This window comes from Micromonospora rubida (assembly GCF_009908295.1).
Classification (GTDB): Bacteria; Actinomycetota; Actinomycetes; order Mycobacteriales; family Micromonosporaceae; genus Micromonospora; species Micromonospora rubida.
Map to the genome: position 1 here is coordinate 951,416 of NZ_JAAALO010000002.1, position 171,291 is coordinate 1,122,706.

Genomic DNA, 171,291 nt, shown 5'->3' on the forward strand with positions numbered 1-171,291 from the left:
GCGACGCGGCGACCATGTCGTCGAAGGACTCGTACGCGAACGGCGGCACCTGGAGGCCGACGCCCTGGTGCAGCACGCCGCCGGTCATCCGGTCCAGCTCGGCGCGGCTGATCTCCAGGAGGGCGATGCCCCGGTCCGCGGCGGTGCGGATGATCTCGTTGATCCGGTCGTCGCTCTCGATGCCCTGGGCGATGTAGAGCGCGGTGGCCGGCACCTGGGTGCGCAGCGACTCCAGCACCGGGTTCCGCCCGACCAGCAGCTCGGGGCTGTCCTTCGCCGGGTTGGACTTGCGGCCCGGCGCGACCCGGGGGCCGGTGCGGCCGGTCGGCTTGCCGCCCCGGCCGGCAGCCCCGGCACCCCGGCCGACCGGAACGCCCCGACCGCCGCCCCTGCCCCAGGTGGTGTCCTTGGTGCCCGGCTTGCCGATCTTCGGGGCACGCCCCTCCTCGGACGCCGCCCGGAGCTCCTTGTCCTGCTTCCAGGCGGTGCGCTGCGGCAGCTTCTCGGTGCCCGAGTACCCCTTGTGCCAGGGGCGCTCGTCGGCGGGCAGGGTCCTGCCCCGGCCCGCGAGGGAGTCCTTGTTCTTGCCTCCGGAGCCCTTCGGGGCGCCTGCCTTCGACGTCAGTCGCCGGCCACGGCGCTGCGAGTTGCCGGCCATCAGTCCTGCTCTCCAATAGTCCAACGGGGGCCCTGGGGGGTGTCCTCGATCATCACGCCGGCCTGCTTGAGCTGGTCGCGGACGGCGTCCGCGGCGGCCCAGTCCTTGCGGCTGCGGGCCTGCGCGCGCTGCTCCAGGGCCAGCGCGACCAGCGAGTCCATCACGTCGCGCAGGTCATCCACGCGACCGCCACCCGTCCAGGCCTCGTCCAGGGGGTCGATCCCGAGGATATCCAGCATCGCCCGCGCGGAGTCGAGCGCCGTGCGGACGGTCACATCGTCGCCGGAATTCAGCGCGCTGTTGCCGTCCCGGATCACCTCCTGGAGCACCGCGAACGCGGCAGAGGTGTTCAGGTCGTCGTCCATCGCGGCGACGAAGGCGGCCGGCAGTTCCCCGAACTCACCCGGGCCGACCCGCTCGGCGGCCCGCTGGACGAATCCCTCGATCCGCCGGAAGCCGGTCGCCCACTCGCGCAGCGAGTCCTCGGTGTAGTCGATCAGCGAACGGTAGTGCGCGACCGCGTAGTAGTAGCGCAGCTCGATCGGGCGCACCCCGAGCGAGGCGACGTACGCCAGGTCGAGGGCGTTGCCGGTCGACTTGCCCATCTTCGCGCCGCCGATGCTGAGCAGCCCGTGGTGCACCCAGTAGCGGGCGAACGGCAGGCCGGCGGCCTGCGACTGGGCGATCTCGTTCTCGTGGTGCGGGAAGGTCAGGTCGAGCCCGCCGCCGTGAATGTCGAACTCGGCGCCCAGGTAGCGCCAGCACATCGCCGAGCACTCGATGTGCCAGCCGGGCCGCCCCCGGCCCCACGGCGAGGGCCAGTACGCGTCGGCCGGCTCGTCGGGCTTCGCGCCCTTCCACAGCGCGAAGTCGCGCGGATCACGCTTGCCCCGCTCCGGGGCGTCGCCGGCGGCCTGCATGGCGTCGGGCGACTGGCCCGAGAGCGCGCCGTAGGCCGGCCAGGAGGCCACGTCGAAGTAGACGTCGCCGGAGCCGTCGGTGGCCGGGTAGGCGTGCCCGGTGTCGATCAGCTTCGCGATCAGCTCGTGCATCTCCGGGACGTGCCCGGTGGCCCGCGGCTCGTACGTCGGCGGCAGCACGTTCAGCGCCTGGTACGCGCCGGTCAGCGCCCGCTCGTTGGCGTACGCGATCGACCAGAACGGCCGCCCCTGCTCGACGGCCTTGCCGAGGATCTTGTCGTCGATGTCGGTCAGGTTGCGGATGAACCGGACGTCGAACCCCTTCGCCAGCAGCCAGCGGCGCAGCACGTCGTAGTTGACGCCGGAGCGAAGGTGACCGATGTGCGGGGGTGCCTGGAGGGTGAGACCACACAGGTAGACCCCCACCTTGCCGGCTTCCTGCGGGACGAAGTCCCGCACCGATCGGGTGGCGGTGTCATACAGGCGTAGCGTCACCTCACAAGGGTAGCCGTCCACGCATTCCCGGGTCGCCCGGTGCCGGGTCGTACGCTGCCCCTCGTGGATGAAGCGGCACGGCAGGACGGCACGACGGCCCGGCCCGGCGACGGGGCGCGCGGGGGCGAGACGGCCCAGACGCTGGACCGGGGGCTGCGGCTGCTGCACCTGGTCGCCGACGCCCCGGGCGGGCTGACCGTCACCGAGGCGGCGAACCTGCTGGGCATCGGCCGGGCGGCCGTCTACCGGCTGGTCGGCGCGCTGAGCGGACACGGCATGGTGCGGCGGGACGGCGACGGCCGGCTGCGCCTCGGCGCGGGGGTGCTGCACCTGGCCCGTCGGGCCCAGCCGCTGCTCGCCGAGGGCGCGCTGCCCGCCCTGCGCCGGCTCGCCGAGCAGGCCGGCGCGACCGCCCACCTCACCGTGGTCGAGGGCGGCGAGGGGGTCGCACTGGCGGTGGTCGAGCCGAGCTGGACGTCGTTGCACGTGGCGTACCGGACGGGGACGCGGCACCCGCTGGAGCGGGGGGCGGCCGGGCGGGCCATCCTCGGCGGCCGGTCGGGCTCCGCCGACCCGGTGAGCACCAGCGGCGAGTTGCAGCCCGGCGCGTACGGGGTGGCCGCGCCGGTGCTCGGCGTGCCGGGTCTGGAGGCGAGCGTCGGGGTGGTCGCGCTGGCCCCGCTGGACCCGGAGGTGGTCGGCGAGCAGGTACTCGCGGCGGCCGCCGCCGTCGCCACCGCGCTCGCCCCCTGACGCCGGCCTACGAACCCCGACGCGTTCGGGAGGCGGCCATTAGCACAGCCGGAGGGCATCCGGCTGGTTGTCCACAGGGGGATGGGTCGGCGGGGCGGGGTGTTGTCCACAGGGGTATCCAGGCGCGGCGGCTGCCGGGAGCCTGGGCGCATGCCCCGACACCCTGATCGCCCGTCCGCCCTCGCCTGGCAGGTCTTCCGCGCCTCCGAGGCGATCCGGCTGGGCCTCGTCACCGCGCACAAGCTACGCAGCTCGGCCTGGGTCAACCTGCGCCGCGACATCTACGCCGACTCCCGCCTCGACCTGGACCACACGCTGGCCTGCCGGGCGGCGTCCCTGCAACTGCCCCCGGGCTCGGCGCTCGCCGGCCCGTCGGCGGCGCTGCTGTACGGCGTCGAGCACGCCGCCGAGTTCTCCGACGAGGTGCACGTGGCCAGCCCCCGCACGGCGGGGCTGCGCAGCCAGCGAGGGCTCCGGGTGCACCTGACCGACCTGCGCCCCGCCACCTCGCCACCGGTTCCCGCCGCCCTGCTCACTCCGGTCCCGCTGCCCGCCCCTGACCCGCTGCCCGTCGCCGCCCCGCTGTCCCCCAACATTGCGCTGTCCCCGCACGTTCCGCTGTCCGCCCACTCCTCGCTGCCCGCCCTCGGCCCGGCCACGATCGGGGTGGCACCATCACCCGCCCCGGGTGCCATCCGCACGGCACCACAGCCGCGCGACGCCACCCGCTCGACGCCACCGCCGCGCGACACCACCCGCACGGGACCACAGCCATGCGACACCACCCGCTCGACTCCACGACCGCGCGACGCCGCTCGCGCCGGGCCGCAGATCGGCCGGGACGCCGTGGGTGTCCCGGGCGGCGTGGCTGTCGCGAGTGTCGCGAGTGTCACGGGTGTCGTGAGTGTCACGGGTGTCGCGGGTGTCGCGGGGCGCCCGGAGGACCCGACCGTCGCCGGGGCCGCGCCGATCGCGGTCGCGGCGGCGGCGTGGGCGCTCCCCCGCACCGATCCGGCGACGGCGGCCTGGGAGACCGCCGTCTGGCTGGAGCCCCTACGGGCCGTCGGGATCGTCGACAGCCTGCTCCGCAAGGGCCTGACCACCCGGGACTCCTTGACCGCGATCGGGGTCCGTAACGCGGACCGGCCCGGGGGCCGGCGGGCGAGGTGGGTCTTCGGCCTGGCCGATCCCGGGGCGCAGTCACCGCCGGAGTCCGAGTTGCGGGTCCGGCTGGTGCTCGCCGGGCTGCCCCGCCCGGTCGCCCGGCACCCGGTCCGGCTGGCCTCGGGTCTCGTCCTGCATCCGGGCCTGGCCTGGCCGGAGTTCCGCGTCGCGGTCGAGTACGACGGCGACTCGCACGCCGACGCCGAGCAGTTGCACCGCGACCGCTGGCGGCTCAACCAGCTCGTCTGCGCCGGATGGATCGTGCTGCACGCGTCGGGCCGCCGCCTCCGGCACGACTCCCCCGCGTTGACGCGGGAGGTCCATGCCGCCCTGGCCGCCCGGGGCTGGCGGCGTTGACCACCGGGACGACGAGGGGCCCGGGCGACCGTGGTCGCCCGGGCCCCTCCCGGTGGCACCGGTGGTCACCTGCGGGTCTTCACCGCCGCGTACGCGTCGATGATCCCGTGGCCGTAGAAGCCGTTGAACTTCGAGTCACCCGCGCAGTAGGCGTTGAACTCGGCGTCCCGGCCCTCGTTGGTGTACGTCTGCAGGCGCGGCTCCGGGCAGGCACGCTCCGCGGCGGTGCGGTAGAGCTGCCGCTCGACCTTGGCCGGGTCCATGCCCAGGCCATCCCGGGTCTTCTTGCCGAACTTGCTGACGATCAGCGCGGCGACGCCACTGACGTGCGGCGACGCCATCGAGGTGCCCTGAAGGTAGGTGTAGTACCCGCAGTCGCCGTTGGCCTTGCACTGCTTGAACACCGACTCCTCGAAGCCCTCGACGATGTTGCCGTTCTCGTCGACCGATCCCTCCTCCTGGAGCACGTGCTTCGGGTACGTGGAGAGGATCATGTTGGCGTCGAGGCGGTAGGTGTCCGTGCCGAAGCCGTCGCGGAACCAGCCACCCGGCGCGGCGACCGAGATCTGCTCGGTGCCGTAGTTCGAGTAGTCGGCCTTCTTGCCGGAGGGGCCGACCGCCGACACGCCGATCACGTGCGGGCCCTCCACCGGGAGGTCCCAGCAGGTGGCGTTGTCGATCGGACGGTCGTACGGGTCGGCGCCGTAGTCCGGGCTGGAGATGTCGGTGCGCGGCGCACCCAGGTCCTCGTGGTTGTTGCCCAGCGCGCCGACCAGGGTGACGCCCTTGCGGTGGGCGAAGTCGAGCGCCCGCTTCATGGCCTCGATGGTCGCCCGCTGCTCGGTCTGCGCCTGCGGCGAGTCGGCCGGGTTCGCGGTGCAGTTGTAGAGCCACGGGTCGACGTAGAAGGACATGTTCACCACGTCGAGGCCGACCTTGCCCGCGTGCACCAGGGCGTTCACGACCGGGTCGAGGAAGAAGAAGCCGGAGTCCTGGCCACCCTTCAGCTCGACCAGGGTGACGTTCGGGGCGACGCCGGAGAGACCGAACCCGTTCGCGGCGGCGCCGACGGTGCCGGCCACGTGGGTGCCGTGCCCACCGTCGTCGGTGCCGACCGGGTCGAGGCAGCTCGCCACCTCGCACTCCCCGTCGATCTCGGGGATGTCCGGGGCGAAGTTGCGCGACAGGGACCAGCTGAAGTTCGGCGCGAGGTCGGGGTTGCTGGCGTCGACACCGGTGTCCAGGATGCCGACGGTGACCCGGCGGTCGCCCGGCTCCACCTTGCGGGCCTGGTCGGCCCGGATCATCTCCAGCCCCCAGAGCTTCTCGTCCAGCGGGTCCATCTTCTTGCCCCGCTTGGCGACCGTGCCCTTGGCCTTGGCCTTCGCCTCGGCCTGGGCGAGGAGGTGCTCCTGCTCGACCCGGTCGAGCTTGGGCCTGCGGCCGATCGCCTTGCGCTCGGCCGCGCCGAGCAGGGCCGCGTTCGCGGTCGCCCGGCTGGCGAAGTCGGTGCGGTCGCTGGTCACCTGGAACAGACCGACCTCGTCGGTGCGGGAAACCACGGTGCCGCCCGCGGCGGTGATGGCGGCGATCGCCGCGTCGGCGGAGACGCCGGCCTCCGCGACGACGGTGAACTGCCGGGTCGCGGTCGGCTCGGCGTTCGCCGTGCCCACCACTCCGGTCACCGTGAGTGCCAACGCCGTCGCGGTTGCGACGGCACCGGCGGTGAAGCGCTTACTCACCACATCAGATCCTCTCGTTGAGGGACGTGGCAGTCATCCCATAGCACCGATGGCCGTTCCGCCAGATAGGCGTCCGTATTACCCGGCATTCAGGCTTTCGTCGGCTCGCTGTCATCGCGGTGCCGGCGGGCACCCCGGCGTGGGAGGAGTTACGCCTCGCTCATCTCGCGGCCGGCGCAGAGCCGGTCGACCGCGTCCGGCAGGTCGGCCAGGGTGGAGACCTCGGCGTCGGCCGGCACATCGGGCGGGCGGGGCAGGCCGAGGCGGTTGAGCCAGACCGCCCGCAGCCCGGCCCGCCGGGGCCCGAACACGTCGTGGCTGGGCGAGTCGCCCACGTACACGATCCGCTCCGGCGGCACCCCGGCCGCCTCGACCACCGCGGCGAAGAACTCGGGGGCGGGCTTCTTCGGCAGGCCGTTCTCGTGCGCGTACAACTCGAAGGCGAACTCGCCGGCGAGGCCGCAGCGCTCGGCGCGGCTGTTGCCGTTGGTGGCGTAGCCCAGGGTGTACCGGCCGCGCAGCGCGGCGAGCGCCGGCAGCACGTCGGGGAAGGGGCGGGTCAGCGCGAAGCGCCGGGCGAAGAAGATCGTCGCGACGTCGTCCAGGTGCGCGCCGAGGCCGGCCCGGGCGAGCGACCGGGCCAGCGCGGCCCGCCGGATCTCCATGACGGGGGCGGCGCTCATCGCGCCGAACACCGCGTGCCAGTCGGACTCCAGCTCCGCGAGGCTGATCCCGGCCGCCGCCGGGGTCAGCCTCCGCATCTCCTCCAGTACGGCCACCAGCCCGCCGGTGACCGCCGGACGCAGGTCGATCAGGGTCTCGTCGGCGTCGAACACGACATGGGTGAGCATCCGGCCAGCCTCCCATCCCCGGGCGCGACCGTGGGGGCGTCAGACCTCGGCGGCGAGCGCGGGCTCGACGGGACGGCCGCCCGGCCGGTCGTCGACGCGCGCCCCACGCAGCTCGTCGAGGCGGACCAGGGCGACCCCGGCGACGATCAGGGCGCCGCCGAACAGTTGCGCGACGGTCGGCAGCTCGCCCAGCACCAGCCAGGCGATGAGCACCGCGAACATCACCTCGGTCAGCCCGACGAACGAGGAGAGCCGGGCCCCGAGGATCCGGGTCCCAGCGATCCCGGCCAGGTACGCGACCACTGCGGCGACCAGCGACAGGCCGGCGATGGGGACCAGCCAGCTGGTGCGCTGCCCCGCGAAGGTCACCTCGCCGAAGGTGGCCCGCAGCGGCAGGGCCCCGGCCAGGCCCAGCAGGAGCAGGACCGCCGCGCCGACGGCCATGCCGGCGCTGGCCATCGTCACGGACGGCAGGCCGTCGTCGAGGCGGCCGGCGACCACGAAGTACCCGGCGAGCCCGACCGCCGCACCCAGCCCCCAGAGCACGCCGACCGGGTCGAGGCTGCCGGCGCCGGTCAGGTCGAGGACGCCGACGAGACCGGCCAGCGCGGCGACCGCCCCGGCCACGGTCAGCCGGCGCGGACGCTGCCTGTGGACCAGCCACATCCAGCCGACCACGAGGATGATGCCCAGGTACTCCAGCAGCAGCGCCACGCCGACCGGAAGGTAGCGGACGGCGTTGAAGAAGCACGCCTGGGCGAGCGCGACGCCGAGCAGCCCGAAGACGCCGACCGGGGCGAGGTTGCGCCGCAGCACGCCCCACCGGCCGCGCACGGCCAGCGCCCCGGGCACCGCGAGGACGGCTGCGGCGATGCCGACCCGGGCGACCACTGCCGCCTCCGCGGACCACCCGGCCTCGATCAGCGACCGGGCGAAGGTGCCCGAGGTGGCGAACGTGACGGCCGACAGCAGCACCAGGCCGAGCCCGGTGGTGCCGGCGACGGGTCGTGGACGCATCGAATCCCTTAGTACGTCATGAGTGAAGTAGCCTTACACCGATGACGCTAGGCGGGTCGCCCGACAGGAGTCAAGTTGCTTTTCGCCCATGACACCGAGTGCGGGCTGATCGTCACCGCCGCCCTGGTCAACACCGCCGGCGACCAGGGCGAGGCACTACCCGACGTGGCGGCCCTGGACGCGTTCTTCGCCGCGCACGGCTGGACCGGTCGGCACGAGCACACCGAGGCGGAGCTGCGGTCCGTCCGGGACCTGCGCCCCCGGCTGCGCCGGATCTGGCACACCGACACCGACGGGATCGTCGCCATCGTCAACGGGCTGCTGCGGGAGGCCGGGGCGCTGCCGCAGCTCGTCCGGCACGACGACGAGCCGTACCACCTGCACACCGTGCCCGGGGACGCGCCGCTGGCCACCCGGATGGCGGTCGAGGCCGCGATGGCCCTGGCCGACCTGGTACGCAGCGGCGAGCTGAGGCGGCTGCGCGTGTGCGACCACCCGGAGTGCGACAACGTGCTGGTCGACCTGTCGAAGAACCGTTCCCGGCGGTACTGCGACGCGGGCTGCGGAAACCGCGCCGCGGTCACCGCCTACCGGGCCCGCAGGGCCGCCGCCCGCCCCTGACCCACATCGCGCCGCTACCCGCCCTCGACGACCGGGGCGTCCCCACCCCCGGCGGCCTCCCGACACGCCCCCGGATCCGGCGCAGGCCGAGGGCGGTTACCTCATACCGGACCAGGGCCCGGGGCCACTCGGTCAGCCCTCCCCCCGCCGACCGACGCAGCCGGCGGGCGGGGGAGACGTGGTCAGGAGGAAGTGTCCGTCATCAGCCAACGGGAGACGGCGACGCGGAGCAGGACGTTGTCCCCGGCGGGCCCGGCCGGGGCGGTGACGTCCCAGTCGTACTTGCGGCGGAACCCGTCGACGGCCCACTCCGGGAAGGACGAACGCACGATGGTGACCGTGCCCTCCGCCACCACCGGGTACACGCCGTCCGGCAGCGCCAGCGACACCCGGGGATCGGCAACGATGTTACGGGTCTTCCGGTTCCGCTCCTGCGTGCAGATCCACCACTCGCAGTCCCGGTAGAGGAACCAGACCGGCGTGACGTGCGGCGAACCGTCCGGCCGCACCGTGCACAGCCAGACGATCCGTTCCCGGTCGAGCCTCTCCAGGATCTCCGGATCGAGCACCGCCTGTCCGGTCACCGGGGCAACGCCACTACGAAGGCCAGCCACGAGGCCGGGGCGACGGTCAGCACCGACCCCGCCGGTTCCGTGCTCCAGCCCCGACGCATCCGCGCCCGGCGCAGCCCCGCGACCAGTGAGGCCGCCGCCGTCGTCTGTTCATCGGTCACCCGCGACCGCCCCACACTGATGATGATCTCCTCCGATGCTCCGCCACCTGCGGGAGGCCCAGCCCGGAACGGCTCCCGCGGCCGTCGGAGACCCTTCCGAAGGCAGCGACGCCCTCATCAGACGTCTCCCCCGACCACCGCGCGGAGCAGTTGCTCGACCGGGACGTCCCGTCCGTTCCACCCGAGCACCGACTGTAGAGGGTGGACGACCACGTGGGCTCACCGATCCATGCCCGGCCCTCGCGACCAGCGGGTCGCACCCCGCCGACCCCGCCCCGCACCTCGGCTCACCCGGTCAGGGGTGGGTCATCCGGAGCAGGTCGAGGGCCTCGTCGAGCTGGTCCGCGGTGAGCTTGCCGTCGGCCACGTGACCCCGGGCGATCACCACGTCCCGGATGGACATCTCCTTGGCCAGCGCCTCCTTGGCGATCGAGGCGGCCTCGTCGTACCCGAGGTGGCGGTTCAGGGGGGTGACGATCGACGGCGAGCCCTCGGCGTACGCCAGACAGACGTCGGCGTTCGCGACCAGGCCGGCCACGCAGCGGTCGGCGAGCAGGCGGCTCGACGCGGCGATCAACCGGATCGACTCCAGCAGGTTGCGGGCCATCACCGGCAGCATGACGTTCAGCTCGAAGTCGCCCTGGGAGCCGGCGAAGCCGACCGTGGCGTCGTTGCCGACCACCTGGGCGCAGACCTGCCGGACGGCCTCCGCGACGACCGGATTCACCTTTCCCGGCATGATCGACGAGCCGGGCTGGAGGTCCGGGATGCGCAGCTCGCGCAGGCCGGCCCGGGGGCCCGAGCCCATCCACCGGATGTCGTTGGCGATCTTGTAGAGGCCGATCGCGATGGTGCGGAGCTGCCCGGACGTCTCCACCAGCGCGTCCCGGGCGCCCTGCGCCTCGAAGTGGTTGCGGGCCTCGGTGAGCGGCAGGCCGGTGGACTCGCGCAGCTTGGCGATCACCGCCGCCGCGAAGCCGAGCGGGGTGTTGATCCCGGTGCCCACGGCGGTGCCGCCGAGCGGCAGCTCGGCCAGCCGGGGCAGCGCCCCCTCCAGCCGTTCGACGCCGTAGCGGACCTGGGCGGCGTACCCGCCGAACTCCTGGCCCAGGGTGACCGGCGTGGCGTCCATCAGGTGGGTGCGGCCGGCCTTCACCACGGTCTCGAACTCGGCCGACTTGGCCTCCAGCGCCTCGGCGAGGTGGGTCAGCGCCGGCACCAGGTCCTCCACGACGAACTGGGTGGCGGCCAGGTGGATCGAGGACGGGAAGACGTCGTTGCTGGACTGGGACGCGTTCACGTCGTCGTTCGGGTGCACGTCCCGGCCCAACTCCCGGCCGGCCAGGGTGGCGATCACCTCGTTGGTGTTCATGTTGGACGAGGTGCCCGAGCCGGTCTGGAACACGTCGATCGGGAACTGGTCGTCGTACCCGCCGGCGGCCACGTGCGCGGCGGCGGCGGCGATCGCGGCGGCCACGTCCGCGTCGATCACGCCCAGCTCGCCGTTGACCTCGGCAGCCGCGCCCTTGATCTGGGCCAGGGCCTTGATCTGGGCCGGCTCGATCCCCCGCCCGGAGATCGGGAAGTTCTGCACCGCGCGCTGGGTCTGCGCCCGCCACAGCGCCTCGGCGGGCACCTCCACCTCGCCCATCGAGTCGCGTTCGATCCGGTAGCCCGCTGCCTCTGGAGTCGTCACGCCCTCCATCCTGCCGCGCCCGGCAGCCACTCGCAGCGAGGCTCAGGAGATAGCGGGGTCGCTACTGCGGCCGGGCCGCCGGTAGTAATTGCGACGATCTCCACGGGAAGGCCTCGGAAGACACCAAGGATCTGTCGCCGCCGCTCGTCCCGCTCCTTGCAGAAGTGGATACCGCGCTGCCTCGTTGACGACGATGCCCGGGAGGCCGAGAAGGAAACAATCGAGGCGCACTTGCGCGGCCGGATCAGCCGCGCTCGTTCGGAGCCTTGACTCGCAAGCGTCAGGACTCCCCTGTCACCTCGGGTGGGACGTGCCAGCCCACACCGGGCACCATGACGGCCAGCGCATCGGCTGCCAGTGCGTCCATTGCCTTCGAGGCGGTCTCGCGCGCCACCCCGTAAGTCTGGGTCAGCGTCTTCTCGGACGGGAGCCGACTCCCCGGCGGGCACTCACCGACCTCGATCGCCTTCCGAAGAATCGCGGCGAGTTGCCGGTATCGCGGCACCGGCGACATCGGGTCGATCCTCGCAGTCATGGCTTCATCAGTCAGCGCCGGTGGCCGACGGTGAGCACCGGCTTGGTGACCTCGGCGAAGAAGTCGTTGCCCTTGTCGTCGACGACGATGAAGGCCGGGAAGTTCTCCACCTCGATCTTCCAGACCGCCTCCATGCCCAGCTCGGCGTATTCGAGCACCTCGACGTGGCGGATGCAGTCCTGGGCGAGCCGGGCCGCCGGGCCGCCGATCGAGCCGAGGTAGAAGCCGCCGTGCTGCTGGCAGGAGCGGGTCACCTGGGCGGACCGGTTGCCCTTGGCCAGCATCACCTGGGAGCCGCCGGCGGCCTGGAACTTCTCCACGTACGCGTCCATCCGGCCGGCCGTGGTCGGGCCGAACGAGCCGGAGGCGTACCCCTCGGGGGTCTTGGCCGGGCCCGCGTAGTAGACCGCATGGTCGCGCAGGTACTGCGGCATCGCCTCGCCCGCGTCCAGCCGCTCGGCGATCTTCGCGTGCGCGATGTCCCGGGCGACGACCAGCGGGCCGGTCAACGACAGCCGGGTCTTCACCGGGTACTTGGACAGCTCGGCGCGGATGTCGGCCATCGGCCGGTTCAGGTCGACCCGGACCACCTCGGACGCGTCGAGCGTCTCGTCGGTGACGTCGGGCAGGTATCGCGCCGGGTCGGTCTCCAGGCGCTCCAGCCACACGCCCGACGGGGTGATCTTGGCAACCGCCTGCCGGTCCGCCGAGCAGGACACGGCGATCGCCACCGGGCAGGACGCGCCGTGCCGGGGCAGCCGCACCACCCGCACGTCGTGGCAGAAGTACCGGCCGCCGAACTGCGCGCCGATGCCGAAGTTGCGGGTCAGCTCCAGCACCTCGGCCTCCAGCTCCAGGTCCCGGAAGCCGTGCGCGGTCATCGAGCCGGAGGTGGGCAGCGCGTCGAGGTACTTCGCCGAGGCGTACTTGGCGGTCTTGAGGGCGTACTCGGCGCTGGTGCCGCCGATGACGACGGCCAGGTGGTACGGCGGGCAGGCCGAGGTGCCGATCAGCCGCAGCTTCTCCTCCAGGAACTGCATCATCCGCGTCGGATTCAACAGCGCCTTGGTCTCCTGGTAGAGGTACGACTTGTTGGCCGAGCCGCCGCCCTTGGCCATGAACAGGAACTTGTACGCGTCCGGGTGACCGTCCGGGTCCTCGGCGTAGATCTCCACCTGCGCGGGCAGGTTGCTGCCGGTGTTCCGCTCGTCCCACATGGTCAGCGGGGCGAGCTGCGAGTAGCGCAGGTTCAGCTTCGTGTACGCCTGGTACACGCCCCGGGAGATCGCCTCGGCGTCGCCGCCGTCGGTCAGCACGTGCCGGCCGCGCTTGCCCATCACGATGGCCGTGCCGGTGTCCTGGCACATCGGCAGCACCCCGCCGGCCGCGATGTTCGCGTTGCGCAGCAGGTCCAGCGCGACGAACCGGTCGTTCGGCGAGGCCGCCGGGTCGTCGATGATCGACCGGAGCTGGGCCAGGTGCGCGGGGCGGAGGTAGTGGGCGATGTCGTGCATCGCCTCGGCGGTCAGCGCGGTCAGCGCGGCCGGCTCAACGGTCAGGAACCGACGCCCGCCCGGACCGTGGACGACGTCGACGCCCTCGTCGGTGACCAGTCGGTACTCGGTCTGGTCGGGCCCGGTCGGCAGCAAGGGAGCGTAGGAGAACGCGGCACTGCTCATGAGCGGAAAGCCTAGGGCAGACCGGTCGATCGATGACACCCGACGGGTCGGTCCTGGGACGCCGCTCTCACCCTCCGCGCTCAGCCGTCGCGCTCAGCCGTCCTTGTCGTCCCGTTCGGGGCAGAGTTCCCGCTTCGGCCCGCAATCGCCGCCGTCGCCGGGCCCCCCGTCGGAGCCTCCGTCAGTGCCCCCGCCGGGGTCACCCGGGCCGGGGACGCCACCGTCGCCGGACGGCCGGACGGGCGTCGCCCCACCCGCCCCGAAGCGGACGTACCCGATCTCCCGACCCTCGCCGATGATCATGCCGGCCGGGCCGACGGCCAGGGCGTTCGCCGAGGTCCGCAGCACCACCAGTTCCTTGCCGGTACGCGGGTCCAGCGCGATCAGCCGGTTCGGCTTCTCCTCGGCGAGCACCGCCGCGTACGGGGTGAGCGTCCCGCCGCTCCTGCCGCCGGCCGCCCGGGTCCACCGGGTCCGGTCCGCGCCCAGCTCCCGGGCGACGATCGACCGCTTGTCGGCCGTGCGGACCAGCGCGTACCGGTCGTCGACCGCGATCAGCTTCTCCCCCTCGCCGTTGACCTGGAGCAGCCGGCCGTCGTACCCGTCGATGACGGCCTCCCGGCCGTTCGGGGCGACGCCGATCAGCACGTTCCGCGCGCCCTGCGGGTCCTCCCGCTGGGCGCAGCCGGCGCTGTCGGCGGTGCGCAGGTTGATCCCGGTGCGCCGCCACACCTCCCGGCCGGTGGTCGGGTCGTGGGCGGTGAGGGTGAACGCGCACGCCCCGTCCTGCGAGACCGCCCGGATCCGCAGCATCCGGCCGCCGACCACCGCGAGCCGCTCGTCCCGGCCGGGCTCGACGTCCTGGAGCACCCGCCCGGTGGCGGTGTCCACGACGTGCACCCGGCCGTCGACCGGGAAGCCGAGCAGCGGGGGCACCGCCTCCGGGCCGGCCACCCCGTCGTCGACCCGGGTGGTGCTCAGCCGGCGGGTGCCGAGCAGGTTCGGGTTGTCGGCGAAGAGGCCGGTGCTGACGCCGGGCAGGAACGCCGTCCACAGGGGCGCGGTGCCGCGCGGGTCCCAGGCGCTCAGCGTGCAGTCGGTCGGCTCGGTGCACCGGGCGTCGAGCAGCAGGTTCCGGTACGTCCACACGGCCACCGCGTCGCCGTCGCGTCGGCGGGTCGCCCCGGTTGTCGGGTCGAGCAGCTCGTACCCCTTGACCAGGAGCTTGCCCACGGCGACGACCGCGTCGCGGTCGCCGCCGGCCACGGCGGACCAGTCGGCCTTGCGCTCCCAGAGCTGGACGCCGGTGGCGAGGCTGCGCGCCTCGACCCGGGTCCGCTGCTCGACGACGACGGCGCCGCCGGCGATCGTGACGCTCTTCGGGGTGCCGCCGATCCGCTGCTGCCAGACCACGTCGGGCTCGGAGATCGGCTCGCTACGGTCGACCCAGTCCCACACCCCGGGCCACGGGTTCCACACTCCGGCGGCGGCGAGGACGACCACCGTGACGAGGGCGAGCAGCAGCCAGCCACGCAACCTGAGGCCGCCCACCTTCGCCACACCGGACACGGTAGCGACGATCACCGCTGGGCCGAGTGCCCGCGCGCCCGTGTCGCGGTGCTTTCTGCGCGACGGACGTGTTAAAGGGGCCCCTAGACGTCAAGCGGGTGCCCTCGCCTCCCGTGCCGCGGAGCGGACGAGGGGGAGCACCCGGTACGGGATCTGCTGGGCGAGCGCGATGATCGTCGACGCCCGGCGGATGCCCTCGTACGAGACGATCTGGTCGATCACCCGCTGAAGGTCGGCGTTGGACCGGGCGACGATCCGGCAGAGCAGGTCGCTGGAGCCGGTGATGGTGTGTGCCTCCAGCACCTCGGGGATGGCCGCGAGGTGCGCGGTGACCGCGTCGTGCCCGAGCCGCTGGCTGATCTCCAGGGTGACGAAGCTGGTCACCCCGAAGCCGATCGCGGCCGGGGAGACGTCCGGCCCGAAGCCGCCGATCACGCCCCGGTCGATGAGCTTGTCGAGCCGGGCCTGGACGGTGCCCCGGGCCACCCCGAGCCGCCGGGAGCACTCCAGCACCCCGATCCGGGGTTCCTCGGCGAGTAGCCCAATGAGTCTCGCGTCCAGCTCGTCGAGCTGGACATCCTGTACGGCGGTCACGGGTGCAGACCATACCGAATGCGCAACCTGACCAGGGATTCGGCCAACTGTTGCCCAACCACCCGCAATCCGGCGATCCTCGCCACACAACCCACCGACGGCGGCCTGCGAGGCCGGCCGGTACGCAAGGGAGGTCACCATGACCCAGGCGATCGACCGACCCCAGTCGACCGAGGACTTCGACGTCGACGTGCTGGTCGGCGCAGTCGACCACGACATCAGCCGCGACCCGTTCCCGGTCCGGGGGCTCGACCACGTGCACTTCCTGGTCGGCAACGCCAAGCAGGCCGCGCACTACTACTCGACCGCGTTCGGCATGACCTGTGTGGCGTACCGGGGGCCGGAGCAGGGCTACCGGGACCACGCCGAGTACGTGCTGACCAGCGGCTCGGCCCGGTTCGTGCTGACCGGCGCGGTGCGCCCGGACGCGGCCGGCGCGGACCACGTGACGAAGCACAGCGACGGCGTCAGCGACATCGCGCTTGAGGTCCCGGACGTCGACGCCGCGTACGCGCACGCCACCGCGCAGGGCGCGACCGGCCTGATCGAGCCGCACGACGTCTCCGACGAGCACGGCACCGTGCGGATGGCGGCCATCGCCGCGTACGGCGACACCCGGCACACCCTGGTCGACCGGTCCCGGTACACCGGCCCGTTCCTGCCCGGATTCGTGGCCCGGGGGCCGATCGTGGACCGGCAGCCGATGATCGACGCCGGCCTCCAGCCGAAGCGCTTCTTCCAGGCCGTCGACCACGTGGTCGGCAACGTGGAGCTGGGCCGGATGGACGAGTGGGTGGAGTTCTACAAGCGGGTGATGGGCTTCTCCAACATGGCGGAGTTCATCGGCGACGACATCGCCACCGACTACTCGGCCCTGATGAGCAAGGTCGTGGCGAACGGCACCCGGAAGGTGAAGTTCCCGCTCAACGAGCCGGCCGTCGCCCGCAAGAAGTCGCAGATCGACGAGTACCTGGAGTTCTACCAGGGGCCCGGCGCCCAGCACATCGCCGTGGCCACCAACGACATCCTGGCCAGCGTCGACGCGATGCGCACGGCCGGCGTCGAGTTCCTGGACACCCCGGACTCGTACTACGAGGACCCGGAGCTGCGCGCCCGGATCGGCAACGTGCGGGTGCCGATCGAGGAGCTGAAGGCCCGCAAGATCCTGGTCGACCGGGACGAGGACGGCTACCTGCTCCAGATCTTCACCAAGCCGGTGCAGGACCGCCCGACGGTCTTCTTCGAGCTGATCGAGCGGCACGGCTCGCTGGGCTTCGGCAAGGGCAACTTCAAGGCCCTGTTCGAGGCCATCGAGCGGGAGCAGGAGAAGCGGGGCAACCTGTAGCCCACCTGCGACACTGTCCAGCGTGACCCAGCCTCCGACGTACCCGACGCCGCCGGCCGGTGGGCAGCCGCCCGCCGGTGGCGTCACGCCGCCCCCCGCCCCGGCCCCGCAGGGGTACGCCGTCCCGGCGCAGCCCGGCCCCGCCGGCTACGCCCCGCCGGGAGGTTCCGGCGGTCCGCCGCCGCCGCCCGGCTGGGCCGGCCCGCCCGGGTACGTCCCGCCGCCTGGGTACGCCCCGCCGCCCGGCTGGGCCCCGCCGCCGCGTCCCGGGTTCGCGCCGGTGCCGGTCAGCCCCGGCGGGCAGCCGCTGGCCAGCTTCGGCGACCGCCTGCTGGCCTTCCTGATCGACACCGTTCTCACCAGCATGGTCGCCATGGTGCTCTTCCTGCCGGTCTTCTTGTTCATCTGGTTCAAGATGTTCAACGATCTCACCCGGACCAACCCGGACGGCACGCTCGTCGAGCCCGACCCGAGCATCGTCATAACCGACTTCATGCTGCCGTTGCTCCTGGCCGAGCTGGGGCTGTTCGTCCTGATGTTCGGGCTCTACTGGCTCTACCACGTCGAGTACCTGCGCCGGACCGGGGAGACGCTGGGCAAAAAGGTGATGAAGATCCGGGTCGTCCCGCTCGACCCGACCGGGACGCTGGACCGTGGCTTGCTCGGCAAGCGGTACCTGGTGCAGTTCGTCGGGTGCTCACTGGTGCCCGGGCTCAGCTACGTCGACGGGCTCTGGCAGCTCTGGGACAAGCCCTGGCAGCAGTGCCTCCACGACAAGTTCGCCCGGACGGTCGTCGTTAAGGTTGCTCCGTGAGCGTGCAACCAGGCTGGTACGTCGACCCCGCCGACCGCGAGACCAGGCGGTACTGGGACGGTGAGGGCTGGATCGGTGCGCCGATCCCGGTCGACGCCACCCCGCCGGAGGGCCCACCCCCGGTCGAGACCCCGCCCCCGGTCAGCCCCGCCCCGCCGCCCGGCCAGCAGGCAGCGCCCCCGGGGCAGCAGCCCGGGTCGCCCGGCGTCCCGGGGCCGTCCGGGCCCGGCCCGTTCCCCGGCTGGCCCGGACCCGGCCAGCAGCAGGGACCGGGCGGCGGCCCATGGCAGGGCCCGGGGCACGGGCACGGCCCGCCACCCGGGTACGGGCACCCGCAGGGGCCGCCGCCCGGCTGGCCGTACCCGAACTGGCCCGGACGCCCGCCCGCACCCCGCCCGCACGGGCTGCCGCTGGCCTCCTTCGGCGCCCGGCTGATGGCCCGGCTGATCGACTTCGGCGTCGTGTTCCTGCTCAACGCGGTCGTCAACGGCTGGTTCGTCTACCGGTACGTCGAGGATGTCACCCCGTACTTCCGGGAGGCGTTCCGCCGGGCTCTGGCCGGCGACTCGTCCACCGAAGGGCTGCCCCCGCTCGGCGAGCACGCCGGCGGGCTCCAGATCGCCATCCTGCTGATCGCCACCGCGCTCTGGTTCGCCTACGAGGTGCCGACGATGGCCGGCAACGGGCAGACCCTCGGCAAGCGGGTGATGGGCGTGCGGGCCGTGCCGGTCGAGGCCGACCAGCCGCTCGGCTTCGGCCGGGCGCTGCGCCGGTGGAGCACGCTGGGCCCGCCCACCCTGCTCTGGTACTGCTGCGGCCTCGGCCTGCTGTTCCAGCTCGTCGACGCGCTGTCACCGCTGTTCGACCATCCGCTGCGCCAGGCGCTGCACGACAAGCGCGCACGGACCGTGGTGGTCCAGCTCCCCCGCGTTCCCCGTGCCGGCAGCGGCACCGCCGCCCCGAAAGATCCCGCCAACCCTCCGGGAGACACCCCATGACCGACACCGGACGCCACCAGCCGCCGCTGCGGCTGACCCGCGCCGACCTCGACGCGCTGCCGAACTACGTGCCCGGCCGCAGCCCCGCCGACCTGGCCCGCGAGCTGGGCCTGACCGAGGCGATCAAGCTGGCCAGCAACGAGGTGCCGTACGGGCCGCTGCCCGGCGTGGTGGAGGCGGTCGCCGAGGCGGTCGCCGGCTCGCACCGGTACCCGGACATGGGCGTGGTGGCGCTCCGCGCGGCGCTCGCCGAGCGGTACGGGGTGGACGCCGACCGGATCGCCACCGGCTGCGGATCGGTGGCGCTGGCCGAGCACCTGGTCCGGGCCACCTGTATGCCCGGCGACGAGCTGCTGTACTCGTGGCGCTCGTTCGAGGCGTACCCGATCATCGCGGCGACCAGCGGCGCGACCAGCGTGCGGGTGCCCAACGACGCCGGGCACGGGCACGACCTGACGGCGATGGCCGCGGCCGTGACCGACCGGACCCGGATGGTGCTGGTCTGCAACCCGAACAACCCGACCGGCACGGCGGCGCGCGGGCCGGAGCTGGACCGGTTCCTCGACTCGGTCGGCGACGACGTGCTGGTGGTCATCGACGAGGCGTACCGGGAGTTCGTCACCGACCCCGATGTGCCGGACGGCCTGACCTACCTCGACCGGCCGAACGTGGTGGTGCTGCGCACCCTGTCGAAGGCGTGGGGGCTGGCGGGCCTGCGGATCGGCTTCCTCGTCGCCGCCCCCGAGGTGGCCGCCGCCGTGCGCAAGGTGGTCACGCCGTTCTCCACGAGCACGGCCGCCCAGGCAGGCGCGCTCGCCGCGCTGGCCCAGGCCGACGAGGTGCAGCGACGCTGCGCGCTGGTCGTCGCCGAGCGGGACCGGGTCACCGAGGCGCTGCGCAAGTTCGTCCCGGACGTGCCGTCGAGCCAGGCGAACTTCGTCTGGCTGCCGCTGGGCGACCGGGCGGTGGAGTTCGGCCGGGCCTGCGAGGCGCGCGGGGTGATCGTCCGGCCGTTCCCGGGCGACGGCGTCCGGGTCACCATCGGCACCCCGGCGGAGAACGACGCCTTCCTCGCGGCGGCCGAGTCCGCCCTGTCGTGACGCGGCCCGCTCAGGTGGCGGCGAGCACCACCGGCTCGGACGTCAGGAAGTAGCGCTGGTCGTCGGCGTCCGGGTCGACCGGCTCGCGGAGCCGCTCGATCGCCACGTAGCCGCCACCCGCGTACGCCAGCCCGGGCGCCCAGCCGATGCCGTCCCGGCCCACGTCCAACGGGAAGCGGGAGCGCTCCGCCCCTGTGCTCGGGTCCAGGGTGACCAGGTCGTTCGACTCGGTGAGCAGGTGCACCCGGCCGGGCTGGGCGGCGATGATCCGGGTCGGCCCCAGGTCGGCCCGGCGCCACATCTCCTCGCCGGTCCGGGCGGCCCGCCCGGTCACCGCCCCGTCGGCCGCCGCGACGACCCGCTCGCCGTCCAGCTCTGACCCCGTCGGGTCCAGGGCCGGGGCGGCCACGGGCGCACCGGCGCCGACCAGCCAGCCGCGTCCCGCCCCGTCAGCCGGGCCGGTGGTCCGCAGGCCCCGGCACCGGGAGCGGTGGCTCACGCATCCGACCGGGGTGACGGCCAGCTCGGCGGTCGCCCCGGGGGGCGCCCAACGGGTGGTCTGCGCCCCGGTGGCCACGTCGCGGAACTCCACGGTGGTCGGCCCGGCGCAGCGGTCCACGGCGACGAACTGCCCGGCCGACGTGGTGGCCACGTCGGCACGGCACCCGCCGTCCACGTCCGCCGACCAGAGCTGCCGGCCGTCGGCGAGCGCGATGCCGCGCACCCCGTCCGCCCCGGAGACCACCAGCACCGGCCGGCCGTCTGCGGCCCGGGCGAGGAAGAGCCCCGGCGGGTCCCAGACCGCCCCGGCCCCGGTGCGGCGGGCAGTCCTGCCCTTGGCGGGCGCGGGGCCGTCGGCCTCCCAGGCCACCCGGCCGGTACGCGCGTCCAACGCCACCAGCTTCCCGTCCGACCACCGGCTGACCACGGTGGTCCCCTCCGCCACCACCCCGCTGACCTCGGCCGGCCAGCGCCGGTACGACCAGTACGGGGTGACCCGGTACCGGGCGTCGGCCGGCTGGTCGGCGTACACCTGACGGGTGGTGGCGTAGACGCGGAGCCGGCCGTCCACGATCAGCGGAGCCACCGGCAGCCGGCCCACCACCCCGATCGCCGGGGTCACCGCCGCCGGGTAGCCGGCCCGGGCGGGCGTGTCGACCTCGGCGGGCGCGAGCACCCGGTGCACGACCACCGCGACCGCCCCGGCACCGACCAGCGCCGCGACCACCATCGCGACCCGCCGCCGCCCCCTCGCGAACCCCATGCCGCACCTCCGCCCGGCACCCTACCCAGGAGGGCCGCCGTCGCCCCGGTCAGGCCGCCTCCGCGGCGGCCGCCGGTTCGACGGCTCGGGCGAGGTCGGCGAGGTCCCGGCGGAAGGCACCCTCGACCGCGCGGGCGGCCAGGCCGCCGAAGAGCAGGGCCAGGAGGCGACCGTACGGGGAGGTGGACACCGCCTCCTGGCGCACGGTGACGGCGGTGCAGGCCCGCCGGCGGCGCCGCACGGTATGCAGCGTCCAGGTGGTCCGGTAGGTCACGCCGATGCCGGACGAGGTGAGCACCAGCCGGCGGGGCGGCGCGGCCTCCAGCACGACGAGCTCCTCGGCCTGCCCGCCGCCGTCCGGCCGGGTGCGGGTCTCCCGCCAGGCCGTGCCCGGGGCGAGCTGGCCCGGGGTGAGCAGCTCGACCCGCTCCACCGTGCGGAGCCAGTCCGCGCGGGTCGGCAGGTCGACCAGGAGCCGCCACAGGTCGACGGCGGGTGCCTGGATCAACTGGGTGACCGTGACCGTCGACATGACACCTCCCGTGTCCTCCACGGTACGGGGAGTGAGCGTGCGGCGGGGCCCCAGCGGCGGGAATTCCGCCGCTGGGGGCTGTCCCGGGGCAAGGCGGGACCGGGCCCTTCCCCCCGGGAATGGTGATCAGGCCCGGAACCGCCCGACCCGGATGGCGTCGACGAAGGCGGTCCAGCCCGGCGGGCTCACTGCCAGCGCCGGCCCGGCCGGGTTCTTCGAGTCGCGTACCGCGACCACGCCGACGGTGTCGACCAGGTTGTCCGCCACCTCCACGCACAGTCCCTGGTCGTTGGAGCGGCTGCTGGTGCGCCAAACGGCGCCCGCTAGATCGATCATGATCGTTACCCTCTGTCCGCTGAGACGTCCACGACGTCCGGCGCCGCTGCGCTGCGCCGCCGGCCGGGGGCCGCCACGACGGACAACCCCGACGCCTAACGCGGATACACCGAACCCCGATCGCACAGCGGGTGCGATCGGGGTTCGGTGGCGCGTCGAAGCCGCGTTCCGGTGGCGCGGCGGGGCGGATCGCCGCCCGGTCAGCGGGCCGGGCGGACGGTCCCGGTGACCTCGCCGAGGGCGACGGTGGTGCCGTCCGGGCCGGGCGCGGTGGCGGTGAGGGTGACGGTGTCGCCGTCCTCCAGGAAGGTCCGGGTCTCGCCGCCGACCTTGACCGGCTCGGCACCGCCCCAGGTCAACTCCAGGAACGAGCCGACCTGCCCCCGCTCGGGACCGGACACGGTGCCGGAGGCGTACAGGTCGCCGGTGCGCAGGGACGCGCCGTTGACGGTGAGGTGGGCGAGCTGCTGGGCGGGGGTCCAGTACATCGTGGCGAAGGGCGGCTCGCTGACCCGCTCGCCGTTCCACTCCACCGACAGCCGCAGGTCCAGCCCGACGTGCGGCACATCGCGCAGGTACTCCGCCACCGGCGGGTCCTGGTCCGGCGCGGGCACGAACGCGTCGGCCAGTGCGTCCAGCGGGGTCACCCAGGCCGACACCGAGGTGGCGAAGGACTTGCCGAGGAACGGGCCGAGCGGCTGGTACTCCCAGGCCTGGATGTCCCGGGCGGACCAGTCGTTGACCAGCACCACCCCGAAGACGTGGTCGGCGAAGTCGGCCGCCGCGACCCGGTCGCCGAGCGCGCTCGGCACGCCGACGACGAAGCCGACCTCGGCCTCGATGTCGAGGCGCACGGACGGGCCGCAGACCGGGCCCTGCGGGGTGGCCCGCTGCCCGGCGGGGCGGACGATCGGCGTGCCGGAGACCACCACCGTGCCGGCCCGGCCGTGGTAACCGACCGGCAGGTGCTTCCAGTTCGGCAGCAGGGGCGGCTGGCCGGGGCGGAAGATCTGCCCGACGTTCCCGGCGTGGTACTCGGAGGAGTAGAAGTCGACGTAGTCGGCCACCTCGAACGGCAGCAACAGCTCGGCCTCGGCGAGCGGGACGAGCAGCGGCTCCACCGCCACCCGGTGGGCCTCGTCGGTGAGCAGCTCGGTCACCCGCTGCCGCACCGCCGTCCACTGCGGACGGCCCAGCGCCAGGAACGCGTTGAGGCTGGGACGGCCGAACGCGCCGGCGGCCAGCACCAGCCCGGCCGCCTCGGCGCCGGCCAGGTCGAGCACGTAGTCCCCGATGCGTACGCCGACCCGGGGGTCGTCCCCGCCCCACCGGAACACCCCGTACGGCAGGTTGCGCACCCCGTACGCCGAGCCTTCGGCCTCCGTCACCCAGGTCATGCTTGGTATCCCCCGTTCACCAGCCCCAGCCGGATCAGATCGGTCAGTGGTTCCTCGATGCTGCACGAGCCGAAGCCCACCCACAGTGGCCGGTCGCCGTCCCGCCCGGCGCGGGCCCGCTCGACCAGCGGCACCGGATCGGTCGCGGCGAGCAGGGCGGCCACCTCGGCCACCTCGGCCCCGTCGGCGGCGGCGAGGGTCGCGGCGAGCACGTTGCCGAAGCCGTGGTGGGTGAAGCCGGTCTCCGGGTCCCGGTGCCGCACGCCGTGGTGCAGCCCGGCGGTCAGCTTGAACGGCAGTTCCCGGTCCCGGCAGGCGCAGATGACGGCGGCCAGCTCGACCGGGGTCGGGAACAGCTCGGCGGCCAGCCCGCCGGTGCGGAACTTGGCCGCGACCGGCAGCCCGTCGGCGCGGGCGGCGGCGACCGTGTCCAGCGCCCCCATCAGCCCGAAGGCCAGCGGAATCTCGGCGTAGACGTCGACGCCGTCCCATCGCCCGCTCAGCCTCAGCAGCTCGGCCAGGCCGGGCTGCGGGTCCTCGCCGCGCTTGGCGACCGCCACCTCGACCTGGCGGGCGGTGATGCCGGCCGGGGCCAGGTACGACAGCGCGGCGGGCAGCCCTTCGACGCCGGTGTCGCCGATCAGCCCGACGACGAGGCCCTCGGCGGGGTCGACCAGCGGGGTCAGCTCGCCGGCGGTGACGGCCGAGGCGGGGACGAGCAGCGGGCCGACCATGCCGGCGTACCAGGAGTCGCGGTGCCGGCGGTGGGCGGAGACCGCGTCGGGCAGCGTCGCGCTGCCGGGCGGGAAGACGGCGGCGTCGTCGACGAGTCCGGCGAAGAGGCGGGGCACCTGCGTTGACACGAGACAAGAACTTACGGGACGCTACAAGGAACGGACAACAGCGTCCGATTATCGGACGCTGACGGCCGGTGAACGGGACGAATCGGGAGGCGACATGCCGTACTACCGCAGCGTCGGCGAGGTGCCCCGGAAGCGGCACACCCAGTTCCGGCAGCCCGACGGCACCCTCTACGCGGAGGAACTGGTGGGCCAGGAGGGCTTCTCCTCCGACTCGTCCCTGCTCTACCACCGGTATTCCCCGACCGCGATCCTCGCCGCCGAGGAGTACGCCCCGCCGGCCGTCACCCGCGCGCCGAACCTGCCGCTCAAGCCCCGCCACCTGCGCACCCACAAGCTCGACGGTTCCGGGGCCGACCCGGTGCTCGGCCGGCGGTACCTGCTCGCCAACGACGACGTCCGGATCGCGTACGTGCTCGCCGACCGGCCGTCCCCGCTCTACCGCAACGCCACCGGCGACGAGTGCCTGTACGTCGAGGCCGGCACACTGCGGGTGGAGTCGCCGTTCGGCGTGCTGGACGCGGTGGCCGGTGACTACGTCGTCATCCCCACCTCGACCATCCACCGCCTCGTGCCGACCGGCGACCAGCCCGTCCGGTTGCTGGCCGTCGAGGCCGCCGGGCACATCGGCCCGCCCAAGCGCTACCTGTCGGTGCGGGGCCAGTTCCTGGAGCACTCGCCGTTCTGCGAGCGGGACGTCCGGGGGCCGGACGCGCCGTTGCAGGTCGACGGGACCGACGTCGAAGTGCTGGTCCGGCACCACGCCGGGTGGACCCGGTACGTCTACGCAAACCACCCGTTCGACGTGGTCGGCTGGGACGGGCACCTCTACCCGTGGGCGTTCTCCATCCACGACTTCGAGCCGATCACCGGCCGGATCCACCAGCCGCCGCCCGTGCACCAGACGTTCGAGGGCCCGAACTTCGTGATCTGCTCCTTCGTGCCGCGCAAGGTCGACTACCACCCCGACGCCATCCCGGTCCCCTACAACCACCACAACGTCGACTCCGACGAGATGCTCTTCTACACCGGCGGCAACTACGAGGCCCGGCGCGGCTCCGGCATCGAGCAGGGCTCGATCTCGCTGCACCCGTCCGGCTTCACCCACGGCCCCCAGCCGGGTGCCGCCGAGCGGTCGATCGGCGCCGACTTCTTCGACGAGCTGGCCGTCATGGTCGACACGTTCCGTCCCCTCGACCTGTGCGAGGCGGCGACCGAGTGCGAGGACCCGGGCTACGCCTGGAGCTGGGCCCGCCGCGGCTAGGGCCTGACGACTGCGGTCTCGTCCACCCGGCGGGGGCGGCCCGTCGAGGCGCGGTCGGGTGAAGTCGGTGGACCGGCCCGGCCGGCGTCGGCCATCGTGGCCGGATGAACGGTGACGGCAGGTCGGACGCCGAGCGGCGGGTGTGGGCGGCACTGCCCGCCGACGTACGCGAGGGGCTGGACGCCCTGCCGGCCTCGGACCTGACCACGCTCCTGCTCTCCCTGGCCCGGGCGCGGGCCGCGCGGGTGCGGCCGGCTGAGGTGCTGCGCCGCTGGCGGGAGGACCGTTTCGTACGCCCGGCCGACTGCGACCCGCGCGCGACGGCCGCCGTGCAGACGTTGCTGTGGGACCTGCTGCCCACGGAGGTGGCGCGCGTCGAGCTGTCCCCCGTCGTGCCGCTGGGCACCTGTGCGGCGGTCACGCCGGGCAGCCAGAACCGGATCGTCACGGCGACCCGCCCGCTCGAGGTCGTCAGCGACCCCACCAACGCGCTGGCGGTCGAGGCCGCCGACCGGCGGCTTCGCGGGAGCGGGCCGGGCGAGGTGCACCTCGCCGCCGGCCACCGGGTGCAGCGGGCGCAGCGGTTCGGCCCGGGGATGCAGGCGCACTTCCGCCTCTTCGCCCTGGTGTCCAGCGCCCGCGACACCGGCTCGGGCCGCACGGAGGCCCGGCTGCTGACGCTGCATCTCGGCTACTGGCAGCGGGTCCTCGCGCGCCTGGTCCCGTCCGCCGCGCCGCGGCTGCGGTTCACCGTCCTCGACTCCCCCGTGGTGCGGGAACGCGTCGCCGACACGGTCCGCCCCGCCCTCGCGGCTGGCGGAGTGCCGCTCGTGGAGGAGCCCGACCGCACCCGCGGACGGGGCTACTACGTCGACGCCGCCCTGCGGATCACCGCGCGGCAGGGCGGCGAGACCGTCGACCTCGGTGACGGCGGGTTCACCACCTGGACGGCCCAGCTCACCAGCGACGCCAAGGAGCGCTGCCTGACCTCCTGCGTGTCGGTCGACGGCCTCGCCGCCCTCGCCGCCAAGAGCCGCCCTGCGGCCTGACGGCCCGAGCCGAGGCGGCAGGCACGCCCGGCTCGCGCTCACCGGTCGCGAGGGGCCGGCTGTCGCCTCTGCCGGCCGCCACCACTGGGGGCGGCGGCCGGCGATGGGTCAGAACGTCATCTTCGGGCTCCGGGTCAGGGCAGCGCCTTGAGGAACGGGCCGTGGCTGAGCCGGAACTCCCAGGAGTAGTACCGGTCCCAGTTGATCGACCAGGTCATCAGGCCCCGGAAGGCGGGGTTGGTCCCGCTGCGCGGGGCGTAGCCGCCGCAGTTCTGGCCCTTGACCAGGCAGGTCACCGCCTGTTGCACGCCTGCGGGGGCGAGGTACCCGTTGCCCGCGCTGGTCGAGGAGGGTGCGCCGAAGGCGACCTGGTCCTCGCGCAGGGCGGGGAAGACGGCGTTGGCGTTCCCGGCCACCGGGAACCCGGTGAGCAGCATGTCGGTCATCGCGATGTGGAAGTCGGCGCCGCCCATGGTGTGGTACTGGTTGTCCAGCCCGACGATGGGGCCGGAGTTGTAGTCCTGCACGTGCAGGACGGTGAGGTCGTTGCGCAGCGCGTGGATCACCGGCAGGTACGACCCGGCGCGGGGGTCCTGTCCGCCCCACGGGCCCGACCCGTAGAACTGGTATCCGAGCTGCACGAAGAACGTCTCCGGGGCCATGGTGAGCACGAAGCCCGCCCCGTAACGCTGCTTGAGGGAGCGGATCGCCGAGATCAGGTTGACCACGACCGGCGTGGTGGGGTTGCGGAAGTCGGTGTCCCCGGCGTTGAGGTAGAGGGAGTGGCCCTCGAAGTCGATGTCCAGGCCGTTGAGGCCGTACCGGTCGATGATCGCGGAGACCGACCGGACGAAGGTGTCACGGGCGGCGGTGGTGGTGAGCTGCACCTGCCCGTTCTGGCCGCCGATCGAGAGCAGCACCTTCTTGCCCTGCTGCTGCTTGGCCCGGATCGCCGCGGTGAACTCCGCCTCGGTCTCGACGCCCGGGCACTCGGTGACGGGGCAGAGTTGGAAGCGGATGTCGCCGGAGGTGACCGAGGTGGGTTCGCCGAAGGCGAGGTTGACGACGTCCCAGTCGGCGGGCACGTCGGCCATCCGCAGGTACCCCGCGCCGTTGCCGAAGCTGGCGTGCAGGTAGCCGATCAGCGCGTGCTTGGGCAGGCCGCCTACGGGCGGGGTGGTCGGCGGTGGGGTGGTCGGCGGCGGCGTGGTGGGTGGTGGGGTCGTCGGGGGCGCGGTGGTGGGCGGCGCGGTGGTCGGGGGCGCGGTGGTCGGTGGGGAGGTGGGCGTGCCGCCGCCGCACGGTGCCCCGTTGAGGGTGCAGTCGGTGGGGGATCCCGCCCCGGTGGCCAGGAAGCCGAACGAGACCGAGGCGCCGGGGGCGACGGTGCCGTTCCAGGACCGGTTCGTGAAGGTGTGCCGCTGGCCGGCGCTGCTCACCGTGGCGTCCCAGTACGAGCCGAGCGTCGTGCCGGTCGGCAGCGTGAAGGCGACCTGCCATCCGGTGACGGTGCCCGGCCCGCCGTTGGTGATGGTGAAGCGGCCCTCCCACCCGGTTCCCCAGTCGGAGGTCCTGGTGAAGGCGGCCGTGGGGCCGGCGGCCTGGGCCGGGGTCGCGAGGGTCAGGGTCGCTGCGGCGGCGGTGGCGAGGGCCGCCAGGACGGCCAGGAGCGATGTTCGGGGACTGCGCTGCATCCGGTCCTCCCGGTAGGGGATCGCCCCGCCGGAAGCGTATCGACGGGTGGCTAATTATTAGGTTTGTTAACTGTAAATGTCCAGAGCTGGTCCGCAACGAGGTCCGGTCGTCGTGCCGGATCCGCGCCGACAAGCAACAGGGGGACGCCGGCCCGCCGGCCACGGCCTCTCCGACAGGCGGTCGGCAAGGCCGGCCCGCCGGCCACGGCCTCAGCGCACGGTACGGGAGAACACGGCCAACTCGGCCACGGCGGTGACGACGATCGTCAGCACCAGCGGCCAGGGCGTGCCGACCACCGCGTAGAGCACGAGCAGCACCGGCGCGGCGGCCACCCCGTACACGGCGAGGGCCAGCGACCGATCCGAGCGCAGCAGGCCCGGCAGCACGGTACGGGTCAGCCCCGGCACCCGCGCCGCGAGCAGCCAGCCCACCAACGCCCCGCTCAGCGCCACCAGCACCGCGAGGAAGCGGGACGGGCCGGCCGCGCCGGCCGCCGCGATCGCCACCAGGACGGTTCCCACGAGCGACCAGCCCGCCCCGTACAGCACCAGGCGGCGCAGCTCATCGCTGACGCCCCGGCGCGGGTCGGCTCCGTCCTGACGCGGGCCGGCTCCGTCCTGACGCGGATCGGTCTCGCCCCGACGTGGGTCGGCTCCGCCCCGGCTCGCGTCGGACGGCGCTGGGGTGAACGAAGCGGCCTCGGCCAGTTCCGCCAGCGCCTCGGCGTACCGGCGCCGCTCCAGCCGGACGATGCCCGGCTCGTCGCCGGCCCCGGCCAGCTCCGGGTCGAGCCGCAGCGCCTCCCGGTACGCCCGTTCGGCCAGGTCGTAGAGCCGCAGGCGGCCGGCGACCAGGGCGAGGACGAGGTGCCCCGGTGGCTCCCCCGGGGCCAACTCCACGCCCCGCCAGGCCGCGTTGAGGGCCGCCTGCCCGCCGCGCGAGCCGGACAGGATCGCGGCGGCGCTGCGCTGGGCGTACGCGTCGGCGGGACCGACGGCGAGGAGCCGGTCGGCGGTGCTCGCCGACTCGGCGTACTCGCCCAGGTCGGCCAGCGCCAGCCCGCGCACCACCAGCGGGTCGACCGCGTCCGGGGCGACGGCCAGGGCGGCGTCGGCGGCGTCGCGCGCCTCGGCGGGCCGCCCGGCGGCGAGGTGCACGCGGCCGAGGGTGGTCAGCGCGGTGGCGTTCGCCGGCTCCAGGGCCAGCGCGAAGCCGACCTCGCCGACGGCCTCGTCGTACCGGCCGAGGTCGGCCATGAGCTGGGCGCGCTGGAGGTACCCCTCGGCGGTGGCGTCGCTGGACATCGCGGGACTAGGCGGTAGGGGCCTGGTGGACCAGGGCGACCGCGATCCCGGTCAACCCCTCGCCGCGCCCGGTGAAGCCCAGCCCGTCGGTGGTGGCTGCGGAGACGGTGACGGGGGCACCGACCGCCTCGGACAGCACCGCCTCGGCCTCGGCCCGGCGCGGCCCGATCTTCGGGCGGTTGCCGATCACCTGCACCGAGACGTTGCCGATCTGGAAGCCGGCCGCCCGGACCCGACGGGCGCTCTCGGTCAGCAGCGCCACCCCCGACGCGCCCGCCCACTCCGGCTCGGCCACCCCGAAGTTCGACCCGAGGTCGCCCAGCCCGGCGGCGGACAGCAGCGCGTTGCAGGCCGCGTGCGCGGCCACGTCGGCGTCGGAGTGACCGGCCAGGCCGTCCTGGTCGGGCCAGTGCAGGCCGGCCACCCAGCAGGGCCGGCCGGCCTCGAACGCGTGCACGTCGGTGCCGACGGCCACCCGAGGAACGATCATGCGCCGAGGGTACGCGTCACGCGCCCGCGGCCAGCAGGTGCTCGGCGAGCGCCAGGTCGAACGGGCGGGTGATCTTGAGGGCGTACTCGGAGCCGGGGACGCACACCACCGGAATGCCCTGCTTCTCCACGAGGCCGGCGTCGTCGGTGAGCGGGTCGCCGGCTGCCGCGTGGGCGGCGGCCAGCACCGACCGGCGGAACCCCTGCGGCGTCTGCACGGCCCGCAGGGCGGACCGGTCCACGGTGCCGAGGACCACCTCGCCGGTGCCGACCTCCTTGATCGTGTCGACCACGGGGAGGACGGGGATCACCGCGTCGTGCCCGGAGCGGACCGCCCCGGCCACCGACTCGACCAGCTCAGGCGGGGTCAGGGCGCGGGCCGCGTCGTGCACCAGCACGATCCCCGGGCCGGCGGGGACGGCCGCGAGCGCGGCGGCCACCGACGCCTGCCGTTCCGCCCCGCCGGGGACGACCAGCACCGGGGCGACCGGCGCGAGGAGCCGGCGGACCGCCTCGACCTCCCCGGCGGGGGCAGCCACCACGATGGTGTGCACGGACCCGGCGGCGGCGATCCGACGGACCGCGTGCACGAGCAGCGGCTCCCCGGAGAGCAGGCGCAGGGCCTTCGGGGCGCCCGGGCCGAGCCGTACGCCGGCACCGGCCGCAGGCACGAGGACCGCGACGTCACCGCGCGGATTGAGCTGCGCGGTCACGTCGCGGTCCTCGGGTTTCTTCGCTGCGGGGTGGGTACGACGATGCTGTGCGGACTAGCCCTCGGTCAGCACCTTGTCGAGCAGCGTCTCCGCCTCGTCCTTGGTGCTCTTCTCGGCCAGCGCGACCTCGCCGACGAGAATGTCGCGGGCCTTGGCGAGCATGCGCTTCTCGCCCGCGGACAGGCCCCGCTCCCGCTCCCGACGCCACAGGTCGCGGACGACCTCGGCCACCTTCAGCGGGTTGCCGGAGGCCAGCTTCTCCAGATTCGCCTTGTAACGCCGCGACCAGTTGGTCGGCTCCTCGGTGTGCGGAGCCCGGAGAACGTCGAAGACCTTGCCGAGGCCCTCTTCGCCGACCACCTCACGCACGCCCACGATCTCGGCGTTCTCAGCGGGCACCCGGACCGTCAGGTCACCCTGCGCGACCCGCAGGACGAGGTACTCCCTGGGCTCGCCCTTGATGACCCGAGTCTCGATTGCCTCGATGAGTGCGGCCCCGTGGTGGGGGTAAACAACGGTCTCGCCGACACTGAAAACCATAGGTTCGAAACCCCTTTCGCTGTGTCTAGGGTAACACGCTCAGGCACCGATGTCCCACCGCTGTCCTGACCGTTGGCGCAGCTCAGGGGCCCTGTGAGAGGTCTTTCTTCAGCTTGACAGGCGGCCAAACCGATGGTCTGAACACGCTCCGTAATCAACATGTGACCCCCGGGTGGGGGGTGGCGGAGCGTGGATTTATGGGCGATGCGCTCTTTCCATGGTAGCCCGGCCGCACCAGCCCCGCTGAGGTGTAGCGGGAGGAGGGGCCGGTGCGGGACCCTTGAGGCGAACCGCTGTCCGCACACCGAACCGGTTCGAGGGGGTCCGATGGGCATGCCCGACGCAGATGGTCACGGCCCCGCCGAAGGGCTCCCCGGCCTGCCGCCGGAGTGGGGTCGGGTGGTAGTGCCGGACGACGCGTCCGCGCTGGCCGAGGAGGCTGCACAGGTCCGGCGCGAGCTGCGCCCGCGGGTCGCCCGGAACCGGTGGCGGCAGGTGCTCGGCCTGGCCGTCCCGAGGGAGGGCCGACCACCACTCGGCCTGCCGCTGCTGATGCTGCTGGTGGCGTTGCTCACCACCGCCGCCGGGCTGTTCGCCGTCACCTGGCCCCGCCCGCCCCGCTCAGGCGACCACCCCACCGTCGTGCCGTACCCGACGGCCACCGACCTGACCGGTCGCGTACTGCCGGCCCTGGAACTGGTCGACGCCGACGACTCGATCGTGTCGTTACGCGCGCTGCTCCCCGCGGTGATCATCCTGGTCGACGCCTGCCCCTGCCCCGACCGGGTGGCCGAGGCCGCCGCGCTCGCGCCGCCGGGGGTCACCGTGGTCACCGTTTACGGCACCCGCGCACTGCGTCCCAGTCCGGTGCCCGCCGGCGCGACCGTGCGCCCACTCGCCGATCCGGGCGGCGGGCTGCGTGCGTTCCTACGCGTGCCGCCCCGCCCCGGCACCGCCACCGCGCTGCTGGTCGGCCGCACCGGCAACCCGGTCCGGCTGATCTCGGAGCTGCGCTCCGTCGACGACTACCGCGCCGACCTGGCCAGCCTCGGCGCCTGACCCCGTCGGCCGATCAGAACGCCAGGGCCGCCACCCGGGCGTCGGCCACAATCGGGGCGATTCCCCGGGCGGCGGCGGCCAGCTCGATCCGGATCGGGCCGTTCCCGCGGCTCAGCCACGCCGTGGCGAGCGAACCGTCGCAGGTCGCCCGGTGGCTGTCACGGTGGCCGGAGCGGACGGTCACCAGCAGGAGCTGCCCCGGACCGACGCACCGGTACTGGACCAGGTGCGCCCGCGTGGCGGCCATGACGACCCGTCGCTGCGGGGACTGGCCGGGGTGCAGCGTCAGCCGGGCCTGCCAGACCGTCCCGATCAACCCGCCGAGCCCGCCGTCGGGGTCCTCGCCGGAGCCGGTGCCCACGTCGTACCGCTCGACCACCCGCCCGGTGGCCGGATCGAGGACGACGACGCCGGAGGTCACCCGGCCGGTCGGGCCGACGGTGATGGTCAGCGCCCTGTCGCTCCGGGGCACCCGGCCCAGGTCGCCGGACGTCGCCCCGGACCCGGTGCGCCGGGCCCCGTCACCGGGACCGCGTCGCTCGTCGGCCCCGGACGCCGCGGCGGGGCCGCCGGCCGGACCGACCGCCGGGGCCACGGCCCGCCACCATCCGGCACCGGCGGCCACGACGAGGACGCCCAGCAGGGCGAGCCCTCCGCCCCGGAGCCGGTCAACCACGTCGCCGCCCACCACGCGGTCGAGCCTAGCCACCCGGCACCGGTCCCGCCGCCCGCGAGACCCGGCCAGAAGCCTCCAGGGGGGCGGCCCGGTCAGGCGGAGCGGTCGAGGAGGGCCGCGTAGAGGGTCAGGCCCGGGCCGAAGGCGAGAATCAGCACCCGGTCGGGCGGCTGCGCCGCCCGCAGCAGCCGGTCGAGGATCAGCAGCACCGTCGGCGAGGAGCAGTTGCCGTGCTCCCGCAATGTCGCCCGGGACGCGGCCAACGCCTGCGGCGGCAGCGCCAGCTCGCGTTCCGCCACGTCGAGAATGCGCGGGCCGCCCGGGTGCACCGCCCAGCCGTCCACCTCGGTGAGCCGGGTGCCGTGCCGGGCCAGCAGGCCGTCGACCAGACCCCGGACGTGGGCCGAGAGCACCTGCGGCACCTGCGGCGACAGTCCCATCCGGAAGCCGGTGTCGGTGACCTCCCAGGTCATGTGGTCGGCCGTGGAGGTGTCGGTGACCGAGGTGACCTCGCGCAGCGCGTACCCCCGGCCGCCGGGGATGATCACGGCGGCGACGGCGGCGTCCGAGAAGAGCGCGTGGGAGACGATCTGCTGGGTGTCCAGCCGGGCCGTGGCCGGCTGGATGTGCAGGCTGGTCAGCTCGGCGCAGAGCAGCAGCGCGGGACGCTGCCGCGCGGTGACGAAGTCGCCGGCCGCGCCGAGCCCCGGCAGGGCGGCGTAGCAGCCCATGTGCCCGACGAACATGCGCTGGGTGTCCGGGGCCATGCCCAGGTCCCGGGCGAGCAGGATGTCCAGCCCCGGGGTGGCGTACCCGGTGCACGAACAGACGACGAACAGGCCGACGTCGCGGGCGTCCAGGCCGGCGGCGGTGAGCGCCCGGCCGACCGCCTCCTTGCCCAACGGCAGCGCCTCGACCTGGTAGCGGCGCAGCCGGCGCTCGGTCGACCAGTCCGACACGTCCTCCAGCAGCGGGTTGACCGCCGCCTGCCGCCGGTTCACCCCGGAGTTGGCGAAGATCCGCTCTGCCAGCGCCCGGGTCCGGCCGGAGAAGTGCTTCGAGAAGAAGCCCTCCCAGAGCTCGTCCTGCCCGGCACCTGGCGGCTGCGCCGTCCCCATGCCCGCGATCACCGGTACGGCCACGTTCCCCACCTCTCGTCCGCGAACCCCGTGTCGTCCCGCGCCGCCTCCGTCCGCGACCGCAGGACCGCCTTCCTCACGCTCACCAACGAGGGCCGGGCCGCCGCGGTCCGGGCCGCCGCCCGGCCGCTGGCGGGACACTCGCGGCGCGCCCTCGTGTGGCCCCTTCCCGGCGTCCCCAGTACCCGACGCCGCCCCGGTTACCCGCGCCGGATCCCCCACCCCTGGTACAGCACCGCCGTGGACCAGGTCGGCCTGATCCGTGGCGCCCGCCCGGCCGGCATCGGCTGTGGACGACCACCGGACCGGATCCGGCGCAGCAGCCAGGCCAGCGTCCCGACCAGCCCCGGACGGGCGCCCCGGACCCGCAGGTCGACGCCGTGCCGGGCACACTCGGCGACCAACTCCCGGTCGTCCACGAACAACCGTGGGTCGTGGATGCCCCGGGGCACCGTGGGCAGCCGCTCGCCGATCTCGACCGCGATCAGCCGGCTCAGCACGGTGTCGTTGAGGGTGTCCAGGACCAGCAGCCCGCCCGGACGGAGCAGCCGGCACGCCTCGGCCACCGCCCGCCGCCAGTCGGGCACGTGCTCCAGCAGCTCGCCGGCGGCCACCACGTCGGCACAACCGTCGGCCAGCGGCACGGCGGTGGCGTCGCCGTTGACGGGGGTGACCCCGTGCCGCGCGGCCTGGGCCAGGGCCGAGCGGGTGAGGTCGACCCCGACGTGCCGGTAACCCTTGCCGGCCAGGTGCGGGGCCAGCAGCCCGGCGCCGCAGCCCAGGTCGACCAGGAGGGCGTCGGGCCGGGCGGCCGGCGGCACGAGGGCCGCCCGGGCCCGGGCCAGCCAGTGCAGCATGGCGAACGCCCCGTCGGGACGCCACCACTCGTCGGCCAGGTCGTCGTACTGCCGTGGATCGTTCGGGGGCAGCAGGCGGGGGCGGTCGGACACCCGGGACGAACCGTCACGCATGGCACCGAGCGTGGCACGACTGGACGGTAACGACCAGACTTCCCTTATGTCGACGACGGTGTTAGGGCTGGTCAGGGCGAGCCACCCCGAGCCCGCGGTGGCGGTGACCGTGGTCGCCGGGCTGCTCGCCCTGGGGGTGGGGCACCGCCCGTCCGGGGTGGCCGTGGTGGCGTTGACGGTGCTCGCCAGCCAGCTCGCGGTCGGCTGGTCCAACGACCGCCTGGACGCCGACCGGGACGCCGCGGTGGGGCGTACCGACAAGCCGGTCGCGAGCGGCGCGGTCAGCACGCGGGCGGTCGGCCTGGCGGCGGGGGCGGCGGCCCTCACCACGGTCCTGTTGGCGGCGGCGGCGACCAACCGGACGGCGGCGGTCTGGGCGGCCGTGGCCCTGGTCTCCGCGCTGTCCTACAACTGGCCCTTGAAGTCGACCCGGGTCTCGGTGCTGCCGTACGCGGTCTCCTTCGGGGCGCTGCCCGCCTTCGTGGTGCTGGCCCTGCCCGGCGCTCCCGCCCCGCCGGCCTGGCTGGTGGCCGCCGCCGCTCTGCTCGGGGCCGGGGCACACTTCGCCAACGTGCTGCCGGACCTGGCCGACGACGCCCGGACCGGGGTGCGCGGGCTGCCGCACCGGCTCGGCGCGGCCGGCAGCCGGGTGGCCGCCGCCGGGCTGCTGCTCGCGGCGACCGTCACCCTGGTCGTCGGGCCGCCCGGGCCGCCGTCGTGGGCCGGGCTGTCGGCCATCGCGACCGCCGCACTGGTGCCGCCCCTGACCTGGTACGCCGGCCGCGGCGCCCGCCGGGGCGTGGCCGCCTTCCGGGCGGTGATGCTGGTGGCGCTGATCGACGTGGTGCTGCTGGTGGCGAACGGCCGGGTGGTCTGAGCGCCCCCGGAAGGTGGTGGTGCCGGGTCGGCGTGCGGCTCCCGATCAACCCCAACTACCCTGAAGCCGGTCTGCGCGGGTATGGCCACCGTGCCCGGCGACGGCCGGGTGGGGATCGTGACGAGGAGGACCGACGTGACGCGCTCGATCAGGGGTTCCCGGCGGGCGGCCCTGCTGCTGTCCGGCGTGGCGGCGGCGACCGGCCTGCTGGCGACCGGTTGCGGTGCCGGCCAGGCGGCCGAGACCGCCAACAAGACCCCGTCGGTCCAGGGCGTCAACGTCCAGACTCCGGACAACGCCTACAAGGTACGCGGCCTGTACGTCGAATACCCGGGCGACGGGAGCTACCAGTCCGGCGCGAACGCCGCCGTCAACGCGGTGATCTACAACGACACGCAGAGCCCGGTGACGGTGACCGTCACCACGGACAGCGCGCGGGAGGTCGTGATCGCCAGCGACGGCGCGTCCGCGTCGGCCAGCCCGTCCGGGTCGGAGAGCGCATCGCCGTCGGGCAGCGCATCGCCGTCGGGCAGCGCATCGCCGTCGGGCAGCGCATCGCCGTCGGGCAGCGCATCGCCGTCGGGCAGCGCCAGCCCGTCCGGGTCGGCCAGCCCGTCGGGGGGCGGCTCGCCGTCCCCGTCCGAGGGCGCTTCGGAGAGCCCGTCCCCCTCGGCCCCCGCCGGGGAGCCGGCCCGGATCGAGATCCCGGCCCTCAGCTACATCCAGCTCAACGTGCAGGGCGGCCGGTCCCTTCAGCTCGTCGGCCTGGACAAGGCCCAGCTCGTCGGGCAGCAGGTCAACCTGACCTTCGACTTCGGCAACGGCGCGACCATCAACACCCCGGCCCCGATCGGCATCCCGCTGACCCCGCTCCCGCAGCCCTCCCAGATCGTCGAGCGCGAGGGCTCGCACGGCGAGGAGGGCGGCACCGAGGCCGGCGCGGGCCACGGCGGCTGACGCCCCGCACCACCGACCGTCGACGGCACCGCCGGCGTGGCACCCGCCACGCCGGCGGTGCTTCGTCGTACGGGGGGACTAGCGTTCCGGTGTGACGACGCCCCGATCGACACCCTCCCGAGCGACCCCGCGCGCCGGCCGGGCCGCCCGCGAGCCCCGTCCGGCCTACGAGTGCGACGCCTGCGGGCACCAGCCCCCGAAGTGGGTGGGGCGCTGCCCGGAGTGCGGCGAGTGGGGGGCGGTGGTCGAGTGCACCGTGACCGGTCCGACCGTCTCCGGCCGGGTGGTCAGCTCCCGGATGCCGGCCGAGCCGGCCCGTCCCATCGCCACCATCAGCGCCGCCCCCGCCAGGGCCCGGCCGACCGGGGTCAGCGAGCTGGACCGGGTGCTCGGCGGCGGCCTGGTGCCCGGCGCCGTGGTGCTGCTCGCCGGCGAGCCAGGCGTGGGCAAGTCAACGCTGCTGCTCGACGTGGCCCAGCAGTGGGCGGCCACCGCCGGCAGCCCGTCGCTCGTGGTGAGCGGCGAGGAGTCGGTCAGCCAGGTGCGGCTGCGCGCCGAGCGGATGGGCGCCCTGCACGACCAGCTCTGGCTGGCCGCCGAGAGCGACCTGGGCGCGGTCCTCGGCCACCTGGACGCGGTGAAGCCGGGGCTGCTGGTGCTCGACTCGGTGCAGACCATCTCCACCCCCGGCACCGAGGGGGTCCCCGGCGGGGTGACCCAGGTGCGGGCGGTCACCGCCGCCCTGGTCGCGGTGGCCAAGGAGCGCGGCCTCGCCACCGTGCTGGTCGGTCACGTCACGAAGGACGGTCAGGTGGCCGGTCCACGGGTGCTGGAGCACCTGGTCGACGTGGTGCTGCACTTCGAGGGCGACAAGCACTCCTCGCTGCGGATGGTGCGCGGCGTGAAGAACCGGTTCGGCGCCGCCGACGAGGTCGGCTGCTTCGAGATGCACGAGGGCGGGATCAGCAGCCTCGCCGACCCGTCCGGGCTGTTCCTGACCCGCTACTCGGAGCCGACGCCGGGCACCTGCGTGACGGTGGCGATGGAGGGGCGGCGGGCGCTGGTCACCGAGGTCCAGGCGCTGATCGGCGCGACGGTCGCGGGCTCGCCCCGCCGCACCGTGTCCGGGCTGGACGGGGCCCGGCTGGCGATGGTGCTGGCGGTGCTCCAGCGCCGCGCCGAGCGGCTGACCCTGCACGACAAGGAGGTCTTCGCGGCCACCGTCGGCGGCATCCGGGTGGTGGAGCCGGCGGCCGACCTCGCGGTCGCCCTCGCCGTGGCCTCCGGTGGGCTCAACCTCGCCATCAACCCGCACCTGGTAGCGATCGGCGAGGTCGGGCTGACCGGAGAGGTCCGCCGGGTCGGCGCGGTGCCGCGCCGGCTGGCCGAGGCGGCCCGGCTCGGGTTCCGGGTGGCGCTCGTTCCGACCGGGTGCGGCCCGGAGAGCGTCGGGGCGGGCCCGGAGAACATGCGGGTGATGGAGGTCACGGACGTGCGCTCGGCGCTCCAGTGTGCCGCCCGCGCATCCGCGGAGTGACCGACGGTGGCCGCCGCGCGGGACCGCCCGTGCGATACCGGACAAGGACGGCAGACCACCCGGCGTGGTCGTCGGGGGGCGTCGTGACACATCACAGTAACCACGACAGCACCCACCGCACGCCAGTCCGTAGACTGTGCGGGTGCCGATCGACCGCGATGCCAGCAAAACTGCCGGCGCGACACCCCACGCCCGCACCGGTGCCGTGGGCTCGCCCGCCCGTCCGATCAGCGTCAGCGTGACCGGGAGCGGCGGCGGCGCGAGCGGCGACCCGCTACGGGCCAATCTGGCGCTCATGGCGCCCGGCACCGCGCTGCGTGACGGCCTGGAGCGGATCCTGCGCGGCCGGACGGGCGCGCTGATCGTCCTCGGCTACGACAAGGTGGTCGAAGGGCTGTGCACCGGCGGCTTCGCGCTGGACGTGGAGTTCTCGGCGACCCGGGTCCGCGAACTGTGCAAGATGGACGGCGCGGTGGTGCTGTCCAGCGACGGCACCCGGATCGTCCGGGCGGCCGTGCACCTGATGCCAGACCCGTCGATCCCCACCGAGGAGTCCGGCACCCGGCACCGCACCGCCGAGCGGGTGGCCCGGCAGACCGGCTACCCGGTCATCTCGGTCAGCCAGTCGATGCGGATCATCAGCCTCTACGTCAACGGCCAGCGGCACGTGCTGGACGACTCGGCGGCCATCCTGTCCCGGGCCAACCAGGCCCTGGCCACGCTTGAGCGCTACAAGCTGCGCCTCGACGAGGTCTCCGGCACCCTGTCCGCCCTGGAGATCGAGGACCTGGTCACCGTCCGGGACGCGGTGGCAGTGGTGCAGCGGCTGGAGATGGTCCGCCGGATCGCCGACGAGATCGCCGGGTACGTGGTGGAGCTGGGCACGGACGGCCGGCTGCTCGCCCTCCAGCTCGACGAGCTGATGGCCGGCGTGGACGCCGACCGCACCCTGGTCATCCGGGACTACCTGCCCACCGGCCGCAAGCCCCGCACGCTGGACGAGGCGCTGGTCGAGCTGGACCTGCTGGGTGCCACCGAGCTGATCGACCTGGTCGCGGTGGCCAAGGCGATCGGCTACCCGGCGGCCTCCGACGCGCTGGACGCGGCGGTCAGCCCACGCGGGTTCCGGCTGCTGGCGAAGGTCCCCCGCCTGCCGGTGGCGATCGTCGACCGGCTGGTGCTGCACTTCGGCAGCCTCCAGCGGCTGCTCGGGGCCACCGTGGAGGACCTACAGGCCGTCGAGGGCGTCGGTGACGCCCGGGCCCGGGGCGTCCGGGAAGGGTTGTCCCGGCTCGCCGAGGCGTCCATCCTGGAGCGCTACGTCTGACCCGCCCCGCCGGGCCGACTGGCCCCGCCTGCCCGACCCGCACCGAGCGGTGGGTCGTTCGGCTCAGCCGGTGACGGTCAGCTTCACCGGCTCGCTCAGCTTGGTGTCCAGCCGCCCGAAGACCTGGTAACTCCCGGCCGGCGGGAACGGCCCGTTTGCCAGCTCGTCCTTGCAGCGGCTGGTGTCCTTGCCGTTCCAGTCCACCTGGTACGACCGCTCGAAGCCCGGGGTGAACGACTGCACGTCCGAGCCCTTCACGTTGCCGCAGGTGTCGGAGGACCAGACCTTCTCCGCGCCGGACTTCACGTACAGCTCCTGGAAGTCCGCGCCGACGTCCCGGCTGCAGGTGCGGTTCGACTTGTTCTTGATCTTGAGCTGAAGGCTGACCACGGCGCCCCGCTGCACCGACGACGGCACCGCCACCGGAGTCACCGAGATCTCCGCGTCGGTGCACGTCCCGGCGTCGCCACCCGGGGCCGCCGGAGCGTCGTTCCCGGTCGGGCCGGTCGGAGGCCCCGGATCGCCCGAGGCACCGGGGGCGTCCGAACCGCCGGGCGGGGTGCCGGTCTGCGGGGACAGCACCGAGCCGCTCGGGTCCGGGGCCGCAGACGGGCCACCGGCTGCCGGAGCCGCAGTCGGCGTCGGGGTCACCTTCCCCTGCGGGGTGGTGCCGGTGTTGCCCGCCTTGTTGCAGGAATAGAGCAGGACAATCAGGAAGAGAAGCCCCGCTCCGACCACGACGGCTCGACGCCGCCAGTACACGGCGGATGGCAGGGGGCCGATCGTCAGACGCATGATGCCTCCACCGTAACGGCGTGCCCCACCCTCGCCCGGCGCGACGCGCCGGACGACCCACCGCTCACCGGCGCGGCCCTCCACTCACGACAGCCACCCGGCCCAGCCCCGACCGCGACGCCCGGCAGGCCGGCTCCCGGCCCGGGCTCCGCCCGGCCCGGCTCACAGGTACACCTTGCGCTGGTAGATCGCGTGCGCACCGGCCACCCGGTCGAGGAAGAGCAGGCCGGCGCAGTGGTCGATCTCGTGCTGCAACGCCCGCGCCTCGAACCCGTCGGTGACCAGCCGCACCGGCACGCCGGTGCCCGGAAGCACTCCCTCGACGACCAGCCGGCTGGCCCGCTTGACGTCGCCCGTCAGGTCGGGCACCGACATGCAGCCCTCCCGGCCCGCCTTCCACCGACTCGCCTCCACCACCCGGGCGTTGCACAGCACGAAGGTTCCGTGCACGGTCACCGCCTTCGGATGCCCGGTGATGTCGACCGCGAACATCTGGGCGCTCACGCCGACCTGGGGCGCCGCGAGGCCCACGCAGCCCGGCGAGACGCGCATCGTGGCGACCAGGTCGGCGGCGAGGCGGACCACCTCGTCGGAGGTCGGGTCCACCTCCGGCCCGGGCCTGCTGAGCACCGGGTCCGGGGCGGAGACCACCGCACGAACCTCGCCGGGCGTCGCCAGTGCCTCCGGTGTCCAGCCGCCGAGGCCGACGTACTCCGCGGTCACAGCAGGTCCGAGTCCGCCGGGCGGAGGCTGACCCCGACCCCCAACTCCGCGGCCCTACGGGCCAACCGGCCGGCCACCTCGTCGGACGACCCCGGCGGCAGCTCGACCTCGGCCACCACCACATAGAGCGAGCCGGTCAGCCGGGTGCTCAGGTCGGTGACGTTGCCGCCCGCGTCGGTCAGCACCCGGGTCATCGCAGCGACGATGCCCATCCGGTCCGCGCCGTGCACCGAAAGCACGTACGGCTCACCGGCCGGCGGCGTCGCGCCGTCGGGGGTGACCGCCCGCACGGTGGCCAGGAGCTGACCGTCGGCGGCGAGCGGGGCCAGCCCGGCCTCGACGTCGGCGGCGGCCGGGCCGACGCAGATCAGGGTCATCGCGAAGTGACCCCGCAGCCGGGTCATGGTGGAATCGGTGAGGTTCGCGCCGAGCCGGGCGAGCACCTCGGCGACGTCGGCCACGATGCCGGGCCGGTCCCGGCCGATGACGGTGATCGCGAGCTCGTTCATCCGGGCATTCTGCCCGATCCGGTCCCGTCCCCCGCGCCGCCCCGCCCGGCCCGCCCAACCTGCGAGAAGATCGCCCATGACATGATCGGCGACGCGATGTCCGAACCCACTTTCGCCACCCTGGTCAGCCGGTGGTACGAGCAGAACGCCCGCGACCTGCCGTGGCGGGTGCCCGGTGTGGGCGCATGGGCGATCCTGGTCAGCGAGGTCATGCTCCAGCAGACGCCGGTGGTGCGGGTGCTGCCGGCCTTCCACGCGTGGCTGGCCCGCTGGCCGACCCCCGCCGCGCTCGCCGCCGACACGCCCGCCGAGGCGATCCGGATGTGGGGGCGGCTCGGCTATCCCCGCCGGGCGGTACGGCTGCGCGACTGCGCGGTGGCGATCGTCCAGCGACACGGCGGCGCGGTGCCGGACCGACTGGACCAGCTGCTGGCGCTGCCCGGGGTGGGCACCTACACGGCCCGCGCGGTGGCCGCCTTCGCGTACGGTCAGCGGCACCCGGTGGTGGACACCAACGTGCGCCGGGTGATCTGCCGGGCGATCGCCGGGGAACCGGACGCCGGCCCGGCCACCCGCCCCGCCGACCTGGTGGCCACCGAGGAACTGCTGCCTTCGGAGCCGGCCGCCGCCGCGCTCGCCAGCGCCGCGTTCATGGAGCTGGGGGCGGTGGTCTGCACCGCCCGCTCGCCCCGCTGCCCGGGATGCCCGGTGGAGTCCGTATGCGCCTGGCGGGCGTCCGGCCAGGCGGCCCCGGCCGGCCCGACCCGCCGACCCCAGCGGTACGCCGGCACCGACCGACAGGTACGCGGGCTGCTGCTGGCGGTGCTGCGGGAGGCCACCGGCCCGGTGCCGCACCAGCGGCTGGACCAGGTCTGGGCCGACGACGTGCAGCGCTCCCGGGCGCTGGCCGGGCTGGTCACCGACGGCCTGGTGGAGCCGGCCGGCGAGGCGGAGTTCCGCCTGGCCGGCGACGGGCCCACGGCCCCGGCGCTGCCCACGGGCGGCTGACCCACCGGCCCTCGGACGGGCCCCGGCCCTCCGCCCCGAGAGGTCCCGTCGGGGTGGGGAGTGGGTCCGCCCCCGGCATCCTGTCGCGGGGGGACGGCACGACGAGAGGCGACGGCCCCGGTGGCTCTCGCCGACCGGGGCCGTCGCCTCTTACGCTGTCACCTACCCCAGCGCTGTCGCCTACTCGTCCGCGCCTGCGGCGGCGGTGCCGCCGAGGTCGGCCGGGACGGCGTCCGGCACGGCGGCCGGCCGGTCGGTGCCCCGGAAGACGAGACTGGACTTGTCGATGTCGTTCGGGTCGCCCTCGCAGTCCACGACCACGATCTGACCCGGGGTCAGCTCGTTGAACAGGATCCGCTCGGACAGGTTGTCCTCGATGTCGCGCTGGATCGTCCGACGCAGCGGACGCGCCCCGAGCACCGGGTCGAAGCCCTTGAGCGCCAGGTACTTCTTGGCGTTGTCGGTCAGCTCCAGGCCCATGTCCTTGTTGCGCATCTGGCTCTCGATGCGGGCGATCATGATGTCGACGATCGACAGGATTTCCTGCTGCCGCAGCTGGTGGAAGACGATGGTGTCGTCGATCCGGTTGAGGAACTCGGGCCGGAAGTGCTGCTTGAGCTCGTCGTTGACCTTCTGCTTCATCCGGTCGTAGTTGGAGTCGGAGTCCTCCGACGCCTGGAAGCCCATCGACACCGCCTTGGCCACGTCACGGGTGCCCAGGTTGGTGGTCAGGATGATGACCGTGTTCTTGAAGTCCACGATCCGGCCCTGACCGTCCGTCAGACGCCCGTCCTCCAGGATCTGGAGCAGGGTGTTGAAGACGTCCGGGTGGGCCTTCTCGATCTCGTCGAACAGGACCACCGAGAACGGCCGGCGGCGCACCTTCTCGGTCAGCTGCCCGCCCTCGTCGTAGCCGACGTAGCCGGGAGGGGCACCGACGAGCCGGGACACCGTGTACCGGTCGTGGAACTCGGACATGTCCAGCTGGATCAGGGCGTCCTCGCTGCCGAACAGGAACTCGGCGAGCGCCTTGGACAGCTCGGTCTTACCGACGCCGGACGGGCCGGCGAAGATGAACGAGCCGGACGGCCGCTTCGGGTCCTTCAGGCCGGCCCGGGTCCGCCGGATGGCCTTCGAGACCGCCTTGACCGCGTCCTCCTGGCCGATGACGCGCTTGTGCAGCTCGTCCTCCATGCGCAGCAGGCGGGAGGTCTCCTCCTCGGTCAGCTTGTAGACCGGGATGCCGGTCCAGTTGCCGAGGACCTCGGCGATCTGCTCGTCGTCGACCTCGCTGACGACGTCCAGGTCACCGGCCTTCCACTCCTTCTCCCGCTGCGCCTTCTGGCCGAGGAGCTGCTTCTCCTTGTCGCGGAGCTGGGCCGCCCGCTCGAAGTCCTGCGCGTCGATCGCGGACTCCTTGTCGCGGCGGACCTGGGCGATCCGCTCATCGAAGTCCCGCAGGTCTGGCGGCGCGGTCATCCGGCGGATCCGCATCCGGGCACCGGCCTCGTCGATCAGGTCGATCGCCTTGTCGGGCAGGAAGCGGTCGGAGATGTAGCGGTCGGCCAGGGTCGCGGCGGCCACCAGGGCGGCGTCGGTGATCGACACGCGGTGGTGCGCCTCGTAGCGGTCGCGCAGGCCCTTGAGGATCTCGATGGTGTGGGCCAGCGACGGCTCACCCACCTGGATGGGCTGGAACCGCCGCTCCAGGGCGGCGTCCTTCTCCAGGTGCTTGCGGTACTCGTCCAGGGTGGTCGCGCCGATGGTCTGCAGCTCACCCCGGGCCAGCATCGGCTTCAGGATGCTCGCCGCGTCGATCGCGCCCTCGGCCGCGCCCGCTCCGACGAGAGTGTGGATCTCATCGATGAACATGATGATGTCGCCGCGGGTGCGGATCTCCTTGAGGACCTTCTTCAGCCGCTCCTCGAAGTCACCGCGGTAGCGGGAGCCGGCGACCAGCGCGCCAAGGTCGAGGGTGTAGAGCTGCTTGTCCTTCAGCGTCTCGGGCACCTCGCCCTTGATGATCTTCTGGGCCAGGCCCTCCACCACGGCGGTCTTGCCGACGCCGGGCTCACCGATCAGGACCGGGTTGTTCTTGGTGCGGCGGGACAGCACCTGCATGACCCGCTCGATCTCCTTCTCGCGCCCGATGACCGGGTCGAGCTTGCCCTCGCGGGCGGCCTGGGTCAGGTTCCGGCCGAACTGGTCCAGCACCAGGCTGGTCGACGGCGCGGCCTCGCCCGGGGCGGCCCCGGCGGCGGCCGGCTCCTTGCCCTGGTAGCCGGAGAGCAGCTGGATGACCTGCTGGCGGACGCGGTTCAGGTCGGCGCCGAGCTTCACGAGGACCTGGGCGGCGACGCCCTCGCCCTCACGGATCAGGCCGAGCAGGATGTGCTCGGTGCCGATGTAGTTGTGGCCGAGCTGCAGCGCCTCGCGCAGCGACAGCTCCAGCACCTTCTTCGCCCGAGGCGTGAACGGGATGTGCCCGCTCGGCGCCTGCTGGCCCTGGCCGATGATCTCCTCGACCTGCTGGCGGACGCCCTCCAGGGAGATGCCGAGGCTCTCCAGGGCCTTTGCCGCGACACCCTCGCCCTCGTGGATCAGGCCCAGCAGGATGTGCTCCGTGCCGATGTAGTTGTGGTTGAGCATCCGGGCCTCTTCTTGGGCCAGGACGACAACCCGTCGCGCTCGGTCGGTGAACCGCTCGAACATGCCCTCGTGCTCCTCACGTGCCGTGCGCCTTGATGGTCAGATCTCGGCGGGGCCGGTGCGCGGACGTCCGGGATGGGCGTCCGTGCCTCCTTACTCTATCGCCGCCGACCGACTCCGCTGAGGTCGTGTGTCCTCGGCGGGAGGTCGGTACGCGTCGTTTTTGGCAACCGTCCGCGCTCAGGCGCTGTTCCGGTGTCCCCGGCTGTACGCGCAGAGCGAAATTCGGACCGTCGGTCGGACCGGTTTCCGCGGGTCTCCGCAGGCCCTACCGGGCCCCGCTGGCCGCTCCGGACGCCTCGACGGGCGGTCGTCCACAGGCTGTGGACAGATTCTCCACCGGCTGTGGACAACGCCCCGACCGGCCCGACTCTTCCCACCCGGCGCACCGGGCGTCCGGCGCCGAGGCGCCAGGATGTGAGACGCCAGGACGGCGACGCCGGGCCGGAGACATGCTCCGGTCCGGCGTCGGTGTCGCCCGCGTCCCCCGTGTCGGGTCCGCCCCGAGATCCCCCGGCACGCCCTTCGGCACCTAGGCGGTGACCCCGCGGCGTCCTCGCTCAGCGCGTGGCGTGGTACTCGTCGACGATCTCCTGAGGGATGCGCCCCCGGTCGGAGATGTCCTTGCCCTTGCCCTTGGCCCACTCCCGGATCGCCTTGTTCTGCTCGCGGTCGGCGGTGGCGCCGCCCCGTCCGCGCGCGGCCCGGCCGCCGACCACCACGCCGCCCCGGCCCACCTTGGTGCCAGCGCCGACGTACCGCGCGAAAGCGTCACGCAATTTCACGGCGTTCGCCTTGGAGAGGTCGATCTCGTACTGAACACCGTCGAGCGCGAACTTGACTGTCTCGTCAGCGTCCCCGCCGTCCAGGTCATCGACCAGCTTGTGAATGATCTGCTTGGCCACGTCCCACATTCCTTTCGAGCAGGGTTTTCCTGCAAACTGACAGCACAATAACCCGCCCGCCGCTTGTCACGTCAATAGGAGTCGGTATCCAACCCCGGCCGGGGGCCCGGGAGCCCCTACTCGGGCCGGGCCAACGGGAAGAGGATGGTTTCCCGAATTCCCAGGCCGGTGAGCGCCATCAGCAGCCGGTCGATTCCCATTCCCATACCCCCGGCCGGCGGCATTCCGTACTCCATGGCCCGGAGAAAGTCCTCGTCCAGCCGCATCGCCTCGTCGTCGCCCCGGGCGGCGAGCTGCGCCTGGGCCACCAGCCGTTCCCGCTGCACCACCGGGTCGACCAGCTCCGAGTACGCCGTGCCCAGCTCGAACCCGAGGACGTACAGGTCCCACTTCTCGGCCAGGCCCGGCTCGTCGCGGTGCGCCCGGGTCAGCGGGCTGGTCTCCTCCGGGTAGTCCCGGACGAAGGTGGGTGCCCGCAGCCCCGGCACGACCAGTTCCTCGAAGAGCTCCTCGGCCAGCTTCCCCGGCCCCCACTTCGGGTCGACGGCCAGGCCGACCTTGTCGGCGTACTCGACCAGGCGAGCCCGCTCGGTGCGGACCGTGACCTCTTCGCCGAGCGCCCCGGAAAGCGCCCCGAAGAGGGTCACCGAACGCCACTCGCCGCCCAGATCGAACTCCTGACCATCCGCGTGTGTCACCACGGTCGACCCGGCGACCGCGACCGCCGCCTGCTGCACCAGATTGCGGGTGAGCGTGGCCATGGTGTCGTAGTCGCCGTACGCCTGGTACGCCTCGAGCATCGCGAACTCCGGCGAGTGCGAAGAGTCGACACCCTCATTACGGAAGTTGCGGTTGATCTCGAAGACCCGGTCGACGCCGCCGACGACGGCCCGCTTGAGAAACAGTTCCGGCGCGATTCGGAGATACAGATCGGTGTTCAACGCATTGCTGTGGGTCACAAATGGCCGGGCGGCGGCCCCACCATGCAGCAACTGGAGCATCGGGGTTTCCACCTCGATGAAGTCCTGCCGGTGCAGCGAGTCACGCAGGCTGCGCACCGTGGCGGCCCTGGTCCGCACCATCTGCCGCGCCTGGGGGCGGACGATCAGGTCGACGTACCGCTGGCGGACCCGGGCCTCCTCGCTGAGCGGCTTGTGCGCCACCGGCAGCGGGCGCAGCGCCTTGGCGGTGACCGCCCACTGCTCCACCAGCACCGACAGCTCACCCCGACGGCTGGTGATCACCTCGCCACTCACCCCGACGTGGTCGCCCAGGTCGACCAGGCGCTTCCAGTCCTCCAGCCGCTCCGCGCCGACCCGGTCGAGGGAGAGCATCGCCTGGAGTTCGGTGCCGTCGCCGTCGCGCAGGGTGGCGAAGCACAGCTTGCCGGTGTTCCGGACGAAGATGACCCGTCCCGTGACCGAAGCCCGGTCGCCGGTGGCGGTGTCGGTGGGCAGGTCGGCGTACTTCTCGCGGATCTCCGCCAGCGTGCTGGTCCGGGGGTATCCGACGGGGTACGGCTCGACGCCCTCGGCGAGCATCCGGTCCCGCTTCTCCCGGCGGACCTTCATCTGCTCGGGAAGGTCGTCGGCGGGGTCGACTGGCACGGCGTTCTGCTCGGTCACGGCACGCTTCCTCAGTAGGGAGATTCCGGCGGGGTCAGGCCCCGAGCGTACTCAAGCGCCCCGACGGTCGTTACGGGATAACCTGCCCGCCATGACCGACCCCACTCAGGCCCTCTCGTTCGGGGCGGCCGCAGCGCTGCCGTACCGGACGCTGGTCTTCCGCGCCCGCCGCCGCTGACCGGCAGCGGGCCGGTCAGACGTTGCGCTCGAAGACCATCCGCAGCCCGATCAGGGTGATCATCGGCTCGTGGTGGGTGATGGTCCGGCACTCGCCGATCACCACCGACGCCAGCCCGCCGGTGGCGATCACCGCCCTCACCTCGCCCAGTTCCTCGACCATCCGCTCGACGATCCGGTCGACCTGGCCGGCGAAGCCGAAGTACAGGCCGGACTGGAGGCACTCGACGGTGTTCTTGCCGATCACCGACCGGGGCCTGGTCGCCTCCACCTTGCGCAGCTGGGCGGCGCGGGCCGCGAGCGCGTCGAAGGATATCTCGATGCCCGGGGCGAACGCCCCACCGAGGAACTCCCCCCGCCCGCTGATCACGTCGAAGTTGGTGGTGGTGCCGAAGTCCACCACGATCGACGGCCCGCCGAAGAGGGTGTACGCGGCGAGCGTGTTCACCACCCGGTCCGAGCCGACCTCCTTGGGGTTGTCGATCGCCAGTTGCACGCCGGTGCGTACCCCCGGCTCGACGATCACGCTCGGCAGGTCGGCGTAGTACCGGGCCAGCATGCTGCGCAGCGAGCGCAGCGCGGCCGGCACCGTCGAGCAGGCTGCCACCCCGGTGATCTCCACGGCGTCACCGGCCAGCAACCCCCGGAACATCAGCCCGAGCTCGTCCGCCGTCGAGCGGGCGTCGGTCTTGACCCGCCAGGAGTGCACCAGCTTGTCGCCGTCGAAGGTCGCCAGCACGGTGTTGGTGTTTCCGATGTCGATGCAGAGCAGCACGCACGCAGCCTAGACGCCGGGCTCGCCGGACGACACGGGCCGACCGCCCCCGGGCGGCACGCCGATGGCAGCGCGCTGGCTCGGCTCACTCCGTCCGCAGGTCCAGCGCGACGTCCAGGATCGGCGAGGAGTGGGTCAGCGCGCCCACCGACAGGTAGTCCACCCCGGTCGCCGCGTACCGCGCGGCCACGTCGAGGGTCAGCCCGCCGGTGGCCTCCAACTCGGCCCGGTCGCCCACCGCGGCCACCACCTCGGTCAACGTTGTCGGGGTCATGTTGTCCAGCAGCAGGAAGTCCGCGCCGGCCTCGACCGCCTCCAGCGCCTCGGCGAGGGTGTCCACCTCCACCTGCACCGGCACGTCCGGGAAGGCCGCCCGGACCCGGCGGTAGGCCGCCGCGACACCGCCGGCCGCGAACTTGTGGTTGTCCTTGATCATCGCGACGTCGTACAGGCCCATCCGCTTGTTCGTGCCGCCGCCGGCCCGCACCGCGTACTTCTCCAGCGCCCGCAGGCCCGAGGTGGTCTTGCGGGTGTCCAGCACCATCGCCTTGCTGCCGGTCAGCGCGTCCGCCCAGGCCCGGGTGTGGGTGGCCACCCCGGACAGCCGGCAGAGCAGGTTGAGCGCCGTCCGCTCGGCGGTGAGCAGCAGCCGGGTGGGCCCGGTCACGGTGGCCAGCACATCGCCACGGGCCACCCGCCGGCCGTCGTGGGCCACCAGCGACACCTCGACGGCACCTGCACCCCCGTCGGCCCCGGTCACCTCGCCGACGACCTCGAACACGGCCGCCGCGACGGCCAGCCCGGCCACCACCCCGTCGGCGCGGGCGACCAGGTCGGCGGTGTCCGTCTGGGTCGCCGGGATGGTGGCGACGCTGGTGACGTCCAGGAAGTCCGGGCCGAGGTCCTCGGTGAACGCGGTGACGATCACCCGCCGCACCTCGGCCGGGTCGAGCCCGCCGGCCCGCAGCGCCTGCTCCGTCGTCTCCCTCACTGGAACTCCCTCGGTTCGCGACTGCGTGGACTCACCGTGTCCCCTCCCACCGGGACGTCAACCGACCCTGCGACCCGATCGCGCCGGTCAGGTGGCCCAACCACCGCTCTTCGGCCGTCGGGAAGTCCTCCCGCCAGTGGCAGCCCCGGGTCTCCTGGCGGGCGTACGCGGCGGCGACCAGGGCCGACGCCACGGTGATCAGGTTCGTCGCCTCCCAGTCGGCGGTGCGGGGCACGCCCCGACCGGCGCCCAGCTCGCCGAGGTCCCCGGCCGTGCCCGCGAGTGTCCGCGCCGAGCGGAGCACCCCGGCGCCCCGGGTCATCGTCCGTTGCAGGGCCGGCGTCCCGTCGGCGGGCAGCACCCAGCCGCTCCCGCCGACCCACGCTCCGGTGGCCGCCGGCTGGGCCTGGTCGGGCAGGCCGGCGGCGATGTCCTCGGCGATCCGGCGGGAGAAGACCAGCCCTTCCAGCAGCGAGTTGCTGGCCAGCCGGTTCGCGCCGTGCACGCCGGTGCAGGCCACCTCGCCGCAGGCGTACAGGCCGGGGATGGAGGTGCGACCGCGCAGGTCGGTGCGGACGCCGCCCGACGCATAGTGGGCGGCCGGGGCGACCGGGATCAGGTCGGTGGCCGGGTCCACCCCGATGGCCAGGCAGGACGCGACGATGGTGGGGAAGCGCCCGGCGAGGAAGTCCCCGCCGAGGTGCCGGGCGTCGAGGTACACGTGGTCGGCGCCGGTGGCCAGCAGCACCCGGTGGATGCCCTTGGCCACCACGTCCCGGGGCGCCAGCTCGGCCAGCTCGTGCTGGCCGACCATGAACCGCTTGCCGTCGCCGTCGACCAGGTGCGCCCCCTCGCCGCGCAGCGCCTCGGAGACCAGCGGCTGCTGGGCCCGGCCGGCCCCGGGCACCCCGGCACCGGCCGGGGTGATCAGCGCGGTCGGGTGGAACTGGACGAACTCCACGTCGGTGACCGTCGCACCGGCCCGCAGGGCGAGGGCCACCCCGTCGCCGGTGGAGACCGCCGGGTTGGTGGTGGCCGAGAAGATCTGCCCCATCCCGCCGGTTGCCAGCACCACGGCCCGGGCCAGGATCGCCCCGACGCCCTCCTCGCTGCCCTCGCCGAGCACGTGCAGGGTGATCCCGCAGGCCGGGCCGAGGCCGCCGGGCCCGTCACCGGGGGCACGCAACAGGTCCAGCACAAGGGCGTGCTCGAACAGCCGGATCCACGGGTCGCGGCGGACCGCCGCGTGCAGGGCCCGCTGCACCTCCGCGCCGGTGGCGTCCCCGCCGGCGTGCACGATCCGGTCCGCCCGGTGCCCGCCCTCCCGGGTGAGCATGAGCGAGCCGTCCGGATGGCGGTCGAACTCCGCGCCGATGCGCATCAGCTCCCGTAGCCGGGTCGGCCCCTCCGCCACCAGCACCCGCACGGCCGCCGGGTCGCACAGCCCGACGCCGGCCAGCTCGGTGTCCGACGCGTGCGCCGCCGGGGTGTCCGCCGGGTCGAGCACGGCGGCGATGCCGCCCTGCGCCCAGCGGGTAGAGCCGTCGTCGATGTTGACCTTGGTGACCACCGTGACGTGCAGGCCGGCCTCGCGCAGGTGCAGCGCGGCGGTGAGCCCCGCCACCCCGGAACCGACCACGACCACGTCGGTGGTCTCCACCCAGCCGGGTGCGGGCGCGGCCAGCAGCGACGGCAGGGCGGGCAGGTCGACGGTCGGTACGTCCATGAGCACAGTCAACCCGAAGGTTCCTCGCCCCGGGCAGTGGGGGCACGACGAGCGGTTTCGACTACGGGGCCCGGCGCCGCTACTTCGTCCGGACCGGGATACCCGCCGGGCCCGCACCCTTGAGCGAGACGGTCACCGAGCGGTCGCTGAGCCACAGGTAGCAGCGGACGCCCCGGTCGCCGACCCCCCACCGGCCCGCTCCGGGCGGGCGGACCACCACGCCGCTGCGGAAACGCAGGTCGTCGTCGTCCGGCACCCCGACGTAGCGGGCGAGCACCGAGCGGCAGCCGGTGTAGAAGGGGGCCCAGTCGGCGTCCCGGGTCGGGTACGGCCGATCCGGCGCCTTCCACACCCCGACGAACTCGGCGTCGTGTCGGGTGACGCACCCGACCGGCGTCAGCACCTGCGCCCCCCGCCTGCCGGCGGACCCGGTGCGCTGGCAGCCCAGCCGCAGCGGCGACGCCACCTTCAGCGCGTCGCGCAGGCTGCCGGTGCGGGTGACCGGCACGGCCCCCACCTCCGCGGTGCTCACCTCGGTCAGGTCGCAGCGGTACCAGCGGGCGCCGGACGCCCAGCCGGGCTTCGACGGCAGCGCCACGGCCAGCCGGAGCCGGCCGGCCCGCCAGTCGTCGCCCACGTACCCGGTGGCCTTGGCGTCGCAGTCGGCGAACGCGCCGCGCAGCTCCGTCGACCCCCCGGCCGGCGGGGCGACCCGCTCCGCCGGGAACGCGCCCACCTGCACGGTCTCCACCCGGTGGGCGACGGCGCAGTCCACCGGCGCGTACGCCGCCAGGGTGACCGTCTCGGTGAAGTCGGCGACCTGGCACGCCCCCACGGCCGGGGTGAACGGCCCGGCCGGGGCGAGGGCCGCCCAGTCGTCGGTGAGGTCGCCGTCGAGCCCCGTGGAGGCACCACAGCCGACCAGCACGACCGCCACGGCCAGGGCCGCGCACAGGGTCGTCATCGCACGGCGCATCGGGCCTCCCCAGCCACCAGCTCACGACGGCGACCCCAGAGTAACCACGGATGACCATCGGTGACAGACCACGTACGGGCCGAAGTTCGCCGACGGCCGACCCGACCGGCCGGTCAGCCGACGACGGCGAGCGGGCTCGGGACCGGGTCACCGGCCGTGCCCGGCGCCACCGCTGCCGGGTCGCCGCCCAGCTCGACCACCCGGTTGTCGGCGTCCACATGCACCACCCGGGGCCGGTACGTCCGCGCCTCGGCGTCGTCCAGCTGCCCGTACGAGATCAGGATGACCAGATCGCCGGGGTGCACCAGGTGCGCGGCGGCGCCGTTGATGCCGATCACGCCACTGCCCCGCTCGCCGGGGATCACGTACGTCTCCAGCCGGGCCCCGTTGGTGACGTCCACGATCGCCACCTGCTCGCCCGGGAGCAGGTCGGCCGCGTCGAGCAGGTCCTGGTCCACCGTCACCGAGCCCACATAGTGCAGGTCGGCCTGGGTCACCGTGGCGCGGTGGATCTTCGACTTGAGCATGGTGCGGAACATCGGGGTGCCTTTCGCGGGTGGAGAGGTCAGGAGCGGGGGGCGAGCCGGATCGCCGCGTTGTCGATGAGCCGGGTGGCGCCGACCCAGGCCGCGACCAGCAGCCGGGCCGGACCGACGACCGGGCCGGGTTCCAGGTCCGGGTCGGTCAGCACCAGGTAGTCGAGCCGGGCCCCGGCCGCGCCGGAGCCGAACGCCCGGTGGGCCTCGGCCAGCACCGCGCCGGCGTCCAGCCCCCGGTCGGCGGCGTCCACGCCGGCCCGCAGCGCGGCCGACAGGCTCAGCGCCGCCCCCCGCTCCTGTGCCGAGAGGTAGCGGTTGCGGCTCGACAGGGCCAGCCCGTCCGGCTCCCGGACGGTCGGCACGCCGACCACCTCGACCGGCACGTCGAAGTCCCGGGCCATCCGTCGGACCAGGGTGAGCTGCTGGTAGTCCTTCTCGCCGAAGAACGCCAGGTCGGGGCGGGTGAGCTGGAACAGCTTGAGCACCACGGTGAGCACCCCGTGGAAGAAGCCCGGCCGGGTCAGCCCCTCCAGGTCCTCGCCGAGCAGGCCCGGGTTCACCCGGACCCGGGGCTCACCGTCCGGGTACATCTCCTCCCGGTCCGGCGCGAAGACCAGATCCGCTCCGGCCCGCCGGCAGGCCTCCAGGTCCGTCGCCAGGGTGCGCGGGTACCGGTCGAAGTCCTCGTTCGGGCCGAACTGGAGCGGGTTGACGAAGATCGTCACCAGCACGTGGTCGGCCCGTTCCCGGGCGGCCCGCAGCAGCGTCTCGTGCCCGGAGTGCAGCGCGCCCATGGTCATCACGACCCCGACCGTGCCGGTCAGCGCGGCGCGCGCCTTCGCCAACTCCTCGCGGGTCCGCACCAACTCCGTCACTGCGCCACCACCTCGGTTCGCGACTGCGGGGCCCGCAGGATCGACTCACTCCGCACGCTCATGCCACCACCTTCCGATGGGTCCCACTGAGCACGTCGAGCAGCGACTCGGCGTCCGCCGGGCGCAGCCGGCCCGCCGCGATGGCCCGGTCCGCCGTCCGCCGGGCCAGGGCCAGGTACGGGGCCACCGACTCGGGCGCGGTCGCGGCCAGCCGCTCCAGGTGCCGGCGTACGGTGCCGGCGTCGCCCCGGGAAACCGGGCCGGTCAGCGCGTCGTCGCCGAGCCGCAGCGCGTTCTCCAGCGCCGCCCGCAGCAGCGGCGCGAGCACCTTCTCCGGCTGGCCCACCCCGGCGTCGCGCAGCCGGTCGGCCGCCTCGTTGACCAGGGTGACCAGGTGGTTCGCGCCGTGCGCCAGCGCCGCGTGGTACAGCGGCCGGTCGGCCTCCGCCACCCACTCCGGCACCCCGCCAAGGTCGACGGCCAGCCGGGCGGCGAGCGGGCGCAGCTCGGCCGGGGCCGTCACCCCGTACGAGATGCCGGCGAGCCGGCCGAGGTCGTCGGGCGTACCGGTGAAGGTCATCGCCGGGTGCAGGGCCAGCGGACAGGCCCCGACGGCGGCGGCCGGGGCGAGCACGCCCAGCCCGTGCGCGCCGGAGGTGTGCGCGACCACCTGGCCGGGGTGCAGCGCGCCCGTCTCGGCCAACCCGGCCACCACCCCGGCCAGCGTGTCGTCGGGGACGGCGATCAGCAGCAGGTCGGTGGCGGCCCGGGCCACGGAGGTGGCGGAGCGGTTGCGGGCGTCGGGAAGCAGCAGGGCGATCCGGGCCTTGGTCGCCCCGGAGACGCCGGAGGCGGCGACCACCCGGTGCCCGGCGGCGGCGAGCGCGGCGCCCAGTACGGCGCCGACCCGGCCGGCGCCGATGACGCCGACGGTGAGCACGCGAGGGAAGACGAGCGGGGCGCCGGCAGGGGCGCCTCCCGCGGATACGGCGGCCCGAGAGGGGGCTGCCGGACGCGGGCGCAGCGGTGCGCTCATGGCAACGATCCAGTCCTCTGAAGGGGGGTACCGGTCGATCGCAAGTATGCGCCGCGGTCACGGACCTGCAACAAGAAGGTGTGAAAACCTTCACCGATGAGCCGCCGGCCGCCGGCGTGGGGACCACGAACCGTCTCGTGGCCACAGACCGTAGGGTCGGCACGGTGACGGCTCCCGAAAACGGAATGACCTGATGCCGGTCCGCTGGCGGGACGCGATGAGCCAGGCGCTGTACGGACCCGGGGGCTTCTTCGTGGCCGGACCCGGCCCGGCGGGCCACTTCCGGACCAGCGTGCACGCGTCCCGGGCGTTCGCGTCGGCGCTCTTCCGGCTCGTCTCGCGGCTCGACGCCGACCTCGGGTTCCCCGCCCCGTTCGACGTGGTGGACGTGGGCGCCGGACAGGGCGAGTTGCTGCTCGCCCTGGCGCGGCTCGCCGGGTCGGAGGCGTCGGAGGCCGGTGACGAGGCCGCCGGGTCCACGGCGGGGGGCTCCGGGGAGCCCACCCCGGCCGCCGCCCGCCCGTCGCCCACCCAGCCGCCACCGGTCCCGCTGGCCCATCGGGTACGCCTCACCGCCGTCGAGAAGGCACCCCGCCCCGACGGCCTTCCGGCGGAGATCGGCTGGGTGGACGAGATTCCGGACCGGATCACCGGCCTGCTGGTGGCCACCGAGTGGCTCGACAACGTCCCGCTGGACCTGGCCGTGCCCACCGGAACCGGCTGGCGTTACCTCCTGGTCGACCCCAGAACGGGCAAGGAGACCCCCGGCCCCCCGCTGACCCCCGAGGACGCCGCCTGGGTAGCCCACTGGTGGCCCACCCCGCCGCCGAGTTCGTCGATCAAGAAGTTTGCGCCCGAGGACGACCCGGATTCAGCCGCAGACCCCTTGATCAACGGGGTTGAGGAGCGGGTGGAGGTTGGGCGGTTGCGTGATGAGGCTTGGGGCGGGGCCGTTGGATGCGTTGAGCGGGGGCTGGCGTTGGCCGTGGACTACGGGCACCTGATCGGGTCTCGGCCGGTGGGCGGGACGTTGGCCGGATACCGGGGCGGCCGGCAGGTGCCGCCCGTGCCCGACGGGTCCTGCGACGTCACGGCCCACGTGGCGATGGACTCGGCCGGCGCGGCCGGGGCGGCTGCGGGCGGCGGGGCGTACACGCTGGTGGGTCAGCGGGAGGCGCTGCGGGCGCTCGGGGCCGACGGCGGGCGACCGCCGCTGAGCCTGGCCGCCACCGACCCGGCCCGGTACGTGCGGGCGCTCGCCGCCGCGTCGGCGGTGACCGAACTGACCGACCCGGCCGGGCTCGGCGGGCACCGGTGGCTGCTCCAGCCGGTCGGCGTCACCGTCGATCCGCTCATGGCACGATGGCGGGCATGACCACGGACACCGGTGACCTGCGCGAGCTGACCGTCGGAACCGGGGCCGGCGGGGAGCAACTCGGCACCGACATGGTGCTCAACATCGGCCCGCAGCACCCGTCCACGCACGGGGTGCTACGGCTGAAGCTGGTCCTCGACGGGGAACGGGTGGTCGCCGCCGAGCCGATCGTCGGCTACATGCACCGGGGCGCGGAGAAGCTGTTCGAGGTGCGCGACTACCGCCAGATCATCGTGCTGGCCAACCGGCACGACTGGCTGTCGGCGTTCTCCAACGAGCTGGGCGTGGTGCTGGCCGTCGAACGGCTGATGGGCATGGAGGTGCCCGAGCGGGCCACCTGGCTGCGGATGGCGCTGGCCGAGCTGAACCGGGTGCTCAACCACCTGATGTTCCTCGGCTCGTACCCGCTGGAGATCGGCGCGATCACCCCGGTCTTCTACGCCTTCCGGGAGCGGGAGACCATCCAGGCGGTGATGGAGGAGGTCTCCGGCGGGCGAATCCACTACATGTTCAACCGGGTCGGCGGGCTGAAGGAGGAGGTCCCCGCCGGTTGGACCGGCCGGGCCCGGGCGGCGATCGGCGAGGTGCGCCGCCGGATGCCGGACCTGGACAACCTGATCCGGCGCAACGAGATCTTCCTGGCCCGCACGGTCGGGGTGGGGGTGCTGTCGGCCGCCGACGCCGCCGCGTTCGGCGCGTCCGGGCCGGTCGCCCGGGCCTCCGGGCTGGACCTGGACCTGCGCCGCGACGAGCCATACCTGGCGTACGACCAGCTCGACGTGCCGGTGGTCACCAAGACCGCCGGGGACTGCCACGCCCGGTTCGAGGTGCTGCTCGACCAGGTGTACGCCTCACTCGACCTCGCCGAGCAGTGCCTGGACCGGGTGGACCGGCTCACCGGGCCGGTGAACACCCGGCTCCCGAAGGTGGTGAAGGCCCCGGAGGGGCACACCTACGCGTGGACGGAGAACCCGCTCGGCATCAACGGCTACTACCTCGTGTCGAGGGGCGAGAAGACGCCGTGGCGGTTGAAGCTGCGCACCGCGTCGTACGCGAACGTGCAGGCGCTGGCCACGCTGCTGCCCGGCTGCCTGGTGCCGGACCTGATCGCCATCCTCGGTTCGATGTTCTTCGTGGTGGGCGACATCGACAAGTAGCCGGGGCCGCGCGCCGCCGAGCGCCGGTCGGCCGGCGGTCAGGGCCGGCGGCCACCGGCGTGGGGCGGGTCGTCGTGGGGCGGGTGGCCGTGGGGCGGGTGGCCGTACCACTCCTCGTCGGCGTGCTGGTGCCGGCCGGCCCGGGCCGGGCCGGGCTCCGCCGCGCGCCACTGCCCGGCCGGCGAGGCGTCGCGCTGCTCGGCGTCCGGCCGGGGACCGGTCCGGCCCGGGTCCGGCCGTCGCCCCCCGGGGCCCTCGTCCCACCGTCGCTCGCCCTGGCCCCACCCGGGGCGGGGCTCGCTCCGCCGGACCGACGCCCAGCGGTCCTCGACCCGGTACCCGCTGCCGGCGGCGTCCGCGTGTGCCGCGGCCCGCCGGGGAGCAGGCCCGGGGCCGCCGGGCTGGGCTGGCCGCTCGGCCCCGTAACGCGGGGTCGGCCGGGGCCGGTGGACGGGCGGCTCGTCGCCGTGGGCCGTCCCGGGCACCCGGACCCGCCCGGCAGGGGCTTCGTCGATGTCCCGGTGCCGGCGCGCGTCGTCGTACGCCTCGGCGAGCGGGACCCGGGCGCGGCCCGCGCCGGCCGGCTTTTCGACGGACGGCTCGGGGGCGGCGGCCGTCGCCACGGCGTCGAGCCGGCGACGCAGCGCCGCGACCTGGTCCTGGGCCCGCTGGGACGCGTCGAGCGCCTGGTTGCCGCGCTGTGCGGCGCCGACGATCTCCCCGCGCAACTCGCGGCGCAGTTCCTCGATCTCGTCGTGGAGGGCCCCGATCTCGGCCCGGCTGCCGCCGCCGTCCGCGCGCAGGGCGATCGAGAGACCGATCAGCACCACGGCTGTGATGGCGAGCACGGCGGCGAACCGCAGCGGCCCGTTGCCGTCAGCGACCAGCAGGATCAGCGCCGCGACCGGGGCGAACGCCACGCCCGTCCAGAAGAGCACGGGCAGCAGACGGGCTTCACGCCTGTCGGTGACGGCAACCGGGTCGGGCATGGGTGTGCAGCCTACCGAGAGTTCCAGCGGCTGGGAACGGGGCGGACGCCCTGACGGGCACCGGTCGCCGGCGGCACGGGGCCGCCGACGACCGGTGGTGGTTCAGCTGACCGCGAGGGCCCCGTCGGAGGAGAGGACCAGACCGACGCTGGCGTTCCCCGTCGTCAAGGCGTTCTTGGTCTGCGGACCGGCCGCGTCCAGCGAGCTGAAGGAGCCGGCCTTGAAGTCGTAGACCTTGACCAGGCCGGCCTGGCACAGCGGGCGCTGCGGGCACTCCGGCGGCCCGGCCAGCACGGTGGCGCTGCCGGAGCACTTGGCGGCCAGTTCGGAGAGGGTGGTGACCCCGTACTTGTCGGCGAAGGCCTTGGTGACGGCGAACGCGTTCTGGTCCTGCGCGGCGGACGGCGCGCCGAAAGCGAGGCCGGCCTTCTCGCCACCGGCCTTGAGGGCGGTCACGGTCTTCTCCAGCTCGGGCGAGGAGACGGGCGGGGCGTCCTTGCCGTTGGCCTTGGTGTTCAGGAACTCGGCCATGGTCGCCGCGTACTCCGGGACGACCTGGATCTCGCCCTTCTCCAGGGCCGGCTCGTAGAGCTCCCGGTTGCCGATCTGCTGCACCTTGACCTGGTAGCCGGCGGCGGTGAGGGTGATCCGGTACAGCTCGGCGAGGGTCTCGCTCTCGCTGAAGTTGCCGGCGCCCACCACGATCGTGCCGCCCGGCCCCTTCTCCAGCCCCTGGGTGAGGTTGTTCGCCGCGGCGAACTCCTCCGCCGCGACCTTGGAGGTCTTGCGGTCGACGACGACGGCCTTGTTGAGGCCGATCAGCTTCGGGGTGTCCAGCGCCGCGGAGACCTTGTCGAGCGCCGCGACCAGCTGCGGCTTGGCCACCTTCGCGTTGATCGCCGGAAGGATGTTGTCGCTGTTCTGGAGCTTCTTGTCGTCAGTCAGGACGACCAGCTGTTCACCAGCAACCGGGGCGCACCCGGCCCCCGACGCGCCCTGCTCGGGCGCCTCGGTCCCGGAGGACCCGGCGTCACCGCAACCGGTGAGAAACCCGACCGCGAGGACGCCGATCGCGCCGATTGCCAGGCGTGTACGTGCGTGCATCAAGCCCGCCTTCCGTGTCCCGGCGCGGCCCGTTCGGGCCGGCCGCGTGTCCGACGGGCGAACCCTGTCATCGCCCGCGATCTCCCACCCAACATCCTGCCGGCCGACACCGACAACCCGAGGCGCGCTTTGTCACCGGATCGTCACACCCGAGGGTGCGAAGGCCGGGCGGACGGCCCTCAGGTGCCGGCGACGGCGTCCGCGGCGCGGCGGTTGGCCCGACGCCGGGCCGGGCGCAGCGGGCGCGGGGTGAGCACCCGCTCGACCAGCGCCAGCACCAGTTCGGCCAGCACCGCCAGCCCGGCCACCAGCAGACCCCCCGCGATGATCTGCCCACCCCCGGCGGCGATGTCCAGGCCGAAGCCGGCCCGGATGATCTGGCCGAGGCCGCCGCCGTTGACGAACGACGCCAGCGCGGCCGTCGCCACCACCTGCACCGTCGCGGTCCGGAAGCCGGCCGCCAGGTACGGCACCGCCAGCGGCAGCTCCACCCGGCGCAGCACCTGCCCGCCGGACAGCCCCATTCCGCGCGCCGCGTCCCGGGCCTCCGGGTCGGCCTGGCGCACCCCGGTGTACGCGTTGGCCAGCAACGGCGGCACCGCGAAGACGGCCAGCGCGACCACCACCGACGGCCGGCCGAAGCCGAGGAAGGTCAGCGGCAGGATGGTCAGCAGGGCCAGGGTCGGCACGGCGAGGGTGACGTTGGAGACGAGCACGACCAGCCCGCCGCCCCGCCCGGTGTGCCCGAGCCAGAGCCCGACGGGCCAGGCCACCAGGCAGCCGAGCAGCACGGCCGCCGCCGAGATGCTCAGGTGCTCGCCGAGCCGGTCCAGGACGCCGCCCGGGATGGTCCAGTTCAGCGGGTCGTTGAGCCAGAGCACCGCCTGGCCGACCGGGTTGCTCACCGGGCTACCCTCCCGCAGTCGTTCATCAGCCCCTGCCCCCGGGTGCCCGCCGGGGGCGTGTCATGGCTGCCCGCCGGGCCCGTCCAGTGGCCGATCATCGTGCCCCGCGCAGCCAGGGGGTGACCGCCCGGCCGATCCCGGCGAGGATCAGGTCCAGCACCAGGGCCAGCAGGACGCAGAGCAGCGTACCGGTCATGATCTGGGCCTTGTAGAAGTTGTTCTGGAAGCCGGCGAAGATGAGCTGCCCCAGCCCGCCCCGGCCGACCACCACCCCGACGGTCACCAGCGCCACGGTCGACACGGTGGCCAGCCGCAGACCGGTGAGGATGCCGGGCAGGGCCAGCGGCAGCTCGATCCTCAGCAGCCGGCCCCACCGGCCGTACCCCATGCCCTCGGCGGCCTCACGGACCTCGGGCGGGACCTGGCTCAGCCCGGCGACGGCGTTGCGGACGATGACCAGCAGCGCGTACAGCACCACCACGCTGAGCACGGTCACCGCCCCGATCCCCAGGTACGGCGCGAGGAAGGCGAACAGCGCCAGGGACGGGATCGTGTAGAGCACGCCGGTGAATGCGAGAATCGGGCCGGCGAGCGGGCGGAACCGGTGGGCCACCATGGCGAGCGGCAGGGCCACCAGCGCGGCGATCAGCACCGCCCGCGCGGTCAGCGAGACGTGGTCGCGCAGCGCGGCGACGATCGTGTCAGAGTTGTCCCGCACGTACTGCCAGGAGAACCACGGGTTACCCGGGTCGGCCCGGTAGCTCAGGCGGAAGGACATGCGTGGACGTTACCCCGGCAACCACCGGTGACGCCGGCCAGAGGGCCGCGTCGATCACCCTGGAGGGCATCCGTAAGCGCTACCCGGACGGCACCGAGGCGGTCCGCGAGCTGAGCCTGGAGGTCAGGGCCGGGGAGCTGGTGGTGCTGATCGGCCCGTCCGGCTGCGGCAAGTCGACCGTGCTGCGCATGGTCAACCGGCTGATCGAGCCGACCGCCGGTCGGATCCTGCTCGGCGACGAGGACGTGACCCGGGTCGACCCGGTCGAGCTGCGCCGCCGGATCGGTTACGTGATCCAGAACGTCGGCCTCTTCCCGCACCAGACGGTCCTGGCGAACGTCGGCACCGTCCCCCGGCTGCTCGGCTGGGCCCGGGACCGGGTGCGCCGTCGGTCCGAGGAGCTGCTGGAGCTGGTCGGGCTGGACCCGGGGCAGTTCGGTCGCCGCTACCCGCACGAGCTGTCGGGCGGCCAGCGGCAGCGGGTCGGGGTGGCCCGGGCGCTGGCCGCCGACCCGGTGGTGCTGCTGATGGACGAGCCGTTCTCGGCCGTCGACCCGATCGTGCGGACCCGGTTGCAGGAGGAGTTCCTCCGGCTCCAGGCGGAGGTTCGCAAGACCATCGTGCTGGTCACCCATGACCTGGACGAGGCGGTCCGGCTCGGCGACCGGATCGCGGTGCTCTCCCAGGGCGGCCGGCTGGAGCAGTACGACACCCCGGCGGCCCTGCTCGGGGCGCCCGCCTCCCCGTTCGTCCGGGAGTTCGTCGGCGAGGACCGGGGCATCCGGGCGCTCGCCGTAACCCCGGTCACCCGGGACGCGCTGGACCCGGCACCGGGCGACCCCGCCGGGCTGCCCGAGGTGGCGCTGGGTTCGTCGGCGTACGACGCGCTGGCCGTGATGCTCACCGCCGGGGCGGACCGGGTGCTGGTGACCGCCGACGGCCGGCCGGCCGGGGTGCTCACCCGGGAACGCGCGCTGGGCGCGGGACGCTGACCCCGCCGGGCGGCCGACTCCCCCGCCCGTGGCCCGGCCCCGGCCGCCGGGTCAGGCCCGGCCGCCCAGGCTGGCGGTGCCGATGATCCAGCCGGAGAGGAAGCCGTAGGTGGCGCCGGTGCCGGCGGCCTGAAGCGCGGCGAGCAGCGACGGGTCCGGCCCGAGCAGCGTGCTGAACAGCGCGGCCAGGCCGGCGGCCAGCACGTACGCCCCCCAGCCGGAGAAGAACTGGCTGAACGACCCCTGCACCCGGGCCACCTGCGAGGCCGGGAGCAGGTAGAGCAGGGCCGCCGCCAGGATCACCAGCAGAATGGCCCGCAGATCGGTGGCGAGCACCCCCCGCCCCGGGTCGTCGGAGCTGAGGCGCCAGGCCGGCCAGGCGAGCAGCCGCATGAACCACCCGCCGGCCCCGTTCGGGTCGGTGTTGTCCTCCGCCCACCCGACGTACAACGGGCTGCCGCAGACCCCGACGAGCACCAGCACCGCGAGGGTGCCGGTGCCGGCCGCGGTCCCGTACCTGCTGACGGCGGCGGAGCGGTTGGTGGGAGGCATGGCGCGACCAGTTCCCGGTGCGCCCCGACGGGCAAACCTGCGGACCACCATGGTCGGGCCGGTTAGCGCTTCATCAGGTAGTCGATGAACTTGGCCCGCAGCAGCGGAGCCGACTCCTCGTAGCCGTGCCCGGTCAGCTCCCGCCACAGCGCGGAGGCCTCGTCGATGGTCGGGCCGACCGAGTTCGGCGCGCCGTCCAGCACGGCGGCCTCGTCGGCGTTGGGCAGGTGGCGCAGCACCGACCAGAAGAACCCGACGTCGCGACGCTCCCGGGCCAGCGCGAACGCCCGCTCCCGCAGCTCCTCGGTGGGGAGCGCGTCCAACTCCTCGAACGTGTGCCCGCCGGTACCGGTGGAAGGTGTCTCGGTCATGCCGTCGAGCCTAACCGCCGAGATCACCGGGGGCGCGGCGGACGCGGCGCGGCCGGGCGTCGGCGGTTAAGCGGTGTACGCCGGCACCATGCGGGCCGGGCGTCCGTCGGCGCTGTACGGGCGGGGCGTCAGCGGTCGCCGCCGTCCCAGCGCGGAGGGCGGGTGTCCCAACGGGACGCGTCCCAGGGGTCCGCGGGCGTGTCGTCGGACCGGGTGGGCAGGGCGGGCGGCCAGTTCTCGACCGGCGCCGGCCGGGGCACCGACCAGCCGGAGCTGATGGCGCCGTCGCCGCTCGGACGGGCCTCCGCGTCGGCACCCACCGACCGGGGCCGCCCGTACGTCTCGACGAGCCGGGTCACCACCAGGCCGACGCCGAGCGCGGCCCCGCCCACCGTCCACCGGCTGACCTGCCAGCCCCGGGCCCTGGACCAGGCCAGCAGGACGGTGATCAGGCCCACCGCGAGCAGGGTCCCGAAGATTCCGCCGCGCCGGCCGTACGCGCTGGTGCCGGCGAGCAGCGCGGTGCCCACGGCGAGCACCGTCCAGCCCAGTCCCTCGGTCGGAACGACCGGCCCGGCGCCGTTGCCGGCGATCAGGATGCCGGCCAGCATGGCGAGGACGGTGGACAGGACGAACGAGACCACGACGACGGCACCGGCCGCCCCGCCCCGGCGGCGGGCCGGGTCGGCCACCGCCCGGAACCGCCCGACCAGCCGGCGCACCGGACGGATCGCCCCGAACAGGCCGCCGAGCACCGCCACCGCGGCGAAGCCGGCGAAGAGGTAGAACGCGCTGTCGCGGGGGTCGTACCCGCCCTGCACGAGGACCGGCGCGGCCCGCCGCTCGATGTAGACCACCACGCCGGCCGCGCCGGCCAGGCTCGCCGCCCAGCCCGGCACGTGCAGCACGACCACGGCCAGCCCCACCAGCAGCCCGCCGACGGCGGCCACCGCTGCGGCGTGGCCCACCGCGACCTCGACCCCCCGGTCGCCCTGCTCGGCGAAGTGCAGCGCGGCGGCGACCGCGACCGGGCCGACCGCCAGGTTCACCGCCGCCGTCCGCAGGCTCAGGCCGGCGGCCAGGACGAGCAGCCCCACCGCCACCACGTCGACCAGCAGGACCCGCAGGCCCTCGTCGCGCAGCGCGGCCGGGTCGTCCCGCCACAGCAGCCAGGTCAGCACGGCCAGGCCGGCGGCCAGCACCAGCTCCCAGGTGACATGCACGGCGACCCGGTCCCGCCCCGGCTCGCCGTGGGTCGGGTCGTCGAAGACGTTCTCCAGCACCGCCGCGGGCACACCCGACGAGGGCTGCACCGGATCGTCGTACCCCATGACGCGTGCCCTCCCCAGGTCACGGCCGCAGGGTCCGCGCGGGCGGACCGGGGCGGCCGTTGCTCACCGGTCGCCAGGCACGGTACCTGCGCGCCGGGCCGGGCGTAACCCCCGCGCTCAGCGTCGACCCGGGCGGTTCTCCCGGTCGTCGGTGTCGCGCTCGTCCTCCGGCTGCTCCGGCACCCGGCAGGCCCGCTCCAGCCAGAGCGCGGCGGCCACCAGCGCGAGCGAGGCGAGCAGCCCCGCCCCGGCCGCCGGGCGGTCCTCGGTGGCGGCCTGGGTGCGCTCCACGAAGAGCCACCCGGTCAGCCCGGCGCACCAGCCGGCGAAGATCGCCCCGGCCAGCGCGGACGCCTTGGCCAGCACCACGAACCGGGCCACCAGCAGCGGGTTGACCGGGTCACGGCCCGGCTTGCGCTGGAGCCGGCCCCGGGTGTTGGCCGCCGCGTACGCCTCCAGCACCGCCAGCGCGGCCAGCGTGACGACGGGCAGCCACGGCAGGCGGGGGAATCCCTCGTAGTAGAAACCGCTGATCGCCAGCCAGGCCACCGCTGCGGCGGCCAGGCCGGCGACGACCAGGGTGGAGATCCGGGTGGGGCCCATCCTGGACCGTTCGGGGTCCGTCCCGCGCGGCGGCGGGGACTGCGCCGGGGTCATGCCGGCCGGCTCCACTGGCTCATGTCGACGACTCTAACGCCAGATCCGGCCGAGGGCTCAGTTCCAGGGCGTCACCGGCCACCGGTTCCGCGGTCAGCAGATCGGTCAGCCAACCGTGCCCGGGCAGCCGCCCGTACGGCTGGATGTCGATCCACGGCCGCAGCACGAACGCCCGCAGGTGGGCCCTGGGGTGCGGCAGCGTCAGCTCGGGGTCGGCGCTGCGCACCGGCTCGCCCGCGTCGTCCCACACCGCGACCACGTCGACGTCCAGCGTGCGCGGGCCGAACCGGCGCTGCGGGTCGCGCTCGCGGCCGGCCCGCCGCTCGGCGGCCCGGGCCCGCGCCAGCCAGTCCCGCGGATCCGCCGCCGGGTCCTCGACCAGCGCCACCGCGTTGAGGTACGCCGGCTGGTCCGCGTCGCCCCACGGCGGGGTCTCGTAGACGCCGGAGACCAGCAGCACCGCCTCGCCGAGGGTGTCCACGGCCGAGCGCAGGTGGGCCAGCCGGTCGCCGAGGTTGCTGCCGAGGGAGAGCAGGGCGCGGGTCACGCCGCATCCCCGTTCCCGGCCGGTTCTGGTTGCGGCCCCGGCTGTGGCCGCGCCGGCGCCGGGCCGCCGGCAATCGACGCCAAGCCGCCGCCGGGCGTGCCGGCCGGCGGGCCGGGACGGGTCCGGGTCATGGTCACCGCGACGTCGGTGAAGGCGTGCGGTACCGGGGCCTCGGGCTTGTGCACGGTCACCGTCGCCCGGGCCACCCGGGGGTCGGCCAGGCAGATCCCGAGGAGCCGGTCGGCGAGCGTCTCGATCAGGTTGACCGGCTCCCCCGTGAGCACCGCGACCAGCCGGTCGGCCAGCTCGCCGTAGTGCACCGTGTCGGTCACGTCGTCGGAGCGGGCGGCCGGTGCGAGGTCCAGTTCGAGGACGGCGTCAACGACGAAGTCCTGCCCCCGCTCGCGCTCGAAGTCGTAGACGCCGTGCCGCCCATGCGCCCGCAGGCCGGTCAGCGTGATCCGGTCGGTCACCGGTCCCCCTCCGTCTGGATTCCGTCGGCCCGCTCCCCGTCGGCCCGCTCCCCGTCGGCCCGCTCTCCGTCAGCCCGCTTCCCGTCAGCCCGCTTCCCGTCGGCTCGGTCGGTCACGAGGCGCGGACGGCCTCCGGCCCGCCAGACGGCCAGCGCGTCGACGGTGCCGAGCACGTCGTGCACGCGTACCCCCCAGGCGCCCGCCGCCACCGCGAGCAGGCTGGTGGCGACGGTGGCCGCCTCCCGCCCGGCGGTCGGCCGGGAGACGCCCTCGGCGTCGGCGAGCAGCCGGCCCAGGTACGACTTGCGGCTGGCCCCGAACAGCAGCGGAAAACCGAGCTCCAGCAGCTCGGGCAGGCGGGCGGTGAGCTGCCAGTTGTGCTCGGCGGTCTTGGCGAAGCCGAGGCCCGGGTCGACGACGATCCGGTCCGCCGGCACCCCGGCGGTCAGCGCGGCGTCGACCCGCTGGGCCAGCTCGGCCCGGACGTCGGTCACCACGTCGGTGTAGCGGGCCAGCTCGCGCATCCCTCGGGAGTGCCCCCGCCAGTGCATCAGCACCCAGGGACAGCCGGCGTCGCGGACCACCCGGGCCATGTCCGGGTCCGCCAGGCCGCCGGAGACGTCGTTGACCACCGCAGCCCCGGCCGCGAGCGCGGCCTCGGCAACCCGGGCCCGGCTGGTGTCGATGCTGACCACGACGCCGGCGGCGGCGAGCTCCCGGATCACCGGCAGCACCCTGGCCGCCTCCGTCTCCGCGTCCACCCGGTCCGCACCGGGGCGGGTCGACTCGCCCCCGACGTCCACCAGGTGCGCGCCGTCCGCCACGAGTCGCACACCGTGTGCGACGGCGGCGGTGAAATCGGCGTACCGGCCGCCGTCGGAGAACGAGTCGGGCGTGACGTTGAGGACACCCATCACCACCGGGGCCTGGGCCCGCACCAGATCGGTCACGACTGCACGGTACCGGTCGTTCCGGCGGCTCCCGGCGGCCCGGTCCGCCGCGACACGAACGGCCCTGACATGCACATTGGAACAAGTGTACGATCGGACGTCCGGGCCTTTCCGGGTCGACTCTTCGCGGCTTGTCGCAAAGGGGGGCGGCCCGTACCCTTTGGAATTGCCCAGCAGCGAGACGGCGAAGCTTGGAGGGAGGGCCGAAGCGGGAAAAATCCCCCCAAAGCTCGCCACCCTCCGTGGTGGGCAACGGACGCAGGGTCGCCGACGCTGCGCCCAATCAGCACCATCCCGCCAGGCTTGCCTACTGCACCGCCGCGGCTCCGCCGGCCGCGACATGGGGAGGTTCCAGTGATCGCCATCGAGCTCATGGAGACGGCGACGTCCGCCGTCAGCCACGCGCTCCACACCCTGGCGTCGACTCCACTCGCCGAGCCGGCGCCCAAGGGCATCGACACCAACAACATCGTCACCTTCTTCGCCAGCAAGATCGCTCCGATTCTGCTGGCCGTGCTCGGCGTCATCTTCATCGGCCGGGCCAGCCGCGGCGAGATCTCCAAGGTGCTGACCAGCTCCGCCATCGCGATCGTCGGGCTGGCCTTCATCGCCGGGGCGGCGACACTCTTCTTCATCGGTGACTACCTGATCGACCTGATCTTCGAATAGGCGCGGGCAGATGCGGCTACGCACCGACGACGACATCTACCGGGCACGCCTGGTCTACCTCGGGCCGCCCGGCTACACCCTGCCCGTGCACCTGCCGTACGCCCAATACGGCGTGTTCATGCTGCTCGTACCCCTCTACATGTTCATCCACTGGCTGTTCACGCTGCGGGTCGAGCTCTTCCCTGCCTGGGAGATCGCCCTCGCCATCGTGAGCACCTCGTTCATCTTCCGGTACGTCGACCCGGACCGGCCCGCGCGCATGGTGATCCGTACCGCGCTGACCGACTGGCGACGCACCCGGGAGTCGGCCGTCGAGCAGCGCGACCCGCGCATGGTGGCGAGCCGGATCAGGATCCGGGAGGAACTTGCATGACCGGGCGTACACCGATCGGGCAGTCGCGGCATTCGGGTGAGGCGGGGGCATGAGTCGCTCTTCCACGCCGGGTTCCCCGGCAGGACGTCACACCGTCCCGCAGGGTAACCGTGCGCGCTCGTTCAACTACCCTGCGGGCGAGGAGCTGGACGAGGTCTCCCTCGACCCGGCGCTCGCCACCGCGCCCGGTCACGGCCGGGTCGGGGTCTTCCAGGCGCCGCGTCCCGCGCCCGGACGCCCGGCCGCACCGGAGCCGCCCGCGCCGATTGTCGCCGAGAACGCGGACATCGACTCCCCGTTCCTCGACCTGTTCGGCGGCGCACACCCGGGGGCGTCCCGGCCCGCGCTGCCGGCCCCGGCCCGACCGACCGGCCGGGACCTCCCCGCGATCCCCCACCAGCAGCCGGCCGCCGCGCCGCCGGCCGCCCACGCGGAGGTACAGCCGGCCCCCGTCGAGCGGCCCCCCTCGCCGGTCGAGCGCACCCCGGCACCGGCACCCGCCCCGCAGAGTCGGCCCCGGGTCCCCCAGCAGCCGGCGGACCGGCTCCCGGCGGTCCGCCCCGCCGCGGGGCCAGATCTGCCCCCGCCCCCGATCGCCCAGGTCACCGACCCCGACGACGAGACGTACGGCTGGCGCGACGTCGCGCCGCCCACCGCCCGGGAGCCGGAGCGGTCCCCGCACCGGGCACAGCCGCATCGGGCTGAGCCGCATCGGGAAGTGGAGCGGGCGACCCGCCACGCGCCCGAGCCGGCACCGGCACCTGCCAGCCGGGAGGCCACGCCGCCCCGCCAGCGCACGGTCGACCGGCGCGACCGGCCGGGCAAGCCGGCTCGGCCCGACAAGGCCGCGAAGGCCGCGAAACCGGTCAAGCAGGCCAAGGCGGTCCGGGCACCGAAGATCAAGTTCGGGGACCGGGACCCGTCGGTCGAGCTGGCCATCACAGAGATCGCCGGCCACCTGACGTTCACCCCCAACACCGTCACCGCCTGGTACTGGCTGCCCGAGGTGCGCTGGGCGTTCCGGCCGGACGCCGAACGGGAGGCGCTGCTCGCCGCGATCTCCGAGCAGTACGCCGGGCTCGCCGGATTCCGGCTGCACCTGCGCCGCACCACCCGGCCCTTCCCGGCCGACGAGTGGGCCCGCACCATCGACACGCACACCGCGACCCCACTGCCCGACGTGCCGGGCACCGCCGGCTGGGGCGACCACCTGGTGGCGGCCCAGCGGCACCTGCTCTCGGTCAACCACGCCGAGGGGCAGACATACCTCGGCGTCACCTTCGCCCGGCGCTCCCTCGGCGACTCGCTCACCGAGCGACTGCTGCGCACCTTCGGCCGGGGCGTCGCCGACGGCGAGCGTCGCAAGCTCGGCCGCACCATCGAACAGTTCGACGAGGTGCTGGGCGCGTTCGGCATGCGCGGGCGGCGGGTGACCGCCCAGGAGTTGGAGTGGCTGCTCTACCGCTCGGTCGCGCTGTGCATGGCCCCACCCGGCACCCTTTCCCCGATCACCAACGGCCAATGGGAACGCGGAGACCTGCTCGCCCTCACCGAACAGGTCGAGCGCTACCGCACCCCGTACGGCTCGACGGTGAAGCTGGTCAACCGGATGACCGGCGAGGAGCGGCACGTGGCCGTGCTCGCGGTCGGCCGGATGGAGCCGCTGGAGATCCCCGAGCGGCACGAGCCCTGGCTGCACTTCCACGAGCGGCTGCCCTGGCCGATGGAGATCTCCACCCGGGTCGACATCCTCGGCTCCGGTGACTCGTTCCGAAACCTTGAACACCGGCTGCGGATGATCCGCTCCCAGCAGCTCGACTACGCCGAACACGGCATCGACGCCCCGCCCGAGCTGGAACGACTGGCCAAGCGGGCGCTGGTGATCGGCGACGAGATGACCACCGGCCTGCCGGTGGACTCGGCCCGGGCGCACGGCTGGCACCGGATCGCCGTCGGCGGCCGGACCCGGGAGGAGTGCCTGGAACGGGCCCGCCGGCTGATCCAGCTCTACTCCCGCGAGCTGCGCGTCTCGCTGCAACACCCGAAGAACCAGGACTGGCTGGCCCGGGAGTTCATCCCCGGCGAGCCGATCGCCAACACCGGCTACGTCCGCCGGATGCCGGTCAACCTGCTCGCCGCCGCGCTGCCACAGGCCGCATCGACGGTGGGCGACCGGCGCGGTGACCTCATCGGGCGGACCGCAGGCACCTGCCGCCGGCCGGTCTTCCTCGACCTGCACTTCCCGATGGAGGTGCGGGAACGCTCCGGGCTCGCCGTCTTCGTCGCCGAGCCGGGCGGCGGCAAGTCGACGCTGCTCGGCGCGCTGGGCTACCTCGCCGCCCGGCGCGGGGTGCAGGTGACCCTGCTCGACCCGTCCGGCCCGCTGGCCCGGCTGTGCAACATGCCGGAGCTGCGGCCGTACTCGCGGGTGCTCAACCTGACCGGCTCCGAGCAGGGGACGCTGGCACCGTACGCGCTCATCCCGACGCCACTGCGCAGCGAGTTCAGCGCCGGCCCGACCGGCGACCGGGAGTTCGAGATCGCGATCTCCAACGCCCGCGCCGAACGCCGCATGCTGGTACAGGACATCTGCATGATGCTGGTGCCGCCGCAGGTAGCCCGGGAGGCGTCCACGGCCACCCTGTTCCGGCACGCAGTGCGCCAGGTGCCGGCAGAGGAGACGTCCACCCTGGACGACGTGGTCGCCTGCCTGGGTCAGCTCGACGACGACGCCGGCAAGGAGCTGGCCAACCTGCTGCTGGACACCGCCGAGATGCCGCTGGCCATGCTCTTCTTCGGCCGCCCGCCGGAGGGGCTGCTCGGCGCCGACGCGGCGCTCACCGTGATCACCATGGCCGGACTGAGGCTGCCCGACCTCAAGATCGAACGGGAGTACTGGTCGGCCGAGGAGGCCCTCGCGCTGCCCATGCTGCACACCGCCCACCGGTTGGCGGTGCGCCGCTGCTACGGCGGTTCGATGTCGTCCCGGAAACTGGTCGGCCTGGACGAGGCGCACTTCATGGAGGGCTGGCGCTCCGGCCGGTCCTTCCTGGTCCGACTCGCCCGCGACTCCCGCAAGTGGAACCTCGCTGCCCTGGTCGCCTCGCAGAACCCCCGGGACATCCTCGGCCTCGACGTGCAGAACCTCGTCTCCACCGTCTTCGTCGGCCGAATCGCCGAGGACGCCGAGATCGCCTCCGAGGCGCTACGGCTGCTCCGCGTCCCGGTCAACGACGGGTACGAGGCCACGCTGGCCTCGCTGTCGACCGCGGATGCCACCTCGGCGGCCCGGCTCGGCTTCCGCGAGTTCGTCATGCGCGACGTCGACGGACGGGTGCAGAAGGTCCGGGTGGACGTGTCGTACGTCGATGGGCTACTGGATCACCTGGACACCACCCCCGCCGCGGTCACCGCGACGGCCGGGCAGCTGCCGACCAATCTCCCGGACCTGGAGGCGTGACATGGCGAGGGTGCGGGCCCGGTTAGCAGCGTTCCTGCTCGCGCTCGGCGTACTCGCCGGGGCCACCATCGCCTGGCCGATGGTGGGCGGCGACCCGGCGTACGCCGCCCCGCCGGCGGCCCAGGCCCGCGCGGATCTGTGCACCACCCAGGAGTGGCAGGCCGACTTCCGCACCTGCGTCGGCAAGCTGACCGATGTCAGCAAGGACCAGGTCAAGTGCCGCAACGCACCGGTCCCCGCAGCACCCGACTCCGGGCTCGCCGGCTGGTTCGCCGCCCGTCCGGACTCGGCAAAGCTGCCCGGCCCCAAGGGTCTCTACAGCGACTACGGGTACGCGGGGTACAGCTACCCGACGTACGACATCCCGGGCGGCTGCGCCTCTGCGGTCATCCACCCGGACTACAAGTTCACCACCACCGTGGCGAACGGCGAGTTCATGATCGCCACCGCCGTCATCGGCGGCTCAAACGCCCTGCGGGAGCGGGCCTGGGACCCTCGATCGATGTGGGGCTGGGCCGACCCGCTGGTCGAGCAGGCCACCAAGGCCGTCTACCAGAAGGTGTTCAGCGTCTTCGGCATCGTCACGCTGTGCGTGGTGGGTCTCTACCTGCTCTGGCGCTCCCGCCAGTCGGACATGAGCAACGCCATGACCACTGCGGGCTGGGCCCTGCTGGTGATGGTGGCGGTGACAGCCCTGGCCGCCTGGCCGGTCAAGTCCGCGAACATCGCCGACGGCACTCTCGTCACCACCCTCGGCGTCGTCCACGACGCGGTCGGACCCGCGACGCGAGACATTCCAACGGACAAGTGTGCTCTGCCGAATCCTGATGCCTGCATCGACAAACGTCCCCCTGCGGTCCGGGCCAGTGACACCGCAACCGAGTCCATGCTCTACCGGAACTGGTTGCGAGGTGTGCTCGGTTCGGCCGACAGCGAGACGGCCAAGAAGTACGGCCCGGCGCTCTACGACGCGAAGTCGATCTCCTGGGAGGAGGCGGAGAAGCTCCGCGCCAATCCGAAGACGCGCGAGGCGACCATCGACGCCAAACAACAGCAGTGGGCGCGGGTCGCGCAACAGATCAAAGGCGAGGACCCGGAGGCGTACGAGTACCTCCAGGGCGTCCGGGACATGGACCGGGTCGGTTCCGGTTTCATCGCGGTGCTCGCCGCACTGCTCTTCGCGATGTTCGACCTCACCGCCTCACTGTTGGTCCTGCTGGGCTTCCTGATCTTCCGGTGGGCGGTGATCGCAGCCCCGATCCTGGGCACCGTCGGCCTGATGCGTCCGGCCAGCGCCGGGCTGCGGCGGCTGGCCAACGCCGTCGTCGCCGCAGTGTTCAACATCGCCATCTTCGGCACCGGGGCCGCCATCTACCTCTTCGCCGTAGACCTGATCATGAGCACGGCGACCCTGCCAGGCTGGCTCCAGGTGGTGCTGGTGTGGCTCTGCGGCGTGGTCGGCTGGCTGCTGCTGCGCCCGTACCGTCGGATCACCCAGCTCGGCGGCAAGGACAGCAGCGAGGCGGTCAGTTCGGCCGGCTCGTGGCATCGCCGGTTCTTCCGGGACATGCGCACCGCAGCACGGTTGGACGTGGCCGAACCCGGCGGCACCGCAGAGCCGGCCCTGGCCCGGCGGCGAGGCGTGGGGCTGGAGCAGCGCAGCCTCCGGCCAGAAGCCCGGCACGAGGATCCGAGTCAGGTCAAGGCCGCCACTGGCACCGGCACAGCCAGCGAGCGGCAGCGGCCTGACGGCAGCGAACGCTCGGATGAGGCCACCTCGCCCGAACAGCGGGGGACCGCGCGTCCCACCGCGCCCCAGCCCCGGCGTCGCCAGCCCGCGACCTGGACTGAGCCTGACGTACCCGAGGAAAACCCGTCCTTCGTCATCTACCGTCCCGGCTCCACCAAGCCCGCGACCTCGCGGCCCACCGCGCCGCGGATCCGCACCGAGGCGCGGTGAGGGTGATGCGACGGGCGATTGAATTCCTGTTCACGAAGGCGCTGCGGTCCCGGCTGGGCATCGCGTTGGCCATCGGCGTCCTCGTGGTCGGCGTTCTCGGAGCGGCCCGGCTCTTCTCCGATTCGGTGGGCCCCGCGACGGGCCTGAGCAACCGACCGAATGAGCCGATCACCACAGTCGACCCGACCGCCGGTGACGACGGCGTGGTCGGGAGCACCACGCCCCCGTCACCGGTGAGCCGTCCCAACGCACCGCCGCCCGAGCAGATCGCGGCCAGGTTCACCGCCGCCTGGCTCGGCGGTCGCGACGGCGGAGCCGACGAATGGCATGCCGCCCTGCGCCCGCTCTCCACGCCGGAACTGACCGAGGAACTCGCCGGTGTCGATCCGGCGGGGGTCCCGGCGGAGCGGACGACCGGAGAACCGAGCCTCCGGCCCCGGACGGAACGCTTCGTGGAGGTATTGGTACCGCTCGACTCGGGACGCCTACGGCTGGAACTCGTGGCCCCAGACGGGCAGTGGCTGGTCGACGCTGTGGACTGGGAGCGGACATGAGCGATCACCTCGAAGGCGGGGCCCCGCGCCGTCGGCAACTGCGCATCGGCGCCCTGGCCGCCGCGCTGACCGCAGCCCTCACGCTGCTCTGCTGCACCGGCGGCACGGCGGCGTTCTTCCTCACCGAACTGAGCGGTGGTGGGGACGACCTCTCCCCCGAGGCCCGGTCCGGCTGCGGACGGACGCACCAGGTCAACGTCTCAGGAAAGATGCCGCGCTTCGCCCAGTACGGCGACAGCCAGATCCGCAACGCCGCTGTCATCATCAAAGTCGGCTCCGACATGAAGGTTCCGCCCCGGGGTTGGGTCGTCGCGATCGCCACCGCCATGCAGGAGTCCGGTCTGCGCAACCTCCCCCACCTAGGCAGCCGCAACGACCACGACTCGGTGGGCCTCTTCCAGCAACGCCCCAGCCAGGGCTGGGGCTCACCGGAACAGTTGCAGGACCCGGCCTACACGTCTCGGAAGTTCTACGAAAAGCTGGTGAAGGTCCCCAACTGGGAGCAGATGCCGCTGACCCGGGCCGCCCAGCGGGTGCAGGTCAGTGCCTTCCCGGATGCCTACGCCAAGCACGAGGAGTTGGCCAGCAAGATCGTGGACGCGCTCGCCGGAGGCGCGGCCCGCACGGTGCAGGTGGCGAAGCAGAACATCTGCAACGCGGCCACCCGGGGCCAGATTGCCGCCTCGGGCTGGACCGCGCCGATCCCCGGTGGCGTCGGGTCCGGATTCCGGACGGCGAGTCGTCCCAGCCACAACGGCGTGGACATCGGCGCGCCGAAGCACACCCTGATCCGCGCCGCCGCCACGGGCCGGGTCCTGGTCGCCCGCTGCGACCCCGACCATGGCGGACGCAGCAGTTGCGACGTGGACGGCTGGCCGGGCAAAGGCGGGTGCGGTTGGTTCGTCGACATGCTGCACGCTGGCGGCTACGTCACCCGGTACTGCCACATGATCGTCAAGCCCCGGGTCGTTCCCGGTCAACTCGTGAAGGCCGGCGAGGTGATCGGAGAGGTCGGCACCAGCGGCAACTCCTCCGGGCCACACCTGCACTTCGAGGTACACCTCGACGGGGATCGTTCCAGCCGGGGTGCCGTAGACCCGGTGTCGTTCATGCGGGACCGGGGCGCGCCGCTGAACGGCAAGGCGTGAGGCCCTGGGACGCATGACCGGGCCACTTCCCGACCCCTTCGCCGACCAGCCCGACTGGGCCCCTCTGCCGCCCCGGCCGATCGAGATCGTGCCCGCGACCGTCCGGGTCGAGCTGCGCGGCCAGCGGGTCCTGATCGGACTACCGGGTCTCGGTTGGCGCGGTGACCTGCGCGCCGACGAACGGGTGGTGCAGAACAGTCGTACCTACGTGCCGGTCATTCCGGAGCAGGAGTGGTATCGCGCCGAGTCCGAGCAGCTCGAGGTGTTCGCCCCACTCGTGCCGGTCGAGCGGATCTGGGTGGAGACCGTCGGGACCCGGCCGAGTGGCGAAGCACCGCAGGAATCCGGTATCCGTCTGGTGTCCCTGGACGCGCCGGCCCACCGCGCGCCGACCCCGGTATTCGATGCCGGCGCCGTCACCGGGCGACGAGTCGTGCACGCCACGGACACCGGCGAGCAACGGGACCTACGTGCAGTGACCGAGACCTACTCGGGCACGGACGGAGACATCTGCGTGCGGGTCACTCCGGAGTTGGAGTGGTACCGCTGGGCCTGGCGGGGGCAGCCCCCGACGACCCTGGAGGTTCCGGTCCACCTGCTCTGGGTCGAGTGATGTACCTCAGCCAGCGGGAGTTCCGTCACACACTTTCCAGCCGTCATCCGCACGTCTGACGTTGAACTGCCACGGTTGTCGATCGCTCTGTGAAATCCCGTCTACGTGCGCAGAGATAATCAAATCGACACGCACCTGGGCCATGTCGCCCTGGCTTTGGACGTCCAATCTGCCCCAGCTCACCGAGATCGTCGTGGCAAAGCGCTTCTCTCGCGCGAGAAGGTCGTCGCGCAGTGCGCGAAGCTCGTTCAGCTCAGGAGGGTTGGTGGAGCATGTGAATTGTTCCGCTCTGACATCGTTGCGGTCCACCAGGAAGGCGCGCAGGTAGTTGTCGACCACCACGTCGGGGGCGCTGCGGTCCGGGGTGGTGGCGCGTTCGTACAGGACGAAGGCGGTCGCCACGCCTCCGAGCATGAGCAGACCGACCACCCCGGCAACCACGGTGAGGACGGTACGCAACCGACGCGGCGGACGGGCCGGTGCCGGCGCCCCGGACGGGGGTGCCAGTTGCTCCGGCGGGGTCCGTTGCGCCGGTACGCGGGAGACCTGGGAACCGGCGGAGGGCTGCACTGATTCCACCCCTTGAGGCTATCGGCTGGACGCCTCGTACCCAATGCCCCAGACGCCACCGATCATGACCGGGACAACGACTGGCCCGGCCCGCCGCCGGCACCTCGACGCGATGCTGGTCGACCGCGACGTGACCACGTCCGATCGCTGAGGACGGGGGCGTGGCCGAGCCGGGATGAGAAGACCGCCGCTCTCAGCGCGAGGAAGCCGCCCCGCGCTACCACCGGGAACTGCCGTGCCGGTAATCACTCGGCGTGTGGGCGCACCGCCGTGGCGCATCCCGGAGAGGGCTGGCGACCTGGGATACGGTCACTGCGCGGGGAGGGGTTGCGAACCTCGGGAAGAGGGGTGGACGCGGTGGCCGGTCCAAGGACACGCACAAACCGCGCCGCTGCCCTGCACCGGAGGGCGGAGGCGACGGCCGCCGCAGCGTCCGGCATCCTGGACGAGACCCGGCCCGCGCCGGCCGACCAGCGCCGGCAGTACGAGCTCGCGGACCGGCTCCGTAGCGCGGCGGCCCTGCTGGCGCCGGGCTGGGCGGGGGAACCGCTGGAGACGATCGCTGCGGAGACTCCCTCGGGAGAGGGGCCACCGGCTTTCATCCGGGTCGGCACCGGCGCCCCGCTGGAGGACGCACGCTTCCCCGCGCTGGTGCCGCTGCTCGGCACTGGGCACTTGGCGATCGATACCGACTCTCGTGATCCGCGGGTGGCCGGGCTGCTCCGGGCGATCCTGCTGCGGCTGCTCGCCGCGACGCCCGCCGGCTGCCTGCTGGTCCGCGCCGTCGACGCGGTCCGCACCAGCGACGCGGTCCGCCCCGTCGACGCGGTCCGCACCAGCGACGCGGCTCGCACCAGCGACGCGGTCCGCACCAGCGACGCGGTTCGCACCAGCGACGCGGTTCGCACCAGTGTGGGCGCGGGGCAGACCGCCGCCCCGCCCGCCACCTTCGCGCCGTTCGCGGCGCTCGCGGACGCCGGGCTGCTGCCCCCACCGGCGGTGGACGTTGCCGGGCTACGGGCGGTACTCACCGAGGCCGAACAGTGGGTGGCTCCGGGCACCGGCCGGCCGCGCCGCCACGACCGCACGCTGCTGCTGGTCGTCGCCGCGTTACCCGAGCTGACCGGGCCGACCGACCTGGGGCGGATCGAGGCGCTGGCCGAGCAGGGACGTGCCGCCGGGCTGCACCTTGTCGTTGCGGGGTGGCCCCCGGCCGGCCCGTACGCGACCCGCGCCCCCCTGCCACAGGCCACCCCGTTGTCCGTGCGCAACGCGTACTCGCTGTTGGGTGACCCTCCCGGCACCTCGTTCGCCAGCCCCGGCGCGGAGGCGCCCGGAGGGCTCAACTCGCCTGTCTTCGTCGACGACGATCCACCCCCGGCACTGGTTGACGAGGTCTGCCGGCGGCTCGCCGAGGAGGTGGAGGCCGGCTCCCGGCTCAGCCTGGCCAACCTTCTCCCCGACCCGGACGAGCCACTGTGCACGGCCAGTTCGGCGGAGGGGATCGCCACCACGGTCGGGGACGCCGGCGGCCGGCCGGTGACCGTCGGCTTCACCGAACTGACCCCGCACTGGCTGGTCAGCGGCCGGTCCGCCGCAGGCCGCGCCGCCTTCCTCACCAACGTGCTGCTCGGTCTCTCCGCCCGGTACGGCCCGGACGAGTTGGTCCTGCACCTGGCCGACCTCGGCGAGGGTGAGTCGTTCGCGGAGTTTCTCCAGACCGAGCGGGACCGGTCCTGGGTGCCCCAGGTCCGTACGGCGGGGATGGCCGCCGACCGGGAGTACGTGCTGGACCTCCTCGGTGAGCTGACCGAGGAAGCCCGGCGGCGGGAGGAGGCCGGGCAGCGCGCCGGCGGGCAGCGGTTCACCGCCCTGCGGGAGCACCAGCCCCTGCCCCGGGTGGTGTGTGTGATCGACAACTTCCCGCTGCTCCTCGCGGACCGGGACTGGCTGGCCGCCGAGGCGACAGTCCGGTTGGACGCCCTGGCTCGCTCGGGCCGGGCGTACGGCGTCCACCTGGTCCTGGCCGGGGAGGGCGACCTCGGGATCGCCGGTGGGCAGACGACCCGCGACTCGATGCTCGGGCAGTTTCCGGTGCGGGTGGCGCTGGCCGGCGGCGGCCCGGTGCTGGAGCCGAGCAACGACGCCGCCGCCGGCCTGCCGGTGGGCAGTGCGGTGGTGAACACGGCGGGCGGGCTCGGCGGGCCCCGGGGCGCGACCCGGGGGCACGAACGGATGGTCCGGTTCCCCGACCCGCACGAGGCCCCGGAGAGTATCGCGAAGCTGCGGCACCGGCTCTGGGAGGCCCGGGCAGAGCGGTCCGCGCCCCCGGTCGTCTTCGCCGGCTGGGCGCGTCCGCTGTTGCGCAACGATCCCCGCTACCGGGCTGCCTTCGCGGGCCGGGCGCGAGGTCCGGCTGCCCTGCTCGGCCGTGCGGTGGACCTGTCCCGGTCGACGGTGGCGGTGCCGATCGGCCCGGCCGCCGGCCGCAACATCGCAGTCCTTGGCCCAGGGGCGGAGGCCGCCACACTGCTCGCGACTGCGGCCCGCAGCGTCGCCGCGCACCACCGGCCCGGCACGGGACGGTTCGTCGTGGCCACGCTCTGCGCCGATGCGGTGCCGGTGGCCGACGCGCTCGCCAGCGACCTCGCCGGCCAGCATCGGGTGGACCGGGTCGGCCTGCCGGGCCTGCTCGCCGCACTGGACGTCGACGAGCCGGGATACCTGGTGGTCTTCGGTCTCGACGGACCCGCCCCGCAGGAACTGCCGCCGGACCGGCTGCGGGCCCTGCTGCGGGAGGGCCCTCCGGCCGGTCGGCACCTGCTCGGCTGGTGGCGCACGGTGCCGCCGTTCACGGCGGTCATCCAGGCCGGGGACGAGGTCGACAAACTCGCTGCCGTCGTGGCGGTGGGTGTGCCGGGGACGCAGCTCGCGGCGGTGTTCGGCCACCCGGTGCAGTGGCGTCCCCGCACGAACCGGGCCGTGCTCTGGGACGGCCCGGACGAGCGGGGCGTCCTCCTGGTGCCGTTCGCCGAGCCCTCGGCGGGACCCGCCCCCGGGAACGGGCCCGACGCCGCGAACGGGCCCGACGCCGCGAACGGAACCGCCCCCGCGAACGGGCCCGACGCCGCGAACGGGCCCGACGCCGCGAACGGAACCGCCCCCGAGGACGGAACCGACGCCGCGAACAAGACCGCACCCGGGACCGACGCCGCGAACGAGGCCGGAGGCGCGGACGCGGCCGAGGCCACAGACAGGGCCGGCGACGGCAGCAGGGCCAGGGACGGCAGCAGGGCCGACGCCACCGGGACCGGGGAGAGCGGATGAGCCGGGAGCCGACCAGCGTCGCCGATACGGCGACGGCTGCCGCCCCGGCCAGGCAGCGCTCCGGTGCCGATCCCGCGCCGCTCCGTCCCGCCGACGGCGCGGCCGCCTGGACGGAGTATGTCGCCGCTGCCCGGCAGCTCGACGGCGTACGCCGGGGCGCGGCGACCGCCGCGACGGAGCAGGCCCGCGCGGTCCAGGCCGCCCGGGAGGAATTGACCGCGGTACGCGAGCGACTCGCCCCGCAGCGGTCCCGGCTGCGGGAGCTGGGCGTACCCCCGATGGTGCTGATGCCGTCGCCGCCCGAGCTGACGGAGGCGGCCCGGAGCATGGTGGCTGGGCCGACGGCGGTGCTGGGCGCGCTGCGGGCGGCCCGGGACTGGGCGGACGCGGCGGACGGCGTGCTGGCCGCGCGCAGCACGCTCCGCCCGGCGGTCTGGCCGCCGCGGGTCCGCAACCTGCTGGTGTACGGGCCGTTGGCGCTGGTCGTACCGCTGCTCCAGGTGGCGCTCTACCTGGCCACCGGCACCGGTCCAGCGAGCGTGGCCGCCCTGGTCTGCGGGGTGCCGATGCCGGCGGCTGCCTTCGTCGCCGGCTGGCTCGCCGTCGGCCGGCTCTTCGACGGGGCAACCGGTCCTGCGGCGGCCGGGGAAGCCACCCACCGGACGTCGAGCCCGGGTACGTTGCCGGACCCGACGACCGGTGGCCGGTTGGACCGGACGCCCCGGTGGGGTGCCCTGGTGTGCCTCGTCCCGGCGGTGTCGACCACAGCGGGGCTCGTTCTGGCGATGCTGGCCGGCTGACCCGCCCGGCGGGTCGAACGCGGCGCTACCCGGTGGCCTCCGCCTGGGAAATCCCCGCGGTCAGCGGTGGATGATCAGCGCCATCGCCTCGGCCCGGGACTTCGCGTCGTACTGAAGCGTCCCGCGCACCGCCGAGGTGATGGTCTTCGCCCCGGACTTCTGGATGCCGCGCATCGCCATGCACATGTGCTCGCACTCGAGCACCACCACGACGCCGCGCGGGGCCAGCTTGCTCATGAGCAGGTCGGCGATCTGCGAGGTGAGCCGCTCCTGCACCTGGGGACGGCGGGCGAAGACCTCGACCAGCCGGGCCAGCTTGGACAGGCCGGTGATCCGGCCGTCCGTTCCGGGGATGTACCCGATGTGGGCGCTGCCCCGGAACGGGAGCAGGTGGTGCTCGCACAGGCTCATCACGTCGATGTCCCGGACGAGCACCAACTCCTCGTGGTTGGCCTCGAAGGTGGTGCTGAGCACCTGCGCCGGGTCGACCCGCAGGCCGGCGAAGAGCTCGGCGTACGCGCGGGCGACCCGGGCCGGGGTCTTGACGAGCCCGTCGCGGTCGGGGTCCTCCCCGACCGCGATCAGGATCTCGCGTACCGCCTTCTCGATCCGGGGCAGGTCGACGGCCTCCTCGACCGGTCGCCCGGTCAACTTGCCGTTGACCAGGCGCGCGGCGAGGTAGTCCAGCCCGTCGGTATCGGGCTCGGTCGACGAGGCTCCCTGGGTGAGAACCTCGGGACCGACCTTCGGGTCGGTGCTCAGTGCGTACCGTCCGAGTTGTTCGAGCTGGGCGTGCCGCCGCCGACGGAAGCGCCGTCGGCCTGGGCCTGCGCCTTGAGCGCGTCCTTCTCGGTCGGGGTGAGCACCGGGGGCTCGGTGGAGGGCTGACGCTTGCCGAAGCCGTTGTACGGGGCCATCGGCGGGCGCTTCACCACCCGAGCAGCGATCCGGGCCATGTCGGCCGTGGAGAGGGTCTCCTTCTCGATCAGCTCGAGCACGATGCTGTCCAGGACGTCCCGGTACTCCACCAGGATCTCCCAGGCCTCGTCGTGGGCCAGCTCGATCAACGCCCGCATCTCGTTGTCGATCTCGGCGGCGACCGTGTCGGAGTAGTCCCGCTCGTGGCCCATGTTGCGGCCGAGGAACGGCTCGTCCCCGCTGGTGCCGTACTTGATCGCGCCGAGCTTGGAGCTCATGCCGTACTGGGTGATCATCGCGCGGGCCAGCCCGGTGGCCTTCTCGATGTCGTTTCCGGCACCGGTGGTCGGCTCGTGGAACACCAGTTCCTCGGCGGCCCGGCCGCCCAGCGCGTACGCCAGGGTGTCGATCATCTCGGCGCGGGTCTGGGTGTACTTGTCTTCGGTCGGCAGCACCAGGGTGTGGCCCAGCGAGCGGCCACGGGACAGGATCGTCACCTTGTGCACCGGCGCGGCGTGCGGCAGCGCCCAGGCGACCAGTGCGTGCCCGGCCTCGTGGTACGCGGTGATCTTCTTCTCCTGGTCGCCCATCACCCGGGTCCGACGCTGCGGGCCGGCAATCACCCGGTCGATCGACTCCTCCAGGGAGTCGTTGCTGATCGCCCGCTGGTCCTTGCGGGCGGTGAGCAGCGCGGACTCGTTGATCACGTTGGCCAGGTCGGCGCCGCTGAAGCCGGGGGTCCGCCGGGCCACCGCGTCGAGGTCGACGTCGGGGGCGAACGGCTTGCCCTTGGCGTGCACCCGCAGGATCGCCTTGCGGCCCTCCATGTCGGGGGCGTCCACCGGGATCTGCCGGTCGAAGCGGCCCGGGCGCAGCAGCGCCGGGTCGAGGATGTCCGGCCGGTTGGTGGCGGCGATCAGGATGACCCCGCCCTTGGTGTCGAAGCCGTCCATCTCGACGAGCAGCTGGTTGAGCGTCTGCTCGCGCTCGTCGTGACCGCCGCCCATGCCGGCGCCGCGGTGGCGGCCGACGGCGTCGATCTCGTCGACGAAGACGATCGCCGGGGCGTTCGTCTTGGCCTGCTCGAAGAGGTCACGGACCCGGCTGGCGCCGACGCCGACGAACATCTCCACGAAGTCCGAGCCGGAGATCGAGTAGAACGGCACCCCGGCCTCGCCGGCGACGGCGCGGGCCAGCAGCGTCTTACCGGTGCCGGGCGGACCGAAGAGCAGCACGCCCTTCGGGATCTTGGCGCCCAGGGCCTGGTACTTCGCCGGGTTCTGCAGGAAGTCCTTGATCTCGTGCAGCTCCTCGACGGCCTCCTCGGCGCCCGCGACGTCCGCGAAGGTCGTCTTCGGGGTGTCCTTGGTGATCATCTTCGCCTTGGACTTGCCGAAGTTGAGCACCCGGGAGCCGCCGCCCTGCATCTGCGACATGAAGAACAGCAGCAGGAGCACGAGCAACGCGATGGGGAGCAGGTTGACCAGCAGGCTCACCCAGACGCTGTCGGACGACACCTTGGTGTCGGCCGGTCCGGTGATCCGGTTGGCCGCCTTGGCGTCGAGGACCTCGTTCCAGACCTGGCCGCCCACCTCGTACGGGAACTGGGCCTCGATCCGATCGGTGTTGGTATCACCGAACTTGGTCTTGCTCTCCAGGTCGAGTTGGAGCGTCTGCTCCTTGTCCTGGAAGACCGCCTTCTTGATCTTGGCGGTATGCAGCTGGTCGAGCGCAACGGAAGTGTCCACGCGGTGGTAGCTGGGACCACTGGTGAACAGCTGACTGAGCACAACGGCGCCGAGGATGACCAGGATGATCCAGACCACCGGTCGGCGGAAGAAACGCGTACGTTCCATGCTGTCGTCGAGCGCCGAGGCGCCCGCATCCTCCTGATCGACGTCCTGACCGTCTGAATGGCTTGTCGCCGCCGAGGCGGCGGCCGGAGCCGCCGTGCGGGCCGGCCTCGACCCCGGGGCGCGCAACTGCCGCACCACGGTCACTCGACGGTACACCGTGCGCGCGACATGTGAGCCTGCGAGCCCAGCAGTTACGCGTAAGGCGAACCGGGTTTCAGCCGGCGTGGCGGGAGTTCTGCACCCGGCCATCCGACCGCCCGGTCAAGCGGGTCGAAGGACCGGGCGTAGAGGGCAACTCCACACCACCGACCCCTACCGTAGACCGATCAGCTGAGAGCGCGCTGAACGTCCGCTTGACGGGTGCCGGACGAACGGGCCTCACGCCCGGGCGTAGACCTCGGGCTTGAGCACTCCGACGTAGGGCAGCTCGCGGTACCGCTCGCCGAAGTCGAGGCCATAGCCGACGACGAACTCGGTCGGGATGTCGAACCCGACGTACTTCACCGGCACCGGGACCTTGACCGCGTCCGGCTTGCGGAACAGGGCGACGACCTCGACGCTGGCCGCCGAGCGCGACTCCAGGTAGCGCAGCAGCCAGGAGAGGGTGAGCCCGGAGTCGACGATGTCCTCGATGACCACCACGTGCCGTCCGGCGATGTCGCGGTCCAGGTCCTTGAGGATCCGGACCACGCCAGAGGAGGTGGTGCCCTGGCCGTACGACGAGATGGCCATGAAGTCCAGCTCGGCGGGGGGGCCCTGCCGGCCCAGCGCCCGGGCGAAGTCGGCCATGAACATGACCGCGCCCTTGAGCACGCAGACGAGCAGGAGCCCATCGACGCCGGCGTAGTCAGCCGAGACCTGCTTGGCCAGCTCCGCCGTCTTCTCGCGGATCTGCGCCTCGGAAATGATCACGTGGTCGATGTCGGCGTCGTACCAGGAGCCGTCAGCCATGACTCCTAGCCTGCCGTACGCCGGATGCCCTTCGTCGGCGGGGCCGCCCCTTTCGACGCGGTCCCGCCGGGATTTTCTACGCATCCGGCGCGAACCGGGTCAGCAGATACTGGATCGCCACCGGCGACCCTCGTCGGTGGGCTTCCAGTCGGCCGAGTCCCGGGTGTCGGCGACGAGGCCGAAGGCCGACGCGACGACGAGGAGGAGCAGGAAGAGCAGGAACGGCAGGAAGGCCATGGCGGCGCTCGCTTTCGCGGGGTTTTCGGATGTTTTCGCCGCCGGTGCGCACCGGACTGGAACCAGTCTGCGCGCCTGCTCACACACCGGACAGTGGCAGTTATGCCACCCGACCTCGATTTTCTGCCACCCGTACGGTTACCCTCGTCACATGCTCCGATCCGTCGCCGTCCTCGCGCTCGACGGGGTGGCCCCGTTCGAGCTGGGGGTGCTCGCCGAGGTCTTCGGCACCGACCGGACCGCCGACGGCTTCCCCGGTTACCGGTTCACCGTCTGCACGTCCGACGGCGCCCAGGTGCGTACCTCCGCCGGGTTCCACCTCACCCCGCACGCCGACCTCGGGCCCATCGAGGACGCCGACCTGGTCGCGGTGCCCGCGCACAGCGGCGACACGGCCACGCCTCCCGCCGTACTGGACGCGCTGCGCCGGGCCGACGCGCGCGGCGCGTACGTGCTGAGCGTCTGCTCCGGGGCCTTCGTGCTCGGCGCGGCCGGGCTGCTCGACGACCGGGAGTGCACCACCCACTGGCGGTACGTCGACGAGTTGCAGCGCCGCCACCCCCGGGCCCGGGTCCGGTGCAACTCGCTCTACGTGGCCGACGGCCGGCTACTCACCAGCGCCGGCACGGCCGCCGGCATCGACGCCTGTCTCCACCTGGTACGTGAGGAGCACGGCTCGGCCACCGCCACCCGGCTGGCCCGCCGGATGGTCGTCCCGCCGCACCGCGACGGCGGCCAGTCCCAGTACGTCGAGGCGCCCATCCCGAAGGCCCCCGAGGCACCAACCCTGGAACCGGTGCTGGAGTGGCTGATGGGTCACCTGGACCGCCCCGTCACCGTCGACGGGCTGGCCACCCGGGCCGGGATGACCCCACGCACCTTCGCCCGCCGGTTCCGCGCCGAGACCGGCACCACGCCCCACGACTGGCTGACCAACCAGCGGGTGCTGCTGGCCCGGCGGCTGCTGGAGGAGACCGGCCTGAGCGTGGAGGGCGTGGCCGGCCGGGCCGGCTTCGGCGACGCGGCGACCCTGCGCCACCACTTCACCCGCCGGCTGGGCACCACCCCGCACACCTACCGGGCCACCTTCCGCGACCGCGCTACGACCGGCTGACCACCGCCGCCGGCCGGTTCCCGCCCACCGCCAACAGCCAAGCGGCCGACCTCAGCCGCTCGGTCGGCCCGGTCGGTGGCGGCGAGCCGTCAGGCAATCGGGTCGGTGGCCGCGAGCCGGCCGGCGCGGCGGACCACCCGGATGCCACCGGGCAGATGGGTCGCGCCCTGTCCCCGCCAGTCGGTGACCAGCGCGTCCAGCGCGGCGACGTGCCGGTGGGACAGCGCGGCGGGCGCCGCGCCGAGTTCCCGGGCCCAGGCGTGCAACACCCGGGTCCGGACCGCCGGGGCGAGCCCGGCCAGCCCCTCGACCGACAGCCCGCCCCCGGGCACCCGCACATCCGCCGGCGGCGGCCCGCCCGCCCCGCCGACGGCGGCGGCCGGATCGGCCAGAACCGCAGGGTCAGGCGGGGCCAGGGCGGCGGCGGCCAGGGCGTCGAGGGCGGCGGTGTCGGTGGCCACCAGGCGGGCAGTCCGGGCGAGGTTGTCCAGCACGGCGGGGCCGAGCGCCCGGACCAGCGCGGGCAGCACGTCGGCCCGGACCCGGGACCGGGCGTACGAGGGGTCGGTGTTGTGCGGGTCCTCCCACGGGGTCAGCCCGAGGGCGGCGCACGCCTTGCGGGTCTGCTCCCGGGTCACGTCGAGCAGGGGGCGCAGCAGCGGCACCCCGGACAGGTCCCGGCGGGGGGGCATCCCGGCCAGCCCTCGCGGGCCGGCGCCCCGGGCCAGCGCGAGCAGCACCGTCTCCGCCTGGTCGTCGCGGGTGTGCCCGGTGAGCAGTGCCGCCGCCCCGTGCCGCCGGGCCGCCTCGACCAGCGCCTGGTAGCGGGCCTGGCGGGCGGCTGCCTCCGGCCCACCGGGACGGCCGGCGACGTCGACCCGGACCGCCTCGGCCGGCGTGAACCCGGCCGTGGCCGCCCAGTCCGCCACGGCGGCGGCCCGCCGGTCAGAGCCGGCCTGGAGGGCGTGGTCGACGGTGACGAGTCCGGCCCGCCGGCCGAGCCGGGGCGCGACGAACGCCGTGGCGGCGGCCAGGGCGAGCGAGTCGGCCCCGCCCGAGCAGGCGACCAGCACCGGCCCGTCCCCGGCCAGCGCGGTCAGCGCGCGGCGGACCGCGAGTCGGACCGCGGCGACCGACGGGGCGAGCGCGGCCATCGGCGTACGGTCAGCCGACCGTCGGGGTGGCGCCGGCCGGCCCGTGCACCCGGGCGACCCAGGCGTCCGGGTCGCCGAGCTCATTGAGCCGGGGCAGGGTCAGCGGGGAGCCGAAAATCTTGTTGAAGCCGTCCATGCCGACCCGCTCGACGACGCCGTGGACGAACTTGCGGCCCTCGGCGTACTGGCGCATCTTGACGTCGACGCCGAGCAGCCTGCGGATCGCCTTCTCCAGCGGGTTGCCCGACTCCCGACGCTGGTTGAACCCGGCCCGGATCCGCTCGACGCTGGGGATGACCTGCGGGCCGACGCCGTCCATCACGAACTCGGCGTGCCCCTCCAGCAGGGTCATCAGTGCGGTGAGCCGGTCGAGTACGGCCCGCTGGGCGGGGGTCTGCACGATGTCCAGCACGCTGGCCCGGCTCTCCGGGTCCTTCACCACGTCGGAGAGGGTGGCCACCCCCCGGCGCAGCCGCTCGACCAGGTGCTCGCCGCCCTGCGAGGCGTCCACGAACGCCTGCACCTCGCCGAGGAAGTACGCCCGCATCCAGGGCACCGACGTGAACTGGGTGCGGTGGGTCACCTCGTGCAGGCACACCCAGAGCCGGAAGTCACGCGGGTCGGCCCCCAGCTTCCGCTCCACCTCGACGATGTTCGGCGCGACCAGCAGCAGCTGGCCGGGGTCGCCGGAGAAGACCTCGTACTGGCCGAGGACCCGGCCCGACAGGTAGGCAAGCACGGTGCCGGCCTGGATCCCGGTGACCCGGGAGCCGATCGCCTCGGTGAGCGGGCCGGGCTGCTTGTCGCCGGAGAGCCGGCCGACCAGCGGGGTGATCACCTCACGTAGGCCGGCGATGTTGGTCGCCGCCCAGTCCCGCCGGTCCACCACGCGCACCGGTGGGTGCGCCACCTGCGAGCGGAGCCCGGTGTAGTCGGCCACGTGCCCGGCCGCCTCGTCGGTCAGTCGCCGCAGCTCGGAGACCACCTCGGTGGCCTCGGAGTACGACACCCGGGGCCCCGACTTGCTCAACGCCCCCGCGGTCGCGGCGGCCAGATCCCAGTCCACGAACTGCGCCATGCACCCACCGTACCCGCGCCGGAACACCCCCACCTTTCGCCGCCGACAGGACATGGCACCACAAAAGGGCCCGGGTCGGTTCAGCGGCAGCCGCAGCGGGCCAGCGCCGAGGTGATCCGGTCGAGGGCACGCCGGGTGTCGTCGAGGGAGTCGGGCGGCGTCTGGTCGGTGAGCACGGCGAACGTGAGCAGCCGGCCGTCGGCGGTGGTGACCAGCCCGGCGATGGCGTGCACCCGGGTCAGCGTCCCGGTCTTGGCCCGGACCACGCCGGCCCCGGCCGCCGTGGCCGGCACCTGGTACCGCCCGCCGAGGGTGCCCGACCAGGCGGCGACCGGCAGGCCGCCGAAGATGGCGGCCAGCTCCGGGTGGGTGCCGTTGCCGGCGAGCGAGATCAGGTCGGTCAACAGGGAGGGGCTGATCCGGTTGCTCCGGGACAGCCCGCTGCCGTCGGAGAGCGTGATCTCGTCGGCCGACAGGCCCAGCTCGCCGATCACGATGTCTGTCGCCGCCGCCCCGCCGACGAAGGACGCCGGCTGGTCGCGGGCCAGCGCGACCTGCCGGGCCAGCGCCTCGGCGATCACGTTGTCGCTGTCGGTGATCATCAGATCGACCAGCCGGATCATCGGCAGCGACTCGACCTTGCCGAGCTCGGCGCCGGGCGCGGGGGCAGCGGCGGACGGGGCCGCGCCGGCGGACGGGGCGGTGTCCCGCTTCACCTCGGCGGCGGCGCCGGTCAGCCCGAGCAGCCTGGCGAAGGCGCGGCCGGCCACCAGGTCGGGCTGTGGGACCCGCTCCGCCCAGCCGTGACTGGTGTCGAAGTTCTTCTTCGCGGCCTGCGGGTCCCGGCGCGCGCCGTCGGTCATCAGCGCGCTGATCGCCGCGCCGAACCCGCCGGTGGGGATGTCCGAGTCCCAGCCGGGGCCGTACACCTGGCCGGGGAAGAGCGAGGAGTCGACGACGACCCGGGTCGGCGCGGTGCCGCCGAGCGCCTGCTTGACCTGCTTGGCCAGGTCGTCGAGGCGGGCCGCGTCGGGGTAGAAGCCGTCGCCGTCCACCGCGAGGGTCGGGTCGCCGCCGCCGACGAGGACCACCTCGCCCGGGTTCGCGCCGGCCACCGCCCGGGTGGGGATGCGGTGGTCCGGCCCGCGCGCCCCCAGCACGGTGACGGCGGTGGCCAGCTTGGTCACCGAGGCGGGGACGGTGCCGGCGTCGCCGCCCCGCGAGTAGAGCGACCGGCCGCTCGTCACGTCGGCAACCGACACGTTGACCCGGCTGCCCAGTTCGGGAGCCCGCAGCAGCGGTTCGAGTGCGGCGCGCACCCCGTCCGGGGTGGGCTCGGGGGCGTTGCCGTCCGGGCCGGCGAGCACCGGTACCGGCTCCGGCTCGGCGGCCTCGGCGGGCGCCTGCGGGCTGGGCCGGTCCGCGCCGAGCCAGCCGGCGACCGGACCGGGCCGGACCACCGCCAGCCCGGCCCCGACCAGGGCGAGCAGCAGCACCGTGGCCAGGACGGCCAGCGGGAGGCGGCGGCGGGCCGGCGGCCGGCCGTACTCCGGGGCCGGCCCGGCCGGCGGTTCGCCGGCGCCTCCCGCTCCCGGTTGCGGCACGGGGGCGGCAAAGCCGGCGGTCGGGCCGGCCGAAGCCGGCAACCGGTCGGCCACGGGCGCCCGGTCCGGGGGCCGCCACATGGGCGGTGGGGGCCGCTCCCCGGACCTGGTGAGCTGGACCGTGGCATCGGGGTCGATGCCGTCGGCGGGGGGCGGCACGGGGGTACGGGGCAGGTGCGCCTCGGGCACCGGGACCCGCCCGGTCGCGCCCCCGGAGCGCGGATGTCCGCCCTTCCGCCCGTCAACCCCCTCCGGACGGTAGTGTGAATCTTCCCTCCCCACGGCCCCCTCCTCCCACACGGAAAACAGCTTGGGTGACACTACTTCGGTCCGAAGACTATGCGGCGGCCGGAGCAGGCGGGTAGGCATTCACCTGTCCTGGGGAGCGGCGCCACTGGTTTCCGTTAGCCAGCGTGGGCAGACGAGGGAGCGTGGAAGATGGATTTCGACGTCACGGTTGAGATCCCCAAGGGTCACCGCAACAAGTACGAGGTGGACCACGCGACCGGCCGGATCAGGCTGGACCGCACCCTCTTCACGTCCACGCAGTACCCGGCGGACTACGGGTTCATCGAGGGCACCCTGGGCGAGGACGGCGACCCGCTGGACGCGCTCGTGCTGGTCCCCGAGCCGACCTTCCCCGGCTGCCTGATCCGCTGCCGCACCATCGGCATGTTCCGGATGACCGACGAGAAGGGCGGGGACGACAAGGTCCTCTGCGTGCCCTACGAGGATCCGCGTCAGGAGCACCTGCGCGACATCCACCACCTGGGCGAGTTCGACCGGCTGGAGATCCAGCACTTCTTCGAGGTGTACAAGGACCTGGAGCCCGGCAAGTCGGTCGAGGGCGCGACCTGGGTCGGCCGGGTCGAGGCCGAGGCCGAGATCCACAACTCGTACCGGCGGGCCAGGGAGGCCGAGGAGCGCGGCGAGTCCACGCACTGACACCACCGGCAGACGCCGACGGGCCCGGGAGCCGCTCAGCCGAGCAGCCCCCGGGCCCGTTCGTACAGGTCGAGCACCGCGCAGGCCACCGGCACCACGGAGACCACCAGCGCGGTGTCGGTCAGGTCCGCCAGCCGACCGACGTACGGCGACACGGGCCGCCGGGCATACGTGGTGCCGGCGGCCACGGCGATCAGGGCCACGACCAGCCCGCCGGCGGCCAGCAGCAGCCTCCCGGGCTGGCCGGAGCCCACGGCGAGCACCCCGCCGAGCAGGGCGGCCCCGGCCAGCCCGGCGGCCACCGGGGGCACCCGGTGGCGCAGCGCCACGAAGAGCCGGGAGCGCAGCAGCAGCACGGCGGACGCGACCGCCACCAGTAGCCGCCCGGCCGTCCCGCCCGTCACGGCGAGCACCACCGCCGCCCCGGCCGCCAGCACGGCGTGCCCGAGCAGCATCCCGGTCAGCATCTCCTCGGTCCGGGCCACGGCGGCGTACACCCGGGCCCGGTCCGGCAGGTCCCGGGCGGCCTCGGCGCCGGGGCTCCCGTCGCCGGGCAGGGTGATCGGCGGCAGCGGCAGCCTGCCCAGCCGGATGGCCAGCAACGGCAGCCCGCCCAACGCGAAGACCAGGACGCAGACCAGCACCGCCGCGGCGCCCTCGGCCGGCAGCGCCAGCCCACCGAGCGCGACGAGCGCGCCGGCCGCCCCGGCGGTCGCGCCGGCCACGAAGACCCGGACCCGGCTGGCCACCCCGAACAGGCCGAACATCGCCACCAGCAGCAGCGCCGCCGCGCCGGCCAGCAGCTCGGGGGCGCCCAGCCAGCGCAGCGGCGGGAACGCACCGACCTGGTCGCCGGAGCTGACCGCGAGGGCGCCGGCCACGGCGGCGTACGGCAGGGCGTAGCCGCCCAGCGTGGCGCCGGTGGCGCCGTCGCCGTACGCCCGGGAGGCGACCGTGCCGGCGACGGTGAGCAGCAGCGCCACCGCGACCGCGACCGGCCAGCCGGCCCGATGCCCGGGCCCGGCGGCGAGCACCGCGAGCAGCCCGACGGCGAGCGGGACGGCCGCCCCGGCCAGGGTCGCGGCCCGGGTGGCGGCCGGCGACCAGGCCGCGCCCCGGCGGCGGGCCCCGTCGGCGATCGCCTCGACCACGTCGTCGTACTCCAGTTCGGGCCACTCGGCGCGGGCCGGCACCAGGTGCAGCACCTCGCCGTCGCGGACCCCCTGGGGCAGCAGCGCCTGGGCGGTGAGCAGCACCGCGCCGTCGGCGCGACGCAGCACCCAGCCTCCGTGCCGCTCCCCGTCGTCGGCCAGCCCTTCGCCGGCGTGCCGGAGCACCTCGGGCAGCAGCTCGACGAGGGGGACCTGCTCCGGCAGGGCGACGTCGACCCGGCGCTGGGGGGCGCTGATCGTGACACGGGCCAACCCGGATGTCATCGGCGCATCTCCATATCAAGGGGGGCGGCGGCTGCGCGGACGGAAGGACTTTACCTACCATGAGCCAGGCTCGGGTCACCGAGCGTTCTGGGGAGGGCGAGTGTCCACTGTCGTCATCAAGCGGCCGCCCCGGCGTCCCGCGCCGGAGATCCCCGTCGGCGAGCTGCCCGTCGAGGCGCCGCCGGAGATCCCCGCCGTCACCGGCACCCGCTGGCAGCAGGGGCTGATGGTGCTGCCCATGCTGGGCGGGACAGTCGCGATGGCGATGATGTTCGGCCGGGGCGGCGGGGCCTACTCGTACGTGGTCGGGGGGATGTTCGGGCTGTCCTCCGTGGCGATGCTGGTGACCTCGTGGGGCAGCGCCTCCGGCACCCCGAAGAAGTCGGAGATGATGGCCGCCCGGCGGGAGTACCTGCGGCACCTCACCGCGCTGCGCCAGCGGGTCAGGCGGACCGCCGGGCAGCAGCGGGACGGCCTGCACTACCGGCACCCCGACCCGGGCCGACTCTGGTCGACCGTGGACAGCCACCGGGTCTGGGAGCGCCGGCCGGCCGACCCGGACTTCGCCGTGGTCCGGGTGGGCCTCGGCCCGCAGACCCTGGCCACCCCGCTGGTTCCGCCGGTCACCCGGCCGCTGGAGGAGCTGGAGCCGATGACCGCCGGCGCGCTGCGCCGGTTCCTCGACGCGTACTCGGTGGTGCCGGACCTGCCGGTGGCGCTGTCGCTGCGCAGCTTCGCCCGGGTCCACGTCCGGGGCGAGTCGGCCGTCCGGGGCACCGACGGGCGCGTGCGGCCCGACACCGGTTCGCCCGACGCCCAGGCCCTGGCCCGGGCCCTGCTCACCCAGCTCGCGGTCTTCCACGCCCCGGACGAGCTGCTGGTCGCGGTCTGCGCCGGCCCCGAGCGGCGGGCCCTCTGGGAATGGGTGAAGTGGCTGCCGCACGCCCACCACCCCACCCGCGTCGACGCCGTCGGCCCGGTCCGCCTCGTCACCAGCTCCGCCCCCGAGCTGGAACGGCTCCTCGACGACGTGCTGGCCAGCCGGTCCCGGTTCAGCCCGGCCGGGCCGGCCACCGACGGCCCACACGTCGTGGTGGTGCTCGACGGCGGCGACCTCACCGGCGCCACCGACCTGGTCGGCGACGGCGGCATCGACGCGGTCACCGTCGTCGACCTGGACACCCCGCCGCCGCGCCTGCTCGACCGGTACGCCCTCCTGCTCGACCTGCGCGGCGGCCGGCTGCACTCGCACTCGGTCGAGGGGCACGCCGAGGTGGGCAACGCCGACCGGCTGACACCCGCCGAGGCGGAGGCGGTCGCCCGCCGGCTGGCCCCGCTGCGGCTGGCCACCGCCGTGCGCGGTCCGGACGCCCCGGTCAACGCCGAACTGGGCCTGCCCGAGCTGCTCGGCATCGGCGACCCGGCCGGCTTCAGCGCCGAGCAGGGCTGGGGGCCCCGGTCGGCCCGGGACCGGCTGCGGGTGCCGATCGGGGTGGGCACCGACGGCGGGGCGATCGAGCTGGACCTCAAGGAGTCCGCCCAGGACGGGATGGGCCCGCACGGGCTGCTGATCGGGGCCACCGGCTCCGGCAAGTCCGAGCTGCTGCGCACCCTGGTCCTCGGGCTGGCCGCCACGCACAGCTCCGAGCAGCTCAACTTCGTCCTGGTCGACTTCAAGGGCGGGGCCACCTTCGCCTCGTTCGACCGGCTGCCGCACACCGCCGCGGTGATCACCAACCTGGCCGACGCGCTGCCGCTGGTGGACCGGATGGTCGACGCCATCAACGGGGAGCTGGTCCGCCGGCAGGAGCTGCTGCGCCGGGCCGGGAACTTCGCGAGCCTGCGCGACTACGAGCGGGCCCGGGCCGCCGGCAATCCGCTGGCCCCGCTGCCGTCGCTGCTGCTGATCTGCGACGAGTTCTCCGAGCTGCTCTCGGCCAAGCCGGACTTCATCGACCTGTTCGTGCAGATCGGCCGGCTCGGCCGGTCGCTGGGGGTGCACCTGCTGCTGGCCAGCCAGCGGCTGGAGGAGGGGCGGCTGCGCGGCCTGGACACCCACCTGTCGTACCGGATCGGGTTGCGCACCTTCTCGGCGCTGGAGTCGCGGACGGTCCTCGGGGTGCCCGACGCGCACGAGCTGCCCCGCTCGCCGGGGCACGGCTACCTGCGCTTCGGCACCGAGCCGCTGATGCGCTTCAAGGCCGCGTACGTCTCCGGGGCGCTGCGCCGCCCCGACGGCGCGGCGGGGCGCGGCGGGGCCGGCGTGCCCCGCCTGCTCGCCTTCTCCACCCACGCGGTGCCGGTGTCGGAGCCGGCCGCCCCGACGGTCGCCGCCGAGGCGGACACCGGCGCCGCGAGCCTCCTCGACGTGCTGGTGGAGCGGCTGGCCGGGCAGGGCCCACCGGCCCACCAGGTGTGGCTGCCGCCGCTGGGCGACGCGCCCACCCTCGACGAGTTGCTCGGGCCAATCGGCGCCGACCCGGGGCGTGGGCTGGGCTCCGCCAACCCGGAGCTGCACGGCGCGCTCCAGGTGCCGGTGGCCGTCGTCGACAAGCCGTTCGAGCAGCGTCGGGACCTGCTCTGGCTGGCCCTCGGCGGCTCGGCCGGGCACGTCGGCGTGGTCGGCGGCCCGCAGAGCGGCAAGTCGGGCCTGCTACGCACGCTGGTCTGCGCGCTGACGCTGACCCACACGCCCGTCGAGGCGCAGGTGTACTGCCTGGACTTCGGCGGCGGGGGCCTGGCCGCGCTGCGCGACCTGCCGCACGTCGGCGGGGTGTCCGGCCGGACCGACCCGACCGCCGTGCGGCGTACCGTCGGTGAGATGGCCACCCTGCTGGCCGACCGGGAGCGCCGCTTCGCCGCGCTGGGGGTGGAGTCGATGGCGGCGTACCGGCAGCGGCGGGCCGCCCTCGTTGCCGCCGGCCAGCCGAACACCGACCCGTTCGGCGACGTGTTTCTGGTGGTCGACGGCTGGGGCGCCCTGCGCGCCGAGTACGACGACCTGGAACCCCTGGTCACCGAGCTGGCCGCCCGGGGCCTGTCGTACGGGTTGCACGTGGTGGCCAGCGCGCTGCGCTGGACGGACTTCCGGCCCGCCGTCCGGGACCTGTTCGGCTCCCGACTGGAGCTGCGGCTCGGCGACCCGTCGGACTCGCTGCTGGTCCGGCGGCCGGCTGCGGCGGGCGTGCCGGAGAAGACGCCCGGCCGGGGCATCACCGGTGAGGGCCTGCACTTCCTCACCGCGCTGCCCCGGCTGGCCGGGCCGGACGGGGAGACCGCCACGCTGGTGAAGGCGGTCGCCGGGGCGTGGACCGGGCCGGTCGCGCCCCGGGTCCGGCTGCTCCCGCCGGTGTTGCCGTACGCGGAGCTGGACCTGGCCGGCACGACCGGGCTGGCGCTGCCGGTCGGGATCGCCGAGGCGGACCTGCGCCCGGTGGTGCTCGACTTCGCCACCGAACCGCACCTGCTGGTCTTCGGGGACGCCGAGTGCGGCAAGTCGTCGTTCCTGCGGGCGTTGGCCTCCACCGTCGTGGGCCGGTTCACCCCCGACCAGGCCCGGGTGATCCTGGTGGACTACCGGCGCAGCCTGCTCGGCGCCATCGAGACGGAGCACCGGATCGGCTACGGCACCGACGCCGCTCGCACCGCCGACCTGGTCGAGGCGGCCGCCGGGTACATGCAGGCCCGGCTGCCCGGCGCGGACATCACCCCGGCGCAGCTGCGGGAGCGGTCGTGGTGGTCGGGGCCGGAGCTGTTCGTGCTGGTCGACGACTACGACCTGGTGGCCAGCGGGCCGGTCAACCCGCTGCGGGCGCTGGAGGAGTACCTGTCGCAGGCCCGGGACATCGGCCTGCACCTGGTGCTGGCCCGCCGCGCGGGCGGCGCGACCCGCGGCTACGACCAGTTCCTCCAGCGGCTGCGCGAGCTGTCCGCCCCCGGCCTGGTGATGGCCGGCAGCCCGGACGAGGGGCCGCTGGTCGGCCAGGTCCGGCCCGGCCCGCTCCCGCCCGGACGGGCCCGGCTGGTGACCCGGCGGGAGGGCGTACGCCTGGTCCAGCTGGCCCATCTCCCTCCGCAGTGAACGCCGGCACCGCCCCGGGCCGGCGGCGCTCCGGTGACCTGTTGCGGGATCGGCGTATGGCGGAGGGGAAAACCGGTAATCTCCGAACAGCATGTGTCCGCCGCGATGAATGGCTGGGAATGTGACTGGGGATCGGCAGGGCTGTTCGACGACGGCGCGACGGTTCACCCGCCACGCGCTGCTCGGCGCGTCGGCGCTCGCGGTGTCGCTCATCGGTCCGGTTCCGCCGTCGGCGCTCGCCGCGCCGGCCCGCCCTGTGGCGCTCGCGCCGCTCGCCGCGCCGCCGGCCGGGGCGGCGCCCTGGCGGGTGTCGCCGGTGGACACGCCGGCCCGTGCCGACCAGGTCCGCGACGAGCAGTGGCAGCTCGGCGAGTTGCGGGCGTCAGTCGCCTGGCGCACCTCGACCGGGCGCGGCGTCACCGTAGCGGTGATCGACTCCGGGGTGGACGGTTCGCACCCGGACCTGGCCGGTCAGGTGCTGCCCGGCATCGACCTGGTCGACGACGGCAGCAACGACGACGGCCCGGACCCGGTCGGGCACGGCACGACGGTGGCCGGCCTGATCGCCGGGCGCGACGACGACAAGCGCGGCGCCGTCGGGCTGGCCCCCGACGCGAAGATCCTCCCGGTGCGGGTCCTCGACGACGAGAACCGGTACGACGACGCGCTGATCGTCGCCAAGGGGGTCCGTTGGGCCGTGGACAACGGCGCCCGGGTGATCAACCTGTCCCTCGGCGGCAGCGGCGACAGCCCCGCCCTGGCGGCGGCGCTGGACTACGCGTTCGCCCGGGACGTGGTGGTGGTCGCCTGCACCGGCAACCTGGCCGCGTCCTCCGACACCAAGGTCTGGTACCCGGCCCGGGAGCCGGGCGTGATCGCCGTCGCCGGCCTGGAACGCGCCAGCGACAGCCTCTGGTCCGGCTCGATCACCGGCCCCGCCACGATCCTCACCGCGCCGGCCACCGGCCTGGTCGGGGCCCGGCCGGGCGGGTACTGGCGGGTGCAGGGCACCAGCTTCGCGACCCCGCTCGTCGCCGCCACCGCCGCCCTGGTCCGGGCCCACTGGCCGCAGATGTCCGCCGGCGAGGTGGTGAACCGCCTGATCAGCACCGCGCGGGACATCGGGCCCGCCGGCCGCGACGACCGCTTCGGGTACGGCATGGTCGACCCGGTCGCCGCGCTCACCGCCGACGTGCCGGCGGTGCGGCGCAACCCGCTCGACGACAACTCCTCCCCCGGCGTGGTGGGCTTCGGCCCGGCGCCCGGCACCGCCGAGAAGGAGCCGGTCGCCGGAGCCGGCGCGGACCCGCTCGGCTTCACCGCGCCCCGCCAGCAGACCCGTTGGACGGCCCGGCCGGCCGGCGGGCCGGACGGCTCCGACCCGGAACGGCTCTGGACGAGCGTCGCCGTCTTCGCCGCCCTGGCCGCCGGGGCCGTGCTGGTGACCCGTCGCCGCCGCCGGTCGGTCCGCTGACCGGTCGTCGCCGTCGGATTCCATCGCGCCGGTCGGCCTGATCCGGCGCCCGGCCGGGTAGGGATGCGGGATGAGTACGTCCGGTCAGCACACCCCCGGGTCGACGTCCCCGTCGTGGCGGGCCCGCCGCCTCGACCAGGACCGGTCGCTGGGGCTGCGGCTCACCCTCGCCGCCGCCGCTGCCTTCCTGGTCCTGGTGCCGTTCGCCCTGCTCGCCCTGCTGGTGCTGGGTTCCTGGGCGCCGCTGCACCGGCTGGACGCCTCGGTGACCCACGCCCTGCACGGGTACGCCGTCGACCATCCCGCCTGGGTGGGATTCCTGACCGTGTGGACCCACGCCTTCGGCCCGGGCCCGCTGCGGGTCGCCGTGCTCGCCGTGGTGGTGTGGCTGTTCACCCGGCACGCCCCGCGGCTGGCCTGGTGGGCGGTCACCACGATGGCCGTGGGCGGGCTGCTCAACGCGCTGCTCAAGCTGCTGGTCGGCCGGGACCGGCCGGACCTGCTCGACCCGGTGGCCCGGGCCGCCGGGTACTCGTTCCCCTCGGGGCACGCGCTGAACGTCACCCTGGCCGCCGGGGTGCTGCTGCTGATCTTCCTCCCGTACGCCCGGGAGCGTCCCGCCGCACGGTGGACGCTGTGGGCCGCCGCCGTCGTGGTCGCGGGCCTGACCGGGGTGAGCCGGGTGGCGCTGGGCGTGCACTGGACCAGCGACGTGGTCGGCGGCTGGCTGCTGGGTGCTGCGACGGTGGCCGCCACGACGGCCGCCTTCCGCACCTGGCGGGCCCACACGGGCCGCCGCCCGTCGCACCCGGCGACGGAGGGCGTCGAGCCCGAACTGGCCGACGGGGCGGGCCTGCCGGGTCCGGGCGGCGGTCAGGCGTAGCGACAGACCCGGTCGGGTACTGGCGGGGCCATGTCCGATGTGCTGGTTCAGAGCCTCAAGCGGGTGCTGCTCCCCGTGGGCCTGCTGCTCTCCGTCATGGTGCTGCTCGGGGCACTCGTCACCCGGGTGTTCGAGCGCACCTGGCCGTTCACCGTCGAGGACGCGGTCAACCGCGAGCTGGCCGCCGACCGCACGGAGGGCTGGAACGGTGTCTCGCTGGTGTTCAGCACGCTGGCCAGCACCCCGGCCATCGTGCTGGTCACCGTGATCGTGGCGGTGGTCCTTCGGCTGGTGCTGCACCGCTGGCGGGAACCGGTCTTCCTGTGCGCGGCGGTCAGCGCGCAGGCCCTGGTCTTCCTGTTGACCACGATGGCCATCGACCGCCGCCGCCCGGCGGTCGAGCACATGGACACCTCCCCGCCCACCTCCAGCTTCCCGTCCGGGCACACCTCGGCCGCCGTGGCGCTCTACGTCGGCATCGCGGTGCTGCTGGCCCTGCGGGCGCGCAGCGCCCCGGCGAAGGTCGCCTTGTGGACGCTGCTGGTGCTGGTGCCCGTCGGCGTCGCGCTGACCCGGATGTACCGGGGCATGCACCACCCGAGCGACGTGGTGGCGTCGTTCCTCAACGGCGGCACCTGTGTGCTGATCATGGCGCGGGCGGTGCTGGACCGCGGGGTGCGGTGGGGCCGGGAGAAGCTGCCCGCCGCCGGCCGGACGGCCAAGGTCCCCGCAGCCTGACCGGGGCCGCGGGCCGCTGGCCGGGTCAGGTGCAGTCGCCGGTGCCGACGGCGCGGGTGCGCTCGGCGCCGGCCAGCGCCACCGGGCGGGCCTCGGCCGCGGTCACCGCGAAGCCGGTGTTCGGGTCGTCCGCCGCCGCCGCGAAGATCACCCCGAGCACCAGGCCGTTCGAGGAGAGCAGCGGGCCGCCGGAGTTGCCGGAGCGGACCAGCGCCCGGATCGTGTAGATCTCCCGGGTGACGTCGCCCGAGGAGTAGATGTCCGGCCCGGTGATCCGGTCGACGTCCCGCACCCGGGCCGACTGGGCGTTGTACGGCCCGTCCAGCGGGAAGCCCAGCACGACCGCGTCCGCCCCGCTGCCCGCGTTGCTGGCGGCGAAGCGCAGGGACGGGCCGGGCAGGCCCGGCACCCGCAGCACGGCCAGATCCCGGTCGGGGTCGTAGACGACGACCTCCCCGTCGTACCGGTTGCCGTCCAGCTCCACGGCCACCGACCGGGTGCCGGCCACCACGTGCGCGTTGGTCATCACCCGGTCGTCGGCGTACACGAAGCCGGAGCCCTCGATGCGGCGGGCGCAGCTCGGCGCGGAGCCCAGCACCTTGACCACCGAGCGCCGGCCGTTGGCGACCACCTGGGAACCGGCGAGCGCCGGGTCGGGCGGGTCGACCTGCCGGGCGCGGGTGGGCGCGAGGTCACCGAAGACGTCCGGAAAGCCGTTCGTGTCGACCGTGTCCCGCAGCGCGTTGGACAGCTCCTGCGCCTTGTCCGGCAGCACCCGGTCGACCACGGTGAGCAGCGCGCTGTTGCGCACCGAGGAGGCGAGCCAGGGCAGCGACGACGAGCCCAGCGGCACGGCCACCAGCCAGGCCACCAGCATGACGGCGACGAGCGAGACGAGCGCCCCGCCGATGTCGTCGGCCCGCCTGCCGACTTCGCTGGTGATCGTCTGGCGCAGGTGGGAGCCGACCCAACCGGCCAGCGCCTGGCCCACCACGGCCAGCCCGAAGACCGCGACGAGGGAGATCAGTACGCGGGCGCCGCTGTCCGTGAACTGGCGGGCCAGCAGCGGGCCGACCTGGAGGCCGACCAGGGCGCCCAGGAAGAAGCCGGAGAACGACAGCACCCCGATGACGAAGCCCTGACGGTATCCGCTGATCGCGAACACGAGCATGAGCAGTAGCAGGACGAGATCCACGGCGGACACGCCCCAAGGGTACGGGCACCGGGCTCGGCGGCGGACCGCTGCTCGCGGAACGTGACGTCAGGTGAGCGGGCCGGCCATCTCGTCGACGGAGTCGGTGCCGGCCGACGGCGCCGGGGCGGCACCGGTGGGCGGCAGGTCCACGACCCGGTCGCGCGGCCAGGGTCGGGCCCAGCCGCCCATCTCCAGCAGGGTGGCGAGCACCCCGGCGGTGAAGCCCCAGACCAGCATGCCGCGCGCCGAGAAGGCCGGGCCGATCCAGCCGCTCGGGTGGCGTACCCGCATGCGGTTGGCCGGGTCGACGAGTTCGGCGACCGGCAGCCGGGCGACGTGCGCGACCTCCGCCGGCTCCCGGGGGTGCACCGGGTGCGGCCGGTGCCACCAGCCGAGCACCGGGGTCACCACGAAGTCGCTGACCGGGATCCACAGCTTCGGCAGCTCGGCCAGCACGGTGACGCTGGCCGGGTCGAGGTCGACCTCCTCGTTGGCCTCCCGCAGCGCGGTGGCGGCGAAGTCCACGTCGGTCGGGTCGGCCGCCCCGCCGGGGAAGGCCGGCTGCCCGGCGTGGTTGCGCAGGGTCGCGGCGCGCTGGAGGACCAGCACGTCCGGGCCGGCCCCCGGCTCCTCGGCCAGCAGCACCAGCACGGCGCTCTCCCGACCACCGCTGCTCGGGGTGGCGATCCGGGTGAAGTCCTCGGCCCGCGCGGTGCCGAGCCGGGCCAGCAACGGGTCGATCCAGGGCGGGGGCTGCCGGGTCACGCGGACACCTCCAGCCCGAGGTGTCGGCGGACCAGCTCGGCCAGGCGGGCGTCGTCCAGCGCCCCGGACGCGTCGACGTGCCGGACCCGGCCGTCGGCGTCGACGAACACGGTCAGCGGGATGGCGTTGCGGTTGAGCCCCCGGCTCAGGCTGTCGCCCTGGTCGAACAGGACGGGGAAGCGGATGCCGAAGTCCTCGCCGATCGACTGGGCGGCGTCCCGGGCGTCCCGGGCGTTCACCCCGACCACCTGGAGCCGGCCGGCCGAGCGCTCGCTGAGCCGCTGGAAGGCGGGCAGTTCCTTGCGGCAGGGCCCGCACCAGGACGCCCACAGGTTGATCACGGCCGGCCCCCGGACGTCCGGCAGCGCGACCGGGTCGCCGCCGGTGAAGCAGGGCAGCGTCAACTCGGGCAGCACCGACCCACCGGCCGACGCAGCCCCGGATGCAGTCGGCGTCGGGGTGGCTGTGGCCGGCGCGGACCCGGGAGGGGTGGCCGTGGCCGGCGGCGCGGTCAGGGCCGCGCAGGCGGCGAACGGCGACGGCCGGGTGTTCTTCCGGGGCCCGGGCGGCTCCGGGTCGCCGGTCGAGGCCGTGCAACCGGCGGCGAGCAGGGCCAGCGGCAGGAGGAGGGCGGCGAGGCGACGCGTCACGGCACCTCCGCCACGACCGCCTGCTGCGGCACCAGCTCCGGGTCGACGCCTGCTGCGGCGGCCAGGTCCCGCGCCCGGGGACCCTTGAGCAGCTTCGCGGCCGGGGCCGGCTCGGTCGGGCCGGTGCCGTACGACGGGCAGAGCTTCGCCAGAGTGCAGGCCCCGCAGGCCGGCTTGCGGGCGTGGCAGACCCGCCGGCCGTGGAAGATGATCCGGTGCGACAGCATCGTCCAGTCGCGCTTCGGGTACATCGCGCCGATCGCGTGCTCGATCTTGACGGGGTCGGTCTCGTCGGTCAGCCGCCAGCGGTGCACCAGCCGCTGGAAGTGGGTGTCGACGGTGATGCCGGGGACGTCGAAGGCGTTGCCGAGGATGACGTTGGCGGTCTTGCGGCCGACCCCGGGCAGCGTGACGAGGTCGGCGAGCTTCCCCGGCACCCGGCCGTCGTACCGCTCGACGAGGGCCCGGCCCAGCTTGATCAGCGAGTCGGTCTTGTTCCGGTAGAAGCCGGTGGGCCGGATCAGCTCCTCCAGCTCCGCCCGGTCGGCGCCTGCGTAGTCGGCTGCCGTCGGGTACCGGCTGAACAGCTTCGGGGTGACCTCGTTGACCTTCTTGTCCGTGCACTGCGCGGACAGGATCGTGGCGACGGCCAGCTCCAGCGGGTTGGTGTGGTCCAGCTCGCAGTGCGCGTCGGGGTGGGTCTCGGCCAGCACCCGGCCGATCTTCCGGGCGCGGCGCGTGCGGCCGAGTTCGGTCTCGGTGGCTCCGGGGGGACTGGTGGTCACGACGGAAAGCCTACGTCGACCCGGTGACGGTTCGTCGTGCGCACACCGGTGGCGCGTCACCATGCGGCGGGTGCGGCCCGGTCACCCGGGCGGGTGACGCCGCCCGGTCATCCCTCGGTGATCCGGCCCTTGTCGTCGAACCGCGCGCCGGTCTGCGGGAAGTCCGTGTTGCTGAGCTGCTTGACCAGGCCGAGGCCCCGGTCGTCCGGGTCCATGGTCGGCTTGCCGATCGAGTTCATGTACGTCGAGGTGAACGACCCGCCGGCGAAGCTCCCGTCCGGCTTGAGTGACACCTTGAGCACGCCGCCCCAGCCCAGCCGGCCACTGTTGCTCAGCGAGTTGCCGCCGCCGGCGAAGTTGCCGAGGCTGTAGGCGATCAGCCGGCCCTGGTAGAACTCCATGCCGCGCAGCACGTGCGGGCCGTGGCCGACGATCAGGTCCGCCCCGGCGTCGATCATGGCGTGGGAGAACTTCACCGGGTCGCCCCGGTTCTCGCCGAGGAACATCTCGGTGCCCGGCCGGACCCGGGTCTTGTCGGCCCCCTCGCCGCCCATGTGCACCTGCACCACGACCAGGTCGGCCATGGTGGCGGCCTTCTTGACCACCGCGCGGGCGGCGTCGATGTCGACCAGGCTGTTGGACCAGACGTACGACGAGAAGCCAGCCACGGCGATCTTGACGCCCTCGACCTCGACCACGGTGATCTGGTCGGGCGCGCCGGTGTGCGCCAGGTCGTACTTCTCCAACGCCCGCTGGGTGTTCTGGTAGCCCTTGGGGCCGTAGTCGTACCCATGGTTGTTGGCCTGGTTGAGCAGCTCGAACCCGGCGTCGCGCAGGTGGGCGGCGTACTCCGGCGGGGCGCGGAACTGGAAGCACCGGGTCGAGTTCGCCCCGCACTTGCCGGTGCCGGTGTCCACCGTCAGCGGCTCCTCCAGGTTGCCCATCACCAGGTCGGCGGCGAGGGCGTCCTTGACCGAGTCGAAGAACCCCTTCCCGCCGCCCGGCGGGAGCCGGTTCGGCGCGTTGCCCATGATGATGTCGCCGGTGGCGGAGAGCGAGACGCTCTTCGCCTCGCCCTTCGGCGTGCCGGACGAGGTCGGGGCCGGGGCACCGGTCGTGCCGGTCCGGCCGCCCTCGCTCCCGGGTTGCCAAACCGGCCCGTCGTCGACGGGTTGTGCGCAGCCGGCGACGAACAGCGCGGTGAGCAGCACTCCGAGGGCGAACGTGGCCCGTCGGCGTGAGCGGATTCCGGAGGGGGCGGCAGCATACATCGCCCGCGACCCTACCGGCCGGACAACGCGCTGACGATGGCCGATCGGTCGAACTTCAGGCCGTACGTCGTTGTGACCACGGGACCACGAGACCCGCCCCGCCGGCCAGCACGGCGGCGTGCACGGCCCGGGCCAGCGGCGCCCCCCAGGTGGAGCGGGGCCCGCCGTACGCGGCCGGGGCCCCGTCGACCGGGCAGAGCACGGTGACCGCGTCCGTGGGGGTGCCGGTGCCCGCCAGCCCCAACTCCCGGATCGCCTGCACCTTCGCCTCGGTCGCGGTGGCCACCGCGTTGACCAGCGCGGCATCGCCGAGCCGGACGGGCACCTGGATCACGATGTTGACGGTGCCGACCCGCGCCCCGGACTCGGCGGGCTCGACCGAGGCGGGCTCGACCGGAGCGGGCTCGACCGGAGCGGGCTCGGCGGCCTGGAGCGGGGTGCCCAGCCCGACCGTGGCCCAGACCCGTACCCCGGTGTCGGTCCTGGCGACCACCTCGGCGACGTCGACCCCGGTCAGCAGCCCGACGCCGGGCCCGTCCAGGCCGAGCTGGCCGGCCAGTTCGGCCAGGTGCTCCGCCGGGTCGTCCCGGTGGTACGACATCGGCACGGTCGCGTTGACCACCCAGTTCCGTACACCCATCCCACCGCCGAGCGGCGCGGAGCTGACCGCGAGCAGCGGCCGGTCGGCACGCCAGACGAGCAGCGGTACGTCCCACCCGTCCTCGTGGCGGCTGGTCAGGGTCGGCTCGGTCAGCACGCCGCAGACCCTACGTCCCGGGCGCGTCGAGGGTGGCCGGGGCCCTCCGGACCGGCGATCATAGTGGTTGATCAGGCCGGGCAGGTTACATCCAACGATCAAGATTCCAGGGGTGCACCTCTGATTACCGCTCACGTGCGCCTAGACTGGCCGAGCGCGAGGGATCAGCGGACGGCGGACCCGGCCGACGGACGGCACGCGTAGGCGGAGGTGCGCGATGGACGAGGTACTGGCCCGCAGCGGGATCTTTCAGGGAGTCGACCCGGAGGCTGCCGAGGCGCTCGCCAAGGAGATGGAGACGATCGAGGTCCGCAAGGGCGAGGTCGTGTTCAACGAGGGCGAGCCCGGCGACAGTCTCTACATCCTCCTGTCCGGCAAGATCAAGGTCGGGCGGCGTGCGGCCGACGGCCGGCAGAACCTGATCGCCGTGATGGGCCCGTCGGACATGGTCGGCGAGCTGTCGCTCTTCGACCCGGGTCCCCGGACGGCCACCGCCACCGCGGTGACCGACACCCGGATGGTGCGGCTACGCAAGCAGGCCCTGCGTCCGTGGCTGAACAACCGGCCCGAGATCGCCGAGCAGCTGCTGCGGGTGCTGGCCCGCCGGCTGCGCCGGACGAACGACTCGCTGGCCGACCTGATCTTCACCGACGTGCCGGGGCGGGTCGCGAAGAACCTGCTCCAGATGGCCGGCCGGTTCGGCACCCGCGACGGCGGCGTGCTGCGGGTGACCCACGACCTGACCCAGGAGGAGATCGCCCAGCTCGTCGGCGCCTCCCGGGAGACCGTCAACAAGGCGCTCGCCGACTTCGCCTCGCGCGGCTGGCTGCGGCTGGACGGCAAGAGCATCATCATCCTGGACCCGGAGCGCCTGGCCCGCCGCGCGCGGGTCTGACAGCTCCCCGCCCGGTCTGCCCAAGGCGGCACCGCTGAACCTTCCGGCGCACCGGGGCCACGCTCCCGGTGCGCCCGCTGGGCGAGGGTCCTCGCCGACGTCCGGATCCTGACCTGCGGGCACACCCACCTGCCGGCCGCCCGGCTGATCCACCGGCGTCGGGTGGTCGGCCCGGGCAGCAGGGCCCGGGGCGGGAATCGGGTCGGTCAGCCCTCGGCAGTGACGGTGGCGGCGGTCACCGCGCCGTCCGCGCCAGCCTCACCCTGCACGGTGACGCTGACGGTCTGCCCCTTCTTGATCGCCGTCAGCTTGCTCGCCCGGCTCGTCCGTACCCTGGTGGTGTCGGTGGTGCGGACCGTGACCACGGTGCCGTCGGCGGTCTCGACGTACAGGGCGTCGCCGTCGACGAGCTGCACGGTGCCGGTGGTCGTCGACCCGGCCGCCGCGCTCGGCGTACCCGCGCCGGACTGGCCGCGCCCCGCGCCCGGGGCCGCACTCGGAAGCCTCGCCGGGAAACCGCCGGAGCGCCCCGAGGCAGCGGTGGCCGGCCCCGGATCACCCCAGCGTTGCTGCACCTGCACCCCGCCGAGGAAGCCCGTCAGCACCAGCACGAGCGCGCCGAGCACGAGCGTGGCCCGGTTCCACCAGCGGCGCGGGGCGGCTGCGGCGAGGGCGGCGGTGAGGTCGCCGTCGGGCTCCGTCGGCCCGGCCGAAGCCGGGTCGACACCGACCCGGTCGATGACGACGGTCTCGCTGTTGTCCATGTCTGGTCCTTGCCTTGTCGGGCCTGTCGGGGCCACCTACTCGTAGCGCAGGGCGTCGATGGGGCGCAGCCGGGCCGCGCGGGCCGCCGGCAGTCCGCCGAAGAAGAGGCCGATGACGACGGAGACGCCGAGGGCCAGCACGACGGAACTGGGCACGATCACCGGCCGGATGCCGACGATGGTGAACTGGGAGCCGACCACGGCGGTGACCACCCCGAGGGCACCCCCGAGGAGGCTCAGCAGGGTCGCCTCGATCAGGAACTGGGTGAGTACGGCCCGGCGGCGGGCGCCGAGGGCCTTGCGGATGCCGATCTCCCGGGTCCGTTCGGTGACCGTGACCAGCATGATGTTGGTAATGCCGATCCCGCCGACCAGGAGGCTGATGGCCGCGACCGCGCCAAGCAGCACGGTGAACGTGTCGGCAGTCTCCGTCTGGGTCTGCAGCAGCTGCGCGGCGTTCTGGATCCGGTACGCGGCACTGCCCGACCCGGTGGCCGGCAGCCGCCGCGCGAGGATGGCGGAGACCTGGGCCTGCGCGGCGTCCACCCGGTCCGGGGCGGCGGCCTCGACGAGGATCGAGCTGAGCGCCCCGTACCCGGTGAGCACCTCCCGTACGGCGCTCAGCGGGGCGACGGCGATGTCGTTGGCGTCCTGGAAGCCGGTCGAGCCCTTCGCCGCCAGCACCCCGACGACGGTGAACAACGCCCCGCCCGCCCTGACCTGCTTGCCGACCGGATCGGTGCCGGGGAACAGCTCGTCGGCGACAGTCCGCCCGACAACCAGGACCCGGCGGGCCTGCGCCTCGTCGTCGGCGGTGAACGCGGCGCCGTCGGTCAGGGGCGAGTTGGCCGCGGCGAACCAGCTGGGCCGGGTACCCACGAACTGGCCGACCTCGTGGTCGGTGCCCTCGTAGGTCAGGGTGGTGGAGACGCTGGCGAGCGGGGACACCGAGCGCACATCGGGGGCGAGCACCGGATCGGCGAGCGCGTCGGCGACCTCGACGGTCAGGCCGCCGGAGCCGGCGGTCCGGTTGGCGCCGGTGATGGTGAGGGTGTTGGTGCCCAGCGCCTCGATCCGGTTGGTGATCGCCTGCGCGGAGCCGTTGCCGACGGCGACGAGCAGGATCACCGCCGCCACACCGATCAGGATGCCCAGCATGGTCAGCGCCGAGCGCAGCTTGTTGGCCGCCACGCCACGCAGGGCGAACCGGATGGTCTCCGTGAGGCTCACCGGCCAACCCCCGCAGTGTGCCGCCCCGGCTGGTCCTGCCGCTCGTCCGAGTGGACCTGCCCGTCGCGCAGCCGGATGAGCCGCCGGGCCTGGGCACCGACCTCCGGCTCGTGGGTGATCAGGACGATCGTCCGGCCGGCGGCGTTGAGTAGGTCGAAGACGGCCAGGATGTCATCGGTGGAGCGGCTGTCCAGGTTGCCGGTCGGCTCGTCGGCGAGCACCAACGCCGGCTCGGTGACCAGCGCGCGGGCGACGGCGACCCGCTGCTGCTGCCCGCCGGAGAGCTGGTTGGGGTGGTGGTCGGCGCGATCGGCCAGCCCGACCGCGTCCAGCGCGGCGAGCGCCCGCCTGCGCCGGGCTGGCCCCCGGACCCCGCCGTACGCCAGCGGCAGCTCCACGTTGGCCACCGCGCTGGTCCGGGGGATGAGGTTGAACGCCTGGAACACGAAGCCGATGAGCCGGTTGCGGACCAGGGCGAGCTGCCGGTCCGCGAGCTGGCCGACGTCGACGCCGTCGAGCAGGTAACGGCCGCCGGTAGGCACGTCGAGGCAGCCGAGAATGTGCATCAGGGTGGACTTGCCGGAGCCGGACGATCCCATGATCGCCACGTAGTCACCGGCCTGCACCGTCAGCGACACCCCCCGCAGGGCGTGCACCGCCGCGGCGCCCTCGCCGTACACCTTGGTCAGCGCGCGGACGTCCAGGACGGGGCGGCGCGGCGTGCTGGCCGGGTCCATCAGCCGGTCCTCGTTCCGGTCCGAGGGCCGCCCTGTCCCCCGCCGGGGAGACCGCCCTGCCTCCCGCCGCCGGGGAAGCCGCCCCCGCCGGTCGCGCCGCCGCTGCTGCCGGAGGTGGTGGTCTCCGGCAGGACGACCCGCTCACCCTCGGCCAGTCCGGACGTGACCTCGTACGCCTGGTCGCTGGCGAGACCGACCTGCACCTGCCGGATCTCCTGGCCGGCGTCGGTCAACACGGTGACGGTACGCCGGCTGCCGCTGCCGCTGACCGCCGCCGGGTTGACCAGCAGCACGTCCTCGGCGGTGCCGGTGACGACGCCGACCTGGACCGTCTGCCCCGGCTTCGCGTCGGCGGGCAGTTCGTCCAGGCTGATGGTCACCCCGTAGGTGACCACGTTGTTGGCGGTGGTGGCCTGCGGGTCAACGGTCACCAGCTTGCCGGTGGCCGTGGCGCCCCGCAGGGCGTTCCAGGCGACGGTGGCCGGCTGGCCGGCCTTGAGTTCGGTGGCGTCCGCCTCGGCGACGGCGGCGGTGACCTGGAGCCGGGACAGGTCGGCGATGTCCACGAAGCCGGACGAGGAGTCCGACGACCCCGCGGACGTACCGCCCTGCTGCCCGCCCGACGATCCCTGCGCCGAGCCGCCAGACGAACTGCCGGACGAGCCCCCGGAGGAGCCGCCGGAGGAGCTGCCGACGGTACCGTTCACCGCGACCACGGTGCCGGCCATCGGCGCGGTGAGCCGCGTGCCGCGCACGGCGGCCTCGGCCTCGTCGACGGCGAGTTCGGCCTGGGTGACCTCGTTCTCCGCCGTCGAGGTGTCGGAGCCGGCCGCCTCGGCGCGATCCAGCGCGTCCTCGGCGGCGGCCAGGTTCGCCCGGGCCACCTTGAGGTCGCGCTGGGCGTCGGCCGCGTCCACCTCGGCGAGCAGCTGCCCCTTCTTCACCTTCTGCCCGACGGTCGCCGCGATCGAGGTGACCGTGCCGGCCGTGGCGAAGCTGGCGCTGGCGGTGGAGGCGCTCTCCAGCGCGCCGTCCGCGGTGACGGTCGCGGTCACCGTGCCCCGGGTGACCAGGACGGTCCTGGTGTCCCCGGCTGTCCCGGCCCGCGCCGGCGACTCCCCGCGCATCGACAGCCAGGCCCACCCGCTCCCGCCGGCCAGCAGCAGGACGAGGACGACGTTGACCGTCACGTAGGGCCGGCGCAGGATCGCCGGCAGGCGCACACGCATGGCGGCGATCCTGGCCGGCCGGACTGGGAGAACCTTCGACGCCACCTCAGAGCTGGCTCGGAACCGGCGGTCCGGCGCCCCCGCCCGTCCCCGCCGGACCGAGCGGGTCCGCCAGCCCAAGCGGGTCAACCGGCCCGAGCACGTCCGCCGGCCCGAGCGCGCCCGCCTGGCGGTCGGCGGCGGCGGGGAGCAGTACCCGGAAGGTCGTCCCCGCGCCGGACGCGGTGTCCAGCTCGATCCAGCCGCCGTGGGCGTGCGCGATCGACGCCGCGATGGACAACCCGAGGCCGGAGCCGCCGCCGTTGCCCCGCCCACGGCTCGGGTCGGCCCGGTACAGCCGCTCGAAGACCCGGCCGGCGTGCTCGGCGGGTATGCCCGGGCCGTCGTCGTGCACCTCGAGCACGGCGAGTCCGGCGGCGGTCGGGGTGGCCGCCGGCCCCGACCGGACCACGCGGCGGCCCGGGGCCGCGCACGCGGCGTGGTGCGGGATCGACCCGGGTACGGGCCCGCAGTCGTCCCGGCCCCGCTCGCCGCCCGCCCGGGGCACGTCACCCACGAGGGACGCGGGCAACCGGCCGACCCGGACGGTCACCGGCACGCCCGACGTGGTGTGCTGGAGGGCATTGCCGAGCAGGTTCGCGGCGACCTGCCGAAGCCGGTGCTCGTCGCCGAGCACGGTCGGCGGGTCGAACGTCTCGTCGGCCTCGGCGAGGGTGGTCAGCCGGACCCGCCGCCCGGGTGCCCGGGCGTTCGCGTCGCGGATGGTGTCGGCGGCGATCTCCAGCAGGTCGACGGGGCTCAGCGCCGGGATGCGCCGCTGGTCCAGTTGGGCGAGCAGGAGCAGATCCTCCACCAGCACCCCCATCCGCACCGCCTCGCCCTCGATCCGGCTCATCGCCTCCTCCAGCAGTGGGCCGGGCGGCAGGCCGCCGCGCCGGTACAGCTCGGCGAAGCCCCGGATCGAGGTCAGCGGGGTACGCAGCTCGTGGGAGGCGTCGGCGACGAACTGACGCAGCCGGCGGTCGGACGCGGCGCGGGCGGCCACCTCCGTGCCGATGCGGTCCAGCATCAGGTTGACGGCGGCGCCGAGCCGCCCCGGCTCGGTGTGCGAGTCGGTGTCGCGCAGCCGGCGGGTCAGGTCACCGCCGGTGATGCCCGCGACGACCTGTTCCATCCTGGTCAGCGGGCGCAGCCCCAGGCGCACCACGAACGCGGCGAGCAGCCCGAGCAGGATCAGCGCGGTGCCGGTGACGGCCGCGTCGATGAACAGCAGCCGGTCGCCGGTCCGGTTCACCTCGGCCAGGGAGGCGCCGACGACCATGACCCCGCCGTCGTCGCCCGGGTGGACGGCCAGCAGCCGCCAGCCGGCCGCGTCGTCCCCACCGGGAACCGTGTACGGGTGGCCGGTGCGGGCCTGCGCCGACACCTCGGCCAGCGGGCCGGGGTCGGGGGCGGCGTCGGTCGGCGCGCTGCTGTGGGTGGTGTCCACGCTGCCGTCGGGCCGGTATCGGACGACCATCCGGTCGGGGCCGAGCCGGGCCAGCCGGCCGGCGACGCGGGGCCCGTCGGTCGCATCGCCGCCGGTCGACGCCGCGATGTCCCCGGTCGGTGGTCCCACCGCCCCGCGCGGCCCGCCGACGAACGCTCGGGCCTCGGCGGTGAGCTGTTCGTCGACCCGTTCCAGGAGGTAGCCGCGCAGCAGGAACAGGCCGGCGGCGTTCGCCCCGATCAGGGCGAGCATGGCGAGGGCGCCGACGAGGAGCACCAGCCGGGACCGCAGCCTCCAGTGCGCCCACGGACGGACCAGGCGCGGTCGGCTCATTCGTGGCCGCGGGGCAGCCGCAGCGTGTACCCGACGCCCCGGACGGTGTGGATCAGCGGAAGCCCGGAGCGGTCGATCTTGCGGCGGAGGTAGTAGACGTACGACTCGACGATGCGGCCGTCCCCGTCGAAGTCGTAGTTCCACACCCGGTCGAGGATCTGCGCCTTGCTGACCACCCGGCCCGCGTTGGTCAGCAGGTAGCGCAGCAGCCGGAACTCCGTCGGTGACAGGTCGACGGGTTGCCCGGCCCGGCGTACCTCGTGCGCGTCGTCGTCGAGTTCCAGGTCGGCGTAGCGAAGCGGGCCCTGCGACAGCCGGGCCGCGACCGCCTCCGGGCGGCTGCGCCGCAGGATGGCGCGGATGCGCAGCACCACCTCCTCCAGGCTGAACGGCTTGGCCACGTAGTCGTCCGCGCCGGCGGCCAGCCCGGCCACCCGGTCGTCGACGGTGTCCCGGGCGGTGAGGAAGAGCACCGGCACCGGGCGGCCGGCCGCGCGCAGCCGGCGGGCCACCTCGAAGCCGTCGAGGTCGGGCAGCATCACGTCGAGGACCACGAGGTGGGGGTCGAACTCCTCCACGCCGGCCAGTGCGGCCCGCCCGGTGGCGGCCACCCGCGTTTCGTACGCGACCAGGCGCAGGGTGGCGGCGAGGAGCGTGGAGATGTTCGGCTCGTCGTCGACCACGAGCACCCGCTCGGCGCATCCGCCCTCGCCGATCGGGGTGGGCCGCCCGGTGGCTGGCCGGAGAATGTCGGTTCGCACCAGGAATGACTACCGGGCATGCCTTGACGTGAGCTGTGGCGAGTCTGTGCCCCCGCTGTCACCACGGCCCTGTTGCCGTTGTCGGTCACCAGGAGCGCAGCACCAGATCGCCGACGGAGAGCCCGGACGTGATCTCGGTGTACTGGCCGCCGCGCAGTCCCACGGTCACCGTACGTGGCTCACTGTTCGTGCCGACCCGGACGGCGCCGGTCCCCTCGGCCGTCTCGTGCAGCGCCGTGGAGGGCACCCGCAGCGCGTCCGGCACCGACCCGGTCTCGACCGTGACCGCCGCACTCTGCCCGACCAACAGGTCGTCCGGCGCGTCGGAGAAGGAGAGGACGACGCCGTAGCGGACGAGGGTGCCGTCGCTGCTGCCGACCGGGTCGACCTGGACGACGGTCGCCGGGAACGCCTGGTCCGGCTGGTCGGCGAGGGCCAGCGTCGCGTCCTGCCCCACGGCGAGGGCTGCCGCGTCGGCCTCGGGGAACGTCGCCTCGACCTGCATGGCGTAGGTGTCGGCGAGAGTGATGAGGGTGGCACCACGGGCGACCTTGCTGCCCACCTTCCCGGCGACGGACAGGACGGTGCCCCGAATCGGCGCGGTGATGGTCGTGCCCGCCAGCGCCTCCCGGGCCTCGGCGAGGGTCGCCTCGGCCTGGTTGACCCGGCGCTGCGCCGCCAGAATCAGGTCGGCGCCCCCGCCGCCGCGGGTCCCCTCTCCGGCGCAGGCGCTGCCGCCCGGCGCGGAGGTGCGGGGCGAACCGCCACCGGTGGCACCCGGGGCGCCAGTCGGCGCGCGGGTCGAACCGCCGGTGACACTCGGGGTGGCTCCCGGCCTGGTGACGGTCGCGGTCGGCCTCGGCTGGGCCGTGGCGGAGCCCGCGGGGGCGCTGGGGGTCGCCGTGGTGGTGGACTCGGGAGAGCGCCAGGCGACCGGTCGTGCGCCGGAGCCGGTCGCGCAGTCCGTCGCGCCGGTGGCATCGTCGGCGGGCGTCCTGGCTCGGGCGAGGGCGTCCCGGGCCTCGGCCAGGTCGTCCTCGGCGCGGTCCACCACGCCGGCCGCCGTGGCGGCGTCGTCGTCGGCGATCGCGGCCAGCTGCTGCCCGGCCCGTACCACGTCCCCGGGCCGGACCGCGACGGACTGCACCGTGCCGGCGACGGTGAAGGCCAGGCCACGGGTGGTCGCCGGTTGGACGGTGCCGGAGGTGGCCACCTCCGCGACAACGGGCCCCCGGTCCACCGCCACGGTCACCGCCGGGGCGGGGGCCTCGTCGGCCGTCGCGGTCAGCGCCCAGGCCCCGGCCGCCCCGAGCAGAAGCACCACGACGGCACCCGCGACACCCCGCCGGGCCCGCCGGGTACGCCGGGTACGCCGCAGCCGCTTCAGGTCGACTCCCATGACGGGCCAGTCTGCGTGGTATGGCTCGCCGCCGGCTCGGCCCGAGCTGGGAGTTGGCTCAGAACCGGCGGTGCCCGCGACGGCGGCGGCCCCACCCGCGCCCTGCGGACGGCCGGTCCACCTGCCCCGGGTACCGCCGCCCCGCACGCCCGTGCGGATGGGCCGGCCCGGATGCAGCGACCGGGCCTTCGGAGCCGGGATGCGAGGTAACTCCGAGGTGGAACCGAGCCGGCGGTGAGGTGGGGCCGCTTGGCTGGGCGGGTCCCGGAGAAGGTTGAGGAGTCCCCTGTGTCGCTGCGTGGGAAGGGCCGCCTGGTCGCGGCCACGCTGACGGTTGCCTCGTCGCTGCTGCTGTCGACCGCCTGCGGCGGCGCCGACGACACGACCGCCTCGTCCGAGCGCGGGCAGGAGGGGCAGAACGCCTTCGTCGCGTACCAGGAGTGCCTCGGCGACAACGGCGTAACGCTCCCGTCGGCTGGGCCCGGCGCCGGCGGTCCTGGCCGCACCCGGCCGTCTGGCATGGGTACGGCCCGGCCGTCCGGCATGCCCACCGCCCGGCCGTCCGGCATGGGTACGGCCCGGCCTTCGGGCGCGGCGGCGGGTGCCCGGCGGGACATGCCCGGCATGAGCCGCCCCGACGGCGTCGACGAGGCCACCTGGGAAAAGGCGCAGCAGGCGTGTGCGGCGCTGCGGCCCAGCGGCCGGCCGGAGGGCGGCGCCCGGCCGAGCGGTTCCGGCGCACCCGGCGGCGGGCAGGGCGACGGTCGCAGCGTCGCCTACCGCAACTGCCTCAGCGGTCGGGGGGTGGCCCTCGACAAGATCGACTCTGGGAACGCGGCGACGAAGGAGGCCCTGGCCGCCTGTGCCGCGGTGAGCCCTTCGCCCGCCTCCTGACCGGGCCCACCGCCGCGCCCCCGGCCAGCGGCCAGCGGCCAGCGGGCCGGGCGGGCCGGGCGGGCCGGACTGACTGGCCCGGCCCGTCTGTCCAGAGCAGAAACGCTGGACGGCGCGGCCGGCGGGCGGGACGGTGGGACGATGCTGGAACGTATCGCCGTCCTGTCCGACGTCCACGGCGCGCTGCCTCCGCTGGAGGCCGTGCTGGCAGAGCCGGACGTCGCCGCCGCCGACCTGATCGTGCTCACCGGCGACATCGCCGCCGGCCCCCAGCCCGTCGAGGTGCTGGACCTGCTCACCGGGCTGGGCGACCGGGCCTGCTGGGTGGGCGGCAACGCCGACCGTGAGCTGGTCGAGGCGCGGGCCGGGAAGCCGTCCGCGATCGAGGTGTCGAACTGGGCCGCAGGGCAGCTCCGCGACGACCAGGCGGCCCGGCTGGCCGCGCTCCCGCCGACGGTGACCCTGTCGGTCGCCGGGCTGGGTGAGGTGCTGTTCTGCCACGCCACGCCCCGCGACGACGAAGAGGTCGTCCTCGTCGACTCCCGGATGGCCCGCTGGGCGGAGGTGCTGGCCGGCGCCCCGGCCGACGTCCGGGCCGTGGTCTGCGGGCACACCCACATGCCGTTCGCCCGGCTGGTCGACCGCCGCCTGGTGGTCAACCCGGGCAGCGTCGGCATGCCGTACGGCGGCCCCGGCGCGGACTGGGCGCTGCTCGGGCCCGGGGTGCAGCTACGACGGACGGCGTTCGACGTCGACGCCGCGTGCGCCCGGGTGGTGGCGGAGTCGGGCTTCCCGGGCGCCGCCGCGTGGGCCGACGAGTACCTGCGCTCCCGGCACAGCGACGCCAACGCGCTCACCGTTTTCGGCCCCCGCGACGGCCGCTGACCCCGCCCGCCACGCCCCTGACCCGCCCACGCCCCTGACCGCTCCCCCGAGACGCGCCTACGCTCTCCCGTCCCCGTCCCCGTCCCCGCGGACTGAACAGGCCCGTCGGTCGAGCGCGAAGAGGTCCGCGCGGGCGCTATGGAGCTGCCCCGTCCATGCTCCCACCCGGCACGCCATCCGGGCACGGGACGACGGCCGCCCACCGAACACCGAACACCCGGCACCGCACGGCGACCTGCCCATCCAACGACCGCCGACCCGCTACGAAACAACGGTCCTGGCAGCCGATCACACACCCGCTACCGACGGCCCGCACGGACGCGCGCCGCCCGTCTGCGCCATCTCGTTCGGGTGCCCCGTCTGTGCGGGCAGCTCCATAGGCACGGCACAGGCCAGGCCACAGGCAGTCGGGCGGCGCCGAGTGTCGAGACGTCGAGACGTCGACGCGTCGCGGCCACACAGCCACACAGCCACGCCGCCACGCAGCCACGCCGCCACGAGGCCGGGGCAGCGACAGGGCTGGGGGCGACGGAGGCGCACCGAAAAAGTCAGTCTTGACTGTTTGTTTCTTCACCGGCACGCTGTCCCCGTGACCGCCGCATCGACCCGTGTCCCTCAGCAGGAACGCAGCCGCGCAACCCAGGCCCGGCTGCTGGAGGCGACCGTCGAGTGTCTCGTCGAGCACGGCTGGTCGGGCACGACCACCACCGTGGTGGCGGCTCGGGCGGGCGTTTCCCGGGGCGCCCAGCTGCACCACTACCCCACCAAGGCCGCCCTGGTCACCGCCGCCGTCACGCACCTCGCCGAGCGCCGGGCGCAGGAGCTGCGCATCGAGGCCGAGGCGCTGCCCGCCGGGCCGCAGCGGCTCGACCGGGTGATCGACCTGCTCGGCGCGGCGTTCACCGGGCCGCTCTTCGTCGCCGCGCTCGAACTGTGGGTCGCCGCCCGCACCGACGCCGAACTGCGCGGCGCTTTGGTCCCGCTGGAGACGCAGGTGGGCCGGGAGATGCACCGACTGACCGTCGCGCTGCTCGGCGTCGACGAACGCCGTCCCGGCGTCCGGGAGGCCGTGCAGGCAACCCTCGACCTGCTGCGCGGGCTCGGGGTGGCCAACCTGCTCACCGACGACTCGGCCCGCCGCGCCGCCCTGCTCGCCACCTGGAAACGCCAACTCGCCACCCTGCTCACCCCCTGACCGACCCAACCCGACCGCCACGCCCCAACCACCACACCCCAACCGCCACACCCCAACCGCCACGCCCTAACCAGCACGCCCTGGCCCGACCCGCCCTGGAGGCTCCATGGTCGACCGCACGGACCTGCTCACGGACCTGCTCACGGACCTGACCGACGAGTCCGGTGAGCTGGACGCCCTGGTCGGCCCCCTGCCGTCGGGCGACTGGGCGCGGCCGACCCCGGCACCCGGCTGGACGATCGCCCACCAGGTCGCCCACCTGGCCTGGACCGACCACGTCGCCCTGCTAGCCGCCACCGACCCCGGGGCGTTCTTCGCCTCGGTCACCTCGGCACCCGACCCGACCCGGTTGGTCGACGACGGCGCGGAGCAGTTCCTCGCCCCGCCGGCCGAGCTGCTGGCCCGCTGGCGGGCGGGCCGCGCCGCGCTGGTCGAGGCCCTCGCCGCCGTCCCGGCCGGGGAGAAACTTCCCTGGTACGGCACCCGAATGTCGGCCACCTCGATGGCCACCGCCCGGATCATGGAGACCTGGGCGCACGGCGAGGACGTGGCCGACACGCTCGGCGTCACCCGGGCCCCGACCGCCCGGCTCCGGCACGTCGCGCACCTCGGCTTCCGTACCCTCGGGCACGGCTTCGCGGCCCACGGCCGTGCGGTGCCGACGGCGCCGGTGCGGCTGGAACTCGCCGCTCCGGGCGGCGACACCTGGGCCCATGGCCCGGCGGACGCCGCCGACCGGGTCACCGGGCCGGCGCGCGACTTCTGCCTGCTGGTCACCCAGCGCCGGCACCGCGCCGACCTGACCCTGGTCGCCGCCGGGCCGGTCGCCGACGAGTGGCTCGACGTAGCGCAGGCGTTCGCCGGGCCACCGGGCGCGGGCCGCGAGCCACTGGCCGAGCGAGCCGAGCGGGCCAGGGCCGCCGGGGCGACCGCGTGACCGCGCCGCTGCGGGTCGGCAACGCGTCCGGCTTCTACGGTGACCGGTCCACCGCCTGGCGGGAGATGCTCGACGGCGGCGAGCTGGACGTGCTGACCGGCGACTACCTGGCCGAGCTGACCATGCTGATCCTCGGTCGGGACCGGCTGCGCGACCCCGGCCTCGGGTACGCGAAGACGTTCCTGCGCCAGCTGGAGGGCTGCCTCGGCACCGCGTTGGAGCGCGGGGTGCGGATCGTGACCAACGCCGGCGGGTTGAACCCGGCCGGGTTGGCCGCCGCGATCGGGTCGCTCGCCGACCGGCTCGGCCTCACCGCCCGGATCGGGTACGTAGAGGGCGACGCCCTGGCCCGACCGGACGCGCTCACCGCGAACGCGTACCTGGGTGCGTTCGGGATCGCCGCCTGCCTCGACGCCGGAGCGGACGTGGTGGTCACCGGTCGGGTCACCGACGCGTCCCTGGCGGTGGGGCCGGCGATCGCCCGGTTCGGCTGGGGGCGCGGCGACCTCGACGCGCTGGCCGGGGCGACCGTGGCCGGGCACCTGATCGAGTGCGGGGCGCAGGTCACCGGCGGCAACTTCAGCTTCTTCACCGAACTGCCGGACGGGGGCCGCCGCCCCGGCTTCCCGATCGCGGAGATCCACCCGGACGGCTCGTCGGTGCTCACCAAGCACTCCGGCACGGGCGGCGCGGTCACCGTGGAGACGGTCACCGCCCAGCTCCTGTACGAGGTGGGCGGCCCCGACTACCTGGGCCCGGACGTGGTGACCCGGCTGGACACCGTCGAGCTGATCGCGGACGGCCCGGACCGGGTCCGGGTCACCGGGGCCCGGGGCACGCCCCCGCCGGACACCCTGAAGGTCGGGGTGAACAACCTCGGCGGGTTCCGCAACTCGATGACGTTCGTCCTGTGCGGGCTGGACATCCCGGCCAAGGCCGCCCTGGTGCGTGGGCAGGTCGAGGCGGCCGTCGGCACGGACGGGCTGGAGTTCGTCCTGGCCCGTACCGACCACCCGGACGTGGGCGACACGGAGGCGGCGAGCGCGCTGCTGCACGTACACCTGCGGAACGGCGACAAGGGGCGGGCCGGGCGGGCGTTCTCGGCCGCCGCGGTGGAGCTGGCGCTGGCCTCCTACCCGGGCTGCACGCTGACCACGCTGCCCGGCGACGCCACCCCGTACGGGGTGTTCACCGCCGACGCGGTGCCGCAGGGCTCAGTCGAGCACGTCGCCGTCCTCCCGTCCGGCGAGCGGGTCCCGATCGCTCCCCCGCCGGCCACCCGCGCGCCGGCCCCGTCCGCGTCGCAGCCTCCGCAGGCAGGCGGGCCTGCCGCCCGCCCCGCCCGGCGGGGTGCGCTGGGCGAGTTGGTGGGGGCGCGCTCGGGCGACAAGGGCGGCGACGCGAACCTGGGCGTCTGGGCGCGTACCGACGTGACCTGGGCGTGGCTGCGCGGCTGGCTGACCGTCGAGCGGCTGGCCGAGCTGCTGCCGGAGACGGCCGCGCTGACCGTCGAGCGGTACGAGCTGCCGAACCTGCGGGCGGTCAACTTCGTGCTCCGGGGGCTGCTGGGGCAGGGGGTGGCCGCCTCCACCCGGTTCGACCCGCAGGCCAAGGCGCTCGGCGAGCTGCTCCGCTCCCGCGTCGTCGACCTGCCGGCGGAACCGAGATCATGAACGAGATCATCGCGAAGGGCATGGGCCTGTGACCACACTGGACAGCGCGCTCGACCCGTCCTCGCCGGCCTGTGCCGCCAACCGGGAGGCGCTGCTGGAACGCCTCGCGGAGCTGGACGCGGCCCTCGATCGGGCCCGCGCGGGCGGCGGCGAGAAGTACGTGACCCGGCACCACAGGCGGGGCAAGCTGCTCCCCCGGGAGCGGATCGAGCTGCTGCTCGACCCGGACAGCCCGTTCCTGGAGCTGTCGACGGTCGCCGCGTACGGGACGGACTTCCCGGTCGGGGCCAGCGTGGTGACCGGCATCGGGGTGGTCGAGGGCGTGGAGTGCCTGATCGTCGCCAACGACCCGACGGTACGGGGCGGCGCGGTGAACCCGTGGTCGCTCGCGAAGACCCGGCGGGCCGGCGAGATCGCCCTGACCAACCGGCTCCCGATGATCAACCTGGTGGAGAGTGCCGGGGCGGACCTGCCCACCCAGGCGGAGATCTTCATCCCGGGTGGCCGGGTGTTCCGCGACCTGACCCGGCTCTCGGCCGAGCGGATCCCCACGGTCAGCGTGGTCTTCGGCAACGCCACGGCCGGCGGCGCGTACGTGCCGGGGATGTCCGACCACGTGATCATGATCCGGGACCGGTCGCAGGTCTACCTGGCCGGGCCGCCCCTGGTAAGGATGGCCACCGGCGAGGTCACCGACGACGAGTCCCTCGGCGGCGCGGCCATGCACGCGTCGAGGTCCGGCCTGGCGGACTTCCTCGCCGAGGACGAGCGGGACGGCATCCGGCTGGCGAGGCAGTGCGTCCGCCGGCTCAACTGGCGCAAGCAGGGCCCGCCGCCGCGCAACCCGGTCCCGCAGCCCCCGAAGTACGACCCGGAGGAGCTGCTCGGCATCGCCAGCGCCGACCTGAAGGTGCCGTTCGACCCGCGCGAGGTCCTCGCACGGGTGCTGGACGGCAGCGAGTTCGACGAGTTCAAGCCCGCGTACGGGACGGCGCTGGTCACCGGGTGGGGCGAGCTGCACGGGTACCCGGTCGGCGTGCTGGCCAACGCCCGGGGCGTGCTGTTCAGCGAGGAGGCGCAGAAGGCGGCCCAGTTCATCCAGCTCGCCAACGCCTCCGACACCCCGCTGGTCTTCCTCCAGAACACCACCGGCTACATGGTCGGCACGGAGTACGAGCAGCGCGGCATCATCAAGCACGGCGCACTGATGATCAACGCGGTGTCGAACTCGAAGGTCCCCCACCTGACGGTCAACCTCGGGGCGTCGTACGGGGCCGGCAACTACGGCATGTGCGGGCGGGCGTACGAGCCACGGTTCCTGTTCACCTGGCCGAACGCCAAGTCGGCGGTGATGGGGCCGGCGCAGTTGGCCGGGGTGCTGTCGATCGTGGCCCGGCAGGCCGCCGCCGCCCGGGGGAACGAGTACGACGAGGACTCCGACGCCGCGATGCGGATGATGGTCGAGCAGCAGATCGAGTCCCAGTCCGGGGCGCTCTTCCTCTCCGGCCGGCTCTACGACGACGGGGTGATCGACCCCCGGGACACCCGTACCGTCCTCGGGCTGTGCCTGTCGGCGATCCACAACGGACCGGTGAGGGGCGCCGACGGCTTCGGCGTCTTCCGGATGTAGGGGGCTGCCACTCATGATCACCCGACTTCTCGTGGCCAACCGGGGCGAGATCGCCCGGCGGGTCCTCGCCACCTGCCGGATGCTGGGCGTCGAGACGGTCGCCGTGCACTCCGACGCCGACGCGGACGCGCCGTTCGTCGCCGAGGCCGACCAGGCCGTACGCCTGCCGGGGAACACCCCCGCCGAGACGTACCTGCGGATCGAGGAGATCCTCGACGCGGCCCGGAAGGCCGGCGCGGACGCCGTGCACCCGGGCTACGGCTTCCTCGCCGAGAACGCCGAGTTCGCGGCGGCGGTGACCGACGCGGGCCTGACCTGGGTCGGCCCGCCGGCCAAGGCGATCGCCGCGATGGGCGACAAGATGGCCGCGAAGGCGCTGCTCGCCGACGCGGGCGTGCCGATGCTGCCGACCTGGACCGACGCCGACGAGATCACCGACTTCCCGGTGTTGGTGAAGGCGTCCGCCGGGGGCGGCGGCCGGGGCATGCGGATCGTCCGGGAGGCCGCCGGCCTGGCCGAGGCGGTGGCCTCCGCGCGGCGCGAGGCGGCCGGGGCGTTCGGCGACGGCACGGTCTTCGTCGAGCGGTACGTCGAGCGGGGCCGGCACGTCGAGGTGCAGGTCTTCGGCGACACCCACGGCACGGTGCTGGCCCTCGGCGAGCGGGACTGCTCGATCCAGCGCCGGCACCAGAAGATCGTCGAGGAGGCCCCGGCCGTCCTGCCGGACGGGGTGCGGGAGCGGCTGCACGCCGCAGCGGTCGCGGCCGGCCGGGCGGTCGGCTACGTCGGCGCGGGGACGGTCGAGTTCCTGCTCGCGCCCGACGGGGCGTTCTTCTTCCTGGAGATGAACACCCGCCTCCAGGTGGAGCACCCGGTCACCGAGGCGGTCACGGGGCTGGACCTGGTCCGGCTGCAACTGCTGGTCGCCGAGGGCGAGCCGCTGCCGCTGACGGCCACCCCGCCGGCCACCGGCCACGCGATCGAGGTGCGACTCTGCGCCGAGGACCCGGGCCCGGGCTTCCGGCCCGCCACCGGCACCCTGCACCGCTTCGCGGTCCCCGGCGTGGTGGGCGAGTTCACCCCGACCCGCGGGCTGCGCCTCGACTCGGGCGTGGTCGACGGCTCGACGGTCGGCGTGCACTACGACTCGATGCTGGCGAAGCTGGTCGCCTGGGCCCCGACCCGCGCGGAGGCGGCCCGCCTACTGGCCGGCGCGCTGGCCCGGGCCGAGCTGCACGGGGTGACCACCAACCGGGACCTGCTGGTACGGGTGCTCCGCAGCCCCGAGTTCCACGCCGCCGAGGTCGACACGGGCTTCCTGGACCGGCACGACGAGGTATTCGCCCCGCTGTTGCCGCCCGACGGGGTGCCCCTCGCGGCCCTAGCCGCCGCGCTCGCCTCGGCGGCGGCCCGCCGATCGGCGGCCACCGTGCTCGCCGGCCTCCCCTCGGGCTGGCGCAACGTGCCCGCCTTCCCGCAGGTCGCCCGCTACGCCGGCCAGCACGGGGAGATCGAGGTCCGGTACCGGCTGGACCGCGCGGGCACGCTCGCCGAGTGGTCGACCCATCCGGCGGCCGGGGACGGCTCCGGCGACGACGCGCCGGCCGTCGCCCTCGTCGGGGCCACCCACGACCGGGTGACGCTCGACGTCGACGGGGTCCGACGGGCTTTCCGCGTACACCGGGTGGGGTCGGCGGTCTTCGTGGACGGCCCGGACGGGGCGGCGAGCCTGGCCGAGCTGCCGCGCTTCCCGCTGCCCACCGTGGAGCTGGCCGCCGGTTCGCTGCTCGCGCCGCTGCCCGGCGCGGTGGCCCGGGTGCATGTCGAGGTCGGTCAGCGGGTCGCCGCCGGTGACCTGCTGCTGACCTTGGAGGCGATGAAGCTGGAACACCCCGTGCTCGCCCCGACCGACGGCGTGGTGGCCGAACTGCCGGTGCCGGCCGGCGGCCAGGTCGACACCGGGGCCGTGCTGGCCGTGGTCAACCCCGAGGAGGACCCCCGATGAACTTCGACCTCACCCCCGAGCAGGACCAGCTCCGCGACGCCGTCCGGGCGCTGGGCCGCAAGTACGGCCACGGCTACTTCGTCGAGAAGGCGAAGGCCGGCGAGCACACCACCGAGCTGTGGGACGAAGCCGGCCGGCTCGGCTACCTCGGCGTCAACATCCCCACCGAGTACGGCGGCGGAGGCGGCGGCATCACCGAGCTGGCCATCGTCTGTGAGGAACTGGCCGCCGCCGGCTGCCCGCTGCTGCTGCTCGTGGTCTCCCCCGCCATCGTCGCCACGGTGATCGCCAAGCACGGCACCGAGGACCAGCGCAAGCGCTTCCTGCCCGGCATGGCCGACGGCACCCTCAAGGTGGTCTTCGCGATCACCGAGCCGGAGGCCGGCTCGAACTTCCACCGCCTCGGCACGGTGGCCCGCCGCGACGGCGACGACTGGCTGCTCTCGGGCCGCAAGTGCTACATCTCGGGCGTCGACGAGGCGCAGTACGTGCTGGTGGTGGCCCGCACCGAGGACGCCGCCACCGGAAAGCTCAAGCCCGCGCTCTTCGTGGTGCCGACCGACGCGCCCGGGCTGACCCGCTCCAAGCTGGACATGGAGATCATCTCCCCGGAGAACCAGTTCCTGCTCTACCTCGACGACGTGCGGCTGCCCGCCGACGCCCTGGTCGGCGGGTCGCTGGACGCCGGCCTGCCCGCACTGTTCGCCGGCCTGAACCCGGAGCGGATCACGGTCGCCGCGATGGGCGCCGGCACCGGCCGGTACGCCATCGAGCGGGCCAGCGAGTACACGGCCACCCGCAAGGTCTGGGGCGGCCGGAGCATCGGCTCCCACCAGGGGGTGTCCCACCCGCTCGCGCACGCGGCGGTGCAGGTGGAACTGGCCCGACTGATGATCCACAAGGCCGCGACGCTGTACGACGCGGGGCGTGACCTCGAGGCCGGGGTCGCCGGGAACATGGCCAAGTATGCGGCTGGGGAGGCTGCGGCGCTGGCGGTGGATACGGCGGTGCAGGCGTTGGGCGGGGCGGGGATGACGACGGAGTACGGGGTGGCGACGTTGTTGGGGGCGGTTCGGGCGGGGCGGATCGCCCCGGTGAGTAGGGAGATGATCCTGAACTTCGTGGCTCAGCACGTGCTGGGGCAGGACAAGTCGTACTGAGCTGAGAGATAGCGCTGCCACTGACTAAGTCGATAACCTTGAATGACGCGACAGGCTTTACCACACAAAAACCAACCATGCTACCTCGGCACACGCCGGGTAGGCCCACGGTTAGCAGCAAGCTTCGACCCTCGCCCGACCAGCAACCCGAGCGTAGCGTCTCTCTAACAAATAGCGGTTATACTCTTCGTTACTGAGGCACACGAGGCCTTAGTCCAGCCAAATAGGCGTACTCGATGCCAATTTCCGATGCTGTTAGCCGATCCACTCGGATGACTTCCATTATACATGACTGCCACATCCCGACTTGCAGCGCACTCGCAAGCAAGCCCTTCACCGATTCAGCCGGGACCACCACCGCCATTTTGGCCAAAGTAAGCGCCCTCAACTCACGGTCCAGAATGTCGCCAGCGACCTCTCTAGCCCAAGCGGCGTCCTTAGATGCCGCAGAAATTGCGACGTTCGATAAAGCTCGATCCTGCAAGTGCCCATCAAGCGACCGCGCATACTTGTCCGCACGCGCACGGTCGCTTGCAGCGAGCGCCGCGAGGACTTCAACTAAGCACTCTTCCCGAACGTCAGGGTACCGAATCGAATGGGTGACGGCGACAGCTCGATTGGCGAGGCCAGCTGCGCGGTCCGGATGTGAAGCACCCGCTACTTCAGCAACCTTCGATAGTGCGAGTGCTCGCCAATACGGATCGTCCTCACTCGAGGCAACGGCGACCGCCCGGTCTAGGTCTCTTACTGCAAAGGCGCCAGCGATGTCCATCAGAGCCCAGGCCCGTCGATCCGGGTCAGGAACTGAACGGGCAATCTTCTCAGCTCTGGCAGCCAGACTTACAGCACGACGTGAGTCCACAGCAGCTACTCGCGCCAAGGCGCGCGCACGCCAAAAGTTGTCGGCTAACGTAAAGGCGAAGGCGACCGCGCGTTCAGGGTCACTCGCGGCCATTTCCCCAGCCACGTCCATAACAGCCATCGCCCGATCGTCGGAATCAGCAACGAAACTGGCTAGCTTGTCAGCCTGCATCACCAATCGCTCAGCTCGGTTCGGATCTGCAGCCGCTATTACAGCAGCCACTCGAGTCAGAGCCAGCGCTCGATTATCAAAAGAGGCGACTGAACCTGCAACAGTTTCCGCCCAGTCAGGGTCGGCAACCGCGATCGCACTTGCAATTTTTGCTAGCTCTTGTTCCCGCTGATAAGAAGCGACAGAACGAGCCACCTTCTCAGCCTTCGCCACAAAACCCAGTGCGAGACTTACATCCGCATCTGCAGTCCCGGCTGCTAAGCGCGCAAACGCCTTAGCTTGATGATAAGGATCTTGAATCTTGTCAGCGAGAGCTTCGGCCCGTTGCGGATCGGTGCTAACCACCACCGCAGCGAGGTCGCTCAAAACGTTTGACTGATCCCAGACACGCTCCGCTGCCCTCTCCGCGCGTTCAAGCAGGCTGCAAGATCGACCTGGGTCCAGGTTTGCCAATACTTCAGCCAAACGAAGGGACACTGCTGCTCGCTCATCAGCGTCAAAAATCCACATCGCTACACAATCCGCCAATGCAGCTATCGACACTCCTCGCCCGGCACCGGATGATGCAACTTTGGCCGCCACGGCCCCTAAGGCGGTCGCCAGTCGACTCGGATCAGTGATCTCGCAAGCAAGGTCTTCCGCCCTGTCTGGCGCCACTCCGGCAATCTCCGTTGCCATTTCAGCTAAGGTGAATTCCAAGCCGAAACGGCTATTTATACCACGGGCAATGCTTTCGGCTCGGCTGATCAAACTAGCAGCTTTTTTCGAATCGCTTTTGGCAACAACCGCAGCAACCCCTGCAAGACCTATCGCCTGCCACTCCATCCCGACCGCTGCAGAGGCAATCGCTTCAGCCCGGTCTGGATCACGAACAGCCAAAGCCTTCGCGATTTGGCTGAAAACCGGATCATGGACGACTGGACGAGCAGCTTCTCTTACGATGTTTTCCGCCGCGCCGGGGTGACTGTTGGCAAGCGTTGCTGCGATTTGTGTAAGCGTTGTCGACTGCAGGTCCGGATTATCGATAGAACGAGCAATCTCGCCAGCCTGCTTAACAAGATCAGCCGCCTGCTCAGGCCGATCTTCTACTGCAGCCAACTGCGCAATCGCCAAAGCACGCCAAGATGGATCCGTAACCGTGCTAGCGATGCTATAGGCTCGACCCGGATCTCTTACCGCGACTGCGGCAGCTACGGCGGTCAAGGCTGCATCCTGCTCATCCAGATGGGTGATGGATCTAGCCAGAGACTCAGCACGCGCAGTATTACCTAGGCTCACCCAAACTTCGGCGAGATCCATCGGAATGCTCTCATTCCGTCGAGCGAGATAGTCTCGATGGACCGCGAGGCGCCCTATTGCCGCGAGGTCGACATCTGCTTGCGCGGCAACCATTGTTTGCGTAGCACTAATCTCCGCCAGAGCTACCGTATCCCCGCCTGAGAGGTCAAGCATTCGGGTATGTCTTTCGGAATCAGTGGCGAGAGCCAACATTCTTGGCACGTTGCCACGTGCCTGAAGGAGCCGGTGGTACCCGCGAAGTAGATACTCTGGAGTTCCCAGGGGCCATCCTGCGGTTTGGTAACTTATAGCCCAACCATGCAGTCGTTGGCGGTAGTCCTCCATGCGGGCTGGCCCAATAAGCCTTTCCGCTGAAATTTGCAGCTCTTCATGACCGAGTAGGTAAACTTCAGGCGCCGTATCGGGCAGCCAGTGCGCCGACCGCCGAGTGAAGCTTCGTCCCGCAACCGCATACAGATGCTCTTCGATTTGCCATGGCGGCCACTCCGTTAGTTCTGCTAAATCATTACCGGACAGCCCTCCACCTGCGGCTGTTAGAAGTCCCAGCAAGTCCTGTTCGGCTGGCGTCCCCTTAAGCAGTCGTTTAAGATCGCGTTCAGCGTCTCCCCTGACTACTCTGGCTCGCGGGGACGGCGTCAGGACTCGAACGATTCGGGGGTCACGGAGGGGGTGGTCGGGCAGCAAATCTGCGGGGAGTGGTGGATCTGGGCGTCCCGCAACGATGACACGCATTCCATCCGGGGGACAAAGGGGCAGTAGTCCAGCGATGCTGTGAGTACTGGCTCCAGTGTCCTCATCGAGACCATCAACCACCAGCACCAACCGCTGATCCTGATGTCTGCAAGCGGCAGCGGCGTCGGCAAGCATGCCGAGCATGTGTGCTGCGCGAGTAGTCTCGGGCAATCCGATTGGGAGTGGCTTGCCTAGGAGGTCGGCGAGTTGCTCGATGATTACGTCTAGGAATGAGTGGCGGTCACTCTGTCCGGCCAGCCGAGCCGTGATAAAGAAGGAGAGGATCCGAACCTTAGGAGGAGGGTTCAGGACCAGCCACGACATCAGCGCAGACTTACCGGCCCAGGCGGGCGCGCGCCACCAAGTATATGTTTGACTGCCGTCTGCGGCCGTACAAAAATGGTTGAGCTCGTCTATTTCGTCTTCGCGCCCTTCCAGATTCGGGGGTGCAATGACCTGGCGTACCTGTTCCAGGTAGGTCGAGCGCTGCACCGGCCGCGCATCAAGCATCGCATTCAAATTGATGTTAAAATGAACATTTCCGCTAACGGCCAGCCCACCCCGGTCCGCCGTCGCGGCACCGGTGCCACGAGCCACGATGCCTTCAGACTTTCCCCATGCCAAGGCGGCGGCCCCTTCGCTGTCGTGGACCGAAGAGTCAGGATGACACTTCTACGCCGCTGACGGCGACGCCACCGTTGCTCGCGTGGGCTCGACCGGTTTGACTCGCGATCACTTCCGCGCTCACAAGACCCGACGAAACCACCCCACTGATAGCTCGGCTACCCAACCCCTCGGCAACGGCGTCACCCGTGAAACGGGCCGACGCCCCACGAACCCTTTCGCCAGCGTTAACGCGAGTGGCTTGGCGCCAGGACCACCAGCCCAACGTGATGCCGGCCCCACTCAAGGCAACCGAGACGAACATCCCCATAATGGAGACCCACTTCTCCGCGCGGTCGAGTCCCTGCCCGGTCAGGAACATCATAGATCCCACCAGCCCGGCAACCACCATCAGCGACGAGAAGATGACCTTGAGAAGACGGCCCATCAGCACAGCATGACAGAGCTCAGCGCGGTTCATCACCCTGACCGTCCTTGCTGCCCAGTGGACCGACCGACCCAGAGATCATCGCGGCACCCTCCGAGATCCGCTGGCTCCTCAACGCCTCCGTCCTCACTACACCCCAACTGGCAGCACCTACCCTGTCGAACCTGGCAACGAACGTCCCGAACTTAAGTTCGCTGGTCCCGCTACCAGCCCAGACTCAGTCACCACATCACTCAGTAGGCAAGTTACATCGAAGGTGTTGAGCAGGTACAGCCGTAGTCACCACGTGGTAAACAGCGGGCCCCGCCGGGTGCGGCCGGGCTGAATCAGCCGCCGATCCGTCCATCCTTAATACCGCCAACGAAGCCGGCCCACTGGTCGGCCGCGAAGTGCAGCACTTGGCCCTGCTGGTCCTTGCTGTCGCGGACCATGATCTCGGGCAGGTTGTCAGCCACCTCGACGCAGCTACCGGACGATCCAGAGCGCGTGCTCTTCTTCCACACTGCGCGAGATACGTCCACGCCACACCTCTTCACTAGGCAGCCAACTCCTGAGCGATCGCACGAAGCGTATCCCGAGTGTCTGCGGGCGACAGAGCGAGAGCACAGAGCTGCTCGAACGCGGTGGCGTACGCCGCAACCTCCGCCGGCCGCTCCAGGTAGAGCGCTCCCGTCAGCGTGTCGATGTAGACCAAGCGGTCCTCGGCTGCGTCCGGGTACGGCTCGGGCATATGCGGAAAGTCGAGGATGGTGAAGCTGCCGTCGAACCCGGTGCCTGCTCCGAACGGCAGGAGTTGAAGCCGAAAACGGGTACGGGTGGACTGCTCGATGAGCTGCATGATCTGCGCTTGCAGCACCTCCGGTCCCCCGACCGCGCGGCGCACGGCACCCTCGTCAAGGACCACCCCTAGCACCGGACGATCCTCGCCGTCGAGGATGGCTTGCCGTTCCATCCGCAGCGCGACCTGCCGCTCCACCTCTTCCTCGCGCATCGGTACGGGAGCGCCTCGGAAGACGGCGCGGGCGTAGTCCTCCGTCTGGAGCAGTCCGTGCACCATCTGGCACTCGTAGATGCGCAGCGCGGACACCTCCGATTCCATCCCGACGTAGGTCGCGAACCAGTCGGGCAGCACGTCGCTGTACCGCTGCCACCAGCCGCGTTGCCGCGCCTGCCGGGCTACCGCGATGACAGCTTCGGCCTGGTCGCCGTCCACGCCGTACAGGTTCAGCAGCGCCCGTACGTCATTGGGGTGTGGCCGAACCTCGGCTGTCTCGATCCGACTCAGCCAGCTCGCGTCGTGGTCGACCCGCCGGGCCGCTTCCGACGACGTGATTCCGGCTCGGTCTCGGAGCTGTCGCAGGGTCATCGCCAGCCGTCGGCGTCTGACAGTGGGGCTCTGACGTGGGGGCATGGCCGCCATCTTGCCACTAGCCGACGAGAATTCCGTTCGCAACACGCCAACCGGAATCGGTAGCCCGCATATTGCGGATTACTGTAGTGCGTGGGACGGTGTTGCTGGACGTGGTGGTCGGATGACCGTGCGTGGCCCGGCCACCACGTCCCCTCACCCGGGGAGGCATGGATGGGCAGACGTGTCACCTACGTCGAGTACCTGGCCGCCGTCGCGATGACCCTCGCTCGCCGGCACAAGCCGGTGTGGTCGTGGATCAGGTGGCGGTACGTCTGTAAGTGCGGCAACGAGCTGCCCTGCCGGCATAGACACAAGATCCCGATCAACCGGGGCCACTGGCCGGGTGAGGACCAGTGACCGAACACGGCCCCGTCCTGCCCATCTGGCTCTGCGCCGGCTGCGCCGCCCCCTGGCCCTGCGCCACCCGCCGACACGAACTGCTCCAGGAGTACGCGGCCTCACCGGTCGCCCTGGCGCTCTACATGGGGTCGTACCTCGTAGCCGCCAGTCAGGACATGAGCTGGGCCCCGGCGGGGACGCTCCACCGCCGGTTCCTCGGGTGGCTGACGTGATCGACTTCCGGGCGGGGATGGTCTTCCACGTGACCCGGGCGGCGAGCCCGCAGTTCGTTCAGCCGATCTTCTTCCGGCTGATTCGCGTGCACAAGGACTGGATCACCTACGACGGCTGGATTTGGCTCGACGGCTACCAGCTCAACGCCAAGGGCGACGCGGTGGCGCAACGGTCGATCTTCGTACAGCCGGCGGGCTTGATCGTCCAAACGCAGCCACTCCCGGCACACCGCCCGGGACCGCGCAGATCCGTTGCGCGAGCCTAGTGTGCCCGGGTCAGCAGGACACGGCCACGCTCAGTTGATGCTGACCGTCACCGTGCCAATCACCACACGGTGATCCGAGCAGGCGCCGATCGTGCAGGTGGTCGGAATGGCCAGCGAGTCGGCGGTGTAGCTGCCCGCGAGCCGGTTCTCCCGTACGAAGATCAAGTCGATCTTGTTGCCGAGGCCGCACGGCCCGCCGGTGCTGCCGTCCGCGACGGTGGTCTCGCCGTACCCGACGCAGCGGGAGTCCAGGTCGTCCAACTCACGGTAGGAACCGGTGTTGCCGGCGTTGTTGGCCACGTTGAGACTCGGCGCGTACCAGTTGTCCAGACGGCCGTAGTGGGGCTGGGCGTTGAAGTCGCCGCCGATGAGCACCGTGTCACCGTTCGCCGCGAAGGCCTCCAGCCGGCTACGCACCGAGTTCAGTTGCTGCACATTGATCACCGTGCCGTTGATGACCGTGTTCGACGGCGTGATGTGCGTGGTGCAGAACCGCAGGTGCTGGCGGGCGGACAGCGGGGCGCAGAGCAGGGTCCGCCGCTCGGCACTGCCATCCGATGGCAACGTGTAGCGGTTCGCCGCACCGAGCGGCGCCTTGCTGAAAATGGCGTTGCCGAACGCCTGCCCGTTGCAGACCGTGTCGCGGGACGGCTCGAAGCGGGCGAAGTTGGTGGAGTCCTGCGGCCAGCCGGAGGCCCTCAGGTCGGCGACGATCGCCTGGTACTGCTGGTAGCAGAGCTCGTTGAGGCCGACGAAGTCGGCGCCCCGGGTGCGGACCGAGCCGGTCAGGGCCGGAATGAGGCCGTCGGTGGTCGAGGCCCGGTGCATGGTCCAGCCCGCGACGTTCCAGACCCAGAGGTCGTGCGTTGCCGTGGTGGCCGCCGAGGCCGGGGCCGCCGAGGTGAGGGTGAGGACGAACGCGCCGAGTACGGCGACACAGAGCCTCATCAACCGCATGCGTCTCCCCCCATCGAACTGATCACCATCGATTCATCGGAGATGATGACACATGCGGGTCGATCAGGCGAGCCATACACAGTGGACCCCTCAGCCCGATCACGGCGCCTGCACGCAACCCTCTACCCACGGCCACCACCGTCCGCGAGGGAAGGTCGGACGGCTCAGTCATCTGCTCATGGCGGTGAAGGTCATGGCTGCGGTCCTCGCCCGGTCCGTAGATCGGACCGGCCTTTGCGCCAATGCATGATTCGGGGAGAGTTGTAAACATCGCATTTGGGCCACCAGGTGCAGAGTGGAGCAATTCCCCCTCGACATTGATATCTACGATTACCGCATGAATTCACGAACGCGAGGCAGAGGCGCTGGAACCGAATGGGATGGACCGCTCGCAGAATTTTCAGCCCTACGGGAGGAGATTCAAGTAAGAGTGCAGACTCAGCACCAAACGCTATCACTGCAACTAACGATTACCGCGGCGATATTTGGGTTTTCGATCTCCCGACAGAGTCTGACAGCACTCTTACTTCTCGTGCCATTCACCTCTTACCTACTCTGCGGGCGCCTTGCTTCATATCACTTTGGAACGGTGACGGCGGCTAGGTACATCACAGAAGAACTAAGCAAGCAGGTGCCAGGTGGGCTGCGATGGGAGCAGTGGCTGCGAAAAAACCGGAAAGGCCCGAGCGTACTGGGATCGACGCTACCCCTCCTACTCACTTTCCCTGGGGCGAGCGTGCTGGCATTGACTTGGGTGGGCTGGCACATCTACGGCAGCGGGATTGCAGATACTGCCCCTCGCGCCGGCCTTATCGCCCTATGGGCCCTCGGCTTCATCCCCACCTCCCTGTCGGCTTTGCTTTTGCTGCAGATGACGGGGCGGACATCAGTTGGAATACGAGAATAGGGAACCCTCGCGGGAGGACCATAATGCCGTGAAGTCCCGCTTTCAGCAGGTGCAGTTACCTGCAACCGGTTAACGTTCAAGGCGATCCGGTCCGGCAGCCTCTGCATCGGCCGGAGCTGACGGAGTAGGCCAAGACGGCCAGCCAATAGACGTTTTGCGGCGGCCAAGGTGCGGTCACTGACGGTCCCTCACCCGGCGACGTTGCTCAGGGCGTCAAAACTGCCGTCCTTGATTCCTGGATGAAGCCGGCCCACTGGTCGGACGCGAACGACAGCACCGGCCCCTTCCGGTCCTTGCTGTCACGGACCTGGGCGGAATCGGCCACGTGGCGGTGCTCCGCCACTGACCGGCCGGCCCAGCCCTGAACCGACCGGTCCCCGTTCTGCCTCAGGAGCACGCACGGGCAGGACATCCCGAGCCGCCACTCGACGTCGGCGGCCGGGACGTCACGACGCGGCTGGCCTCGACACCGCGCCTCGCCCGCCGCGCCGCTTGGCGGCGTACGGGAGCACGAACATGTACAGGCCGCTAAAGAGCAACAGGGCGAGCGGAAGCAGCGGCAGGTAGAACACCCATTCGGGGAGTGCCCCGCTCGCCGCGACGAAGCCGATGACCACGGTCACCGTGAAGGCGATGGACACCCACCGGTGGAGCTGTCGAATCCACTTGTTCCAGCGCAACGAAATCTCCTTTACATACGAGCAGGCTCAGAACTTGGCAGACGTTGCCGCGGGTGCTGGCGAGCCCAACAATCCCGTAGACCGTTACCAAGGGTTACCGCGAAGCCGGGCCCGGTCCACCCCTCCTCGGCCCCTTTGCTCTGCTGCAGCGGAGGAAACAGTCACTCGATGTGAAAATCAGCGCACAGACGTCGCCCGGGCTGATTCGGAGATTCTCCTGTTCAAAGCTGGTGTTGCCGGGAGGGCAGCAGAGCAAAGCGGGCGAGGGGGGCACCGAAGGGCGCGGCCAGCTGTCACGGAAGGTAGCAACTCGGGCCTCACCGACAGCCATTACTTACAGTGTTCAACCGGCGCATCTCGCCGGGTGAGGCGTCCGCCCCCGCATCGGCGGCTGCACAGTGCCGCCGGTGCGGCTCGCGGTCGCGGTCGGGCTAGCGCACTTCCTGGATGCGGACCATGTTGCCCGCCGGGTCGCGGAAGGCGCAGTCACGAATCCCGTACGGCTGCTCGACCGGCTCCTGGACGACCTCGACGTCACCGGCCTGCACCTTCTCGAAGACACCGTCGAGGTCGGGGGTGGCCAACACGATCCAGCCGTACGTGCCCTTCGCCATCATCTCCCGGATCACCCGACGCTCCTCGTCGGTGGCACCCGGGTCGGCCAGCGGTGGCGCCAGGAGGATGCGCGTGTCCGGCTGACCCACCGGCCCGACCGTGATCCACCGCATCTTGCCGCTGCCCACGTCACTGCGTACCTCGAAACCGAGGACATCACGGTAAAAGACCAGGGACGCCTCGGGGTCGTCGTGTGGAAGGAAGCTCGTGTGAATGGTGATGTCCATGGCCATCACGCTAGGCGCGGCACGACGGCCCACGCTTCTTGATTCCTGACCGGTCTGCTCACCTGCTTCGCCGCCGCGCTCCGGATGCCTGAAGGCCTCATCGGTTGAGAAAGAACTCGGCACCTTGGACGTACTCCATCGCCTTGACGAACTCGGGGTCGTTGAGCCTGCGATTCATCTCTTCCTCGGTTGGGTCCGCCACCCGCTGGTGGAGCCACCACAGGTTGCCGAACGGGTCGCGGAAACGGCTGACCCGATCGCCCCAGAACAGCTCGGTCGGCTCAGTGACAACGGTCGCGCCACGTTCGACCGCCCGGCGTAGCACCTCGGCGTCGTCGGCGACGTAGAGGCGCAGGAAGGCCGGCGTCTGCGGCCAGTCCGGCTTGTCGAACATCATCACGACCGAGTCTCCGATGCGGACCTCAGCGTGGCCGATCACCCCGCCCACTTCCATTCGAGCCAACTCGGTGGCGTCGAAGACACTGACGACGAAGTCGATCAACTGGGCCGTGTTCCCCGGAGAGATCATCCACGGGGTGACGGTGTGGTAGCCGTCGGGAACAACCTTCATCGCTTATCTCCTCGTTGCGGCGCACGGTCTGTGTACCGCCGGGAACCAGGCTAGAGCCCATATAGGCCAGCTCCAGTCCTACATGAGGAGGCACCATGGGAACGTGAAAGACACGTCGGCCCGCCTGCTGCGACTGCTGTCCCTGCTCCAGACGCCCCGGGAATGGCCGGGCAGCGAACTCGCCGAACGACTCCAGGTCGCCCCCCGCACCGTGCGCCGGGACGTCGACCGACTGCGTGAGCTCGGCTACCCGGTCCAGGCCACCATGGGCGCGCAGGGCGGGTACCGACTCGTGGCGGGCAAGGCGATGCCGCCGCTGCTGCTCGATGATGAGGAGGCCGTGGCCATCGCCGTCGGCCTGCGCACGGCGGCCCGGCAGCCAGTCGCCGGCATCGCCGAGGCGTCGCTGCGGGCTCTGGCCAAGCTGCAGCAGGTGCTTCCGCCCCGGCTGGGCCGCCGTGTCAGCGCCCTGACCGCGACCGCCCTGCCGACGCCCGCAGCTTCGGCCTCGCTGGTCGACCCCACACAGTTGACAGTCCTCGCCGCCGCGGGCGCGGCCAACGAACGAGTCCGGTTCGACTACCGCAACCACGACGGCGTCGTCAGCCGGCGGCACGTCGAACCACACCGGCTGGTCGTGGTTGGCCGTCGCTGGTATCTGCTCGCCTACGACAACGAGCGCAACGACTGGCGGACGTTTCGCATCGACCGCATCGACAAGGCCCAGACCACCGGGACGCGGGTGCCGCCACGCGACCCACCGGCCGATGACCTGGCCGCGTTCGTCACCAGCCAGCTCTACGACCTGGCACCGGTCTTCCGGGCGGTGGTGACGCTCGCCCTGCCGGTCGGCCAGGCCGCGGCCCAACTGGGCGACTACGCCGGCGAACTGCGGCCTATCGACGACGTATCGTGCCGCTGGCACAGCCCGCAGGACACGATCGACTGGCTCGCCGTCCGGTTGGCCCTGCTCGGCTGCGATTTCACCGTCCACGAGCCAGTCGCGCTGGTCGACCACCTACGCCAGCTCGGCGGCCGCATCACCCGTGCCGTGCCACCCGGAACCTGAAACGGCCACCTCCAGCTGACCGCCCGTGGCGACCCCGGATGTCACCGGCGGGCACTCCAGGCTTCAGCTGACCGGCACGGCGGCGGCCCGCAGCGCCCAGAAGTTCGACCGGTACTGGTCGTGGATGGTCGCCGACTGGACCCGTAGCAGCGCCTCGTCGTTCTCGCGGAGCGCGGCGTTCGAGTAGTTGTGGCTACCGGTCATCACCCACTTGGTGTCCTTCTGCCCGTCGTACGTTCCCTCGACCAGCATGTACTTCGAGTGCACGATGTAGTCGCCGCTGATCTTGTACAGCTTGATCCGGGCGTGCCCGGACAGGATGTTGGGCACGTCGGTGTCGGTCTCGGTGTAGACGATGTCCACCCAGCACTTCTTGTCGGCCAGCTCCCGCAGCTTGGTCGCGATCGGGTTGCGGCTGAAGTGCCACATCCCGATCCGGATGATCGTCCGCCCGGTCTCGGTGCCCGTCGAGGTGTTGCCCTCGCAGGTGATGTTCTCGTCGAGCATGTTGTAGATCGTGTCGGTGTCCTGGGTGGTGCCGGCGCGGGGGAAGAAGTACGACTTGGCGTTGCCGCTGGACGTGGTCCGGTAGTAGTCGTTGTTCTTCACCTGGGCCGCCAGGTCGCCGTGATAGGCGACGTAGGAGTTGTAGACGGCGGTGTTGCCGACGAGCGTCACCGCGTTGTTCCAGTAGCGCTCGGCGTTGTCGTTGGTCAGGTTCGCCGAGCTCTGCACCAGGACGTTCGTCGACCCGAGGGTGTCGGAGAACAGGAAGAACTTGTTGTGCATGATCGGCGAGTTGAGGTTGCCGATGCAGGCCCGGTCGGTGGTGCAGACGGTCACCCAGGAGGCGTTGGTCCGGGTCGTGCCGAGCTTGCCGATCAGGCCGGTCACCGCCGGGTAGGCCCGGGACTGGCCGTCGACCACGACCCGCACGTTCACCCCCCGGTCGTACGCGGCCGCCAGGTCGTTCGACACCCGGGTCAGCGAGAAGTGGAACATCGCCACCCGGATCGTGGACCCGGGAGCGGCGCCCTGGATCAGCCGCTGGACGTGTTCGACGATGGCGTACTGCTGACTGGCCACCGTGGGGTTGTTGAAGACCGCGCCGGAGGCCACGGCCGCGACCGCCGGTGTGGTCGGGGTCAGGATGGCGGCGGCGGCGAGGCCGCCCGTGACGAGTATCCCGGCGATACGACGCAGAAGCATGAGACTCCCTCGGTGTCCGTGCGGCTGAGTGGCCCGGCCGCCGTGAGCCGGCGGCCGGGCCACCCAGCATGCCAACACTCCGCACATCCTCCGCACACGCGCCGCAGCCGGCCGCTTCCGGGACGCCGCGGGTCAGAAGCCGAGGACGGGGCGTCCCCCGCGTGGCCGCCTGGCGGCCACGGACACCAGCGGTGGAGCTACCGAACCCACTTGTTCCAGCTCAACGTGCGCTCGCCGGCTAGCGCAGTTCCTGGATGCGGATCAGGTTGCCCGCCGGATCGCGGAAGGCGCAGTCACGGGTGCCGTACGGCTGCTCGGTCGGCTCCTGGACGACCTCGGCGTCGCCGGCCTGCAGCTTCTCGAAGGTGCCGTCGAGGTCGGGGGTGGCCAGCAGGATCCAGCCGTACGTGCCCTTGGCCATCATCTCGGCGATGACGCGACGCTCGTCGTCGGTGATGCCGGGGTCGACGGCCGGCGGCGCGAGAAGGATGGACGTGCCGGGCTGACCGGGCGGGCCGACCGTGATCCAGCGCATCTTGCCGCTTCCGACGTCTTTGCGGACCTCGAAGCCGAGGGTGTCGCGGTAGAAGGCCAGGGATGCGTCCGGGTCGTCGTGCGGCAGGAAGGTCGTGTGAATCGTGATGTCCATGGCAGTCACGCTAGGTGCGGCGTGGGGGCCGGCGCTTCTCGATTCCTGATCGGTCTGGTCACCTGTTTCGCCAGGCACGGCGGCATCCCCGCCGTCCCGCTCGCCGCCTGGCGCCGGTAGACGCTGGGCGGCACTCCGACCAGCTCGGTGAAGCGGGTGCTGAAGGTGCCCAGCGACGAGCAGCCGACCGCGAAGCAGACCTCGGTGACGCTGAGGTCGCCACGGCGCAGCAACGCCATCGCGCGCTCGATGCGCCGCGTCATGAGATAGCTGTACGGCGACTCACCGTAGGCGAGCCGGAACTCGCGGCTGAGGTGCCCGGCCGAGATGTGCGCGCCACGGGCGAGCGCCTCGACGTCCAGCGGCTGCGCGTACTCCCGGTCGATCCGGTCGCGGACGCGGCGCAGCCGCGCGAGGTCGAGCAGGTGCTGCGCGGCGGTGGGTTTGCTGGTCACCTGCGCGATCCTGCCACGCCCACCGCAGGCCACCCAGCACGGACGGCGGCCGTCAGGGCCCACACGATCGAGATCTTGGAAGGAAGCGGCCCTCGAAGGGGCCATTTCGTTCCAAGATTCGCGTTGACCGGGCCGGGACACTGGGGCCGTGCGAGATGATGCCGAGTTCGAGCGGGCCGTGGAGCGGTTGTACGCCGCCTTCGCCCACCATCCGTTGCCGGCCGACATGGCCGCCTGCGAGCACTGCGTGGACCCGGCCGAGGTGGCGCTGTTCGCGCGTACGCCGCTGCGGAAGCTGGCCCCGGACCAACTCGGCACCTACCTGATTCACCCGGGCACCTGGGGAGACGGGACGGAGTTCCCGCACCTGCTGCCCCGGCTGCTGGAGGCGTACGCGACCGGCGAGATGGAGGAGGGAGGGCACTGGCCGGACAGCGTGACCCGCCGGATCAGCGGCCAATGGCAGACCTGGCCGGCCCCGGAGCGGGACGCGGTCGAGCACTTCGTCCGCGTCTGGTGGCACCGGGCCCTTGACGGGTACCCGTCCGTCACGCCCGTGGGGGACCTGCTGGATGCGATCGCGGAGCTGGGGGTCGATGTCGGGCCGTACCTGGCCGAGTTCGCGGCCGTCCCGGGGGAGGCTCCCGCCCGGCACCTGGCCGACGTCGTCAGCCACTGGATGCGCGGCAGCTACCTGCACGACGGGGCGGAGGAGTCGATGCGGCGCTGGCTGGCCGGCCCGACGCCGGTCGACGTACTGCTGTCCGCAGCGGTTGCCTCGGCCAGCCCGGAGATCGCCGCCGAACTGGCCGACGCCGCCGAGTACGCCTGCCTCATCGGGGAGGGCCTGCTCGGGGAGGGCGTGCCTCCGGACGCCGTCCCCGAGCGCTGACCGAAGGAGAAGTCAGCCCATCGCGCGGCAGGCGGCGTCGATGCGGTGCAGCGGGCGGACCCGGCGTCCCAGCCCCTCCAGCAGCGAGTCCTCGACGTGGAAGTCGTGCACGCGTAGCCGGTGCCGGGGCAGTTCCTCCTCGCTCGGGCAGAGCACCTGCGCCTTCACCTGGTCGATCGGCACGTACCGCACGCCGCCCTGTTCCTGGAGCAGCACCATGTTCACGTCGTCGACGACGACCACGTGGCCGCGTACGTCCTCCGTCGCGCCGGACCCGGCCTGCACGGTGGTGACGGTCAGCGGCAGCACCGGCGTGCTGATCACCGGCAGCGCCGCCCACACCAGCATGACCAGCACGGCGGCCTCGGTAGCCGAGGCCAGCGGCCGGATCACCGCCCCGGGCAGTGGCCCGGCGATGCCGAGCGCGAGCACCGGCGGGACGACGAACAGCGCCAGGACGAGCAGTTCCCGCTGCTGCCAGGCGTCCAGCAGGGCCGGCGTCAGGAGAACCAGGTACCCGCCGAGCAGGGCCGAGACGATCAGCACCCGGGCCACGGGCAGGTCGTGCAGCCGGTCCGGGCGGAGCTGGAACGCGGCGGCGAACGCGGGCAGCAGCAGCGGCAGGTAGAGCAGCGGCCAGGTGATCAGGGCGAGCAGGTAGCTGGCCACCACGAACCAGGCCGGGGTGATGTCCGCCCAGCGGGCGAAGAGCGGGCGGCGGTACCCGGGCAGCCGGTCGACGCTCACCCCGAGGACCGCGCCGAGGGCGAACACCGCGACCAGGCCGGTGGAGAGCAGCCGGGCCGCCGTGGTGAGGAAGCCGGCGAGCAGGTTGACCGGCCCGACGTTGGCGACCAGCAGCAGGGTGGTCTGGAGTTCCCCGCCGGCCTCCACGCCGAGCCGGAGCACCGAGAAGACGGCGGGCACGGCCACCACTGCCGTCCAGAACGACTGGCTGGCCCGGGCCCGGCGCTCGTCCAGGTGCCGCGCCTCGCCGAGTCGGGGCGTCTGCGTTCCGGCGTCCGCGTCCGCGCCGGTGACGGGCGGGGCGGTCACTACCGGGGCGCTTTGTCGTCGAAGTCCACCAGCTCCGGCACCTTCAGCGGCGGGGGCTGGACCTTGGGCGCCCGCAGCCACGGCCCGAGGGTCTGGTGGTACGCGGTCAGCCAGGGACTGCTCAGCCCCTTGCGCCCCTGCTGATAGCTCTTGTCGAGGAAGAACGCGACGAGGTCGCGCAGCGCCGGGTCGCTGATCGGCACCCCGACGCCGATCTGCTCGCTGGTGCCGAAGGGCATGTCGATGATCGTGAAGTCCTTCGGGTGCTTGGAGAGGAAGCCGGCGAGGATCGTCTCGTCCGAGCTGACCGCGTCGTAGCGCCCCGCGAGGATGCCCTCGACGCAGTCGCCGACCTCCTTGACCACGAACACCCTGATCTGGTGCCTCCCCAGCTCGGCCTCGGTGGTCGAGCCGCCGCTGGTGCAGACCTTGTAGCGGGGGTCGCGCAGGTCCTCGATGGTATGGATCTTGTCCTTGAGCCGGGTCGGGACCATCGCCTCCTGGGTGGTCACCAGGTACGGCCCGGCGAAGCTGACCAGCTTCTCGCGCTCCTCGGTCATCGAGAAGGTGGCGACCACCAGGTCGACCGCCCCGCCCTGGAGGGCGGGAATGCGGTCCTCCGTAGCCACCGGCACCCACTCGATTCGCTTGTCGCCCTCGTAGCCGAGCTGGGCGGCGATGTACCGGGCGATCTCGACGTCGAACCCGCTGTAGGTGCCGCCGTGCAGCTCGCCCATCAGCGGGCCGGTGGTGGAGACGCCGATCTTCAGCGTCGGCTGGCCGTAGATGTGCGTCTTGCTCAGCGTCTCCTTCACGGACGGGATCTGCGGCTCCTGCCGGCTGTCGCAACCGGCGGCAGCGGCCAGGGTCAGGGTCAGCGCGACCGCCAGGGTGGTGGCGACGGAGCGGACCCGGGACCGGGTGAGGAACACTTTCATCGGCGACCTCGCTGACCGGCGCATCTGCGGGACACCGAGGGTAGCCGCTCACGTCCATCCGCGTGGTCATCCACCCGGCCAGGGCCGGGGGTACGGCCGCGCCCGATCGCCGCCGTACCCCCGGATGTCCTCAGCGGACGGTCAGCGAGCCGACCGCCGGCAGTGGGGCGACCACCGGCGGCAGCCGCTTCGGCTCGCCGCGCGCCGGTGCGGCCCGGCGGGCCAGGTCGCCCTTGGACGCCGGGGCCCGCTCGGCCGCCGCTGCCTCGGGCAGTTCCACGAACGGCTGGATGTCACCGACGCAGACCTTGCCCTTGGCCGGCAGGGTCCCCCTGATCAGGTACGCGTCGATCGCGCCGGTCGCGCACGCCGAGGTGCCGTACGCGGTGTGCCCCCAGCTGTCGCTGCTGAGCAGGCGGCTGTTCGGCAGCAGCGCCGCCGAGCCGACCGCGCCCTGGTAGTTGGTCGCCGGGTCCCAGTAGTTGCCGACCACCAGCACCGGGGCGCTGGTCCGCCTGGTGAACGGGCCGGGGTAGGCGTCCTCGTCGCGCACGGTCCAGGTGTTGCGGGCGCACGGCGCGGTGCCCCAGGCCCAGAGCCGGCCGAAGTACGGGGCCCGCTCGTCCTCCCTGGCCGCCAGCGCCGGCCAGGCACCGGCGTCCTTCGGGTGGTACGCGTCGGTGCAGTCCACCCCGAGAAACGTCTCCAGGCCGTTGTTGTACGGGAAGTCGTACCCGCGGCGCATCTGCTGCCCGGCGGTGGCGGCACGCTGGGCGATCGCCGTCCGGGCCTCGGCGCGGCGGGCGGCCGTGGCGGCGGCCGGGTCGGTGAGGACCAGCAGGTCCGCGGTGATCGCGACGATGTCCTCGTAGCCGGACGGGCTGTAGAGGGCGCTCAGCGCGGCCCCGACGAAGTCGGCGTAGCCGACGGTGAACGTCTCCCCGGTGTCCGGGTCGTCGATCACCACCGGCTTCTTGCGCAGCCGCTTCGCCGCCAGCTCGAACGAGGCGACCGGGTCGCCGGCCGCGAGCGGGCAGGTCGCCGTCCCGGCCCTGTCGCAGCGCACCAGGATCTCGCGCAGCGCCGCGTACGCGCCGTCGGCGCTGCGCAGCCGGGTCTCCTGGAGCTGGTTGCGCGCCTTGCCCTGCCCGACCCAGGCGTTCGGGTTGAGCACGCCGTCGACGACCAGGGCGCGGACCCGGTCGGGGAACATGTTGGCGTAGTACTGACCCAGCGCGGTGCCGTAGCTGAAGCCGAGGTAGGTCAGCTTCGGGTCGCCGACCGCCCGCCGCAGCACGTCCATGTCCCGGGCCACCTCGGCCGTGGACATCGCCCCGGTCAGCGGCCTCCCGGTGGTGGAGCAGCCCCTGCCGACCGCCTTCGACGCGGCCACGTACGCCTTCTCCTCGGCCTTCGTCCACGGGAAGGCCACGTTCAGCCCGGCGTACGCCTTGGTCTGCTCCTTGACCGACGGGAAGCACCGGACGTTCTGGCTGGCCGCGACGCCGCGCGGGTCGACGCCGACGATGTCGAACCGGTCCAGCAGGTCGTCGCCGAGGAAGTACGGCGCGGCGAGCGCGATGTCCGTCCCGGAGCCGCCGGGGCCACCCGGGTTGACGAAGAGGCTGCCGATCCGGCGCTGCTGGTCGCGGGCCTTGACCCGCAGCACCGCCACCTCGGTGGTGGCGCCGGTCGGGGCGTCGTAGTCGCGCGGCAGGTCGACGGTGGCGCACTCGGCGTGGCCGTAGCAGGCGTACCAGTCGAGCTTCGGGGTGGGCACGCGGTCGACCCGACGGGCCTCGACCGGATCGGTCCGGTCCGACGTGACCGGACGCCCCCAGCCGGTGGTCTGCGGTGCCGCCGAGGCGGGCGCGAGCGCCGTTCCGGCGAGGACGACGCCGGCGAGTCCTGCTGCGGCCAGTGACCGGGATCTCCGTGGCATGCGGTTGCCTTCCGGTGGGGAACAGGACGCGTCGAGCAAACCTCGACCTGCGTCACTCTAGGGACCCGAGCCCGGAACTACCGCCCACGAAAGGCCCAGGAAAGGGTCATTTCCCCGACTGATGTACGGATCATTCGTGGTTGACACACGCGCCGGCTCCGCCATCCTTGACGGGTGACCCGATTTCCTCGGCCCGACGCGCTCGCCGGGGCGGTCGCCGCGTCGGTCGCGGCGCTCGCCCTGCTGGTGACGCTGGCGTGGTGGCGTCCGCGCAGCATCCTGGCGGTGGTGCTCGCCCTGCTCTGTGTCCTGCTGGTGATGGTCGCCGGGGTGTTGGTGACCGAGGCGCGGCAGCGCCGCGAGGAGGCCCTGAAGCGCACGGGCGACGGGCCGGCGGAGTGGCCGACGCCGGGGATCGCCGGCCTGGGCGGCGTCGACGCGGACACGCTGGAGGCCCTGGACAGCCGGAGCGCGCTCCGGGCGGTCCAGGAGCGCCGCCGGCACCCGGGCGGGGTCAGCGACCGGTGAGGGTCGGCTCGTCGAGCCCGTCGACGCCGCGCCCGGCCAGGCAGCGGTACGTGCGGTCGGCGCCCGCCGCCTCCGGCGGCAGCACCTCCAGGTGCCAGCCGCTGGTGTACTCGATGCCGCTGGCCAGCCGGAACGTCACCGGGTTGCAGACCCGTTTCACGGCCGGGTCGGCGCTGACCTGGGCGTGTCCCGCGTCGGCCAGGGTGGCGGGCAGTTCGCCGGCGGCGTAGGTCTCCCAGGTGTGCCGGCCGTCGCAGGGCAGCCGGGGGGCCTCGGCCCGGGTGCCGCGCACCCGCACCGGCCCGAAGCACTCCACCTCGGCGACGCACCGCGCGCCCGTCGGCAGCTCGACGGCCCTCGGCGAACCCGGCACGCAGCCCGGCAGCACGCCCCACGGCCCGATCGCCGACGTGGCGGCCGCGCTGGCGACCGGCGTGGGCATCGGGGCGGCCCGGGTGCCGCCGGCCACCCAGGCACCGGCGCTGGCCGACGCGGCCAGCGCGAGCGCCCCGGCCCCGCCGAGGAACCAGCGTCGCCGCCAGCGCCGGCCGGATGTCGCCGGCACGGTGGGGTGGTCGTCGTCGACCGGGGGACGCGGGGCGGGTCGACCCGGCTGGCCGGTCCCGTACAGGCCGCCGGAGGTGGACGGGCTGCCGGTGGTCGTGCCGGTCGTCGGGCCGGACGGGCCGCCGGACACGGGTGCCCCGCTGACCGGCGCGCTGACCGGGTCCAGCGGCAGGGCGGCGAGCAGGCCACGCAGCTCCACCGCGGACGGGCGGGCGCCCGGGTCGTTCGCCATGCCCGCCCGGAGCACGTCGAGCAGTTCCTCCGGCGCACCGGGCAGCCCGGGGATCGGCTGGTGGAACATCTCCAGCACGGTGACCAGGCTGGGGTTGCGCTCGGACTGCCAGCGGGGCGGGCGGCCGTGCATCACGGCGTAGAGGGTGGCACAGAGGGCGTACACGTCGACCGCGGGCGACGGCGGGCTGTGGTTGAACATCTCCGGCGGCGCGTACGCGGGGGTGAGCACCTCCAGGGTGACCGACGCGTCACGCACCTCGGCCAGCACGGCGAGCCCGAAGTCGGCCAGCACCGCCGGGTTGAAGTGGGAGTGCAGGATGTTCGCGGGCTTGACGTCGCGGTGCAGCACCCCGTTGGCGTGCGAGTGGGCCAGCGCGTCGGCGATCTTCACACCGAGGTCGCGGGTCTCCGCCGGGCCCAGCGGCGAGGTGCGCATCCGCTCGGCGTACGACCCGTCGCACAGCTCCATGATCAGGTAGGGGTGCCGGTCGACGGTGACCCCGACGTCGAACAGGTCCACCACGTGCGGGTGCGACGACATCCTCCCGGCCGCCCGCGCCTCGCGCAGGAACCGGGCCTGGTCCCGGTCGTTGTCGAGGGTGCGGTTCTCCACCTTGACCGCGACCTCGCGCCCGACGGAGATCTGGGTGGCCCGGTACACGGTGGCATAGCCACCCCGGGCAAATGCCTCTAAATCGGTCAGACCGGGCACGATTGGTAGCCGCAGGGCGCCGGACGGGGTGTCGGTCACTGCTCGAAAGTACCCAATGGCCCGGCCGCTCAGCGGTCCGCGCCAGCGGGCGGGACGACAGCGTCCACAGCGCCCGACCGGTCATCGTGCGTGGCCGCCGGTGTCGCGGCCGGCCGGCGGGCGTCCCAGCGCAGGGCCACGGCGGTGGCCACCGCGCCCAGTCCCTCCCAGAGCGCCACCGTGAAGAACCGGCCCGGCGCGATGTCAGCCAGCACCGCGATGGTGAACACGGTGAAGGTGACCAGCCGGAAGAAGACCGTGAACCGGTAGAAGGGCCGCCACTCGGTGGCGGTGGCCAGCAGGTAGTAGACCCCCATGTTGAACGACGCCATGGAGGACGCCGTCAGGAAGGTGCCCGTGTAGTCACCGGCGGCCCGGCTCTGCGGCACCTCGAAGCCGAGCATCCGTAGCTGGGCCTCCGGCCAGAGCAGCCCGAGCGCGCCCATCAGCAGCGCCAGGACGCCGAAGACCGCGATCGTCCAGCCGGCACTGGAGCGTGGCAGCCTCATCACGTCCTCCCCAGGGCCCGACACGGTCGCCACAGTGGACCGCCATTCGGAAATGACACCGTAACCGGTGTCACCCGCCGTCGCATCGGCGGAACCGGCAGACTAACCGACCCGCGCGCCGGCCGCCGTTCGGGACGCGACACCGAACGCACCCGACCGGCGCCTCGCTCACCCCCGCAGGCGCACCAGCAGCGCGTTCGTGGCTAGCCGCTCGCTGCGCTGCTCCGTCGCGTACGCCAGCCGGACGGCCTCCTCGGCGCAGGCCAGCGCCTCGACGGGCCGGCCGCAGGCGGCCAGCGCCTCGGCCAGCACGCTCGCCGCGACCACCTGACTGCGCACGTCCTCCGCCGGGACGACGACCGCCCGGTGGGCCCAGTCCAGGGCCTGTTCGTGCTGGCCGTGGGCGAGCAGGGCGGAAGCGTACCGGGCCATGGTCTGACGACGGGAGAACAGCAGCGACGGCGCGTTCGCGGAGGCGGTGGCCACCGGGGCGAGCAGCCCCACTGCGGTGGCGGAGTCGCCGGCGGCCAGCCGGGCGGTGGCCAGCAGCACCCGGGGGCCCACCTGGGCGGGCGCCTGCGGGTTGTGCGGCTCGACGGCGGTCAGCACCGCGCGCGCCAAGCGCTCGGCGGTGTCGCAGTCGCCCATGTCCAACGCCACGAAGCCGCGCAGCGTGCCGGCCATCCCGGTGAGCAGCGGGTGCGAGGTTCGTTCGGCGTACGACATCGCGTCGCCGAGCAGGTCCGCGGCGTGCTCCGGCTCGCCCAGCCCTCGGGCGACCACCCCACGCGCCACCAGGGCGAAGCCCTGCCCCCAGTCGTCGGAGACCTCGGCGAAGTCCCGGTACGCCCGGCGGGCCGCCCGGTCGGCCTCGGCGATCTCGCCCAGCTCCGCGCCGGCGAACGCCTCGACCGCGCGCAGCGTGCCGACCGCCCACGCCTCACCGACCCGCTCGCCGAACGGGAGGAAGACCCGCGCGAGCCGACACGCCTCCCCCAGCCGGCCGGCGAGCAGCCGGGCGAACGCCGTGGTGCCGCGCAGCCAGGCCCGCCCGTACGGGTCCTTCAGCTCGGCGAAGAGCCGGGCGGCCCGGCCGAGCACCGCATCGGTGCCGGCGAAGTCGCCCCGGGTGGTGGTCACCCAGGCCAGGTTCTGCAACGACCACGCCTGCCCCCGCCGGTCCTGCGCGGTCAGGCTGACCTGGTACGACCCCGCGAGCCGACTGCTCGCCTGCCCCAGCCGCCCGGCCACGAAGTCGGCCATGCCGAGCCGGCGCATCGCCGAGGCGCGCAGGGCCGGCAGCTCGCCGGCCGTGGCCACCTGCAACGCCTCCTGCCAGCAGGCCACCGCCCGGGCCTGGTCGCCCAGGGTCTGGTGGGCCTGGCCGGCGAGCAGCAGGGCGCTGGTCCGGGCGCCGGCGTCGTCCCCGGCGTTGGCGGCGATCTTCTCCGCGTAGGCGAGCGCGTCGGCCGCCCGGCCGACCTGGAGCAGGGCTCGGGCGTGCGCCACCCGGTCGGCCGCCGGCACCCCGTCCCGGGCCATCTCGGCGGCGCGCTCGGCGTACTCGACGGCGGCGGACGGCTCCCCGGCCTGCAACGAGCGGCGGGCGGCCCGGCCCAGCGCGGCCACCCCGAGCGTGGCGACGGCGCGCGCCGACGCGTCCGGGCGCAGCTTCACCGCGTCGGCGAGCGCGGCGGCCCGCTCCACGTGCTCGGCGACGAACGCGTCCCGGGCGGCGTCGGTGAACCCGCCCGGGGCGGCCGGCCCGCCGGGCCCGCCCGGCACCGCCCAGCGGGCCAGCGCGGCGTGCCGCTCGGCCAGCTCGGCCTTGCTCACCCCGGAGTACGCGGCCTCCCGCATCAGCGGCGTGGCGAAGGCGAACCCGGTGCGGGTCCGGTGCAGCATCCGGCGTTGCAGCAGCTCCTCGACGGCCCGGTCGAGTTCCAGGGCGACCACGGCGGCCGGCCGGCCCGCCCGCCCGCCGCGCTGCTCGCGCAGCGCCTCCAGGGCGCCCGCCGGCACGGTGTCGCCGACCACGGCGGCGTCCCGCAGCACCGACCGGGCGTCCGGCGGCAGCGCGTCGATCCGGGCGGCGAGCACGGCGGCCAGGTCCCGGGAGAGCAGCCGGCTGCCGAGCGAGCCGGGCGCGAGCCGCCAGCCGGCGTTGGCGGGGGCGGACCGGTCGGCCACGGCGGTCAGCGCGCCCCGCTCCATCAGCAGGGTGACCAGCTCGGCGAGGTAGAACGGGTTGCCCTGGGCCGTGATGAGCAGCCGGTCGGCGTCGGGCTGCGGCAGCTTCCCGCCGCCGAGGTAGCTGGTGAGCAGCCGGGCCGCGTCGGCGCCGCGCAGCGGGGGCAGCGCATGCACCTCGGCGTCCGCCACCCGGGTCAGCGCCCCGGCGGTGCGCACCAGCTCGGGGCGGCCGAGCAGGAGCACCAGCACCGGGCCGGTGATCCGGGACAGGGTCAGCCCGAGCGCCCGGATGGTCTCGGCGGTGGCGTCGTGCAGGTCGTCGACGATCACCACCAGGGGCGCCTCGGCGGCCAGGGCGCTGAGCAGGTCCGCCACCGCGTTCGGCACGGCCTCCGCGTCGGCGTGCGGTTGGGCGGAACCCCACTCGGCCTGGTCGGTCGGGCTCCCGGCGGGCAGATCGACGTACCCGAGCAGGGCCAGGAGCTGGTCGACGGCGACCGGGGCGACGTCGTCGCGGAGCCGGCCGAGGCGGTGACCGAGCCGGCGCAGCCGCTCCTCCACGGCCGGCCGGGTCAGCGCGGTGGCCGGGTCGTTGGGCAGGCCGACGGCGGCCCGGACCAGGTCGGCCAGGGGTGCCAGCCGGCGGCGCTCGCCGAACGCGGCGCAGCGCACCGAGAGCACCCGGGCGCCGGTGTGCGCGGCGTACCGGCCCGCGCCGACGTCGTAGCCGGCGGCGAGGCGTTCCACCTCGGCGGAGAAGCGGGACTTGCCGATTCCCGCCTCGGCGGTCATCAGCAGCACCCGGGGCTCGCCCCGGTCGATCACCTCGGCGAGCCGGCCGGCCACCCGGCCGACCTCGGTCTCCCGGCCGACGAACGGCGCCTCGTCGCCGAGGCCGGACCGGGTGCCCGGCGCGTCGAGCAGGCCGAGCAGCTCGTACGCCTCGACCGGCTCGCGCTTGCCCTTGAGCCGCAGCGGGCGCAGCGTCCGCCAGGACGCCACATGCCGGGTCGCGGCGGAGGTGCGGGCACCCGCGTAGACCGCGCCCACGGCCGCGGCATCGGCCAGCCGGGCGGCGGTGTTCACCGTGTCGCCGATGACCGTGTACTCGATCGCCGCCTGGATGCCGGCGATCACGCCGCCGGTGTTCAGCCCGACCCGCAGGCCGAGCGGCGCACCGCCGCCCCGCTCGTCGTCGAGCACCCGGCGCACCGCCCGCTGCATGGACAACGCGGCGCGGACGGCCCGTTCGGCGTCGTCCTCGTGGGCGACCGGTGCGCCGAAGACTGCCATGATCCCGTCGCCGGTCAGCTTGTCGACGTGCCCGCCGAAGGTCTTCACCGCCCCGGCGAGGGCGGCGAGCACCCGGTCGGTGACCGCGCCGACCCGCTCCGGGTCGAGGTCCTCCGACCAGGAGGTGAAGTCGGACAGGTCGCCGAAGAGCACGGTGACCACCCGCCGCTCGGCGGTCGGCAGGGCGGCGGCGGCCGGCAGGGCGACCCCGCAGTTGTGGCAGAACCGCGCCCCCGGTACGGCCAGGGTGCCGCAGACCGGGCAGGTCACGGCCGCTCCGCCCCGTCCGGGGTGACCCCCAGGTACTCCAGCTGGGCCCGGACCGACCACTCGGCCGCCCACCACAGCGAGCGGTCCACGTCGGCGTACACCCGTGCCACCACCTCGGGCGCGGTGCTGACGCCCTCGTCGACCGCCTGCCGGACCTGGTCGAGCCGGGCGCGGCGGTGGGCGAGGTAGAACTCGGCCGCGACCCCGCAGTCGGCCAGCGCCGGGCCGTGCCCCGGCAGCACCGGCACCCCCCGGTACGTCGACAGCAGCTCCAGGCTGGCCAGGTAGTCCCCGAGGTGCCCGTCCGGGTGGGCGACCACGGTGGTGCCCCGGCCCAGGATGGTGTCGCCGGTGAGCACCACCCGCTCGCCGTCGTGCTCCACGAGGAAGCAGATCGAGTCGGCGGTGTGGCCCGGCGCGGGGAGCGGCCGGATGACCAGGCCCGCCTGGCCGAGGTCGCCGCCCGGGTCGAGCGGCGGCCCACCGTGGCTGTGCGCCGGGTCGACGGCCCGCACGGGCACGCCGCCGAGCAGCTCGCGCAGCCGGGGCGAGCCCTCGGTGTGGTCGGGGTGGCCGTGGGTGATCAGCACGGTGGCGACCGGGCCGTGCGCCGCGATCGCGCTCAGGTGCCCGTCGTCAGCCGGCCCGGGATCCACCACGACGGCGGGCTCACCGGGCCCGGCCCGCAGCACCCAGGTATTGGTGCCGTCGAGCGTCATCGGCCCCGGATTCGGCGCGCGCAGCAGCGTCACCCACCCGGGCAGCTCGCCCGCCAGCGCCCCCACGGCCGCCGTGATGTGCCCCGTCATGTCAGCGATCGTACGACCCCGCCCGCCGCTCCCCACGATCTTGCACCTACGGCCCGGGATTTGTGCCTGTTCACGGCTTTGGCCGGGGCCCCGAGTGCATGATCGCGGGGAGGGACAGGGTCAGGCGACCTCGACGATCAGCTCCACCTCGACGGGGGCGTCGAGGGGTAGCTCGGCGACGCCCACTGCGGAGCGGGCGTGCCGGCCGGCCTCGCCGAAGACCGCGCCGAACAGGTCGGACGCGCCGTTGATCACGCCCGGCTGGCCGGTGAAGCCCGGGGCACTCGCCACGAACCCGGCCACCTTGACGATCTTGACTACGTTCTCCAGACCGACCAGCGCGTCGACGGCGGCGAGGGCGTTCAGGGCGCACCGCTGCGCCAGGTCCTTGGCCTGCTCGGCGGAGACCCCGGCGCCCACCTTTCCGGTGGCCAGCAGCTTGCCCTGCGCCATGGGGAGCTGCCCCGAGACGTAGACGTGCTGCCCGGACTGGACGGCCGGCACGTAGCTGGCCACCGGGGGCACCACCTCGGGCAGCTCCAGCCCGAGCTCGGCGAGCTTGGCGTGTGGTCCGTTGCCCATGCCGCTCACGCCTTCGGGCGCTTGAGGTACGCGACGAGCTGCTCCGGGTTGGGGCCGGGGACCACGGACACGAGTTCCCAACCGTCCTCACCCCAGTTGTCGAGGATCTGCTTGGTCGCGTGGACCAGCAGCGGCACGGTCGCGTATTCCCACTTCTGCATCGGCGCAGGGCTCCTTACAAGGCGGTGACGTTTCCGCCCAGCCTACGATCCGGCGCCGCCGGGCGGCGCGGGACGCTGCTCCGGGGCGATCGGCGGCTCGCCGCAGGGCCCCTCGTGGTCGTACCGCTGGGGGCAGCGGGACCGGTCGGGCAGCAGGAGGTCGCAGAAGACCCGGTGCCGGTTGTTCTGGTCGTCGGCGGTGGACACGGTGGTCTCGCCGGCGTCCAGCTCGGGCAGGAAGCCCAGCGAGATCGCCACCTTGCCGGCCAGCGCGGCCGCCGACGCCAGGTCGGCCACCCGGATCGGCAGGTGGATGACGTACCCGGTCTCCTCCTCGTCCCGGGAACGCTCGGCCGGGAGGCTCAGGGTCCGCAGCATCTCACCCGGATCGGTGAGCCGACGGTAGGACCGCTCGTTGAACGGCAGGCCCGTGACCGGCCCCTCCTCGCCCGCAGGGCCGGTCCCGCTCCGCCGGGCGCTGCCGCAGGACGGGAACTGGGCTCGGGAGATGTTCTCGGTGTCGCGCATGTACTGCCTCCGGGCCTCGCACCTGATCAAGTCGTAACCATTTGGCTCGGACCATCCGCCGATCCGTCCCCCGCGCCGGCACGAACGTAGGACCGATTCCCGACAGGAACAACGAGACGCGCATACCCGACGACCTCTAGTCACATATGCGACAGATCGGGGGTCCGGTACCGGACGGCGGGGATCGGCACTCCATGATCGACGCATCGCCCCATCGACCCGTCGGATCGGGGACCCACCCGTCGGGCCGTTCACCGCTACCCTTCCGTCGGACGGACGTGCACGGCCCGTCCACCTTCGTTCGACCAGCCCTCGCGTCCGCGCGACGACGACGGGCCGCACCCCGGGGGATCGACATGACCCAACCGCCCGACGGCGGCGCCACCGGCACGCCCAGCGGTCCGCCCTCCGGCGACCGCGCCCCCGACCCGCCCAGCCAGGCCCCACCTGACCAGGCCCCGCCCGGCCAGGCCCCACCTGACCAAGCCCCACCCGGCCAAGCCCCACCTGACCAAGCCCCACCTGACCAAGCCCCACCCGGCCAAGCCCCACCTGACCAAGCCCCACCCGGCCAGTTCGCGCCCGGCCAGTTCGCGCCCGGTACCGCAGCCGGCCCGTTCGGCGGCCCACCCCAGGTCGGCGGCCCACCCCAGGTCGGGGGCCCACCCCAGGTCGGGGGCCCACCCCAGGTCGGGGGCCCACCCCACTTCGGCGGTCCGGCCCAGGTCGGGGGCCCACCCCACTTCGGCGGTCCACCCCAGTTCGGCGGTCCGCCCCAGGCCGGCGGTCCGGCTCAGTTCGCCGCGCCCGGCGGTCCGGGTAGCCCCGCGTCGGGCGCGACCCCGCCGCCCCCACCGGGCTACCTGCCGTACCCCGCCCCCGCCCCGGCAGCACCGAAGAAGCGGCGCGGCGTGCTGATCGTCTCGATCGTGGCCGCCCTGGCGCTGCTGCTGTGCGGCGGCGGGGGAACCGCCGCGTTCCTCACCCTGCGCAACGTCGAGAGCGGCGAGGGCGCGAAGGAGCCGGCCGAGGCGGTGGACGCCTTCCTCACCGCCGTCTACCGCGAGCGGGACGCGAAGAAGGCCGCCAGCCACGTCTGCGCCGCGTCACGGGACGACAAGAAGATCGCCGCGAAGGTGGCGGAGGTGCGCGGGTACGTCGAGCAGCACAAGAGCCCCCGGTTCTCCTGGCCCCGCCCGAAGGTGGACAACCAGACCGGCGACCGGGCCACGGTCAGCACCAAGGTGACCATGACCACGTCCGACGAGAAGGTCGCCGACCAGGAGCTCCGCTTCACGGTCGTACGGAAGACCGGCTGGCGGGTCTGCGAGATCGCCTGACCGCTCGGCGGCGGCCGGGCCCGGAGCACCGGGCCCGGCCGCCGTCACCCGGGCCGCCGGGTGGATAGGCTCGACGGGTGCGAGCAGCTGAAGGGCGGGCCGACCCGACCGGTGCCGAGTGGCCGGCGCGCCTCCATGTGGTGACCGGCAAGGGCGGCACCGGCAAGACCAGCGTGGCGGCGGCGCTGGCCATGGCGCTGGCCACCGAGGGCCGGCGCACCCTGCTGGTGGAGGTCGAGGGGCGGCAGGGCATCGCCCAGCTCTTCGGCATCGACCCGCTGCCGTACGCCGAGCGGCGCCTGACCGACGCCCCCGGCGGCGGCGAGGTGTGGGCCCTGACGGTGGACGCCGAAGAGGCCCTGCTGGAGTACCTCGACATGTTCTACAAGCTCGGCGCCGCAGGCCGGGCGCTACGCAAGTTCGGCGCGATCGACTTCGCCACCACCATCGCCCCCGGCCTGCGCGACGTGCTGCTGACCGGCAAGGTCAAGGAGGCCACCACCCGCACCGCCGGCCAGCGCCGGGCGTACGACGCGGTGGTGCTGGACGCGCCGCCGACCGGGCGGATCGGCCGGTTCCTCAACGTGACGGCGGAGACGGCCCGGCTGGCCAAGGTGGGCCCGATCAAGACCCAGAGCGAGGGGGTCGCCGCGCTGCTGCGCTCCCCGATGACCGCCGTGCACGTGGTGACGCTCCTGGAGGAGATGCCGGTCCAGGAGACCGTCGACGCGATCGCCGAGCTGACCCAGCTCGGCTTCCCGGTGGGCCGGGTGGTCGTCAACGCGGCCCGGCCGCCGCGACCCGCGGGCCGGGCGGTGAGCGCGGCGGAGCTGAAGCGCGGGCTGGTCGCCGCCGGGCTGACGGCCGACCGGAACACCGTCGCCGGGCTCGCCGCCGAGGCACGCGACCAGCTGATCCGCCGGGAGTTGGAGGACTCGCTCCGCGCCGAACTGGTCGAGCTGGGGCTCCCCCTGACCGAGCTGCCGTTGCTGCCCGACGGGGTCGATCGGGCGGGCCTCGAGACGCTGGCCCGGGCGCTCGTCCGGGCGGAGTGACGCACACTGCAGCCAGCACGGCACAGAGATTCCCCGAAGCCCGATACGCTCGATTGGTGCCTTCCGAAGACGCGGCGCCGCAGCTGGACGTCGACCAGATCCTCGCCGACCCCGGCGTGCGGATCGTGGTGTGCTGCGGGGCGGGCGGGGTGGGCAAGACGACCACCGCCGCCGCGCTCGCGCTGCGGGCCGCCGAGCAGCACGGACGGCGTACGGTGGTGCTCACCATCGACCCGGCCCGCCGGCTGGCCCAGTCGCTCGGCCTGACCGAGCTGGACAACACGCCCCGCCAGGTCAAGAACATCGACGTCGAGGTCAGCGGTGGCGAGCTGCACGCCATGATGCTCGACATGAAGCGGACCTTCGACGACGTGGTGCTCCAGCACACCGACCCGGCGAAGGCGGCGGACATCTTCGCCAACCCCTTCTACCAGGCCATGAGCTCCACCTTCGCCGGCACGCAGGAGTACATGGCGATGGAGAAGCTCGGCCAGCTGCACGCCCGGGGCGAGTGGGACCTGATCGTGGTGGACACCCCGCCGTCCCGCTCGGCGCTGGACTTCCTGGACGCGCCGGCCCGGCTGTCCCGCTTCCTCGACGGGCGGATGCTGCGGCTGCTGCTGGCACCGGCGCGCAGCGGTGGCCGGAGCATGTTCAGCCTCGTCACCGCGAGCTTCGGCATGTTCTCGAAGGTGGTGCAGAAGGTGCTCGGCGCCCAACTGCTCACCGACCTGTCCGGCTTCGTGGCCGCGCTGGACTCGATGTTCGGCGGCTTCCGGCAGCGGGCCGAGCAGACGTACCGGATCCTGCAGGCACGGGAGACGGCGTTCCTGCTGGTCGCGACCCCGGAGCCGGACGCGGTCCGGGAGGCTGCGTACTTCGCCGGGCGGCTGGGCGAGGAGCGGATGCCGCTGGCCGGGCTGGTGCTCAACCGGGTGCACCGGCCGGCGGTCGACTCCCTGGACGCGGCGACCAGCCTGGCCGCCGCCGACCGGCTGGCCGAGGCCGGCGGGCACTCCGGGACCGTCGACGCGCTGCGGGCCCATGCCGCGCTGGCCCAGCGGGCGCACCGCGAGAAGCAGGTGGCGGCCCGGTTCGGCGAGGCGTTCCCGCAGGTGCCGGCGGTGTCGGTGCCGGCGCAGCCCGCCGACGTCCACGACATCGACGGGCTGCGGACGATCGGCGCGGCGATCAGCCGGCCGTGACCGGCGTCAACCGGTCGTGACCAGGACCTTGTCCTTGCCGGGCTTGTCCTTGGCGTTCTTCTTCATGGCCGCCTCGAACATCTTCCGCCAGCTCGCGACCTGGGGGTGCCGGCGCAGCAGGGCCCGGCGTTCCCGCTCGGTCATGCCACCCCACACCCCGAACTCGATCCGGTTGTCGAGCGCGTCGGCCAGGCACTCGTACCGAACTGGGCAGCTCCGGCAGATCCGCTTCGCCACGTTCTGTTCAGCGCCCTGTACGAACAGCGCGTCCGGGTCCCCGTTCTGACACGCCGCCAGCGACGGCCAGTCCGTGATCATGCCCATGTGTACACGTCCCCCCTTGCAGTACCTACCGACGTCGCGCGACCAGCCGTCGAACCCCTGCCGTCCGCCCGGCCCCCCCCGGGCGGCGCGGACGACACGTGGCCCGGTCACCGCCATCATCATGCTCCGTAGTCAACTGATTACGCAACGTTGTCGGCAAAAACCATCATTACGGACACTCCCGGCTTCCCGGGCCTTCGGCCCCCGTCTACCCGGCCGGAGTACGTGAAAACGCCGCGTCGCTCCTCCGATCGGTGAAGACTCGTCGCCGGATCCCCGCAACCTCGCACCAGGGCTCGTGCGTTTAGCACAACGAGGTCGGCGCGCGCAGGAAATGGGAGAAAGACGCCCCAGCGCCCCTCATTCCCTACTCGCGTACTCTGTCGAGGTGACCTGGATGCGGAAACGTGACCACAATGTGCTGACCAACGCCGCATCGCTACTCATCTGTGGCCTGCTGGCCGGAGTGGTGGTCGCGGCGGCGGCCTTCCCCGCAGTAGCGATGTCCGGGCTGGCCGCCAAGGCCGGCGCGGAGACCTTCGGAGCCCTGCCCACGGAGCTGACGGGGGGCCGGGGCCCACAGATCAGCTACCTGCTCGCCTCCGACGCCAAGACGCCGCTGGCGACCATGTACGACGAGAACCGGCGCGACGTGAAACTCGCCGACATCTCGCCGTACATGCAAAAGGCGATCATCGCCGCCGAGGACCACGACTTCTACAAGCACAACGGCGTCGACCTCAACGGCATCGCCCGCGCGTTCGTCAACAACCAGTCCGGCGCCAACTCCCAGCAGGGCGCGTCGACCCTGACGATGCAGTACGTCCGGCTGGCCATCGCGTACTCGGCCACCCACCCGGCCGACGTGATCGCCGCGACCGAGGACACCAGCGCCCGCAAGCTGCGCGAGATGCGGCTGGCCCTCCAGGTCGACAAGGAGTTCTCCAAGGACGAGATCCTCACCCGCTACCTGAACCTCGCCGCCTTCGGCAACGGCGCGTACGGGGTCTACGCCGCCAGCCAGGTCTACTTCAACAAGCCGCCGAGCAAGCTCAAGATCGAAGAGGCCGCCATGCTGGCCGGCATGGTGAAGGCTCCGACCACCAACGACCCGACCACCAAGGCCGGGTACCCGCTGGCCCTCGCCCGGCGCGACTACATCATCGGGAACATGGTCGACATCGGCGCCATCACCAAGGAGGAGGGCGAGGCCGCCAAGGCCACCAAGATGGTGGTCAAGGACAAGAAGACCCCGAACGGCTGCGTCGCCACCACCAAGAAGGATTGGGGCTTCTTCTGCGACTACTTCTACCGCTGGTGGATGCAGCAGGAGACGTTCGGCTCGACCTCGTACGACCGGGAGCGACGGCTCAAGAGCGGCGGCTACACCATCGTCACCAGCCTCGACGTGCAGGCGCAGACCGGCGCCGACAAGGCGGTCCGCAAGGGCCTCGGGGTCAACAGCAAGGCGGCCCGGATGGTCTCGGTGATCGAGCCGGGCACCGGGCGGGTCCGGGCGCTCGCGACGAACCGGAACTTCAAGATCGACGACCCGAAGAAGCCGCAGAACAAACTCAACAGCGACCCGGCGAAGGCCAAGAAGAAGATCCGGGGCAACTACCCCAACACGGTGAACCCGCTGCTCACCGGCGGCGGCGACATCAGCGGGTATCAGGCCGGCTCGACGTTCAAGATCTTCACGATCGTGGCCGCGCTGGAGAAGGGCATCCCGCTCAGCTACACGATCAACTCGCCGAAGCAGTTCAAGTCGGAATACATCATCGACAGCAGCAGCAATGCGGCCTGCCCGGGCACGCACTTCTACTGCCCCACCAACTCGGTGGAGTCGATGGCCGGCGTGCACAACATGTGGAGCGCGTTCGGCCGATCGGTGAACACGTTCTTCGTCCCGCTCCAGCAGCAGGTCGGCTCGGAAAACGTGATCAAGGCGGCGCAGAAGCTGGGCATCCAGTTCCGTTCGCCCGAGGACGCCAAGTTCGCCGGCAACAAGGAGGCGGCGCACCAGTGGGGCGCGTTCACCCTGGGCGTCTCGGCCACCACGCCGCTGGACCTGTCCAACGCGTACGCGACCCTGGCGGCCGACGGCAAGTACTGCGAACCGATCCCGGTGCAGGAGATCAAGGGCCCGGACGACAAGAAGCTGGACATCGCCAACCCGCGCTGTGAGCAGCGGATCAGCACCGAGGTCGCCCGGGCCGCCGTGGACGCGGCCCGCTGCCCGGTCGGGGACCGGTCGTCGACCTCCAAGTGCGCCGGCGCGACCGCGCCGAACGTGCGTGGCATCGTCGGCAAGCCGGTGGCCGGCAAGTCCGGCACCACCGACTCGGAGAAGACCTCCTCCCTGGTCGCGATGACCAAGCAGTACGCGGTCGCCGGCATCCAGGCCGACCCGGACTGGCCGCAGACCAACCAGAAGATGGGTCACGACGTCTCGCACGGCATCAACCCCCCGGTGTACGAGACGCTGCGCGACGCCATGAAGGGCAAGAAGGGCATCGAGTTCACCCCGCCCAGCGGCAAGATCCTTGAGGGTGACCAGCGCTCGATCCCCGACGTGAAGTGTCAGGACCTCGAGACCGCGAAGAACCGGCTCAAGGGCGCCGGCTTCGACGTGGTGGTCTCCTCCTCCCGGGTGCCGTCGAGCTGCGCGGCCGGCAAGGCCGCCGGCACCAGCCCGAACGGCCGCACCATCAAGGGCGGAGTGGTGACCATCGAGGTCAGCAGCGGCAGCAACAAACCGGTCAACCCGCCGAACAACGACGGCACCGGCAACGGGCCCGGCCAGGGCGGCCGCCCGGGTCGCCCCGGCTGACCCCCCGGCCCTGGGCCACGATGCGACGGGCGGGCATCCCTTCGGGGGTGCCCGCCCGTTCCCGTTCCGTCACTGACCATGAATTGGATCAGCGCAACCGGGACAGCGCACAGCGGCAGCGCGACCACGACAGTCCCGGCCAGTGCGACCCGGACGGGCTCAGCTGCCCCGTAGCGCGTCCTGGACGGCGGGGTCTGCCGGCGAGCTGACCGCCGGCGGCCTGCGCCGCGCAGCGTCCCACGCCGCCTTCCCGCTGGCGAAGTAGTCGCGAATCGCCTTCTCGGCGAGCAGAGTCGCAGCGCAGCCGGCACAGCGGGCGGCCACCCCGTCGACGTCGAGGCCGAGGCGTCGGCACAGCGTCACTGCCCGCGACAGGTGGTACGACTGCGTCACGATCAGGGCCCGAGTGACCCCGTACACCTCACGGGCCCGGGCGCAGCTGTCGTACGTGTCCAGGCCGAACGGGTCAGCCACCACGCGCCGCGGATCGACGCCGAGCCCCGTCAGGTACGACGTCATCACGGTCGGCTCGTCGCCGGACACGCCGCCGCCGTCCCCGGACACGAGGATCACCCGGGCGCGCCCGCCTTGCACGAGCGCCGCAGCGGTTTCCAGTCGGCCGGCGAGCCGGTCCCCCGGCTGGCGGCGGTCCCCCGCCACCTCAGTGCCCAGGACGATGACGACGCCCGCAGCCGGCGCGTCTGACTCGGCGTACACGTGGCCGTGTGCGGCGATCTGCGTCCACGCCCACGGGGCACTGACGAGAAGCAGCGCGACGCCGCCTGCGACGGCAAGGCGTGCCAGGCGTCGACGCAGCCGGGCTCGCGGGTGCGCCCGGTCGGCCATCCCGCCCGGGGTCGACGTTCGGCGAAAGACCCTCATGCCCACCCCGTTCGGTCCCCCTTGGCTCAGGCAAGCCTCCGGGGCCCGCCCGGCGTGCGGCGTCGCTGGCGTCAGAGGCCGAGCTGTCGACGTACCTCGGCGGCCACCCGGCCCCCCGCGGCCCGGCCCGCCACCGCGGCCTGGGCCGCCTTCATGGCCGGGCCCAGCTGGGCCTTGCCGCTGAACCCGCCGGCGGACAGCGCCCCCGCGACCAGCTCGGCCAACTCCTCGTCGGAGAGCTGCTTCGGCAGGTAGCGCTCCAGCACGTCGCCCTCGGCGGTCTCCTTCGCGGACTGCTCGGCGCGGCCCGCGTCGCCGAAGGCGGTGGCGGCCTCGCGCCGCTTCTTCGCCTCCTTGGTCAGCACCGCGAGCACCTCGTCGTCGGTGAGCTCGCGCTTGACCTTGCCGGCGACCTCGGCCGTGCCGACGGCGGCCAGCGCCATCCGCAGGGTGGAGGTGGTCAACTCGTCGCGCGCCTTGAGTGCGGCGCGCATGTCGGCGGTGAGGCGGTCCTTCAGCGTGCTCATGAACGGTGAAACTACCCTGGTTGGCATGCGAAAGCGCACACTATTCCGGCTCGCCCTCGGGACCGCCGCCGCCGGAGCGGCAACCCTGGCATACGCGTCCCTCGTCGAGCGCAACATGTTCACCCTGCGTCGGTTCGACGTCCCGGTGCTGCCGGCCGACGCCGAGCCGCTGCGGGTGCTGCACCTGTCGGACCTGCACATGATGCCGGAACAGCGACGCAAGCAGGAATGGGTGGCGTCGCTCGCGGCGCTGGACCCGGACCTGGTCGTGGTCACCGGGGACAACATGGCCGACCCGGGCGCGGTGCCCGGCGTGCTGCGCGCCCTGCACCCGCTGCTGGACCTGCCCGGCGCGTTCGTCTTCGGCTCGAACGACTACACCGGGCCCGTGTTGAAGAACCCGTTCAGCTACCTCCTTCCCGACCGGGAGTACACCGAGGGCGTCGAGCTGCCGTACGAGGAGCTGCGCGACGTCCTCACCGGGGCCGGCTGGGCGGACCTGAACAACGCCCGGACGACGCTCAAGGCGGGCGGCCGGCTGATCGAGCTGGTCGGGGTCGACGACCCGCACGTGGCGCGGGACGACTACCCCGCCGTCGCCGGCCCGGTCTCCGCCTCGGCGGACCTGTCGATCGCCCTGGCCCACTCCCCCGAGCCGGCCGTGCTCGACCGGATGGCCGAGGACGGCTTCGGCCTGCTGCTCGCCGGCCACACCCACGGCGGCCAGGTCTGCGTGCCCGGCTACGGGGCGCTGGTGACCAACTGCGGGCTGCCCCGGTCGATGGCGAAGGGCCTGCACCGCTGGCCCGACTCCGATTCCTGGCTGCACGTCTCCGCCGGCCTGGGCACCCACCCGACCGCGCCGGTCCGGTTCGCCTGCCGCCCGGAGGCGAGCATCCTCACCCTGATCCCGCGCTGAGCCGAGCGGCCCCGCCCGCCCGCTCCGGTCGGACCACGCCGGACCACGCCGGAGCGGGCGGGCGGCGGGTGTGATCTGCGCCGCCTTTGGAGCTGCCCCGTCCACGCTACCGCTGCCGGCAGACCGGGGGCGAGCGTGTGGTCCGGGTGGTACGGGCCTGACGGTGCACTGGTCGCGGCCTCCTTGGAGGCAGGGGCGTCCATGGCGTCGGCGGGGCTGGGGTACCGAGTTTGACCCTCGGACGGGGTGGGCTACTATTTGTCCGCACGCCTCGGGGTGTGGCGCAGCTTGGTAGCGCGCTTCGTTCGGGACGAAGAGGTCGTCGGTTCGAATCCGGCCACCCCGACAGAGGTCAGAGGGCACATCCGATCGATGGATGTGCCCTCTAGTGTTTCCGTACAGCAGTTGAGCACAGCAGCGGCCTATCGCCGGCTCTCGCCCAGGCGCTTGAGGGCGTCGCGGGTGGCGTCCGAGGACGCCTGGGAGTAGATCTCCATCGTCACCGAGACCTCGGCGTGCCGGAGCACCTGCATGATGACGCGCGGGTGCACGTCCAGGTCGACAAGCAGGGTCGCGCAGGTACGCCGGGCGTCGTGCACGGTGATCTTGCGGACCCCGGCTCGGGCACAGCGGGCGTCCCAGGAGCGGTTGAAGTTGCGCGGCTCCACGGGGGTTCCGTAGCGGGTGGTGAACAGCAGCCGCGAGCCCTGCCAGGCGATGCCCGCCTGATCGCGGTCGTTCTTCCTCGCTGTGTGGCGGAGGTCGAGCGCCGTCGCGCAGATGTCCGGCAGTGGGAGCGTGGCGTCCGAAGTCTGCGTCTTGGTCTCACGGTGCAATAGCTGGCCGCCGACCCGCTGTAACTGCCAGCCGATCGACAACTCCCCCGCCGCCAGGCCGACGGCGTCCTCGGTGAGGCCGAGCACCTCGCCCTTGCGTAGGCCGAGCACCAGGATCAGCACGTATGCGGCGTACAGCGCGGCGGGTGCGTTCTTCCGACTCCGGTATCAGGATAGACAGGCGTGACGTGCCGCTCTGAGCCAACGAGTTCATCGCCGCGTCGAAGATCGCCGCCTGCGCCCCCTCTTGACTAAGGCACCGAACACACCGGCACAGACAACCGAACAGGCACCCATGACTACCGCCGCGAACGGATCACTTTTCGGGCCCGACAGAAGGCTCACGGATGTAATTCCGAACATGATGGCAAAGATGGGCAACATCATGCGTGCCGCACGACGGTGATGACGCCGATTGTGCGCGGCGTTTATCCGACGTTGCTCGGGACTGAGCTCGTTCTCCCACATGGTGTTGAAGGGCCAGTTGGCAACCCAGATTATCGCGGCCAACCCCGCAATAGCCACCAGCACCACAATGATGGTTTTTAAGAGCATGCTCTACCTCCAGAAGTCGTCAGTCCAGGACCGAACCGAAGGCGTTGGTCAGGGTCATGGTCGGCGGGGCTTGGGCTAGAAGGTGCGGGGTGACTAACTCGACAGCAACGGTGACAGCAACAGGGCCGGACGCAGAGGGTCGGGGACAGAGTCCTACGGATCAGCGGCCGACGTCAGAGACGGGCGCGGACACGCCCGGACGGAGCGCCCAGAACTTACAAGCGAGGGGTCAGCTCGCCGGTTTTGGCGGTGGTGTGAGCCAGGCGAGGGGTTGGCCGCTCAGTGCCGCGTCGGCGAGGTGGTGTGCGGAGGTGGTGGTGAGTGCGGCGTGGCTGCTGTCGATCCAGCGTTGGACGTTGTCGATGCCTTGGTGGCGGTATTCGACGGCTTGGACGAGGCATTCGAGTTTGTCGGCGTCGCGGGCGACGATGGCTTCGAGGGTTTCGCCGGCTTCGTACTCGGTGACGGCGGCGGTGATGGTGTCAGTGACGGCGGGTGGGCAGTCGGCGACCTGGTCTGCGGTGATGGTGGTGTTGGGGGCGGCGGTGAGGTAGCGCTTGGCTATGTGGGGCAGGTCGGTGGTGCGGGTTTCCTGGGTGTCGTGCAGGACGCAGAGCATGGTGACGCGGGCGGGGTCGGCTCCTTCCATGGAGGCGAGGATCATGCCGATCAGGGCGGTGCGGGGGGAGTGCTCGGCGATGGTTTCGGGGTGCTTGACCCCGGCGAACCACCAGCCGGTACGAGCGGCGCTTTTCAGGACGCCGGCCTCGAAGATGAACCTCATCGCGACGGAGTACTGGTCCTCACTCATCTGACTCTTTCCGTGGAGACTGCTACTGCCTTCGGGTAGGGGAGGAATCGGAACTCCTGCGGAACAGGGCAGGAAAAGCCCGCGCGCTACGTCGTCGACGTGTTGTACCGATCGAGCGTCGCTTTGGAGGTCGAGGCATCCCGGAAAACCAGCTCCCACGGGCCAGTGTTGACGTCCATGTCCTTGCCGAACCCGATCCACTTTCCGGCCATCCGTCGGCCCGTGGGCTCGGCCAGGAGTTGGACCGCGCCGTGATAGCGGGCGCCTCGGTAGTAGCCGGCCGAATCGGTCTGTTCCACCCAGGTGCCAGTGACAACGGCACCGTCAACGGTCAGATCGAGTGACAGAGACGATGCCGCCGAGCCAGGCAGGCTGCGCGCGGTCAGCCGGTCGCCGTGCTGAAGCACAACTACGAAGTGCTGCCCGGCGAAGGAGTCTCCCCGGCCGCTGGAGTAGTACTGGTAGCGGCTGAGCCACACGCCCTCGTACGACCTGTGGACTGTGGCTGGCCTGGACGTGGGCGTCGGTGTGGCCAGGCTGGACATGGGAGATGTCAGGTCGTGACCACCGTGCTGGTCTTGAGCGACATGTTCGCCGGGCACTGCGGCAAAGCCGAGCAGCGAGATGGGTAGGCCGGTGACGACCTCCAACGCGCGGGCGTATACGGGTCGTGGTGCGGCGATCGTCCCGGATTCCCATCGCTGGACGAGTCTCTTGTTGGCGTCGTTGGGTTCGCCGACGCGGTGGCCGGCGGCCTGGAGTGCGCGAGCGAAGTCGTCCTGGCTCATGCGCATCCCGGTACGGACTGCGCGTAGGGCGGTGTTCGGGACGGTCATGACCGCCACGATAGTGGTATGTCGTCGGAATGTCGCCAGCTATGTGGTCTGTTTGTCGCGTCTTGTGCCGTCGCGGCTGGTGACGTTCCAGCGTCAATGTGGACATGCGACGGTCGGTCTACCGCCGTGGTTCTGCTGATGGAGGTGGGGATGCAGGGTGATGGCAACGAGCCGGCGGTGAGCCGGGGGGAGCAGATTCAGGCTGCTGAGCGAGAGGCGGCGAAGCATCGGCTTCTCGCCCAGGCTCAGGCGGATCGAATACCGGCGGAGGAGACAACCCGGGCGATGCCGGATCGGCGGTGGCGTCGTGAGCAGCGTTGAGGTGTCGCCGGTGGGGCGGCGGGTGGCGTACTGGCGGGGGCGGCGGAAGCTGTCGCAGCAGGTGTTCGCCGACCGGTTGGGTAAGTCGAAGAGCTGGGTGGACAAGGTCGAGCGCGGTGTCCGCTCTCTGGACAAGGTGTCGACCCTTCATGAGGTCGCCACCGTGCTGCGTATCGACACGGCGGTGCTGATCGGTCGGGACGTCCGGCCCGCCGAGGTGATCGAGCGAACCGCAGAGGTCGAGCGGATTCGGGCGGCGCTGTCCCGGTACGAGATTCCCCTCGGCAGACCCGCAGGCGGTCGGGCGGTGCTGCCGTCCGTCCAGATGGCCCGCCAGGTCGCGCACGCCTGGACGACCTTTCAGCACGCCCGCTACCCACGCGTGGTGGACCTGCTGCCGGAGTTGCTGGCCGATGTGGAGCGCGCCCACGCCGCTGACCTGGTGGCGGGTCGGGTGCCGTTGGTGGAGGCGTACCGGATCACCGCGTCGCTGTTGGTCAAGTTGGGTGCGCCGGACCTGGCGTGGCTTGCTGTCGACCGGGCGATGATCGCTGCCACGGGTGATCGCGTGTTGGTGGCGGCCGCAGCGGTGCAGCTCGGTCAGGTGCTGCGCGCGTCGGGGCAGGTGCGGGTGGCGAAGTCGGCGATGCTGGCCGCCGCCTACCGGATCGCCCCGCCGGTGATCGAGTTCGGCCTACCCCCGGAGTTGTCCCTGTGCGGGACACTGCTCCTCCAGGCGGCGTTGGCCGCCGCCCGTCACGGCGACGACGCGGCGGTTGCCGAGCTGCTCGACGAGGCCGCCGCCCTGGCCGCCCGAGTCGGTGACGGGCACGACCACCACCGGACCGGGTTCGGGCCGACGGCGGTGGAGTTGGCCCGGGTCGCCGCAGCGGTAGAGCTGGGCTACGGAGGCGACGCCGTGGCCTGGCACGAGAAAGCGACCACCCGGGACGGCTGGCGGTGGCTACCCACCGAACATCGCGCCGCGCACCTGCTCGACGCCGCCCGCGCGTACCTCCAGACCGACGACCCGGTCAGCGCCGGCCGGATCCTGATGGAGGCCGACCGAATCGCACCTGCCGAGATCCGCCACCGACCGGCAGGCCGGGACGTGCTCGCCCTGGTCGCCCGCGACCCCACCGCCCCGACGACGCTCATCCACCTCGCCGCGACCCTCGGGGTGGGCTGAGGATGACCGCGCCGTTCCTGTCCCTGGCCCAGATCCGCAACCGACTGATCCTCACCGCCCGCTGGGTCCTCCGCGACCACCAACCCCGACCCGACGGCCACTGCCCGATCTGCCGGACAGCAGACTGCCCGGTGGCCACCGCCGCCCGCGACGTCCTCCGCGCAGCCAAGGAAGTACAGCTGTGGAGTACAGCAACCGAGCCGACCACACCCGACCGGGACGACCCCCAGCAGGCCGATTGACCTCGGAAGACACCCGATCCGACCGCCCCGCCGCCAGTTCGGGACGAAGAGGTCGTCGGTTCGAATCCGGCCACCCCGACCAGAGGTAACGCCAGTTCAGGGCCGGTTTCCCGCAAAGCGGACCGGCCCTGAACTGTCTCCCGAGAGTGCCCGTGGGAGAAATCTGGGAGAAAATCTTGAAGAACGCGTCTCCCGGAGTCCTCTACGCAGGCATTTTCAGCAGCCGGTCTAGCGCGGCCACGGGCGAGCCGGGCGACATCTCTCGGCGGGCCGCAAGCGACGCTTCCCACAGGTCAGTGAGCGCGGTCACGAGTCGGTGCCGCATGTCCTGGGTGACGTGCGAATAGCGAGCCTGCACCGAGCCATCCTCATGCCCCATCCGGTCATCCATCAGCTTCGAAGGGATGCCGGCCCCCACCATGACCGTCTTGTGCGTGTGCCGAAGCCCATGGGGCGTCAGACCGGGCACGATCGGCAGCCAACACGAATCAGCACGTGCGGCGGCGTTCCGGCCACGCGCGGGCACACCTGGCCATGGGTCAGCCAGCAGCGGCACCGGTCGCGCCTCCTGCGGGGCCTTCTTCGGATACCAGCCAGTTGCCGACGGGTGGAAAAGCCACGTAGCGAAGCTGTTGCGTCGCCAATGAGCTGCCAACTCCCCCGACGATCCAGCGCCACGGACGTATCCGAGATCTTCGGCCGCAGCCAGCACCTTGACGCGAGTCGCCTCCCGCACGACCTCTGAATGATTCATGGCCGCAGAGGCGGTACCGGTCGAGACGCCTGCGCGGCGCGCCACGTCGACAAGCTTCGGCCCTGGTCGTTGTGCCGCCCCGTTGGCGGCCCGATAGCCGCCAGACCCGGATCGGATCGCCATGGCGAGACGTCACCGCCGAGTACGCGCCCTGGCCCACTATCTACGCGCCTGCTCCGCCACTGGCACGTGACGGCACCTGGACGAAGATCCTGGCCGCGTTGCAGACCGTGGCGGACAGGGCCGCCCGCATCGATTGCGAGGCCAGCGTCGACCCGCAAGTCGCCGGCGATTATATTGTCCGAAGTTCCGACCTTGACGCGGGTGAGAGGGCGTATTTCGATGGACAAAATCAACCGTCAAGCCAGATGGTTGGCAACGGCGATTTCGCTACCGATAACCGCGTTGATCGTTGGCGGCGCCCTTTTCGCGGCAAAGGCAGGCGATCCAGTTGGGGAGCCGACCGTCAGCATCCCTCAGGCCCACCCCTATCCCTCTACACCGGTTCCTCTGAAGCTGCCACGCCTGGCAGGGCGGGCGCTAACGATCTGCCCTGATTTGTTATCCCGACTTCCGCCCAGCCTCCCTGGGATGCCACAACGTCCGGTGGCCGCCGGCACCACGCAGTCCGCGGCCTATGGTGAACCCGCCATCACCGTCGTGTGTGGCGCGTCATCTCCGAAAATCGGGCCAACAGACACGCTGTTCAGGCTTGACGGCGTTTGCTGGCATTCTATTGACCAAGAAGACGCCACGGTGTGGACAACGGCTGACCGCGAGGTGGCCGTGCAACTGACGGTACCGCGAGAATATCAGGCCCCGATGGAGCATGCCTCGCATCGGCCATTTACTGGTGAAGCAACTGGGGCTATAAGCTTTCTTGTTGGGTATGGTAAATGGGCGATTCGCTTTTCTTCTGCTGTTGTCTCCGCTGTGCCGCCCCTTCGCCATCTTCCCAGCGGTTGTACCAATTGAGCCTCTTACAATCTGATCTTGCAGCTTGGGGCGGGTGCGGCAGGCCCGGTGATCGATGGGTGCGAGGCTCCAGGTAGGACAGCTGTCGACCAAGATTCGAAGCCCCAACCGGGAGCCTCGCCATGCTGTGCTACCCCGCTACGATTCCGTTGTCCAGCCGCACTCTGAACCAGCTCGCCGAACGCATCCGCTGCACCACGTCAAAGCAAACCGCTACGCAGGTTGAAAATGGCTCCGTGGTAGTGGTAGTCGCAGCTTTGGCCTTGATCGCCGACGCTATCCGGCCCCCTGATCAACAGGGCAGGCTTTAGCCGGCGTGCTGCCGCCGGTCGGGGAACGGCAGCACCGCCGCGCCCTCATCGCTGTCCGGCCGGGCGGGACGTGCCTCCCGTCGGGTCGGGGTGACGGTCAGCCGCACATACATCCGGGCGCGGCCGGCATCGAGGCCGGTCATCGACCGACGCGCGCCGTGCCACGCGAGACGCCCGGCGGCGGTCAGGGCGCGGACGGCGGCGTCGAGTTCGGCCGGGGTGCCGGCGAGCCAGATTTCCAGCCCAGTTAGCGGCGCATCGCGCATCGACGGGCCATCGCGGTAGGGGCGGCCCATCACGCCACCGTCCGTGGTCGTGGTCGGCTAGCGATGGCGGCGCGAGTCACGGCCTGGCGAAGGTCACCGAGCAGCCCTACCAACTGCCACCGCGCGGCCAGCTCGGACGGTGCGAGCGCGACCCTGACGCGCACCTCGGCGTGTTCGCGGCCTGCGGCGGTGCGCACCCTGACGAGGACGGCGCGGGAGCGGCCGGCAACGTCGACCACGATCTCTTCGGATCGGTGCTCGCCGCAGAATGTAACAGGGTGACCGTGAACTACGATCGGTTGACTCGTCGGATAAAGACGGGCGGCAGGAACGCTGCATCGGGCTAGCCACTGAGCGACACGAACCTCTTTAGCTGCATCCTGAAGATGTTCTTTCCCGCGAGCAATGCGAACGACAAGAGAAGGATTCTTTATGGAAAGATCACATTCTCGCCAAGCCTCATAATCGATGCGCCGGCAGAGGACACGCCAATGGTCGAACACGCTTCCTGAAGGGTCGAAGTCGCTGCTGCCGAGCTAAAAGATTTTTGCGGACTGTCCTCAGTCACTGTGCAATCCGTCCGAATGAGGGTCAACGTTTAGAACTGTGCGGGTTTTCCCTGGCAGTCGCGCAACCAAACCTTCGACTTCCAATATATCCAATGCGCGGCGGGCTGTGCTGCGCGCGATGCCGAAACGCTCTGCGATAGTCAACTCTCCGGGTAAATGAGCCCCCGGCGGCAGCCTTCCGTCTCGAATCTCCGATTCGAGAGACCGAGCAACTTCCTCGGCTCGGCTTACGAGACTGGTCGTACTGGCAGGCGAAGCGACGTAGCGGCCCCGACCGGGAAGAACATTGGTCAGCCCTTCCCGGTCAAGAATCAAGAGAGCCTGACGATAGGTGCCGCGTGCTACGCCGTACTGCTCGCTTAGCGATGCCTCACTGTCCACCCGAGCACCAGCCGCCAACCGGCCGCTCTGGATGGCTGCCCGGATGTCTGAAGCGATCGACTCGGCGCGGCTTGCTGCTCGCGGTTGATCCCTGTGCGTCGTCTTGACGAAACGACCGCGACCGGCGATTGACTCGACAAGCCATCGTTCTCCAAGACGGCCAGAGCGCGCCGCGCCGTAACTCTGGAGACAGCCCAGCGCCGACACACCTCCGACTCCGGTGGCACCGCCGCTCCTGGCGCTAGGTCGCCAGCCTGAATCGACTCTCGAAGGGCTTGCGCAATCTCGCGATAGCCGGCACCTGAGATGCCTCCGGTCTCCACAGGTCTCCTTGCCGTCGATGGTCTGCAACCAAGGCTAGGCCCACCATGGAGACCCGGCCAGCGCCCGGCGTGTTCGTCGCTAAGCAGGACGCGGCACGGTCTCAGTTGCAGACTCACTCAGGGCCGTGCCCGGCCGTTCGCGGGGCTCCCTGAGCGCAGCTCTCGCCGACAAGACCGACCACCGCGCGGGGAGAGGTCCGGGAGATGATCTAGGAGAAGGTGGCGTCAGTGTCGCGTCTAGACCAACGCAGACCAACGGCGCGACCTGCACGTATTGCGGGAATCCGAGGTCCGTCGAGTGACCGGACGTAATTCGGGACGAAGAGGTCGTCGGTTCGAATCCGGCCACCCCGACAGAGGTCAGAGGGCACATCCGATCGATGGATGTGCCCTCTAGTGTTTCCATACAGCAGTTGAGCACAGCAGCGGCCTATCGCAGGCTCTCCCCCAGGCGCTTGAGCGCGTCCCGCGTGGCGTCCGAGGACGCCTGCGAGTAGATCTCCATCGTCACCGAGACCTCGGCGTGCCGGAGCACCTGCATGATGACGCGCGGGTGCACGTCCAGGTCGACGAGCAGCGTTGCGCAGGTACGCCGGGCGTCGTGCACGGTGATCTTGCGGACCCCGGCTCGGGCACAGCGGGCGTCCCAGGAGCGGTTGAAGTTGCGTGGCTCCACCGGCGTTCCGTATCGGGTGGTGAACAGCAGCCGCGAGCCCTGCCACGCGATTCCGGCCTGATCTCGGTCGTTCTTCTTTGCCTGGTGGCGGAGGTCGAGCGCCGCCGCGCAGATGTCCGGCAGCGGGAGCGTGGCGTCCGAGGTCTGCGTCTTGGTCTCGCGGTGCAGTTTTCAGGCGGAGCCGACACCTGGGACGAGTGGCCGTTACGTTCTATCGGTCCCCGATGTACCGTCGGTAGTGGTTGTCCGCTGACGAGAGCTGGGGAGGGTTCCTCCTTTCCTGCGCTGGGAGCGTCGTTGTGTCGCACGTCGATCCGCGTTTCGGCGCTCGGTTGAGGGCTCTGCGTGCCGACCGGGGTCTGTCGCTGCGGGCGCTCGGGCAGCTAGCGCATCGGGGGAAGAGTCACCTGCATGATCTGGAGACCGGTGCCAAGGCTCCTACGCCCGAGACGGCCCGGCATCTTGATGAGGTTCTTCAGGCCGGCGGTGTGCTCGCGCGGCTCGTTGGTGAGCCTGTCGACCATGACGCTGAGGCCGACGACCTGCTTGCTCGGGTGCGTGCCAGCGATGTGAGCGCCGGGACGCTCACCCGGATCGAGGCGAGCGTCGACGACCTGGCCAGCGCGTATGCGACCACCCGGCCGGCGGATCTGCTTCCGATGGTGCGGAAGCACCTGGCGTATGCGGGCCGACTGCTCGACGGTCGGGGGACTCTGGCGCAGCGGCGACGTCTGATCGTTGCCGGTGGCTGGTTGACCGTGCTGCGTGCGACGGTGCACATCGACCTTCAGCAGAGTTCCGCCGCCGGCGCGCACCTGGTCGCCGCTGCCAAACTTGCCGAACACGCCGAGCATGCGGAAATTCAGGCGTGGTGCCTGGAGACCCAGGCGTGGGGTCGACTCACCCAGGGTGAGCACCGACAGGCGATTGATCTGTCTCAGCAGGCCCAGCGGGTGGCACCTCGGGGGAGTTCGGCGCACATCCAGGCGACGGCCCAGGAGGCGCGGGGGTGGGCGCGGGTGGGTGACGTGCGGCGGACCCGTGACGCGCTGGACCGCCTGGAACGGTTGACCGCGAACCTGCCCGTGCCGGAGCGGGCCGAGCACCATTACCGGTACGACCCGACGAAGGCGCTGGCATACACGGCGACGACGCTGTCGTGGGCGGGTGACCCGGCTGCCGAGCAGGTGGCCCGGGTGGCGTTGGCGGAGTTGGATCCGCGCGGCGACGGGGGCGACCGGCCACGGCGGTCCGCTGTCGCCCGCCTTGACCTGGCCTTGGCGTTGGTGGCCGCCGGCCAGCCCGACGAGGCCGGCGCAGTCGCCGCCGAGGCGATCCGTTCCGGGCGGGTGGCGCCGTCGAACTGGTGGCGGGCGCGCGAGGTGCTCCGGCGGGTCGAGCGGACCGACGCGGCAGAGGCATCGGCGCTGCGCGAGGTGTACCAGGCGTACCGGCCCGGCGGCTGACAGGGGACAGCCGACCCGACCAGCGGACACTCAACACCTTTGAGTAACCGCCCGCTCGCTCAATGCTGTGTTCAAGGGCGGGATCGGCGCGAACACACCAGATGGCCGCGACCCGCTCGGAGCCGGGCGCGGCGGTGGCGGTCCTTCCAAGAGCACGCCGCCGCGCCCCTACCAGCGGAGGTGGGGAGATGAGCGACACCGGTCCGGTCGAAGGCAGAGGCGAACAGATCCAGCAGGCGGAGCGGGAAGCTGCCAAACGACGGATCCTGGCGCTGGCCGAGAAGGAACGGATACCGGCCGAGGAGACCACTCGGGCGGTGCCGGACCGGAGGTGGCGGCGTGGACAGCGGTGAGCTGCTGCCGGTCGGTCGGCGGGTGGCGTTCTGGCGGGGGCGGCGGAAGCTGTCGCAGCAGGTGTTCGCCGACCGGCTCGGCAAGTCGAAGAGCTGGGTGGACAAGGTCGAGCGGGGAGTCCGGTCCCTCGACAAGGTGTCCACCCTCCAGGACATCGCCGTCGTCCTGCGCATCGACACCGCCGTGCTGCTCGGCCGGGACGCCCAACCCGCCGCTGCGACCGAGCGGGCCGAGGGCGTCGAGCGGATCAGTGCGGCCCTGTCGACGTACGAGATCGCCCTGGGTCGGCCGTCGGCCCGCCGCGTCCTGCTGCCGGCGGACCGGTTGGTCCGTACCGTCGAGCACGCGTGGGTCATGTTCGAGCATGCCCGGTATCCGCAGGTGATCGCGCTGGTGCCGGGCCTGCTGGCCGGGGCGCAGCGCGTCAACGCCGACGACCCTGGGTGGGGCCGTCCGCTGTTGGTGGAGGCGTACCGGGTGACCGCGTCGCTGCTGGTGAAGCTCGGCGAGGCCGACCTGGGCTGGCTGGCCGCCGACCGGGCCATGGCCACCGCAACCGGCGACCCCATGTTGGTGGCCGCCGCCACCGTGCAACTCGGCCAGGCGCTCCGCGCTGCGGGGCGAGC

Annotated in this window: 159 protein-coding genes, 1 tRNA gene and 6 pseudogenes (1 of these 166 running past the window's edge); 60 read left to right on the top strand and 106 right to left on the bottom strand. The window is 72.8% G+C overall.

Annotated elements, in window-relative coordinates:
- Positions 1 to 658: the 5' portion of a 23S rRNA (guanosine(2251)-2'-O)-methyltransferase RlmB gene (gene rlmB, locus GVV04_RS08880; protein WP_161686367.1), read on the bottom strand. The gene continues 476 nt to the left of window position 1, outside the view; the window shows 658 of its 1,134 coding nt (coding positions 1–658); it begins with the start codon at positions 656 to 658; the stop codon falls past the left edge of the window.
- Positions 658 to 2,073 carry a cysteine--tRNA ligase gene (cysS, locus tag GVV04_RS08885; RefSeq protein WP_161686369.1) on the bottom strand — a complete coding sequence of 472 codons (1,416 nt, stop codon included), beginning with the start codon at positions 2,071 to 2,073 and terminating at the stop codon, positions 658 to 660. Before cysS ends, rlmB begins: the two co-directional genes overlap by 1 nt.
- Positions 2,074 to 2,136: 63 nt before the next feature.
- On the opposite strand from cysS, the gene GVV04_RS08890 reads away from it, so the two are divergent.
- A complete protein-coding gene (locus GVV04_RS08890; RefSeq protein ID WP_161686371.1) occupies positions 2,137 to 2,826 on the top strand; it encodes an IclR family transcriptional regulator in 690 nt (229 codons plus the stop codon).
- 150 nt (positions 2,827 to 2,976) lie between these two features.
- Positions 2,977 to 4,347, top strand: coding sequence for an endonuclease domain-containing protein (locus GVV04_RS08895; RefSeq protein ID WP_161686373.1), 1,371 nt, complete (start codon positions 2,977 to 2,979; stop codon positions 4,345 to 4,347).
- A 65-nt stretch (positions 4,348 to 4,412) separates the two neighbouring features.
- On the opposite strand, the gene GVV04_RS08900 is transcribed toward GVV04_RS08895, so the two are convergent.
- The 3 genes from GVV04_RS08900 to GVV04_RS08910 form a co-directional block, all read right to left on the bottom strand.
- Positions 4,413 to 6,089: a S8 family serine peptidase gene (locus GVV04_RS08900; protein WP_328822281.1), complete on the bottom strand. Its 1,677-nt coding sequence runs from the start codon at positions 6,087 to 6,089 to the stop codon at positions 4,413 to 4,415.
- Positions 6,090 to 6,238: 149 nt separating this feature from the next.
- Entirely contained in the window at positions 6,239 to 6,940 is a 702-nt protein-coding gene (locus tag GVV04_RS08905; protein WP_161686376.1) for an HAD family hydrolase, read from the bottom strand.
- Between the two features lie 39 nt (positions 6,941 to 6,979).
- The gene (locus GVV04_RS08910; protein ID WP_161686378.1) at positions 6,980 to 7,957 is read right to left on the bottom strand and encodes an EamA family transporter; all 978 of its coding nucleotides are present in this window, start codon (positions 7,955 to 7,957) and stop codon (positions 6,980 to 6,982) included.
- Between the two features lie 75 nt (positions 7,958 to 8,032).
- Between GVV04_RS08910 and GVV04_RS08915 the strand changes: the two genes are divergently transcribed.
- Entirely contained in the window at positions 8,033 to 8,578 is a 546-nt protein-coding gene (locus GVV04_RS08915) for a CGNR zinc finger domain-containing protein (protein WP_161686380.1), read from the top strand.
- A gap of 182 nt (positions 8,579 to 8,760) precedes the next feature.
- Here GVV04_RS08915 and GVV04_RS08920 read toward each other — a convergent pair whose 3' ends face one another.
- The 7 genes from GVV04_RS08920 to GVV04_RS08950 all read right to left on the bottom strand — a co-directional run bounded on the left by GVV04_RS08920 (position 8,761) and on the right by GVV04_RS08950 (position 15,384).
- Positions 8,761 to 9,162 carry a pyridoxamine 5'-phosphate oxidase family protein gene (locus GVV04_RS08920; RefSeq protein WP_161686382.1) on the bottom strand — a complete coding sequence of 134 codons (402 nt, stop codon included), beginning with the start codon at positions 9,160 to 9,162 and terminating at the stop codon, positions 8,761 to 8,763.
- Complete coding sequence (locus tag GVV04_RS34325; RefSeq protein ID WP_201753015.1) at positions 9,159 to 9,311, bottom strand: hypothetical protein; 153 nt, start codon at positions 9,309 to 9,311, stop codon at positions 9,159 to 9,161. Before GVV04_RS34325 ends, GVV04_RS08920 begins: the two co-directional genes overlap by 4 nt.
- A gap of 295 nt (positions 9,312 to 9,606) precedes the next feature.
- Positions 9,607 to 11,007 (bottom strand): class II fumarate hydratase, encoded by a 1,401-nt coding sequence (locus GVV04_RS08930; protein ID WP_161686384.1) that lies wholly within the window; start codon positions 11,005 to 11,007, stop codon positions 9,607 to 9,609.
- Positions 11,008 to 11,287: 280 nt separating this feature from the next.
- A complete protein-coding gene (locus GVV04_RS08935; RefSeq protein WP_235965736.1) occupies positions 11,288 to 11,521 on the bottom strand; it encodes a GntR family transcriptional regulator in 234 nt (77 codons plus the stop codon).
- Positions 11,522 to 11,553: 32 nt separating this feature from the next.
- On the bottom strand, positions 11,554 to 13,221 hold the full coding sequence (locus GVV04_RS08940) for a fumarate hydratase (protein WP_161686388.1): 1,668 nt from the start codon (positions 13,219 to 13,221) through the stop codon (positions 11,554 to 11,556).
- A 93-nt stretch (positions 13,222 to 13,314) separates the two neighbouring features.
- A complete protein-coding gene (locus GVV04_RS08945; RefSeq protein ID WP_407938772.1) occupies positions 13,315 to 14,781 on the bottom strand; it encodes an outer membrane protein assembly factor BamB family protein in 1,467 nt (488 codons plus the stop codon).
- Between the two features lie 99 nt (positions 14,782 to 14,880).
- Entirely contained in the window at positions 14,881 to 15,384 is a 504-nt protein-coding gene (locus tag GVV04_RS08950; RefSeq protein ID WP_161686390.1) for an Lrp/AsnC family transcriptional regulator, read from the bottom strand.
- A 139-nt stretch (positions 15,385 to 15,523) separates the two neighbouring features.
- Between GVV04_RS08950 and hppD the strand changes: the two genes are divergently transcribed.
- From hppD to hisC, 4 genes are read left to right on the top strand one after another with little or no spacing between them, the layout of a single operon-like run.
- The gene (hppD, locus tag GVV04_RS08955) at positions 15,524 to 16,729 is read left to right on the top strand and encodes a 4-hydroxyphenylpyruvate dioxygenase (RefSeq protein WP_161686392.1); all 1,206 of its coding nucleotides are present in this window, start codon (positions 15,524 to 15,526) and stop codon (positions 16,727 to 16,729) included.
- A 22-nt stretch (positions 16,730 to 16,751) separates the two neighbouring features.
- Positions 16,752 to 17,543, top strand: coding sequence for an RDD family protein (locus GVV04_RS34330; protein ID WP_161686394.1), 792 nt, complete (start codon positions 16,752 to 16,754; stop codon positions 17,541 to 17,543).
- On the top strand, positions 17,540 to 18,541 hold the full coding sequence (locus GVV04_RS08965; RefSeq protein ID WP_161686396.1) for an RDD family protein: 1,002 nt from the start codon (positions 17,540 to 17,542) through the stop codon (positions 18,539 to 18,541). Before GVV04_RS34330 ends, GVV04_RS08965 begins: the two co-directional genes overlap by 4 nt.
- Positions 18,538 to 19,641, top strand: a complete 1,104-nt coding sequence (gene hisC / locus GVV04_RS08970; RefSeq protein ID WP_161686398.1) for a histidinol-phosphate transaminase — start codon at positions 18,538 to 18,540, stop codon at positions 19,639 to 19,641. The genes GVV04_RS08965 and hisC overlap by 4 nt, the downstream gene beginning before the upstream one ends.
- 10 nt (positions 19,642 to 19,651) lie before the next feature.
- Here hisC and GVV04_RS08975 read toward each other — a convergent pair whose 3' ends face one another.
- From GVV04_RS08975 to GVV04_RS08995, 5 genes are all read right to left on the bottom strand, one after another.
- Complete coding sequence (locus tag GVV04_RS08975) at positions 19,652 to 20,905, bottom strand: outer membrane protein assembly factor BamB family protein (RefSeq protein WP_161686400.1); 1,254 nt, start codon at positions 20,903 to 20,905, stop codon at positions 19,652 to 19,654.
- 49 nt (positions 20,906 to 20,954) lie between these two features.
- Positions 20,955 to 21,437: an SRPBCC family protein gene (locus tag GVV04_RS08980; RefSeq protein WP_161686402.1), complete on the bottom strand. Its 483-nt coding sequence runs from the start codon at positions 21,435 to 21,437 to the stop codon at positions 20,955 to 20,957.
- Between the two features lie 126 nt (positions 21,438 to 21,563).
- A complete protein-coding gene (locus GVV04_RS08985) occupies positions 21,564 to 21,773 on the bottom strand; it encodes a DUF397 domain-containing protein (RefSeq protein ID WP_161686404.1) in 210 nt (69 codons plus the stop codon).
- A 200-nt stretch (positions 21,774 to 21,973) separates the two neighbouring features.
- Positions 21,974 to 23,170 carry a fumarylacetoacetase gene (fahA, locus tag GVV04_RS08990; protein ID WP_161686406.1) on the bottom strand — a complete coding sequence of 399 codons (1,197 nt, stop codon included), beginning with the start codon at positions 23,168 to 23,170 and terminating at the stop codon, positions 21,974 to 21,976.
- Entirely contained in the window at positions 23,167 to 24,033 is an 867-nt protein-coding gene (locus GVV04_RS08995; protein WP_161686408.1) for a hypothetical protein, read from the bottom strand. The genes fahA and GVV04_RS08995 overlap by 4 nt, the downstream gene beginning before the upstream one ends.
- 94 nt (positions 24,034 to 24,127) lie before the next feature.
- On the opposite strand from GVV04_RS08995, the gene GVV04_RS09000 reads away from it, so the two are divergent.
- Complete coding sequence (locus GVV04_RS09000) at positions 24,128 to 25,294, top strand: homogentisate 1,2-dioxygenase (RefSeq protein ID WP_161686410.1); 1,167 nt, start codon at positions 24,128 to 24,130, stop codon at positions 25,292 to 25,294.
- Positions 25,295 to 25,398: 104 nt separating this feature from the next.
- Entirely contained in the window at positions 25,399 to 26,343 is a 945-nt protein-coding gene (locus tag GVV04_RS09005) for a hypothetical protein (protein WP_161686412.1), read from the top strand.
- Between the two features lie 134 nt (positions 26,344 to 26,477).
- Here the strand turns inward: GVV04_RS09005 and GVV04_RS09010 are convergent, their stop codons facing one another.
- The 5 genes from GVV04_RS09010 to GVV04_RS09030 all read right to left on the bottom strand — a co-directional run bounded on the left by GVV04_RS09010 (position 26,478) and on the right by GVV04_RS09030 (position 31,084).
- On the bottom strand, positions 26,478 to 28,037 hold the full coding sequence (locus GVV04_RS09010; RefSeq protein ID WP_161686414.1) for a chitinase: 1,560 nt from the start codon (positions 28,035 to 28,037) through the stop codon (positions 26,478 to 26,480).
- 210 nt (positions 28,038 to 28,247) lie between these two features.
- The gene (locus tag GVV04_RS09015; RefSeq protein ID WP_161686416.1) at positions 28,248 to 29,342 is read right to left on the bottom strand and encodes a tetratricopeptide repeat protein; all 1,095 of its coding nucleotides are present in this window, start codon (positions 29,340 to 29,342) and stop codon (positions 28,248 to 28,250) included.
- Between the two features lie 7 nt (positions 29,343 to 29,349).
- Complete coding sequence (ispF, locus tag GVV04_RS09020) at positions 29,350 to 29,832, bottom strand: 2-C-methyl-D-erythritol 2,4-cyclodiphosphate synthase (RefSeq protein WP_161686418.1); 483 nt, start codon at positions 29,830 to 29,832, stop codon at positions 29,350 to 29,352.
- Between the two features lie 16 nt (positions 29,833 to 29,848).
- On the bottom strand, positions 29,849 to 30,544 hold the full coding sequence (gene ispD / locus GVV04_RS09025; protein WP_161686420.1) for a 2-C-methyl-D-erythritol 4-phosphate cytidylyltransferase: 696 nt from the start codon (positions 30,542 to 30,544) through the stop codon (positions 29,849 to 29,851).
- A gap of 54 nt (positions 30,545 to 30,598) precedes the next feature.
- Positions 30,599 to 31,084 (bottom strand): CarD family transcriptional regulator, encoded by a 486-nt coding sequence (locus GVV04_RS09030; RefSeq protein WP_161686422.1) that lies wholly within the window; start codon positions 31,082 to 31,084, stop codon positions 30,599 to 30,601.
- 327 nt (positions 31,085 to 31,411) lie between these two features.
- On the opposite strand from GVV04_RS09030, the gene GVV04_RS09035 reads away from it, so the two are divergent.
- Positions 31,412 to 32,143 carry a hypothetical protein gene (locus tag GVV04_RS09035; RefSeq protein ID WP_161686424.1) on the top strand — a complete coding sequence of 244 codons (732 nt, stop codon included), beginning with the start codon at positions 31,412 to 31,414 and terminating at the stop codon, positions 32,141 to 32,143.
- Between the two features lie 13 nt (positions 32,144 to 32,156).
- Here GVV04_RS09035 and GVV04_RS09040 read toward each other — a convergent pair whose 3' ends face one another.
- The 3 genes from GVV04_RS09040 to GVV04_RS09050 form a co-directional block, all read right to left on the bottom strand.
- Positions 32,157 to 32,834, bottom strand: coding sequence for a hypothetical protein (locus GVV04_RS09040; protein ID WP_161686426.1), 678 nt, complete (start codon positions 32,832 to 32,834; stop codon positions 32,157 to 32,159).
- A 77-nt stretch (positions 32,835 to 32,911) separates the two neighbouring features.
- Positions 32,912 to 33,970, bottom strand: coding sequence for a type III polyketide synthase (locus tag GVV04_RS09045; protein ID WP_161686428.1), 1,059 nt, complete (start codon positions 33,968 to 33,970; stop codon positions 32,912 to 32,914).
- Between the two features lie 188 nt (positions 33,971 to 34,158).
- Entirely contained in the window at positions 34,159 to 34,929 is a 771-nt protein-coding gene (locus GVV04_RS09050; RefSeq protein ID WP_161686429.1) for a methyltransferase domain-containing protein, read from the bottom strand.
- Between GVV04_RS09050 and GVV04_RS09055 the strand changes: the two genes are divergently transcribed.
- From GVV04_RS09055 to disA, 4 genes are all read left to right on the top strand, one after another.
- Positions 34,928 to 35,806 carry a UbiA family prenyltransferase gene (locus tag GVV04_RS09055; RefSeq protein WP_201753016.1) on the top strand — a complete coding sequence of 293 codons (879 nt, stop codon included), beginning with the start codon at positions 34,928 to 34,930 and terminating at the stop codon, positions 35,804 to 35,806. The two genes, GVV04_RS09050 and GVV04_RS09055, sit on opposite strands and share 2 nt — an antisense overlap.
- A 135-nt stretch (positions 35,807 to 35,941) precedes the next feature.
- A complete protein-coding gene (locus GVV04_RS09060) occupies positions 35,942 to 36,763 on the top strand; it encodes a hypothetical protein (protein WP_161686433.1) in 822 nt (273 codons plus the stop codon).
- A gap of 91 nt (positions 36,764 to 36,854) precedes the next feature.
- Positions 36,855 to 38,300, top strand: coding sequence for a DNA repair protein RadA (gene radA, locus GVV04_RS09065; protein ID WP_161686435.1), 1,446 nt, complete (start codon positions 36,855 to 36,857; stop codon positions 38,298 to 38,300).
- Positions 38,301 to 38,442: 142 nt separating this feature from the next.
- The gene (disA, locus tag GVV04_RS09070; RefSeq protein ID WP_161686437.1) at positions 38,443 to 39,627 is read left to right on the top strand and encodes a DNA integrity scanning diadenylate cyclase DisA; all 1,185 of its coding nucleotides are present in this window, start codon (positions 38,443 to 38,445) and stop codon (positions 39,625 to 39,627) included.
- Between the two features lie 63 nt (positions 39,628 to 39,690).
- Here the strand turns inward: disA and GVV04_RS09075 are convergent, their stop codons facing one another.
- From GVV04_RS09075 to GVV04_RS09085, 3 genes are all read right to left on the bottom strand, one after another.
- The gene (locus GVV04_RS09075) at positions 39,691 to 40,422 is read right to left on the bottom strand and encodes a hypothetical protein (protein WP_161686439.1); all 732 of its coding nucleotides are present in this window, start codon (positions 40,420 to 40,422) and stop codon (positions 39,691 to 39,693) included.
- Positions 40,423 to 40,584: 162 nt separating this feature from the next.
- Complete coding sequence (locus GVV04_RS09080; RefSeq protein WP_161686441.1) at positions 40,585 to 41,145, bottom strand: peptide deformylase; 561 nt, start codon at positions 41,143 to 41,145, stop codon at positions 40,585 to 40,587.
- On the bottom strand, positions 41,142 to 41,654 hold the full coding sequence (locus GVV04_RS09085; protein ID WP_161686443.1) for a glycine cleavage system protein R: 513 nt from the start codon (positions 41,652 to 41,654) through the stop codon (positions 41,142 to 41,144). The genes GVV04_RS09080 and GVV04_RS09085 overlap by 4 nt, the downstream gene beginning before the upstream one ends.
- Before the next feature lie 96 nt (positions 41,655 to 41,750).
- On the opposite strand from GVV04_RS09085, the gene GVV04_RS09090 reads away from it, so the two are divergent.
- Positions 41,751 to 42,662: an A/G-specific adenine glycosylase gene (locus GVV04_RS09090; RefSeq protein ID WP_161686444.1), complete on the top strand. Its 912-nt coding sequence runs from the start codon at positions 41,751 to 41,753 to the stop codon at positions 42,660 to 42,662.
- A 180-nt stretch (positions 42,663 to 42,842) separates the two neighbouring features.
- Here the strand turns inward: GVV04_RS09090 and GVV04_RS09095 are convergent, their stop codons facing one another.
- The 10 genes from GVV04_RS09095 to GVV04_RS09140 form a co-directional block, all read right to left on the bottom strand.
- Complete coding sequence (locus GVV04_RS09095; RefSeq protein WP_161686446.1) at positions 42,843 to 45,374, bottom strand: ATP-dependent Clp protease ATP-binding subunit; 2,532 nt, start codon at positions 45,372 to 45,374, stop codon at positions 42,843 to 42,845.
- Between the two features lie 557 nt (positions 45,375 to 45,931).
- Positions 45,932 to 46,276: a histone-like nucleoid-structuring protein Lsr2 gene (locus GVV04_RS09100; RefSeq protein ID WP_161686449.1), complete on the bottom strand. Its 345-nt coding sequence runs from the start codon at positions 46,274 to 46,276 to the stop codon at positions 45,932 to 45,934.
- 116 nt (positions 46,277 to 46,392) lie between these two features.
- A complete protein-coding gene (gene lysS, locus GVV04_RS09105; RefSeq protein ID WP_161686451.1) occupies positions 46,393 to 47,901 on the bottom strand; it encodes a lysine--tRNA ligase in 1,509 nt (502 codons plus the stop codon).
- A 193-nt stretch (positions 47,902 to 48,094) separates the two neighbouring features.
- Positions 48,095 to 48,853 carry a type III pantothenate kinase gene (locus GVV04_RS09110; RefSeq protein ID WP_161686453.1) on the bottom strand — a complete coding sequence of 253 codons (759 nt, stop codon included), beginning with the start codon at positions 48,851 to 48,853 and terminating at the stop codon, positions 48,095 to 48,097.
- An 85-nt stretch (positions 48,854 to 48,938) separates the two neighbouring features.
- On the bottom strand, positions 48,939 to 49,844 hold the full coding sequence (gene nadC, locus GVV04_RS09115) for a carboxylating nicotinate-nucleotide diphosphorylase (RefSeq protein ID WP_161686455.1): 906 nt from the start codon (positions 49,842 to 49,844) through the stop codon (positions 48,939 to 48,941).
- Between the two features lie 31 nt (positions 49,845 to 49,875).
- A complete protein-coding gene (locus GVV04_RS09120; RefSeq protein WP_161686457.1) occupies positions 49,876 to 51,570 on the bottom strand; it encodes an L-aspartate oxidase in 1,695 nt (564 codons plus the stop codon).
- 79 nt (positions 51,571 to 51,649) lie between these two features.
- Complete coding sequence (locus tag GVV04_RS09125; RefSeq protein ID WP_161686459.1) at positions 51,650 to 52,546, bottom strand: septum formation family protein; 897 nt, start codon at positions 52,544 to 52,546, stop codon at positions 51,650 to 51,652.
- 113 nt (positions 52,547 to 52,659) lie between these two features.
- Positions 52,660 to 53,085, bottom strand: coding sequence for an aspartate 1-decarboxylase (gene panD, locus GVV04_RS09130; protein WP_161686461.1), 426 nt, complete (start codon positions 53,083 to 53,085; stop codon positions 52,660 to 52,662).
- A 26-nt stretch (positions 53,086 to 53,111) separates the two neighbouring features.
- Positions 53,112 to 53,960: a pantoate--beta-alanine ligase gene (panC, locus tag GVV04_RS09135; RefSeq protein WP_161686463.1), complete on the bottom strand. Its 849-nt coding sequence runs from the start codon at positions 53,958 to 53,960 to the stop codon at positions 53,112 to 53,114.
- A 58-nt stretch (positions 53,961 to 54,018) separates the two neighbouring features.
- The gene (locus tag GVV04_RS09140; protein ID WP_161686465.1) at positions 54,019 to 54,996 is read right to left on the bottom strand and encodes a Rossmann-like and DUF2520 domain-containing protein; all 978 of its coding nucleotides are present in this window, start codon (positions 54,994 to 54,996) and stop codon (positions 54,019 to 54,021) included.
- 193 nt (positions 54,997 to 55,189) lie between these two features.
- Between GVV04_RS09140 and GVV04_RS09145 the strand changes: the two genes are divergently transcribed.
- Positions 55,190 to 56,371, top strand: a complete 1,182-nt coding sequence (locus GVV04_RS09145; RefSeq protein WP_161686467.1) for an SAM-dependent methyltransferase — start codon at positions 55,190 to 55,192, stop codon at positions 56,369 to 56,371.
- Entirely contained in the window at positions 56,359 to 57,528 is a 1,170-nt protein-coding gene (locus GVV04_RS09150) for an NADH-quinone oxidoreductase subunit D (RefSeq protein WP_201753019.1), read from the top strand. The genes GVV04_RS09145 and GVV04_RS09150 overlap by 13 nt, the downstream gene beginning before the upstream one ends.
- A 38-nt stretch (positions 57,529 to 57,566) precedes the next feature.
- Here GVV04_RS09150 and GVV04_RS34335 read toward each other — a convergent pair whose 3' ends face one another.
- The 4 genes from GVV04_RS34335 to GVV04_RS09170 all read right to left on the bottom strand — a co-directional run bounded on the left by GVV04_RS34335 (position 57,567) and on the right by GVV04_RS09170 (position 61,304).
- Positions 57,567 to 58,517, bottom strand: a complete 951-nt coding sequence (locus tag GVV04_RS34335; RefSeq protein ID WP_201753020.1) for a chromosomal replication initiator protein DnaA — start codon at positions 58,515 to 58,517, stop codon at positions 57,567 to 57,569.
- A gap of 102 nt (positions 58,518 to 58,619) precedes the next feature.
- On the bottom strand, positions 58,620 to 59,621 hold the full coding sequence (locus GVV04_RS09160; RefSeq protein WP_161686470.1) for a glycine betaine ABC transporter substrate-binding protein: 1,002 nt from the start codon (positions 59,619 to 59,621) through the stop codon (positions 58,620 to 58,622).
- Between the two features lie 179 nt (positions 59,622 to 59,800).
- The gene (locus GVV04_RS09165) at positions 59,801 to 60,526 is read right to left on the bottom strand and encodes an ABC transporter permease (RefSeq protein WP_161686471.1); all 726 of its coding nucleotides are present in this window, start codon (positions 60,524 to 60,526) and stop codon (positions 59,801 to 59,803) included.
- Between the two features lie 94 nt (positions 60,527 to 60,620).
- On the bottom strand, positions 60,621 to 61,304 hold the full coding sequence (locus GVV04_RS09170) for an ABC transporter permease (RefSeq protein WP_161686472.1): 684 nt from the start codon (positions 61,302 to 61,304) through the stop codon (positions 60,621 to 60,623).
- 2 nt (positions 61,305 to 61,306) lie between these two features.
- Here GVV04_RS09170 and GVV04_RS09175 point away from each other — a divergent pair, with 2 nt between their 5' ends.
- Positions 61,307 to 62,296 (top strand): ABC transporter ATP-binding protein, encoded by a 990-nt coding sequence (locus GVV04_RS09175; protein WP_161686474.1) that lies wholly within the window; start codon positions 61,307 to 61,309, stop codon positions 62,294 to 62,296.
- A 51-nt stretch (positions 62,297 to 62,347) separates the two neighbouring features.
- Here the strand turns inward: GVV04_RS09175 and GVV04_RS09180 are convergent, their stop codons facing one another.
- The 7 genes and pseudogenes from GVV04_RS09180 to folP all read right to left on the bottom strand — a co-directional run bounded on the left by GVV04_RS09180 (position 62,348) and on the right by folP (position 67,177).
- Positions 62,348 to 62,848 carry a hypothetical protein gene (locus tag GVV04_RS09180; protein ID WP_161686475.1) on the bottom strand — a complete coding sequence of 167 codons (501 nt, stop codon included), beginning with the start codon at positions 62,846 to 62,848 and terminating at the stop codon, positions 62,348 to 62,350.
- Between the two features lie 62 nt (positions 62,849 to 62,910).
- On the bottom strand, positions 62,911 to 63,219 hold the full coding sequence (locus GVV04_RS09185; RefSeq protein WP_161686476.1) for a hypothetical protein: 309 nt from the start codon (positions 63,217 to 63,219) through the stop codon (positions 62,911 to 62,913).
- A 128-nt stretch (positions 63,220 to 63,347) separates the two neighbouring features.
- A complete protein-coding gene (locus tag GVV04_RS09190; RefSeq protein ID WP_161686477.1) occupies positions 63,348 to 64,550 on the bottom strand; it encodes an ABC transporter permease in 1,203 nt (400 codons plus the stop codon).
- Between the two features lie 117 nt (positions 64,551 to 64,667).
- Positions 64,668 to 65,207, bottom strand: a complete 540-nt coding sequence (locus GVV04_RS09195) for a DUF3180 domain-containing protein (protein ID WP_161686478.1) — start codon at positions 65,205 to 65,207, stop codon at positions 64,668 to 64,670.
- 19 nt (positions 65,208 to 65,226) lie between these two features.
- Positions 65,227 to 65,754 carry a 2-amino-4-hydroxy-6-hydroxymethyldihydropteridine diphosphokinase gene (folK, locus tag GVV04_RS09200; protein ID WP_161686479.1) on the bottom strand — a complete coding sequence of 176 codons (528 nt, stop codon included), beginning with the start codon at positions 65,752 to 65,754 and terminating at the stop codon, positions 65,227 to 65,229.
- 119 nt (positions 65,755 to 65,873) lie between these two features.
- Positions 65,874 to 66,227 (bottom strand): annotated as a pseudogene (folB, locus tag GVV04_RS09205) (dihydroneopterin aldolase); the annotation flags it as partial.
- Positions 66,224 to 67,177: a dihydropteroate synthase gene (gene folP, locus GVV04_RS09210; protein WP_161686482.1), complete on the bottom strand. Its 954-nt coding sequence runs from the start codon at positions 67,175 to 67,177 to the stop codon at positions 66,224 to 66,226. The pseudogene folB and the gene folP, both read right to left, overlap by 4 nt.
- Positions 67,178 to 67,531: 354 nt before the next feature.
- Here folP and GVV04_RS09215 point away from each other — a divergent pair, with 354 nt between their 5' ends.
- From GVV04_RS09215 to GVV04_RS09245, 7 genes are read left to right on the top strand one after another with little or no spacing between them, the layout of a single operon-like run.
- The gene (locus tag GVV04_RS09215; RefSeq protein WP_161686484.1) at positions 67,532 to 67,846 is read left to right on the top strand and encodes a hypothetical protein; all 315 of its coding nucleotides are present in this window, start codon (positions 67,532 to 67,534) and stop codon (positions 67,844 to 67,846) included.
- 10 nt (positions 67,847 to 67,856) lie between these two features.
- Positions 67,857 to 68,219: a hypothetical protein gene (locus GVV04_RS09220; protein WP_161686486.1), complete on the top strand. Its 363-nt coding sequence runs from the start codon at positions 67,857 to 67,859 to the stop codon at positions 68,217 to 68,219.
- A gap of 49 nt (positions 68,220 to 68,268) precedes the next feature.
- Positions 68,269 to 71,679, top strand: coding sequence for an ATP-binding protein (locus tag GVV04_RS09225; RefSeq protein ID WP_161686488.1), 3,411 nt, complete (start codon positions 68,269 to 68,271; stop codon positions 71,677 to 71,679).
- Between the two features lies 1 nt (position 71,680).
- On the top strand, positions 71,681 to 73,639 hold the full coding sequence (locus GVV04_RS09230; RefSeq protein ID WP_161686491.1) for an MFS transporter: 1,959 nt from the start codon (positions 71,681 to 71,683) through the stop codon (positions 73,637 to 73,639).
- Positions 73,636 to 74,193 carry a hypothetical protein gene (locus GVV04_RS09235; protein WP_161686493.1) on the top strand — a complete coding sequence of 186 codons (558 nt, stop codon included), beginning with the start codon at positions 73,636 to 73,638 and terminating at the stop codon, positions 74,191 to 74,193. The genes GVV04_RS09230 and GVV04_RS09235 overlap by 4 nt, the downstream gene beginning before the upstream one ends.
- The gene (locus GVV04_RS09240) at positions 74,190 to 75,341 is read left to right on the top strand and encodes a M23 family metallopeptidase (protein ID WP_161686495.1); all 1,152 of its coding nucleotides are present in this window, start codon (positions 74,190 to 74,192) and stop codon (positions 75,339 to 75,341) included. Before GVV04_RS09235 ends, GVV04_RS09240 begins: the two co-directional genes overlap by 4 nt.
- A gap of 13 nt (positions 75,342 to 75,354) precedes the next feature.
- Positions 75,355 to 75,954, top strand: a complete 600-nt coding sequence (locus GVV04_RS09245) for a hypothetical protein (RefSeq protein ID WP_161686497.1) — start codon at positions 75,355 to 75,357, stop codon at positions 75,952 to 75,954.
- A 6-nt stretch (positions 75,955 to 75,960) separates the two neighbouring features.
- Here GVV04_RS09245 and GVV04_RS09250 read toward each other — a convergent pair whose 3' ends face one another.
- Positions 75,961 to 76,524, bottom strand: a complete 564-nt coding sequence (locus GVV04_RS09250; protein ID WP_161686809.1) for an Rv0361 family membrane protein — start codon at positions 76,522 to 76,524, stop codon at positions 75,961 to 75,963.
- A gap of 348 nt (positions 76,525 to 76,872) precedes the next feature.
- On the opposite strand from GVV04_RS09250, the pseudogene GVV04_RS09255 reads away from it, so the two are divergent.
- Both GVV04_RS09255 and GVV04_RS09260 read left to right on the top strand, forming a co-directional pair.
- Positions 76,873 to 79,557 (top strand): annotated as a pseudogene (locus GVV04_RS09255) (FtsK/SpoIIIE domain-containing protein); the annotation flags it as partial.
- Between the two features lie 290 nt (positions 79,558 to 79,847).
- The gene (locus GVV04_RS09260) at positions 79,848 to 80,651 is read left to right on the top strand and encodes a hypothetical protein (protein WP_235965738.1); all 804 of its coding nucleotides are present in this window, start codon (positions 79,848 to 79,850) and stop codon (positions 80,649 to 80,651) included.
- Between the two features lie 60 nt (positions 80,652 to 80,711).
- Here GVV04_RS09260 and folE read toward each other — a convergent pair whose 3' ends face one another.
- The 4 genes from folE to GVV04_RS32160 all read right to left on the bottom strand — a co-directional run bounded on the left by folE (position 80,712) and on the right by GVV04_RS32160 (position 84,613).
- Complete coding sequence (gene folE / locus GVV04_RS09265; protein ID WP_161686810.1) at positions 80,712 to 81,338, bottom strand: GTP cyclohydrolase I FolE; 627 nt, start codon at positions 81,336 to 81,338, stop codon at positions 80,712 to 80,714.
- A gap of 71 nt (positions 81,339 to 81,409) precedes the next feature.
- Positions 81,410 to 83,425: an ATP-dependent zinc metalloprotease FtsH gene (gene ftsH, locus GVV04_RS09270; protein WP_161686499.1), complete on the bottom strand. Its 2,016-nt coding sequence runs from the start codon at positions 83,423 to 83,425 to the stop codon at positions 81,410 to 81,412.
- Between the two features lie 378 nt (positions 83,426 to 83,803).
- Complete coding sequence (gene hpt / locus GVV04_RS09275) at positions 83,804 to 84,376, bottom strand: hypoxanthine phosphoribosyltransferase (RefSeq protein ID WP_161686501.1); 573 nt, start codon at positions 84,374 to 84,376, stop codon at positions 83,804 to 83,806.
- 99 nt (positions 84,377 to 84,475) lie between these two features.
- Positions 84,476 to 84,613, bottom strand: coding sequence for a hypothetical protein (locus GVV04_RS32160; RefSeq protein ID WP_201753022.1), 138 nt, complete (start codon positions 84,611 to 84,613; stop codon positions 84,476 to 84,478).
- 151 nt (positions 84,614 to 84,764) lie between these two features.
- On the opposite strand from GVV04_RS32160, the gene GVV04_RS09280 reads away from it, so the two are divergent.
- Positions 84,765 to 85,727 (top strand): GlxA family transcriptional regulator, encoded by a 963-nt coding sequence (locus GVV04_RS09280; RefSeq protein ID WP_161686503.1) that lies wholly within the window; start codon positions 84,765 to 84,767, stop codon positions 85,725 to 85,727.
- 89 nt (positions 85,728 to 85,816) lie between these two features.
- Here the strand turns inward: GVV04_RS09280 and tilS are convergent, their stop codons facing one another.
- The 3 genes from tilS to dacB form a co-directional block, all read right to left on the bottom strand.
- Positions 85,817 to 86,881 (bottom strand): tRNA lysidine(34) synthetase TilS, encoded by a 1,065-nt coding sequence (gene tilS, locus GVV04_RS09285; protein WP_161686505.1) that lies wholly within the window; start codon positions 86,879 to 86,881, stop codon positions 85,817 to 85,819.
- A gap of 10 nt (positions 86,882 to 86,891) precedes the next feature.
- Entirely contained in the window at positions 86,892 to 87,959 is a 1,068-nt protein-coding gene (locus GVV04_RS09290; RefSeq protein WP_161686507.1) for a zinc-dependent metalloprotease, read from the bottom strand.
- 80 nt (positions 87,960 to 88,039) lie between these two features.
- A complete protein-coding gene (gene dacB, locus GVV04_RS09295) occupies positions 88,040 to 89,845 on the bottom strand; it encodes a D-alanyl-D-alanine carboxypeptidase/D-alanyl-D-alanine endopeptidase (RefSeq protein WP_161686509.1) in 1,806 nt (601 codons plus the stop codon).
- A gap of 156 nt (positions 89,846 to 90,001) precedes the next feature.
- Here dacB and GVV04_RS09300 point away from each other — a divergent pair, with 156 nt between their 5' ends.
- Positions 90,002 to 90,508, top strand: a complete 507-nt coding sequence (locus tag GVV04_RS09300) for an inorganic diphosphatase (RefSeq protein WP_161686511.1) — start codon at positions 90,002 to 90,004, stop codon at positions 90,506 to 90,508.
- A gap of 35 nt (positions 90,509 to 90,543) precedes the next feature.
- On the opposite strand, the gene eccD is transcribed toward GVV04_RS09300, so the two are convergent.
- On the bottom strand, positions 90,544 to 91,944 hold the full coding sequence (gene eccD, locus GVV04_RS09305) for a type VII secretion integral membrane protein EccD (RefSeq protein ID WP_161686513.1): 1,401 nt from the start codon (positions 91,942 to 91,944) through the stop codon (positions 90,544 to 90,546).
- A gap of 100 nt (positions 91,945 to 92,044) precedes the next feature.
- On the opposite strand from eccD, the gene eccCa reads away from it, so the two are divergent.
- The 4 genes from eccCa to GVV04_RS09325 all read left to right on the top strand — a co-directional run bounded on the left by eccCa (position 92,045) and on the right by GVV04_RS09325 (position 99,120).
- Positions 92,045 to 96,025 carry a type VII secretion protein EccCa gene (gene eccCa, locus GVV04_RS09310; protein ID WP_161686515.1) on the top strand — a complete coding sequence of 1,327 codons (3,981 nt, stop codon included), beginning with the start codon at positions 92,045 to 92,047 and terminating at the stop codon, positions 96,023 to 96,025.
- A gap of 109 nt (positions 96,026 to 96,134) precedes the next feature.
- Positions 96,135 to 97,499, top strand: coding sequence for a type VII secretion-associated serine protease mycosin (gene mycP, locus GVV04_RS09315; RefSeq protein ID WP_161686517.1), 1,365 nt, complete (start codon positions 96,135 to 96,137; stop codon positions 97,497 to 97,499).
- Between the two features lie 70 nt (positions 97,500 to 97,569).
- On the top strand, positions 97,570 to 98,382 hold the full coding sequence (locus GVV04_RS09320; RefSeq protein WP_161686519.1) for a phosphatase PAP2 family protein: 813 nt from the start codon (positions 97,570 to 97,572) through the stop codon (positions 98,380 to 98,382).
- A gap of 30 nt (positions 98,383 to 98,412) precedes the next feature.
- Positions 98,413 to 99,120, top strand: a complete 708-nt coding sequence (locus tag GVV04_RS09325; RefSeq protein ID WP_161686521.1) for a phosphatase PAP2 family protein — start codon at positions 98,413 to 98,415, stop codon at positions 99,118 to 99,120.
- Positions 99,121 to 99,145: 25 nt separating this feature from the next.
- On the opposite strand, the gene GVV04_RS09330 is transcribed toward GVV04_RS09325, so the two are convergent.
- From GVV04_RS09330 to GVV04_RS09355, 6 genes are read right to left on the bottom strand one after another with little or no spacing between them, the layout of a single operon-like run.
- Positions 99,146 to 100,324, bottom strand: coding sequence for a MarP family serine protease (locus tag GVV04_RS09330; protein ID WP_161686523.1), 1,179 nt, complete (start codon positions 100,322 to 100,324; stop codon positions 99,146 to 99,148).
- A 57-nt stretch (positions 100,325 to 100,381) separates the two neighbouring features.
- Entirely contained in the window at positions 100,382 to 101,080 is a 699-nt protein-coding gene (locus tag GVV04_RS09335; protein WP_161686525.1) for an NUDIX hydrolase, read from the bottom strand.
- A complete protein-coding gene (locus tag GVV04_RS09340) occupies positions 101,077 to 101,730 on the bottom strand; it encodes a TlpA family protein disulfide reductase (RefSeq protein WP_161686527.1) in 654 nt (217 codons plus the stop codon). The genes GVV04_RS09335 and GVV04_RS09340 overlap by 4 nt, the downstream gene beginning before the upstream one ends.
- Positions 101,727 to 102,578 (bottom strand): endonuclease III, encoded by an 852-nt coding sequence (gene nth / locus GVV04_RS09345; RefSeq protein ID WP_201753024.1) that lies wholly within the window; start codon positions 102,576 to 102,578, stop codon positions 101,727 to 101,729. The genes GVV04_RS09340 and nth overlap by 4 nt, the downstream gene beginning before the upstream one ends.
- Positions 102,579 to 102,622: 44 nt before the next feature.
- Entirely contained in the window at positions 102,623 to 103,786 is a 1,164-nt protein-coding gene (locus GVV04_RS09350) for a CapA family protein (RefSeq protein ID WP_161686531.1), read from the bottom strand.
- Positions 103,787 to 103,841: 55 nt separating this feature from the next.
- On the bottom strand, positions 103,842 to 104,543 hold the full coding sequence (locus GVV04_RS09355) for an adenosylcobinamide amidohydrolase (RefSeq protein WP_161686533.1): 702 nt from the start codon (positions 104,541 to 104,543) through the stop codon (positions 103,842 to 103,844).
- 217 nt (positions 104,544 to 104,760) lie between these two features.
- Here GVV04_RS09355 and GVV04_RS09360 point away from each other — a divergent pair, with 217 nt between their 5' ends.
- The gene (locus tag GVV04_RS09360; RefSeq protein ID WP_161686535.1) at positions 104,761 to 105,438 is read left to right on the top strand and encodes a Crp/Fnr family transcriptional regulator; all 678 of its coding nucleotides are present in this window, start codon (positions 104,761 to 104,763) and stop codon (positions 105,436 to 105,438) included.
- 206 nt (positions 105,439 to 105,644) lie between these two features.
- Here GVV04_RS09360 and GVV04_RS09365 read toward each other — a convergent pair whose 3' ends face one another.
- From GVV04_RS09365 to GVV04_RS33915, 7 genes are all read right to left on the bottom strand, one after another.
- The gene (locus tag GVV04_RS09365; RefSeq protein ID WP_161686537.1) at positions 105,645 to 106,202 is read right to left on the bottom strand and encodes a hypothetical protein; all 558 of its coding nucleotides are present in this window, start codon (positions 106,200 to 106,202) and stop codon (positions 105,645 to 105,647) included.
- A gap of 36 nt (positions 106,203 to 106,238) precedes the next feature.
- Positions 106,239 to 107,432 (bottom strand): ABC transporter permease, encoded by a 1,194-nt coding sequence (locus GVV04_RS09370; protein ID WP_161686539.1) that lies wholly within the window; start codon positions 107,430 to 107,432, stop codon positions 106,239 to 106,241.
- A complete protein-coding gene (locus tag GVV04_RS09375; protein ID WP_161686541.1) occupies positions 107,429 to 108,169 on the bottom strand; it encodes an ABC transporter ATP-binding protein in 741 nt (246 codons plus the stop codon). The genes GVV04_RS09370 and GVV04_RS09375 overlap by 4 nt, the downstream gene beginning before the upstream one ends.
- Positions 108,169 to 109,398, bottom strand: coding sequence for an efflux RND transporter periplasmic adaptor subunit (locus GVV04_RS09380; protein ID WP_161686543.1), 1,230 nt, complete (start codon positions 109,396 to 109,398; stop codon positions 108,169 to 108,171). The genes GVV04_RS09375 and GVV04_RS09380 overlap by 1 nt, the downstream gene beginning before the upstream one ends.
- Before the next feature lie 46 nt (positions 109,399 to 109,444).
- Positions 109,445 to 111,139 carry a sensor histidine kinase gene (locus GVV04_RS09385; protein ID WP_201753255.1) on the bottom strand — a complete coding sequence of 565 codons (1,695 nt, stop codon included), beginning with the start codon at positions 111,137 to 111,139 and terminating at the stop codon, positions 109,445 to 109,447.
- 77 nt (positions 111,140 to 111,216) lie between these two features.
- On the bottom strand, positions 111,217 to 111,936 hold the full coding sequence (locus GVV04_RS09390) for a response regulator transcription factor (RefSeq protein ID WP_161686812.1): 720 nt from the start codon (positions 111,934 to 111,936) through the stop codon (positions 111,217 to 111,219).
- Between the two features lie 130 nt (positions 111,937 to 112,066).
- Positions 112,067 to 113,380 carry an efflux RND transporter periplasmic adaptor subunit gene (locus GVV04_RS33915; protein WP_161686547.1) on the bottom strand — a complete coding sequence of 438 codons (1,314 nt, stop codon included), beginning with the start codon at positions 113,378 to 113,380 and terminating at the stop codon, positions 112,067 to 112,069.
- Positions 113,381 to 113,668: 288 nt separating this feature from the next.
- Here GVV04_RS33915 and GVV04_RS09400 point away from each other — a divergent pair, with 288 nt between their 5' ends.
- From GVV04_RS09400 to GVV04_RS09435, 8 genes are all read left to right on the top strand, one after another.
- On the top strand, positions 113,669 to 114,274 hold the full coding sequence (locus tag GVV04_RS09400) for a hypothetical protein (protein WP_161686549.1): 606 nt from the start codon (positions 113,669 to 113,671) through the stop codon (positions 114,272 to 114,274).
- A gap of 141 nt (positions 114,275 to 114,415) precedes the next feature.
- Positions 114,416 to 115,159 carry a metallophosphoesterase family protein gene (locus GVV04_RS09405; RefSeq protein ID WP_161686551.1) on the top strand — a complete coding sequence of 248 codons (744 nt, stop codon included), beginning with the start codon at positions 114,416 to 114,418 and terminating at the stop codon, positions 115,157 to 115,159.
- A gap of 589 nt (positions 115,160 to 115,748) precedes the next feature.
- Positions 115,749 to 116,354, top strand: coding sequence for a TetR/AcrR family transcriptional regulator (locus tag GVV04_RS09410; protein ID WP_161686554.1), 606 nt, complete (start codon positions 115,749 to 115,751; stop codon positions 116,352 to 116,354).
- A 106-nt stretch (positions 116,355 to 116,460) separates the two neighbouring features.
- Positions 116,461 to 117,291 carry a TIGR03084 family metal-binding protein gene (locus GVV04_RS09415; RefSeq protein ID WP_161686556.1) on the top strand — a complete coding sequence of 277 codons (831 nt, stop codon included), beginning with the start codon at positions 116,461 to 116,463 and terminating at the stop codon, positions 117,289 to 117,291.
- The gene (locus GVV04_RS09420; RefSeq protein WP_161686558.1) at positions 117,288 to 118,964 is read left to right on the top strand and encodes an acyclic terpene utilization AtuA family protein; all 1,677 of its coding nucleotides are present in this window, start codon (positions 117,288 to 117,290) and stop codon (positions 118,962 to 118,964) included. Before GVV04_RS09415 ends, GVV04_RS09420 begins: the two co-directional genes overlap by 4 nt.
- Positions 118,965 to 118,992: 28 nt before the next feature.
- Entirely contained in the window at positions 118,993 to 120,594 is a 1,602-nt protein-coding gene (locus GVV04_RS09425) for an acyl-CoA carboxylase subunit beta (RefSeq protein WP_161686560.1), read from the top strand.
- A 13-nt stretch (positions 120,595 to 120,607) separates the two neighbouring features.
- Positions 120,608 to 122,599, top strand: a complete 1,992-nt coding sequence (locus tag GVV04_RS09430; protein ID WP_161686562.1) for an ATP-binding protein — start codon at positions 120,608 to 120,610, stop codon at positions 122,597 to 122,599.
- Positions 122,596 to 123,759, top strand: coding sequence for an acyl-CoA dehydrogenase family protein (locus tag GVV04_RS09435; protein ID WP_161686564.1), 1,164 nt, complete (start codon positions 122,596 to 122,598; stop codon positions 123,757 to 123,759). Before GVV04_RS09430 ends, GVV04_RS09435 begins: the two co-directional genes overlap by 4 nt.
- Positions 123,760 to 123,949: 190 nt before the next feature.
- On the opposite strand, the gene GVV04_RS09440 is transcribed toward GVV04_RS09435, so the two are convergent.
- The 4 genes from GVV04_RS09440 to GVV04_RS09455 all read right to left on the bottom strand — a co-directional run bounded on the left by GVV04_RS09440 (position 123,950) and on the right by GVV04_RS09455 (position 129,294).
- The gene (locus tag GVV04_RS09440) at positions 123,950 to 126,091 is read right to left on the bottom strand and encodes a hypothetical protein (RefSeq protein WP_161686566.1); all 2,142 of its coding nucleotides are present in this window, start codon (positions 126,089 to 126,091) and stop codon (positions 123,950 to 123,952) included.
- 1,390 nt (positions 126,092 to 127,481) lie between these two features.
- The gene (locus GVV04_RS09445) at positions 127,482 to 127,907 is read right to left on the bottom strand and encodes a hypothetical protein (RefSeq protein ID WP_161686568.1); all 426 of its coding nucleotides are present in this window, start codon (positions 127,905 to 127,907) and stop codon (positions 127,482 to 127,484) included.
- A 293-nt stretch (positions 127,908 to 128,200) separates the two neighbouring features.
- Entirely contained in the window at positions 128,201 to 128,410 is a 210-nt protein-coding gene (locus GVV04_RS09450) for a DUF397 domain-containing protein (protein WP_407938774.1), read from the bottom strand.
- The gene (locus GVV04_RS09455; protein WP_328822282.1) at positions 128,410 to 129,294 is read right to left on the bottom strand and encodes a helix-turn-helix domain-containing protein; all 885 of its coding nucleotides are present in this window, start codon (positions 129,292 to 129,294) and stop codon (positions 128,410 to 128,412) included. Before GVV04_RS09455 ends, GVV04_RS09450 begins: the two co-directional genes overlap by 1 nt.
- A 162-nt stretch (positions 129,295 to 129,456) precedes the next feature.
- Between GVV04_RS09455 and GVV04_RS09460 the strand changes: the two genes are divergently transcribed.
- The 3 genes from GVV04_RS09460 to GVV04_RS09470 are packed head-to-tail and all read left to right on the top strand — an operon-like array spanning position 129,457 to position 130,123.
- Positions 129,457 to 129,642 (top strand): hypothetical protein, encoded by a 186-nt coding sequence (locus GVV04_RS09460; RefSeq protein WP_161686574.1) that lies wholly within the window; start codon positions 129,457 to 129,459, stop codon positions 129,640 to 129,642.
- Complete coding sequence (locus GVV04_RS09465) at positions 129,639 to 129,857, top strand: hypothetical protein (RefSeq protein ID WP_161686576.1); 219 nt, start codon at positions 129,639 to 129,641, stop codon at positions 129,855 to 129,857. Before GVV04_RS09460 ends, GVV04_RS09465 begins: the two co-directional genes overlap by 4 nt.
- Positions 129,858 to 129,874: 17 nt before the next feature.
- Positions 129,875 to 130,123, top strand: coding sequence for a hypothetical protein (locus GVV04_RS09470; protein WP_201753262.1), 249 nt, complete (start codon positions 129,875 to 129,877; stop codon positions 130,121 to 130,123).
- Positions 130,124 to 130,153: 30 nt separating this feature from the next.
- Here GVV04_RS09470 and GVV04_RS09475 read toward each other — a convergent pair whose 3' ends face one another.
- The 5 genes from GVV04_RS09475 to GVV04_RS09495 all read right to left on the bottom strand — a co-directional run bounded on the left by GVV04_RS09475 (position 130,154) and on the right by GVV04_RS09495 (position 134,080).
- Positions 130,154 to 131,080 carry an endonuclease/exonuclease/phosphatase family protein gene (locus tag GVV04_RS09475; RefSeq protein WP_235965740.1) on the bottom strand — a complete coding sequence of 309 codons (927 nt, stop codon included), beginning with the start codon at positions 131,078 to 131,080 and terminating at the stop codon, positions 130,154 to 130,156.
- A 1,112-nt stretch (positions 131,081 to 132,192) separates the two neighbouring features.
- The gene (locus tag GVV04_RS34760) at positions 132,193 to 132,399 is read right to left on the bottom strand and encodes a DUF397 domain-containing protein (RefSeq protein WP_407938775.1); all 207 of its coding nucleotides are present in this window, start codon (positions 132,397 to 132,399) and stop codon (positions 132,193 to 132,195) included.
- 34 nt (positions 132,400 to 132,433) lie between these two features.
- Complete coding sequence (locus GVV04_RS09485) at positions 132,434 to 132,667, bottom strand: hypothetical protein (protein WP_161686580.1); 234 nt, start codon at positions 132,665 to 132,667, stop codon at positions 132,434 to 132,436.
- Positions 132,668 to 133,098: 431 nt separating this feature from the next.
- Complete coding sequence (locus GVV04_RS09490; protein WP_161686582.1) at positions 133,099 to 133,509, bottom strand: VOC family protein; 411 nt, start codon at positions 133,507 to 133,509, stop codon at positions 133,099 to 133,101.
- A gap of 97 nt (positions 133,510 to 133,606) precedes the next feature.
- Positions 133,607 to 134,080 carry a VOC family protein gene (locus GVV04_RS09495; RefSeq protein ID WP_161686584.1) on the bottom strand — a complete coding sequence of 158 codons (474 nt, stop codon included), beginning with the start codon at positions 134,078 to 134,080 and terminating at the stop codon, positions 133,607 to 133,609.
- Between the two features lie 103 nt (positions 134,081 to 134,183).
- On the opposite strand from GVV04_RS09495, the gene GVV04_RS09500 reads away from it, so the two are divergent.
- Complete coding sequence (locus tag GVV04_RS09500) at positions 134,184 to 135,149, top strand: helix-turn-helix transcriptional regulator (protein ID WP_161686586.1); 966 nt, start codon at positions 134,184 to 134,186, stop codon at positions 135,147 to 135,149.
- Between the two features lie 63 nt (positions 135,150 to 135,212).
- Here GVV04_RS09500 and GVV04_RS09505 read toward each other — a convergent pair whose 3' ends face one another.
- The 3 genes from GVV04_RS09505 to GVV04_RS09515 all read right to left on the bottom strand — a co-directional run bounded on the left by GVV04_RS09505 (position 135,213) and on the right by GVV04_RS09515 (position 137,462).
- On the bottom strand, positions 135,213 to 136,358 hold the full coding sequence (locus GVV04_RS09505) for a phospholipase D-like domain-containing protein (RefSeq protein ID WP_161686588.1): 1,146 nt from the start codon (positions 136,356 to 136,358) through the stop codon (positions 135,213 to 135,215).
- 238 nt (positions 136,359 to 136,596) lie between these two features.
- Positions 136,597 to 137,007, bottom strand: coding sequence for a VOC family protein (locus GVV04_RS09510; protein ID WP_161686590.1), 411 nt, complete (start codon positions 137,005 to 137,007; stop codon positions 136,597 to 136,599).
- 5 nt (positions 137,008 to 137,012) lie between these two features.
- On the bottom strand, positions 137,013 to 137,462 hold the full coding sequence (locus GVV04_RS09515) for a helix-turn-helix transcriptional regulator (RefSeq protein WP_328822283.1): 450 nt from the start codon (positions 137,460 to 137,462) through the stop codon (positions 137,013 to 137,015).
- Between the two features lie 148 nt (positions 137,463 to 137,610).
- Between GVV04_RS09515 and GVV04_RS09520 the strand changes: the two genes are divergently transcribed.
- Entirely contained in the window at positions 137,611 to 138,354 is a 744-nt protein-coding gene (locus tag GVV04_RS09520; RefSeq protein WP_161686593.1) for a hypothetical protein, read from the top strand.
- A gap of 12 nt (positions 138,355 to 138,366) precedes the next feature.
- Here the strand turns inward: GVV04_RS09520 and GVV04_RS09525 are convergent, their stop codons facing one another.
- The 3 genes from GVV04_RS09525 to GVV04_RS09535 all read right to left on the bottom strand — a co-directional run bounded on the left by GVV04_RS09525 (position 138,367) and on the right by GVV04_RS09535 (position 142,290).
- A complete protein-coding gene (locus tag GVV04_RS09525; protein WP_161686595.1) occupies positions 138,367 to 139,410 on the bottom strand; it encodes a hypothetical protein in 1,044 nt (347 codons plus the stop codon).
- Positions 139,410 to 140,348 (bottom strand): transporter substrate-binding domain-containing protein, encoded by a 939-nt coding sequence (locus tag GVV04_RS09530; protein ID WP_161686597.1) that lies wholly within the window; start codon positions 140,346 to 140,348, stop codon positions 139,410 to 139,412. The genes GVV04_RS09525 and GVV04_RS09530 overlap by 1 nt, the downstream gene beginning before the upstream one ends.
- A gap of 130 nt (positions 140,349 to 140,478) precedes the next feature.
- Positions 140,479 to 142,290, bottom strand: coding sequence for an alpha/beta hydrolase (locus tag GVV04_RS09535; RefSeq protein WP_161686599.1), 1,812 nt, complete (start codon positions 142,288 to 142,290; stop codon positions 140,479 to 140,481).
- 174 nt (positions 142,291 to 142,464) lie between these two features.
- Here GVV04_RS09535 and GVV04_RS09540 point away from each other — a divergent pair, with 174 nt between their 5' ends.
- A complete protein-coding gene (locus GVV04_RS09540) occupies positions 142,465 to 142,818 on the top strand; it encodes a hypothetical protein (RefSeq protein ID WP_161686601.1) in 354 nt (117 codons plus the stop codon).
- Here GVV04_RS09540 and GVV04_RS09545 read toward each other — a convergent pair.
- From GVV04_RS09545 to GVV04_RS09575, 7 genes are all read right to left on the bottom strand, one after another.
- Complete coding sequence (locus GVV04_RS09545; protein ID WP_161686603.1) at positions 142,805 to 144,370, bottom strand: serine/threonine-protein kinase; 1,566 nt, start codon at positions 144,368 to 144,370, stop codon at positions 142,805 to 142,807. The two genes, GVV04_RS09540 and GVV04_RS09545, sit on opposite strands and share 14 nt — an antisense overlap.
- Before the next feature lie 29 nt (positions 144,371 to 144,399).
- On the bottom strand, positions 144,400 to 144,879 hold the full coding sequence (locus tag GVV04_RS09550; protein ID WP_161686605.1) for a hypothetical protein: 480 nt from the start codon (positions 144,877 to 144,879) through the stop codon (positions 144,400 to 144,402).
- Between the two features lie 168 nt (positions 144,880 to 145,047).
- Positions 145,048 to 148,635 (bottom strand): adenylate/guanylate cyclase domain-containing protein, encoded by a 3,588-nt coding sequence (locus tag GVV04_RS09555; RefSeq protein ID WP_161686607.1) that lies wholly within the window; start codon positions 148,633 to 148,635, stop codon positions 145,048 to 145,050.
- Positions 148,632 to 149,444 carry an MBL fold metallo-hydrolase gene (locus GVV04_RS09560; RefSeq protein WP_161686609.1) on the bottom strand — a complete coding sequence of 271 codons (813 nt, stop codon included), beginning with the start codon at positions 149,442 to 149,444 and terminating at the stop codon, positions 148,632 to 148,634. The genes GVV04_RS09555 and GVV04_RS09560 overlap by 4 nt, the downstream gene beginning before the upstream one ends.
- Before the next feature lie 120 nt (positions 149,445 to 149,564).
- The gene (locus tag GVV04_RS09565) at positions 149,565 to 150,026 is read right to left on the bottom strand and encodes a RidA family protein (RefSeq protein WP_161686611.1); all 462 of its coding nucleotides are present in this window, start codon (positions 150,024 to 150,026) and stop codon (positions 149,565 to 149,567) included.
- Positions 150,027 to 150,031: 5 nt separating this feature from the next.
- Complete coding sequence (locus GVV04_RS09570; protein ID WP_013736319.1) at positions 150,032 to 150,187, bottom strand: DUF4177 domain-containing protein; 156 nt, start codon at positions 150,185 to 150,187, stop codon at positions 150,032 to 150,034.
- Between the two features lie 42 nt (positions 150,188 to 150,229).
- Positions 150,230 to 150,715, bottom strand: coding sequence for a hypothetical protein (locus GVV04_RS09575; protein ID WP_161686613.1), 486 nt, complete (start codon positions 150,713 to 150,715; stop codon positions 150,230 to 150,232).
- A 755-nt stretch (positions 150,716 to 151,470) separates the two neighbouring features.
- On the opposite strand from GVV04_RS09575, the pseudogene GVV04_RS09580 reads away from it, so the two are divergent.
- The 3 genes and pseudogenes from GVV04_RS09580 to GVV04_RS09590 form a co-directional block, all read left to right on the top strand.
- Positions 151,471 to 152,055: pseudogene (locus GVV04_RS09580) on the top strand (Rv0361 family membrane protein); the annotation flags it as partial.
- A 77-nt stretch (positions 152,056 to 152,132) separates the two neighbouring features.
- Positions 152,133 to 153,110 (top strand): ArsA-related P-loop ATPase, encoded by a 978-nt coding sequence (locus GVV04_RS09585; protein WP_161686615.1) that lies wholly within the window; start codon positions 152,133 to 152,135, stop codon positions 153,108 to 153,110.
- Between the two features lie 53 nt (positions 153,111 to 153,163).
- The gene (locus tag GVV04_RS09590; protein WP_201753027.1) at positions 153,164 to 154,315 is read left to right on the top strand and encodes an ArsA family ATPase; all 1,152 of its coding nucleotides are present in this window, start codon (positions 153,164 to 153,166) and stop codon (positions 154,313 to 154,315) included.
- Positions 154,316 to 154,321: 6 nt separating this feature from the next.
- Here GVV04_RS09590 and GVV04_RS09595 read toward each other — a convergent pair whose 3' ends face one another.
- Positions 154,322 to 154,639, bottom strand: coding sequence for a WhiB family transcriptional regulator (locus GVV04_RS09595; protein ID WP_161686619.1), 318 nt, complete (start codon positions 154,637 to 154,639; stop codon positions 154,322 to 154,324).
- A 397-nt stretch (positions 154,640 to 155,036) separates the two neighbouring features.
- Between GVV04_RS09595 and GVV04_RS09600 the strand changes: the two genes are divergently transcribed.
- Entirely contained in the window at positions 155,037 to 157,472 is a 2,436-nt protein-coding gene (locus tag GVV04_RS09600; RefSeq protein ID WP_161686621.1) for a penicillin-binding protein, read from the top strand.
- Between the two features lie 159 nt (positions 157,473 to 157,631).
- Here the strand turns inward: GVV04_RS09600 and GVV04_RS09605 are convergent, their stop codons facing one another.
- Together GVV04_RS09605 and GVV04_RS09610 are read right to left on the bottom strand one after the other, a co-directional pair.
- The gene (locus GVV04_RS09605) at positions 157,632 to 158,354 is read right to left on the bottom strand and encodes a SanA/YdcF family protein (protein ID WP_235965741.1); all 723 of its coding nucleotides are present in this window, start codon (positions 158,352 to 158,354) and stop codon (positions 157,632 to 157,634) included.
- Between the two features lie 71 nt (positions 158,355 to 158,425).
- On the bottom strand, positions 158,426 to 158,881 hold the full coding sequence (locus GVV04_RS09610; RefSeq protein ID WP_161686623.1) for a GatB/YqeY domain-containing protein: 456 nt from the start codon (positions 158,879 to 158,881) through the stop codon (positions 158,426 to 158,428).
- Positions 158,882 to 158,906: 25 nt separating this feature from the next.
- Here GVV04_RS09610 and GVV04_RS09615 point away from each other — a divergent pair, with 25 nt between their 5' ends.
- Together GVV04_RS09615 and GVV04_RS09620 are read left to right on the top strand one after the other, a co-directional pair.
- Positions 158,907 to 159,800, top strand: coding sequence for a metallophosphoesterase (locus GVV04_RS09615; RefSeq protein WP_161686625.1), 894 nt, complete (start codon positions 158,907 to 158,909; stop codon positions 159,798 to 159,800).
- A gap of 272 nt (positions 159,801 to 160,072) precedes the next feature.
- Positions 160,073 to 160,146, top strand: a tRNA-Pro gene (locus tag GVV04_RS09620).
- A 76-nt stretch (positions 160,147 to 160,222) separates the two neighbouring features.
- Here the strand turns inward: GVV04_RS09620 and GVV04_RS09625 are convergent.
- The 4 genes and pseudogenes from GVV04_RS09625 to GVV04_RS09640 all read right to left on the bottom strand — a co-directional run.
- Positions 160,223 to 160,774 (bottom strand): annotated as a pseudogene (locus tag GVV04_RS09625) (site-specific integrase); the annotation flags it as partial.
- A gap of 72 nt (positions 160,775 to 160,846) precedes the next feature.
- Positions 160,847 to 161,191, bottom strand: a complete 345-nt coding sequence (locus GVV04_RS09630; RefSeq protein ID WP_161686627.1) for a hypothetical protein — start codon at positions 161,189 to 161,191, stop codon at positions 160,847 to 160,849.
- Between the two features lie 229 nt (positions 161,192 to 161,420).
- A complete protein-coding gene (locus GVV04_RS09635; protein WP_161686629.1) occupies positions 161,421 to 162,002 on the bottom strand; it encodes an HD domain-containing protein in 582 nt (193 codons plus the stop codon).
- Positions 162,003 to 162,088: 86 nt separating this feature from the next.
- Positions 162,089 to 162,847 carry a helix-turn-helix domain-containing protein gene (locus GVV04_RS09640; protein ID WP_161686631.1) on the bottom strand — a complete coding sequence of 253 codons (759 nt, stop codon included), beginning with the start codon at positions 162,845 to 162,847 and terminating at the stop codon, positions 162,089 to 162,091.
- 298 nt (positions 162,848 to 163,145) lie between these two features.
- On the opposite strand from GVV04_RS09640, the gene GVV04_RS09645 reads away from it, so the two are divergent.
- Both GVV04_RS09645 and GVV04_RS09650 read left to right on the top strand, forming a co-directional pair.
- Positions 163,146 to 164,348 (top strand): helix-turn-helix domain-containing protein, encoded by a 1,203-nt coding sequence (locus tag GVV04_RS09645; RefSeq protein WP_328822286.1) that lies wholly within the window; start codon positions 163,146 to 163,148, stop codon positions 164,346 to 164,348.
- A 2-nt stretch (positions 164,349 to 164,350) separates the two neighbouring features.
- A complete protein-coding gene (locus tag GVV04_RS09650; RefSeq protein ID WP_161686633.1) occupies positions 164,351 to 164,590 on the top strand; it encodes a hypothetical protein in 240 nt (79 codons plus the stop codon).
- Between the two features lie 202 nt (positions 164,591 to 164,792).
- On the opposite strand, the pseudogene GVV04_RS09655 reads toward GVV04_RS09650, so the two are convergent.
- Positions 164,793 to 165,443 (bottom strand): annotated as a pseudogene (locus GVV04_RS09655) (LacI family DNA-binding transcriptional regulator); the annotation flags it as partial.
- A gap of 243 nt (positions 165,444 to 165,686) precedes the next feature.
- On the opposite strand from GVV04_RS09655, the gene GVV04_RS09660 reads away from it, so the two are divergent.
- Entirely contained in the window at positions 165,687 to 166,319 is a 633-nt protein-coding gene (locus tag GVV04_RS09660) for a DUF3515 family protein (RefSeq protein WP_161686635.1), read from the top strand.
- A 307-nt stretch (positions 166,320 to 166,626) separates the two neighbouring features.
- Here the strand turns inward: GVV04_RS09660 and GVV04_RS09670 are convergent, their stop codons facing one another.
- The 5 genes and pseudogenes from GVV04_RS09670 to GVV04_RS09680 form a co-directional block, all read right to left on the bottom strand.
- Complete coding sequence (locus GVV04_RS09670; protein ID WP_201753030.1) at positions 166,627 to 166,926, bottom strand: hypothetical protein; 300 nt, start codon at positions 166,924 to 166,926, stop codon at positions 166,627 to 166,629.
- Positions 166,926 to 167,192: a hypothetical protein gene (locus GVV04_RS32975; RefSeq protein WP_328822294.1), complete on the bottom strand. Its 267-nt coding sequence runs from the start codon at positions 167,190 to 167,192 to the stop codon at positions 166,926 to 166,928. The genes GVV04_RS09670 and GVV04_RS32975 overlap by 1 nt, the downstream gene beginning before the upstream one ends.
- A 264-nt stretch (positions 167,193 to 167,456) precedes the next feature.
- Complete coding sequence (locus tag GVV04_RS33920) at positions 167,457 to 167,903, bottom strand: GntR family transcriptional regulator (RefSeq protein ID WP_407938780.1); 447 nt, start codon at positions 167,901 to 167,903, stop codon at positions 167,457 to 167,459.
- Positions 167,825 to 168,286 (bottom strand): GntR family transcriptional regulator, encoded by a 462-nt coding sequence (locus GVV04_RS34765; RefSeq protein WP_407938776.1) that lies wholly within the window; start codon positions 168,284 to 168,286, stop codon positions 167,825 to 167,827. The genes GVV04_RS33920 and GVV04_RS34765 overlap by 79 nt, the downstream gene beginning before the upstream one ends.
- A gap of 313 nt (positions 168,287 to 168,599) precedes the next feature.
- Positions 168,600 to 169,013: pseudogene (locus GVV04_RS09680) on the bottom strand (tyrosine-type recombinase/integrase); the annotation flags it as partial.
- Positions 169,014 to 169,087: 74 nt separating this feature from the next.
- Here GVV04_RS09680 and GVV04_RS09685 point away from each other — a divergent pair.
- From GVV04_RS09685 to GVV04_RS09690, 3 genes are all read left to right on the top strand, one after another.
- Positions 169,088 to 170,311, top strand: a complete 1,224-nt coding sequence (locus GVV04_RS09685) for a helix-turn-helix domain-containing protein (protein ID WP_201753032.1) — start codon at positions 169,088 to 169,090, stop codon at positions 170,309 to 170,311.
- A gap of 188 nt (positions 170,312 to 170,499) precedes the next feature.
- On the top strand, positions 170,500 to 170,664 hold the full coding sequence (locus tag GVV04_RS32170; protein ID WP_201753033.1) for a hypothetical protein: 165 nt from the start codon (positions 170,500 to 170,502) through the stop codon (positions 170,662 to 170,664).
- A partial coding sequence (locus tag GVV04_RS09690; protein WP_328822287.1) for a helix-turn-helix domain-containing protein occupies positions 170,651 to 171,291 on the top strand: 641 nt, incomplete at its 3' end. The genes GVV04_RS32170 and GVV04_RS09690, both read left to right, overlap by 14 nt.

Excerpts from the sequence above, each read along its gene's own strand:
- GVV04_RS09630 (WP_161686627.1), bottom strand. The coding sequence starts at position 161,191 with ATGCTCTTAAAAACCATCATTGTGGTGCTGGTGGCTATTGCGGGGTTG.
- GVV04_RS09575 (WP_161686613.1), bottom strand. The coding sequence starts at position 150,715 with ATGCGCGACACCGAGAACATCTCCCGAGCCCAGTTCCCGTCCTGCGGC.
- GVV04_RS09605 (WP_235965741.1), bottom strand. The coding sequence starts at position 158,354 with ATGAGGGTCTTTCGCCGAACGTCGACCCCGGGCGGGATGGCCGACCGG.
- GVV04_RS09470 (WP_201753262.1), top strand. The coding sequence starts at position 129,875 with ATGGTCTTCCACGTGACCCGGGCGGCGAGCCCGCAGTTCGTTCAGCCG.
- GVV04_RS09095 (WP_161686446.1), bottom strand. The coding sequence starts at position 45,374 with ATGTTCGAGCGGTTCACCGACCGAGCGCGACGGGTTGTCGTCCTGGCC.
- hpt (WP_161686501.1), bottom strand. The coding sequence starts at position 84,376 with ATGGCTGACGGCTCCTGGTACGACGCCGACATCGACCACGTGATCATT.
- GVV04_RS09445 (WP_161686568.1), bottom strand. The coding sequence starts at position 127,907 with ATGAACCGCGCTGAGCTCTGTCATGCTGTGCTGATGGGCCGTCTTCTC.
- GVV04_RS09000 (WP_161686410.1), top strand. The coding sequence starts at position 24,128 with ATGCCGTACTACCGCAGCGTCGGCGAGGTGCCCCGGAAGCGGCACACC.
- GVV04_RS08940 (WP_161686388.1), bottom strand. The coding sequence starts at position 13,221 with ATGAGCAGTGCCGCGTTCTCCTACGCTCCCTTGCTGCCGACCGGGCCC.
- GVV04_RS09495 (WP_161686584.1), bottom strand. The coding sequence starts at position 134,080 with ATGAAGGTTGTTCCCGACGGCTACCACACCGTCACCCCGTGGATGATC.
- GVV04_RS08935 (WP_235965736.1), bottom strand. The coding sequence starts at position 11,521 with ATGTCGCCGGTGCCGCGATACCGGCAACTCGCCGCGATTCTTCGGAAG.
- GVV04_RS09090 (WP_161686444.1), top strand. The coding sequence starts at position 41,751 with ATGTCCGAACCCACTTTCGCCACCCTGGTCAGCCGGTGGTACGAGCAG.
- GVV04_RS09360 (WP_161686535.1), top strand. The coding sequence starts at position 104,761 with ATGGACGAGGTACTGGCCCGCAGCGGGATCTTTCAGGGAGTCGACCCG.
- GVV04_RS09035 (WP_161686424.1), top strand. The coding sequence starts at position 31,412 with ATGGGCATGCCCGACGCAGATGGTCACGGCCCCGCCGAAGGGCTCCCC.
- GVV04_RS09220 (WP_161686486.1), top strand. The coding sequence starts at position 67,857 with ATGCGGCTACGCACCGACGACGACATCTACCGGGCACGCCTGGTCTAC.
- GVV04_RS09160 (WP_161686470.1), bottom strand. The coding sequence starts at position 59,621 with ATGCACGCACGTACACGCCTGGCAATCGGCGCGATCGGCGTCCTCGCG.
- GVV04_RS09650 (WP_161686633.1), top strand. The coding sequence starts at position 164,351 with ATGACCGCGCCGTTCCTGTCCCTGGCCCAGATCCGCAACCGACTGATC.
- GVV04_RS09435 (WP_161686564.1), top strand. The coding sequence starts at position 122,596 with ATGAACTTCGACCTCACCCCCGAGCAGGACCAGCTCCGCGACGCCGTC.
- GVV04_RS34335 (WP_201753020.1), bottom strand. The coding sequence starts at position 58,517 with ATGCCCGACCCGGTTGCCGTCACCGACAGGCGTGAAGCCCGTCTGCTG.
- GVV04_RS09230 (WP_161686491.1), top strand. The coding sequence starts at position 71,681 with ATGGCGAGGGTGCGGGCCCGGTTAGCAGCGTTCCTGCTCGCGCTCGGC.
- GVV04_RS32160 (WP_201753022.1), bottom strand. The coding sequence starts at position 84,613 with ATGGCCTTCCTGCCGTTCCTGCTCTTCCTGCTCCTCCTCGTCGTCGCG.
- GVV04_RS09030 (WP_161686422.1), bottom strand. The coding sequence starts at position 31,084 with ATGGTTTTCAGTGTCGGCGAGACCGTTGTTTACCCCCACCACGGGGCC.
- GVV04_RS34760 (WP_407938775.1), bottom strand. The coding sequence starts at position 132,399 with ATGTCCTGCCCGTGCGTGCTCCTGAGGCAGAACGGGGACCGGTCGGTT.
- GVV04_RS09635 (WP_161686629.1), bottom strand. The coding sequence starts at position 162,002 with ATGAGTGAGGACCAGTACTCCGTCGCGATGAGGTTCATCTTCGAGGCC.
- GVV04_RS09490 (WP_161686582.1), bottom strand. The coding sequence starts at position 133,509 with ATGGACATCACCATTCACACGAGCTTCCTTCCACACGACGACCCCGAG.
- GVV04_RS09505 (WP_161686588.1), bottom strand. The coding sequence starts at position 136,358 with ATGCTTCTGCGTCGTATCGCCGGGATACTCGTCACGGGCGGCCTCGCC.
- GVV04_RS09565 (WP_161686611.1), bottom strand. The coding sequence starts at position 150,026 with ATGGGCAACGGACCACACGCCAAGCTCGCCGAGCTCGGGCTGGAGCTG.
- panD (WP_161686461.1), bottom strand. The coding sequence starts at position 53,085 with ATGTTCCGCACCATGCTCAAGTCGAAGATCCACCGCGCCACGGTGACC.
- GVV04_RS09260 (WP_235965738.1), top strand. The coding sequence starts at position 79,848 with ATGAGCCGGGAGCCGACCAGCGTCGCCGATACGGCGACGGCTGCCGCC.
- GVV04_RS09460 (WP_161686574.1), top strand. The coding sequence starts at position 129,457 with ATGGGCAGACGTGTCACCTACGTCGAGTACCTGGCCGCCGTCGCGATG.
- fahA (WP_161686406.1), bottom strand. The coding sequence starts at position 23,170 with ATGACCTGGGTGACGGAGGCCGAAGGCTCGGCGTACGGGGTGCGCAAC.
- GVV04_RS09145 (WP_161686467.1), top strand. The coding sequence starts at position 55,190 with ATGCCGGTCCGCTGGCGGGACGCGATGAGCCAGGCGCTGTACGGACCC.
- GVV04_RS09510 (WP_161686590.1), bottom strand. The coding sequence starts at position 137,007 with ATGGACATCACGATTCACACGACCTTCCTGCCGCACGACGACCCGGAC.
- GVV04_RS09075 (WP_161686439.1), bottom strand. The coding sequence starts at position 40,422 with ATGCGTCTGACGATCGGCCCCCTGCCATCCGCCGTGTACTGGCGGCGT.
- GVV04_RS09195 (WP_161686478.1), bottom strand. The coding sequence starts at position 65,207 with ATGACCCCGGCGCAGTCCCCGCCGCCGCGCGGGACGGACCCCGAACGG.
- GVV04_RS09320 (WP_161686519.1), top strand. The coding sequence starts at position 97,570 with ATGAGTACGTCCGGTCAGCACACCCCCGGGTCGACGTCCCCGTCGTGG.
- GVV04_RS09055 (WP_201753016.1), top strand. The coding sequence starts at position 34,928 with ATGGCACCGAGCGTGGCACGACTGGACGGTAACGACCAGACTTCCCTT.
- GVV04_RS09140 (WP_161686465.1), bottom strand. The coding sequence starts at position 54,996 with ATGAGCGCACCGCTGCGCCCGCGTCCGGCAGCCCCCTCTCGGGCCGCC.
- GVV04_RS09430 (WP_161686562.1), top strand. The coding sequence starts at position 120,608 with ATGATCACCCGACTTCTCGTGGCCAACCGGGGCGAGATCGCCCGGCGG.
- GVV04_RS09125 (WP_161686459.1), bottom strand. The coding sequence starts at position 52,546 with ATGCGCCGTGCGATGACGACCCTGTGCGCGGCCCTGGCCGTGGCGGTC.
- GVV04_RS09365 (WP_161686537.1), bottom strand. The coding sequence starts at position 106,202 with ATGGACAACAGCGAGACCGTCGTCATCGACCGGGTCGGTGTCGACCCG.
- GVV04_RS09455 (WP_328822282.1), bottom strand. The coding sequence starts at position 129,294 with ATGGCGGCCATGCCCCCACGTCAGAGCCCCACTGTCAGACGCCGACGG.
- GVV04_RS09300 (WP_161686511.1), top strand. The coding sequence starts at position 90,002 with ATGGATTTCGACGTCACGGTTGAGATCCCCAAGGGTCACCGCAACAAG.
- GVV04_RS09535 (WP_161686599.1), bottom strand. The coding sequence starts at position 142,290 with ATGCCACGGAGATCCCGGTCACTGGCCGCAGCAGGACTCGCCGGCGTC.
- GVV04_RS09375 (WP_161686541.1), bottom strand. The coding sequence starts at position 108,169 with ATGGACCCGGCCAGCACGCCGCGCCGCCCCGTCCTGGACGTCCGCGCG.
- GVV04_RS08975 (WP_161686400.1), bottom strand. The coding sequence starts at position 20,905 with ATGGGGTTCGCGAGGGGGCGGCGGCGGGTCGCGATGGTGGTCGCGGCG.
- GVV04_RS09005 (WP_161686412.1), top strand. The coding sequence starts at position 25,399 with ATGAACGGTGACGGCAGGTCGGACGCCGAGCGGCGGGTGTGGGCGGCA.
- GVV04_RS08980 (WP_161686402.1), bottom strand. The coding sequence starts at position 21,437 with ATGTCGACGGTCACGGTCACCCAGTTGATCCAGGCACCCGCCGTCGAC.
- GVV04_RS09440 (WP_161686566.1), bottom strand. The coding sequence starts at position 126,091 with ATGGATCTCGCCGAAGTTTGGGTGAGCCTAGGTAATACTGCGCGTGCT.
- GVV04_RS09240 (WP_161686495.1), top strand. The coding sequence starts at position 74,190 with ATGAGCGATCACCTCGAAGGCGGGGCCCCGCGCCGTCGGCAACTGCGC.
- GVV04_RS09015 (WP_161686416.1), bottom strand. The coding sequence starts at position 29,342 with ATGTCCAGCGACGCCACCGCCGAGGGGTACCTCCAGCGCGCCCAGCTC.
- GVV04_RS09010 (WP_161686414.1), bottom strand. The coding sequence starts at position 28,037 with ATGCAGCGCAGTCCCCGAACATCGCTCCTGGCCGTCCTGGCGGCCCTC.
- nth (WP_201753024.1), bottom strand. The coding sequence starts at position 102,578 with ATGGTGACGCGCCACCGGTGTGCGCACGACGAACCGTCACCGGGTCGA.
- GVV04_RS09385 (WP_201753255.1), bottom strand. The coding sequence starts at position 111,139 with ATGCTCGCCCTGATCGGGGCGAACGCCGCCGGCCTGTTCCTGCTGCGC.
- GVV04_RS09415 (WP_161686556.1), top strand. The coding sequence starts at position 116,461 with ATGGTCGACCGCACGGACCTGCTCACGGACCTGCTCACGGACCTGACC.
- GVV04_RS09595 (WP_161686619.1), bottom strand. The coding sequence starts at position 154,639 with ATGGGCATGATCACGGACTGGCCGTCGCTGGCGGCGTGTCAGAACGGG.
- GVV04_RS09050 (WP_161686429.1), bottom strand. The coding sequence starts at position 34,929 with ATGCGTGACGGTTCGTCCCGGGTGTCCGACCGCCCCCGCCTGCTGCCC.
- GVV04_RS09180 (WP_161686475.1), bottom strand. The coding sequence starts at position 62,848 with ATGCCTCCCACCAACCGCTCCGCCGCCGTCAGCAGGTACGGGACCGCG.
- GVV04_RS09185 (WP_161686476.1), bottom strand. The coding sequence starts at position 63,219 with ATGACCGAGACACCTTCCACCGGTACCGGCGGGCACACGTTCGAGGAG.
- GVV04_RS09475 (WP_235965740.1), bottom strand. The coding sequence starts at position 131,080 with ATGCGGTTGATGAGGCTCTGTGTCGCCGTACTCGGCGCGTTCGTCCTC.
- GVV04_RS09085 (WP_161686443.1), bottom strand. The coding sequence starts at position 41,654 with ATGAACGAGCTCGCGATCACCGTCATCGGCCGGGACCGGCCCGGCATC.
- GVV04_RS08895 (WP_161686373.1), top strand. The coding sequence starts at position 2,977 with ATGCCCCGACACCCTGATCGCCCGTCCGCCCTCGCCTGGCAGGTCTTC.
- GVV04_RS09615 (WP_161686625.1), top strand. The coding sequence starts at position 158,907 with ATGCGAAAGCGCACACTATTCCGGCTCGCCCTCGGGACCGCCGCCGCC.
- GVV04_RS09670 (WP_201753030.1), bottom strand. The coding sequence starts at position 166,926 with ATGGGCCGCCCCTACCGCGATGGCCCGTCGATGCGCGATGCGCCGCTA.
- GVV04_RS09280 (WP_161686503.1), top strand. The coding sequence starts at position 84,765 with ATGCTCCGATCCGTCGCCGTCCTCGCGCTCGACGGGGTGGCCCCGTTC.
- GVV04_RS09325 (WP_161686521.1), top strand. The coding sequence starts at position 98,413 with ATGTCCGATGTGCTGGTTCAGAGCCTCAAGCGGGTGCTGCTCCCCGTG.
- ftsH (WP_161686499.1), bottom strand. The coding sequence starts at position 83,425 with ATGGAACGTACGCGTTTCTTCCGCCGACCGGTGGTCTGGATCATCCTG.
- GVV04_RS09350 (WP_161686531.1), bottom strand. The coding sequence starts at position 103,786 with ATGTATGCTGCCGCCCCCTCCGGAATCCGCTCACGCCGACGGGCCACG.
- GVV04_RS08905 (WP_161686376.1), bottom strand. The coding sequence starts at position 6,940 with ATGCTCACCCATGTCGTGTTCGACGCCGACGAGACCCTGATCGACCTG.
- hppD (WP_161686392.1), top strand. The coding sequence starts at position 15,524 with ATGACCCAGGCGATCGACCGACCCCAGTCGACCGAGGACTTCGACGTC.
- ispF (WP_161686418.1), bottom strand. The coding sequence starts at position 29,832 with ATGATCGTTCCTCGGGTGGCCGTCGGCACCGACGTGCACGCGTTCGAG.
- GVV04_RS09120 (WP_161686457.1), bottom strand. The coding sequence starts at position 51,570 with ATGGACGTACCGACCGTCGACCTGCCCGCCCTGCCGTCGCTGCTGGCC.
- GVV04_RS09570 (WP_013736319.1), bottom strand. The coding sequence starts at position 150,187 with ATGCAGAAGTGGGAATACGCGACCGTGCCGCTGCTGGTCCACGCGACC.
- GVV04_RS09190 (WP_161686477.1), bottom strand. The coding sequence starts at position 64,550 with ATGGGGTACGACGATCCGGTGCAGCCCTCGTCGGGTGTGCCCGCGGCG.
- GVV04_RS32170 (WP_201753033.1), top strand. The coding sequence starts at position 170,500 with ATGAGCGACACCGGTCCGGTCGAAGGCAGAGGCGAACAGATCCAGCAG.
- GVV04_RS33915 (WP_161686547.1), bottom strand. The coding sequence starts at position 113,380 with ATGGGAGTCGACCTGAAGCGGCTGCGGCGTACCCGGCGTACCCGGCGG.
- GVV04_RS08910 (WP_161686378.1), bottom strand. The coding sequence starts at position 7,957 with ATGCGTCCACGACCCGTCGCCGGCACCACCGGGCTCGGCCTGGTGCTG.
- GVV04_RS09610 (WP_161686623.1), bottom strand. The coding sequence starts at position 158,881 with ATGAGCACGCTGAAGGACCGCCTCACCGCCGACATGCGCGCCGCACTC.
- GVV04_RS09380 (WP_161686543.1), bottom strand. The coding sequence starts at position 109,398 with ATGCGTGTGCGCCTGCCGGCGATCCTGCGCCGGCCCTACGTGACGGTC.
- GVV04_RS09245 (WP_161686497.1), top strand. The coding sequence starts at position 75,355 with ATGACCGGGCCACTTCCCGACCCCTTCGCCGACCAGCCCGACTGGGCC.
- GVV04_RS09405 (WP_161686551.1), top strand. The coding sequence starts at position 114,416 with ATGCTGGAACGTATCGCCGTCCTGTCCGACGTCCACGGCGCGCTGCCT.
- GVV04_RS09225 (WP_161686488.1), top strand. The coding sequence starts at position 68,269 with ATGAGTCGCTCTTCCACGCCGGGTTCCCCGGCAGGACGTCACACCGTC.
- mycP (WP_161686517.1), top strand. The coding sequence starts at position 96,135 with ATGGCTGGGAATGTGACTGGGGATCGGCAGGGCTGTTCGACGACGGCG.
- GVV04_RS09170 (WP_161686472.1), bottom strand. The coding sequence starts at position 61,304 with ATGTCCTTCCGCCTGAGCTACCGGGCCGACCCGGGTAACCCGTGGTTC.
- GVV04_RS09600 (WP_161686621.1), top strand. The coding sequence starts at position 155,037 with ATGCGGAAACGTGACCACAATGTGCTGACCAACGCCGCATCGCTACTC.
- GVV04_RS09660 (WP_161686635.1), top strand. The coding sequence starts at position 165,687 with ATGGACAAAATCAACCGTCAAGCCAGATGGTTGGCAACGGCGATTTCG.
- GVV04_RS09150 (WP_201753019.1), top strand. The coding sequence starts at position 56,359 with ATGGCGGGCATGACCACGGACACCGGTGACCTGCGCGAGCTGACCGTC.
- GVV04_RS09550 (WP_161686605.1), bottom strand. The coding sequence starts at position 144,879 with ATGAGGCTGCCACGCTCCAGTGCCGGCTGGACGATCGCGGTCTTCGGC.
- tilS (WP_161686505.1), bottom strand. The coding sequence starts at position 86,881 with ATGGCCGCGCTCGCCCCGTCGGTCGCCGCGGTCCGACTCGCGGTCCGC.
- GVV04_RS09290 (WP_161686507.1), bottom strand. The coding sequence starts at position 87,959 with ATGGCGCAGTTCGTGGACTGGGATCTGGCCGCCGCGACCGCGGGGGCG.
- hisC (WP_161686398.1), top strand. The coding sequence starts at position 18,538 with ATGACCGACACCGGACGCCACCAGCCGCCGCTGCGGCTGACCCGCGCC.
- GVV04_RS08985 (WP_161686404.1), bottom strand. The coding sequence starts at position 21,773 with ATGATCGATCTAGCGGGCGCCGTTTGGCGCACCAGCAGCCGCTCCAAC.
- eccD (WP_161686513.1), bottom strand. The coding sequence starts at position 91,944 with ATGACATCCGGGTTGGCCCGTGTCACGATCAGCGCCCCCCAGCGCCGG.
- GVV04_RS09530 (WP_161686597.1), bottom strand. The coding sequence starts at position 140,348 with ATGAAAGTGTTCCTCACCCGGTCCCGGGTCCGCTCCGTCGCCACCACC.
- GVV04_RS09560 (WP_161686609.1), bottom strand. The coding sequence starts at position 149,444 with ATGACGGGGCACATCACGGCGGCCGTGGGGGCGCTGGCGGGCGAGCTG.